Source organism: Blautia coccoides (genome assembly GCF_034355335.1).
GTDB lineage: Bacteria > Bacillota > Clostridia > Lachnospirales > Lachnospiraceae > Blautia > Blautia producta.
Genome location: NZ_CP136422.1, coordinates 1,204,045 through 1,434,730, shown reverse-complemented (window position 1 = coordinate 1,434,730; position 230,686 = coordinate 1,204,045). Strand labels below are relative to the sequence as shown.

At 46.1% G+C, this 230,686-nt stretch carries 198 protein-coding genes, 1 tRNA gene and 2 pseudogenes (2 of these 201 running past the window's edge); 28 read left to right on the top strand and 173 right to left on the bottom strand.

The features are described from left to right. Positions 1-785 carry the 3' portion of an HAD family hydrolase gene (locus tag BLCOC_RS06205; protein WP_115624730.1) on the top strand. 49 nt of this gene lie to the left of the window's left edge, so the window shows 785 of its 834 coding nt (coding positions 50-834); the start codon falls outside the window, past its left edge; the stop codon is at positions 783-785. A 115-nt stretch (positions 786-900) separates the two neighbouring features. On the opposite strand, the gene BLCOC_RS06200 is transcribed toward BLCOC_RS06205, so the two are convergent. From BLCOC_RS06200 to BLCOC_RS06145, 12 genes are all read right to left on the bottom strand, one after another. Next, the gene (locus tag BLCOC_RS06200; protein WP_018594275.1) at positions 901-2,184 is read right to left on the bottom strand and encodes an adenylosuccinate synthase; all 1,284 of its coding nucleotides are present in this window, start codon (positions 2,182-2,184) and stop codon (positions 901-903) included. A 211-nt stretch (positions 2,185-2,395) separates the two neighbouring features. Next, a complete protein-coding gene (locus BLCOC_RS06195; RefSeq protein WP_115624729.1) occupies positions 2,396-3,832 on the bottom strand; it encodes a DUF4179 domain-containing protein in 1,437 nt (478 codons plus the stop codon). Next, on the bottom strand, positions 3,826-4,308 hold the full coding sequence (locus BLCOC_RS06190; protein WP_029470168.1) for an RNA polymerase sigma factor: 483 nt from the start codon (positions 4,306-4,308) through the stop codon (positions 3,826-3,828). Before BLCOC_RS06190 ends, BLCOC_RS06195 begins: the two co-directional genes overlap by 7 nt. A 335-nt stretch (positions 4,309-4,643) precedes the next feature. After that, on the bottom strand, positions 4,644-5,720 hold the full coding sequence (locus BLCOC_RS06185; RefSeq protein WP_115624727.1) for a hypothetical protein: 1,077 nt from the start codon (positions 5,718-5,720) through the stop codon (positions 4,644-4,646). 11 nt (positions 5,721-5,731) lie between these two features. Then, complete coding sequence (locus BLCOC_RS06180; RefSeq protein WP_115624726.1) at positions 5,732-7,063, bottom strand: extracellular solute-binding protein; 1,332 nt, start codon at positions 7,061-7,063, stop codon at positions 5,732-5,734. 97 nt (positions 7,064-7,160) lie between these two features. After that, a complete protein-coding gene (locus tag BLCOC_RS06175; protein ID WP_115624725.1) occupies positions 7,161-8,042 on the bottom strand; it encodes a helix-turn-helix domain-containing protein in 882 nt (293 codons plus the stop codon). A gap of 116 nt (positions 8,043-8,158) precedes the next feature. Then, the gene (locus BLCOC_RS06170) at positions 8,159-9,448 is read right to left on the bottom strand and encodes a Na+/H+ antiporter NhaC family protein (protein ID WP_115624724.1); all 1,290 of its coding nucleotides are present in this window, start codon (positions 9,446-9,448) and stop codon (positions 8,159-8,161) included. A gap of 34 nt (positions 9,449-9,482) precedes the next feature. Next, entirely contained in the window at positions 9,483-10,916 is a 1,434-nt protein-coding gene (gene purB / locus BLCOC_RS06165) for an adenylosuccinate lyase (protein WP_115624723.1), read from the bottom strand. Positions 10,917-11,007: 91 nt separating this feature from the next. Next, positions 11,008-11,718, bottom strand: a complete 711-nt coding sequence (gene purC, locus BLCOC_RS06160; RefSeq protein WP_115624722.1) for a phosphoribosylaminoimidazolesuccinocarboxamide synthase — start codon at positions 11,716-11,718, stop codon at positions 11,008-11,010. 143 nt (positions 11,719-11,861) lie between these two features. Next, positions 11,862-12,641, bottom strand: coding sequence for a tetratricopeptide repeat protein (locus BLCOC_RS06155; protein ID WP_018594286.1), 780 nt, complete (start codon positions 12,639-12,641; stop codon positions 11,862-11,864). A 10-nt stretch (positions 12,642-12,651) separates the two neighbouring features. Beyond that, positions 12,652-13,899, bottom strand: a complete 1,248-nt coding sequence (locus tag BLCOC_RS06150; protein ID WP_115624721.1) for a DUF5716 family protein — start codon at positions 13,897-13,899, stop codon at positions 12,652-12,654. A 16-nt stretch (positions 13,900-13,915) separates the two neighbouring features. Beyond that, positions 13,916-17,458: a DUF5717 family protein gene (locus tag BLCOC_RS06145; protein ID WP_242999040.1), complete on the bottom strand. Its 3,543-nt coding sequence runs from the start codon at positions 17,456-17,458 to the stop codon at positions 13,916-13,918. A gap of 284 nt (positions 17,459-17,742) precedes the next feature. Between BLCOC_RS06145 and BLCOC_RS06140 the strand changes: the two genes are divergently transcribed. Then, positions 17,743-18,837: a pyridoxal phosphate-dependent aminotransferase gene (locus BLCOC_RS06140; RefSeq protein ID WP_018594289.1), complete on the top strand. Its 1,095-nt coding sequence runs from the start codon at positions 17,743-17,745 to the stop codon at positions 18,835-18,837. Between the two features lie 585 nt (positions 18,838-19,422). On the opposite strand, the gene folK is transcribed toward BLCOC_RS06140, so the two are convergent. From folK to BLCOC_RS06090, 10 genes are all read right to left on the bottom strand, one after another. Beyond that, positions 19,423-20,253 carry a 2-amino-4-hydroxy-6-hydroxymethyldihydropteridine diphosphokinase gene (gene folK, locus BLCOC_RS06135; protein ID WP_174717645.1) on the bottom strand — a complete coding sequence of 277 codons (831 nt, stop codon included), beginning with the start codon at positions 20,251-20,253 and terminating at the stop codon, positions 19,423-19,425. Between the two features lie 3 nt (positions 20,254-20,256). Then, positions 20,257-21,075 carry a dihydropteroate synthase gene (gene folP, locus BLCOC_RS06130; RefSeq protein WP_115624720.1) on the bottom strand — a complete coding sequence of 273 codons (819 nt, stop codon included), beginning with the start codon at positions 21,073-21,075 and terminating at the stop codon, positions 20,257-20,259. A 142-nt stretch (positions 21,076-21,217) separates the two neighbouring features. Further along, positions 21,218-21,829: an HD domain-containing protein gene (locus BLCOC_RS06125; protein WP_322255280.1), complete on the bottom strand. Its 612-nt coding sequence runs from the start codon at positions 21,827-21,829 to the stop codon at positions 21,218-21,220. Then, entirely contained in the window at positions 21,780-22,334 is a 555-nt protein-coding gene (gene folE / locus BLCOC_RS06120; protein ID WP_029470181.1) for a GTP cyclohydrolase I FolE, read from the bottom strand. The genes BLCOC_RS06125 and folE overlap by 50 nt, the downstream gene beginning before the upstream one ends. Next, the gene (locus BLCOC_RS06115) at positions 22,331-23,629 is read right to left on the bottom strand and encodes a bifunctional folylpolyglutamate synthase/dihydrofolate synthase (protein ID WP_115624719.1); all 1,299 of its coding nucleotides are present in this window, start codon (positions 23,627-23,629) and stop codon (positions 22,331-22,333) included. The genes folE and BLCOC_RS06115 overlap by 4 nt, the downstream gene beginning before the upstream one ends. A 136-nt stretch (positions 23,630-23,765) precedes the next feature. Continuing rightward, positions 23,766-23,993, bottom strand: coding sequence for a hypothetical protein (locus tag BLCOC_RS06110; RefSeq protein WP_115624718.1), 228 nt, complete (start codon positions 23,991-23,993; stop codon positions 23,766-23,768). 24 nt (positions 23,994-24,017) lie between these two features. Continuing rightward, positions 24,018-28,562, bottom strand: coding sequence for a PolC-type DNA polymerase III (locus BLCOC_RS06105; RefSeq protein ID WP_115624717.1), 4,545 nt, complete (start codon positions 28,560-28,562; stop codon positions 24,018-24,020). A gap of 25 nt (positions 28,563-28,587) precedes the next feature. Continuing rightward, positions 28,588-29,643 carry a flavodoxin-dependent (E)-4-hydroxy-3-methylbut-2-enyl-diphosphate synthase gene (ispG, locus tag BLCOC_RS06100; protein ID WP_115624716.1) on the bottom strand — a complete coding sequence of 352 codons (1,056 nt, stop codon included), beginning with the start codon at positions 29,641-29,643 and terminating at the stop codon, positions 28,588-28,590. Positions 29,644-29,707: 64 nt separating this feature from the next. After that, positions 29,708-30,850 (bottom strand): toxic anion resistance protein, encoded by a 1,143-nt coding sequence (locus BLCOC_RS06095; protein ID WP_115624715.1) that lies wholly within the window; start codon positions 30,848-30,850, stop codon positions 29,708-29,710. A gap of 3 nt (positions 30,851-30,853) precedes the next feature. Then, positions 30,854-32,194, bottom strand: a complete 1,341-nt coding sequence (locus BLCOC_RS06090) for a 5-bromo-4-chloroindolyl phosphate hydrolysis family protein (protein WP_029470185.1) — start codon at positions 32,192-32,194, stop codon at positions 30,854-30,856. A 185-nt stretch (positions 32,195-32,379) separates the two neighbouring features. Here BLCOC_RS06090 and BLCOC_RS06085 point away from each other — a divergent pair, with 185 nt between their 5' ends. Further along, positions 32,380-33,405 (top strand): branched-chain amino acid aminotransferase, encoded by a 1,026-nt coding sequence (locus tag BLCOC_RS06085; RefSeq protein WP_115624714.1) that lies wholly within the window; start codon positions 32,380-32,382, stop codon positions 33,403-33,405. Positions 33,406-33,591: 186 nt separating this feature from the next. On the opposite strand, the gene BLCOC_RS06080 is transcribed toward BLCOC_RS06085, so the two are convergent. From BLCOC_RS06080 to BLCOC_RS06070, 3 genes are all read right to left on the bottom strand, one after another. Then, positions 33,592-34,086, bottom strand: a complete 495-nt coding sequence (locus BLCOC_RS06080) for a dihydrofolate reductase (protein WP_115624713.1) — start codon at positions 34,084-34,086, stop codon at positions 33,592-33,594. Positions 34,087-34,113: 27 nt separating this feature from the next. Then, entirely contained in the window at positions 34,114-34,965 is an 852-nt protein-coding gene (gene thyA / locus BLCOC_RS06075) for a thymidylate synthase (RefSeq protein ID WP_029470188.1), read from the bottom strand. A 222-nt stretch (positions 34,966-35,187) separates the two neighbouring features. Continuing rightward, positions 35,188-36,546, bottom strand: coding sequence for a sodium-dependent transporter (locus BLCOC_RS06070; RefSeq protein WP_029470189.1), 1,359 nt, complete (start codon positions 36,544-36,546; stop codon positions 35,188-35,190). Positions 36,547-37,097: 551 nt separating this feature from the next. Here BLCOC_RS06070 and BLCOC_RS06065 point away from each other — a divergent pair. Continuing rightward, positions 37,098-37,616 carry a VanZ family protein gene (locus tag BLCOC_RS06065; RefSeq protein WP_029470190.1) on the top strand — a complete coding sequence of 173 codons (519 nt, stop codon included), beginning with the start codon at positions 37,098-37,100 and terminating at the stop codon, positions 37,614-37,616. A gap of 28 nt (positions 37,617-37,644) precedes the next feature. On the opposite strand, the gene BLCOC_RS06060 is transcribed toward BLCOC_RS06065, so the two are convergent. From BLCOC_RS06060 to BLCOC_RS06000, 13 genes are all read right to left on the bottom strand, one after another. Beyond that, positions 37,645-38,607: a biotin--[acetyl-CoA-carboxylase] ligase gene (locus BLCOC_RS06060; RefSeq protein ID WP_018596109.1), complete on the bottom strand. Its 963-nt coding sequence runs from the start codon at positions 38,605-38,607 to the stop codon at positions 37,645-37,647. 95 nt (positions 38,608-38,702) lie between these two features. After that, complete coding sequence (locus BLCOC_RS06055; protein WP_018596108.1) at positions 38,703-39,659, bottom strand: ABC transporter permease; 957 nt, start codon at positions 39,657-39,659, stop codon at positions 38,703-38,705. Next, a complete protein-coding gene (locus tag BLCOC_RS06050) occupies positions 39,659-40,747 on the bottom strand; it encodes an ABC transporter permease (RefSeq protein ID WP_115624712.1) in 1,089 nt (362 codons plus the stop codon). The genes BLCOC_RS06055 and BLCOC_RS06050 overlap by 1 nt, the downstream gene beginning before the upstream one ends. Beyond that, complete coding sequence (locus BLCOC_RS06045) at positions 40,740-42,311, bottom strand: ABC transporter ATP-binding protein (RefSeq protein WP_115624711.1); 1,572 nt, start codon at positions 42,309-42,311, stop codon at positions 40,740-40,742. Before BLCOC_RS06045 ends, BLCOC_RS06050 begins: the two co-directional genes overlap by 8 nt. Before the next feature lie 165 nt (positions 42,312-42,476). After that, complete coding sequence (locus tag BLCOC_RS06040) at positions 42,477-43,718, bottom strand: BMP family ABC transporter substrate-binding protein (protein WP_029470193.1); 1,242 nt, start codon at positions 43,716-43,718, stop codon at positions 42,477-42,479. 145 nt (positions 43,719-43,863) lie between these two features. After that, complete coding sequence (locus tag BLCOC_RS06035; RefSeq protein ID WP_026255562.1) at positions 43,864-44,778, bottom strand: alpha/beta fold hydrolase; 915 nt, start codon at positions 44,776-44,778, stop codon at positions 43,864-43,866. 111 nt (positions 44,779-44,889) lie between these two features. After that, the gene (locus BLCOC_RS06030) at positions 44,890-45,276 is read right to left on the bottom strand and encodes a 4Fe-4S binding protein (protein ID WP_026255561.1); all 387 of its coding nucleotides are present in this window, start codon (positions 45,274-45,276) and stop codon (positions 44,890-44,892) included. Positions 45,277-45,474: 198 nt separating this feature from the next. Continuing rightward, complete coding sequence (locus BLCOC_RS06025) at positions 45,475-45,825, bottom strand: cupin domain-containing protein (protein WP_026255560.1); 351 nt, start codon at positions 45,823-45,825, stop codon at positions 45,475-45,477. Positions 45,826-45,887: 62 nt separating this feature from the next. Continuing rightward, positions 45,888-46,565, bottom strand: a complete 678-nt coding sequence (locus BLCOC_RS06020; RefSeq protein ID WP_018596101.1) for a DUF554 domain-containing protein — start codon at positions 46,563-46,565, stop codon at positions 45,888-45,890. A 15-nt stretch (positions 46,566-46,580) separates the two neighbouring features. Then, complete coding sequence (locus tag BLCOC_RS06015) at positions 46,581-46,919, bottom strand: cyclic-di-AMP receptor (RefSeq protein ID WP_018596100.1); 339 nt, start codon at positions 46,917-46,919, stop codon at positions 46,581-46,583. 406 nt (positions 46,920-47,325) lie between these two features. Further along, positions 47,326-48,243 (bottom strand): LysR family transcriptional regulator, encoded by a 918-nt coding sequence (locus BLCOC_RS06010; protein WP_029470196.1) that lies wholly within the window; start codon positions 48,241-48,243, stop codon positions 47,326-47,328. Between the two features lie 82 nt (positions 48,244-48,325). Next, entirely contained in the window at positions 48,326-49,324 is a 999-nt protein-coding gene (locus BLCOC_RS06005; protein ID WP_115624710.1) for a uroporphyrinogen decarboxylase family protein, read from the bottom strand. Between the two features lie 63 nt (positions 49,325-49,387). Then, positions 49,388-50,377 carry a uroporphyrinogen decarboxylase family protein gene (locus BLCOC_RS06000; RefSeq protein WP_029470198.1) on the bottom strand — a complete coding sequence of 330 codons (990 nt, stop codon included), beginning with the start codon at positions 50,375-50,377 and terminating at the stop codon, positions 49,388-49,390. A 288-nt stretch (positions 50,378-50,665) separates the two neighbouring features. On the opposite strand from BLCOC_RS06000, the gene dcuC (BLCOC_RS05995) reads away from it, so the two are divergent. The 3 genes from dcuC (BLCOC_RS05995) (at position 50,666) to BLCOC_RS05985 (ending at position 53,767) form a co-directional block, all read left to right on the top strand. Continuing rightward, entirely contained in the window at positions 50,666-52,039 is a 1,374-nt protein-coding gene (dcuC, locus tag BLCOC_RS05995) for a C4-dicarboxylate transporter DcuC (RefSeq protein WP_029470199.1), read from the top strand. Between the two features lie 128 nt (positions 52,040-52,167). After that, positions 52,168-53,535, top strand: coding sequence for a C4-dicarboxylate transporter DcuC (gene dcuC / locus BLCOC_RS05990; protein ID WP_029470200.1), 1,368 nt, complete (start codon positions 52,168-52,170; stop codon positions 53,533-53,535). Between the two features lie 159 nt (positions 53,536-53,694). After that, a tRNA-Gly gene (locus BLCOC_RS05985) sits at positions 53,695-53,767 on the top strand. A 65-nt stretch (positions 53,768-53,832) separates the two neighbouring features. On the opposite strand, the gene BLCOC_RS05980 is transcribed toward BLCOC_RS05985, so the two are convergent. Next, positions 53,833-55,356, bottom strand: coding sequence for a serine hydrolase (locus BLCOC_RS05980; RefSeq protein ID WP_115624709.1), 1,524 nt, complete (start codon positions 55,354-55,356; stop codon positions 53,833-53,835). A 188-nt stretch (positions 55,357-55,544) separates the two neighbouring features. On the opposite strand from BLCOC_RS05980, the gene BLCOC_RS05975 reads away from it, so the two are divergent. Beyond that, positions 55,545-56,885 carry an amidohydrolase gene (locus BLCOC_RS05975; protein ID WP_115624708.1) on the top strand — a complete coding sequence of 447 codons (1,341 nt, stop codon included), beginning with the start codon at positions 55,545-55,547 and terminating at the stop codon, positions 56,883-56,885. An 82-nt stretch (positions 56,886-56,967) separates the two neighbouring features. Here the strand turns inward: BLCOC_RS05975 and BLCOC_RS05970 are convergent, their stop codons facing one another. The 3 genes from BLCOC_RS05970 to BLCOC_RS05960 form a co-directional block, all read right to left on the bottom strand. Continuing rightward, entirely contained in the window at positions 56,968-58,485 is a 1,518-nt protein-coding gene (locus tag BLCOC_RS05970; protein WP_165907163.1) for a BclA C-terminal domain-containing protein, read from the bottom strand. A gap of 77 nt (positions 58,486-58,562) precedes the next feature. After that, a complete protein-coding gene (locus BLCOC_RS05965; protein WP_115624707.1) occupies positions 58,563-59,642 on the bottom strand; it encodes a tetratricopeptide repeat-containing glycosyltransferase family 2 protein in 1,080 nt (359 codons plus the stop codon). A 121-nt stretch (positions 59,643-59,763) separates the two neighbouring features. Further along, positions 59,764-60,528 carry a nitroreductase family protein gene (locus BLCOC_RS05960; RefSeq protein WP_029470204.1) on the bottom strand — a complete coding sequence of 255 codons (765 nt, stop codon included), beginning with the start codon at positions 60,526-60,528 and terminating at the stop codon, positions 59,764-59,766. Positions 60,529-60,709: 181 nt separating this feature from the next. Between BLCOC_RS05960 and BLCOC_RS05955 the strand changes: the two genes are divergently transcribed. From BLCOC_RS05955 to BLCOC_RS05940, 4 genes are read left to right on the top strand one after another with little or no spacing between them, the layout of a single operon-like run. Continuing rightward, the gene (locus BLCOC_RS05955) at positions 60,710-61,081 is read left to right on the top strand and encodes a GntR family transcriptional regulator (protein ID WP_115624706.1); all 372 of its coding nucleotides are present in this window, start codon (positions 60,710-60,712) and stop codon (positions 61,079-61,081) included. Further along, positions 61,078-61,776, top strand: a complete 699-nt coding sequence (locus tag BLCOC_RS05950) for an ABC transporter ATP-binding protein (protein WP_115624705.1) — start codon at positions 61,078-61,080, stop codon at positions 61,774-61,776. Before BLCOC_RS05955 ends, BLCOC_RS05950 begins: the two co-directional genes overlap by 4 nt. Further along, positions 61,770-62,600 carry a hypothetical protein gene (locus BLCOC_RS05945; RefSeq protein ID WP_115624704.1) on the top strand — a complete coding sequence of 277 codons (831 nt, stop codon included), beginning with the start codon at positions 61,770-61,772 and terminating at the stop codon, positions 62,598-62,600. The genes BLCOC_RS05950 and BLCOC_RS05945 overlap by 7 nt, the downstream gene beginning before the upstream one ends. A gap of 48 nt (positions 62,601-62,648) precedes the next feature. After that, positions 62,649-62,960, top strand: a complete 312-nt coding sequence (locus tag BLCOC_RS05940) for a YbjQ family protein (protein ID WP_029470208.1) — start codon at positions 62,649-62,651, stop codon at positions 62,958-62,960. A gap of 133 nt (positions 62,961-63,093) precedes the next feature. Here BLCOC_RS05940 and yicI read toward each other — a convergent pair whose 3' ends face one another. The 19 genes from yicI to BLCOC_RS05845 form a co-directional block, all read right to left on the bottom strand. Next, the gene (gene yicI, locus BLCOC_RS05935; protein WP_115624703.1) at positions 63,094-65,340 is read right to left on the bottom strand and encodes an alpha-xylosidase; all 2,247 of its coding nucleotides are present in this window, start codon (positions 65,338-65,340) and stop codon (positions 63,094-63,096) included. Next, positions 65,337-65,975, bottom strand: coding sequence for a YesL family protein (locus BLCOC_RS05930; protein ID WP_018596090.1), 639 nt, complete (start codon positions 65,973-65,975; stop codon positions 65,337-65,339). The genes yicI and BLCOC_RS05930 overlap by 4 nt, the downstream gene beginning before the upstream one ends. Before the next feature lie 75 nt (positions 65,976-66,050). Further along, positions 66,051-68,048, bottom strand: a complete 1,998-nt coding sequence (locus BLCOC_RS05925; protein WP_018596089.1) for a glycoside hydrolase family 31 protein — start codon at positions 68,046-68,048, stop codon at positions 66,051-66,053. A gap of 100 nt (positions 68,049-68,148) precedes the next feature. Further along, positions 68,149-70,218, bottom strand: a complete 2,070-nt coding sequence (locus tag BLCOC_RS05920) for a glycoside hydrolase family 31 protein (RefSeq protein ID WP_147298907.1) — start codon at positions 70,216-70,218, stop codon at positions 68,149-68,151. A gap of 62 nt (positions 70,219-70,280) precedes the next feature. Continuing rightward, positions 70,281-71,135, bottom strand: a complete 855-nt coding sequence (locus tag BLCOC_RS05915) for a carbohydrate ABC transporter permease (protein ID WP_115624702.1) — start codon at positions 71,133-71,135, stop codon at positions 70,281-70,283. Between the two features lies 1 nt (position 71,136). Then, a complete protein-coding gene (locus BLCOC_RS05910; protein WP_018596086.1) occupies positions 71,137-72,030 on the bottom strand; it encodes a carbohydrate ABC transporter permease in 894 nt (297 codons plus the stop codon). A 146-nt stretch (positions 72,031-72,176) separates the two neighbouring features. Beyond that, on the bottom strand, positions 72,177-73,568 hold the full coding sequence (locus BLCOC_RS05905) for an ABC transporter substrate-binding protein (protein WP_044954266.1): 1,392 nt from the start codon (positions 73,566-73,568) through the stop codon (positions 72,177-72,179). A gap of 214 nt (positions 73,569-73,782) precedes the next feature. Beyond that, complete coding sequence (locus BLCOC_RS05900; RefSeq protein WP_165907162.1) at positions 73,783-74,520, bottom strand: response regulator transcription factor; 738 nt, start codon at positions 74,518-74,520, stop codon at positions 73,783-73,785. Further along, positions 74,517-76,355 (bottom strand): sensor histidine kinase, encoded by a 1,839-nt coding sequence (locus BLCOC_RS05895; protein WP_115624699.1) that lies wholly within the window; start codon positions 76,353-76,355, stop codon positions 74,517-74,519. The genes BLCOC_RS05900 and BLCOC_RS05895 overlap by 4 nt, the downstream gene beginning before the upstream one ends. A 35-nt stretch (positions 76,356-76,390) precedes the next feature. Continuing rightward, positions 76,391-77,137, bottom strand: a complete 747-nt coding sequence (locus tag BLCOC_RS05890) for a peptidoglycan recognition protein family protein (protein ID WP_115624698.1) — start codon at positions 77,135-77,137, stop codon at positions 76,391-76,393. 173 nt (positions 77,138-77,310) lie between these two features. Then, a complete protein-coding gene (guaB, locus tag BLCOC_RS05885) occupies positions 77,311-78,765 on the bottom strand; it encodes an IMP dehydrogenase (protein ID WP_115624697.1) in 1,455 nt (484 codons plus the stop codon). 58 nt (positions 78,766-78,823) lie between these two features. Next, positions 78,824-79,327, bottom strand: a complete 504-nt coding sequence (locus BLCOC_RS05880; protein ID WP_018596079.1) for a DUF6106 family protein — start codon at positions 79,325-79,327, stop codon at positions 78,824-78,826. 158 nt (positions 79,328-79,485) lie between these two features. After that, positions 79,486-81,111: a chaperonin GroEL gene (gene groL / locus BLCOC_RS05875; protein ID WP_018596078.1), complete on the bottom strand. Its 1,626-nt coding sequence runs from the start codon at positions 81,109-81,111 to the stop codon at positions 79,486-79,488. Between the two features lie 89 nt (positions 81,112-81,200). After that, positions 81,201-81,485, bottom strand: coding sequence for a co-chaperone GroES (gene groES / locus BLCOC_RS05870; protein WP_018596077.1), 285 nt, complete (start codon positions 81,483-81,485; stop codon positions 81,201-81,203). A 385-nt stretch (positions 81,486-81,870) separates the two neighbouring features. Then, complete coding sequence (codY, locus tag BLCOC_RS05865) at positions 81,871-82,662, bottom strand: GTP-sensing pleiotropic transcriptional regulator CodY (RefSeq protein WP_018596076.1); 792 nt, start codon at positions 82,660-82,662, stop codon at positions 81,871-81,873. 365 nt (positions 82,663-83,027) lie between these two features. Then, positions 83,028-85,118, bottom strand: coding sequence for a type I DNA topoisomerase (topA, locus tag BLCOC_RS05860; protein ID WP_115624696.1), 2,091 nt, complete (start codon positions 85,116-85,118; stop codon positions 83,028-83,030). 1 nt (position 85,119) lies between these two features. After that, positions 85,120-86,007, bottom strand: coding sequence for a DNA-processing protein DprA (dprA, locus tag BLCOC_RS05855; protein WP_029470218.1), 888 nt, complete (start codon positions 86,005-86,007; stop codon positions 85,120-85,122). Then, positions 86,004-87,530: a YifB family Mg chelatase-like AAA ATPase gene (locus BLCOC_RS05850; RefSeq protein WP_115624695.1), complete on the bottom strand. Its 1,527-nt coding sequence runs from the start codon at positions 87,528-87,530 to the stop codon at positions 86,004-86,006. The genes dprA and BLCOC_RS05850 overlap by 4 nt, the downstream gene beginning before the upstream one ends. Positions 87,531-87,826: 296 nt before the next feature. After that, positions 87,827-88,687 carry an AraC family transcriptional regulator gene (locus BLCOC_RS05845; RefSeq protein WP_029470220.1) on the bottom strand — a complete coding sequence of 287 codons (861 nt, stop codon included), beginning with the start codon at positions 88,685-88,687 and terminating at the stop codon, positions 87,827-87,829. A 129-nt stretch (positions 88,688-88,816) separates the two neighbouring features. Between BLCOC_RS05845 and BLCOC_RS05840 the strand changes: the two genes are divergently transcribed. Together BLCOC_RS05840 and sigK are read left to right on the top strand one after the other, a co-directional pair. Then, positions 88,817-89,041, top strand: a complete 225-nt coding sequence (locus BLCOC_RS05840; protein ID WP_018596070.1) for a helix-turn-helix domain-containing protein — start codon at positions 88,817-88,819, stop codon at positions 89,039-89,041. Between the two features lie 99 nt (positions 89,042-89,140). After that, positions 89,141-89,767, top strand: a complete 627-nt coding sequence (gene sigK / locus BLCOC_RS05835) for an RNA polymerase sporulation sigma factor SigK (RefSeq protein WP_018596069.1) — start codon at positions 89,141-89,143, stop codon at positions 89,765-89,767. On the opposite strand, the gene BLCOC_RS05830 is transcribed toward sigK, so the two are convergent. The 9 genes from BLCOC_RS05830 to mtaB form a co-directional block, all read right to left on the bottom strand. After that, the gene (locus tag BLCOC_RS05830) at positions 89,735-90,976 is read right to left on the bottom strand and encodes a peptidase U32 family protein (RefSeq protein WP_115624694.1); all 1,242 of its coding nucleotides are present in this window, start codon (positions 90,974-90,976) and stop codon (positions 89,735-89,737) included. The two genes, sigK and BLCOC_RS05830, sit on opposite strands and share 33 nt — an antisense overlap. 22 nt (positions 90,977-90,998) lie before the next feature. Then, entirely contained in the window at positions 90,999-91,640 is a 642-nt protein-coding gene (locus BLCOC_RS05825) for an O-methyltransferase (RefSeq protein WP_029470222.1), read from the bottom strand. A gap of 14 nt (positions 91,641-91,654) precedes the next feature. Beyond that, the gene (locus BLCOC_RS05820; RefSeq protein ID WP_029470223.1) at positions 91,655-92,191 is read right to left on the bottom strand and encodes an endolytic transglycosylase MltG; all 537 of its coding nucleotides are present in this window, start codon (positions 92,189-92,191) and stop codon (positions 91,655-91,657) included. A 16-nt stretch (positions 92,192-92,207) separates the two neighbouring features. Continuing rightward, the gene (locus tag BLCOC_RS05815) at positions 92,208-92,546 is read right to left on the bottom strand and encodes a YlbF/YmcA family competence regulator (RefSeq protein WP_018596065.1); all 339 of its coding nucleotides are present in this window, start codon (positions 92,544-92,546) and stop codon (positions 92,208-92,210) included. A 3-nt stretch (positions 92,547-92,549) separates the two neighbouring features. Beyond that, positions 92,550-94,217 (bottom strand): ribonuclease J, encoded by a 1,668-nt coding sequence (locus BLCOC_RS05810; protein WP_115624693.1) that lies wholly within the window; start codon positions 94,215-94,217, stop codon positions 92,550-92,552. 75 nt (positions 94,218-94,292) lie between these two features. Next, entirely contained in the window at positions 94,293-94,559 is a 267-nt protein-coding gene (locus BLCOC_RS05805; protein ID WP_026255554.1) for a DUF1292 domain-containing protein, read from the bottom strand. Between the two features lie 100 nt (positions 94,560-94,659). Then, positions 94,660-95,094 (bottom strand): Holliday junction resolvase RuvX, encoded by a 435-nt coding sequence (gene ruvX, locus BLCOC_RS05800; RefSeq protein WP_026255553.1) that lies wholly within the window; start codon positions 95,092-95,094, stop codon positions 94,660-94,662. 2 nt (positions 95,095-95,096) lie between these two features. After that, the gene (locus tag BLCOC_RS05795) at positions 95,097-95,369 is read right to left on the bottom strand and encodes an IreB family regulatory phosphoprotein (RefSeq protein WP_018596061.1); all 273 of its coding nucleotides are present in this window, start codon (positions 95,367-95,369) and stop codon (positions 95,097-95,099) included. A gap of 177 nt (positions 95,370-95,546) precedes the next feature. Continuing rightward, the gene (gene mtaB, locus BLCOC_RS05790) at positions 95,547-96,851 is read right to left on the bottom strand and encodes a tRNA (N(6)-L-threonylcarbamoyladenosine(37)-C(2))-methylthiotransferase MtaB (RefSeq protein WP_018596060.1); all 1,305 of its coding nucleotides are present in this window, start codon (positions 96,849-96,851) and stop codon (positions 95,547-95,549) included. A 164-nt stretch (positions 96,852-97,015) separates the two neighbouring features. On the opposite strand from mtaB, the gene BLCOC_RS05785 reads away from it, so the two are divergent. Continuing rightward, positions 97,016-97,252 carry an HPr family phosphocarrier protein gene (locus tag BLCOC_RS05785; protein ID WP_018596059.1) on the top strand — a complete coding sequence of 79 codons (237 nt, stop codon included), beginning with the start codon at positions 97,016-97,018 and terminating at the stop codon, positions 97,250-97,252. Between the two features lie 116 nt (positions 97,253-97,368). Here BLCOC_RS05785 and thiI read toward each other — a convergent pair whose 3' ends face one another. From thiI to BLCOC_RS05735, 10 genes are all read right to left on the bottom strand, one after another. Beyond that, positions 97,369-98,547, bottom strand: a complete 1,179-nt coding sequence (gene thiI / locus BLCOC_RS05780) for a tRNA uracil 4-sulfurtransferase ThiI (RefSeq protein WP_029470225.1) — start codon at positions 98,545-98,547, stop codon at positions 97,369-97,371. 19 nt (positions 98,548-98,566) lie between these two features. Then, a complete protein-coding gene (locus BLCOC_RS05775; protein ID WP_115624692.1) occupies positions 98,567-99,721 on the bottom strand; it encodes a cysteine desulfurase family protein in 1,155 nt (384 codons plus the stop codon). 1 nt (position 99,722) lies between these two features. Further along, positions 99,723-100,460, bottom strand: a complete 738-nt coding sequence (locus BLCOC_RS05770; protein ID WP_018596055.1) for a 16S rRNA (uracil(1498)-N(3))-methyltransferase — start codon at positions 100,458-100,460, stop codon at positions 99,723-99,725. A 12-nt stretch (positions 100,461-100,472) separates the two neighbouring features. After that, entirely contained in the window at positions 100,473-101,426 is a 954-nt protein-coding gene (prmA, locus tag BLCOC_RS05765; RefSeq protein WP_115624691.1) for a 50S ribosomal protein L11 methyltransferase, read from the bottom strand. Positions 101,427-101,479: 53 nt separating this feature from the next. Further along, positions 101,480-102,409: an AEC family transporter gene (locus BLCOC_RS05760; RefSeq protein ID WP_131918283.1), complete on the bottom strand. Its 930-nt coding sequence runs from the start codon at positions 102,407-102,409 to the stop codon at positions 101,480-101,482. A 374-nt stretch (positions 102,410-102,783) separates the two neighbouring features. Beyond that, positions 102,784-104,040 carry an MFS transporter gene (locus BLCOC_RS05755; RefSeq protein ID WP_115624689.1) on the bottom strand — a complete coding sequence of 419 codons (1,257 nt, stop codon included), beginning with the start codon at positions 104,038-104,040 and terminating at the stop codon, positions 102,784-102,786. Positions 104,041-104,056: 16 nt separating this feature from the next. Beyond that, entirely contained in the window at positions 104,057-106,135 is a 2,079-nt protein-coding gene (locus BLCOC_RS05750; RefSeq protein WP_115624688.1) for a glycoside hydrolase family 36 protein, read from the bottom strand. 89 nt (positions 106,136-106,224) lie between these two features. Then, the gene (locus BLCOC_RS05745) at positions 106,225-107,052 is read right to left on the bottom strand and encodes a carbohydrate ABC transporter permease (RefSeq protein WP_115624687.1); all 828 of its coding nucleotides are present in this window, start codon (positions 107,050-107,052) and stop codon (positions 106,225-106,227) included. 12 nt (positions 107,053-107,064) lie between these two features. Then, positions 107,065-107,952: a carbohydrate ABC transporter permease gene (locus tag BLCOC_RS05740; protein WP_044911609.1), complete on the bottom strand. Its 888-nt coding sequence runs from the start codon at positions 107,950-107,952 to the stop codon at positions 107,065-107,067. A 68-nt stretch (positions 107,953-108,020) separates the two neighbouring features. Beyond that, a complete protein-coding gene (locus BLCOC_RS05735) occupies positions 108,021-109,316 on the bottom strand; it encodes an ABC transporter substrate-binding protein (protein WP_115624686.1) in 1,296 nt (431 codons plus the stop codon). A gap of 260 nt (positions 109,317-109,576) precedes the next feature. Here BLCOC_RS05735 and BLCOC_RS05730 point away from each other — a divergent pair, with 260 nt between their 5' ends. Next, complete coding sequence (locus BLCOC_RS05730; RefSeq protein WP_115624685.1) at positions 109,577-110,419, top strand: AraC family transcriptional regulator; 843 nt, start codon at positions 109,577-109,579, stop codon at positions 110,417-110,419. Between the two features lie 154 nt (positions 110,420-110,573). Here the strand turns inward: BLCOC_RS05730 and BLCOC_RS05725 are convergent, their stop codons facing one another. The 4 genes from BLCOC_RS05725 to BLCOC_RS05710 all read right to left on the bottom strand — a co-directional run bounded on the left by BLCOC_RS05725 (position 110,574) and on the right by BLCOC_RS05710 (position 116,578). Continuing rightward, positions 110,574-111,929, bottom strand: coding sequence for an APC family permease (locus BLCOC_RS05725; RefSeq protein WP_029470234.1), 1,356 nt, complete (start codon positions 111,927-111,929; stop codon positions 110,574-110,576). Positions 111,930-112,103: 174 nt separating this feature from the next. Then, positions 112,104-114,065, bottom strand: a complete 1,962-nt coding sequence (locus tag BLCOC_RS05720; RefSeq protein WP_115624684.1) for an oxidoreductase — start codon at positions 114,063-114,065, stop codon at positions 112,104-112,106. Between the two features lie 501 nt (positions 114,066-114,566). Next, the gene (locus BLCOC_RS05715; protein ID WP_115624683.1) at positions 114,567-115,583 is read right to left on the bottom strand and encodes a GntR family transcriptional regulator; all 1,017 of its coding nucleotides are present in this window, start codon (positions 115,581-115,583) and stop codon (positions 114,567-114,569) included. After that, the gene (locus tag BLCOC_RS05710) at positions 115,580-116,578 is read right to left on the bottom strand and encodes a GntR family transcriptional regulator (protein ID WP_018595153.1); all 999 of its coding nucleotides are present in this window, start codon (positions 116,576-116,578) and stop codon (positions 115,580-115,582) included. Before BLCOC_RS05710 ends, BLCOC_RS05715 begins: the two co-directional genes overlap by 4 nt. A 216-nt stretch (positions 116,579-116,794) precedes the next feature. Between BLCOC_RS05710 and BLCOC_RS05705 the strand changes: the two genes are divergently transcribed. From BLCOC_RS05705 to BLCOC_RS05695, 3 genes are read left to right on the top strand one after another with little or no spacing between them, the layout of a single operon-like run. Continuing rightward, positions 116,795-118,522 (top strand): ABC transporter ATP-binding protein, encoded by a 1,728-nt coding sequence (locus BLCOC_RS05705; RefSeq protein ID WP_115624682.1) that lies wholly within the window; start codon positions 116,795-116,797, stop codon positions 118,520-118,522. Continuing rightward, entirely contained in the window at positions 118,522-120,375 is a 1,854-nt protein-coding gene (locus tag BLCOC_RS05700; protein ID WP_115624681.1) for an ABC transporter ATP-binding protein, read from the top strand. Before BLCOC_RS05705 ends, BLCOC_RS05700 begins: the two co-directional genes overlap by 1 nt. Before the next feature lie 5 nt (positions 120,376-120,380). Next, positions 120,381-120,809 carry a MarR family winged helix-turn-helix transcriptional regulator gene (locus tag BLCOC_RS05695; protein WP_165907161.1) on the top strand — a complete coding sequence of 143 codons (429 nt, stop codon included), beginning with the start codon at positions 120,381-120,383 and terminating at the stop codon, positions 120,807-120,809. Positions 120,810-120,920: 111 nt separating this feature from the next. Here the strand turns inward: BLCOC_RS05695 and dnaJ are convergent, their stop codons facing one another. The 20 genes from dnaJ to BLCOC_RS05595 all read right to left on the bottom strand — a co-directional run bounded on the left by dnaJ (position 120,921) and on the right by BLCOC_RS05595 (position 144,515). After that, positions 120,921-122,090 carry a molecular chaperone DnaJ gene (gene dnaJ, locus BLCOC_RS05690; protein WP_018595149.1) on the bottom strand — a complete coding sequence of 390 codons (1,170 nt, stop codon included), beginning with the start codon at positions 122,088-122,090 and terminating at the stop codon, positions 120,921-120,923. Between the two features lie 87 nt (positions 122,091-122,177). Next, complete coding sequence (gene dnaK, locus BLCOC_RS05685; RefSeq protein ID WP_029470241.1) at positions 122,178-124,055, bottom strand: molecular chaperone DnaK; 1,878 nt, start codon at positions 124,053-124,055, stop codon at positions 122,178-122,180. 147 nt (positions 124,056-124,202) lie between these two features. Continuing rightward, positions 124,203-124,877, bottom strand: coding sequence for a nucleotide exchange factor GrpE (grpE, locus tag BLCOC_RS05680; RefSeq protein WP_115624679.1), 675 nt, complete (start codon positions 124,875-124,877; stop codon positions 124,203-124,205). A 17-nt stretch (positions 124,878-124,894) separates the two neighbouring features. Then, positions 124,895-125,932 (bottom strand): heat-inducible transcriptional repressor HrcA, encoded by a 1,038-nt coding sequence (gene hrcA, locus BLCOC_RS05675; RefSeq protein WP_029470243.1) that lies wholly within the window; start codon positions 125,930-125,932, stop codon positions 124,895-124,897. A 269-nt stretch (positions 125,933-126,201) separates the two neighbouring features. Further along, entirely contained in the window at positions 126,202-127,404 is a 1,203-nt protein-coding gene (locus BLCOC_RS05670; protein ID WP_115624678.1) for a DUF4179 domain-containing protein, read from the bottom strand. Continuing rightward, positions 127,401-127,919: an RNA polymerase sigma factor gene (locus BLCOC_RS05665; RefSeq protein ID WP_115625550.1), complete on the bottom strand. Its 519-nt coding sequence runs from the start codon at positions 127,917-127,919 to the stop codon at positions 127,401-127,403. Before BLCOC_RS05665 ends, BLCOC_RS05670 begins: the two co-directional genes overlap by 4 nt. Positions 127,920-128,115: 196 nt before the next feature. Then, positions 128,116-129,627, bottom strand: coding sequence for an SLC13 family permease (locus tag BLCOC_RS05660; protein WP_029470245.1), 1,512 nt, complete (start codon positions 129,625-129,627; stop codon positions 128,116-128,118). 319 nt (positions 129,628-129,946) lie between these two features. After that, positions 129,947-131,938 (bottom strand): excinuclease ABC subunit UvrB, encoded by a 1,992-nt coding sequence (uvrB, locus tag BLCOC_RS05655; RefSeq protein ID WP_115624677.1) that lies wholly within the window; start codon positions 131,936-131,938, stop codon positions 129,947-129,949. A 335-nt stretch (positions 131,939-132,273) separates the two neighbouring features. After that, positions 132,274-133,566: a site-specific integrase gene (locus BLCOC_RS05650; protein ID WP_115624675.1), complete on the bottom strand. Its 1,293-nt coding sequence runs from the start codon at positions 133,564-133,566 to the stop codon at positions 132,274-132,276. A gap of 2 nt (positions 133,567-133,568) precedes the next feature. Further along, positions 133,569-134,786, bottom strand: coding sequence for a site-specific integrase (locus tag BLCOC_RS05645; RefSeq protein WP_115624674.1), 1,218 nt, complete (start codon positions 134,784-134,786; stop codon positions 133,569-133,571). Next, complete coding sequence (locus tag BLCOC_RS05640; protein WP_005337954.1) at positions 134,783-135,010, bottom strand: helix-turn-helix domain-containing protein; 228 nt, start codon at positions 135,008-135,010, stop codon at positions 134,783-134,785. Before BLCOC_RS05640 ends, BLCOC_RS05645 begins: the two co-directional genes overlap by 4 nt. Before the next feature lie 150 nt (positions 135,011-135,160). Further along, positions 135,161-135,682 (bottom strand): type II toxin-antitoxin system PemK/MazF family toxin, encoded by a 522-nt coding sequence (locus BLCOC_RS05635; RefSeq protein ID WP_115624673.1) that lies wholly within the window; start codon positions 135,680-135,682, stop codon positions 135,161-135,163. 591 nt (positions 135,683-136,273) lie between these two features. Then, positions 136,274-136,744 (bottom strand): RNA polymerase sigma factor, encoded by a 471-nt coding sequence (locus BLCOC_RS05630; RefSeq protein ID WP_115624672.1) that lies wholly within the window; start codon positions 136,742-136,744, stop codon positions 136,274-136,276. Positions 136,745-137,298: 554 nt separating this feature from the next. Then, the gene (locus BLCOC_RS05625) at positions 137,299-138,153 is read right to left on the bottom strand and encodes an ABC transporter permease (protein WP_115624671.1); all 855 of its coding nucleotides are present in this window, start codon (positions 138,151-138,153) and stop codon (positions 137,299-137,301) included. Then, the gene (locus BLCOC_RS05620) at positions 138,146-139,060 is read right to left on the bottom strand and encodes an ATP-binding cassette domain-containing protein (RefSeq protein WP_115624670.1); all 915 of its coding nucleotides are present in this window, start codon (positions 139,058-139,060) and stop codon (positions 138,146-138,148) included. Before BLCOC_RS05620 ends, BLCOC_RS05625 begins: the two co-directional genes overlap by 8 nt. A 178-nt stretch (positions 139,061-139,238) precedes the next feature. Beyond that, complete coding sequence (locus tag BLCOC_RS05615; RefSeq protein WP_115624669.1) at positions 139,239-141,755, bottom strand: ABC transporter permease; 2,517 nt, start codon at positions 141,753-141,755, stop codon at positions 139,239-139,241. Between the two features lie 13 nt (positions 141,756-141,768). Next, entirely contained in the window at positions 141,769-142,434 is a 666-nt protein-coding gene (locus BLCOC_RS05610; protein ID WP_014078567.1) for an ABC transporter ATP-binding protein, read from the bottom strand. A 118-nt stretch (positions 142,435-142,552) separates the two neighbouring features. Continuing rightward, the gene (locus BLCOC_RS05605; RefSeq protein ID WP_115624668.1) at positions 142,553-143,605 is read right to left on the bottom strand and encodes a sensor histidine kinase; all 1,053 of its coding nucleotides are present in this window, start codon (positions 143,603-143,605) and stop codon (positions 142,553-142,555) included. Beyond that, entirely contained in the window at positions 143,602-144,285 is a 684-nt protein-coding gene (locus tag BLCOC_RS05600) for a response regulator transcription factor (RefSeq protein ID WP_115624667.1), read from the bottom strand. The genes BLCOC_RS05605 and BLCOC_RS05600 overlap by 4 nt, the downstream gene beginning before the upstream one ends. A 50-nt stretch (positions 144,286-144,335) precedes the next feature. Further along, positions 144,336-144,515: a DNA-binding protein gene (locus tag BLCOC_RS05595; protein ID WP_115624666.1), complete on the bottom strand. Its 180-nt coding sequence runs from the start codon at positions 144,513-144,515 to the stop codon at positions 144,336-144,338. A 161-nt stretch (positions 144,516-144,676) separates the two neighbouring features. On the opposite strand from BLCOC_RS05595, the gene BLCOC_RS05590 reads away from it, so the two are divergent. Beyond that, positions 144,677-145,033, top strand: coding sequence for a helix-turn-helix domain-containing protein (locus tag BLCOC_RS05590; RefSeq protein WP_005337966.1), 357 nt, complete (start codon positions 144,677-144,679; stop codon positions 145,031-145,033). Positions 145,034-145,137: 104 nt separating this feature from the next. On the opposite strand, the gene BLCOC_RS05585 is transcribed toward BLCOC_RS05590, so the two are convergent. The 4 genes from BLCOC_RS05585 to BLCOC_RS05570 form a co-directional block, all read right to left on the bottom strand. Next, entirely contained in the window at positions 145,138-146,859 is a 1,722-nt protein-coding gene (locus BLCOC_RS05585) for a lysozyme family protein (RefSeq protein ID WP_005337967.1), read from the bottom strand. A 25-nt stretch (positions 146,860-146,884) separates the two neighbouring features. Beyond that, positions 146,885-147,292: a DUF6075 family protein gene (locus tag BLCOC_RS05580; RefSeq protein ID WP_005337968.1), complete on the bottom strand. Its 408-nt coding sequence runs from the start codon at positions 147,290-147,292 to the stop codon at positions 146,885-146,887. Between the two features lie 88 nt (positions 147,293-147,380). Beyond that, positions 147,381-149,720, bottom strand: a complete 2,340-nt coding sequence (locus BLCOC_RS05575) for a VirB4-like conjugal transfer ATPase, CD1110 family (protein WP_115624665.1) — start codon at positions 149,718-149,720, stop codon at positions 147,381-147,383. Further along, positions 149,701-150,093, bottom strand: coding sequence for a PrgI family protein (locus tag BLCOC_RS05570; protein WP_064786986.1), 393 nt, complete (start codon positions 150,091-150,093; stop codon positions 149,701-149,703). The genes BLCOC_RS05575 and BLCOC_RS05570 overlap by 20 nt, the downstream gene beginning before the upstream one ends. Positions 150,094-150,174: 81 nt before the next feature. On the opposite strand from BLCOC_RS05570, the gene BLCOC_RS05565 reads away from it, so the two are divergent. Beyond that, a complete protein-coding gene (locus tag BLCOC_RS05565) occupies positions 150,175-150,555 on the top strand; it encodes a hypothetical protein (RefSeq protein WP_029731817.1) in 381 nt (126 codons plus the stop codon). Between the two features lie 28 nt (positions 150,556-150,583). Here BLCOC_RS05565 and BLCOC_RS05560 read toward each other — a convergent pair whose 3' ends face one another. The 25 genes and pseudogenes from BLCOC_RS05560 to BLCOC_RS27490 form a co-directional block, all read right to left on the bottom strand. Further along, positions 150,584-151,420, bottom strand: coding sequence for a VirB6/TrbL-like conjugal transfer protein, CD1112 family (locus tag BLCOC_RS05560; RefSeq protein WP_115624664.1), 837 nt, complete (start codon positions 151,418-151,420; stop codon positions 150,584-150,586). Positions 151,421-151,498: 78 nt separating this feature from the next. Beyond that, the gene (locus BLCOC_RS05555; protein ID WP_115624663.1) at positions 151,499-151,864 is read right to left on the bottom strand and encodes a glutamyl-tRNA amidotransferase; all 366 of its coding nucleotides are present in this window, start codon (positions 151,862-151,864) and stop codon (positions 151,499-151,501) included. Positions 151,865-151,896: 32 nt separating this feature from the next. Beyond that, positions 151,897-153,693, bottom strand: coding sequence for a VirD4-like conjugal transfer protein, CD1115 family (locus BLCOC_RS05550; RefSeq protein WP_115624662.1), 1,797 nt, complete (start codon positions 153,691-153,693; stop codon positions 151,897-151,899). After that, a complete protein-coding gene (locus tag BLCOC_RS05545; protein ID WP_105309190.1) occupies positions 153,680-153,883 on the bottom strand; it encodes a hypothetical protein in 204 nt (67 codons plus the stop codon). The genes BLCOC_RS05550 and BLCOC_RS05545 overlap by 14 nt, the downstream gene beginning before the upstream one ends. A 26-nt stretch (positions 153,884-153,909) precedes the next feature. Continuing rightward, on the bottom strand, positions 153,910-154,914 hold the full coding sequence (locus tag BLCOC_RS05540) for a hypothetical protein (RefSeq protein WP_105309191.1): 1,005 nt from the start codon (positions 154,912-154,914) through the stop codon (positions 153,910-153,912). Between the two features lie 5 nt (positions 154,915-154,919). Next, complete coding sequence (locus tag BLCOC_RS05535; RefSeq protein ID WP_105309813.1) at positions 154,920-155,801, bottom strand: PcfB family protein; 882 nt, start codon at positions 155,799-155,801, stop codon at positions 154,920-154,922. Then, complete coding sequence (locus BLCOC_RS05530; RefSeq protein ID WP_115624661.1) at positions 155,776-157,218, bottom strand: relaxase/mobilization nuclease domain-containing protein; 1,443 nt, start codon at positions 157,216-157,218, stop codon at positions 155,776-155,778. Before BLCOC_RS05530 ends, BLCOC_RS05535 begins: the two co-directional genes overlap by 26 nt. Then, a complete protein-coding gene (locus BLCOC_RS05525) occupies positions 157,209-157,547 on the bottom strand; it encodes a plasmid mobilization protein (RefSeq protein WP_115624660.1) in 339 nt (112 codons plus the stop codon). The genes BLCOC_RS05530 and BLCOC_RS05525 overlap by 10 nt, the downstream gene beginning before the upstream one ends. Further along, positions 157,544-158,530, bottom strand: a complete 987-nt coding sequence (locus tag BLCOC_RS05520; protein ID WP_115624659.1) for a DUF5688 family protein — start codon at positions 158,528-158,530, stop codon at positions 157,544-157,546. The genes BLCOC_RS05525 and BLCOC_RS05520 overlap by 4 nt, the downstream gene beginning before the upstream one ends. A 120-nt stretch (positions 158,531-158,650) precedes the next feature. Beyond that, the gene (locus tag BLCOC_RS05515; protein WP_101872451.1) at positions 158,651-158,737 is read right to left on the bottom strand and encodes a DUF3789 domain-containing protein; all 87 of its coding nucleotides are present in this window, start codon (positions 158,735-158,737) and stop codon (positions 158,651-158,653) included. Between the two features lie 188 nt (positions 158,738-158,925). Beyond that, on the bottom strand, positions 158,926-159,237 hold the full coding sequence (locus BLCOC_RS05510; protein WP_115625549.1) for a hypothetical protein: 312 nt from the start codon (positions 159,235-159,237) through the stop codon (positions 158,926-158,928). Between the two features lie 15 nt (positions 159,238-159,252). Then, positions 159,253-160,239: a DUF3991 and TOPRIM domain-containing protein gene (locus tag BLCOC_RS05505; protein ID WP_115624658.1), complete on the bottom strand. Its 987-nt coding sequence runs from the start codon at positions 160,237-160,239 to the stop codon at positions 159,253-159,255. Positions 160,240-160,351: 112 nt separating this feature from the next. After that, a complete protein-coding gene (locus BLCOC_RS05500; RefSeq protein ID WP_115624657.1) occupies positions 160,352-161,992 on the bottom strand; it encodes a P-loop NTPase fold protein in 1,641 nt (546 codons plus the stop codon). 36 nt (positions 161,993-162,028) lie between these two features. Beyond that, complete coding sequence (locus tag BLCOC_RS05495) at positions 162,029-162,730, bottom strand: RloB family protein (protein WP_021740722.1); 702 nt, start codon at positions 162,728-162,730, stop codon at positions 162,029-162,031. A gap of 2 nt (positions 162,731-162,732) precedes the next feature. Then, positions 162,733-164,169, bottom strand: coding sequence for an AAA family ATPase (locus BLCOC_RS05490; protein ID WP_055171612.1), 1,437 nt, complete (start codon positions 164,167-164,169; stop codon positions 162,733-162,735). A 232-nt stretch (positions 164,170-164,401) separates the two neighbouring features. After that, positions 164,402-164,875 (bottom strand): JAB domain-containing protein, encoded by a 474-nt coding sequence (locus tag BLCOC_RS05485; RefSeq protein ID WP_006426187.1) that lies wholly within the window; start codon positions 164,873-164,875, stop codon positions 164,402-164,404. 98 nt (positions 164,876-164,973) lie between these two features. Continuing rightward, entirely contained in the window at positions 164,974-165,288 is a 315-nt protein-coding gene (locus tag BLCOC_RS05480; protein ID WP_115624656.1) for a hypothetical protein, read from the bottom strand. Continuing rightward, on the bottom strand, positions 165,260-168,328 hold the full coding sequence (locus BLCOC_RS05475; protein WP_115624655.1) for a VaFE repeat-containing surface-anchored protein: 3,069 nt from the start codon (positions 168,326-168,328) through the stop codon (positions 165,260-165,262). The genes BLCOC_RS05480 and BLCOC_RS05475 overlap by 29 nt, the downstream gene beginning before the upstream one ends. A gap of 266 nt (positions 168,329-168,594) precedes the next feature. Further along, on the bottom strand, positions 168,595-169,506 hold the full coding sequence (locus tag BLCOC_RS05470) for a ParB/RepB/Spo0J family partition protein (RefSeq protein ID WP_330412253.1): 912 nt from the start codon (positions 169,504-169,506) through the stop codon (positions 168,595-168,597). After that, the gene (locus BLCOC_RS05465) at positions 169,484-170,311 is read right to left on the bottom strand and encodes a ParA family protein (RefSeq protein ID WP_115624652.1); all 828 of its coding nucleotides are present in this window, start codon (positions 170,309-170,311) and stop codon (positions 169,484-169,486) included. Before BLCOC_RS05465 ends, BLCOC_RS05470 begins: the two co-directional genes overlap by 23 nt. A gap of 132 nt (positions 170,312-170,443) precedes the next feature. After that, a complete protein-coding gene (locus tag BLCOC_RS05460) occupies positions 170,444-171,697 on the bottom strand; it encodes a hypothetical protein (protein ID WP_131918281.1) in 1,254 nt (417 codons plus the stop codon). A gap of 44 nt (positions 171,698-171,741) precedes the next feature. Beyond that, positions 171,742-172,194 carry a DUF6650 family protein gene (locus tag BLCOC_RS05455; RefSeq protein WP_115624650.1) on the bottom strand — a complete coding sequence of 151 codons (453 nt, stop codon included), beginning with the start codon at positions 172,192-172,194 and terminating at the stop codon, positions 171,742-171,744. A 220-nt stretch (positions 172,195-172,414) separates the two neighbouring features. After that, a pseudogene (locus tag BLCOC_RS05450) lies at positions 172,415-172,684 on the bottom strand (DEAD/DEAH box helicase family protein); the annotation flags it as partial. Between the two features lie 17 nt (positions 172,685-172,701). After that, entirely contained in the window at positions 172,702-172,938 is a 237-nt protein-coding gene (locus BLCOC_RS27495; RefSeq protein ID WP_242999039.1) for a PDDEXK nuclease domain-containing protein, read from the bottom strand. Then, positions 172,854-173,230: pseudogene (locus BLCOC_RS27490) on the bottom strand (DUF1016 N-terminal domain-containing protein). Before BLCOC_RS27490 ends, BLCOC_RS27495 begins: the two are co-directional and overlap by 85 nt. A 670-nt stretch (positions 173,231-173,900) precedes the next feature. Between BLCOC_RS27490 and BLCOC_RS05435 the strand changes: the two are divergent. Further along, a complete protein-coding gene (locus BLCOC_RS05435; RefSeq protein WP_115625548.1) occupies positions 173,901-175,328 on the top strand; it encodes a glycosyltransferase in 1,428 nt (475 codons plus the stop codon). Between the two features lie 113 nt (positions 175,329-175,441). Then, the gene (locus BLCOC_RS05430; protein ID WP_115624649.1) at positions 175,442-175,909 is read left to right on the top strand and encodes a helix-turn-helix domain-containing protein; all 468 of its coding nucleotides are present in this window, start codon (positions 175,442-175,444) and stop codon (positions 175,907-175,909) included. 70 nt (positions 175,910-175,979) lie between these two features. Here the strand turns inward: BLCOC_RS05430 and BLCOC_RS05425 are convergent, their stop codons facing one another. The 14 genes from BLCOC_RS05425 to BLCOC_RS05360 all read right to left on the bottom strand — a co-directional run bounded on the left by BLCOC_RS05425 (position 175,980) and on the right by BLCOC_RS05360 (position 194,326). Then, positions 175,980-176,231, bottom strand: a complete 252-nt coding sequence (locus tag BLCOC_RS05425; RefSeq protein ID WP_115624648.1) for a hypothetical protein — start codon at positions 176,229-176,231, stop codon at positions 175,980-175,982. A 73-nt stretch (positions 176,232-176,304) separates the two neighbouring features. Further along, on the bottom strand, positions 176,305-178,137 hold the full coding sequence (locus BLCOC_RS05420) for a DUF975 family protein (RefSeq protein ID WP_115624647.1): 1,833 nt from the start codon (positions 178,135-178,137) through the stop codon (positions 176,305-176,307). Positions 178,138-178,280: 143 nt separating this feature from the next. Beyond that, a complete protein-coding gene (locus tag BLCOC_RS05415) occupies positions 178,281-180,911 on the bottom strand; it encodes a hybrid sensor histidine kinase/response regulator (RefSeq protein ID WP_115624646.1) in 2,631 nt (876 codons plus the stop codon). 238 nt (positions 180,912-181,149) lie between these two features. Beyond that, complete coding sequence (locus BLCOC_RS05410; RefSeq protein WP_131918279.1) at positions 181,150-181,605, bottom strand: hypothetical protein; 456 nt, start codon at positions 181,603-181,605, stop codon at positions 181,150-181,152. A gap of 145 nt (positions 181,606-181,750) precedes the next feature. Further along, positions 181,751-181,963 (bottom strand): helix-turn-helix domain-containing protein, encoded by a 213-nt coding sequence (locus BLCOC_RS05405; RefSeq protein ID WP_131918277.1) that lies wholly within the window; start codon positions 181,961-181,963, stop codon positions 181,751-181,753. Between the two features lie 168 nt (positions 181,964-182,131). Continuing rightward, positions 182,132-183,637, bottom strand: coding sequence for an alpha-N-arabinofuranosidase (locus BLCOC_RS05400; protein WP_115624643.1), 1,506 nt, complete (start codon positions 183,635-183,637; stop codon positions 182,132-182,134). 12 nt (positions 183,638-183,649) lie between these two features. Next, complete coding sequence (locus tag BLCOC_RS05395; protein ID WP_115624642.1) at positions 183,650-185,203, bottom strand: glycoside hydrolase family 43 protein; 1,554 nt, start codon at positions 185,201-185,203, stop codon at positions 183,650-183,652. 43 nt (positions 185,204-185,246) lie between these two features. Next, positions 185,247-186,098, bottom strand: coding sequence for a carbohydrate ABC transporter permease (locus BLCOC_RS05390; protein WP_018595126.1), 852 nt, complete (start codon positions 186,096-186,098; stop codon positions 185,247-185,249). 16 nt (positions 186,099-186,114) lie between these two features. Next, on the bottom strand, positions 186,115-187,032 hold the full coding sequence (locus BLCOC_RS05385; RefSeq protein ID WP_242999038.1) for a carbohydrate ABC transporter permease: 918 nt from the start codon (positions 187,030-187,032) through the stop codon (positions 186,115-186,117). 82 nt (positions 187,033-187,114) lie between these two features. Next, a complete protein-coding gene (locus tag BLCOC_RS05380) occupies positions 187,115-188,416 on the bottom strand; it encodes an ABC transporter substrate-binding protein (RefSeq protein ID WP_018595124.1) in 1,302 nt (433 codons plus the stop codon). Between the two features lie 67 nt (positions 188,417-188,483). Further along, entirely contained in the window at positions 188,484-189,563 is a 1,080-nt protein-coding gene (locus BLCOC_RS05375; RefSeq protein WP_115624640.1) for a LacI family DNA-binding transcriptional regulator, read from the bottom strand. Positions 189,564-189,857: 294 nt separating this feature from the next. After that, positions 189,858-190,811 (bottom strand): calcium/sodium antiporter, encoded by a 954-nt coding sequence (locus tag BLCOC_RS05370; RefSeq protein WP_115624639.1) that lies wholly within the window; start codon positions 190,809-190,811, stop codon positions 189,858-189,860. 195 nt (positions 190,812-191,006) lie between these two features. Beyond that, entirely contained in the window at positions 191,007-193,232 is a 2,226-nt protein-coding gene (locus tag BLCOC_RS05365; RefSeq protein WP_207660201.1) for a thiamine pyrophosphate-dependent enzyme, read from the bottom strand. Continuing rightward, a complete protein-coding gene (locus tag BLCOC_RS05360; protein ID WP_115624637.1) occupies positions 193,232-194,326 on the bottom strand; it encodes a 2-oxoacid:acceptor oxidoreductase family protein in 1,095 nt (364 codons plus the stop codon). The genes BLCOC_RS05365 and BLCOC_RS05360 overlap by 1 nt, the downstream gene beginning before the upstream one ends. Positions 194,327-194,455: 129 nt before the next feature. Here BLCOC_RS05360 and BLCOC_RS05355 point away from each other — a divergent pair, with 129 nt between their 5' ends. Then, a complete protein-coding gene (locus BLCOC_RS05355; RefSeq protein ID WP_115624636.1) occupies positions 194,456-194,845 on the top strand; it encodes a desulfoferrodoxin family protein in 390 nt (129 codons plus the stop codon). 110 nt (positions 194,846-194,955) lie between these two features. Here the strand turns inward: BLCOC_RS05355 and BLCOC_RS05350 are convergent, their stop codons facing one another. The 13 genes from BLCOC_RS05350 to rhaB all read right to left on the bottom strand — a co-directional run bounded on the left by BLCOC_RS05350 (position 194,956) and on the right by rhaB (position 211,138). Continuing rightward, positions 194,956-196,020: a GNAT family N-acetyltransferase gene (locus BLCOC_RS05350; protein ID WP_115624635.1), complete on the bottom strand. Its 1,065-nt coding sequence runs from the start codon at positions 196,018-196,020 to the stop codon at positions 194,956-194,958. A gap of 8 nt (positions 196,021-196,028) precedes the next feature. Next, positions 196,029-196,958 carry a DUF2156 domain-containing protein gene (locus BLCOC_RS05345; protein WP_115624634.1) on the bottom strand — a complete coding sequence of 310 codons (930 nt, stop codon included), beginning with the start codon at positions 196,956-196,958 and terminating at the stop codon, positions 196,029-196,031. Positions 196,959-197,089: 131 nt separating this feature from the next. Then, positions 197,090-198,124: a Gfo/Idh/MocA family protein gene (locus BLCOC_RS05340; protein WP_018595115.1), complete on the bottom strand. Its 1,035-nt coding sequence runs from the start codon at positions 198,122-198,124 to the stop codon at positions 197,090-197,092. Positions 198,125-198,171: 47 nt separating this feature from the next. Further along, positions 198,172-201,456, bottom strand: a complete 3,285-nt coding sequence (locus BLCOC_RS05335; RefSeq protein WP_115624633.1) for a hybrid sensor histidine kinase/response regulator — start codon at positions 201,454-201,456, stop codon at positions 198,172-198,174. Positions 201,457-201,605: 149 nt separating this feature from the next. Next, positions 201,606-202,997 carry an MFS transporter gene (locus BLCOC_RS05330; protein ID WP_115625547.1) on the bottom strand — a complete coding sequence of 464 codons (1,392 nt, stop codon included), beginning with the start codon at positions 202,995-202,997 and terminating at the stop codon, positions 201,606-201,608. Between the two features lie 56 nt (positions 202,998-203,053). Then, positions 203,054-203,974: a sugar phosphate isomerase/epimerase family protein gene (locus tag BLCOC_RS05325; protein WP_029470342.1), complete on the bottom strand. Its 921-nt coding sequence runs from the start codon at positions 203,972-203,974 to the stop codon at positions 203,054-203,056. A 23-nt stretch (positions 203,975-203,997) separates the two neighbouring features. Continuing rightward, positions 203,998-205,161 carry a Gfo/Idh/MocA family protein gene (locus tag BLCOC_RS05320; protein WP_115624632.1) on the bottom strand — a complete coding sequence of 388 codons (1,164 nt, stop codon included), beginning with the start codon at positions 205,159-205,161 and terminating at the stop codon, positions 203,998-204,000. Positions 205,162-205,197: 36 nt separating this feature from the next. Next, complete coding sequence (locus BLCOC_RS05315; RefSeq protein WP_115624631.1) at positions 205,198-206,124, bottom strand: sugar phosphate isomerase/epimerase family protein; 927 nt, start codon at positions 206,122-206,124, stop codon at positions 205,198-205,200. Positions 206,125-206,202: 78 nt separating this feature from the next. Further along, complete coding sequence (locus tag BLCOC_RS05310) at positions 206,203-206,418, bottom strand: hypothetical protein (RefSeq protein WP_115624630.1); 216 nt, start codon at positions 206,416-206,418, stop codon at positions 206,203-206,205. A gap of 35 nt (positions 206,419-206,453) precedes the next feature. After that, entirely contained in the window at positions 206,454-207,332 is an 879-nt protein-coding gene (locus BLCOC_RS05305; RefSeq protein ID WP_226984823.1) for a helix-turn-helix domain-containing protein, read from the bottom strand. Positions 207,333-207,478: 146 nt separating this feature from the next. Beyond that, positions 207,479-208,306: a rhamnulose-1-phosphate aldolase gene (gene rhaD, locus BLCOC_RS05300; protein WP_115624629.1), complete on the bottom strand. Its 828-nt coding sequence runs from the start codon at positions 208,304-208,306 to the stop codon at positions 207,479-207,481. A gap of 64 nt (positions 208,307-208,370) precedes the next feature. Continuing rightward, the gene (locus BLCOC_RS05295) at positions 208,371-209,624 is read right to left on the bottom strand and encodes an L-rhamnose isomerase (protein ID WP_026255450.1); all 1,254 of its coding nucleotides are present in this window, start codon (positions 209,622-209,624) and stop codon (positions 208,371-208,373) included. Between the two features lie 113 nt (positions 209,625-209,737). Then, on the bottom strand, positions 209,738-211,138 hold the full coding sequence (rhaB, locus tag BLCOC_RS05290; RefSeq protein ID WP_115625545.1) for a rhamnulokinase: 1,401 nt from the start codon (positions 211,136-211,138) through the stop codon (positions 209,738-209,740). Positions 211,139-211,340: 202 nt separating this feature from the next. Between rhaB and BLCOC_RS05285 the strand changes: the two genes are divergently transcribed. After that, positions 211,341-212,315 (top strand): AraC family transcriptional regulator, encoded by a 975-nt coding sequence (locus tag BLCOC_RS05285; protein WP_115624628.1) that lies wholly within the window; start codon positions 211,341-211,343, stop codon positions 212,313-212,315. 50 nt (positions 212,316-212,365) lie between these two features. Here BLCOC_RS05285 and BLCOC_RS05280 read toward each other — a convergent pair whose 3' ends face one another. From BLCOC_RS05280 to BLCOC_RS05240, 9 genes are all read right to left on the bottom strand, one after another. Continuing rightward, the gene (locus BLCOC_RS05280) at positions 212,366-213,418 is read right to left on the bottom strand and encodes an HD-GYP domain-containing protein (RefSeq protein WP_029470349.1); all 1,053 of its coding nucleotides are present in this window, start codon (positions 213,416-213,418) and stop codon (positions 212,366-212,368) included. Between the two features lie 176 nt (positions 213,419-213,594). Beyond that, a complete protein-coding gene (locus tag BLCOC_RS05275) occupies positions 213,595-214,464 on the bottom strand; it encodes a DegV family protein (RefSeq protein WP_115624627.1) in 870 nt (289 codons plus the stop codon). Positions 214,465-214,534: 70 nt separating this feature from the next. Beyond that, the gene (locus tag BLCOC_RS05270; protein WP_029470351.1) at positions 214,535-215,716 is read right to left on the bottom strand and encodes a S41 family peptidase; all 1,182 of its coding nucleotides are present in this window, start codon (positions 215,714-215,716) and stop codon (positions 214,535-214,537) included. 110 nt (positions 215,717-215,826) lie between these two features. Further along, positions 215,827-216,738 carry a permease-like cell division protein FtsX gene (ftsX, locus tag BLCOC_RS05265; protein WP_018595099.1) on the bottom strand — a complete coding sequence of 304 codons (912 nt, stop codon included), beginning with the start codon at positions 216,736-216,738 and terminating at the stop codon, positions 215,827-215,829. Continuing rightward, entirely contained in the window at positions 216,728-217,414 is a 687-nt protein-coding gene (gene ftsE / locus BLCOC_RS05260; RefSeq protein ID WP_018595098.1) for a cell division ATP-binding protein FtsE, read from the bottom strand. The genes ftsX and ftsE overlap by 11 nt, the downstream gene beginning before the upstream one ends. Before the next feature lie 40 nt (positions 217,415-217,454). After that, a complete protein-coding gene (locus BLCOC_RS05255) occupies positions 217,455-218,543 on the bottom strand; it encodes a PucR family transcriptional regulator (RefSeq protein WP_026255447.1) in 1,089 nt (362 codons plus the stop codon). A gap of 194 nt (positions 218,544-218,737) precedes the next feature. Continuing rightward, complete coding sequence (locus tag BLCOC_RS05250) at positions 218,738-219,610, bottom strand: YitT family protein (protein WP_029470352.1); 873 nt, start codon at positions 219,608-219,610, stop codon at positions 218,738-218,740. A gap of 1 nt (position 219,611) precedes the next feature. Then, positions 219,612-220,313 carry a WecB/TagA/CpsF family glycosyltransferase gene (locus BLCOC_RS05245; protein WP_029470353.1) on the bottom strand — a complete coding sequence of 234 codons (702 nt, stop codon included), beginning with the start codon at positions 220,311-220,313 and terminating at the stop codon, positions 219,612-219,614. 176 nt (positions 220,314-220,489) lie between these two features. Then, the gene (locus BLCOC_RS05240) at positions 220,490-221,482 is read right to left on the bottom strand and encodes an alpha/beta hydrolase (protein WP_115624626.1); all 993 of its coding nucleotides are present in this window, start codon (positions 221,480-221,482) and stop codon (positions 220,490-220,492) included. 159 nt (positions 221,483-221,641) lie between these two features. Between BLCOC_RS05240 and BLCOC_RS05235 the strand changes: the two genes are divergently transcribed. Genes BLCOC_RS05235 through BLCOC_RS05225 form a run of 3 tightly spaced genes read left to right on the top strand, consistent with a single transcriptional unit; the run spans position 221,642 to position 225,860 of the window. Beyond that, the gene (locus BLCOC_RS05235) at positions 221,642-222,580 is read left to right on the top strand and encodes an AAA family ATPase (RefSeq protein ID WP_115624625.1); all 939 of its coding nucleotides are present in this window, start codon (positions 221,642-221,644) and stop codon (positions 222,578-222,580) included. Continuing rightward, the gene (locus BLCOC_RS05230) at positions 222,577-223,665 is read left to right on the top strand and encodes a DUF58 domain-containing protein (RefSeq protein ID WP_115624624.1); all 1,089 of its coding nucleotides are present in this window, start codon (positions 222,577-222,579) and stop codon (positions 223,663-223,665) included. Before BLCOC_RS05235 ends, BLCOC_RS05230 begins: the two co-directional genes overlap by 4 nt. After that, complete coding sequence (locus BLCOC_RS05225) at positions 223,662-225,860, top strand: transglutaminase TgpA family protein (protein ID WP_115624623.1); 2,199 nt, start codon at positions 223,662-223,664, stop codon at positions 225,858-225,860. The genes BLCOC_RS05230 and BLCOC_RS05225 overlap by 4 nt, the downstream gene beginning before the upstream one ends. An 80-nt stretch (positions 225,861-225,940) precedes the next feature. On the opposite strand, the gene BLCOC_RS05220 is transcribed toward BLCOC_RS05225, so the two are convergent. The 4 genes from BLCOC_RS05220 to BLCOC_RS05205 all read right to left on the bottom strand — a co-directional run. Next, positions 225,941-226,576 (bottom strand): endonuclease III domain-containing protein, encoded by a 636-nt coding sequence (locus BLCOC_RS05220; RefSeq protein WP_029470358.1) that lies wholly within the window; start codon positions 226,574-226,576, stop codon positions 225,941-225,943. 64 nt (positions 226,577-226,640) lie between these two features. Continuing rightward, the gene (locus tag BLCOC_RS05215; protein WP_115624622.1) at positions 226,641-227,267 is read right to left on the bottom strand and encodes a hypothetical protein; all 627 of its coding nucleotides are present in this window, start codon (positions 227,265-227,267) and stop codon (positions 226,641-226,643) included. Between the two features lie 70 nt (positions 227,268-227,337). Beyond that, entirely contained in the window at positions 227,338-230,151 is a 2,814-nt protein-coding gene (locus BLCOC_RS05210; RefSeq protein WP_115624621.1) for an ATP-binding protein, read from the bottom strand. Positions 230,152-230,181: 30 nt separating this feature from the next. Further along, positions 230,182-230,686: the end of an aldo/keto reductase gene (locus BLCOC_RS05205; RefSeq protein WP_115624620.1), read on the bottom strand. 638 nt of this gene lie beyond the right edge of the window; only the last 505 of its 1,143 coding nucleotides appear in the window; its start codon lies beyond the right edge, outside the window; it ends in the stop codon at positions 230,182-230,184.

Below are 230,686 nucleotides of genomic sequence, written 5' to 3'. Positions count from 1 at the left end.
TGGGCATGTACGTCCTGGCTTTTATTTTTTCTCTTTCGCACAGCCCAAATGCCCGTAATATGCTGCTGGCCGCCATCTACTGCACGGTACTTGTTCCCGTGTTTTTGTATGCCTGCCTGCTTGTATACCGCTATACAAGGCAGAAAAATGATATTCCTCAGATAGATACCGTCTCTTCTTCTGTGGATACCTTTATCTTTGACCTTGGAAATGTGCTGGTCCGTTATGACTGGAAAACATTTTTAAAAAGCATGAAGTACAGTGCGGAAACGATTCAGGCTGTGGGGGATGCGGTATTTGACAGCCCCGACTGGGCGGATGCTGACCGTGGTGTGCGGAATGAAGAAGAAATTCTCCAGGCCTTTATTGATAATGACCCGGAATACGAAAAAGAAATTCGTGAGACATTCGCGAAGATGAGCGGTGTCATACATACCTATTCTTACACAGTGGACTGGCTGAAATATCTGAAAAAAAGAGGGTACAAGATTTATTATCTGTCCAACTTTTCACAGCCCCTGTATGAGCGCTGCAGGGAAGAGATGGCCTTTCTGAATATGATGGACGGCGGTTACATGTCCTGGCAGGTAAAAATGCTGAAGCCGGAACCAGAATTCTATCAGAAGCTGCTAAAGGATTTTCATATTAAACCTGAAAAAGCTGTGTTCATTGATGATGTCCTGGAAAATGTGGCAGAGGCCCGTTCCCAGGGGATTAATGCTGTACATTTTAAAGGCCGGAAAGAGACGATCCAAAAACTGTTGGAAGAATACGATGTGCAATAACCGCAGGTACACAATAACATGCGATATCCTGCGGCATGAGCACACTCTATGAAATAAGAAACCGCCCCATTGTATGAACCAATGGAGCGGTTTCTTATTGTTGTCTATTGCATTTTTATTTATTGCGGTAAATAATATCCTCACGGCTTGGACCATTGGAAACCATAGTGATGGGGAAACCAATCTTTTCTTCCACAAATTCAATATATCTGCGGCAGTTCTCCGGAAGGTCATCATAATTTCTGATACCGCGGATATCACAGTTCCAGCCCGGAAGTGTCTCCAGAACCGGTTTTGCCTTTTCCAGTCTGCCTGTTGTGGGGAACTCTGTTGTGATCTCACCGTCAATATCGTATGCCACGCATACCGGGATCTCTTCCAGATATCCCAGTACATCCAGAACAGTGAATGCCACGTCTGTGGTTCCCTGCATACGGCAGCCATATTTAGAAGCCACACAGTCAAACCATCCCATACGTCTTGGGCGCCCTGTTGTTGCGCCGAACTCACCGCCGTCACCGCCGCGTCTTCTCAGCTCGTCTGCCTCGTCACCGAAGATTTCAGATACAAAAGCACCTGCACCTACAGCGCTGGAATAAGCCTTGCACACTGTGATGATCTTCTTGATCTCATAGGGCGGGATGCCTGCACCCACTGCGCCGTAGGCAGCCAGTGTGGATGAGGATGTAACCATGGGGTAAATACCGTGATCCGGGTCCTTCAGGGAACCAAGCTGTCCTTCCAGAAGCACTTCTTTTCCCTCTTTCAGTGCATTCCACAGATACAGGGAGACATCGCACACGTAAGGGGCGATCATCTCTTTATACTCCATTAACTCCTTCATGATATCATCCGGGTTCAGAAGCGGTTTGTGGTATAAATGCTCCAGGGTCACATTTTTAGTCTCGCATACACGCTCCACTTTTTCTTTCAGTGCCGCATCATCGTCGAACAGCTCGCTGACCTGGAAACCGATCTTTGCATATTTATCAGAATAAAACGGTGCGATTCCAGACTTGGTGGATCCAAAAGATTTTCCTGCCAGACGCTCTTCCTCATATTCATCGAATTTGATATGATAGGACATTACGATCTGCGCGCGGTCAGAAACTTTAATCTTCGGTGCAGGTACACCCTTGTCCACAATAGACTGAATCTCTTTAAACAGTACCGGGATATTAAGCGCAACACCGTTTCCGATGACACTGGTTGTGTGGTCGTAAAACACACCGGACGGAAGAGTATGGAGCGCAAATTTTCCGTAATTGTTTACAATTGTATGGCCCGCATTGGCACCGCCCTGGAATCTTACGATAATGTCGGATTCCTGTGCGAGCATGTCAGTGATTTTACCCTTACCTTCATCTCCCCAGTTAGCCCCTACTACTGCTTTTACCATTTTTTATTCCTCCTAATGAACTTTTTGTACCCATGTATCATACTACATTTCTTTTAAGAAATAAAGTTCTAATTTGTAAATTCAGATGAAAAATTGTGGATTTTCATGGGAAAGGAGCCGTTTTCCCCGTGTTTTGGCGGTTCAAAGCGGCTCCTGCCCTGGTCTGAACAGAAATCTGACTTTCTGTACAGATGTTTTTTATCGAAAACTGTTAGTCAAAATGCACTTCCGCGGCAAATTTTGCCTTTTCATCCATCAATCCTTTGAATCCATCCTCCTGCTTGCGACCCTTCAGCTCATCCATATACTCATCGTAATCGCATAAGTAGACGTAGACTGTGGAGGTATCATGGTTTTTCACTGATACGGTGTTCACAGAGCCTGCTGTAACATCCATAACTTTGCCCTGAGCATCCAGGATGACCGGGAAATAATCCGCACCTTTTGTTTCATCATCATACAACTCATTTACTGTGATCTCAAAGGGAGTCTTAACAACATTAGCAATGCCTGCGCCGGCTTCATTCATCTGGTCCACCTCCGCAGTCTGGGTCTTGGAAGGGTCGGCAGTGATATCAAGCTCAAACTGCCAGGAGCCTTCCATCCACCAGTTTTCGTGGCTGTTTGGGAAGCTGTTCCAGCCGCCTTCATTTTCTGCCTCTGTCATGACCCGGTTCCACTCTTCATCTGACATGGCTTCCAGTTCCTCCGCCGTGTACCCTGTACTGAAGGTATCTGGATTAGCCAAATCTCCTATGATCTGACTGATGTCCAAATTCAGGGTGAACTGTTCCGGTATCTCTAATTTGGTGCTGTACTGATCCAGCACTTCCGCGTCAACTATAAATTCTTCTCCGTTTGCCTCAGCCTCTGCGGCCTTTTCCTGCAGCTCGCTGTTATCTGTATTCTTCATGTTCAGGTCTATACGCATAACCCCTGCATAGGTATTTTCATCCAAAAACTCGCCTTCCAGATAGACAAGGTCAGACTGTTCCTGAGGATTAAAACTGTAATTTTCCGTTGTTCTCACACTGATAGATGGCTGTCCGTTCCTATTCAGGAGGGTATCCTGAAACGGTTCCTCTGATTCTATCACGAGGGAAAGGTACAGAGCCGAGCCGCTGCAGTAGCTCTCAGACATGCTAACCGTAGTGCCGTCTACTGTCCTGGTGAATGCCCCTTTTCCGGCACTGCTGTCCTGATCACTGCTGCTCTGCCCGCTGTTTTCCTGTCCACTGTTTTCCTTCCCGCTTTCCTGGCCGCCGCTTTCCTGATTTTCTGCTGCTTCCTTATCCAGCGGTTCCGCATAATCCTTATAATTTTCTCCGAAGGCGAGTTTTCCTTCCATTCTCTCAAATATATGTCCGATCAGCGGCAGATTGGAAGCCCACACCGGATTCTGATAACAGGCCCCGATAAAGACTGCCATGGCAGCGGCAGCGGCGGTACAACCCACTGCTGCTTTTTTCAAACGCCCGATTCTTCGTTTTTCCATCCTGTCCATCCTGATGATCTCAGCGCCGGCAGATGCTTTCTCCCCTGCGTTCTCTGCCTTTTTCTCTATCAGTTTCAAACTCTCCTCAAATCTGTTATGAAATTCCTCTGAAGGCTTTGGTGCTCCCTGTCCCCATTTTCCCTGCTCTAACATAATGCTTCCTCCTTATCACCAAGAATCTTCCTAAGCTGGTTTCTTCCCCTGTAAAGCCGTGTTTTCACTGTATTTTCCCTGCTGCCCAGCATCTTTGCAATCTCTGCAATAGAAAATCCTTCTATATAGAATAATGTCACCGCTACACGCAGGTCTTCCGGCAGATCGTCTATGGCGTCATAGAGATCTGTATATAGCTTATCCTCTTTCCCCGGCTCCCTCTCCACATACTCCTCGTAAGGAACCAGACGTTTCTTTTTGCGCTGGATCTGATAACACTCATGGATCAGAATACGGGTCAGCCATGTTCTGAAATATTTTTCTTCATTCAGGGTATCTAATTTTTCAAAAGCCTTTAAAAGCGCTTCCTGCACTGCATCTGCACTGTCCGCTTCATTTCTGAGAATGGACATTGCCACGTGGTACATGGTAGTCTCCGCGTCTCTGACGGCTTGTATAAACTCCTGCTGCTGCATGGTTCCTCCTTTTCGTACACCGGGCAGGGTCATCCTGCCGGCTGTAAAAACGTGAGCTCCGTTTTTTGTACACAATAGATTCTGTTTTTGCCTTATCTCTATTGTTATTAATTAGATACCCCAGGTGATAAAAAGGTTCTCTTATAATTTCACATAAATTTTTTCCAGTAACTGTGAGGGTACTGAGCAGTTACACAGATATTATAAATAGTCCTCACCGCCACATGCAAGTTAAAAAACCTGGCACAGGGCTTCACAGGTTCTCTCTGCAAGACAAAAAAGCACCTGTCAGCCCGGATATTACCGAGCCGCAGGTGCTGCCTTCTCAACATTTCTTATTCTCTGGTATTTTTTTCTACTATCTTTACAATCCTGTCTGCTTCCTCCCTGCTCTTAGCCTCCGCCAGAATAAAAAGGCCTTTGGAGGAAAGCTGTTCCATGGCAGGCTCTATCTCTTCCGGTTTTAAAAGCAGAAGAAGGCCTTTTCCCTTTTCCTGGATTTTTTTGAGCTGGTCTATAAACTGCAGCGGCGAGGGCTGTCCCACCACACTGGTCCACTGGATCATACGCAGCTTCTCAACAGACAGCAATGTATCCAAATGCCGGATCTGCTCCATTCCGTCGAAATGATAAAGAGGATATTCAAGAAATCCGCTCTGCTTCTCCAACTCTCTTCTCGCGTATTTTTCATAGATATCATTGGAAAACATTACGGAAATATCACACTGTATCTGTCCGTGTAACCCGGGTGCCCAGGTGCGCAGCCATCCTATTGTACTGCCTCCATGGTTACAGTCTTCCACAATTTTGTATGTCTCTTCCAATCCGGCCTCCCACATGCGCTGTATCCTGTCCAGGCATTCCCGGATGACCGCTTCATCTTCTGCAAGAAAATCCACCAACAGTTCCTGTGAGCCTCTCAGGGCAGCCAGAACATCCATATTGCCCGCCAGATCCGGCATGGAGATAAGATATTCTCCCCTGCACTCATCCCGGAAATATCTGGCATGCTCCAGTGTCTTCTGAAAAAGGAAACTGTTTTCATCGAAAATGATCCTCTCCGGATTCAGTTCGTCCTGCATAAATGGCGTGAACCATATGGTACTGGGTTCATAGCTCCATTTCATATTTTTTACAAACCCCGCATGGCCGGCAGGTCCCAGATTCAGGGATACCAGAGGGAAAGCATCTCCCGCATAATAAGTATTGTCCATATGACTGAGATTTCTTTGAAGCACTATCTCCGGGTCTGTCCAGTACCTCATCCTGTCTTCACTGCCCACCGGGAAAGCATCTATGGCCTGTCTCTTTTCCGGCTCCTCATATATTACGCTGACACAGCACCTGTCCAATATTTCATGGTTCCAGAGAGCTGTCATACGCTCTTTTATCCTATCAAAATCCACTCTCATTTACACGTACCTCATTTTCTCTCTGCGTTATATTTTTCCATAGCATCCTGGAATTTTGCTGCTGCGTCCTCGGGCGTGGTCGTTAAGCCGAATAGATCCTGACAGGTATCGAGATGCACCTGTCCTACTTCCGGCGGAAGATATTGGTCATACCAAAGCTGTGTAGCCGGCGCACGGTTCACTGCATCCAGAATCTGCAGACAGACAGGGTCTTTTATCATATCCTCCACACCTTTTACCGGAGGGATTTTTCCCTGTTCCACCATCAGCTCCACCATATCATCGTCAAAAAATGTCTCTATAAATTGGAATGCCGCCTGCTGTTTTTCCCCGGTACAGTTAAAAGTAAAAAACTGGTCTCCAATCGTTCCTATGACAATATCACCGTTCTCCTCTTTTCCCTCGATGGCAGGGAATGGAAACCATCCTACTTTTTCATAAAATTCCCCGCTCTCAGACTGCATGGTACTGGTATACCAGGAGCCCATGAGTATCATGGCAGCTTTTTCCTGATATAATAGCTGCCTTCCCTGTCCGTCCCCTTCACTCAGGCTGTTGACACCTTCCGGAAAATAGTTCTTTTCCACCCATTCCTGAATCTTCCGGCCGGCATAAAGAAAGCTCTCATCTTCAAAACTGCCCTCCCCTGCCACAGCTTTATCAAAGGGTTCCAGCCCTCCCTCCCGGGCGGCCAGGGACATAAAGAACATCGATCCCGTCCATTTTGCTTCATTTGCCAGGGCAAATGGGATTTTTCCGTTTGCTGCCAAAGTATCACTGACTTGCTCAAGCTCTGCTACTGTTTTGGGAACCTCCAGTCCATATTCCTGAAACATTTCCTTATTATAAAAGATACCGGCTATAGAGTCGTTCAATACGCCGATGGAATACATCTTCCCTTTGTACTGTCCCTGCGCGATAGCTGCCTCCTGCATCTTATCTTTGATCTGGCTTTTGTCAAAAAGTTCGTCTATGGGCTGCCCGTACCCTGCTTCTATGTATTCATTCATGGGTCCGCCCGACCAGTTGGCATAGAGATCCGGACATTCCCCGGAACTCATGGCTATCACTATCTTTTCCTTGTACACATCCGGCTCAGATGCAACGGACGTGATGTGATATCCGCTTTTTGTACTTTCATTAAATTTTTTTACTGCTGTCTCATAAATGAGTTTGTCTGTCTCTCCTGTACCTGTATTCCAGAACAGGATTTCTTTGCTGCCCTCTTCGTCTTGGCCGGAAGTGTCATTATCTGCACCCCCGCTGTTTCCCCCACACCCCGACAAGGCAAATACAGCGGATAATACCGCCAAGCCTGCCGTTATACTAAAACGCCTTTTCATTTTTTTCTTCCTCCTTGTAGTTTTGCCCTGAATTTATAAGTATATTATTACATTCACGGCGACACTCTACAAGATAGGAAGACGACAATAATTAGGACTATTCCGACATCTCCCCATTTTGCCTTCTTGTCTGACTGGGTGAAAGATGAAATCTCTTTTTGTAAACCCTGGCAAAATAAGAGGGGTCCTCAAAGCCTGACTCCTCCGCCACAATGCGGATGGGCCGCTGGGTGTTCATCAAAATCGTTCTGGCATGCTTCAAACGAAGCTCTGTCAGATATTCGATGGGAGACATGCCGCACTCCTCCGAAAATACATGCTCTAGCTGTCTTGGGGAAATTGTAACACTTTTGGCTATATCCGCAACTTTAATGGACGTATTGAGATTAGAACGGATATAATGAATGGCGCTGGCCAGTATCTTCATTCTGTCCGACAGATGCTGTTCTGTCCTGTAATTATTGGCAATGTAGGAGATAAGTGTCTTAACCCCATATTTTACTGCCACATAATACTGACCTCTGGCATCCCTGAGCTGTTCTATCAGAAAATCCGCCAACTGTTCCACCACCTTTACTGTTTCATCCTCCATGGTAACACGATAGGGGTATGCCAGATGGGGCAGCCATTCCGGCTGGATAAGAAACATATAGTCAAAGCCCTCTATAAAACGTAGTTCTTCATTCTCACCGAAGAGCAGCCGGGGATCATACATAATATTTATTATTTTCAGATCCTTATTATTTCTAAACCCATGCTTCACGTCTCCCTTGATGACAAATACATCGCCTCTTCCAAGGCGGTACACCTGCTGTTCCACAAGATGCTCTCCTGAACCTGACACCACGATCACGATCTCATCAAATTCATGGGTATGCTCCATAAAATCCTGGTTCACTGTGACCCGCTCCACATACATACTGTAATCCCGGAACGTCTGATATTCCTGTTTCAAATATTCTTTCTTTTGTATGAACATAAAAACCTCCCGTTTGATTCCCCATAGTATCTATATCATATACCAACAGAAAGAAAAAGACAGCCATATTCCAAAGAATATAGCTGTCTCACAAACATTTCCTAACAGTTCACTCTTTATCCCGCCAATTCTCTCCTGCGGAAAAGGATAAATCCGATTGCGGATACCCCCATCAAAATAGGATAAAACAGATACGGCATGATCGCAATAGGCGTCAGACCGGACAAACTGGCAGCAGCCAGAAGCTGGGCGCCGTAAGGGATCATTCCCTGGCCTACGGATGCAAAGATGTCCAGAAGGGATGCGCTCCTTTTTGGACTCACCTTGAACTCCTCACTGATCTCCTTTGCGATGGGACCTGCCATAACAATCGCCACCGTATTATTGGCTGTACAGCAGTCCACCAGCAGAGCCAGAATGGAGATACCAAACTCCCCGCCCCGCTCGCCGTTGATCCTTTTCTTGATCATGTTCAGGATATACTCAATACCACCGTGCTCCTTCACTAAAGCCACGATCGCCGCCACGATAATAGATATCACCGTGATATCATACATTCCGGTGATGCCGTCCCCCATCTTCTGGAACATTTCGCTGACTGCAAACGCGCCTGTGCCAACTCCCACAATAAGGGACAGCACAGTACCTGTTATCAGCACAATGAACACATTAATGCCGATGAGCGCGCCGATCAGAACGACCAGGTACGGAATTACTTTGATGATCTGGAAACTCAGATCGTCGTCAATGATCCCGGCATTTCCCCTGGCGATAATGAAGAAGATCACAGCGGTAATCACCGCTGCAGGCAGAACGATAAAAAAGTTCTCCCTGAATTTGTCCTTCATCTCACAACCCTGTGTCCTCACAGCCGCAATTGTGGTATCTGATATCATGGACAGGTTGTCACCAAACATGGCACCGCACACAATAGCTCCCATGCAGATGGGAAGAGGGATACCTGTCTTCTCCGCGATCCCCACGCCGATAGGCGCCATGGCTGTGATGGTACCCACACTGGTTCCCATAGAAATGGAGATAAAACAGCCAATGATAAAAAGCCCTACCACAGCAATGGATGACGGCATGATGGAAAGTCCCAGATTGACTGTGCTCTCCACACCGCCCGCCGCTTTTATGGACCCGGAAAAGGCTCCTGCTGCCAAAAAGATCAGGCACATGGTGACAATATTCTCCTCACCGATCCCCTTGGAGATGATTGCCACCTTTTCCTGGAATTTCACTTTTCGGTTCTGGAAAAATGCCACCGTAAGCGCGATCAAAAATCCCACGATCGCGGGCATAGTATAAAAGTCATGGAACAGAATACCTGCTCCGATAAAAATGATCAGGAACACCCCAATGGGCAAAAGTGCTATAGGATTCCCCCGCTTTTGCTCCTTCATGTAAAAACCTCCGAATTGTTTTTTCTTTGTATTGTTATACGTTGATCTCTGCAGTCATTCCCAGGATTTCTTTGTTGTCGTCCAGTACCGGCTGCACAACATTTTTCAGGAACGCCTCCACCTGTACCTGGGCACGTCCTGTATAGCGGGACGGCTCCATGGTCTTCTGCAGGTCTTCCAGGCTCATATTGAATGCAGGATCAGCGGCGATCAACTCCAGAAGGTTGTTCTCTTTTCCTTCCACTTTTACATTTTTGCCCGCTTCCATGGAAAGCTCGCGGATTCTCTCGTGAAGCTCCTGGCGGTCTCCGCCTGCTTTTACAGCATCCATCATGATATTCTCTGTTGCCATGAACGGAAGCTCACTTCTCAGACGTTTTTCAATAACTTTTTGATATACCACAAGGCCGTCCACCACGTTCAGGCACAGATCCAGGATACCGTCAATGGCCAGGAAGCCTTCCGGAACGGAGAGACGTTTGTTTGCCGAGTCATCCAAAGTTCTCTCAAACCACTGGGTAGCGGAAGTGACAGCCGGATTCAAAGCATCCACCATAACAAAACGTGACAGGGATGCAATACGCTCACTTCTCATGGGGTTTCTCTTATAAGCCATGGCTGAGGAACCGATCTGGCTCTTCTCGAATGGCTCTTCCACTTCTTTTAAGTGCTGCAGAAGTCTGATGTCATTGGAGAACTTGTGAGCACTGGCCGCGATACCTGCCAGTACATTCAGCACTCTGGTGTCCACTTTTCTGGAATAAGTCTGTCCGGATACAGGATAACACTCCTTAAATCCCATCTTCTCTGCGATCATGGGATCGATCTTGTCAATGGTCTCCTGGTCCCCGTCAAACAGCTCCAGGAAACTGGCCTGTGTACCTGTGGTTCCCTTGGATCCCAACAGCTTCATAGTGCTGATAACGTAATCCAGATCTTCCAGATCAAGCATAAATTCCTGCATCCACAGGGTCGCTCTCTTACCTACTGTGGTGGGCTGTGCCGGCTGGAAATGCGTAAATGCCAGAGTCGGAAGGGCTTTGTGCTCGTCCGCAAACTTTGCAAGCTCTGCGATGACATTGATCAGTTTCTTCTTGACCAGCTTCAGAGCTTCTGTCATCACAATAATATCTGTGTTGTCGCCTACATAGCAGGAGGTTGCTCCCAGATGGATGATCCCTTTTGCTTTTGGACACTGAACGCCGTATGCGTATACATGTGACATAACGTCATGGCGTACCTGTTTTTCTCTCTCTTTTGCCACGTCGTAGTTGATGTCATCCACATGGGCTTTCAACTCGTCGATCTGTTCCTGGGTAATATTTAATCCCAGCTCTTTCTCTGTCTCTGCCAGTGCGATCCACAGTCTTCTCCATGTGCGGAACTTCATGTCCGGTGAGAAAATGTACTGCATTTCTTTGCTGGCGTAACGCTCGGATAATGGGCTTTGATATCTATCTGTACTCATTTAAATTCTCCTTTTTTCTGTTTATCTGATAAAATAAAAAGGGCGCACGAGGCGCCTTCCGAGCCGGAAGGTGTCCCGGGCACCCCACTGATCAAGCCAGGCCCAGACGTTTGAATACTTCGTTGTATGCCTCTTCTACATTGCCCATGTCTCTTCTGAAACGGTCTTTGTCCAGCTTCTCGTTTGTTTCCACATCCCACAGACGGCAGGTATCCGGTGAAATCTCGTCCGCCAGGATGATAGTTCCGTCTGCTAATTTACCGAATTCAATTTTGAAATCGATCAGCTTCATTCCTGCATTCAGGAAATATTTGATCAGGAATTCGTTGATCTTTCTTGTATAATTTTTAATGGTGTCGATTTCTTCCTGTGTAGCCAGTCCTAATGCCAGTGCATAGTCGTCATTGATGAAGGGGTCGCCCAGGTCATCATCTTTGTAGCTGAACTCTAAGATCGGGCAGAGAAGCTGTTTGCCCTCTTCCACTCCCATTCTCTTGGAGAAGCTTCCTGCAGCCACGTTACGAACAATAACCTCTAAAGGAACGATGCTCACTTTTTTTACGGCTGTCTCACGGTCGCTCAGTTCTTCTACGAAGTGAGTCGGTACGCCTTCCTTTTCCAGCTGCTGGAAAACATAGTTGGTCATGCGGTTGTTGATAGCGCCTTTGCCTACGATCGTGCCTTTTTTCTCGCCGTTGAATGCTGTGGCATCATCTTTGTAATCTACGATCACAACGCCGTCTACGTCTGTTGCAAATACTTTCTTTGCTTTTCCTTCATAAAGCTGTTCTAACTTCTTCACCTTCGTACACCTGTCCTTTTTCCATAATATTAATTTCTCCCACCAGAGTGTACACAGCTTGCCGAAAGCAGTTTACAAACACTCCTTGGAGAAACGTTACGATACACAAGGAATTATATAACATCGGTTTTCAAAACACAAGCCTAAAATCCGGTGCTTCTGTGGTATTCTTTTGTGTATTTTTCCAAAACAGCCCCTATATCCTCCTGCTTCTCCTGGGAATCGGCAGCTTTTTGGGATTCCATCTCTTTCCGGATCTCCCTGCAGGTCTCAAGATCCGCACCCATTCTGGCACATTCTCCCTGCCACTGGGCCTCTTCCATGATCATCCTGCAGGCACACAGATAATGCTTCAGGATCCGTTTGGTGTGAAGCTTTTCATATGCCTTTTCAAAACAGGACTTGGCCTCATCCATCTGGAAAAGATGCAGATAGGCACAGCCCATATTGTGATAAATCTCTCCCTCATACTGTCCACCCAGGCCTCCGGTATCCACACTTCGGAGTGCGTCCTCGTAAATTCGTATGGCATTTACGAACATTCTGTTGTCAACCAGATAGTCACCTTTTTTCTTCTTGCGCGCCACATCGGGAAGCTGTTCCAAAACAACAAGTTCCTCATTCAGCTTTTTAAACTGCTCATGGGTCAGGTAATTGATCTCCCTGAATACAGCCAGGATAAAATCCCCTGCCCCCCGCTCCTCCTCCAGGATCCGGTACAGCTTCTGGTAGAGCTTTAAAAGTCCCAGCTCGTTCTTTATCCAGTCGCAGAGATGCTCATTGATGATCGTCTCGTCCAGCAGATAAATGTTGTGGTAGAGATAATAACATAATTCTTCTATGCTGTAGATATTCGTGCTGATGTTCTCAATATAAAACGGAAGGGAAGCCCGCTTTATCTGACATAATATGTATCCGCTCATCTCTTTCCTCCTACCACGCTGCTCTCTCGGTCCACATCAGGCCGCTTGAGGGGAACATCTCCCCGAATCCCAGATCCTGCACCAGAATAATGCAGGTGTCCGCAGATTCATACATGACATGTACCCTGAGTCTTGTAGTCCTGTCAGGCCTTTTCGGAAGTCCCGGCAGCTTCATGCAGTAATGTCTGACTTCCCCGCCCTCCATAGGCTTCACCATGAATTCCAGATCCTCTCTGCCGTCCAGAAGCAGTTCAAACTCATGCTCTGTCTCATACCAGTTTCTTCCCGCTTCAGCAACTGTATAATTCTTTTTTGCCCCCTGGACCAGCATTTCCATGCTCACATGGTTCTGCACCAGAGCATTTCCCACATACAGATATGTGCCCAGAAGCTTCTCCTCTGTCCGCTCTCTTGCCGCGTAGCAGGCGCCCTTCACATACATATTATTTCCATAATATACATGGCGCTGGTTCTTGCACAGAAGGGGCACGCTTCTCACTGCCCACTCCTTTGAAAAGCCGTTACCTACCAGATATATTCCCGCATATGTATCATTGCCGCAGGAATCCGCTATAAGCTGATAAAAATCCACATCTTTCTGGTCCGGGTCTTCGGGAAGGGTTATGGTCTTACCGTGCTCCACTGTGACCAGCATGGGTTTTTTCTGGCTGTCAACCACCATGCGGGAGAAAGAAACCTTTCCCTTTTCAAATGTGAAAAGTCCTGTCATCCGGTTCCAGTTGTCCAGTCTCTTGCTCATCACATAATAGTAAAAGCTCTCCTCATAATCCTGCAGAAGCACCTGTCCGGAGGTGAATTTCAGACGGCTGCACACTCTCTGAAGCTTGCGCACCAGCACCCGGTTCAGGTCCGGAACGGTTATCATCAGCGTTTTGATCTGTCTTGCCGGCTCTGCTACACCCAGAACGGACAGGCAGCCCTTTAGATAGATTTCCAGCAATTCCTCGGGTCTGTACCAGCCCCCGTCTATCTCCACCGGTTCTCCCTGTGCCCAGATTTCCAGCAGGTTGTCCACCGGGATTTCCCCCTCATGCATGGAAAAATAATCCGCCTCCATACCGAAGTGCCACACCTCTGTTCTGGGCCTTTTGGAAAGCCTGGTTGAAAATGTATACTGATTGCTGCCTGTCTTCACGGAAATGGAGACAGGCTCTTTTTCTTTTCTGTCATAATAGCAGATCTGGGAAAATTCCTTTCCCAGTTCCAGGCCTGCAATAATATTTCTTGTCTCATTCATGCCCTAGTCTGCCTCCTTATTCTATCAGTTCAAAGAGAGAGGAAACCCACGCTTCCTGCTGCCTGTACTGTCCAAGCAGTTCCATAAGCTCCTGCTCTCTCCCCTGCTGTTTCGCCGCCAGCATACGGTTGATCATCTGGTACTTGGTAGTCCCCTCCAGCTTTGCCTCCGGAACAGTGAGCTTGTTCTTTCCGGTCTCTTTAACTTCCCCGCCCGCTGAGACAGTAAAGTAATACTCCAGAACCTCACCGTAAAACAGGATAAATTCTTTATTATAAATACCCTGATACAGATTTTTCAGAGGTTCTTTTTTGAACTCTCCCGGCTCCCTGTCTGCCTGTAGCATGCGGTAGTAAATGGTCACATCCGCCCTGGGACTGGCCTGACACTGGGCAAACACCTTGTCTTCAAGCTGCATTCTCTGCAAAAGAGTTCTGGGAAGCTCCTGGAAGAAGGCGAATTTAAGCCCTGTCCTGGCACATATGGTCAGAATGGAACGGGCTGTCTCCACCCTGCTTTCTTCCCATTTATTATCCTCCGCATAGTATTTGAGAAGGGCCAGGTCACATACAATATCGTACTCCCATCCTTTTTTCCTCACATGCTCCAATGAGCGGAAAATAAACTCCTCCGCCTCTTTTCCCCCCACAAAATACTGGAAAGACGCAAAGCTTAAATATGCCAGTATCACCTGTTCCTTGCCGCTTAATTTTACGTAATCTTTCAGGACTGCAGCGTCTTTTGGATGATAGATCCTGGTAAACATACTGTATGTCAGAATGTCTTCCTCCAGCTCATACGCCTCTATGGAAAATCCCATGGAGCGCTCCCATACCCGGATCATCTCGTCTACAGGTCCTTCAAAATACTTGGTCAGATATTCAAGGACCACCTCATCATAGGTATTCTCCCTGAATATATGGTGAGCCAGTAAAAGCAGCTCCTCCTCGTATTCAAACTCCAGATTGAGTATCATACGGCTGCACAGCCTAAGCAGGTCTCTCGGGTCTATCTCCTCATACCCGTATTCACACAACAGATCATAAGCTCCCACATACATCCCCTGTTTGATCAAAATGGTGATGAGCAGGCTCTTGTTGACCTTTGCAAAGCTGTGAAAATCCATCTCTCTCAGATAATCCTTCAGATTGTCGTTGTCCATATGCTCCTCGTAGTAGAGAAGCAGACGTCTGCGCACTCTCTGCCTGTAATCCTCAGAGAAGCATTCCTCCCCGGAAACATCCTGGATGCAGGAAATGTTCTCTCTTGTTATGGGATTCTCGTGGTTCAGCTCACCGCAGGTGTAGAGCAGAAGTCCGGGGGTCCTGATCCCTTCAGCCAAAAGCTGTCTTGCCAGTTCTTTTCTCTCCAGAAGAGGCTGGATATTGTAATCTATGGTCTGGATATAACGTCTCTGCCTGTCGTCCTCAAAGACGATCCTGGCGTCCGGCGTGTAAATGGACACATAGGCCACTTTGTCCGTACAGGTATACGTCTGTTCTTCCCGGAAGGCCGCATGACGGACGATCACCCGGCGTATCTTGGGATCATCACAGTAAAGTCTGTGGGTGAAAAGCACCTTAGCAAGAGCTCTCTTCACTGCGGGATCATGGGAATTCAAACAGAATTCCTGATACACAACAGCGAAATCCTCATTCATCCTGCCCTCTTTGAGCTTCTCGCAGGCAAACTGTTCCATACTGCTTTTATAGCTTAGATAAGTGGTCTTGTCCACTTCCTTATTGCGTATCACATTGCTGTACACAAAGGCTTTTTTCGCGTCACTCAAGGTATTGTTATAGCTGAAATACATGCGGATCATGCGCGGAAGCATCTTCTGGTAATTGCGGCTCATGGTCTCAATATAATACTCATACAGCCTTGTGATCTTCAGCTCTTTTTCCACTGCCAGCTCATACCAGCGGAAGTATTCCTTCTTCCTGGGATCTCCCTTCATGATCAGCATACAGATGGAGCGCACCACGGCTGTAGATGGAAATTTCTCATAGATATATTCCAGGATCTCGTATACCTTCCGGCTGAAGTCCTTCATCTGTCCGGCCAGGTCTGTAGCTCTAAAAGCCATCTCCTCTGTCATAATGTCATGCCGCATGGCAAAGAGCAGCACCTGGATGGTAAAGGGGCTGATCCTGCGCAGCAGTGCCCCGTCCCCTGCTGCAATGCGGCACGCTTCCAGATAGAGAAACGGGCTTCTGCAGCCGGTTCTGTACTGCTCCTCCAGCAGATAGATCTTCTTGGACTGGGTCCGCACCTGTTCGGAGTCCGTCTTCAGCAGGAGATACAGCAGAAGGAAGCTGTCCTCCCTGCGCTGGTAAAGCTGATGGAGACGCACTACCATCTTCTCCCGGATATCCTGGCTGCAGCCCAATATGTCCTCCAGATAGAGATAAACCCCTTCTAACTCCTCCTCAGCCTGGATCCGGCTGTTGTCCTTCAGCTTATCAAAGGCTTCTCTTGCTTTGCCGTCCTCCCCGCATTCATGGTAGAACCACACTTCAAATAACTGGTGTTCTGTGGTGTAATGCCCGGTCTCCCGAAGCTCGATGAGAAGTTCTAAGGTCTTACTCTCCCACTGGCTTTTTGACAATTTTTCCAGGCTGTGATCCAGATAATCCCTTAAAAGCTCCAGTTTCTTTTTCTTCTCATAAGCCGTGACATTGACCTGGATCTTGCCGCTCTTGGAAGCCATGACCTCGTATACAAGGGTCTGGTAAACGGTTTTGATACAGATCCTGCCGTAATTCCTGCCCCGGCCCAGGTTCTCTCTGCGAATAATATACTCCAGCTCATAAACGCTGCCGATAAAATCCTCGTCCCGGATGGACTTTTTCTCCACTTCCAGAAAATCGCCTTCCACACTCACACTGGCCTTCAGATATCCCCATCCGCTTCTGCGCACACGGACGCTGTCCATAAGAGAGCTTTGCACCTCATAAATCTCCAGCTTTTCCTGCTCCAGATGAAGTTTCACAGGCTCTTTTTTGCCTGTACCGATGAGGAATTCCTCCAGATGCTGCCAGGTCACAGGGTTCTTGGCCATGGCATAATAGTAAGGCAGAACCTCCTGTTCCTCTTTCAGAAGTTCCGGAAAGGAATCGTCCAAAAACAGGTGGTACGCCTCTTTAAAATCCTTTTTCGCCAGCTCTGCAAAGGCATCCAAGTCCCTGATGGAGCCGGCTGACGTCTTGATGCGGCAGGGCTCTACCTGTATATGAAAGGGGATCCTGTGCTCACCGATGCTGGTACTCAGCACCACTTCTCCCTCAAAGGAATCCCCGGGATTCAGGCCTTTTACATCAGCTCCGTACGGAATCTCTATCTTCTCCCCGGTAAAACGCTCTTTTCCCAGAAGAAAACGGCGATGGGAAGAATAGGCGATCCCTTTTATGCGACTCCCGTTCTCTGCTGCTATTATCAGCTTTCCCCTGATATTTTCCCCTGCCTTTGTGCGCTCCCTGATCTCTTCCATGGACAGCAAAAGGCTTGGAACCTCGTATTCAAATCTTCCATTTATCAGTTGTTCTATTCTTCTCTTCAATGTATTTTACCCCGTTATCTCCCTGCCTGCAAAGGGCCGGAGAATCTCCGATTCTTAACTTGTTTTTGATGATCTATCCCACTATCCCCATAAGCAGAAGTGGGAAATCCTCGTTTATTATGTTGAACTATTTATTATATCCCGCTATAATGTGGGTAAGTATATATTTTCAGGTATAAATCCTGAATAGTACAATTATACACTACAAACGCATGGGGTGCAACCTCTGCCGCCCCTCCAATAACTCCATAAATACGAAAAATAAAAGGAACGGAGGCATTCATATGCTGAAACATAAAGATCATTTCCACGGCAGTGACCTGGAAAAAATCGAAGAAATATACGGGATCAAAAAGGAGGATATCACCAGTTTCTCCGCAAATGTAAACCCTCTCGGCATCTCTCCCCTTTTAAGGGAAACACTGGCAAGCCATGTAGATGCCATCTCCACCTACCCGGACCGGGACTACACAAAACTGCGAAAGAGCATCTGCGCCTACACCGGTGCCCAGTTCGAGAACATCATAGTGGGAAACGGCTCCACAGAACTTATTTCTCTGTTCATCCAGACTACCCATCCGGAAAAAGCGCTGATCCTGGGGCCTACCTACTCAGAATATGAAAGGGAGATTGCCCTGGAAGGAGGCCACACGCTCTATTATCCGCTTAAAGAGGAAAACAACTTCCAGATGGATGTAAATGATCTGTGTGCCCAGATGAAAGACGGCCTGGACCTGCTGGTGCTCTGCAATCCCAACAATCCCACAGCCTCCGCCATCTCCAGAAAAGACATGCGGAAGATCCTGGACGCTGCCCTGCAGTTCGGTATCGCAGTCATGGTGGACGAAACCTATGCGGAATTCGCCCCTGATGACAGGAAAATCTCTTCCATCCCACTCACCAACAACTACAACAACCTGATCGTGCTCCGGGGAATTTCCAAATTTTTCGCAGCTCCCGGCCTGAGACTGGGCTATGCTGTCACCGGCAACCCGGATTTACTGAAATACATCAACACCAAAAAGAATCCCTGGACCATCAACAGCCTGGCCGAGATTGCCGGCTGCATCATGTTCTCCGACAAAGAATACATTGAAAAAACCCGCACCCTCATCACCACAGAGCGCGAGCGCCTTCTCAGCCTTCTTTCTTCCTGGGATACCGTAAAGGTCTATCCCTCCTGCACAAACTTTATTCTTATGAAAATACTGAAAGAGGATGTAACATCAGATATGCTGTTCGACTGCTGTATAAGAAGAGGGCTTATGATACGTGACTGTTCCACATTTCCGTTCCTGGATTCTTCCTATGTACGGTTCTGCGTAATGAGTCCGGAGAAAAATGATGAACTGATGAAGGCTTTTAAGGAATTGCTTTAAAACATTTCATCGGGGGGAGATGTGTTGGAAAAAGGGACGGTATGTTGGGGTGGGGTGGTGGGCTCTGTTGGCAGCCAGCTTCATTCCCCTTCAACTAAGCCCTAACTTCGACTAAGACGCTCAGTAAAGACTTCGCGCCTAAGTCTCCGTAAGGGCTGGATTTTCAGGCTCTCTACCGCAATGTCTGCCAACAGAGCCCACCACCCCACCCCAACATCCCTGTTCTTCTCAACCGGAAGATAAAAAAACCGGCTACTCAGCCAGCAATAATAAAAGAGAATATAAAAAACAAAAAATAATATTTCTTTTTTTTTATTTCCTAAACCTGCGGAATAATGCGTAATACTGTGGCATAGTGACAAACAGGAAGGAGATGGGGGAGGGCCGGGGGAGGAAGATGCATGGGAACGATGTCTCAGTGGAGCGCCGCGGAGATCCACCTGCCCCAGCTGCTTAATGAAGAGGCCAGTGCCGATGAATTTAGCAGATGGGAGCAGGTTAGCTCCGTGGCAGCGGAACGCTTCGTTCACAGGCATCTTCCTCCCCCGGCCCTCTCCCATCTCCTTCCGTCCGCCTTATTCCCCATCATCCATTCAATTCCGCAGCCAACTTCCTCACCGTCTTCCCCAAAATCGGATGTCTCTTCCACCCCGCGATCTCCGCCAGCGGAACCAGCACAAAATCCCGCAGATGCATTTCCACATGCGGCACGATCAATTCTTCCGTATCAATGATCTCATCGTCAAACAGCAGCAGATCCAAGTCCAAAGTCCGCGGTCCCCAGTGTACCAGGCGCTCTCTTTTGGCGGCCTGCTCAATCTCATGCATCCGCTCCAAAAGCTCAAACGGGTTGTACAGAGTGCGCATGCTGAGACAGGCATTCAGGAAATCATCCTGTTCCACTCCGCCGTAGGGTTCCGTCACCAGGTAATCTGAAACTTTCAGTACCTTGCATCCAACGGTCTTGTCCAGTTCTTCCACAGCCATATCCAGGTATGCCTTCTTATCCCCCAGATTGGAGCCAAGGGCAATATAGGCGGTATGCCAACCCCTTGTTATCTTCACGGACACGGTTTTCAGGGGAAGTCCCACAGGTGCCCATGGTTTCTTTATTTCCAGGGTAACAGCCTCCAGATGGGCAATGCTTCTGAGCATCTCCTCTGCCAGATGCTCCGCAGCAGCCTCCAAAAGCTTGAAGGTATGCTTCTGCATATAAGATGTGATGAAATGACTCACAGCGCCGTAATCAATGGATGCCTCCAGCTCGTCTGTTCTGCCTGCCCGCACAGTATCTGTGTATAATATGGCTGAGACCATGAACTTCTGTCCCAGCTTATTTTCCTCGGGAAATACACCGTGATTTGCAAATATCTCTAAATCCTCTATGGTTATCTTATCAAATTTTTCCAGATTCATATGCTACATTCCCTTTCTTTCCCGCAGGATCGCCTGAGTCATGCGAATGGCGCGCAGGTTTTCTTTTATATCGTGGACTCTCACAAAGGCCGCTCCTTTTTCCACACCCATGACAGTGGTCACAAGGGTGCCCTCCACCCTCTGATCTGCGGGCAGATCCAGAGTATTGCCGATCACGGATTTTCGGGAGGTTGCCAGAAGAACAGGATATCCTATCTCCTTCAGCATTTCCAGATGATTTATGGCTGTCAGATTGTGCTCATAATTTTTTCCGAATCCCACACCCGGATCCAGGATGATCTTATCCTCTGCCACACCTGCTTCTCTTGCGATCTCTGCGCATTCTCTCAGGTCCATACACATATCCTTCATAAAATCCGTGTACTCTGCCTTCTCTCTGTTGTGCATCAGACAACAGGGAACCTGATAACGGGCGGTAAGTTCCGCGACCTTTTTGTCATACTTAAAGCCCCATATGTCATTTACCATATCTGCCCCTGCTTTTAAGGCTGCCTCCACTACCTGGCTTTTGTAGCTGTCTATGGATACGGGAATGTCAAAATCCTGCTTCAGCATCTCAATGACAGGCACAACCCGGTCAATCTCCTCCTGCACAGTGATCTGCTGATGACCCGGGCGGGTTGACTCCCCTCCCACGTCAACAATGGCTGCCCCCTCGGCAATCATATCCGCAGCATGCTGTCTTGCCCTCTCCATGTCGTTCCACTTTCCGCCGTCTGAAAAGGAGTCCGGGGTCACATTTAAGATACCCATAATATAGCAGTCATGTTCTGTGTCAAATATCCTGTTTCCGATTTTCATTTCCTGTTGTCTCCTTTTTCCTGTATTTTTACTGCCGGAAAGCGTTTAAAACTGCTCTCTGCATACTGTAACCCGCAGCTTGCAGGAACCCCTTCCCAAACGCACTCCGGCGCAGTCTATATCTTCTGTTTCTTCAATACGCTCACACTGTCAAATACATGTTTTTCTTTTCCGCACTCCATTTGCACTCTGCCTCTGCAGGGCAGGAAAAGCAGCACCTGGAACCCTTGTCCGCCCGGTAGAGGATTCCCGCCAGATCTCTGGCAGCTTTCACGGAGGCATCCCGGTGTCCTTTGATGGCATCCAGGATCTCCTCTGTCTCCGCATCTGAAAACCCGCACTCCCTAAGTATGGGGCCTGCGATCGTCACTCCGCCCTCATGGTGGGGAATGCCCTCTGTGTACTGCAGGCCTCTGCCTATATCGTGCAGAAGGGCTGCCGCGTAGATCATGTCTTTTGAAATACCCAGACCCATCTCCAGATTCTCAATATACGCAAGTCTTGCTGTATCCAACAGATGCCGGACCCCGTGACCGCAGAAAATACGTTCCCGCTCCAGCTCTTCTATATTATGTAAACCACTTTGGTAAACAGAATGATTCCATATCCTGTTTACCCTTGTCATATCCCTGCTCTTATCTTTCAATTTCCGGTCCTCTTTTGCCCATATATCGTAATAATACTGTCTAAACTTATTCTTTTTATCAGCAGTCCAACATTCGGTAAAAGGAATTCTGCAGGCTTTCATTGTCATCAAAGACACCTCTTGTCACCACAGATACCGTTTTTGTTCCCGGTTTTTTAATTCCCCGCATGGTCATGCACATATGCTCTGCCTGCACCAGCACCATCACACCCTTTGGCTTCAGCTCCTCCATAAAAGCATCCGCGATCTGGGCTGTCAGCCGCTCCTGAAGCTGGAATCTCTTGGCAAACACCTCCACTGTCCTGGCAATCTTGCTCAGACCCACCACTTCCCCGTTGGGAATATAGGCAATGGCCGCGTTCCCATAGAAGGGAAGCATATGGTGTTCACAGAATGAATAGAAATGAATATCCTTTTCCATCACCATATCATTGTTGTCCACATGGAAACGTTTTTTCAGGTGCACACCGGCATCGTCCGTATATCCACCTGCCAGTTCCTCATACATGCGGGCAATCCTGTCCGGTGTCTCCAAAAGTCCTTCTCTGTCTACATCCTCCCCGATCCCTTCCAGAATCAAGCGTACTCCCTCTTTTATCTTATCCTGGTTCATGTTTTTTCTCCCTCCATGGCCTGTACTTCCCGGTCAAGCTCCCCTAAAAAGGACAGGGAGCCAAACGCTACGATCACATCATCTTTCTGTACATTTTCCATACTTTTTTCCACCGCTTCCCGTATGCTGCCCGCTGCCTCCACACTGGGATTGACGCTTCTGACCGCATCCCTTAGCTTCTCTGCCGGAAGTGCCCTGGGATTGCCCGGTGTCTGTATGGTGATAATATGCTTTGCCAGAGGCGCTGTCATCCGGATCACACTCTCATAGTCCTTGTCCGCGAACACACCGAAGATAAAATGCAGGTCTCTCCCTTTAAAATAAGTCTCCAGTGAATCCTTCAGCACCTTGGCCGCAGCCGGATTATGGGCACCGTCTATGACAACCACCGGGTTTTTGTGGATCACAGAAAAACGCCCTCTCCAGAAAGCTTCCTTCATGCCCTTTCTCACCTGTTCCTCTGACAAATCATATCCCAGCTTCCGCAAAGCCTCCACAGCCTCCAGCGCCAAAGCCGCATTGGTCACCTGATAGGTTCCCGCCAGCGTGATCTCCACATTCTCCCAGTTCTTATATGTAAAGGTCTGTCTCTCATATCCATACTGCACATCCCGAAAGGCAGCCGGGTCCACAACTGCCAGTCTGCAGTCTTTTTCACGGCACACCCGCTGGATCACTGCGGCCGCTTTCGGGTCCTGTTCCGCACTCACCACCCATGTGTGCGGCTTGATGATCCCCGCTTTATTCTCCGCGATCTCCTGAAGTGTTCCACCTAAAAACTCCATGTGGTCCATGCCAATGGAGGAAATCATCTCTATCACAGTGGTATTCACCACATTGGTGGCATCCAGAGTACCTCCCAGTCCTGTCTCCAGCACTACGATGTCACATTTCTTTTCTTTAAAATACAAAAAGGACAGGGCAGTCTCCACTTCAAATACCGTTGGATTTCCCTTATTCTCTGCCTCCATGGCATCCACTGCCTCTTTGACGATGGTCACCAGGGCAGCCAGAGATTCCCTGTCTATCATTTCCCCGTCCACCTGGATCCGTTCCCGGTAGGCATAGAGGGTGGGAGAGATGTACCGGCCTGTCCGCAGGCCCGCTCCGGAAAGGATTGTAGACATATATGAGAGTGCTGACCCCTTTCCATTGGTACCGGAAATATGGATAAACTTCAGATCATCCTGGGGATTTCCAAGCCGCATGAGCAGCTCTCTCATGTTATCCAGACCAAGTACACTTCCGTATTTGGACACTTCATCCAAATATACTCTTGCTTCTTTGTAATTCATGTATCTCCTATCCGAGGCGGCCCTCTTTTTTGTCCGTCTCTATATCGTTCCCATTATATTACTTTTCGCCTGTGTGTTCAAGAAATATATCACCGCAGCCACTGTTTAAAAACAGCGCTGCGGTGATATGGAAACTCTAATATTTTTTTAGGTCATCCTCATCTTCCTGATCGATCTCCTTTAATCGGATGACAAGCACTGCGATCAGCACGCCTATGGCTCCGATCCCTGCCAGTACGAAAAATAACCCCATGGGCGCAAATCCATCCAGATTCGCAGTCCCCAGCAAACCGGACACCGCCCACAATGTGATCAGCAGACTCACGACGATTGCTATAATAACAGGTGCTATTTTTTTCTTCACGGCATATCCCTCCCTGTCCTATTCTTACTGAAAGTCAAACAGTGACATCTGATTGGAATCCGGCAGATCACCAAACAGCCCCAGATCATCCATAAGGTCGATAACTGTCTTGCTGACCTTGGTCCTGTTCCGGAAATCATCTTTTGAAAGGAACTCCCCTTCTTCCGCAGCGAGCACCACGGCGTCGGCGGCCCTGTCTCCCAAGCCCTCTATGGTGTCAAGAGCCGGCATCAGTTTATCATCCATGATCTGAAAGGTATGGGCATTGGCCTTATAAAGATCTATGGGCACAAACTCAAATCCTCTTGCGTACATCTCCTGCACGATCTTCATATCCCTGTAAGTATCCTGCTCCTTCTTGCTCAGCGTATCCTTGCGTTTCTCATAGTCATCCATAAAATACTCCAGCTTCTCTTTTCCCTGGCACATCAGCTCATAGGAAAAGGCCGTTGCTCGGATACTGAAAAATGCCGCATAGTATGCCAGCGGATAATAGATCTTACAGTAGGCAATTCTCCATCCCATCATAACGTAAGCCGCAGCATGGGCCTTTGGAAACATGTACTTGATCTTTTTACAGGACTCAATATACCAATCCGGCACATCGTGAGCCTTCATATCATCGATCCAGTCCGGCTTCAGCCCCTTTCCTTTACGCACACTCTCCATGATGGTGAACGCCTGCCCGTGCTCCAGTCCCTTGTTGATCAGGTAGATCATAATATCATCCCTGGTACAGATACAGGTTGTGATGGTCGCCGTCCCTGATTTGATCAAATCCTGGGCATTTCCCAGCCACACGTCTGTGCCGTGGGACAGGCCTGAAATACGCACAAGATCAGAAAAAGATGTAGGGTTGGCGTCGATCAGCATCTGCATGGCAAAATCCGTTCCGAACTCCGGAACACCCAGACAGCCCAAAGGACAGCCTCTGATATCATCCGGTGTGATTCCCAATGCATCCGTATTTTTGAAAAGAGACATAACCTCTTTGCTGTCCAGAGGGATCTCCCTGGCATTGATGCCGGTCAGATCCTCCAGCATACGGATCATTGTGGGATCATCGTGTCCCAGTATATCCAGCTTGAGCAGGTTGGAATCAATGGAATGGTAATCAAAATGTGTGGTGATGATATCGCTGTTCATATCATTGGCCGGATGCTGCACGGGTGTAAATTCCTCAATGTCCCAGCCAATAGGAAGAACAATGATACCACCAGGGTGCTGCCCTGTGGTTCTGCGGACCCCTGTGCACCCCTGCACGATCCTGTTGATCTCACAGTACCGCTTGCGGCTTCCCCGCTCTTCAAAGTAATTCTTCACATAACCAAATGCCGTCTTCTCCGCAAGTGTACCGATGGTACCCGCCTTGAAGGTCTGCCCTGCCCCGAAAATAACCTCCACATACCGGTGGGCTTTTCCCTGGTAATCGCCTGAGAAGTTAAGGTCAATATCAGGCTCTTTATCTCCCTTGAATCCCAGGAACGTTTCAAAGGGAATGTCAAAGCCCTCTTTTGTCAGCGGCTTTCCGCACACCGGGCAGTTCTTATCCAGCATATCGCAGCCGGCCCTGCCGGAGTAAGCCCGTACCTCCTCGGAATCAAAGTCACAGTAGTGACAGGAGGGACAATAATAGTGGGGGCTAAGAGGATTTACCTCGGTGATACCTGACATGGTGGCTGCAAAGGAGGAGCCTACGGAACCACGAGACCCTACCAGATAACCGTCACTGTTGCTCTTCCACACCAGTTTCTGAGCAATCATGTACATAACCGCATATCCGTTTGAGATAATGGAGTTCAGTTCCCTCTCCAGACGCTCCTCAACCACTTTCGGCAGCTCCTCCCCATATATTTCATGGGCTTTGCTGTAACAGATCTCCCTCAGCATTTCATCAGAGTTTTCAATGACCGGAGGACACTTTCCCTTGTGGATGGGTGATATCTTCTCAACCATGTCCGCGATTTTATTTGGATTGGTGATGACAACCTCCTCCGCCTTCTCACTTCCCAGATAGGAGAATTCATCCAGCATCTCCTCCGTGGTATGCAGGTACAGCGGCGGCTGCAGATCCGCGTCATCAAAACCTTTTCCCGCCATAATGATCCTTCGGTATACTTCGTCCGACGGATCCAGAAAATGCACGTCACAGGTAGCCACCACAGGCTTATTGAACATTTCCCCCAGCTTGACGATCTTCCTGTTGACTTCCCGCAGGTCATCCTCGTTCTGGATATCCGTCCTGTCCTCATCCCGGAGCATGAAGGCATTGTTGCCGATGGGCTGTATTTCCAGGTAATCATAAAAGTTCACCAGTCTGGCGATCTCCGGCTCAGGTCTTCCGTTTAAGACCGCCTGATACAGCTCTCCGGCCTCGCAGGCGGAGCCTATCATAAGCCCTTCCTGGTATTTCAGATACACGCTTTTGGGAATCCTGGGCCTCCTGTGATAATAGATCAGATGGGAATCTGACACCAGATGATAAAGGTTCACTCTGCCCGTGTCATTTTTTGCCAGGATAATGGCATGGTAGGTGGGCATTTTCTGCACTGCGTTTACAGAGACCGCTCCCTTCTCGTTAAGCTCATCCAGGGTATGAATATCCCGCTCCTCACACATGGTGATAAACTTCTGGAAAATCTGGGCCGTACATTCCGCGTCGTCCACAGCCCTGTGGTGGTGCTCCAGGGATACCCCCACTGCTTTTGCAACCGTATCCAATTTAAAACGGTTTAGCTGCGGAAGCAGAAAACGTGCCATTCCCACTGTATCCACAGAAGTGTAATCTGTCTCAATTCCCAGATCCTTGCAGTTCTTTTCGATAAAACTCATATCAAATTCCGCGTTGTGGGCAACCATGACAGCCCCTTTACAGAACTCGGTGAAGCGGGGAAGGATCACATCTATGCTGCCGGCACCTGCCACCATACCGTCGTTGATACTGGTGAGCTTCTCAATCCTGAACGGAATGGGTATCCGGGGATTTACAAATTCTGAAAAGCGCCCTACAATCTTGCCGTCCTCCACCCGGACCGCGCCAATCTCAATGATCTTATCCCTGAGTGCCGAAAATCCTGTGGTCTCTATATCGAATACCACAAAGGTTCCACGCATGGACTGACCTTTGCTGTTCTGCACAATGCCCTTCATGTCATCCACCAGATAGGCCTCTACACCGTAGATGACTTTAAAATCCGCATCCGGCGGTACAACGCCTCCCCAGGAGTCAAAGCAGTGGTTGGCCTCCGGAAACGCCTGCACTACACCGTGGTCTGTGATGGCAATGGCCCTGTGGCCCCACTCATAAGCACGCTTGATAATGGCCTTTGCATCTGACACGCCGTCCATATCGCTCATCTTGGTATGGCAGTGAAGCTCTACTCTTTTTTCTGGGCTGGTATCTGCCCTGGAACTGGTAAAAGGGGCAATCTTCTTGATCCCCACCACACTTCCGATAGTCAGTTCACTGTCATACCGGTCAATGGTGGTCACACCTTTCAGTTTCAGGAAAGCTTTCTCCTTCACACCTGCCAGGATCTCCTCTACCTGGTCATTTCTTGCAAACATTTTCACTGTGATGGAATCTGTAAAATCCGTGACGGCAAAAATAATGATGGTCTTCTCATTTCTGATTTCTCTGGTCTCCAGGGTCATGATCTGACCGCGGATGCAGACCTCACCCATCTCTGTCTGGACACTTTCCAGAGGGATCGTCTCATCGTCAAAGTCCCTGCCGTAGAGTACATCAGGATTGTCCGAACGCTTGATGCTGCGCTTGTAATCGCCGAAACTGCGGTCGCCCTTTCCAAAGCTTTTCCTGCCCTTTCCGTCCTTTCCTTTTTCCTCCTTCTGGCCTTTTGGACTTTTTTTCTCCTCTGCAGGCGCTTTACCGGCAGAAGCGTCTTTCTTTTCTTCTTCCTTCAAAGCTTCCGAAGCAGTACCGGCACCTTCCTCCAAAAACTGGTCCGGTTCCTCCTGCTGCTGCCCGAAGGAAGACTGCTCGATCACATGGGCAGCCTCCTGCATAATGCGGATTTCACTGTTTTTGCGGACTTTGCTCTCACTGGCCTCCACATATTCCGGTTCCACGATCAGAGAAAAAGGACATCGCTCGCAGAACACCTTCTCGATATAGGATACAAGTTCCTCCTCTCGGCTTTTTGCCAACACGGAGGACTGCATTCTAAGCTCCATCTTCTGTTCCTCCGGGAAGGAGATCTGGGCAGTGCGGAACATATTGTACACAAGTATGCTGTAGTTTTTCAGCTCCATAGACATGGATGTCCGGTAAGCGTCAAAAAACAGCTTTGGGGTATACTGTCCGGTCAGGGTGAACTTCTCAATGATCTTCACCGACATAGGCACACCGGGAAAAAACTGGTTTCGTATGGTCTCTTCCAGGGAATAGATATATTTTTTATGGATCCACTGTCTGCTCCGGATATAGATCCTGATATGGTCTTTTTCCGGATTGACGGCAACTTTAGTCACCACTACCTCTTCCAACAGGGCAGAGAGTTCCCGCCCTGCCTCCAGATCAGGGAAGACATCCAGAAAATTCTTTTCCATCATTAAGCTTCCTTTCTGTAAAACACTAGTTCTCCCAGTTTTCCAGTTCCTGCCTGAGAACTCCCAGCAGTTCCGTCTCCGGAACCTTTCTGATCACTTCTCCTTTTTTGATCAGCAGTCCCACACCCTTACCGCCTGCGATACCAATGTCCGCTTCTTTTGCCTCTCCCGGGCCGTTCACCACACATCCCATGACAGCCACTTTGATATCCAGCGGGAACTCCTGCACCATGGTTTCCACCTGGTTCGCAAGTCCTATCAGGTCTATCTGCGTTCTTCCGCAGGTTGGACAGGACACCACCTCGATGCCTCCCCTGCGCAGACCCAGTGTCTTTAAGATCCTCTTTGCCGACTTGATCTCCTCCACCGGGTCTCCTGTGAGGGATACACGGATGGTATCACCGATTCCCTGGTACAGGATAATGCCAAGGCCCACAGCGGATTTGATATTGCCGGAATACAGGGTGCCAGCCTCCGTGATCCCCACGTGAAGGGGATAGGCTGTCTTTTCTGCCAGAAGTTCATGGGCTTTGACGCACATGAGAACATCGGAGGACTTGATACTGATGACCATATTGTCATAATCAAAATCCTCAATCATCTTCACCTTGTCAAGAGCGCTCTCCACAAGCCCCTCCGCAGTCACACCGTGATACTTCTCCACCAGCTCTTTTTCCAGGGAGCCTGAGTTGACTCCCACACGGATAGGAATATTCCTCTCCTTTGCAGTGTCCACAACAGCCTTTATTTTTTCGGGTCCGCCGATGTTTCCAGGATTGATGCGGATCTTGTCCGCCCCGTTCTCCATGGCTGCCACAGCCATTTTATAGTCAAAATGAATATCCGCCACCAGGGGAATATGAATCTGTTTTTTGATCTCCCTGAGCGCCTCTGCCGCCTCAATATTTGGAACCGTACAGCGAACGATCTCACACCCTGCTGCCTCCAGCGCATGGATCTGGGCCACTGTGGCCTTTACATCCTCTGTTTTCGTGTTGGTCATGGACTGGATCAGGATCGGGTTTCCCCCGCCTATTTTTTTGTCTCCTATCTGTACCACTTTGGTATGGTCACGATACATCTCACTGCCTCCTGTATAAAAAGCGTGTTCAGGCTTTTTCCGACCCAAACACGCCCGTTTTCATTTACCGGTTAATCTCTAAAAGCTTATTTTTCAGTTCGCCCTCCAGACGGTTCATCTCCACTTCTGCTTCCATACGCTTCTGATGTCCCTCTTTCTGGATGTTCATGATCTCATCAAATGTGCTGATCAAGGATTCATTGGTCTTCTTCAGCGTCTCTATATCCACAATGCCCCGTTCAGATTCCTTTGCGGCTTCAATGGTTGCCATCTTAAGTGTCTCCGCATTTTTCTGAAGAAGCGCATTGGTCATATCCGTCACCTGTCTCTGCGCTCTTGCTGCTTCGGAGGAATGAGCCACACCCAATGCCAGAACCATCTGGCTCTTCCACAGAGGAATGGTGTTTACAAGGGTAGACTGGATCTTCTCAGCCATCAGGGTGTCATTGCCCTGTACCAGACGGATCTGGGGTGCTGTCTGAATGGAGATCATATGGGTAAGCTCCAGGTCATGGATCTTCTTCTCAAATCTCTGGCACATGGAATCCAGATCCTTAGCCGCCTGGGCATCCTCCGGAAGGCCGCTTCTCTGGGCTTTCTCCATAAGCTGAGGCAGGTCTGTACTTCTCACTTCCTGAAGTTTTTTCTTTCCTGCCAGTATATACATGGAAAGCTCTTTAAAATAATTCAGGTTCAGCGCATACATCTTGTCCATGGTAGCCGCGTCTTTCATAAGCTGGATCTGATGCTGCTCCAGGGTCTGGACGATCTTCCCTATATTGGTTTCTGCCTTGGCATATTTTGTCTTCATGGCTTCTATTCTGTTGGAGCCTCTTTTGAAGAAACCGCGCAGGCCTTTTTCTTCCTCGGCTGCATCAAAGCTTTTTAACTGTGTGACCACATCGCCCAGAAGGTCTCCCACTTCGCCAAGGTCCTTTGTCTTTACCTTTTCCAGTGCCTCCTCGGAGAAATCCGCCATCTTTTTCTGAGTTCCCGCACCGTACTGCAGAATGGCCGCGGAGTTGCGGATATCAATCTGCTTTGAAAAATCATCTACCATTTTCCGCTCCGCATCGGAGAGTACGCTCTCGTCAAGCTGCGGTTCCACCGGCTCCTCCTTTTTTATTTCCACCACCGGCGCCTCCTCCTGGGGCGCATCAAATGTCAGTGTGGGGGTTACTGTAAAATCTTTGAATTCATCGCTCATCTCTTACTCCTTCTTTTGAAAATCTTTGCCGCCTGTAAGGCCTTCCTGTGCCAGCATAGTCTTCAGGACTGATATATCTGTAGATACATCCCACGCCGTATCCCTGAAAAAACTGTCCAGAAGATTCTCAAATGCCTGATTAATAGTATCCAGTGTATTTTCAATTTCTTTTTTCGCCGTCTTGATATTGTCGCCTTCCACGTCCTGCTTATCCAGTTCCTCATATGCCTGCAAAAGCTTCACTGTGGTGGGAAGATAATAGTCCATGAATTTGTGCAGGTCATCGATCAGCTCAGGATGCTGCTCCACGCGCTTGAAGATCCGTCGGATCACATTCTCCAGGTGATACATCTTGTTGGAAATCTCAACTCCCGGAATGGCGTCATTGCTTTTACGTATCTGTTCAATGTAGGCATTGCCCTCTTCTATCACCTTGCGGGTCTCTTTCGATAGATCTGCTTCGCCTGCTGTTTCCTCTTCTTTTTGGATCTCCTGTTCTTTTGTCTTCTGCTGTATTTCCGCCTGTTTCTTTGTCTCCAGATATTGTTTGTAAGATTCATCACTGGTGATCAGGCAGGTTCCTGTATCATCCAGGTGTCCCTCCAGAAACATATATTTCTTGATCATCCGCTTTAAATCCCTGCGGACAAACTTCTCCGGCTTTCTGACTCCCTTTGCCAGTTCTGAGATCTCCGCATACGTCCTGCCATTCAGGGTGTGTATGTAGGAACGGAAACGGTTCACTTTCTTTCTGAGCTTGTTTCCGCAGATTCCCATAATACCGCTGAGGCCGATCGCCGGACCGAACACGGACAGACAGATTCCCATCTTATCCGCCACAGAGCCGATGAACAGCGAGCAAATTCCCAGCACAGTCAGCGTAACGCCGAACATGGCGAACAAGGCAAAACCCAGGGTGGTAAAAAGAATACCCATAGCTCTCGGTCCACTGGTGTTTATATAGAGGGCAAACTTTTCCCTTGCCTCTTTCACACGTTTTGTCTCAGGATAGCGGTATCTTGGCCTTGTCTGAAACCCGCCCGGAGAGCCGCTCCCGTCATTAAAGGAGGAACTGCCCGCGTACGTCCTGCGGGAGCCAGGTCCTCCATAGGACCTTCCGTTGGCGTCCTGACCATTATAGCGGGGGCCCTGATTCATACTGTTCTTAGCCTGATCCATACCGCTTTTGGCTGCGTCTTTCACGCTGTTTGCCACATTACTCAGAGCGTCCTCCAGTGTGGCGCCCAAATCCCGGTTCAGCCGGTTAAAATTTCCTGTATCCAGAGCATCCTGTACGATATCCTTGATATCCCTGCCCAGATTATTCCAATCATTATTTGCCATTTTTATCTCTCCAGTTTTGAATAAAACGATTCGCTATTTGATATACATGTCCGTTTGAATACGATTATATATGAAATAAGAGAAAAAAGCAATGCGGCATCTCTTGCAATTCATACGTTAAAGTTCTATAATGATAAAAAATTATTAATACATACCGTATCTATCGGCAGAATGGAGGAACCACTATGGAAAAGAAGAACATTGACTGGTCTGAACTCGGCTTTTCATACTTAAAAACCGACTACCGCTATGTTTCAAATTATAAGGACGGCGCCTGGGATGAAGGTGCAATGATCACAGACGACACTGTGACTATCAATGAATGCGCAGGTGTCCTGCAGTACGCGCAGACGGTCTTTGAGGGACTCAAGGCCTACACAACGGAAGACGGACGCATCGTCACCTTCCGCCCCGACTTAAACGGTGAGCGCATGGAAAACTCTGCCCGCCGTCTGGAAATGCCTGTTTTCTCAAAGGAACGTTTCGTACAGGCTGTGATCGAGACTGTTAAAGCAAATGCAGCTTATGTTCCCCCATATGGCTCAGGGGCTACCCTGTATATCCGCCCCTATATGTTCGGAAGCAACCCGGTCATCGGTGTAAAACCAGCCGATGAATACCAGTTCCGTGTATTCACCACCCCTGTTGGTCCGTATTTCAAAGGCGGTGTAAAGCCTCTGACGATCCGTGTCAGCGATTTTGACCGCGCTGCCCCGAATGGAACCGGCCATATCAAAGCGGGCCTGAATTACGCCATGAGCCTTCACGCCATTGTGGATGCCCACAGCCAGGGTTTTGATGAAAATATGTATCTGGATCCCGGCACCAGAACAAAGGTGGAAGAGACAGGCGGCGCCAACTTCCTGTTTATCACCAAAGACAACACTGTGGTAACACCAAAATCCCACAGCATTCTGCCGTCCATTACCAGACGTTCCCTGATCTATGTGGCAGAACATTATCTGGGACTGAAAGTTGAGGAGCGGGAGGTTCTTCTGGATGAAGTAAAGGATTTTGCCGAGTGCGGACTCTGCGGTACGGCTGCAGTCATCTCCCCTGTGGGCAAGATCGTAGACCACGGCAGAGAAATCCTGCTGCCGGCAGGCATGGAACAGATGGGTCCTGTAACCCAGAAACTGTATGACACACTCACAGGCATTCAGATGGGAAGACTGGAAGCTCCTGAGGGATGGATCCAGGTTATCGAATAAATAAATTACATAAAACAGCCCCCGGAAGCGGATACTTCCGGGGGCTTATCTTATGTCTGCTGCTGCCTTACATCTAATAATCTGTTCCGACGGTCTGCATATCCCGCTCCAGGCTGCAGGTTTTCCGGACCGCAGCTATGCCGGGCCGCAGTTTTTCCGGGCTGCGGGTATTCCGGGCTGCAGATATCACACACAATTTTTTTTATATTTCACAAACTGATATTCCAGATCAAAGTATGTCTGCTCTTCACTGGCCTCTGCCGGTGACCAGTCCTCTCTCTCATCCAGATTGGGGAACCAGGTGTCTGCCTCATAGGCAAAATCAATCTTTGTCACATAGGCCGTGTCACAGTGATCCAGCATGGCGCTGTAAACGCTGTCGCCTCCGATGACATAAACCTCTTCACTGTCATATTTTTTCAGTTCTTCCAGAAGTTCCTCCACACTGTGTACGATCACAGCATCCTTTACCTTATAATTCACATCCCTTGTCAGCACAATATTGATGCGGTTTTTCAAAGGCTGTCCTCCGGGAAAGCTCTCCAGTGTCTTTCTACCCATGACTACCACCTTGCCTGTAGTGGTCGTGCGGAAAAATTTCATGTCCGCCGGAATGCTCACAAGCAAACGGTTATCCTTACCGATTCCCCAGTTCTTATCTACAGCTACGATTATATTCATCCTGTCTCTCCTTTGCCATACAGATTCTCAGACTGCTATAGGTATATTCCTGATCTGCGGTCCTGCCTGATAATCCTCCACGATCAGATCTTTTGTTGTAAAATCATAAAAATCCTTTATCTCCGGATTCAGGGATACCTTGGGCGCCGCATACGGCGTTCTGGAAATAAGCTCCTGAACAGCCGGTACATGACGGTCATAGATATGGGCGTCTGCGATCACATGCAGCAGCTCTCCCGGTATCATGCCATTGACCTGGGCCACCATCATGAGCAGGATGGAATACTGGCACACATTCCAGTTATTTGCCGCCAGGATATCCTGGGAACGCTGGTTGAGAACGCCGTTTAAAATAAGCCGGTCCTCCCCTGCGTCCTTTGTCACATTGTAAGTCATGCTGTAGCAGCAGGGGTCCAGCGCGCCGCTGTGCAGATATTCAAACTGATACAGATTTGTCATAATCCTGCGGCTGTAGGGATTTTCCTTTAACTGCTGCAGCACATAATCCATCTGGTCTGTCTCCTGGCCTTTGTAAATGAATTTCCTTCCCACCACGTCGCCGTAGCAGGTCCCGATAGACCCGTCCTCATCAGCCCAGGCATCCCAGATATGGGAATTTAAATCGTGAATGTTGTTTGATTTTTTCTGGTATATCCAGAGGATCTCATCCATGCAGCTTTTGAGAGCCGTCTTCCGCAGTGTCAGCGCAGGAAACTCTTTTCTCAGGTCATAGCGGTTCACAACCCCAAAACGTTTGATCGTGTAAGCGCTCTCCCCTGTATCCTCCCATTTCGGCCGAACCTTCTCGCCCATTGTGTCTGTGCCGTTCTCCAGAATATCACGGCACATATCAATAAAAATATGATCTGCCAGACTCATGTCTTGTCCTCACTTTTCTATGATTTTTGTAACTGTCTCGTACTGTCACAGTTACCGCTCTGCTTATTCTCTTTTATCCTATACAGAATATCATTATTCATTGAAAATGACAATAGCATTGAATCGTCAACTACACTCTAAGAACGGATGCTGCTGTCCACTCCCTATTCAGTAACCAAGCCGCAGCCTGATCTCTGAATGAGAACGGACTGATGACCTTTTTTATTTAAACAGATTCATGATCCATGGATTGGAAGTTATAAAAATGATCAGGATCACGATGGGCAGTATAAACTTGATCAGCACTGACCACACGTTGACCAGTTTAAAGCTGATCCTGCCATCATTGGTGACTTCCTTCTCCGCATTTTTGCTCTTCCACACCCATCCGATAAAGATACAGGCCAGGATTCCGCCGATGGGCAGAGATACATTTGACACCAGATAATCTCCCAGATCAAAGAAGGTCCTTCCTGCGATCTTAATATCACTCCAGATTCCAAAGCTGAGCGCGCAGGGAATTCCCAGACAGGTGATCAGCGCAGCAGAGATAACAGATGCCTTTGCACGGCTTACCTTGAATGTATTCACGGCAAAAGAAACCACTACCTCCAAAAACGCAATACTTGTGGAAATGGCCGCAAACAGTACCAGCACAAAGAACACAACTCCGAAAATCTTTCCGCCTGTCATCTCATCAAATACTGCCGGAAGAGTCTGGAACATAAGGCTCGGGCCGCTCTCCGGTGAAAATCCGAATGCAAACACTGCCGGAAGAATGGCAAATCCGGCTATCATAGCCACTATGGTATCAAAAAACGCAATACTTGCCGCACTCTTGGGGATATTCTGATCTTTGCCCAGATATGCTCCGTATGTAATAGTGGCTCCTGTGCCCAGTGACAGGGAGAAGAATACCTGTCCAAGTGCTGACAGAAAAACTCCCGGTGTCAGTTTTGAAAAGTCTGGTTTCAGGAAAAATCTGATGCCTTCCCCTGCTCCCGGAAGGGTACAGGAACGGATCACAATGACGATCAGACAGACGATGAGAAGGGGCATCATGACCTTGCAGGATTTCTCAATTCCCTTCTGGATACCCATCACAACAATTGCCACAGTTATGATCATAAACACCAGATAATAGATGATCTGGCTGCCTGTGCTGCTGGTAAAGGATACAAAAAACTCTTCACTGCTCTTCGGCAGTCCTGTAACGGAAACAAAGATATACCGCAGAACCCAGCCGCCCAAAACAGCGTAATAGGATAGTCCGATAAAACTTGTGATAACAGCAAGTATACCCACGCCGCCCCACTTGGAATTCAGGGCCTTATAGCTTCCGAAGGCGTCCTTCCCTCCGGCGCGGCCGATACTGATCTCCGCAATGATCAGCGGAATACCCACCAGAAAAATGCAGATGAGGTATACCAGAACAAAGGCACCGCCTCCGCTCTCCCCCACAAGCATTGGGAACCGCCATAAGTTTCCCATTCCCACGGCAGAACCTGCTGCTGCCATAATAAATCCGAAGCTCCCCGACCATTTGGGTGCCCCTCCTGTTTCCTGTGTCTGTTTACTCATAATCTCCTCCTTTTCCGGCAATCAAAAGATAACAAAGCGTCAAAAAAAGCTCCCGTCCATAATTGTAATAACAATCAGGACGAGAGCATTAAGCTTCGCGGTACCACCTTGATTCATCCGCATCTCACGGTGCAGACCTTTGCAAGTACAGAAGATCCGAACCACTCCGTGAATCCCCTTATACTCCGGCGCTGTAATGGGCGCTCCCATCGTAGCCTATACTTCTGTAGTCGGTACGCGGCTCCAAGACCATCTTCCACTCAGCCTGCTGCACTTCCTCTCACCAACCGAAGCTCTCTTTGCCAGTCTGCAGAATGTACTCTTCTTTTCTCTGCCTTTTTCTTTTTATTTTAATAATAAGTATAAGGCTGTTCTTTTTCCTTGTCAAACTGTTTTTCCGCAAATTTGTTACTGTTCAGCCTTTGGGCTTCATAGCAGCAAAAACATGCACACAGACTGCAAAAAACGCAGCCTCTTTACACTGCTCCCAAAACGTGATATAGTCACCAGGAAGTAAACTATAATCCACAGAATCAAAAGAGGAACCAAACATGAAGAAATTTTTTATACTGCTGCTGAAGCCCTTTTCTTTTCTCCCGGCCCTCCTGGTGATGTATCTGATATTTTCTTTTTCCAGCCAGACGGGAGTCGAATCCGGCAATCTCAGCTATAAAATAAGCCATAAGATCATTGTAACCGCAGATAAAATACTGGACAAAAACATGAGTGAAGAACAGATTGCCCACTATACAGACAAGATCCACACCCCGGTCAGGAAGCTGGCGCACATGAGTGAATACTTCGTGCTGGCCGTCTGCGTGTCTTTCCCTCTGTATGTATACGGACTGCGCGGAATCTTGCTCATTCTCTTTGCAGGGCTGATCAGTGTGGGCTTTGCCTGCACAGATGAATTCCATCAGTCCTTTGTAGCGGGCCGCGGCCCCTCAAAAAGGGATGTGATGATAGACAGCATCGGCGCCTTTGCCGGAATCCTGCTGGTACAGTTTGTCTGCTGGAATACCCTTCGCAGAAGCAGAAGAAATAACCGGCGCAGACGCGCCAATAGCTAGAGCGCGCCTGAGAGTTCATCCCGACACTCTAGTGCAGATTCAGGGAGACATCCCCGCAGGGAAGCACTTCCTCCTCTCCCTCCTCATTTCTCACCAGAAGTCTGCCATCCGGCAGGATTTTCTTTGCCTCCACACTTCTTATCTGTGTCCCGTACGCTACCTGCACACGTCTTCCGGGCACTATATTTCTTGTGATATACTCCTTTGGAATCCCCTCTTTTCCCGCCTCCTCAAGCAGATAATTGATAATATCCGCGGTTAGCAGATTCCTGTCCACATATACTCCATCCTCAAGTATGGCTCCGGCAGCATCTGAAAGCTCCTTGGGAAAACCGCCCTCCGGTATCCTGAGGTTCAGGCCGATTCCCACCACCACAAGTTCGATATCTCCGGTCTCAAAGTCCGTGACAGCCTCTGTCAGGATCCCGCAGACCTTCCTCTCTCCAAGATACAGATCATTGACCCACTTAATCCCCAAAGATACCCCGCAGACCTCCTCCACGGCACGGCAGACAGCCACTGCCGCCGCTGCCGTCAGTGTCAGACTCTCCTGCGCAGTCCTCTTTGGGCGCAGGAGCACACTTAGATAAAGGCCGCTGCCCGCCGGTGAGTAGAAACTGCGCCCACGCCTGCCTTTTCCCTCTGTCTGGGCTTCTGCCGCCACAAAAGAACCGTGGGGAAGATTCTCCTCGATCCCTCTTTTTTTCAGATACTGGTTGGTGGAATTGATCTCCTTTTCCACCTCCATGAACACATCCCTGTTATCCAGATGCATTTTCACTGCCTCCACAGACAAAATATCATTGTCCGTCTCAAGGGCATAGCCTCTGTTATTCACAGCCGTGATCCGGTATCCCTCCTGACGGAGGCTCTTCATAGCTTTCCACACCGCTGTTCTGGAATATCCAAGCCTTAACGCCAGCTCCTCTCCGGACAGGTATTCCCCCCTGTGGCTCTCCAGCAGCTTTAGCAGCTCTGATTTTGTTGACATATTCCTGCCTCCCATCCACTGATCTTTCTATATTGTCTGCATTTACGAAAAGCCAGGCTCCCGCCCGGGAATCTGGCTTTTCTTTCGTATATCCGCTATCTCTCTTCACGGAAGTAATTCACACCGCAGGACTGGGGCTGCGAATTCTCTTTTGAGGAACGGATGGATGTGACGATCAGCACAAGTATCGTCATAAAGAACGGCACCATATCGAAAATGGAATCCGGTATCCTGATGACCGATTTGGGCACATAATACTTCAGTACACTGAACGCGCCGAATACTAAAGCCGCAAAGACAGCCTTGTTGGGATTCCAGGTGGCAAAGATGACCAGTGCCACGGCGATCCATCCCAGGCCGTTTACACAGTTGCTGATCCATACGCCGTTACAGATGATCATGGAACAGTATGCACCGCCCAGACCGCAGATTCCTCCGCCCAGCATCAGATTCAGATATTTCAGTCTTGTGACAGGAAGCCCCGCCGCGTCCGCAGCCGCCGGGTTCTCCCCCACCGCACGGATGTTAAGGCCCGCCTTTGTCCTGTGCAGGTAAATGCCGCACAGTATGGCCGCCACGATCCCAAGATAGACGAAAATGTTATAGTTAAAAAAGAGTTTTCCCAGTACCGGAATATCGGACAGCACAGGGATCTCCACTTTGCCGAGGCTTTTTAAAATGCCGGCTGGCAGCTTTAAAGAGGTTTCCCCTGACTTCTCCCTGAAAAAGTCACCGAAGAAGTTGCTAAGTCCTATCCCAAAAATGGTAAGTGTCAGACCCGTAACGTTCTGGTCCGCCATAAAAGTAACCGTGAGCACAGCATAAATAAGGGCACCCAGCATACCTGCTGCAAACGCTGCGATCAGAGCAAGCAGCAGATTGTCTGTCTTATATCCCATGATAAACCCTGCACAGGCGCCGATGGACATCATGCCTTCCACACCCAGATTCAGATGGCCTGACTTCTCATTGATGATCTCACCTAAGATCCCGAACAAAAGCGGAGTACCGGCAAGAACTGCCGCCACAAAAAAGTTAGTAAAAAAATCCATTACGCCTTTCCTCCCTTCCTGCGGGTTACAAAACGGTATCTGACAAAGAATTCACATCCCAGTACAAAAAACAGAATGATACCCTGAAGCACATCCGCGGAGTACGCGGACAGCCCATAGGAGGACTGCATGACCGTACTTCCCTTTTCCAATACACTGAACAGGAAAGATACCACCAGGATACCCACAGGGTTAAGCTGTGCCAGCCATGCCACGATAATAGCCGTGAATCCCACGCCGCCGGCCACGGATGTGGTCAGCGTCAGATCAGAACCGCTGGCCTGCACCATACCAGCGATACCGCAGATGGCACCTGAAAATGCCATGGTGCGCAGTACGATCTTCTTATAATTCATACCTGCATACTGGGCTGTGGCACGGCTCTCGCCTACTACGCTGATCTCATATCCCTGTTTTGTGTATTTCAAATAGATATACACGATCACTACCAGAACAAGTCCGATCAGCCATCCCACATGCACGCCGAACATCTTGTCAAGCTGCGCGTTCTCTCCAAAACGGGCAATCTTAGGAAATCCCGAGGAATTTGGGTCCTGCCACGGACCATCCCTCAAAAAGGAGATGAGATACAGCGCAATATAGTTCAGCATCAGTGTAAAAAGCGTCTCATTTGTACCGAATTTCGCTTTGAAGAAAGCGGGGATGATACCCCAAAGCGCACCACCCAGCATACCTGCCAGAAACATACAGATCATCAGAAGCCAATGGGGAAAATCCCAACAGAACAGGGCAAAAAATGTGGCAAACACAGCGCCCATGATGATCTGTCCCTCGGCTCCGATGTTCCAGAAACGCATCTTAAATGCAAGGGTAAGTCCCAGTGCCGGTATGAGCAGCGGCACCATCAGCTTAATAGTGGCCTGGAACGCCATGCTGCTTCTGAACGCGCCCGACACGATCGTAGCATACACGGAAAACGGATTATATCCGATACAGAGGATAAAGAGGCCGCCGGCCACAATGGCAAGCACTACAGAAGCCAGACGCAGCAGTCTCACCTGCTTTGCGGGGCGCTCTTTTCTCTTCTCAATACGAATCAGAGGTTCTTTTTTTCTTGTCTCATCCATCAGCCTTCACCCCTTCCCTTTTAGATCCGGTCATCATCAGTCCCAGTTCTTCCTTTGTTGTCACAGAAGCATCCACAATACCTGTCACCTCTCCATGGCAGAGCACCATGATCCTGTCAGAGATTTCCAGAAGCACATCCAGATCTTCACCGATAAACATAACGGCAACACCTTTTTTCTTCTGCTCATTGAGCAGATCGTAAATGGTGTAAGAAGAATTGATATCCAGCCCCCTGACCGGGTAAGCCGTGATCAGAACAGACGGCTCTGACTCAATCTCTCTTCCCAGCAGAACCTTCTGCACATTACCGCCTGAGAGCAGGCGTACAGGAGTCTCCACATTAGGCGTCATGATCTCCAGCCGTTCCACCAGCTCTTCAGCCAGTTTTTTAGCGGGCTTTCTGTCCACAAAAATACCTTTTGCCTTGTCATAGGATTTCAGCAGCATGTTGTCTACCATGCCCATAGAAGCCACAAGGCCCATGCCCAGCCTGTCCTCCGGCACAAAGCCCAGACTAATGCCCAGGTTATTGATCTGCTTCGGGGTCTTGCCGATTATATTCTCTTTATTGTGCAGAACAGCGCCGGTCTCCACAGGCACAAGTCCTGCAATAGCTTCGCACAGCTCCTTCTGCCCGCTGCCCGCGATACCTGCCACACCCAGGATCTCTCCTGCCTTTATCTCAAAAGACAGATCTTTCAGGGCAGTAGTTCCGTCTGCTTTTTTTACAGACAAGTCCACTACCTTCAGTCTGGTGTGTACATTCTCGCATTTTGGCCGGTCTATCTCCAGAGTGACCGGACGGCCGACCATCAGCTCAGTAAGCTGTTTTTCATTGGTCTCTGCTGTATTTACCGTATCAATACTCCTGCCTTTTCTCAGGATCGTCACCCGGTCACTGATCTCCATTACCTCGTTCAGCTTGTGGGTGATAATGATAATAGCGCTTCCCTGCTCTTTCATTCTGCGCAGAATGGCAAAAAGCTTCTGGGTCTCCTGGGGCGTAAGCACGGCTGTAGGCTCATCCAGGATCAATATGTCAGCATTTCTGTACAGCACCTTCAAAATTTCCACGGTCTGCTTTTCACTGACGGACATATTATAGATCTTTTTCTCAGGTTCTACCTCAAGACCAAACTTCTTGGTCAGCTCCAGTATCTTTTCCTTCAGCTCCTTTGGTTTGATCCTCTTTCCCTCTGCACCGATCACCACATTATCCATGGCTGAAAACACATCCACCAGTTTAAAATGCTGATGGATCATACCGATTCCCAGTCTTTTGGCATCCATGGGCGAATTGATCACCACTTCCCTGCCATTTACATGGATACTTCCCTCATCCGGGTGATAAATGCCTGAGATCATATTCATCAATGTGGTTTTTCCGGAACCGTTCTCACCCAGAAGCGCCAGGATTTCCCCTCTTCTGACATCCAGGTCAATATGGTCGTTCGCCACAACGCTGCCAAATGTCTTCGTGATACCTCTCAGCTCAATGGCATTTTCTACCTTGTCTAAAGCCAACTGTGTCACCTCTCGTTTCTTTCTGTTTTGGTAACGCATACACCATCCGTTACAATTTTAGACACAAACATACAGGGTAATTGTAACATAAGAAAAGAGGGAATACAAAACGATTTTTTACATTTTGTATTCCCTCTTTGTTTTTTTCTCTAAACAAAACTTAATGACCGCATATGCGCAGTTAGATGCAAAATTATGTTACTATTAATCCACGATCACGTTCTTGTAATACCAGTTGATTCCTCCGGTAATAGTTGCATCATCCAGTGTGCCGCCTTCTGTTCCAACAACTTTTCCGTCGTTTGTCTCCAGAACACCGTCAAATACGTTGAAGCCATCTTCCATGATCTTTCTTCTGGCTTCTTCCACTTTTTCTTTGGTTCCGGGTGCGCACAGTTCCTCGTTGACCGGAGTGATGTCCACCAGACCGTCATCCATACCGCCGAAGTAGATCTCAGGTGTCCATGTTCCGTCAATCACCTTCTGAACTGCCTGTGTATAATATACACCCCAGTTCCAGATAACAGAGGTAAGAGTTGCTGCCGGAGCGTCCTTGCTCATATCAGAGTTGTAACCAACGCCCCATACACCTGCAGATTCTGCTTCTGTCTGCGGGTTTGGTGTGTCACAGTGCTGTCCGATCACGTCACAGCCCTCTGCGATCAGAGCTTTTGCCGCATTTGTCTCCTCTGTGGGGGAGAACCAGCTGTTTGTAACTTTTACATGGATCTCCGCATCCGGGTTTACCTCTGCAACACCGATGGCAAACGCGTCAATACCGCCGGTAACCTCAGAGTTCTCAGAACCCATAGCAGCCACATAACCGATCTTGTTGCTCTCTGTCTTCATACCTGCAACAATACCGGATAAATATCTGGCCTGGTAAATCCTTCCGAAATAGTTGTTAAAGTTTGTATCATTTGACTTATATCCTGTGCCGTGAGAGAAGATCACATCCGGGAATTCCTCTGCAAGCTGCTCACAGGTGTCCATGTAGTTAAAGCTAGTTGCGAAAATGATCTGACATCCGTCCTCGATACATTCTCTGATAGCCTGCTCTGTTTTGGTGGGGTCTGTATCCGGGATATTGTTCTTGCGGATGATCTGGCTGTCTTCCAGTCCCAGTTCCTTCTGCATCTCAACGATTCCCTGGTCATGTGTATAAGTGTATCCGGAACCTTCTGCCGGGTCAGTGATATGGATAACACCAACCTTCAGGTCTTCCTTTGCCACCGGTGCAAACTTTCCGCTGCCCTCTGTCTTGCTTTCATCAGCAGGCTCTTCCTTCTTGTCCGCATCGTCTGCTTTTTCGGTATCATCCGTCTTCGTATCTTCCGTCTTGGTCTCTTCTTTCTTGTCTTCAGCTCCCTGCTGCTGTCCGCAGCCTGCCAGCATTGCACCGACCATTGTGAGAGATAACACGATACCTAAAATTTTCTTTTTCATGCTCGTCCTCCTTTTGATAATTCCTGTACTATTTTTCTATTTACAAGTACAAATCAACTATAACATTATATTTTTTGTTTTTCAACCTGCATATTAAAGATATTGTCTCATTTTTAGCAACAGTTGAGCCTGCCTGAACTGTTACTCATTTTTCTAGATATTGATAAATATTTTGATATACTGTCAACTTATCTTTTTCGTTCAATATTTCATGGCGCATTCCCGGATAGAGCTTTCCTGTCACATGGCGGTAGCCCACCTGCCTCATGTGCTGAAGCTCTTTCACAAACTTTCTTCCGTTGCCGATACAGGGGTCATCCGCGCCTCCCAGGAACAGTATGGGCAGTTCTGGATTCTGCAGCCTCCATCCTTCCTTACTGTACGTCTCCCTGAGCAGCATTAAAAGTCCTTCAAAGCCGTCTGCTGTAAAGGTAAAGCCGCAAAGAGGCGACTGCTCATACTCTTTCACCACTTCCTCATCGGAACATATCCAGGCAAACCGGCTCTTCTCCCCCGCAAATCGGCTGGCAAAGGAGCCAAAAGACATGGCCTCCAGCAGCTTGCTGGGATACAGGCCGCCTTTGTGCTTTTTCTGCGTTTTTGCAATGAGCAGTCCCACATTCACCGCCGGATTCTCGCAGGGCGGCCCGGTGAGGATCAGCTTTTCCAGTTCATTGTCAAAATATTTCAGATAGTTCCTGGCCACCAGCGAACCCATACTGTGTCCCAGAAGATACACCGGCAGATCCGGAAACATTTCCTTGGACCATAAGGTCACCTGATGAAGATCCTCCACCATGGCTTTATTACTGCCTCCGTAGAGATATCCCAGTTCATTCTGGCTGTGCACACTCTTTCCGTGACCCCGATGGTCGTGAATAACACAGATATATCCGCGTTTTGCCAGATATTCCATAAACGGCAGATACCGTTCCTTATTCTCACTCATACCGTGGGATATCTGTACTACACCCCTGCTTCCCTCCCCGGGCACTACCCACAAAACAGACAGCCCCAATCCATCGTATTCTGATTTCAATACCGCTGTGCCGTGTACCATAATAAAAACCCCCTTTTCAGGCAACAGAACCCGGTCCTGCTGCAGATCTCCCATTATTTTTATACGCAAAAGGCCGCCGCACACTCCCTGCGGCAGCCCTGTTACATATACTTAGCCTTCTACAACTTCCAGTACATCCATTGGACATGCTTTCGCACAGATACCGCAGGCGATACATTTGCTGCTTGTAGGTGAGTCCTCTGCCTTTACCATTACATGGAAAGGACATGCCTCAACACATTTGCCGCAGCCGGTACATTTTTTCTTGCTGATCATGTAAACGCCTTTTGCATTCTGTGTGATCGCGCCCTCCGGACAGGCCTCCGCGCATTTTCCGCACTGTACACAGACCATTGGTTTTGCATCGCCCTTTTTGTCAATGATCTGGATACAGGATTTGTCTGGGTCAAACTCCTTATAAAAGCTTGTTGAACAGGCTCTTACACATTCCAGACATGCCATACACTTTGCGCCTTTTGTCACTTTCAGTTTCTTCATCTTGAATTCCTCCGCTATTTTCCTGAAATTTTCGTATGCATCAGAAGCATACACAAGCATATGCTCATGTGATAATTTTAACATTATATATTATGTTTCACAAGTGGATTTTACAAAAAAGGACATTTTCAGCCCTGCGAAAATGTCCTTTTTGTCGTATTTTATCAGAGGATTTTCCTCTTCTTAAAATCGGTTTCGTTATTTTGCCGCTTCGTTATAGATCAGCGCCATCATCTCAAAATCCTCGTCCGTGTTATTCTCCATACTGTGACTCTGTCCCGGTTCAATGACACAGACATCGCCGGGATGTACTTCTGTACGGCTGCCGTCATTGTCCACAAAAATCCCTGTGCCCTTCAGCACATAATACGGCTCCGTATTGCCCACATGCTGATGCATACCGATGGAGCTGTGAGGCTTTATAACCACCTTAGCATATAGCTTGCCATGTCCGTAAAGCTCTTCCTCCTTCAGGATATGGTGGAATTCCACGGTGCCCTCTCCGCCTCGTACCTTCTGCTGTACCACTACATTTGTCTTTCTGACCATGATGTCGATCCCCTTTCTTCTGTCGTATCCCATCTGTCCCCGGTAGTCAGGGACTCTCTTTCTTATAAGAATGATCTGATGATAAAGAACACTGCTGGAACCAGAAATGCAGGAAGCATGTTCATAGTTCTGAAATTCTTGATTCCCAGAATGCTGAGTCCTGAGCTGAAGATCAGGATACCTCCGATAATAGAGATTTCTGCCATGATCGCCGGACTCATGACCCCGGCCAGCAGCAGTGCCAGGCAGTAGAAAAATCCCTGCCAGAAAAATAAAACAATGGCTGCAAGTGCAATGCCGAATCCGAATGTGGATGCCAGCACAGAAGATGTGACAAAATCCAGCATGGCATTGGTGAACAGATACGTATGATCCCCCTTCAGGGCACTCTCCATAGGTCCCAGAATAGACAGGGTACCCACACAAAACAGCAGGATCGCCGTGGATAAGCCCTGAGCCAGGTTCCCGTTGGAAAACCCGGTGACAAACTTCTTAAACCTGTCCTCCAGATGTATCTTTTCTCCCAGAAGCCCGCCAATAGCTAGACTCACAATAAACAGAACCGGGTACTTACTCTGAGGCATGTATTTGACTATGGCGTTGATCCCCAGTGCAGTTGCTGCCAGGCCCATAGCCTGCATCATGATCTCCTGATGTTCTTCCCTGATCCCCTTTTTCAGTCTGCTGCCAATAAAGCTTCCGGTCAAAATCGCAGCGCAGTTTACCAGTGTTCCTATCATCTCTTGTATCCGCCTTTACAGTTTCAAGTATTGTTCCACATTCACGATAAATACTGTGGCGCCGCCCACATCAATGGTGACCGGCGGTGCGGAATATCCCAGCACCGGACCTTTTGTTCCGGCCGAATAGGTGGGGTTGATGAGCATCTCTTTTCTTCTGGAACACTCTTCCTTGATGACCTGGAGCACCATCTCTACTTTGTCATCCTCAGTTCCTATCATCAGCGTGGCATTTCCTTTTCTCAAAAATCCGCCTGTACTGGCAAGCTTTGTCACACTGATGCGTTCCTTATTCAGACGTTCTACCACGAATCCTTCATCCTCTTTGTGCACGATCGCAAAAATCATTTTCATAATGAAGCACCTCCTAATGCAGTGCTGCTCTCTGCCCGCCGCCCGGCCTCTCCTGAAACCCCAGGCGCCTGTGAGCGTCTGACCAGCTTTTCGTTTATTATAGCATAAATTGGGCTTAATGGAAAATTATTTTGCATAATTTTTCTTGTAATTTCTGTTAATAGGATGCAAATATCACTACAATATCAAGGGCTGTACGGCAGGAAAGCATTCTGTACGCGTAAAAATCCCCTTTTCACAAAACATTCAAATTCCATTCACAATTCTTTTAATATTTCACCACAGTTTCATCACATTTGTGCTTTATTATTAAATACATAGAAAGGCAATCACCTTTATATAAAAATTTTCTTTTTCATACGCCGGGCTTTTTAAAAGCCCGGCCCTCCTTTTTTAAGGAAAGGAACTATTTTTCCTTTAAGATTTCTATCAGATCCTGCACCGCATTGGGTACATAATGCTTTTTACGATAAATAGCCGCAATCTTCCGGGGCGGCGGAGCCTGTACCAGCCGGTAACACTGCAGTCCTCTCTGATTATCTCCATACTCCGCAATACTGGACAATAAAAGGGTAACACCCACTCCCGCTTCCACCAAATCTCTGCATACATCAAAGCTTCCGCATTCAATCGTCTTCCGAGGACGAAAGCCTGCCTCCCAGCACAAGTCAAAGGTAATATCGTACATTCCATTTCCTTCATTTACAGTCAGAAAGAGCATATCCCGGAATTCTGCTATATCCACAGCAGCGTAGGGAGAATTGCCATCGGGCTCACTTAAAATAGTGAGATGCTGATTGACAGGATGCTCTCTGGGTACCGCCAACAGAATTTCTTCCTCCATGATTTCCTCAACCACATATTTCACATCATCAAAGGGAGCTGTGGCAATACACAGATCCATATCACCGTTATCCAGGCTTTTCATCATCTGATAATAAGGATATTCCCGTAGAACAATGGAATAATTGGGATACTTTTCAAGCAGCCGCGGTATTCGGCCTGCCAGCACACAGCGGCTTCGGTGAGGCGCTGCCCCAATGATCAGCCGTCCATACTGATTGTTCTGCATATCATTAAAACATTTTTCCGTCTGCGCCTCCATATCCAGGATGCGGCGGGCCATTTCCACATACAGCTCTCCTGCCACAGTCAGTCGAAGAGGTGTTGTAGTCCGGTCAAACAGTGTATGTCCCAGTTCATTTTCCAGTTTGCTGATATATTGGCTCAGAGATGGCTGAGCAATGATAAGGCGTTTGGCTGCCTTGGTAAAATTTTTTTCTTCTGCCAGGGTGACCACATACTGCAACTGTCTGCTATTCATAGATTTCCCCTCTGCATTTCTCTTTTTTCTTAATTATAGCAAAGGAAATACATTTGGTCTATCCAATTCCGCTTTTCCCTCTTCACACTTCAGGACGGGAACATTTAAAATATTGCTGCCCGTATCTGAGGATCTCCTCATCCCAAATCATCTTCCGCTTGGGATGAGCAGCAAACTGGCAGGAAATAACTGTTCCTGGTCCATGAAACATCTGGTCAGCGGTCTTTCGCACATGCTCCCTGATCTGTTCCGGTCCTGTGCTCTCCAGATCCATAAACTGTGTATCACATACGCCTCCTATCATGGCCAGTTTTCCACCGAACTTTGTCTTGCAGGATGCAGGGTCATTGGAAATATGGACGGTTGCCCAGGAACTGGCCCCCATGTCTGCAATCTCTTCTGCTATGGGAGCCATAATGCCGCAGCAATGATGCTCATATATAACTCCCTGGGAAGTTATGTTGTCAATGACACGCTGAAGATGCGGCTTGATTAAACTCCTCCAGATTTCCGGAGACATAAACATACCGCTGCCGGAGCCATAGTCATCATGCATATTAATGATATCAGGTTTATAGTAACGGATATAACAGTTATGAAGACGGATTTTGTGATCTGCCATTGCAGAGAAAAATGATTCACAGGCATCCGGTTTTTCCAGCAGAGCGCAGAGGGCATCTGTAAAGGGCATAATGCTGAACATACGCTCCCACAGCCCCAGCCGATCCACAATTTTGCAGAGTTTTTGTTCACGGTTCCAGCCGGCAGTGTCGGCGGCAGCATGGGCGTTCCAATCCAATCGATTCAAATCCGGGAATTCTAACACATCCTCCCACCTTGTGATATCATCCAGAAGATGACAGCCCGGTGCAGGGTTGGATGCCTTTATTGTCGGTTCAAACTGCCATTTTTGTCCAAACCAGTCCTCATTGATCAATTCTGTCAAACCACCGTCAGGCACTTCGTTGACAAAGTCCAGGCCCATAGGCTTGCAGATATCCACGTCTTCCATCAAGGGCATGAATTCAGGCTCTTGGTGATGGTAGACCAACAGCATATTTTCCTTAAATGTAACAGCCATGGTATTTCCTCCTTTCCTGCAGACCGCCCTCCTATTCAGACTGTCTGCATTGGTTTTCCCTGCTTATTCAGGCCGTCTGTATTTAAAATACTGCTGACCGTATGAAAGCAGCTCATCCTGGAATATCTGATTCCGCTCAGGATGGCAGATACAGCCCACAGCCATAACGGTTCCCACCCCCGGAAGCATTTTATCGGACATTTCCCTTACATGGGAACGCATCTGTTCTTCTGTGGTGGAATCCATATCAAACAGCTGTCCGTCACAGACACCGCCCACAAAAGCCAGCTTATGTCCAAGCTTCTGTTTACAGGCACATACGTCATTGACCACATGGACCATATTCCAGGAACTGGCACCCATATCTGCTATCTCCTGGGCAAGAGGAGCCATATAACCGCAGCAATGATGTTCATATAAAACTCCCTGGGAAGTAATATTGTCAATGACCCGCTGCAGATGTGGTTTTATCAGCTCCCGCCAAGTATCCGGGGACATAAACAGTCCGTTTCCGTGCCCGTAATCATCGTGCATACAGATCACATCGGGATGATAATATTTGATGTATTGGTTATGAAGTTTTATTTTGTGGTCAGCAACTGTTCGGAACAAATCTTCGCAGGCCTCAGGCTCCAGCAAAAGTCCGCAGAGAAGTTCATCAATGGGAACCATGGAAAAGGCCCGCTCCCACAGACCAGTAGCATCTTTGATCTCCAGAAGCCTGTTTTTGTCAATTTCAACAGCATCCTCATCAAATTTTGCTTTCCAGTCTATTGAATCCACATCAGGAATCTCCACATAATCCCGCCAGTCAGCAATATCCGCAACAATATAGTGGGATGCATCCGGATTAAACGCATTCACCATAGGTTCATAGACCCAGTCCTGACCAAACCAGTCCGTTTCTTTCTTCCCTGCCCTTTTTCCATGGAAAAGTACATTCTTAAAACCGGGTTCTACACTTCGGATCCTCTGGATATCACCCAGTAAAGGCAAATATTCCGGTATCTTGTGCTGATAGACCAGCAGCATATTCTCACGCAAAGTAAGCATAGACGTTTCCTCCTTTTTACTTTGTACAGGCTGTGTTTTCATCTCTGTCTTTATCATAACTCAATCTAAAAATAGCCGCCAATACATAATTTTTTATCAAAATCATAGTATTTTACCTATAATGTTGAATCTGAGATACCGGCAGCATAAACTTGCAGTCAAAAAAATATTATAGGCAAAACACAATAAAAAATATAGAATTTTATGTATTTGAAGCAATAACCATGTGTGTGCTATGATGAAATTGTAAAAACGAAGCCGTGAAATTAAGAAAGGAGTGTTGGGGTTATGCTGCAGATCTTGTTTACACTGATTCTTCTGGCAATTGTAATTTATGGCATTGTCAAAAAAATCAACATTGCAACTGTTTTGCTGTTTGCGACAATCATTGGATATCTCTGTCTGACTATTGCAGGGGGAACCAGTGTGGCGGGAGAGGAATCCATCGGAAACCGCTTTCTGGATATTTTTGAGATAATCAACAGTTCTATGGTAAAAGCCATGACCGGAAATATCCTGACAGCTATGGTTATGATTTCCTATATGGATTACATGAAAGAGCTGAAGGCTACGGATATGTTTGCCACTATATTAGCTGCACCAGTGCAGAAATGGAAATCCAAATACCTTGTTGCCGCCTTTACCATTCCAATCGGTGTGCTCATGGGAATTGCAATTTCTGGCGGTTCCTTTATTACAATGACCCTGCTGCTCGGAACGATCTATCCGGTATTAAGAGCGCTTGGATGCTCCAAACCCACATGTGCTACGGCCATTCTGCTGCATACCGTAGTCCTGATCAGCCCTGCCAGGGCAGCCTATTACAATGCATTGAGTCTCATGGAAATGGAAGCATCCGTTCCGCTTTGGTTTGTCCAGATCCAGCTTCCTGTGGCAGCTGTAATGGTCATTGTCATGATGATCTTATTTGTTATTACCAGTAAATATTTTGATAAAAAAGAAGGGCGGACTGAAGAGGCCAGGGATGAGACCTTGAAACTTACCACGATTCGGGATATCGATGCCCCGGTCATCTATGGGATCCTGCCTCTGCTGCCTTTGATATTAGTAGTTATCTTCAGTGAACTGGTAGTTAAATCTGTAGTCATCAGTGTTGTTGCAGCCTGTATCCTGTCCTGGATCATTTCTTTTATCGTTAACCTTATTGCTACACGTAATCTCATGGACAGTCTCAAAAGGTTTAATTCCATTTACAAAGGGATGGGCACTGTAATGACAACCACAGGTCCTATTCTGATGTTTGGAACCACCTTTGCAGGTGTTATCTCTGCCGTTGGAGGAATGTCGATCCTGATCGACAGTGTCTCCCGTGTCGCAAGCGGAGAAGTTCTTCTGGCACTGGTTGGCCTTACGGGACTGGTCATGGTAGCACTGACCGGTACCTTTAACGGCAATCTTGCACTGGTTTTTCCCATTGTAAAAGAGATTGTAGCCTCAACGGGAATCGGAGCGCTGGGGGCAGCACAGGGTGTTATGCTTACCCTGACAGCCGGCGGAGGTCTCTGCCCGGTATCCGGACAGAATCTGTTCCTGGCACAGCAGACAGATACGGACATCCTGGTTATTCTAAAACGTGGTGCTATTCCCATTATCTGCGGTGCTGCTGCACAATTCCTTGTAAGTGTTCTGATATTCGGTTAAAATATAATCACAATCAAGAAATACCAAGTTATCCCCAGACGGCAGGGAAATATCTCCCTGGCGGCTGGGGTATATTGGCATAAAGAGAGTTCCGGTGTAAACGTGCATATACAAGGGGGGTGTCTGCAGTGTTTCAAATCGTATTTACATTGCTTCTGCTTGCCATGATCGTCTATGGAATTATGAAAAAGATCAACATCACTACTGTACTGATGTTTGCTACAGTATGTGGATATATAGGTCTTCTGCTGCTGCAGAAAGAATACGCTGCCGGTGATACTACAAGCGGCAGCCACTTTTTAGATATCTTTGAATCCATTGGGAATTCCATGAAAAATTCTATGGGCGGGTATATCCTCACATCCATATCCATGCTCTCCTACGTGGATTACATGAATCGTATCAAGGCTACGGATATGTTTGCCGCGCTCCTTGCAGCACCGGTACAAAAATTAAAGTATAAATATCTGATTGCAGCCTTCACGATCCCCATTGGCGTTTTGATGGGAATTGCAATTTCTGGCTCCCTGATCACCATCACGCTGCTGCTGGGCACGATTTATCCTGTGCTCCGCTCTCTGGGCTGTTCTAAACCCACCTGTGCCACTGCTATCCTGCTCCACACCATTATCGCCATAAGCCCTGTTCGTTCGGCTTATTATAATGCCCTGAGTCTGATGAATATGGATATCTCCGTGGCCATGTGGTTCATCCGTGTGCAGCTTCCTGTGGGGGGTATCATGGTTGCGGTGGTTATGGTACTGTTCATTCTTACAAGCCGGTACTTTGACCGGAAAGAAGGCCTGAATAAAGAAGAGAAGGAAAGTCTGAAGATTAAAACAGTCAGAGATATCGGTGTTCCGGTATACTATGCAATACTGCCCCTGCTTCCCCTTATACTTGTAGTGATCTTCAGCGAATTAGTGGTCGGAACTGTAATTATCAGTGTTGTCGGAGCCTGTGTACTGTCATGGTGTATTGCTTTTACAGTTCAGATGCTAAGCACACGCAGTCTTTCCTCCTGCCTGAAGAATTTTGAGGCAATTTACGAAGGTATGGGGGTTGTGATGACCACTTCAGGACCCATCGTAATTTTCGGTACAACATTTTCAGGCGTTCTCACTGCACTCGGCGGAATGTCCCTCTTCATTGATACTGTATCCAAAGTTGCCAGCGGCTATGTCCTTCTGGGTGTTGTGGGTGTCACAGGGCTGCTCATGGTATCTATAACAGGAACATTTAACGGCAATCTGGCGCTGGTCTTTCCAGTAGTCAGAGGTATCGTGCAGGGAACAGGTATCAATCCCCTGGGAGCAGCCCAGGCGGCCATGTTCTCGCTTACTTCCGGGGCAGGTATCTGCCTGGTATCAGGCCAGAATCTGTTTTTGGCCCAACAGACAGATACAAATATACTTGTCATTATTAAAAGAAGTCTGATTCCCACTATAGGAGGCTTCATTGCAAGTTTTCTTGCAAGTGTTATACTCTTTGGATAGTGAAAAAGGATACGGCTGAACGGACCTACATTGTTTTCCGTATCTCTTTTTCCTGTCTACTGATAAATAAAATAACCTTGAATTTTTTTAAATTTTTTTCAAAAAATGTGTTGACATTTGGCGAAAGGTATAGTATATTATGTCTTGTCGTTAAGACATGCGCGAGTGGCTCAGTTGGTGGAGCGCGACCTTGCCAAGGTCGAGGCCGCGGGTTCGAGTCCCGTCTCGCGCTCTTTTATTTTATCAGAAGGACGGACATCTGTAAAAGATGTCCGTCTTTTTTCGTCCTGTTTTTATCTAGGAATATATACTCCCGGCTTTTCTCACAAGCTCTTCCAGAAGGGCCTGCATTTTTCCCGTAACGGGATGTTGTCCCAGTCCGTATCTTTCCGCCAAACGCCCCATTCTGGGAAATGCCAGCCACGTACTGCCCGTTTCATCTTCCCAAATGGAAATCCTCAGCGGAAGCTCCAGGGAAATACTCTGGTCTTCCTGCATCAGCTCAGTTCCTACTTTTGGAGCTCCAAATACAACCACCGTTGTGGGCCGCAGAGTCAGGCCTGCCTCCTTTGCATTTTTTGCATGGTCAAATTTGGCAAATACCGGAATCTTCTTCTCTCTCAAAATATCTTCCAGCCTTCTGACCATATCCTCCACCGGAAACTGCCCTTCAAAGAGATACAAGTTATTGTCATCGTAATTGGTAGACAGCAGATCTCCAAAAGCGCCTGCGATCCTTCTTGCCAGATTAGTAAAATCTATTCCCTCTTTATTTGCAAGCAGTGTGACACATACCAGCTCATCTGAATGGGTGAACCTGCTAAGGAAAGAGGAATAACCGGGAACAGACCCCTTGATGTCCATCAACCCTCTGTGCTTATAAAACTGCCATCCTGCCACTCCCGGCACTTCTCTTCCATCCGGCAGATTCCATGGTGCATAGATAAGTTTTCTGTCTTTTGCTTCATGGATAAGCACTCCGCCCGCCAGTCCGATGTCCCAGAAGGAAATGTCCTGGGCGGATGCCCAGATGTCGCCGACTCCTCTGAGTGCAGAGGATACTGCCGGTTTTATTCTCCGGTTCTCCCTGTCATAGCTTACCGCGGGTTCTGTAGGGTCTATGTATTTGCCGTTATTTTTAAAAAGCTGATGGATATTCCCAGTCAGAGATACCTCCTCGTACTGGAGCTTTTTCAAATCCTCAGCAAACCCGGTTCTCCCAAGTCCAAGAAACTGGATCTGTCTCTCGGTTACAAAATCATGATACGATTCCCCGCTTATGCGTTCTACAATCTCTGTCAGCATCAAAAAATTGGACGCGCTCCATTCCACATCTGTTCCCGGAACAAAATGAAGCTTCTCTTTATCTATCAGTTCAAGGATTTCTCTGAATTCCCATTCTCTGTAAATATCAAAGCCTTCATACAGATAATCCGGTATCCCTGATCCATGGCGGAGAAGCTGCAGGATTTCAATGCCGTACCATTCTTCCGGAACTTCGGGGATGTGATCGCCCAGCCTGTCCTCCAACCTCAATTTTCCGTCCTCAAACAACTGCATAACCGCCACTGCAGCAAATGCCTGGGAAATAGGGCCGGTCGGCCACATGGTATTGGCAGAGGCCAGCCTTCTCTCACCCCGATCAGATAATCCATAACCCACAACTCTTGGAATATACGGTGCCTGAACGATCGCCAAGGTAAGGCCGGGTATTCCTTTTTCCTTCATAAATTCCCATATCATCGAATCCACACTCTGACCAAGATATGATACATCTGCACTGCCTCTCATTTTCATGACTTCATGTTCTTTTGTATTCATAATACTCCTTCCCTGCCTGCCAGGCATAGTATGGCTGCTTACTTTTGCCTTCTGTAACATTTTTGATTACATTTTATACTGTAACAATATCAGTTACCGTTTTATTTGTCAAGATATATTTTAGATTGACCGTAATTTTTTCACATATTATAATAAAAGAAATTACTTTCGGAAAAAGAGGGATAGTCATGCTGAACATAAAAGAAATAAAATGTCTTGTAGAAAATCACAGAACTGAACTTATCCGGGCTGCTGACCGCATCTGGGATTTTGCTGAGGAACGCTTTACAGAATTTCAATCAAGCAAACTACAGATGGATGTGCTGAAAAGCCATGGATTCACGGTCACAACTCCCTGTGCAGCCCTGCCCACTGCCTTTCAGGCTCAATATGGGAACGGACATCCCGTCATCGGTTTGCTGGGTGAATACGATGCTCTCCCCGGCCTTTTCTGGCCGGCTGACAGCACAAGTTCCGCCCCCGCCAAATGCCAGACAGATGTCCAAAAATGCGGCCACGGATGCGGTCATAATCTATTGGGTATAGGAGCACTAGGTGCTGCTCTGGCCGCAAAAGACTATATGGAGAAGAAACAACTCAAAGGGACCATCATTTATTATGGCTGTCCGGCTGAGGAAAACGCTGCGGGCAAGGCTCTTATGATAGATGCCGGTTTCTTTAGCGGAACAGATATCTGCCTTTCCTGGCATCCTAACTACAAAACAGGGATTTTTAACAATTCCCTTGCCAACTGCCGTGTCTCTTACTGTTTTCACGGGACAAGCGCTCACGCTGCCCAGTCGCCCCATATGGGAAGAAGTGCTCTGGATGCCTGCGAACTGATGAGCGTAGGAGTCAACTATCTCCGTGAACATATGATAGATGAAGCCCGTATCCACTTTGCCTACCTAAATGCCGGAGGAACCGCGCCAAACATCATCCCGGCAGAAGCCGAAGTTTTTTACGCAATACGCGCTCCCCGCACTGACCAGGCGGAAGAATTGAAAGAACGAGTAAACAATATTGCGAGAGGCGCTGCCCTTATGACTGAGACCACCCTGGAAATTGATGAAAAATGCATCTATGAAAGTTTTCTCCCCAATCAGGTGCTGGACAGTTTGGTGCTGAAATATCTGAACTGCTTTACTCCTCTTTCTTATTCCAAAGAAGAAAAGGCCTATGCGGCACGCTTTGTCCCATATGGTGATTTACCAAATGCGCAGGAATCCATTGATGCCTCTCCTGATCTTTCTCTTTACAGAAAAACAAGCATATCTACAGATGCGGGAAATGTCAGCCAGAGAATCCCCTCCTCCGCATTCATGGTAAACTGTTATGCCAACGGCTCTCCTCTCCACCACTGGAGCGTCACCGCGCAGGGCAAATCTTCTCTAGCCCACAAAGGGATGCAGGCGGCTGCCGGTATTCTTGCGGCGGCTGCCTGTGAAATTTTCCTGACTCCATCTATTGCAGAGCAGGCCCAAAAGGAGTTCATTGAATCTCAGAAAAAAAAGCGGGCTGACCTATGAATTTTTTCATAGACAAGCTGCAAACAGATCCAGGCGCTTAAATAAGCGCCTGGTTGTATTTTATCGATCCGTTTTCTATAAATCAGGAAAGCCTGATAATCGTAAGATTGGCTCCATTCCCAAGCTGCAGTACAGCTGCCCCGATCAATCCGAACAGTTGGAGCTGAATTCTGTCACCAGCGTCAAGGGCAGCAAATGTAGTTGCCGTAAAAGTGCTGACCGATACAGCCGGTGAAAAAGTGGACCCTCCTAATTCATTTCCGTTCCTCAGTACGCGGGAGGACATGAGCAGCGCCGCTGTGGTGGAAACCCTGTAGGAAATCATATAAGTTCCTGAAAAAGGTACGGTAAAAACAGCATTTGTGGCATTGGTTGTAAAACCATCTAGTTCCTGATAATCAGGCAGAGGTATAACCGTTCCGCCCAGGACCACCGTAATGGTATCACCAGTGGCATTGACAGCATTCATACTGTTTGCCGTAAGTGAAGTGCCCGTTGCTCCGGTGGGTCCGGTTTCTCCTATTGGTCCGGTCTCTCCCCTGATGCCAATTGGGCCGGTGGCTCCGGTAGCTCCCGTTGGGCCGGTGGCTCCATCGGCTCCGGTTGGTCCGGTGGCTCCTGTTGCTCCAGCTTCTCCCGTGGCTCCTGTTGGACCGGTCGCTCCTATTGGACCCGCCTCTCCTGTGGCTCCGGTTGGCCCTATAGCTCCCGTCGGGCCGGTAACTCCGTCGGCTCCCGTGGCTCCGGTAGCTCCGGTGGGGCCGGTGACTCCATCAGCTCCTGTTGGGCCGGTCGGGCCGATTGGTCCAGCTTCTCCTGTGGCTCCAATAGCTCCGGTGGGGCCGGTTGGTCCTATGGCTCCGGCTGCACCTGTCGCTCCGGTTGGGCCAGTAATACCATTGGCTCCCGTATTTCCTACAGGTCCTGTGGCCCCCGTATTTCCATTAGCCCCGGTAGGTCCGGTGGCCCCAATAGGTCCAGTAACTCCTGTTGGACCAGTGGGACCCGTTGCACCGGTTGTTCCGTTGTTTCCGGCAGCTCCGGTCGGTCCGGTGGCTCCCATGGCTCCCGTGGCACCTGCCGGGCCTGTAACTCCCGTAGCTCCGGTAGGTCCGGTGGCTCCGGCTGCACCCGCGGCCCCTGTCGGCCCAGATGCTCCAGTCGGCCCGGCCGGTATGGTAAACAAAAGCTGCGCGCCACTGGGTGTAAAAGTTTCATCCACAGATGCCTGTGTACCAGGGTCACCGGTCACAGTTCCTGCAACGGTAACTACAGGCGACATTCCAGCAGCACCTGTAGGTCCGGTATCTCCCCTTAGGCCTGTGGCTCCCGTAGCCCCGGTGGCTCCCCTTAGGCCTGTGGCTCCCGTAGCTCCGGTGGCTCCCGTGGCTCCGGTATTTCCCCTTAATCCCACCGGTCCCATAGGGCCGGTAGCTCCCGTGGGTCCCATTGGTCCAATTGGGCCGGCCGGCCCGGGACAGCATCTGGTTTCCTGGCAGACCGGACAACATCTGGTGTTCTGGCAGCCTGCCGCATACATGTCACTGCGTCTCTCTGCCGCAGCAATTTCATTTTTTTCATATTTATAATTATCACTCATAATATCACATCCATTTCTATTAGCAGTTCATGACTGCTAATTCATTGTATGTTGTTGTCGAATGAATGTTAAAAATATTATGATAATAATTTTTTTCGGCAAAAATATTCCTTATTATACAAATAAGCGGAGGATTCCGGTTTGCATTGTCCCGCAATCTCGTTATACGCTTCTGCCTCTGAATATCTCCCCAATTTATCGCAGCATACACAGAGCTGCAGCGAGGGAATGTATTGATAACAGTCAGGAAGGACAAAACCTCCTTTTTTCAGATCCAATTTGCATTTTAACGCATTTTCATACCAGAAAACAGCCGTCTCATACTGTTCCTTTTCCATGAAATATCTTCCTATCTCACAGCAGATTTCCGCTCTTGGCACATCATATTCCAGACTTCTGAAAAGCGCCTGCAGAGACGCAGAACCCTCTCCCATTTTCTCGTAACATTTGGCCATGATCTGACATGCCTCTATTTTATTTTCCACCCAGGCATCCTGGCGTTCCAGAAAACTCTCCAGCGCTTTTGACGCCTCCCCGTAAGTCTCATGATAATAAAGCTCACGGGCATAATAATAAAGTTCACGGGCATTCAGAACTTTTCCTTCAGACAGCATCTTTTTATAAATAGCAAGATTTCTATCCGGATCACCTGCCCCCAGCTTTTTATGGGATACAGCTACCTCTGAATATACAATGTTGCCGCTGGGCGTTATCACCTCGTGCACTGCGCCCTGCCATACATACCCACATCCGTTCCGTATCAGGCGCTCCCTATAATACCAGAAAGTCGGATTTCCGTTTTTATCAAATGCTGTGTGATACCTCATCATCACAACGTCTGTATGGAGAGTCAACCCTCGTTTCAGTTCCAGAAACGCCTCCCTGTCCTTCTCAGACATCACATCATCCGCGTCCATCCACATGCAGTAATCCATAGATGCCTTTAAAAAAGAAAAATTTCTGGCAGCCGAAAAATCATCTATCCATTCAAAAAAATAAATCCTATCGGTATATTGTCGGGCAATCTCCCTGGTTCTGTCCTCTGACCCTGTGTCCACAATGATGATCTCATCAACCAAATCCTTCATTCCTGACAAACAACGCCCTAAAACAGCCTCTTCATCCTTCACGATCATACACAAGCTTATAGATACCATAACTCTCTTCCCTCTCATACCACACAGGTTCTCTGCAGGCAGGAACCATCTCGTAACACAATATGCCGCTGTATGCAGAATTGTCCGTGATCAGGGAAAAGAAAAAGGACGTGACTCTTGATCACGTCCTTAAGATTGCACTCAATATATACTGGCTGTTGGGGAAATTCTTATGTGTGATGTCCTCGAGCCGGATCAAATCCACATCCAGCCATAATTCTTCAGCCACGATCATAAGGTGAGAAAACATGATACCAAAATTAAACTCCTCATATCTGCCCAGATGGTTCATATTATGCTTCTTGGCAAACACGTGAATTCTGTTATCATAGACCACAAAGCGCCACGGCTGGCTGTTCATACTGGAAGGAGCCAGGCGCGCGGAATCAAGAAGCTGCTTCATCCACTGTCTCGGAACTTCCTTGTACACACAAAGGTCCTGCAGATCCATGCGCTTCGCCTCCACTGCTTTTCTGGTATGGCTGCCTCTGCTGTATCCAAAAGCCATCAGGATCACGAATTTCAGATTCCCCTTGTGCGGATTCCCTGCCTTTGGCTTTACACCGCTCAAAAAACAAGTTCCCAGGCCTTTTGCACACATAAAGAGCGCAAGCTGCTCCATAATATAACCGGCATTCATCATAGCGCGGTCCTTCTCTTCAGAGTAAAAGGCAATATAATAAGGCGCCCTTACCCCCAGCAGATGTATTCTTTTATTTTGTCCCTTAGTATTATCTATAATAGAAATCTCCGTATGGATACCGGGATTCAACCCTTCAATCTGGCTGTAATACTCTCTGATCTCGTTAAGCAGGGCAGCCTTTACCGGTTCCATTTCATAATTTCGGACTGATTTCCTTGAAAATATCGCTTCGTATAAGTTCATACTCTCACCTTTTAATTTTTCCGTAACAATATTGTAACATATAATTGGGGAATTGCAATGCCTAAATAGAGGGTTTTTCAAATTCTTTTGTATTTTTTTTAAAACCTATTGACAATGTACTCCAATACGCGTATTATTGTATTAAGCAATTAGTACAGCAATACAGGAGGTGTTACATTATATGTCGTGGAAACTTAATCCCGATCGGCCTGTCTATATGCAGCTGATTGAGCGTATCACAACAGATATCATCGCTGGTATCTATCCGCCGGGAAGCAAACTGCCGTCAGTACGGGATCTAGCACAGACAGCAGGCGTCAATCCCAATACAATGCAGAAAGCTCTTTCAGAGATGGAGCGGACCAATCTGGTCTACAGCCAGAGAACCAGCGGAAGATTCATTACGGAGGACCTGAATATGATCGATAACCTGAAAACGGAACTGGCATCTGAACAGATCAAAGAGTTCCTGGATAAAATGCAAAAAATAGGCCTGTCAAAAGAAGACATCATAGGGCTGATCAAAAAAGTTAGCGAGGAGGAGAAAAAATGAGTACGATTCTGGACTGCCGGGGCCTGACCAAAAGGTACGGCAATAAACTGGCGCTGGACCACATCGACTTGTCACTGGGCCGCGGTAAGATCATCGGTCTGCTTGGCCCCAACGGCAGCGGCAAGACCACCTTGATCAAACTGCTGAACGGCCTTCTGGTACCCACCGAAGGAGAAATCTTTGTCGACGGCAAAGCGCCTGGTGTAGAGACAAAAAAAGTTGTATCTTATCTGCCGGAACGCACCTATCTGAACCGCTGGATGAAGGTATCAGATTTGATTTCCTATTTCTGCGACTTTTATGAGGACTTCGACAGATCACGGGCCTATGACATGCTGCAGAAGCTGAATATCAACCCCAATGACCGTTTGTCCACCATGTCCAAGGGCACCAAGGAAAAAGTACAGCTTATCCTGGTCATGAGCCGCAGAGCAAGCCTGTACTGCCTGGATGAGCCGATTGCCGGTGTTGACCCGGCTGCAAGAGATTATATCCTTTCCACTATCATCAACAATTACGATGAGAATGCCACCATCCTCATTTCCACCCATTTGATCTCCGATGTGGAAAACATTCTGGATGATGTCATTTTTATCCAAAACGGTCATATCCGCATGCAGGACAGTGTGGACAATATCCGCCTGGCAAAAGGCGTTTCCGTAGACAGTCTGTTCCGGGAGGTGTTCAAATGTTAAAGAAACTATTCAAATATGAGTGGAGGTCTGTTTCCACGCTACTATTTATTGTACACGGCGCGCTTTTAATTTATGCACTCATTGGACGGATCGGATATCAGATTTATTTTTCAAGATTTGTCTCTGATTCCGGTAGTACCGTCATGGGTATCACAACTATGTTTTATGTGATCGTTTACGTTTTTGGGATCATGGCAGTTCTGCTCATGACTATGCTCTATCTGGCCATGCATATACAGAAAAGCTTCTTTTCAGATGAGGGCTACCTGACCCACACCCTTCCGGTATCACCCACACAGCTTTTGCTGTCCAAAATGTTTATATACTGGATCTGGACCATACTTGACATTATTTTTGTTGTGATTTCCATAGGTATCCTGCTGATCAATAAGGAGACCTGGCCTACTTTCACCCACATGTTCCGGGAGATGTGGAATACACTCAGCTCCCTGAGCGGTTTTTCAAATGTAGTAAATAATGTGATATACCTGCTGTCCCTTTTTGTTGATTTCTTCTGCTTCTCCACCGGACTGCTGATATTTGCCATCTGTCTGGGCAGCCAGTTTAAGACCCATAAGGTCATGGGTTCTGTATTGTCCTTCTTTGGCATTGTTATTGTGTGCAATATAATCGATCTTATTATCACAGACATCACGCTTCCGGGGGGAGTCGGCTCCACACTGATGGTAACAAGTGCCGCAGGTGAACTCAACAATGCCATAAACTATTCTTACATTGCCCAGACAATATGGTATCTCCTGGCAGGCATTTTCTTCTTCCTCGGAAGCAGATATATCTTGTCAAAAAAGCTGAACCTGGAGTAGAATAACAGTATACTATTTATACTCATATGATCAAAGGGGGGAATGCTGATGCTGATCGTCACAACAGATCACATAGCCGGAAGGAATATTGAAATGCTGGGTCTGGTAAAAGGCAGTACGATCCAGACCGTGCATATGGGCAAAGACATTATGAACGGCTTCAAAACACTGGTGGGCGGCGAACTGTCTTCATACAATGAAATGATGAATGGAGCCAGAGCCTTGGCTACCAAACGCATGGTGGAGGACGCACAGGCTATGGGGGCAGATGCCATTGTATGTATGCGCTACTCTTCCGCGTCTGTTGCCCAGGCCGCGGCCGAGGTTATGGCCTACGGAACGGCAGTAAAATTCATCTAAACAAAGCTGTACAGCAAACGACTCTCTGTTTATTTCGGAGGGTACAAAAAAGAGATGACATAGGAACCGAATCATCCGGTTCTGTGCCATCTCTTTTTCTTCTTATCGCCTTATATTATATTAACTATTCGCTCTATATCATTTTAACTATCTGTCCGGCAAGGCTCTTTACTGTATAATTGCCGTTTCCGCCTTCCACATGTACAGATATCTCACCATCCCGGCATACCGCATGGGCTTTCATCACTACATTGCCCCTGCAGTCCGGAATTTCCACATCTGCTTCTTTTCCATCCGCGAACACCGACAGAAGAAGGGTCACGCCGTCCGCAAAGTCATATTCCGGTTCCCGGTCATTATTTCCCATAGGCAGAATGGTGTTTTCCTTTACCATCAGCGGCAGGGAATGATAGTCATGGGTTTCCTTATACCAGGTTCCGCCTTCCCTTGTCTCTCCTGTGATCAGGTTCACCCAGGTTCCCTTCGGCAGATAGTAATCCACTTCACCTGACTCCTTAAATACAGGAGCCGCAAGCAGGGAAGAACCGAACATATACTGACGGTCCAGTGTATCGCAGGCCCTGTCCTCCGGGAAATCCAGGAACATGGGACGCAGAACCGGTGTGCCGTATTCATGGGAGCGCACAGCCTGTCCGTACAGATACGGCATGAGACGGCATTTCAGATTGACAAACTCTTTCAGGATCACACATGCCTCATCATCAAAAAGCCACGGCACACGGTAAGAAGAAGAACCGTGCAGACGGCTGTGTGAGCTTAAAAGTCCGAACTGACACCAGCGTTTGTAAATATCCGCAGGCGCTGTCTGTTCAAATCCGCTGATATCATGGCTCCAGAAACCAAAACCGCTAAGAGAAAGGGACAATCCGCCCCGCAGGGTCTCAGCCATGGAAACATAGGTTGCTGAGCAGTCACCGCCCCAGTGTGCCGGGAACTTCTGGCCGCCTACGGTTGCAGAACGGGCAAAGAGCACAGCCTCCCCTTTTCCTCTTTCTTCCTCCAGAAGCTGGAATACGGTCTGATTGTATAAGTAGGTATAATAATTGTGCATCTTAACCGGATCTGAACCATCAAAATACACGATATCCTTAACAGGCACCCTCTCGCCAAAGTCTGTCTTGAAGCAGTCCACACCCATATCCAGCAGTGTCTTCAGTTTGCTCTGATACCATGCACAGGCATCCGGATTGGTAAAGTCCACAAGACCCATTCCGGGCTGCCATAAGTCTGTCTGCCATACACTTCCGTCTGTGCGTTTCAGCAGATATCCCTTTTCCCTGCCTTCCTCAAACAGACAGGACTTCTGACCAATATAAGGATTGATCCATACACAGATATTCAGGCCCTTGTCGTGATATCTCTGCAGCATGGATTTGGGATCTGTGGTCACATTGGGATCCCATTTAAAATTGCACCACTCAAAAGCTTCCATCCAGTAACAGTCAAAATGGAATACGTGCAGGGGGATATCCCTGTCTGCCATCCCCTGAATAAATCCTGAGGTGGTATTCTCATCATAATCTGTGGTAAAGGACGTGGTAAGCCAGAGTCCGAAAGACCAGGCAGGAGGCAGTGCCGGTTTTCCGGTCAGCTCCGTATATTTCTCCACAGTCCCCATGGGGCTTTTGCCGCTGATGAAATAATAATCCAGGCGCTCTCCTTCCACTGAGAACTGGATCCTCTCCACTTTCTCACTGGCGATCTCATAGGCCACGTCGCCCTCATTGTCCACCAGGACTCCATATCCCTTGTTGGTAATATAAAACGGAATGTTTTTGTAGGCAATTTCGCTGGCTGTACCGCCGTCTTCATTCCACATTTCCACGGTCTGCCCGTTTTTCACAAAAGGTGTGAACCGCTCGCCAAGGCCATATACATACTCATCCACATCAATGAGAAGCTGTTCCACCATGTAATTTTTCCCGGTCTCCCTGTTATGCATATGTGCCAGGTTACGGAAACTGGACTCTGTCAGGAATTTATCCCCCTCATAAAAGGCCAGCTTGTAAGCATTCGGTGTCTTGTCGATCACAGCCCTCAGACTTCCGCTTGCAAAAGTCAGACATTCCTCCGTCTCGGTGATCTCCGCGCGGGGATGCTCATTTTTGATCTCTGCGAAAGGCCCTTTATAAAGTGCGCCTGCATGATGGACAGCAGATACCTTTATCACTCCCTCCAAAGGTGTTGACAGAGTAATGGTCAGCATGGGAATGTTCAGGGCATCCCCTCTGCCGGCAATATGTTTTCCCGGAAGATAAACGGTCAGTTCATCTCCCTTAACCATATGACTCCCATACTCTACAGCGTAGGCCGGGGTCATTTCATCTCTTAACATCCAATATCCATTGGTAAATTTCATAGCTGTGGTTCCTCCAGTTCTTCTATTTTGGGTTCATGCTTTTTGAGTACCCGCTCCATGAATTCAGAGCAGAGCAGGGACGCTGCTCCCGGTACAACGATCATAGTATAAGGTATCCATGCCACAATTGCGGCAGAGGAGACTAAAATAAACAGCAGCACAGCCGTTGTCAGGAAATAACGCCCTGTCATGAACATGGACAGCTTTAAAATCCATCCCATAGGCATTTCAAATCTGGAAAGTGCAGGGAAAGCATAGCAGAGCATTCCTGCCGCATAGATGCTGACTCCATAGTAAAGGCAGATAAAAAACAGTCCTATATATCCTGAAGTCTTTGCTTCCAAAATCCCTATATTTAGCTGCAGGATAAACAAAACAACCGCAAAAAGGATTTCCAGGAGAATACCGTCTTTTAGATTTCTTCTGTATGATTTCAGAAACTGTTCCAGTACGTATCCCTCTTCCTTTTTGATCACCTTTACCGCGGTATAATACATGGCAGTTGTAGATACACCGATCGTTATGATGGGGAGGCATCCAATCAGCCAGAATAAACTCAGCACGATCGTGTTGAATATCTTATCAATCACCTTTACATATTTACCGTCATAACCAAATATCGTACCATTGCCCATATGTCATCCCTGCTTTCTTTCCTTTTATATCATTTGCCAGGCGGATGCTCTGCACCGCCCGGCTGTCTGATCATATTAAAAAATGTCTTCCAGTTCCCCTGCTTTTACAAATACCGGAATGCTGTCATACGGAGCATCGCACACATACTCAGCACCGCCTTCATATATCCTGCTGTCGTTAATGTTTTTCCATTTTCCTTCCGGCAGATAAACCTTGCGTTCCCTGACGCCTTCATACAGTACCGGGCAGACAAGCACCTTGCTTCCGAACATGTACTGGTCCTCAATTTCCCAGGCTTTTTTGTCCTCCGGGAAATCATAGAACAGAGGACGCATGATCGGTGTCCCTTTTTCATGGGCATCCTGCATCAGTGTCTTTACATAAGGACGCATCTTCTCACGCAGTTCCATATACTTTTTGCAGATTTCGTATACTTCTTCCCCGTAGCTCCATACTTCGTTCTCCGCGCCGCTTATATGTTTTCCTCCTCCTGTGGTTCCCAGAGGCTCTTTAAACGGTTCACGGAACCCGTGCAGTCTCATGACCGGGCAGAATGCGCCGAAAGCAAACCATCTGACAAAACACTCCTTAAACGCATCGTCGTGGATATTGCCTCCGTGGAATCCGCCGATATCGGTAGTCCACCACGGAATACCGGAAATTCCCATGTTAAGGCCTGCTGCCAACTGATTTCTCAGAGCGCGGAAGGAGGAGTCAATATCTCCGGACCATACCAGCGCGCCGTATTTCTGGCTGCCGGCCCATGCGCAGCGGAGAAGATTGACGATATTCTCCTGTCCCTCTGCTTCCATTCCCTCATAAGCCATGCGGGCGTAATATTTGGGATATAAATTACCCACTTCCATATCAGCACCCAGGAAATAACGGTAATGTTCGTATTCATATCCGGTAAACTCAGGCTCCGCCTCATCCAGCCAGAAAATTTTAATACCCAGGTCATAATAATTTTTCTTCATTTTTTCCCAGACATAATTTCTTCCCTCCGGATTGGTCACGTCTATAATGCAGGCGTCTCCAAGCTGTCCGATGCGCTTTCCGTATTCTGACCGGGTCAGATAGCCCAACTCCGTCATCTCCTCATAGTTCTCGCTCTCCGCGTCAACTGTGGGCCAGATGGATACCATCAGTTCGATTCCCATCTCTTTTAATTCCCGCACCATTGCTGCCGGGTCGGGCCAATAATCTTCATCAAACTTCCAGTCTCCCTGATGGGGCCAGTGGAAGAAATCCACAACGATCACATCAATGGGAAGGCCTCTTCTCTTATATTCCCTGGCCACCTCCAGAATCTCATCCTGGGTCTGGTAACGCAGCTTACACTGCCAGAATCCCATACCGTAATCCGGCATCATTGGAACCTTTCCTGTGGCATCCGCATAGGCTTCCTCGATCTCAGCCGGGGTATCACCCGCTGTTATCCAGTAATCCATCTGCTTTGTAGACTCAGCGATCCACTCTGTAACATTTTTTCCAAAGGTCACCTGGCCGATGGCCGGATTGTTCCAGAGAATTCCGTATCCTCTGTCTGACAGGGCAAAAGGAACACTGGCCTGGGAATTTCTATGCGCCAGCTCAATAATACAGCCCTTCACATCCAGGTATGGCTGCTGATACTGTCCCATTCCGAAAATCTTCTCGTCCTTGTATGCCTCAAACCGAACAGTCAGCTTGAAATTGTCAGAGCACTGACGAGGATTAAAGGTTCTGGGCACGATCTCCAGGGCACTGGCGAATTTGTCACTTCCCTCATACATGTCTCTTGTGCGGTCATACTCTTCCAGAAGAAGCTTTCCATTCTGATTATAATATTGGAGCACTCCATTGTCCATGATTTTACAGGTTAAATTGCCGTTGGTGATGACCGCCTTTTTCCCTTCAATGGTGATCTGTACCTCTGTCTCTTCCGGCTCCAGAAGCGCGCTGTCCGTATCCGGAATGAACTCACTTCGCTGGGTAGCACGGACGCGCAGGCTGTTCTTCCCCCACGGCTCGATCAAAAGCAGTTCTTTATCCTGCCTTCTGTATAATTTGTTGCCCACTTGTTTCAGCATTTAAGTACCTCCTCTTTTCAAATCCTTTTTAGACACTCTCCGGTCTTTTCTTATTTTATAAAAGGGCTGCCCCAGTTTTACGTGCAGCAGCCCCTTCTTTTTAGAAGTTCAGTTCAAAATCATTTTTTGTAAACAGCGGGATCTGTTCAATAGGTGTCGGCACCATTACAGTCTGTCCGCCTTCGTATGTCTCGCCTGTCCATACATTTTTCCACACAGCTCCTGTGGGAAGGTAGACTTCTTTTTGTGTCTGTCCCTTCTCCATAACCGGAGCTACTAATATCTCAGGCCCGAACATGTACTGTGTCTCATTATCCCAGCAGGCCTTGTCCTCCGGGAAATCATAAAACATAGGTCTCATGACCGGAGTTCCCTTTTCATGTGCCTCCTCCATCAGACGGCGCACATAGGGACGCATGGCTTCACGCATTTCAATGTATTTCTTGCAGATCTCATAGACTTTATCTCCGTAAGACCAGATTTCATTGGGTGCCCCGGATACGCACTCCGCACCGCCGGTTGTTCCGTACTGAGGCTGGTATGGCATACGGTATCCGTGCAGTCTCATGACAGGACAGAAGGTGCCGTATTCAAACCATCTGACAAGTACCTCGTGGAAATCCTCATCATAGATATTGGCTCCGAAAAATCCTCCGATATCTGTTGTCCACCAGGGAATTCCCGCGATCCCCATGTTGAGTCCCGCCGCAAATTGGTTCTGCAGGCTCTCAAAGGAGGAGTGGATATCACCTGACCACACCAGTGCTCCGTATCTCTGGCTTCCCGCCCATGCGCAGCGCAGCAGATTGACGATATTTTCCTGTCCTTCCTTTTTCATGCCTTCAAAGAAGGTCTGTGCGTACATTGCCGGGTATACATTTCCAATCTGTACGTTCGGTCCCAGATGATAACGGTAATTCTCAAAGTCATACACCGTATATTCCGGTTCTGCCTCATCCAGCCAGAAAATCTTCACACCCTTGTCATAATAGTTCTGTTTTGCCTTATTCCAGACATATTCTCTGGCTTCCGGATTGGTTGGGTCATACTGGATGGTATTGCCCATATATGTATTGTCAATACGGACACCTTTTTCTACCCTTGTGAGAAGGCCCTTTGCCTTCATCTCCTCAAAATTCTCACTCTTATAATCCACCATAGGCCAGATGGAAACCATAAGCTCAATTCCCATCTCCTTCAGCTCTGCGATCATGGCATCCGGGTCAGGCCAGTAGGTCTCGTCGAATCTCCAGTCTCCCTGCTTCGGCCAGTGGAAAAAGTCCACAACGATCACATCAATGGGAATCTGACGGCGCTTATATTCTCTAGCCACCTCCAGAAGCTCTTCCTGTGTCTGATATCTGAGTTTGCACTGCCAGAATCCCATACCGTATTCCGGCATCATGGGTACCTTTCCTGTGGCGTCTGCGTAGGCTTCCTCAATTTCAGCGGGTGTGTCGCCTGCTGTGATCCAGTAATCTAATTTTTTAGTGGATCTTGCCTCCCATGAGGTAATATTCTTATTAAAGCTGACACGTCCGATCGCAGGGTTATTCCATAAGAAGCCATATCCCAGCGATGACAGGGCAAAGGGAACACTTGCCTGGGAATTCCTGTGTGCCAGTTCCAGTTCCGCCCCTTTGACATTTAAGAATTTCTGCTGATACTGGCCCATGCCATAAATCTTTTCATTGGGATTGGATTCAAAGCGCATGGTAAGCTGATAATCCCCGCCGATGATCGGTTTGAATTCTCTCGCCTCAACCTCCAAAGAACTGCAGGTATCCGCAAACATGTCCTCTCTGTTGCGGACATATTCCTCAAGGAGCACCTCACCTTTCTGGTTGTAAAATGTAATCTTTCCAATATTGTTCACTACTGCTTTGATATTTCCGTTGACAATTTCCGCGGAAAAATCATGTATTACAATCCTGGCTTCTTCGCGTCCTTCCGGCTTTCCGTCCAGTGCCCAAAGCTCATCCGGCATTTCAGGCATTTTGGAGGCCCGGACCCTCAAACTGTTCTTTCCCCAGGGTTCCACAATAACCCGCTCCGCATCATAACGGTAAAATAATGCATGATCCTTTTCCTCAAAATATCCCAGTAAAAATTTATTGTCTGAGCGAAAATCTCCTGTGGATGCGTCTTCTCTTTTTACAAAATCCGTCATTTCTTGTCCTCACTGTTATAAATTTCAGTAACTGTTCCGTACGCTCTCGGTTACCTTCTTAATTATTCTTTTACCGCCCCTGCCGTCAGGCCGCCCACAATATATTTCTGCAGGAATACAAACAACAGGATAACCGGCAGTACCAGAATCGCGCCATACGCCATGATACAGTTCCACTTTGTTCCGTATTTACTCTGGAACTTATAAATATTGGCTGTCAAAGGACGCATATCCGGTTTCACGTTAAAGGTCATGGAGTATGCCAGATCGTTCCAGCCGCCCAGGAAGGAGATAACCACTACTGTGATGACACCTGTCTTAATTGCCGGGATCATGATCTTGAAGAAGGACCGGAACACACCGCAGCCGTCAATCCTGGCAGCATCGTCCAGGGATGTGGGCACGCTTTTGAAATAAGGTCTCAGGGTTACAACAATAAACGGTACAGACCCGGAGGCGATGGCCAGGGATGGGCCTAAGTAGGTTCCTAATAAATGCAGCTTGTTAAAGATCAGATACATAGGTGTCAGCATAAGAGATGCAGGAAGCATCTGGGTCACAAGGAATGTGAGCAGGAATACTTTTCTGCCCGGTACTTTATAACGTCCCATGCCGTAAGCTGCCGGAATACCAAATACCAGTGAGATCACCATAGATAAAAAGGCGATACAGACACTGTTCCTCAGAGAGGATAAAAACTCTGCATCCTGGAAGTTTTTGATCCAGGGTTCCAGGGTGAAATGGTGCGGATAATATGTCACCAGTTTACCGAAGGATTCCGCATCTGATTTAAATGACATAGCCAGAATCCAGTAGATCGGGAACAGGAACAGAATGGCAACAATAACCGCAATAACACAGTTGATAATATTTTTTCTTTTTTCTTTGGAACTTGTTATTTTTACTTTTCCTGCCATTCTAATCATCCTCCTTTGATATGAGACGCAAGTAGAATAGTCCCACAATAAACAGACACGCGAATAAGATGATCGCCGCTGTAGAACCTAAGGAGAATTCATACTGTTTAAAGGACAATGTATAAGCATAAGTACCCAGAACATCAGTAGAGTTCAGAGGACCTCCGCTTGTCATAACAAACATCAGATCGAATGCTTTAAATGTATAGATAAATCCTAACATAAGCACTGATAATATAGCCGGTTTCATAAGCGGAAGTGTGATATAAAGAAATCTCTGGAACGGATTTGCACCGTCAACTTCCGCGCTCTCGTAAATCTCAGTGGAAATTCCTGTAAGACCCGAGGTCAGAAGCAGCATATTGAACGGAATACCAACCCAGCAGTTCACCGCAATGATGGCGATCATGGCTGTACTTCCGCTGAGCAGCCATTCCACCGGAGCACTGATCAGACCCAGCTTCATAAACAGGTCATTGATCACACCACTGGACACATCGAACATATTCTTGCCCAACAGAGCCGTAACAGACATTGGCATCATATATCCCACCAGGATCATACCACGGATCGGTCCAGCAAGTGTAAATTTCTTTGAGAAAAACAATGCAAATATAAATCCTATTGTGAACTGTACAACCAAACATCCGATGGTAAACACAAATGTATTCTTAAATACCATCAAAAATGTTTCATTGTGAAATAATTCTATGTAGTTGGACAAACCTACAAATACATCTGTTCCGCCTTTGAATGTTTTAACATTTACATTCCTGAAGCTGAGTACAAAGTTGTACACAAGCGGATATCCAAGAACCACCAGCATATAAATGAATCCCGGAAGGATAAAGGTATAGCCTTCTCTTCTCTTTTTTGCCGCCATCGACATTTTCATGGATTTCACCCCTCTTCCAAATTCCTATCTGTTTCTTTTAAAAAGGTTTAAGATGTATCACCGGGATACACCTTAAACCTTGTTTTACAGTCAGCATCCAGACTTTTTGCAGCAGTTCAGCCAACCAAACTGCAGCCTATTCTGTTTTACTTCTGTACTGCAATAGGTGTTTCTTCCAAAATAGGTGAAATCGTTGCCTGTGCTTCTTTCAGAGCTTCTGCCGGGTCTTTGTCACCCAGTAAAGCTGCCTGCTCTGCTTTGTACAGTGCTTCGGAAATTGTCGGCCAGGACTCGTGAGGTCCCCTTGCAACTGCAAATTCCATGGAGTCATTGAATACTTTATATCTCTCATCTGCTGTCCAGAAATCTTTCAGTTCTACTGCGTCTGCACGAACCGGTAATTTTCCTGCGATTTCACACCAGTCTGCTGTGTTCTGTGCGGACTGCATATATTTCAGGAATTCTGTACACTCTTCTACATTTTCGGAACCGCTGCATACACCGAAGTTCTCACCGCCGATAACAGTTGCCTGCTGCTCACCTTTCGGCATTGGAGTATACTTGTATTCCCATGTAACATCATCTTTATTATCGGTATCTAAGGTTGCGATCTGCCATGTACCGGATTCCAGCATAGCGGCTTTACCTGCGATCCATGCATTGTAAGCATCGCCCTGTCCCCAGTTTACAGCTTCTTTACTCATATATCCGTCTTTTACCAGGTCACTTAAGAATGTCAGAGCGTTCACTGCCTTGTCGCTAGAAACATCTGTGATGTCTGCTCCAGCGCCGTACAGCCACGGAATGAACTGGAAGGTTCCCTCTTCATTAGCGATGGCTGACATAGCAAATCCGTAAACTCCGTTGGCTTCGTCTGTGGTTTTTTCACAGGCTTCTTTAAATTCGTCCCATGTGGTCGGCGGATTTTCAATACCTGCTGCTTTCAGCATATCCATGTTGCACAGCAGTGCCAGACAGTTTGAGTTGTTGGGCAGTCCGTAATATTTTCCGTCTGCGTCCATACAACTGCTCAGAGGTCCTTCATAGAACTGATCCAGATCAGACCATCCCTCCAGATACTCTGTGATGTCTGCGAACACCCCCAGGGAAATGTAGGATGCCATATCCGGTGAATCCACCATTCCGATATCAGGAAGTTCTCCTGACACAGCACCGATGGTATACTGTTTCATTAACTCATCACGTGATACAAAAGTAGGTACAATGTAGATATCACTCTGCTCTTCATTATATTTCTTTACAACCGCATTCAGGGCGTCAGCCTCATGCTCGAAATAGTGCCAGAGGGTAACTTCTTTACCGCCGTTAGGCTCCCCTATGTCTGCTGCAGTGGCTTCTGTTCCTGTCTCAGTCTCCGCGGAACCTGTATCCGCGTCGTCTGCGGTATCCTCTGTGCCGGTATCCGTACTGTCGCTCTTCGTGTCACCGCCTCCTGAATTACCACAGCCTGCTGTCATAGCCACCACCATTGCAGATGTCATAGTCAGCGCCAATGTCTTAACAACTTTCCTCTTCATTTTGTTTCCTCCTTTTGTTTTTTCGTTTCTTAGGATGTTCTTATTATAGCGGTAAAATGCCATTTCAAAAACCGCCGCTTTTAAGATTGGGATTAATTTTTTAGGGTATTTTTTTAATATCGGAGTAAAAAATTAATATTTTTTATTTTTCGTTGTATATATTGTACATTTTAGTCATATAATAACAGCATTTTACACACAAAAAAGCGAGACATTAACGTCTCGCCTTTATAAACTCCGTCACATTGGCTCCCGTCTCTTCCTTGAAACATTTGTTAAAGTATTTGGGGTCTGAGAATCCCACACTGTACAGCACTTCGTCCTTAGAAATATTGCCCTCCAGCAGCAGTTCCTGGGCTTTCTCAATCCGGTACCTTCTGAGAAATCTGGAAAAATTCTCACCGATATCTCTGCCGAACAGATAACTGAAATATTCTGCACTGACCCCCAGGTCTGCCGCTAAATCCTTCTGTGAGATTTTGGATGCATAGGAGCATTCTATAATATGCATTGCTTTTAAGATCAGCGGGTGCGCATTGGGGTATCTGCTTTTTAAATCCCTGTTCTCCTTATCCCAGGTAATGCTGCTGTTTTCTTCCAGCCTGTGAATAATATCCTCGATATCTTCAGGTACCAGAGGCTTTACCAGATAGTCTGTGACTCCAAGAGAGATTGCCTGCCTGGCCAGTTCAAATTCCTCATACGCACTGATTATAACAAACTTTATCTTTATATCCTGCGCTCTGGCCGCTCTTATGAGGGATATTCCGTCCATATACGGCATTTTAATATCTGTAAAGACCACATCAGGCTCTAAAAGCTTCATAAGCTCAAATGCCTCTTTTCCGTCTGCGGCCTCCCCCACGATCTCATGTTTGTCCGATACCATCATGATCAGATTCCTAAGCCCTCTGCTGGCCCTTTTTTCATCTTCCGCTATAAGTATTCTCACATCGGTTCCTCCTCCTGGCATATCTCCTTCTGTTTTTTTAGCTCAGATTCCGGGATCGGGATCCAGAACGTAAAAGAGGTTCCCTCACCCAGTCCTGTCTGCATTTGGATATCCAGCTTCTCTCCATAATACATCCGCATTCTTGTGACAACGTTTAAAATCCCTATGCCTACCTTCTGCCGCTGCAGAACAGGTGCCATTCCCTTTGACTTTAAGATATTTTTTATCATTTTTTCCGTATCTGCGTCAATTCCGCTGCCATTATCCCTGATCTCGATCCTCAGACGTCCCTTTTCCTCCGATACGGTGATCTTAACGATGCCTCCTTCATGTCTTCCCTCAAAGCCATGGAGGATAGAATTCTCAACAAAGGGTTGGAACATAAGTTTACAGCAGGGCCAATAACCATATTCCTCCTCAAATTCGATGGAATAGTCAAAGACATTCTCAAATCTTGTTTTCTGCAGATAGAGATACTGATCGATCCATGCAATTTCCTGGTACAGATAGACATCCTGACATTTCTGGTCAAATGTATAGCGGAGTATATTGGAAAGCTTTTTGATCAGGACAGATACCTGACGGTTTCCCGCCTCTATAGCTTCATAATTAATGGTGCCCAGGGTATTGCATATGAAATGTGCATTGATCTGGGATTCAAGGGCTTCCCTCTCTGCCTGATGCTGACGCTCAATGGATGCCAGCGTTTCCTCATGCTGCCTCTTCATAGCTATATTTTTTTCTTCCAGGGCTTCTATCATTTTATTGTACTCATCTGCCAACTGCCAGATCTCATGTTTTCCTTCTATAGAAATCTTGCTGTGGAAATTGCCCTTTTTCACGGTTTTGATGGACTCGGAAATCTTTGTGACCGGTTTGAGAAGATACCGCATAAAGAAAACCGTCAAAAAGATATAGGCTGCCAGTATCAGTATATAGATCATCACACCCCTGTTGTAAATCTGATCCACATGCTCCTGCATTTTATGCTCATCCATAAGAATGTTCATGGTCCACCCAAAGTAACCCAGCTCCCGGCTGATAATCTGTATATCATCATCCCGCACCAGGTTATCCTCCGAGGTACCGATATATTGGTCCATGTTATGATACAGGATCTGTCCATTCTCATCTGCTATGTAGCCCTGGGCGTATTTTACTTTGGGAATCTCCACTGTATTGAGAAATTCCTTAAAGACATCCATATTATAGCTGACGATCAGAACATTCTTCACTTTTCTGAGACCGGTTCTGTTGCCGATCAGGGGATATGCCACGTGAAAAAGCCGGAGATCGGAGTCCTGAGGGTGTACTCCCGGTTCAGTGGATGCCATATACAGCGGAATATAATAATTATTGGTATTGTTCATGACTTCCTGATACATTTCCTGCAGGTACTTGTCATTCTCATCATCCCACATGGCCCCGTCAGAACGCCTGTACCTGTCATATTGGCACAACAGGCCGTCCTCGCCCACAATGGCCACTGCCACTGTGTTTTTAATATAGTCATAGTCCGACAATGTGTTGTATAACGCATTATATCCATTGCTGTCATAGCAGGCCTGAACCTTATTATAGATATCTGCGGATACCACCATCTCACTGCCGAAGTTTATATGCTCTTTAATCGAGTATTTCACATTTTTCTGGACAGACACCAATACGGCATTTTCTGTTTCAAAGCTCTGTTCCACCAGATAATTCAGGTATTCATTTTTCAGGTATCCCTGAAATACAAGAGCCATTACCAAAACAGCCAGTGAAAACACAAGAACAAAAGAGGAAACAATATGCTCTTCAAAATATGTTTTTATCCTTCTGTATATACGCATGGAATCCTCCTTCTCTCTTTCGGCGGTCTTGCCGCCTACTCTGTCTTATTATATGCCGCTGCCTTCACTTCCTCTGCCACCACCTGTATCTGCGTGTCCACGTCCATTTTAAACTGTTCCCAGGCATCCGGATGGTCCACAAAGTATTTGGGGCAGATTTTCTCTGTCACATCGTAGTGGCGGATCACGTCACTGCTCTTTAAGTCAAAGCGGTAACAGAGCCATCCCACCAGCTTGACAAGAGAGTCATATGTTGCCTGGGTAAATTCACCGGTCTCATCCTTATGGCAGCACTCAATGGATAACGTATCGTCATTGCGGGAGTTGGAGGCATAGGCTATCTCTGAACTGGGAATGCACTGGACGATCTCGCCCTCAATCCCTATGACAAAATGGCTGCTCACTTTTGTCTCATGGCTGTCCTTCAGCCCCTCAAAATAATTTCTGTTTTCCTCTGCCGTGCTTCCCGGATTTGCAGTATAATGCACCACAATGCCTTTTATCTTTTTCAAAGGAATGCCCGGTCTGGAATACTCATTTACATCCAACAGCTCCACATCAAAAGGGGGCGCGCCTATAAAGCTGCCGTTTTCCTGGGTGACCTTTGTCTGCAGCTTTTCCAGCTTGGCATCCTGTATCTTTCCTGTGACTATTTTTATAACCCCTATTGCAAATATGATCCCCAACAGGACCAGTCCGAAGAGCATGAGCCTTTTATTTCTCTGCCTCCTTCTGTTTATCCTTCTGTAATCCCTTCTGTTATTTCCTCTCCTTTGTCCCATAAGCGTTTCTCCCCATTTATGTACATTTCCTGCAGCTCTTTGGCAGGCCTGCGCATTTACCGCGCTGACCGTAAGACAGACTTCTCCTTTTTATAAGACAAAAGGCTGTTGCCACTATAGCAACAGCCTCTGTTCTTGTATCGATAGGAGATACACAATGCCTGTGCTTCCTATTATTCGTCTACACTGTAATTCGGTGCTTCTTTTGTAATGTGAATGTCGTGCGGATGTGATTCTTTCAGAGACGCGGCTGTGATCTTAACAAACTGTCCGGTCTGCTTCAGAGTCTCGATATCCTTTGCACCACAATAGCCCATACCGGAGCGGAGACCACCCACTAACTGGAATACCGTATCCTCCACATGGCCTTTGTAAGCAACTCGTCCTTCGACACCTTCCGGAACCAGTTTCTTGGCATTCTGCTGGAAGTAGCGGTCCTTGCTGCCGTTCTCCATTGCGGCAATAGAACCCATGCCTCGGTAAACTTTATATTTTCTTCCCTGATATAATTCAAAGTCTCCCGGGCTTTCGTCACATCCTGCGAAGATACTACCCATCATGCAGACATTGGCTCCTGCTGCGATCGCTTTGGTCATATCTCCTGAATATTTGATACCGCCGTCCGCGATAATGGGAATACCCGCTTCTTTTGCCGCTGCGTAGCACTCCATGATCGCTGTGATCTGCGGAACACCGATACCGGCTACCACACGTGTGGTACAGATGGAACCAGGTCCGATACCGACTTTGACAGCATCTACGCCGGCCTCGATCAGGGCTTTTGTTGCTGCTCCGGTTGCCACATTACCTGCAACTACCTGCAGGTTAGGATGTTTTGTCTTGATCTCCCTGACTGCTTTGAGAATGTTAGCGGAATGTCCATGTGCGGAATCCACTACAATGACATCAACCTGTGCTTCCACCAGCGCGTCCACGCGGGCCATAACATTGGCTGTGATGCCTACCGCTGCGCCGCACAGCAGTCTTCCCTGCTCGTCCTTTGCGGATAAGGGATATTTGATCTGTTTCTCTATATCTTTAATGGTAATAAGACCTTTTAAGTTGAAGTTTTCATCGACGATCGGAAGTTTTTCTTTTCTTGATTTTGCCAGGATTTTTTTGGCTTCCTCTAAAGTGACTCCTTCTCTGGCTGTGACCAGATTTTCTGATGTCATGCTCTCTTTGATCTTTTTACTGAAATCCTCTTCAAATTTCAGATCACGGTTGGTAATGATACCTACCAGCTTCCTGCCCTCAGTAATGGGAACACCAGAAATACGGAATTTTGCCATAAGATTGTTGGCATCCTCCAGAGTATGCTCAGGGGAAAGATAGAAAGGATCTGTGATGACCCCGTTCTCGGAACGTTTTACCTTGTCTACCTCATCTGCCTGTGCTTCAATAGACATATTTTTATGGATGATACCGATACCTCCCTGTCTCGCCATAGCAATTGCCATACGGTATTCGGTAACTGTATCCATTCCTGCACTCATCATCGGAATATTTAACTTCACTTTTTTTGTCAGATTTGTCGACAAATCAACCTGATTGGGGATTACTTCAGAATATGCCGGAACCAGCAGCACATCGTCAAAAGTAATGCCTTCACCAATAATCTTACCCATTTTTGTTCTCCCTTCGTTTGTTTATAGTAAAATAATATAACAAATTACGACAAACCTGTCAATCCGTAAAAACTTTTCTCGGACAGCTTTTTTCTATATTTTTGATCAATTCCATGTCCGGCTCGATCAGCACTTTACAAACTTCTTTGTCGTCCGGGATGATCATGGCATAAATCTTATGGGATGGATTTCCGGATGAAAAATCGTAAACTTTAATATTTTTATTGTGGTTCTGGTAATCCAGACGATGTGACTGTACAGGAGCCATAAGCTCCATCTTGGAGAGATCCAGGCTCTTGACCCTCTTCCTTTTTGCTCTGGAAGCGATCCTGTCAATATCCAGCTCTCCGTTCACATAGAGATATTCAAATTCCAGATCCAGGTTCGGCAGCAGAAAATACGCAGCCGCTCCCAGAACTACAGCTACAACCAGGGCGATGGGTGTAATGAAAATACCGGCTACTGCCGCCAGTACGATCAGTGCGATGACCAATACCTTGATTGCCTTCTCTTTTATGGTCTGCTCCTTTTTTACGAGCAGTTCTGAGTACGCGTCGTTCATGTTTTCCTCCTTAAATGTCCGCTTTTGTGCAGCCCGTTCAGCAGGTCTGTGCATTTGCCGCACTGAACAGCTTGGGCTTTTGCTTATAAGTCTATCACAAAGAAATGCCGGTGTCCATATGACACCGGCATAAGAAATGTGAAATTTCTATATATATCTTACATCATTCCCATTCCAGGAGCACCGCCTGCCGGCATAGCCGGTGTTTCTTCTTTGATATTGGAAACAACAGCTTCTGTTGTCAGCAGAGTACCTGCAACACTTGTTGCGTTCTGCAGTGCGCTTCTTGTAACTTTTGTAGGATCCAGGATACCTTCTTTTACCATATCCACATATTTTTCATTTAACGCGTCAAATCCTACACCCATATCAGATTCTTTTACCTTGTTGATGATAACAGAACCTTCCAGACCTGCATTTGCTGCAATGTGGTACAGAGGAGATTCCAGAGCTTTCAGGACAACTCTGGCACCTGTCTTCTCATCTCCATCCAGTTCAGCGATCAGCTTCTCAACTTCTTTGGATGCATGGATGTAAGCAGATCCGCCGCCTGCGATGATACCTTCCTCAACTGCTGCTCTTGTAGCGTTCAGGGCATCTTCCATACGCAGTTTAGCTTCCTTCATCTCTGTCTCAGTAGCAGCACCTACGCGGATAACCGCAACACCGCCAGCCAGTTTTGCAAGTCTTTCCTGTAATTTCTCTTTGTCGAATTCGGATGTTGTCTCAGTGATCTGATGTTTGATCTGAGCGATCCTTGCATCAATATCTTCTTTGTTGCCTTCACCGTCAACGATAACTGTGCTTTCTTTCTGTACTTTTACAGATTTTGCACGTCCTAACTGATCCATGGTAACGTCTTTTAACTCAAGACCCAGCTCGTCGGAGATCACAGTACCGTTTGTCAAGATAGCGATATCCTGAAGCATTTCTTTTCTTCTGTCACCATATCCCGGAGCTTTCACTGCTGCTACGGAGAAGGTTCCTCTTAATTTATTTACGATCAGGGTTGTCAGTGCTTCGCCTTCAATATCCTCAGCAATGATCAGCAGTTTTGCTCCTGATTTTACAATCTGCTCTAAGATCGGCAGTAAATCCTGGATATTGGAGATCTTCTTGTCAGTGATCAGGATATAAGGATCATCCAGAACTGCTTCCATCTTATCCATATCTGTAGCCATGTATGCGGAAATGTATCCTCTGTCAAACTGCATACCTTCTACCAGATCCAGCTCTGTCTTCATGGTCTTGGACTCTTCAATGGTGATAACACCATCGTTGCTCACTTTATCCATAGCATCTGCTACCATTTCGCCTACTTCATCATCACCTGCGGAGATAGCTGCTACTCTTGCGATCTGATCTTTTCTTTCAATCTTTCCGCTCATTTTCTGAATGGCATCAACTGCAACCTCTGTTGCTTTCTTCATACCTTTTCTCAGGATGATCGGGTTAGCGCCTGCTGCCAGGTTCTTCATACCTTCGTTTACCATTGCCTGTGCCAGAACAGTTGCTGTTGTAGTACCGTCACCGGCTACATCGTTTGTCTTGGAAGCAACTTCTTTGATCAACTGTGCGCCCTGGTTTTCAAATCCGTCTGCCAGCTCGATTTCTTTTGCGATGGTCACACCATCGTTTGTGATGAGCGGAGCTCCGAAGGATTTATCCAGAACAACGTTTCTTCCTTTCGGTCCTAATGTTACACGAACTGTATCAGCTAACTGGTTCACACCACTTTCAAGGGCAGCTCTTGCTTCTGCGCCGTATTTGATTTCTTTTGCCATGATTTGATTCCTCCTGAAATTAAATAATGTCTATTTCTGTTTTCTGGTTTTATTCATGTTAATAGAGTTTTGTAAAATATAGATATCTGTTATTTTACTACTGCAAGGATATCGCTCTGCTTAACGATAATGTATTCATCACCATCCAGCTTCACTTCTGTACCAGCATATTTGGAGTAGATTACCTGGTCGCCTTCGGCAACTTCCATTTTAATTTCTTTGCCGTCGATCACTCCGCCCGGTCCTACTGCTACAACTTCCGCCTGCTGCGGTTTCTCCTGTGCCTGGCCCGGTAACACGATTCCGGATTTTGTGGTCTCTTCTGCAACCAACTGTTTTAATACAACTCTGTCTCCTAATGGTACTAATCTCATATCTATTGCCTCCTTTTAAAATTCTCTGCTTGTTATTAGCACTCATTTGATTCGAGTGCTAACCGTTAGTCATATATTAGTGAATCTGCCGCATTTCTGCAACTTCTTTCATCTCCGATTAGCTGAGTTAATTCTTACATTTTATATTTTTAACTCTCTTTTTCTCTTGTTTTCTCATCTTTTTAATTTTCATTGAATTTTATATTTATTTTAGAATCTTTATATTTCAGCATGAAATCCTTTTCTGAAACAGGATTCTATAGCAGAAGTTTAGCCAGAACCTGTTCTCTACATACAGTATTTCCGGTAAAAAATATAAAAACCCAAAGAAAACCGGAGGTTATTTCCTACTATATGAATAACCTCCGGTTTTCTTTCCCTGCATTTACTGTTTTTTTACCAGCTTGCGCTTCTTGATCTCTTCCAACTCATCAAATATCACTTCATTGAGTACCTTGATATATGTTCCTTTCATACCTGAGGATCTGGATTCAATGACACCTGCGCTCTCAAACTTCCTCAACGCATTGACGATCACAGAACGAGTGATTCCCACTCTGTCGGCAATCTTGCTGGCAACCAGGATTCCCTCATCCCCGTCCAATTCATCAAAAATATGGATGATCGCTTCCAATTCTGAAAAAGAAAGCGTATTGAACGCAGATTTCACAACCTGGATCTTCCGGTTCTCCTCTGCGTTTTCCTCATGTACAGAGCGCATCATCTCCAGCCCTACCACAGTTGTGCCATATTCGCTGACAATAATGTCCTCAATATCATACCCCTTCTGATCCCTGTACATAAAAAGAGTACCCAGTCTCTCACCGGCAATATCAATGGGGCTGATAATAGCCATATACTTACTGATGTTCTCGCCTTCAAATCCTAATGTCTGAAGATTCACATTCTCCTTTGTGGACAGCACGCCCAGCAGACGCTCATTGAGCAGCTTATCAATATAACCGCCCACTTCACTGTCGATCAATTCCGTGATCTCCTCCACACCCGGACAGGTGCCCACACCCAGCACCTTCCCTTTCCGGCTGATAACCAGAATGTTAGAATCCAGAGTCTCCACCATCACCTCACAAATGTCGTTGAACAGCACCTTAGAAGAGTTGTTGTTATGAAGCAGTTTGTTAATCTTTCTGGTTTTATCCAATAACTGTACGCTCATAGCGACCTCCTTTCACTCTATTCCTACAGAATATAACCCTAAATTTTTATTCTCTATATCCTTTTTTATTTTAACATACAATTATTCTGAAATCAATGTATGATTTTTTTATTTTCTGTCTATTTATCTCTTTCCCACAAACTTAACTTTCAAAACAATTGAAATTTCCCCAACTTCCCTTACTTTGCCTGTCTGTCAGATACTTTCTCTTGTTCTCCAACTCTTCTCCTTTCAGACGGCAGATGTCAGATACTACTTCATACTTCGTTCATTTAAAAAGCGGAAAGAATAAGCGATAAGATCCGCCCGGCAAAAGCAGATCTTGTCACTCATTCTTCCCACTTATTCCACAGCCTTCCGCCCATTTAGGCCTCCTGCTGTACCTCTTCCTTCTTTCGTATCATCACGAATCCGCAGTGCTCATCCGCGCAGACAAGCTTATTCCCCTTCTCCAGCATATAGCCTCCGCAATTGGGGCATTTCTCTTTGGAAGGTTTCTGCCATGACATGAACTCACATTCCGGATTATTCTCGCATCCGTAATACCGGCGCCCCTTCTTGCTTCTGCGAAGGACCACATCTTTCCCGCAGATCGGGCAGGGCACTCCGATCTTCTCAAGATAAGGCTTCGTATTCCTGCAGTCCGGAAAACCGGGACATGCCAGGAACTTTCCGTGAGGGCCATATTTGATCACCATATTACGCCCACACAGGTCACAGATCACATCCGTCACCTCATCCTCTATCTTCACTTCCTCCAGCTCCTTCTCAGCAGTCTGCACCGCCTCTTCCAGGTCCGGATAGAAATTCCGTATAACTGTCTTCCACTGCACAAGTCCGTCGCCCACACTGTCCAGCAGTTCCTCCATGGTGGCTGTAAAATAAACATCCACAATGCTCGGGAAGGACTTCTTCATAATATTGTTGACAACCTCGCCCAGCTCCGTCATATACAGATTTTTATTTTCTTTTGCCACATACCGCCTTGCAATAATTGTTGTGATCGTAGGAGCATAGGTACTGGGACGCCCGATCCCCAGTTCCTCCAATGCCTTTACAAGGGTAGCCTCTGTATAATGTGCCGGCGGCTGAGTAAAATGCTGCTGCTCGTGGAATCCCTGGAAGGAAAGCTCTGTGTTCTCATCCAGTCCCTTTGCCAGGAAAGAGTTCTCTGTCTTCTCCTCATCCTCCTGCACATAGACAGCCATAAAACCGTCAAATTTCAGCTTTGAGGCAGCCATGGTAAAATAATACTCTCCGCCCCTGATCTTCACGGATGTGGTCTCATATTTGGCATTCTGCATCCTGCTGGCAGTAAACCGTTTCCAGATAAGCAGATACAGCCTGAACTGGTCTCTGCTCAGGGACTCCTTAAGAGAAGCCGGTGTCCTTGTAATATCAGTGGGACGGATGGCCTCATGGGCATCCTGTATTTTCTTCTTCTTGTCATCCTTCTTTTCCTGGGTCAGTGTGTATTCCGGCCCGTATTGGGAAGTGATGTATTCGTGAGCGGCAGATTCAGCCTCCTCGGAAATCCTGGTGGAATCTGTACGAAGATAGGTGATAACACCAACCGTACCATTCCCCTTGATATCAATTCCCTCATAGAGCTGCTGCGCCAGGCGCATAGTCTTCTGTGTGGAAAAATTCAGTACCTTAGATGCTTCCTGCTGTAAGGTACTGGTGGTAAAAGGAAGCGGCGGCTTTTTGCTGCGCTCACTCTTCTTGATCTCAGCCACCTCATAGCTGACACCCTCCAGACCGGACAGGATCTTATCCAGTTCTTCCCTGGAACCAATGCTCATCTTTTTGTTTTTATTTCCATAGAACTTTGCTACCAGCGGTTTCTTCTCACCCTTGACGGCAAATTCCGCATCCAGGGTCCAGTATTCCTCAGGAATGAATGCATTGATCTCATCCTCACGGTCACCGATGATACGCAGGGCCACAGACTGTACACGGCCGGCACTAAGCCCTCTTTTTACCTTGGCCCAGAGCACCGGGCTGATCCGGTAGCCTACCATACGGTCCAGCATCCTTCTAGTCTGCTGTGCATCCACCAGGTTCATATCAATATCGCGAGCCTCTTTAATAGAAGCTTTTACTGCAGTCTTGGTGATCTCATTGAATGTGATCCTGCGCATCTTCTTCTCGTCCAGCTTCAGCGCCTTGGACAGATGCCAGGAAATAGCTTCCCCTTCGCGGTCGGGGTCAGTTGCCAGGTATACCTTGTCCGCCTTTTTAGCGGCCTTGCGAAGTCCTGCCAGGATATCCCCCTTTCCCCTGATAGTTATATATTTAGGTTCGTAATCATTCTCCACGTCAATTCCAAGCTGACTTTTCGGAAGATCCCGCACATGTCCGTTGGATGCCATGACCTCATAATTTGAACCGAGAAATTTCTTGATTGTCTTCACTTTCGCCGGTGATTCCACAATCACTAAATATTTCGCCATCTCAACCTCCCGTTCTGGCATAATAATTTTTGACTGGCTCTGCTACAAGCCCCTTCAATTCCAGTTTCAATAATATTTCCTGAATTTCCCCAGGATTTAGTTCTACCTGAAGGAAAATCTCTTCCAGATATTTTGGTCTCAAATCCAGACAACTATACACCATTTCTTCCCGGCTTGCAAGCCTAAAGTTTGATTTTGCTTCCAAATCTGCTTTTAATTTATCTGAAATCTGAAGTTCATCCAGAATGATGTCTACGGAATTTGCAATGCCTGCGCCTTCAAAAATCAAGTTGTTGCATCCCTCACTGAGTGCATCCCCCAGACGCCCCGGAAGCGCATAAACAGTCCTTCCCTGCTCCAGCGCAAAATTCACTGTGATCAGAGAACCGCTTTTCTTCCCCGCCTCTATGACAAGTACCAGATCGGCCAGCGCGCTGATGATCCGGTTTCTTCTGGGAAAGTGGCGGGGAAGGGCAGGTGTCTGGGGTTCATACTCCGAGAGTATCCCTCCCTGAAGCGGAATCCTTCTATATATATCTATGTTCTGCCTGGGATAACAGATATCCGGGCCGCTGCCCAAGACCGCAAAAGTCTCTCCTCCGCCGTCCAGTGCTCCCCTGTGTGCCCAGCCGTCCACGCCTCTGGCCATCCCGCTTATGATCTGGATCCCAAACCGTGAAAGCTCTTTTGCAAAATAATACGCCTGGGAACTGCCGTAGCTGCTGCACCTTCTGGCACCTACAATGGCCACACTCTTTTTCCGGCTGTCTGGCAGCTTTCCTTTTACGTACAAATATTCCGGCATATCATCAAAACACCTGAGCCTGTCCGGATATGCCCTGCTTGTCTTCGGACAGCAGAATATTTCTTCTCTCTCCATGTACTTCATACCTTCCTCTTCTCAAGTCCTCTGTAACAGACAGCTTCGCTGATCTGTGATTCCTTTATCTCCTCCTCACCATCCAGATCTGCAATGGTGCGTGCTGTCTTTAAAATCTTATGATAGGCCCTGGCACTTAAATTCATCTTTTCGTAAGCTTTTTCCAAAAGCCGCCGGCCTTCACGGCTGACACTGCAGTATTTTTCCACCTGTTTTCCGGACAGCTCTGAATTATAGCAGACTGGCAGGCCCTCATATCGGTCCTGCTGTGCCAAAAACGCCTTTTCCACCTCTTTCATCAGCTCTGCTGAACTCTGTCCCGTCCTGCCTCCGGAAATCTCCTGGTACGTCATACAAGCCGCTTCTGCGCAGATATCGATCCTGTCCAATATGGGACCGCTGATTCTTCCTGCATATCTGCTGATATCCCTGTCCGTACAGGTGCAGCGCTTCAGATCCGGATACCTGCCGCAGGGACAGTGGTTCATAGCAGCCACCAGCATACAGTGTGCAGGAAACTCATAGGAACCTATGGTTCTGGAGATCCTGACCTTATGCTCCTCCAAAGGCTGTCTCAAAATTTCTATGGAATTATGTGAAAATTCAGGAATCTCATCCAGAAAAAGAACCCCTCTGTGGGAAAGTGTGATCTCTCCCGGCCTTGGGATCCTGCCGCCTCCGGCCAGAGCTTGAGGGGTAATGGTGTGATGTGGTGCCCGAAAGGGCCTTGCAGACATGAAGGGCTGTTCCTCAGACAAAAGCCCTGCGACACTGTATATTCTGGAAACCTCCAGGCTCTCCTCTCTGGAAAGACGGGGCAGGATGGTGGGAATCCTGCGGGCGATCATAGTCTTTCCTGCCCCCTGGGGACCAGATATGAGAAAATTGTGAAACCCTGCGGCAGCGATGACTGCCGCCCGCTTTACGGTCTCCTGCCCCTGTATTTCCTCAAAATCCACATTGTAAACAGGCTCCGCCAACTTCTCCTGCTCACCGATCTTTTGGCTGCAGACGCCCCATTTTTCTTTTCCTGACGCATCTAAAAATTCTTTTAGTGACTCCACTCCCAAGACTTTTATCCTGCCTGCGATCCGTGCCTCCCTGCAGTTGCCGAGGGGCACGATGCACAGCCAGCACCCGTTCTGCGCTGCTGTCTCTGCCAGGGGAAGAATGCCCCTGACACTGTTCACCCTGCCGTCCAGTCCCAGCTCACCTGCCAGCATAACACCCCGCAGCTTCTCACTTTCTATAAATCCAAAGGCAGCCAAAAGCGCAGCCGCAATAGGAAGGTCAAACCGGTTCCCCTCCTTTCTCACATCCGCCGGTGCCAGATTCACTGTGATCCTTTTGGGCGGAAGGCTGATCTTTGCATTCCTGATGGCTGTCCTTACCCGCTCCTGGGCCTCACGCACCTGTGAAGACAGATACCCAACCATATTAAATACCGGCAGGCCGCTGCTCACGTCTGCCTCCACTCTCACAGGGACGCAGTCCACTCCGCAGATGGCTGCTGACATAACACTGCTGAACATACAGATACTCCTTTCCCCCGCAGCAGGACAGAGATACCCCTCCCAATGCGGGCATAGACCTTCTTCATTTTTTATTCAGATACTTCATTTAGGAATCAATGGTGGAATCACCGGGAAAGAAATGCGGGAACCCGCTTTCTGACTTGTTATTACTGTATCATATTTTTTTCTTCTGTGCAATGACAGACTTCATTTTTCTTTTCATATACCCTGTCCCCAAATGCATGATCTCCAGGGGGATGCTGCGCCATGCGCAGCAAAATTCCAGGTCAGACATTGCCCATATATACACTTCTCTACTTCTCTGCACATCCTTTCCTATACTCCCTGGGCCCTACTTTACATTTCTCCTTAAAAATATGTGAAAACGCCAGGGCATCCCTATAACCCACCCGGGCAGCGATCTCTCCTATGGTCTCTTCTGTATTGCGCAGAAGCTCCTTTGCCCTCTCAATCCTCACCTGGAGCAGATACTGCTGAGGCGGGCATCCCATGATACTGCGGAACTGCCTGGTGAGGCCGCTTCTGTTCATTCCGTATTCCCGGGCAATCTGTTCAATTTTCAGATTTTCCTCCATATGGGCCTTCATATACACAGCAATTTCCTGTATCTCTGCCGCCCTGCCCCTGGCATTTGTGACTGCACATTCCATCTGCCCCCGGAAGGTCTTATGATCTTCTATCAGATCGATCCATACTTTCGTCATACGGCAGTTTTGTTCCAACTGTTCCACATAGCCCGCCGTATCCGATTCCAGCATACACTTCACTGTTTTTTTCAATTTTGTCATACAATTGACATGGACATCACGAACAGAAAATTCCCGGGAAAATCCGGCCTCCTCTGCGCATTCCTGTACCTGGCTGCCACAGGAACACAGGCGGATACAATAAAAAAGACTCTGCTCAGCCCCTGCTGTTTTAACCTCGGTTTCCGGGAATACAGCCAGCGCTTTTCCCTGGCTTACCTCATATTCCTTTCCATCCACGGTTATACTTCCGCTCCCTTTGGTTATGATAAATAAAGCATATTCCCCGTCTCCTGTCCGGTACTTCGAGACTCCCCGCCCTAAACAGCTCCACTGTACAGACAGCAGATTCATGGCACTCTGCGCACAGTCATTGTTCTGCTGCCGGCTTTTGTAATTCCCTTCCATATAAACAGTCCTCTGCTTCTACCCTTTTTCCTAAGATTATAGGTCAATTTCACCCTAGAGTCAATAGGTCACAACGCCATAATTGATTAACAATGGAAAACTGTTGCAAATAAGAAAAGAGGTGTATGAATGATGTCCAGATTAAAAAAACTGAGAATAGAAAAAGGATATACGCAAATTAAAATGCAGCACCTGACCGGCATTGACCAGAGTGATTACTCTAAGATCGAGAACGGAAAACGCTACTACACCTTTGAACAATGCAAACGGATCGCACTTGCGCTGGATACCAGTATGGACTATCTGGCAGGTCTGACAGACGAGAAAAAACCTTATCCCAGAAGCTTTAACTGAGTTTTTTTGGCAGCATACCCGTCCCTAAATGAGTGGGAAAAGCACAATTTGACGGATTTACACATAGACTATAATTAAATCCCTTTGAGGTAAAGCTGCTTGAAAACATTTCTTAAGCCCTTGACTTCCGAAGAAGAAAAATATTATCTTCAAGAATACAAAAGGGGCAGCCAGGAAGCTAAAAATATTCTCATAGAGCGCAATCTGCGCCTTGTTGCACATATTGTGAAAAAATATCAAGGGGTTGAGGAAGATTTAGATGATTTGATTTCAATCGGAACCATTGGGCTTATCAAAGCCATTCATACATTCAATGGGGAGAAATCCAACCGTCTCTCCACCTATGCCGCGCGCTGTATTGACAATGAGCTGCTTATGCTGCTGCGTTCCAAGAAAAAGACCAACAAGGAAGTTTCCCTCTATGAGCCTATCGGAACAGACAAAGAAGGCAATGAGATAAATCTTCTGGATGTGATCGAAAATGAACCGGTAGACGTAGTAGACCATTATTCACTGAAGGAGGATATTAAAAAGCTTTACAGCCTCCTGGATCAGATCCTGAGCGAACGTGAACTGGAGGTACTTAAACTGAGGTACGGACTCTACGGAGAAAAGGAACTGACACAGAGGGAAATAGCAAAGCGGCTGAATATCAGCCGCTCTTATGTCTCCCGTATTGAAAAAAATGCTGTCTTAAAGCTCAGGAACTGCTTCCTTCCGTCTTAGAATGTCATACAGTTCAAGCCCTTCCCCCAAATCCACATACAGTATCTGCTGGGGATGCGGGGCGCTCTCACAGGAATTCCCTTCCTCATCATATATGGCTTTCACAGTGACCGGGCGGTTCTCTCCGTCCGGTTTCATAGCCTCTAAGGTCTCTCCCACAAGGAATTTGTTTCTCTGGGTGATGCGGTACAGCCCTTCCGGTGTCTTATCCTCCAGATATCCCAGATACGTATAATCCTTGGCATAGGTATTGCTGTCATAGATCTGTGCCGTCTCATCCGGTTTGTCATAGAAAAACCCCGTGGTGAACTGTCTGTAGGTACATCCCATGATCTGCTCCCGGTACCAGGGCATATTCTTCTGATAAAGCTCAGGACTGTCAAGATAGTCATCTATGGCTTTCCGATACGTTCTGGCCACCGTTGCCACATACAGGGCAGTCTTCATCCGCCCTTCTATTTTCAGGCTGTCAATACCCGCAGTGAGGATATCATCCATATGCTCGATCATGCACAGATCCTTGGAATTGAAGATATACGTTCCTCTCTCATTCTCATAGACAGGCATATATTCTCCCGGCCTGGTCTCCTCCACAATGGAGTATTTCCAACGGCAAGGATGGGTACATGCCCCCTGGTTCGCGTCTCTTCCTGTGAAGAAATTACTCAGCAGGCATCTTCCCGAATAGGATATGCACATGGCTCCATGGATAAAGGTCTCAATCTCCATATCTCTCGGAATATTGGCCCGGATCTCCCGGATCTCCTCCAGGGAAAGCTCCCTGGCACACACCACACGCTTGGCTCCCAGTTCATGCCAGAACCGGTAAGTGCCGTAATTGGTGTTGTTGGCCTGGGTGCTGATATGCCGCTCGATCTCCGGGCATACTTCCTTTGCAATCATAAAAACACCGGGATCTGATATGATCAGCGCATCCGGCTTTATCTTTTTTAACTCTTCAAAATATTCCCGTACGCCCTCCAAATCCCTGTTGTGGGCCAGAATATTGGCTGTCACATATACCTTCACCCCATATCTGTGGGCAAAGGAAATGCCTTCAGCCATATCCTCCATGGAAAAATTCCGGGCTTTTGCCCTCAGCCCAAACACCTCTCCGCCGATATATACAGCATCCGCACCGTATATAACAGCGATCTTCAGGACCTCCAGGCTGCTGGCGGGAATCAGTAATTCTGGTTTTTTTCTCATTTGGCCTGTTCCTCAATGCTTTCTATTTCTTTATACTCAGAGTCACTCCATCTCCCAGAGGCAGAATGGAGGTTTCCAGTTCTTCATGGTTCTTCAACACATAGAGATACTCCCGCATCCGCTTGTAAATCGTGCGGTTCCTGCGCTCCACAGCAAAATGGGATTCTACCAGATCCCCGTCCTGCAGCACATTATCAGACACCAGCACCGCGCCCGGTGCAAGCAGTCTCAATATCTCCGGAAGAAAATGGATATACTGCGCCTTGGCAGCATCCATAAAAATAAAATCATAGGGACCATCCAGCGTTTTCAAAACCTGGGCAGCATCACCGCAAAGCAGTGTGATCTGCTCTTCCTTCCCTGCTTTTCTGAAATTCTCCCGCGCAATGGGTATCCGCTTCTCATAGTTCTCTATGGTGGTGATCCTGCTGTTTTCAGGCGCATATTCACTCATGAGAAGTGTAGAGAACCCAACAGCAGTCCCCACCTCTAAAATGAGGCGGGGACGTTTTATCTGAAGCAATACTTTCAGGAAACTCTGCATCTCCCTGCGAATCACAGGCACCCTGTCCTCCCTGGCTTTTTTCTCCAGTTCGTTGAGAAAGGGGGTATTGCCCCTGTCCAGGGAATTGATGTAGGTCACCATTCTCTCGTCAACTATCACATTTATTTCCTCTGTTACTCCTGTTCACCTGTGTCAGATTCACCGGATTCGTCGGATTCACCGCCTTCACCGGCATCCTCACCGCCCGTATCCGTGTCACCGCCGTCTGTCTCTGAGGTATCCTGCACAGCCGAATTGCCGTCCGTGCCGTCCCCCTGCGTAGGCTGGCCGTCCACATTCTCCCGAGCCAGAATTGCCATCATCTCTTCTGCTGTCATATTTGTATTCAGGATATAGGTGCCTGCCTGCAGTTTGTCCTTGTAATTGGACAGCTTCTCCTGTACCACAAAAACTTTTGCATCCTCGATCAGTCCCTTTTTCTTCAGGATCTTTCCTATCTGATAGACAGAGGAGCCATCCTTGATCACAACTGTGATATCTGTACCCTCGCCTTCAGCCATGGGGACTTCATTAAAAATCGCATATCCGAAATCATAGGCAGACTTGCCCACAAAAATGACAGCAAATATAATACAGGCATAGACTGCCAGTCTGAAAAAACCACTTGCCATTATAGATGCCGCACCCTGTTTTCTGATTCCTTTTGCCATGTTGTTCTCCTTATTTTTAAAGATCCGGAATATCCAACTGTATTCCCTGATGGATGGACGCGTCAATACTCTGAAGCTGTCTGCACAGCGTAAGCTCCGCCTCTAAAAAACGGTTCACCTCCGGTATCCTGCACAATTCATCCATCTTGCTGTCTACATCATCAATCGCGTCATAGAGATTGATCTCATCACCTTCTGCCTGAATCTGATAATTCAGCTTGCGCAGTTCATCTACCTGTTCCTTCAACCCCGGAATTGCTTTGATCTCCTCCAGAGCCGTGCAATACTGCTTGTAGACAACGCCGTTCTTGATCGCATGCACCAGCTTGTCCACGCAGACGTCGATTATACTCATTTCCTAAGCCTCCATGATGATCGGCAGAATCATGGGATTTCTCTTGGTCCTCTTCCATAAAAATTCACCCAGGGAGTCCTTGATAACATTCTTGATCTTGCCCCAGTCCGTAATATGCTTGTCCAGACACACATCTATGGCATCCTCCACCACAATTCTGGCCTCATCCATCAAATCTTCCGATTCTCTCACATATACAAAACCACGCGATACAATATCCGGTCCTGCCAGGAGACGGCTGGAACGCTTCTCCAGTGTCAGCACCACGATCATGATGCCGTCCTCTGCCAGATGCTGACGGTCGCGAAGCACAATATTTCCCACATCGCCCACGCCGAGTCCGTCCACCAGGATTGCTCCTGTCCGCACTTTTCCTGTAACCTTTGCCGGTTCCTCCTCATTCAGTTCCAGCACATCGCCGGACTGCAGGATAAACACATTTTCTTTGGGGATTCCCAAATCCAAGGCAAGTCCTGCCTGGGCCTTCAGATGACGGTATTCGCCGTGCACCGGAATGGCATATTGGGGTTTTACCAGGGAATAGATCAGCTTGATCTCTTCCTGGCAGGCATGTCCGGATACGTGGGCATCCTGGAAGATAACGTCCGCACCTTTCATGCTCAGTTCATTGATAACCTTGGATACTGCCTTTTCATTGCCCGGAATGGGATTGGAACTGAAAATAATAGTATCGTTTGGTTTGATGGTCACTTTTTTGTGAATGCTGGCTGCCATTCTGGAGAGGGCAGCCATGGACTCTCCCTGGCTGCCCGTGGTGATCAGCGTAACCTTCTCATCCGGGTAATTCCGAAGCTGGTCGATCTCAATGAGCGTCTTGTCCGGAATCTTCAAATACCCCAGCTCTGAGGCCGTGCCGATAACATTTACCATGCTCCGGCCCTCCACAGCCACCTTCCTGCCGTATTTATAGGCAGAATTGATGATCTGCTGCACCCTGTCCACATTGGAGGCAAAGGTCGCTATGATGATCCTGGTATTCTTGTGTTCCGCAAATATATTGTCAAAGGTCTTACCCACGGTGCGCTCAGACATGGTAAATCCCTTACGCTCCGCATTGGTACTGTCGCACATGAGTGCCAGTACGCCTTTCTTTCCGATCTCCGCAAACCGCTGCAGGTCAATGGCATCTCCAAATACAGGTGTATAGTCCACCTTAAAGTCGCCTGTGTGCACCACGATCCCTGCCGGTGAGTAGATGGCCAGGGCGGATGCATCCTGGATACTGTGATTTGTCTTGATAAATTCTATACGAAAGCAGCCCAGGTTAATGGACTGTCCATGTTTGATCACTTTTCTCTTAGTGCTTCTGAGCAGATTGTGCTCTTTAAATTTATTTTCAATTAATCCGATCGTAAGCTTTGTTGCATAGATGGGTATATTGATCTCCTTCATTACATAAGGAAGTGCACCGATATGGTCCTCGTGGCCATGGGTGATAACGAATCCTTTGACTTTGTCAATATTGTCCTTCAGATATGTGATGTCCGGTATCACAAGGTCAATTCCCAGCATATCGTCCTCGGGAAATGACAGACCGCAGTCCACAACGACAATACTGTCCTCATATTCAAAGGCAGTAATATTCATTCCTATCTGTTCCAACCCGCCCAAAGGAATGATCTTCAATTTTGAGTTGTTATTTTTTTTCAAGTTAATTCCTCCAATTTTCCGTTCAAATGTAACTGTTCAGCGCCGCAAACGCACTGACTCACGGAACTGCTCCGCTCAATTTTCAAATTCAACGTCCTCTAACATGGCCTCAAAGACTTTGTAAACCGCATCGTATTCTGTGTCATCTTCCACAAACACGTAGCAGCCTTCTTCCTCGCCATCCTCTGAAATGTCCTTTAATATATATGCTGCCGCCCCTTCATCGTCCGAATCCTCAGGGTCTATGACCAGCAGATATACGCTTCCGTTCACTCTTGTCTGTTCCAGAATTCCCAACTCTAATTCTGTTCCGTCTTCTCCATCAAAAATAATTGTCTCCATACATTCTTCCTTTCTGTCGTTCTTTTTACGTGCATAAACGCCCAAACCCGGAAACGAGCCTTCTTCCCCTCAATAGTCCAAATACGGTATCAAGCTGAAATCAAACTGTACCCGGGTTTGCTTTTGCATCCAGATAGCCCTGCAAAATAAACACTGCAGCTATCATATCCACGTATTTACTTCTGTTCTCTCTGCGCACACCGCTTTCCATGAGTGTGCGGTTGGCCTCAACAGTAGTCAGCCTTTCATCCCACATGATCACGGGCAGGCCGCATCTTCTCTCCAGCATTTCCTTCAGCTCCAGAGACTTCTGCGCCCGATCTCCTATGGTATTATTCATGTTCTTGGGAAAGCCAAGAACAATCTCTTCCACCTGATATTCGCTGATAAGCTCCTCAATCCGGCGAAGGGATTTTCTAAGTTTATTTTCATCTTCCCGACGGATAATTTCGATTCCCTGGGCAGTAAGACCCAGAGGGTCGCTGATCGCCACCCCTATTGTCTTAGAGCCATAGTCAAGTCCCATGATCCTCATCATCAGTCACGCTTCCAGGATTCGTTCTTAATATACTCCTTCAGAAGCTCCTCCACTAACTCATCACGCTCTACTTTCATGATGGTGCTTCTGGCACCCTTGTAGCTGGTGATATAAGTCGGATCGCCGGACATGATGTAACCAACAATTTGGTTTACCGGATTATATCCTTTCTCCGCCATGGCATTGTACACCAGGTCCAGAACTTCTTTTACCCGGACTTCCGGTTCTGTCTTAACTTTGAAATATTGAGTATTTCCTAAATTATTCTCCATAATCTCTCACGCCCTTATCTAAACTTGTAACTATTCGGGTTACCGTCCACTCCACAGCCTGCCGCTTGTCAATAAGCTATGGGCCATTTGGCAAAACAGCCAATGAGCACTCCAACCGCCGGATAGTTCTCTAAACCATAACCTTATTCTAATATATCTTGGAGGGAAATTCAACCATTATATTGCGCAAATAAAAACGCCATCTTCGACAAATCCAGCAATTTTGCCAATTTTTAAGCAATTCTCCAGATTTTCTTCTGTCTCTGCCGCCACTTTTAAATACTCTCTGGTATGGCCTATCCAGTATGTTTTTCCCTGGATTTCGGCCTTTTCCTCAAAAAGGATCTCCACTTCTCTGCCAAGATAATATTCCATAAATTTCTGTTTCCGGCGTTTTCCCAGGTCTATGAGGATATGGCTTCTGACAGCTTTTTCCTGTTCCGGTATCTGTCCTTCCATGCGGTCTGCCCGGGTGCCCTTCCTTCTAGAATATTTGAAGATATGGGTCTCGTAAAATCCCACGCTTTCTATCATAGCTCTGGATGCCTCAAACTCCTCCTCTGACTCCTGTGGAAATCCCACGATCACATCCGTGGTGAGAGCCGGATGTTCAAAATATTTCCGCAGAAGTGCACAGCCGTCCAGATATTCCTGTGCAGAGTATCTTCTGTTCATGCGTTTTAAGGTGGCGTCACAGCCGCTCTGCAGAGACAGATGGAAATGAGGACATATTTTAGATAAGCTGCTTATAGTTTTGACAAATTCTTCCGTAATAATACGGGGTTCCAGAGATCCGAGGCGAATTCTTTTCACTCCCTCTATCTCATGGACAGCCAGGATCAGCTCAAGAAGCGAATCCCCACAGTCCACACCATAGGAGCTGAGATGGATACCTGTCAGAACAAATTCCTGATATCCGTTCTTTACCAGCCGTTTTACCTCTTCTACGACCTCTTCTCTTCTGCGGCTCCTCACCCGTCCCCTCACATAAGGGATAATACAGTAACTGCAGAACTGGTTGCATCCATCCTGTACCTTCAGATAGGCCCTAGTGTGCTCCCCAGTGGAGGAAAGCTGCAGATTCTCGTATTCCACCTGTTCTTTTAAATCTATCAGCTCTTTATCCTGGCCCTTTTCCCTGTCGTACTGCTCCAGTACAGCCAGCAGATCCTGCTTTTTATTATTTCCCAGCACAATATCAATGGCCTCGTCAATCTGTACCTCATCTTTTTTTGCCTGTACATAACAGCCTGCTGCCACCACTATGGCATCCGGGTTCATCTTTTTTGCCTTGTGCAGCATCTGTCTTGATTTGCGGTCGGCTATATTTGTAACAGTACAGGTATTGATGATATATATGTCTGCTCCGGGCGCAAAAGGCACAATTTCATACCCTGCCTGTTCCAGCATCTGCTGCATAGCCTCTATCTCGTATGCGTTGACTTTACAGCCCAGATTGTGCAATGCTACTTTCTTTTTCATTCTAATCCTCTTTATCATGATAATTCGTTAAGCGTTTTGACGAATAGTCGTCGGATTCTTTGTATTTTATTTCTCCCTTTTTTATATTGACTTTTTTTGCCATTAACGGTAACATAAGTCTTGTAAGAAGCAAAAAACGGAATAGGTAAGGGAGGATTTTTCCAATGAAAACAGTAAAAATTTCACTGAATTCTATCGACAAAGTAAAATCATTCGTGAATGAAATTACAAAATTTGATTATGATTTTGATTTAGTATCCGGAAGATACGTTATCGACGCTAAGTCCATCATGGGTATCTTCAGCTTAGATTTATCAAAAGCTATTGACTTGAACATCCATGCAGCTGATGGCGCTTTAGATGACATCTTAACTGTGTTAAAACCATATTTAGTAGACTAATCGAGATTCATTCCGACAAAGCAACAACCGGGACTGCCTGCTGGCAGTCCTTTTTTTCATTTCACAGAACAGCCTTTGCTCTTGCTGCTATGAAACCGAAAGGCTGAATCGTATCTTTACTCACAGATGATCGTCTCCGCTGTACTCACAGCTTCCTCCATCATCTCTTCTATCTTCTCCTGAAGCTTTTCCTCTGAGCGTTTGATCACTTTCAGGCTTGGTTTTGTAACAGGATGTTTTGCCACAAAAATGGTGCAGCAGTCCTCATAGGGAAGAATAGATGTCTCATATGTGTTGATCTTCAGCGCTACATCCACGATCTCCTGCTTGTCAAAGCCGATGACCGGACGGAATACAGGCATGGTGCACACCTCATTTGTGGCTGCAAGACTCTGCATGGTCTGGCTTGCCACCTGGCCGATGCTCTCCCCTGTGATCAGGCCCAGGCAACCATCCTTCTCTGCAAATGCCTCCGCTATCTTCATCATATAGCGGCGCATAATGATGGTCAGCTCCTCATGTGGGCATTTTTCATAAATATATAGCTGGATATCCGTGAAATTGACCACATGCAGATGGATGGGACCGCTGTAGCGTGCCACCAGTTTTGCCAGATCCACAACCTTTTGTTTTGCACGCTCGCTGGTGTACGGCGGCGCGTGGAAATATACAGCGTCAATCTTCACACCGCGCTTTGCGATCATATATCCTGCCACTGGGCTGTCTATGCCGCCGGACAGAAGAAGCATGGCTTTTCCTCCGGTTCCCACAGGCATTCCTCCGGGTCCTGGGATCACCTGGGAGTACAGATATATCTTATCCCTGATCTCCAAATGGATAAATACATCCGGCTTGTGCACATCCACTTTCATATTGGGGCACGCATCCAGAACCGCTCCGCCCAGCTCTGCGTTCAGCTCCATAGAATTCATGGGATAGCTCTTCTTGGTCCTTCTCACATCCATCTTAAATGTCATTTCTCTGCTGCCGTATACTTCTTTTACATAGGAGACAACAGCCTTTGCAAGCTCATCATATCCCTCATCCTGCAGCACAACAGCGGGACAGATACCATAGATGCCGAACACACGCTTCAGCGCCTCCACAGTCTCCTCATAATCAAATTCGCTGCGGGCAAATACATAGATCCTGCCTCTTTCTTTCACCACATCAAAGGACCCGTCCACATCTTTCAGCACACGGCGGATCTGATCCACCAGAGCGTCCTCAAAGATGTACCGGTTCTTTCCTTTGATGGCTATCTCTGCATATTTTATCAAAAATGCTTTATACATATCTTATTCCTTTCCTTTATCAATGCCTTGCATACCTGCGAAGCACAGGCAGTACAGTTCTGATCTCCTCCAGCGTATAGTCAAGCTCCTCTTTTGTGGTGAACTCGCTGAGGCTGAAGCGTATGGCTGACTCTCTGCGTTCCTTGTCCGCGGATATGGCGGTCATAGTGGCACTTGCAGCCCGCTTGTGGCTGGAACAGGCACTTCCCGCTGACACATAGATGCCCTTTTCCTCCAGAGTATGCAGAAGCACTTCACTCCTCACACCCAGGAAACTGGCATTTACAATATGGGGCGCCCCGTTCTCAGGCGCAGGCCCATTGATGACCACCTGTTCCATGGCAGACAGGTTTTCTGCCAGGTATCCTTTAAGCTCTCTCAGTTTTTTTATTTTTTCCTCATGGTTTTCATACACCATGCGTGCCGCAGTTCCCAGTCCCGCGATTCCCGGCACATTATCTGTACCGGAGCGCATGCCCTTTTGCTGGCCGCCGCCCAGAATAAGGGGCTGGATCTTCACCTTTTCACTGACGTACAAAAATCCCACTCCCTTTGGCCCATGGATCTTATGGCTGCTCACAGAGAGCAGATCGATCCCCGCGCGTTTGGGATAGATCCTGTACTTTCCATAGCCCTGTATGGCATCCACATGGTACACGGTCTTTGGATTCTTCTCGTGTACCAGCTTTGCCGCGGCCTCCACAGGCACCACAGCTCCCACCTCGTTATTCACATACATGGTGGATACCAGGATCGTATCCGGCCGCATCGCAGCCTCCAGTTCTTCCATGGAGAGATTCCCTTTCTCATCCACAGGGATCACGGTCAGCTCATACCCCTGTTCCTTCAGCCAGTTAAGAGGCGCCGAAACCGCTGCATGCTCAAATGAGGTGGTAATGATATGCTTACCCTGGCGGCAGTTGGCAAGCGCTGTGCCCACCAAAGCCCAGTTGTCTGATTCGGTTCCTCCTGAAGTAAAGAAAATCTCTTTTTCCTGTACCTTCAGGGTTTTGGCAATGGCTGCTGCTGCTTCCTTCACATACTTTTCTGCCTCCACGCCCTTTAAGTGCATAGCCGACGGGTTGCCGTAATCCTCTGTCATGGTCTTCACCACAATATCCTTTACCTCATCAAAACATTTTGTGGTGGCTGAGTTGTCCAGATACGCTTCCATTTTATTCCTCCAATGCAAACATGAGGACAGAGAGGACTGTAAGCCCTGCTGTCTCTGTCCGCAGAATTCTTTTTCCCAGTGTGATGGCCTTTGCTCCCATTTCCACAGCCATCCGCACCTCTTCCTCGTCAAATCCGCCCTCCGGTCCGATGAAAATGCCGATGGACTGACCCGGTTCTATCTGAGCGATCAGTTCTTTGGTCTCCTTCATGCCTTTTGCCAATTCGTAGGGCAAAAGCACCACATCCAGCTTCTTGGCCTGCTCAATGGCCTGGCAAAAGCGCATGACAGGCTTTACCTCCGGCACATACATACGCTTTGACTGCTTCGCCGCGCTCTCCGCAATGGCCTGCCAGCGGCGGATCTTGTTCTCTTCTTTTTTTCCTTCCAGCTTTACCACAGCGCGCCTGGTGGCCACGGGAATGACCTGATGCACACCAAGCTCCACAGCTTTCTGGATGATCAGCTCCATCTTATCACCTTTTGGAAGACCCTGAAACAGATAAATCCTGGAAGACAGCTCATAGCCGGCCTCCTGCACATACATAACATGCGCCAGGACCTCCTCTGCTCCCATCTCCTCAATATAACAGGCATACTCCAGATCATTGCCGGAGCTTATGAGGATTTCCTCACCGGTCTTCATGCGGAGCACATTTTTTATATGGTTTACATCACTGCCCAGAATGCGGATGGTGTGTTCTTCCACCTGGGAAGGCTCTACGAAAAAACGGTACATGGATAACGCTCCTTAATTCTTTCTGGCAGTCACAGATACCCACTCGCCCTGGTATGTCACCTCCAGGACTTCAAGGCCTGCTTCCTTCACTGCCTTTACCACAGTTTCTTCCTTATCATCTATAATTCCTGACGTGATATAAATGCCGCCCTTTTTCATCTGGTTCAGAATGACCGGAGTAAGGGGAACCAGCACGTCAGCCAGAATGTTGGCAACGACAATATCGTACTTTTCATATCCCACTTTATCCTGGATGGCCTTGTCATCAATAATGTTTCCGATCATCATGTCAAAGCTCTCAGTAGGAATGTTATTTACTTCCTTATTTTCTTCCACAGCCGGGACTGCGCAGGGGTCCAGGTCTGTTCCCACAGCATGTTTTGCTCCCAGCTTCAAGGCCACAATGGAAAGGATCCCGCTCCCGGTTCCCACATCTAAAAGTTCTGTCTCAGGTGTCACATATTTCTTGAGCTGACGGATACAGAGCTGTGTGGTTTCATGCATACCTGTGCCAAATGCGGTACCCGGATCAATGTGGATGATCATGCGGTCCTTATCTTCCTCTTTTACCTCTTCCCAGGAAGGGATGATCAGAATATCGTCCACATAGAACTGTTTGAAATACTGTTTCCAGTTATTGATCCAGTCCTTGTCCTCTGTCTGGGAGGTGGTTATGGTACCCTCACCGATGTCCACAAAATTACGAAGCTCTGAAAGCTCATCCTTCACCTTTTGAAGCATTTCCTCCACATTCTCATCCTCATCCAGATAAAAATTCAGATATGCCACGCCGTCATCCTCCGGCATGTCCGGCAGGATGTCCACAAACATCTGTTTTTTATCCTCCTCAGTCAGCGGCTGTTTATCCTCTATCTCCGCCCCCTGAATGCCGATGTCAGCCAGTGTGGATATAATGATATCCTCCACGTCGGTTCTTGTTTTCAGTGTGAATTTATTCCATTTCATATATTATATTCTCCTTTCCGGCTGCGTTTGCAGTCAGTGAAACAGTCGCCTGTCTACACAAATAAAAACACCAGGGAAATCGTGGCCGCCGAGAGCACGGTCGACAAAATGATCCCCTCGGAAATGGTGGTTGTTTCTTTCCCATACTGTTCCGCCATCATCATGGGCATATTAGCCACAGGCAGAGACATCATCAGCACAACGGAAGCCCTCATAATATAATCCGGCAGAAACGGTTTTAACAGCAGGGCCAGGGCTATGGGCACTGCAATAAAACGGACAGCAGTAAAAAGCAGAAGCCTTTTATTTTTAAACACACTGCCCAGGTTCATTCCCACCAGAGACATTCCTATCACCAGCAGGGATAAAAGGGTGCAGGCATTGCCGCAGTAGTTCACCAGTGACTGCAGATCTGCCGGGATTTTTATATTGAACCAATAGATAATGAATGCAAGGATGCAGGCTATAAATCCCGGGCTGAAGATATCAGTCCAGGACTGCTCCACCCCATCCACGCCTTTTTTCACAAGCATGATTCCAAAGGTGAAGATCACCACATTGAACAGAAAGTTAAAGACGATCACATACACCATGGATTTCGGCCCCAGCACAGCAGATGCCACCGGCAGTCCGATAAATCCAAGATTGCCGAACACGGTCATCAGAATATATGCCTCTCTCTGGGAAAAAGGCACCCGCAGGATTTTTGTCAGGGCAAATCCCAAAATTATGAGAAAAGCAAAGCAGAGAACACCGATCAGGGCAACCAGGCCTACGTTTTTCCTGGATATGGAGGTCAGGTCGCTGAACATGCTGGAAATGATCAAAGCAGGGGAGCAGAGGTTCAATACCAGGGCTGACATGTCCTTTGATGCAGCGGAAGATATGATGCGTCTCTTGTGCAGGAAAAAACCCGCCATGATCAACGCGAATATTATTATCATCTGCTTCATCACTACAAGACCGCTCATTTTCTTATTCACTCTCCGCTTTTGTATTCAATATTCCTATTATATATAAAAAATTTACGGATTGCAATGATAAAAGGGGGCGATTTTAAGAATCATGGAGAGGGGGACGGAAACAGGGCCGGAAGGGGCGGGGCGGTCTATTTGCAGCCGCTCGACGTTTCAGAACCTGTGAACTAACCAATAACTGCGACTAAGACGGTCACCAGAGGGTTCCCGCCTAAGTCTCCGTAATTGGTGGATTTCACAGAACCTTCCACTTAACCTCGCTGCTGCAAATAGACCGCCCCGCCCCTTCCGGCCCTGTTTCCTGGTTTTCTATGGCGGAAAATATTTTTTAAAAAAATAAATGAGCTGCCACATACCAGTGCGGCAGCTCTTCAAATTATTTATTTTCTTTCGGCTGTTCCTATGGCCTTTCTGCACAGAAGAACAGTAAAGAACTGGAATACAGTGAGAAGGAGCAGGCTTGCCAGTTGTGCCTGTAATGCACCGTGGAAAATGGTGTTGATCACAGCAAAAGCGAAAAGCCCCACACATCTTCCCACTACCACAAACACCTCGTGAAATGCCAGTAATTCCGGTGTGTACTGCTCAGCTTCCGGTACACTTTGGGACATGTCAAAAAAGGTGGTATAGCAGGATATCTCTATCATTCCCGCGAAAAAAGCGTTGATGACAGCAAACGCCACCACCATTACCGGGCTGACGGCCCAGAGGCTTAGCAGAGAAACGCCGGTCAGTACGCAGATGGCGCCTACCATGTATTTCTGCCTGTTGTCAGGCCGTATAAAATGGCTCATAAACCAGAAACACAGAATAGAAGCCGCTCCGCTCAAAAAAGAATTGCAACCGATCAGAAACTCGTTCTTCACCAGTTGGTAAAGGATCATGTTGAGGATAAACATAAAAGTTCCCTCACGGACACCTTTCATGGTCTCCCCCAGCAGGCCATAGAGTATCTGACGTTTTTGACAGATCAGCCGCAAAAATTTCAGGTAATGTACTCCGGGCTTTTCCCGATGCCGGGTTTCATTTGGCAGACGGAAAACTGCCAGCAGTGTTGCGAAGGCTACCATAAAGGCTGCAATAAAAATAGCCACATAGCCCTTTACTCCTCCGATCAGAGAAATCAGGCTTCCTGAAAAAAGGGGAATCAGCAGATTGACCGCAGCGCTGAAAATACTGATGATCCCCATTCCGCTGTCTCTGTTCCAGGTCTCTGTACAGGACAGGATCATCCTTCCATAGCTTATGTAATAAAATCCGTCTGCCATGCCGTTAGCAAGCCCAAACAGCATGTAATACTGTCCCACCTGATCCTGAAAAAGGATATAGCAAAGATACAGAAGGTTATATCCCAGAATACCGATCGCTGCCGTTACCTTGCTCTGTGTCCAGTGCATGATCTGGGCAGATAAGAGCATCATGACCGCGCAGGCCGCAAAAATCGCGCCATTGTAAAACAGAGTGGAATTGATGCTCCCTGTCTGGTTCATCAGCAAAGTATTGATAAAAATTCCGGGGATCCTGGTGAATACCAGGAACAGTGTATGTACCAGAAGGAACTGGTAGTAATGGTGCCCCAGAGCAGTTCCTCCCAACACATATTTGATCTTTCTTTTTATGCTGTGTTCTCTTTTCACTACATAAGTGCCTCACTTAGCCAATGCGGCTAAAAGCAAATAATCTTGCTGTTTTGGGTTCCAATTTGATACGAAGACACTCTGTATCTGCTTCATATTTGTGATCTGTTTTCATATCCACGGGATACATACACCTCACATCTTTTATCTGACAGCCCTTCTTATGAAGGGGGATACAAAACTCTTTTTCCCCTTCTCCCTTGGTTCTCCATACAGCCAGATAGCACCTGTCCTGGCACTGCATTCCATAGCTCAGGTATTCGTCTGAAAAGGATGCAAGCCCTGTGGGCCAGAAGGGAAGGCCTTCTTTGATATCTTCCCGTATCTCTTTATAGCAGCGAATCCCATCCGTCACCCGGCGCATCCTGCCCTCTCCTATCTGTCCCAGGTACCCACTCTGGTGGATGCGCAGGAGCATGGCATTTACCATGTTGAAGACCGCCTCCTCCTCTGTTCCCTGGATGAGCGGATAAGACCAGATCGCTGCCTGTTCCGGCGCACAAGCTGTAGCGCAGTTTGCTGCAATGGCTGCCATCTTGATATAATCTGTCTGATCCGTGACAGACTGGATACTCTGCCGGGAAAGCATGGAATACTCCATCCGCATGCCTCCGCTGCTGCAGTTTTCGATGATCAGGTCAGGATAGGTTTCAAACACCCTGTCAAGCCAGGCCAGGTAAGCACGGTTGTGTTCCAGCAGTCCCGCACCGGCGCTGTCCGCATCCCGGTCTGTACCCACACCGCAGTCTATGTTATAGTCCATCTTGATATAGCCTACCCCATATTCCTCCACAAGACGTCTGATCACGCCCATAGCGTACTCCTGCACCTGGGGATTTCTAAAATCAAGCTGATATCTGCAATGATCAATAACAGCCTGCCCGTTTCTCTGGAAAAACCAGTCCTTTGGCACCTTATCCACCATAGGACACTTTGTTCCCATGACTTCCAGCTCCAGCCACAGGCCGGGTATCATATCACGGCTTCTGATATATTGAATGACCTCTTCGATTCCTCCCGGAAACCTCTTTTTGCTGGGGAGCCACTCTCCCACGCCATCCCACCAATGGCCGTCAGAATACCACCCGCAGTCCACACAGAAATACTCACATCCCGCCTCTTTGGCGGCGTCGATCAGCGGTTTTAACACATCCGTTGTTGGATCGCCCATCAGACAATTCATATAGTCATTAAAAATAACCGGAAGTGTTTCATTATCCTTATTCTGCCTTCTGATCCTTCTTCTGTACTGTGTCATGGCACCTATACTATCCTGGAATTCTCCTTCCGTCACTGCAACGGCACAGGGTACAGAGGCAAAGCTTTCCCCTGGATGCAGGTTTATCATCCAGCCGTTCTCCTGGAAGGTTGGTCCTGAAATCTGGAGATACAACTGTTCCCGGATATCGCTGATCTCCCAGTGCCAGGAGCCGCTTGTCTCTATCTCCCATGTCATGGATGTGTCTGTTTCTGTGTTGTAATAACAGCCCATCGGCTGGAATTCGTCACATCCCCAGCTTCCTGTCTTGCTGTAGGAAATGCGCTTCATTGAAAAGGTATTCACAACGTCATAGCCCAGTTCATTCAGCGTATATTTTTTCCATTGTGCCTCCCCAAACCAGGTATTATGGGGAACATAGATCCATGCATTTTTATCTCTGGGCTGTTCACACCCAACTGAAAGACCCGTAAAGGCAAAGGAGGACAGATATTCCACCGAATATGTTTTCTCTCCTTGGTTCTTCAGCTCGTTCCAGCATCTCACAACAGGAATGCCCCTGTAGAACTGCATATGTGTGATCAGTTTTAATCCCTCATAGTCCTGCTGTATCTCCAGTTTTCTTCCGTATTCATTCTCATGATCCGTATGCGTCTCATATTTCATAAGCAGGGACGGGCTGCTGCCCGTATGTTTATTTCCGTGATGGTCACACTGGTCAAATCCGCTGGCCTGCATCTCCGCCAGAGTATAGACATGCAGGTCCTCCTGCGCAATGGCCTCCTTCTGCGGACAGCGGGAAAAATGAGTGAAGGCTGCCGCCTTTCCTTTTTCCAGTACCAAATTCATATAAATGCCGTTTTCAGCAATCTGCATTGTTGTTTTCTCCTTTTATCTGTAAATTATTGGGGCCAAAGCCCCAGGCGGAAAATCATCTGGATTTCCCCCTGTGATCCTGCCATATATCAGCCCTTGATCCCCGTCTGGGCAATCCCTTCGATAAACTGCTTCTGGCATAAAATGTAGATGACAAGCATAGGCACTGTGGCAATGACACTGCCCGCCATCATAGCCCCCTTATTGGTGTGGCACACGCCCTGTAGAACACTCAGGCCTGCGGAAAGGGGCATGTGATTCAGATCATTGTTGGCGATCAGAGGCCACATCAGGTCTTTCCAGGCAAACAGGGCTGTAAAAATAGCCAGGGAGGCAATGGTCGATTTCGTGATGGGGACCATGATCTTTATAAAGGTCTGCCACGGATTGCAGCCATCCAAGATAGCGGCTTCTTCCAGTTCCTTGGGAAGTGACATGTACTGCTGCCTGAGCAGGAAAGTTCCGAACGCACTGACCAAAGCCGGAAACACCAGGGCAAACACGGTATTCAGCATATTGATCTTGGACAGCATCATATACTGGGGAACAATGAAGATCTGTCCCGGCACCATCATCTGCAGCAGCACGATCCCAAACAAAAGGTTCTTAAAAGGAAACTGCATCCTGGCAAACCCATAACCGGCCATACTGGAAAAAATCACTGCGCACAGCACACGGCCTGCTATCATAAGCAGCGTATTGCCGTACAGCCGCAGAAACGGCACTGCGTCCAGAGCCTGCCGGAAGTTCTCAGTATTTTTAAAACTGGACGGTAAGATCTGCATGGGTATCATCATCTGTTCCCCCACTGTTTTAAAGGAGGACAAAACCATCCAGAAGAATGGAAAAAGCATAATGATACTGCCTGCTATCAAAATAACATGTGTCCCTACATGTATTTTTTTCTTTCTCTGCATACTTTTTTCCTCCTAATCGTAATGCACCATTTTTTTCTGGGCCGCGAACTGTACTGCCGTAAATATCATGATCACACAGAGAGCGATAATAGAGATTGCGGAAGCATAGGGCTTATCCTGTACCACAAACGCCTCCCTGTAATACTGAAACATGATTGTCCGTACAGAGTCCATAGCTTTTGATGTATTGTTCCCGTACAGCATGTAAATAAGATCGAACTGAGTCAGGGAACCGATAAATCCTGTTATTGTCAGGAAAAATACACTGGGTGAAATAAGCGGCACGGTTATCTTAAAAAGCTTTACAAAGCCATTGGCCCCGTCAATGGCCGCCGCCTCATAATATGTTTTCGGCACATTGGTAATAGCCACGATCAAAATAATGATCTGCTGTCCCATCCCGCCCCAAATGGCAATAATGACAATGGACAGCATGGCATACTTGGGATCATTGAGCCAGGAGTGGGTTTGGAATCCCAAATTACCCAGAAGCTGGTTCAAAGCTCCAAACTCCGTATTGTAAAGCCAGGACCAGACCATGGCTACTGCCGCGGGAGCTGCCACCATAGGTGTAAAATAGATCACCCGGTACACACTGGTCCCTCTGATTTTTTTACTCATGAGCCATGCCAGCAGCAGACTGATAAATATCCCTCCCGGAACAGACAACGCCGAGAATACCAAGGTATTTCTGAGACCGATCCACACTTCCCTGTCCTGGAATACCCGGACATAATTCTGAAGCCCGGCGAATATATATTCATCAAAGCCTGTACTCTGGGAAAAGCTGAGGATCATTGTCTTGATAATGGGATAGATATTCAGGACCAGCAGGCCGATGATCGTGGGCGCGATAAAGAAATACCCCCAGAGCCATTTCTTTACTTTTCTTTTTTTCATCTCTTCACCTTTCATATAGAACGGAGCTGCCCAGCACCCCCGGCCGACGGCAGCCCCGTTATCAGAGTCTATTTTTCTTTTGCAAGTATCTCATTCATTTCTTTGGACGCGTCTGTGAACCCCTCCGCGGGAGAGATCTCTCCATTTAAGATTTTTGCCACATAGTCGTTCATCACTGCCTCCCACTGGGATTTTGACTCTGTACCTACAAACTGCACACCATAATCAAGGCCTTCCAAAATAACTTTTGTATCGTATTCCGCTTCATGTGCCTTGCTCCAATCTTCTTCCACACCGTCAAATGCCGGGATGGCAGGACCGTTTACGGCATCCTTCATTCCCTGTTCACTGCTGGCATATGCCACGAATTTCTTAGCCGCATCCATATTCTTGCAGTTCTTTGGTATGGACAGAGCGATTCCGTTACTCTGAGTCGCTTTCACGCCTTCCGGTCCGGCCGGGAGCGGTGCAATGGCGAACTTGTCTTTCATGATCTCATTGTCCGTATAATTGTTCAACTGCCAGTTTCCCTGGAACTGCATGGCTACGGTTCCCGTTGCAAACATGCTGATATAGTCCACTTCCGCCTGCATTTCCTGGGATGGAGAATACTGCTGCAGCTTTACGAAAAAGTCCATGGCTTCAATGGATTTGGGATCATCCAGACCTGACACATTGTTTGCCTCGTCAATGATGCTTCCACCGTTCTGATAGAGTAAATTTCCCCAGCTCTCCTGACTGTTATTGTACGCGTTAAATCCATATATCCCTTTTTCTTTGTCTGTGAGCTTCTGTGCAGCTTCCTCTAAGTCAGCCCAGGTCCATGAATCATCCGGATATGCCACCCCCGCATTGTCAAAAATCTCTTTATTATACACCAGAATCACGCAGTCCTTATCTTTCGGAACACCGTAGTGCTTATCCTCCATTGTGAAAAGCTTGGTGATGCCCTCCGGATAGTTGTCATAACTGAATGTATCATCTATCTCTGCCAGATCATCAAGCTGCTCCAGCTTATCCCCATTCACATATTTAGCAATGGTATTGGTATGCATGGTTACAATATCCGCCATGTTTCCGCTGGTGGCGGCTGCCTCCAGTTTTGTCCAGTATTCACCCCAGGGAGTGGTCTGGATTTCCACTTTGATGTCCGGATATACCTTGTTGAACCCGTCAACAGTAGCCTGGATAGAGTCCTTCTGGTTTTCATTCCACGTTACATAGGTGAGTGTCACGCCGCCTTTACTGCCCTCTGTTTTCTCTTTTTCTCCTCCCCCTGCATCGCTGCTGCCTGTACCGCATGCGCACAGAGAACCTGCCATAAGTGCTGCTAATAAGAAACTGCCATACTTTTTATTTTTCATGATTCTTCTCCTGTTCCTTTGTTTTGATTTTTTGTTTTTCTGATACCTGCTGTGCACACACGGTATATTATGTATTTCCTGCTGCTTATGTATGGAATTATAATATTGTAGCCTCACTTTTTACTACCTTTAAAAATTGCATATTGACAAATGTGATAAGCTATTATCTATGACATACTTTTGCTTTCTCAAATGATATATTTAAACAAAAGAGCTTTCGTTAATTTGTATATTTTTATATAAAAGGAGAGGATAAGAATATGAAACATGAATATAAAATCCTAGATCCTGCAAATATTCTTTTGCCGGAAGAGATATTTTACCTCAATCTGACCCACCATCATATGGAATATCATGTACATGCCCCAGGGTCCATCGAATTAAATTACATTGTAGACGGAGAATGTTTCTATGACATTGACGGCGAAATTTTCCCTGTCAAAAAAAGAAGTCTGATCCTGGTGAATGGACATATTCCCCACAAGCTCATCTGTACATCTCCCTGTATAAACATGAGTATCAACTGTTATCAGCATACGCTTTCGCCCAATCTGGGTACACTGCATGACCTGACCACAGCTTATCCGGCGCTGGCCTCTATTTTTGACAGCCTAAAAACCGGCGTTATCCTTCCCAATGCCAAGAATATATATCCGCTGATGCAGATCATCTTCAATGAATTCGGACATGGCAAGGACCCTTATTATATGAATCTGATGCTCAACAATGTGCTTATCCTCATACAGAAGCAGATGTCCACCACGGAACCCACACCGGCACAGACTTATGTGGAAAAGGTGAAGAATTATATCCATTACCATTATTTTAGCATAAAGGATATTGACGAAATTGCAGACTTTGCAGCATTAAACAAGGTCTATCTGCAGAAAATTTTTAAACGAGAAACCGGCACAACACTCTGGAATTATCTCACCCAGTTCCGCCTGGATAAAGCGGCTTATCTGCTGTGTAATTCTGACATCCCCATAGGAGATATTGATGAAATGATAGGAATAAATTCAAGACAGAATTTTTATCTCCTGTTCAAGAAAATATATGGCATGTCGCCCTCCGAATACAAACAGATCCACAAAAAATCTTAAGGTGTATTTGAATGGCAGGTTCTAATGCTGCGCATCATCTTCTGATTCTCCTAAATTTATGCGGATATAAAAAGCAGAGACATAATCCTTTAAAAAGATTATGCCTCTGCTCTATATTACTAAAATAATGTTTTACACACTCAGACTAAGGCGCCTATGCCTCCTCGTAGCTGACTTCCATATGAACCTTTCCGGATTTTTTCCGAAGAATTGCATATGCAAGGCCAAATACCAGTACCACAACATTTGCGATAAATTCCCATGGCTTCAGATCACTGAACAGAAGTGTTGTCTGCAGGATCAGAGAGATGCCGCCCACAACAGCCCAGAACATCAACATGCCATTGCTGACATGGAATTTTGATTTATTCCACACATCGGGAATCTTCTTGACCATATTGTAAGAAGTAAATGCCAGTATTGCAAAGAATACGTTGTTCAGAATAACTGCCATGTTGCCGATCGTAGAGATCGGAACATTGAACAGGATAACGATCACACATTCCACATAGAACATAGTCAGAATGACTGTAGGTGTCTTATATTTTTTATGGATAGTCGCAACTTTAGGCGGGAACCAACCGTCAACCGCTGCCTGCAGGATTGGCTTTGTAACCCAGCCAAGGGCAGAGTTCAGGGTTGTGGAAAGTGCGAACATGGCACCGCCGACGATAAAGAATACATGCAGCGGATACGGAAGCACTTCCGCGGATACCAGTGTCAAAGGCTGATTGGCAACTTCCGCTACCGGAAGAACGCCAGACGCAACCACTACCAGACCCGCATAGAAAACAGCGATAATACAGGTAGCCACTATGATGACAAAGGGGATATCCTTGGTGGGATTCTTACATTCCGCACCCAGATGGATAACAACATTTGCTCCTCCTACGGCCCAGGTAAACAGAGCACCTGCGGACAGCATGGATTTTACGCCGTGAGTCATAAACTCGGGTTGTTCAAAATAAGTGGGTGTTACATGGGGCAGACCAAATACGATAAATGCTGTCAGTGCCAGAACCATGATCAGCATCATTGCATTCTGCAGTTTGGCCGCTCCCTCAATCCCCATCAGGTTTGTAATATAGAAGACAGTCAGTACAATGAGAGCTATGAGCTGCCGTACAAAACCATTGGATGCCAGCGCCGGGATCAGACCCAGCATATAATCCGCAAAGCTCAAAGCATACATAGCCAGCGCTGTCCAGGACAGGATATGAACGATAACGAAGAATCCTGCGCTGACATCATTTCCCAAAAGTGCAAGCTGTGTATAGAAACCGCCTCTCAGACGAACCGTACCTGCTACAAATATCAATGGAATATTGGTGAAAATTGTAAATATGGCTGCGATCAGCATGGAAACACTGGCTGACCTTCCTGTCATGGCAATACCGATACCTACCATGGCAAAAATACCAGAACCGATCGTCTGACCGATACCAATGGACAGCAGTTCTTTTCTGCCTAAAACCCTCTTTAGTTCTTTGGTTGATGCAACTTCAGACATATATTCCCTCCTCTTTTATACAATGCTTTTTACACATTACTATTTCAAATAGACATAACTGCACTTTGATAAATCAAAAAGCGTACAGACTCCCCTGTGTACCGCCCATCCGGGAGAGCTTTACGCTCCCCGGGGGCAGTGCATTAGAAAAGAGGTTATGTCTATGTCCTGCCGTTATGCGTTTTTCCCTGCAAAATATCCGCCGCTTACTGCCTGCAGGATCTTGCCCGGCTTGATACAGTCGCCCACGGTGATAAACTCGGCATCGTTTGTGCGAAGCTTCTCCACCTCGTCGATCTTTGATCTCATGCCCACTGACAACAATACGGTGTCAGCCGGATAGATCACTTCTTTGCCGTCTTTGTCCTTTGCATGTACTCCGTCGTCCTCAATAGAGGTAACTGTAACTTCCGTATACGGATGTAAATTCTCTGTACGTTTCTCATATTCCAGCATCATGGCTTTCAGATGCAGAACCGGTGCGTCGGGAGCCAGTTTCTCCTGCATTTCCAGAACCGTTACATCTTTTCCTTCCATAGCCAGGGCCAGGCCTTCTTCACATCCCACAAGACCGCCGCCGATCACCACTACCTTTTCTCCAAACTTCAGATCCGGATCACGGAGCTGGGTTACTTTTACCACATTATCTCTGTCAACTCCCGGTATCCTGGGGATAACAGGCTCTGCACCCACTGCACATACTACAGTGTCCGGTGCGATTTCCTGGATCAGTTCCGGTGTAGCTGTGGTATTCAAGCGTACCTGGATCGCTTTTCTCTCCACCATACGGATCAGATACTGCAGATATCTGCCAAGGTCCTCCTTGAAGGATACATCGTGAACAGCCACATTCAGCATACCGCCGAGACGATCCGCTTTTTCGATGAGGATGACTTCATGTCCCTGCTCCTCAGCTTTTAATGCTGCCTGCATACCGCCCGGGCCTCCGCCTATGACTAATACTTTCTTAGGCTGTGGTTTCGGCTGATACATGCCCTCTTTTAAGTCGCGTCCCACTTCCGGATTCACCACACACTGGGAAATGCCGGAACACATATCTACATAGGGAACGAAATCCAGTGACAGGCAGTGATTACATCTCACACAGGGACGAACCTCGTCAAAACGTCCTGCTTTTGCCTTGTTGGGGAATTCCGGATCTGCCAGGATCTGACGTCCCACATAGATAACGTCTGCCTTGCCGGATGCGATGATGTCTTCCATCTCTGCCGGGTCTGACAGGGAACCTACGGTTGCGATCGGTGTCTTTACATGCTTCTTGATGGCTTCTGCCAAATAAACATTGACGCCATGGGGCAGGAATGCTGACGGGAACATACGGCATCCGGAGTTTACATCACGGAAGGAGGTGGCTGATACATGGATCAGATCCACTTTGCCGTCCAGCATCTTGGCAAACTCAATAGCGTCATCAAGGCCGTAACCGCCTTCCATGAACTCATCACCTGAGATACGGATCTCAATGGGGAAGTTTGGCCCAACAGCTTTACGGATACGGTCAATGACCATAAGCGGGAATCTGGCACGGTTCTCAATGGAACCGCCGTATTTGTCTGTTCTTGTATTATACAGCGGTGATAAGAATTCGCTGAGCAGCCATCCGTGGCCGCCGTGAACCATGACCATATCAAATCCGCCGAATTTGGCTACATAAGCACCGTGTGCAAAGGCATCCGCAATCTCGTTCATAATGTCTTCGTCCATAGGTGTTACATCCACACCGTATACACCGGGCTGTGCGCTGGGTCCATAGATGATGCCGTTGGTATACTGAGGATGGGCACGGGCACCGCTATGTAAAATTTCGATATTGGCCAGTGCATTGTGCTGATGGATCCTGTCTGTGAGCTGCAGATGTGACGGCATAAATCCCTCATTGTCCAGATTACAGAGATTGCCGTGAGCGCTTCCCGTGTGGGCATGGACCAAGGTCTCGCCTCTTGTGACAATGGCAGCGCCGCCTTTTGCGCGGTTCTCAAATGCTGCAAGGTTCTGTTCGGATAAAAATCCCGATGTGTTAGGTTCTGATCCCATAGGAGCAGTTGCAATACGGTTTTTCAGAGTTACGTTTCCGATACGTAACGGGCTGAATAAATGTGGATAGTTAGTTGACATAATAGCACCTCGTTTCTTTTTAATTGGTATATATCAATTGTTGTAATACCGTGTCAACCTTTCTGATTGGCTTATATTGATACTAGCATAAACCCTGCGTATAATCAATATCATTTTATATTTTCAGCATTAAAGTAAATTTTATTATATATTTTTTGTGTATTTTTCACATACAATCACATTACTGCCTATAAATCAATATATTCCAATCCATAAATTAATATATTCCAATTCCCCATTGTCAAATCGAGCTATACCAGTTTTGCATTTGATGACCTTCACTGTTTACAACATGTATATTCTATAATCCGGAAAAAAGAAGACCTGTCCTGAGATTCAATAAGATTTATAAAGAATTTGTATGACGCATATTATCGTTTTGATGTTGCCTGTATAGATAAAGAACGAAAAGGATGTGCACTGATATCCGTTGCACATCCCCTCTCTGTTCCGTCTCTGTTTTATTTTAAATATTTAAATAGAATTTCCGTAACTATTTCATCAGACCTGCCCAATTCCCTCTGACGCGGCAGCCTCATCCAGCCATCTTTTAAAAACCAGCCCCCGCAAATGGTACAAAGACCCCTGATCTGCATATTGATGAAAAAGAAAGCTGCAGATTCCCTTTTTTTCACACAGAAGTTGTATTTCTCTTATAAGTCCGTCTTTGTAGGAGGGGTTCTGCGGCAGGATGACCGCCTGATACCGGCTGGTATTCCGCTCCAGTTCATGTATGGTGTTCTTGACCGGAATATATGCATAAGGGCTGACAACGCCAAATTCTTTCAGGAAACATTCCACACTGAAACGGTACCATTCACCTCCGTATATGACGGCAATGGGCTTTTCTCCCCGGAGTTTTGCAATGTTGCTGATAGTCTCATTGGATACGGACAGAACCACCTTCTCCACAGGTATTCTGTCTCCGCCTTCTACCACATGCTTCACAGTTGCCCACACCTCATCGTGATGATTGATCGTGGTAGCGAACAGATCATATTTTTCCCGGTTTAATATACTCGGGTCTTCTCTGATCTCATCTATGAGGAAGGAATCTGCATGGACATTACAGAAGGCCGCGATTTCCTCGGCTGTATCCTGCAGGATTTCCTCACTGCAGTCTATCCAGGCAAGCTTCAGACGCTGGCTGTCAGGGACATGTCTCCAGGCACTCTCCATAAACATCCGCTCTATCTCTTTCTGCCCCTTGCCCATGGATGCCAGCTTTTCTATGGCTTCATGGATCACTTTGCATACTTTTCTGTCTATATCTGCCCTGCGGCTGGTGTCCACATAGGTTCCGCTGCCTTTTTTGGTAGCTGCATAGCCTTCCCGGCACAGCTCTTCATATGCCTGCTTCACTGTGTTGCGGGCCACGTGCAGATCTTCACTGAGTCTGCGCTCCGGCATGAGCCGCTCTCCTTCTTTCAAAGCGCCGCTCTCAATCTCTGCGATCAGCTTCTGTGCGATCTGAAGATATACAGGTACCTTTCCGCTTTCTTCTAATGTCCAGTTCATATTTCTCCATTCCCCTTCTGTCTGTCCATCTTAGTGACCACCTCCACCATGTGCATCCAGGACCCCTGGTCAATCTCATATTCCATGGGAATGATCCTGCATTTACTTTTTCTTGCCCTGGCTACCACCTGCAGCGTCCACGCGCTTGCATATTCTATGTAATCAGGCGGAATGATCAATGGCATTCCCTGTCTGCAGCAGTTGTCAATGGCCTCACTCATCTCTTCCTCACTGGAGCAGATCTGTTCATTCATCTTCCCCAGAAAATGCAGAGTCCTCTTGATATTCTTCAAAAATGCAGCACTCCTGTACAATATGCAGACAGGCTGCTCCTCAGGAATGGTGGCCAGCCTTGCGATCGTCTCTCTGCTCTCCACAAGCGCAAAGGTCTCAGTTGGAATACCCAGGGCATCTGCATACCCAATAAACTCCTTATAATGGCTCTGTGAGATAAATGCCAGATCACAGCGGGAACTGATCACCCGGTTTCCGGTAAGCAGATCCGACAACACATATGTTTCCACCGTCAGATTAGGGATGGATTCCACTACCGGAGCAATGGAATGCAAGGTCTCAACATTGCACTCCACCAGCGCCGCACAGATTTTCTGTTTTTCCTGGAAACGGCTGACCAGTTCCTGCTGTGCCAGAAGAAACAGCCTGTTCATGGGCATACCACTTTCTGACACTTTTGAAAACATCTCCTCCACAATTTCAGAAGGACTTTTCTCTTTCCCCTGTACGTTCCCGGATTTCTTCTCCTGTACATAGGCTCCCCCGCCGCGGATTTTCTGTACAACGCCCCTGTCCTGCAGCCAGGCATACGCTTTCTTTACAGTTCCCACTGACAATCCTGACTCATTTGCCATTTTGATTTCCGATAAAAGACGTTCCCCCGGAACCAGAATGCCGTCTGCTGCCTGCTGTTCTATCTGCCGGGCGAGCTGGAGATACAGCGGCGCTTCACCGTTTTTATCTATCTCAATTTTTTCCATCTCAACAACCTTATACTTCCTTTTATCTTTGTTCCATTTGTTGATAACTGTTCCATATTCTCACAGTAACGAACAAAATCCATATCGCTTTATCCATTGTACCATATCCCTTCCGGTAAAAAAAGAGGTACTGCCCACGGTAAGCTTTCTCTTGACATAAATGTGTAACAGGGCATACAATTGTTGCATATACAATAATTGGAGGTGCAATCATTAATGCTGAGACGTTTGTTTTCCTATATGCATCAGTACAAGAAGTTCGCAGTCCTTGCCATTTTCTGTGTTGCGGCGGAATCTGTTTTTGAATTGATCGTCCCCCTCATCATGGCGGATTTAGTGGATGTGGGAGTGGCAGCGGGTGATAAGGATTATATCTACATGAAAGGCCTGCAGATGATCATCTGCGCTGCCATAGCCCTGGTTCTGGGAATCGGAAGTGCCCGGTTTTCAGCCCTTGCGGGACAGGGACTGGGGGCAGAGCTTCGGAAGGCGGAATATGAAAAACTGCAGGGATATTCCTTTGCCAACATAGATCATTTCCGGGTATCCTCACTGGTCACCCGCCTCACCAGCGATGTGACCAATATTCAGAATTCCGTCTCCACAGGGCTGCGTCCTTTCTGCAGAGGGCCTGTAATGCTTGTGGCAGCCACGGGAGTGGCATTTTCTATCAACAAAAGCCTGGCCATGGTCTTCCTGGTTGCTCTGCCTGTATTGGGAATCCTGCTGTTCCTGATCATTTCCCATGTAAGACCTTTGTACACGAAAATGCAGGGTGCCGTAGACACGGTGAACCGGATCATTCAGGAAAATCTTATTGCTATCCGGGTCGTAAAAGCCTGTGTGAGAGAGGACTATGAAATTTCAAAATTTGAAGCCGGGAATGAAAATCTAAAGGCACAGTCCGAACACGCTTTCCGGTTAGCTGCCCTGAATATGCCGGCAATGCAGTTTGTCATGTACGGAACCATTTTAAGCATCCTTTGGTTTGGAGGGGGATTGATCAAAGGCGGCCAGATGCAGGTTGGCGAGCTGACCGGCTTTCTTAGCTATGTACTTCAGATCCTCAATTCCCTGATGATGATATCCAATGTATTTCTGATGCTCACACGTTCTATGGCATCCGGGACACGTATTTTAGAGGTCATTGATGAAAAAATTGATATTACAGATGATAGTGCCCGGGATATCCAGGTCAAAAGAGGAGAGATTGAATTCCAGCACGTATGGTTTAAGTACAAGAAAGAGGCAAAAGAATATGTGCTCTCTGACATTTCCCTCCACATAAAGCCCGGACAGACGGTTGGCATCATAGGGCAGACCGGAGCCGCCAAAACCACTCTGGTCCAGCTTATCCCCAGACTGTATGATGTGGAAAAAGGGGTTGTCAAGATAGACGGTATTCCGGTTCAGGAATACCCGCTAAAGCACCTGCGCGATGCTGTGGCTGTGGTCTTACAGAAAAACACCCTGTTCTCCGGCACACTCCTCTCCAATTTAAAATGGGGGAAGGAAGACGCCTCCATGGAGGATGTAAAGGAGGTCTGCCGGATCGCCTGCGTAGACGAATTTGTGGAACGGCTTTCGGATGGGTATGAGACAGAGATGGGACAGGGAGGCGTAAATGTTTCCGGCGGACAGAAACAAAGGATCTGCATAGCCCGGGCATTGCTGAAAAAGCCCAGAGTATTGATCCTGGATGATTCAACCAGTGCGGTGGACACTGCCACCGAAGGGATCATCCGACAGCGGATGCAGGAATTTCTTCCTGATATGACCAGGATCATCATTGCCCAGAGAATAACCTCTGTAAAACACGCTGACCAAATCATTCTTCTGGATGACGGCCGTATCAGCGATACGGGAACCCACGGGGAACTTTTACAGCGAAGCGAGATTTACAGACAGATATATGAATCCCAAAAGGAAGGAGCGGATCTGTAATGGCAAAATTTGTAGGATATAAAAGGCCCAAAAACACCAGGAAAACATTGCTGAACCTCTTTCGTTATCTGGGAAAGCATAAATGGATGTTTCTCCTGGTCGCCCTCCTGGTACTGATCAGCACCGGCGCAAATATCATGGGAACCTATTTACTGAAGCCGGTCATCAACCAATTTATTCTGCCCGGCAATACTTCGGGCCTTCTAAAAGCAGTGGCAGCCATGGGCGCCATGTATGGATGCGGGGCACTGGCCACTCTGGGTTATAACCAGTTGATGATAAAATCCGCGCAAAAGGTGATAAAGGAGATCAGGGCCGATCTCTTTGCCCACGTCCAAAAACTGCCTCTTCGGTATTATGATGCCCATACCCACGGTGAGCTGATGAGCCGCTTTACTAACGATGTGGATACGGTCCAGGAGGCCATGAACAATAGCTTTGCCATGATAATCCAAAGCTTTATGATGCTTACGGGTACGGTTGTCATGATGATGGTACTTAGCGTGAGGCTTTCCATGATCGTGGTATTTTTCCTTTTTCTCATGTTTGTGTTTATCAAATTTAACGGAAGTAAAAGTAAGAAGTATTTCCAGAGACAGCAGGCTGAGATCGGAAGGATCAATGGATTTGTGGAGGAGATGATGGCAGGACAGAAAGTGGAAAAAGTATTTAACCATGAGGAAAAGGACTTCCAGACTTTCTGTGAAATGAACGAATCACTGAGAAAGGAATCCTCAAACGCCCTGACTTTTGCCGGTCTGATGGTACCCACCATTGTAAGCCTGTCCTATGTAAACTATGCTGTTTCTGCCTGTGTGGGCGGTCTTTTCACCGTATTCGGCATGCTGGACATCGGAAGCCTGGCCTCGTATCTGGTCTATGTAAGGCAGAGCGCCATGCCCTTAAACCAGTTTACACAACAGGTGAATTTCTTATTGTCAGCGCTGTCCGGCGCAGAACGTATCTTTGATATGATGGAGGAGCCCCCGGAAATCGACGAGGGAGAGGTCACACTCTGTAATGTGGAGACAGATCACGACACACTGAAAGAATGCAGCCAGCATACCGGACAATTCGCCTGGAAGGTTCCAGGAGAGGCGGGTGCTCATCTGGTTTTGCTGAAGGGAGATGTCAAGTTTAAAGATGTCATATTCGGATATGACCAGGAAAAGATCATTCTGAACAACATCTCCCTGTATGCAAAGCCGGGACAGAAAATCGCCTTTGTAGGCTCCACCGGTGCAGGAAAAACAACCATCATTAATCTTATCAACCGTTTCTATGAAATTCAGTCAGGCGTGATCACCTATGACGGGATTGATATCAAGAGGATCAGGAAGGACGATCTGAGGCGTTCCCTTGCAATGGTCATCCAGGATACCCATTTATTCACGGGAACCATAGCAGAGAACATCCGGTACGGAAATCTGGAAGCAGACAACAGTGAAATCCATGAGGCGGCTGTGATCGCCAACGCGGACTCCTTCATCAGAAGACTCCCCGAAGGATATGACACTATGCTGTACAGTGACGGAAGCAATCTGTCCCAGGGACAGCGGCAGCTTCTGGCCATTGCCAGAGCCGCCATAGCCAAGCCTCCTGTATTGATCCTGGATGAAGCCACCAGTTCCATTGACACCCGTACAGAACGGCTCATAGAAAAGGGGATGGATGCCATTATGGAAGGCAGGACCGTATTTGTCATAGCACACAGGCTGTCCACAGTGCGTAATGCCAAAGCCATTCTGGTGCTGGAAAAGGGGGAGATCATTGAGCGGGGCAGTCATGATGAGCTGTTGGAGCAAAAAGGACGCTATTATCAATTGTATACAGGACAATTTGAATTGGAGTGATGAAAATGGAAAAGAGTAAGATCAGAGAAATCCTGCACAGCCTGGACATGGAGCGCAGAAAAATAATAAGGCCAAAGTTCCAGGAGCTGGGCCTGACCGTAGGCGAAGGGCAGGCAAAGATCCTGAAATGCCTTCTGGAGCAGGGAAGCATGACACAGCGTGAGCTTGCTGACAAATGTATGCTGGATGTGACAACAATGTCCAGAACCTTGGACAAATTGCAGGGGGCAGGTTATCTGCTCAGAACAGCCAACCCCTCCTGCAGAAGATCCTTTCTTATCTGTATTACAAAAAAAGGGGAAGAAAAGGCTGCCTGCGTGCAGAAAATATTTTCCGCTCTGGACGAACAGATCTGTCAGGGAATATCAGAGAACGAACTGGAAGCGCTTTATGATACTTTGCAGAAGATCATGAACAATTTTAAAAGTGAATGAGGATGCCATGAGTCATGGGCACATATCTGAAATTTGAATGTAACTGCCATGAGTCATCGGCGCACTCCAAAAGAAGGCACTGCGGAATCTTTTCCACAGCGCCTTCTTTGATTATGAATCCTCAAAAGTCTCTTTCAGTTTGTCCATGAATCCTTTTTTCTTTTTCTCCGTACTGCCGGCTGGACGGTTGCCGCAGGCCTCATCAAATTTTCTCAGAGCCTCTTTGGCGTCCTCATTCAGCTTGGTAGGCACTTGCACCACCAGAGTCACATAATGGTCACCGCGTACGCTCTTATTTCTCAGAGACGGCACACCCTTTCCTTTCAGGCGCACTTTTGTGTCTGTCTGTGTACCGGGCTTCACATCATACATCACGTCACCGTCCACGGTACTGATGCGCACCTCACCGCCCAGAGCAGCCTGTGCAAATGTGATGGGCGCCGTAGAGAATATGTTCATATCCTGCCTCTGGAAAATCGGATGGCGGGATACGATCACCTCCACCAGCAAATCTCCTCTCGGGCCGCCATTGGTTCCCGGTTCACCCTTATCCCTGATACGGATACTCTGTCCGTTGTCAATACCTGCCGGTACAGATACCTGGATCTTCTTTCTCTGGTTCACGTATCCGGTTCCACGGCAGTCCGGGCATTTGTCCTTGATGACCTTACCGGTTCCGTGACACTCCGGACAGGTCTGTACATTTCTCACCATGCCGAACATGGACTGCTGGGTGTATACCACCTGGCCTTCCCCGTGGCATTTCGGACAGGTTTCCGGAGAAGTTCCCGGCTTTGCGCCTGTTCCGTGACATGTATTACAGTTTTCCTTCAGATTCAGATCCAGCTCTTTTTCACAGCCAAACACTGCTTCCTCAAATGTAATGCGGACGGATGCCCTCACATTGGCACCTTTCATAGGGCCGTTGTTGGCTCTTCTTCTTCCGCCGCCGCCAAACAGATCGCCGAAAATATCGCCGAAAATATCACCCATATCAGCGCCGTCAAATCCGCTGAAGCCTCCAAAGCCTCCTGCTCCGCCGGCACCGCCGTTTTCAAAGGCCGCATGGCCGAACTGGTCATACTGTCTTCTCTTATCCGGGTCACTCAAAACGCCGTAGGCCTCTGTCGCCTCCTTGAATTTTTTCTCCGCTTCTTTGTCTCCGGGGTTTACATCAGGATGGTACTTCTTTGCCAGCTTACGGTATGCGCTTTTGATCGTGGCGTCGTCAGCGCCTTTGTCCACGCCTAAGACTTCATAGTAATCTCTTTTATCTGCCATTGGTCTTATCCCTTTCTAAACATACAGTCAGGCATGGAGTGCTGTAAACACCCCATGCCATCCAAGTCATTTACTGACAAAGCTATTTTATACTTCTCTGTAGTCTCCGTCAACCACATCATCACCGTATGCTTCATTTCCTCCCTGAGTACCGGCACCTGCGTCCGGACCAGGACCTGCCTGTGCTCCCTGGGAAGCCTGAGCCTGCTCATACATCTTAGCAAAGAGTTTCTGTGCGCTCTCCATCAGTTTGTCTTTGCCGGCTTTGATGTCAGCAACCTGAGCATCTGTGATCTCTTCTGTATTTGCACAGCTGTTTAACAGTTCTTTTAATGCGTTCAGATCTGCTTCTACAGCAGTCTTGTCATTGGCATCCAGCTTGTCGCCTGCTTCTTCCAGTGCTTTCTCAGTCTGGAATACCATAGCGTCAGCGTCATTCTTGGTGTCTACAGCTTCTTTTCTCTTCTTATCCTGAGCTTCGTACTCAGCAGCCTCTCTGACTGCTTTGTCGATATCATCATCAGACATGTTGGAGCCTGCAGTGATGGTGATGTGCTGCTCTTTGCCTGTTCCCAGGTCTTTTGCGGATACATTCACGATACCATTGGCATCAATATCAAAAGTAACCTCGATCTGCGGAACACCTCTTCTTGCAGGCGGAATTCCATCCAGACGGAACTGTCCGAGGGATTTGTTATCTCTTGCGAACTGTCTCTCACCCTGTACCACGTTGATATCTACTGCTGTCTGGTTATCAGCCGCAGTGGAGAAGATCTGGCTCTTCTTAGTAGGGATCGTTGTATTTCTCTCGATCAGTCTTGTTGCGATACCGCCCATGGTCTCAATGGACAGGGACAACGGAGTAACATCCAGAAGAAGGATATCGCCTGCGCCTGCGTCGCCTGCCAGCTTACCGCCCTGTACGGAAGCACCCAGAGCTACACACTCATCCGGGTTCAGAGTCTTGCTTGGCTCTTTGCCTGTGAGCTGTTTTACTTTGTCCTGTACAGCCGGAATACGTGTGGAACCGCCGACTAACAGTACCTGGCCCAGTTCGGAAGAATTCAGGCCTGCATCAGACAGTGCACGGCGAACCGGCTCTGCTGTTCTCTCAACCAGGTCATGTGTCAATTCATCGAATTTGGCCCTTGTCAGGTTCATATCAAAGTGCAGAGGTCCATTGCTGTTCATGCTGATAAACGGCAGGTTGATATTGGTTGTGGTTGCTGAGGAAAGTTCTTTTTTCGCTTTCTCAGCAGCCTCTTTGATCCTCTGCATTGCCATCTTGTCTGCGGAAAGGTCTACGCCTTCGGATTTCTTGAATTCAGCGATCATGTAATCTGCAACTTTCTGGTCAAAGTCGTCGCCGCCCAGACGGTTGTCACCTGCTGTGGATAATACTTCGATAACGCCGTCACCGATCTCAATGATGGAAACATCGAAAGTACCACCGCCTAAGTCGTATACCATGATCTTCTGCTCTTTTTCATTGTCAAGGCCGTAAGCAAGCGCTGCTGCTGTAGGCTCGTTGATGATACGTTTTACTTCCAGACCTGCAATCTTACCAGCGTCTTTTGTTGCCTGACGCTGAGCATCGTTGAAGTAAGCAGGAACTGTGATAACTGCCTCTGTTACTTTCTCACCCAGATAGTTTTCCGCGTCGCTTTTCAGTTTCTGAAGGATCATTGCGGAAATTTCCTGCGGAGAATATTTTTTATCGTCAATTGTCACTCTGTAATCTGTTCCCATATGTCTCTTAATGGAAGAGATGGTTTTATCTGCATTGGTAACAGCCTGACGTTTTGCCGGCTCACCTACCAGTCTTTCTCCTGATTTTGTAAAAGCTACTACGGACGGTGTTGTTCTTGCGCCCTCTGCATTGGCGATAACTACCGGCTGTCCGCCTTCCATAACACCTACACAACTGTTTGTTGTACCTAAGTCAATACCTATAATTTTACCCATGATAAATTCCTCCTGAATTTAAAATCAATTACTTTTCCTGTTCACAGCGGCTTTACGCTCCCGCCAAAGCGTTTCATCTATGAGATAAAATCCAACGGTCTGTCCCGCCGGAGAATTTGGGTTGCGCCTTCGGCGCACCATCTAAAACTAATTGGCAACCTTCACCATGCTGTGTCTCACTACATGGTCTTTGTAAAGGTAGCCTTTCTGGAATTCTTCCACCACTACATTCTCACCGGCTTCTTCATCCTCCACATGCATCACTGCATTGTGGTAATCCGGATTGAATTCCTGCCCTACTGCTTCAATAGGCTTTACGCCGATCTCTTCAAAGACGGTCATCATCTGCTTGTAAATCTTTGTCATACCGTCAGCAAAGGGACTTTCTTTTTCATTTTCCGGAACTGCCGCAAGACCTCTTTCAAAGTTGTCAACAACCGGAAGAATCTTATCGATCACTTCACGCGCGCCGATTTCATACATGGAGGCTTTCTCCTTCTCTGTGCGCTTTCTGAAGTTATCGAACTCTGCCATCTGGCGTTTCACCATATCGGTGAGCTCTTCTATTTTTTCATCTTTTTTATCTTTTTTCTTCTTACCGAACAAGCCTTTTTTCTCAGATGACTTGCCTTTTGTCTGGTCAGCCTGCTCTTCTGTCCGGCCTTCTGTCTCCTCATCAGCCTGGTCATCATCGTCACCGGGCTCTTCACAGGTGGCCTCCTCTGCCAGCGCCTTATCGTCTTCCTCTAAGATTTCTTCTGCCTTCTCATCAGAAGCCGTATCCGGCTGCATCTCTTCATATAATTCTTTTTCTTCTGACACGAATCCGTACCGCCTTTCTAGGTTTTCTTAAATATATTGTCTAACTGCGTCTTCAGCGTTTTTAAATTGTCCACTACATTTTCGTAATCCATACGTTTGGGGCCTATGATACCGATGGTTCCCTGCATACCGCCTCCCAAATCATATGTGGCCGTCACGACGCTGCAGTCTTTCATAGTCTTAACAGGAGTTTCATTTCCAATGTATACCTGAATGCCGGTATTTTCCTCGGAATTCATGGTATCTTTGACCAAATCTACCAGTTCCTGTTTTTCCTCAAAGGCGGAAATCAGTTCACTGGCTTTTGAGGTATCTGCCAGCTCCGGATATTTAAAAATATTCGTGGTCCCGCTGGTATAAATCTCCACCTCATCCTCATCCACCGCAATGGCATTAGCCACCGCGTCAATGACGCTTCCCACAACAGCGCTGTGGATACCTGCCTGTTCTTTCATCTTAGTGATCATACCCAGGTTGATCTCCTCAATGGTGAGGCCGTTTAACTGGGTATTGAGAAGCAGGTTCAGCTTCAGTATTGTGTCATCATCCATAGGCTCCTGAAGGGCTATCATATGATTCTTTACAATATTTCCTTCGATCACCAGAACTGCCAGAAGCTGCATCTCAGCCACTCTGGAAAGCTGAATGAATTTTAATTTGTTTCTGTGATAGGTCGGGCCGGTGATCATGGTCGCGTAGTTGGTGTTGGATGCAAGAACCTTCACCACCTGTTTGAGCACCTTCTCCATTTTGTCGGTCCGCTCGATCATCATTTCCTTGATTTCCGAAACTTCCTGTTCCTTCTCCCGCATCAGCTCATCCACATAGAGGCGATAACCTGCGTCTGAGGGAATCCGCCCTGCCGAAGTGTGGGGCTGTACGATATACCCCAGTTCCTCCAGGTCTGACATCTCGTTCCGGATAGTTGCAGAGCTGAGATTCAGGTCAGTGTATTTTGAAATAGTTCTCGAGCCAACCGGTTCGCCGGTCTCCAGATACGTCTGGATAATGGCTTTTAATATCTTTCGTTTCCGCTCATCCAGTTCACTGTCCATTATTATCTCCTTTCTGCTTTTGCATTGATAAGGCCGGTCTCTTTTCCGGCATTGTTAGCACTCGTTTGTGTGGAGTGCTAACATCTATGTTCTAAAGATAGCACCAGCGTGTTTATTTGTCAAGGGCTTTATATTTTTTTTAGAAAGTTTCAGAATTTGCAACAATAATGAAGAAAAAGGGACATGCAAAAAAACAGAGGGGCTGTCTATACATAACAGCATTCCCTCTGTTTTGTTATATTATATCGGAAATATTAGTCGATTTTCATTTATTCAATAGGTACAATATAAAGGTTGTCCTCAGTCAGAACCTGCTCACCCTCAGGATAGGATTTTACGAACAGAAGGCTCTCCACCTGATCCGGGTCCAGTATCCGGTCAATTCCATAGGTCAGGGTATACTCATCACTGTCTTCCGATAAATAGCCGGAACTGCCGGGGCCCCGGTACAGATACAGATATGTGGTTCCGTCTTTTAATTTTACTCCTGTCAGCCACGGCGCTTCCTCATATGTCCGGGAAACAATCTCTTCCCCTGACTCATTCACGCCTTTTTCCTCTGTCAGCTTTCTTGGGAAATCATATACCACTCTCATGGAAATAGGAGATATTTCTACCTGCTTTACAGTGGCCCCGCTGTCCCCAAGCACATAGTCCGGGCTGCTTTCCCGTACATGATCCGAACCGCCCAGGGTCCAGGCAAAATCCCACTCAGCTTCTATGTCCGGTATATAACCGTCTATGGTGATCTCACCCAAATTTTCCAACTCAACACTGATGGGCTTTCCGATAAAGTATCCCTTTTCATCTTCTTTTGCCAAAGTGATCTCATACTCCATACTGCCGTCTTCCAGAGCATATCTCTCCAAGATTCCATCCTCAGAGATTGGAGTCCCGTCCGCATAGACAGCTCTGCCGTCATTTCCCTGCACCAATCCGTTGTAAAAGGATCTGGAAATGCTGAATCCTCCGTCTGCCGCGTCTTTGCCGTCAATTTTCACCTGTACATTTTCAAAATCCGGCTGCTTTCCCTGATCAAGCTCATAGCCCTCCACCTTAAATGCCAAATGTACGTAATAGTTATCCACAATACTCTGCATTGCCGTGACTTTTATCCCCTGGGCACTTACACTTTTGTCCACAGGTGACGCCATATTTTCCGCTTCCAGTTTATGCATTTGATCCGGTTCCGCTTTCATCCCCTCTGACATTCCGTGACTCCACTGCATATAGGCTGCCGCCCCCGCTGTGACAGTTCCAAAGACAAGAAGGGCCGCGGCTGCAAGGACCCATATTTTTTTTCTTGGCACTTTACCCGTTACTTTTCTCATTGCCATACTCTCCTCTTCGTACCTTTTCCGGGCATCCTTTTTTATAGAAGCAAAAGCTTCCTCTGCTTTTTGCTGTACCCTTTCCGGAATCTGCACATCCTGTCTGAGTTTTTCTAATATTTCATCTTCTCTCATACTCATATCAGTCTTCTCCTTTCCACCTCCGGATAATATTCCTCTGCCATCTTCTTTCTGGCTCTCGCTATCCTCGTCCTCACAGTCGCCTCCGGAATATCCAGGATTTCTGCGATTTCCGACATTTTAAAGCCTTCCACATAATACAGGACGATCACGGTCCGGTATTTCTCATCCAGGATTCCCAGGGCCTCATTCCATTCCAGATCACTGTAACCCTCTTCTTTTACTTCCACTTCAGGCGTCTCGTCTGTGAAAAAAAGATTTTCCTTTTTGTTCCTTATATCATTACATTTGTTGATCAGGATTCTGGTCATCCAGGTACGGAAATACCTTTCTTCCCTGAGCTGGTCTATTTTCTCCCAGCAGGTGAGGATGGTTTCCGATATGGCATCTGCAGCGTCCTCCTGGTTGGAAAGCAGTGAGCGGGCAGCTTTGTACATATTCTGCATCTGGGACTGCATGAGTTCCGTGAACGCATCCGCATCCCGCTCCTTCGCTTTTTTTATAAGATCATTCATAACAGGTTCCTTTCTTCCGTACGTACGTTTCCACATGTTTTTCATGTTTCTGCTTATTAGACAGTTCATCTGCCGGAAATGTTTCAACTGCCTCCCATAAAATTTTACCGCAAGGCTGCAGACATGGTCAGGATGGCTTTTTTCCTGACAACAAAGCAGCCGGCGCTCCACCCATTCCCGGAGCGCCGGCTGCTTCTTATACCACTGCTTTTCTGTTCGATACTTTATTGATGATAAATACTACAATGACCAGTGCTGCCACTGCAAATCCCAGAGAAGCCGCACTTTTTGTGGCTCCCGCGATTATAAACGCAGTCAGGGCAATGACACCGTTGACCAGCGCATAGGGAAGCTGGGTCCTCACATGCTCCACCAGATCGCATTCTGCCCCTGTGGAGGACAGGATCGTAGTATCGGAGATAGGGGAACAATGGTCGCCAAACAGACCCCCGGAGAGAACCGCACCTACCGCTATGGCAAAAGGTATGGAGAAAGCCTGTGCCATGGGTATAGCAAGAGGCATCATGATCGCAAAGGTTCCCCAGGAACTGCCTGTGGAAAAGGAGACAAAGGCTCCAAACAAAAAGATTGCCGCCGGAACCAGAGCCGCTGAAAAGCTCATGGACTTCAGCACATCCACAATAAACTGGGCCGTTCCCAGTTCACTGATCATACTTCCCAGAGACCAGGCCAGTACCAGGGTAATTGCCACATCTGTCATCCCCTTCATACCTCCCACATATACTTTGAAGGTCTCACTGAAGTTCATTACCTTGAAAAGACAGATCATGAGGATCAGGACCAGCGCCCCGAAAAAATAGCCCATGGTAAGCGCAACTCTGAATTCGTTACCGTCCACCTTTTTAAAGGGAAAGCCTAAAGGCGCCAGGGTCGCGAACAGGGTGACAAATACCACTACAATAGGAAGGATCACCATGATCGGCTTTGCGTTCTTTTTAGAATATATTCCGGTACTCTCTTCTTCCTCCGCGTGTTCTGTAAAGCTGTAACCGGCTTTTTCTTTCTCTGTTCTCTGCTCCGCTTTTTTCATCTGGGAAAAATCTATTTTTGTGAAAGCTATGAGCGGAATCAGGATGATCGCCAAGATCGCGTAGATCTGAAAGGGAATCGCCTGGACAAAAGTGGTATAATCGGATTCCTTTACACCCAGATTGTCAAATTCTGACTGGATAAGTCCCATAATATATACGCCCCAGCCGATAAATGGGATCAGAATCGCCACCGGAGAAGACGTGGAGTCCAGGATCCAGGCCAGTTTTTCCCTGGAGATTTTCAGCTTGTCAAACAGCGGCCGAAACACAGGTCCCACCAGAAGCGGGGTTCCCAGATCAGAAAAAAATATAATAATCCCGCCTGCCCAGGCGCAGAGCTGTGCTTTCAGTTTTGTGTTCACATAGCGGTATGCACTCTGCCCGAAAGCCTGCGCGCCTCCCGACTTTTCCATGAGCTTGATAAATCCTCCGATGAACACAACCAGAACGATCACACCCGCATTATAACTGTCTGTAAGCTGCACGAATAAATAATCACCGATCATGGATTTCACCGCTAAAAACGGATTACCATGGCTGAAGATCAATACACCTGTAAGCCCTCCACAGAAAAGAGAAAGAATCACATTTCTGCTCTTGATCGCCAGGATAACGGCTATGATAGGCGGCAATAAACTTAAAATACCGTAATTCATAGTTTTCCTCCCAAAATATTTAATATTTTCACATAAGAAAAGGCCTTGGCTGGATATCTTAAAGCAGCCACGGTCCTGTATTTCTGCCCCGCCCAGGGACAGTCCATGAGTAATATTACATTATTCTGAATAAATTTACAAGAAATTTATTTTATTTCCGCCAATCAGGTCCTGAGTATAAAAAAATCCTGCGGAGGAGGAAAATACTATCCCGGTTTTTTCCATCCCCGCAGGTATCTTATCCAGAGTATATCTGAAAGCTGCTTTTGATCGTCGAAATGATTTTTCAGATTTTCAGACATACTCCGGCATATACGGATCAATCCTCTGAAATCTCCTCCAGATTTTTTCTAAGCTCTATCATCTTATCACGCAGCTCTGCTGCCATCTCGAAATTCAGATCCGCTGCCGCTGCCCGCATCTGTTTTTCCACATCCTGAATCAGCTTCTTCAGCTCTTTTTTGTTCATGGACTCCGGGTCTTTCATCAGCTTATTCTCCGTCTCAGCCACACTCTTGGAGATACTGATAAGATCACGGACCGCCTTCCTGATCGTCTGCGGTGTGATGCCGTGGGCTTCGTTGTACTCCTGCTGCAGCTTACGGCGGCGCATGGTTTCGTCAATGGCAAGACGCATGGAATCTGTTATTTTATCACCATACATGATAACACGTCCATCCGAGTTACGGGCCGCGCGTCCAATGGTCTGGATCAGGGATGTCTCAGAACGCAGGAAGCCTTCTTTATCCGCATCCAGGATTGCCACAAGGGTGATCTCCGGAATATCCAGGCCTTCACGGAGGAGGTTAATGCCTACCAGCACATCAAACACATTTAAGCGCATATCACGGATAATCTCTGTACGCTCCAGGGTATCTATATCCGAGTGCAGGTATTTGACCCGGATGCCCAGCTCTTTCATATAATCCGTCAAATCCTCTGCCATCCGCTTAGTCAGAGTGGTTATGAGTATCTTATTGCCTTTCTCCACCTCTTTGTTGACTTCCCCCACAAGGTCGTCAATCTGTCCCGCCACAGGGCGTACCTCCACCATGGGGTCCAGAAGTCCTGTGGGCCGGATGATCTGCTCTGCCCGCAGCAGTTCATGGTTTGCCTCATAGTCCCCCGGTGTGGCAGACACAAACATGATCTGGTCGATCTTGTCCTCAAATTCTTCAAAGTTAAGAGGACGGTTGTCCAGTGCTGACGGCAGGCGGAATCCATAGTCCACCAGTGTACTCTTTCTGGAGCGGTCACCTGCATACATGCCCCGTATCTGAGGGATCGTCTTGTGGGACTCATCTACAATGATCAGGTAGTCATCCCCAAAATAATCCATAAGCGTATATGGCGCCTCCCCCGGTTCCAAACCGGATAAATGGCGGGAGTAGTTCTCGATCCCGGAACAGAATCCCGTCTCTTTCAGCATTTCTATATCAAAGTTGGTTCTCTCGGAAATCCTCTGTGCTTCCAGCAGTTTGTCCTCACTGCGGAAATATTCCACCCGCTCCTTTAACTCCTCCTCAATATTCACAGCCGCCTTGCGTATCTGCTCAATGGGAACTACATAATGAGAGGCCGGGAAGATAGCAATGTGATTGAGCTGGGATTTGATCTCTCCGGTCAAGGTGTCGATCTGGGTGATCCTGTCAATTTCATCCCCGAAAAATTCCACCCGCACTGCCATGTCCGTATAATCTGCCGGAAAGATTTCCAACACATCTCCCCGCACGCGGAAGGTACCACGGTGAAAGTCCATGTCATTTCTGTCATACTGGATATCAATCAGCTCCCGCACCACATCATCCCTGTCCTTTTCCATGCCCGGACGCAGGGAGATGATCATGTTCTGGTAATCCTTCGGGCTTCCAATGCCGTAGATACAGGATACACTGGAGATAATGATAACATCCTTCCTCTCACTCAGGGAGGAGGTTGCGGAGAGACGGAGCTTGTCGATCTCGTCGTTGACGGAGGAGTCTTTTGCAATATAGGTGTCGGATGAAGGGACATAGGCTTCGGGCTGGTAGTAATCGTAGTAGGAGACAAAATACTCCACTGCGTTCTCAGGGAACATCTCCTTGAACTCTCCGTATAACTGAGCTGCTAACGTCTTATTATGAGCGATGACAAGTGTCGGCTTCTGTAATTGCTGAATCACATTTGCCATCGTAAAAGTCTTTCCAGAACCCGTAACCCCTAGTAAAGTCTGGCATTGATTGCCTTCCTTGAACCCTTTCACAAGCTCTGCGATCGCCTGTGGCTGGTCTCCGGTTGGCTCATATGGGGCTTTTAATTTGAACTCATTCATGGTAAATTCCTCCATTTGTGACTTTTACTATGACCAATATCAGCCAAAAATTCGTATCCGGATTCGTAACGAAAAACTCATTTTTGTGGTGAATAGATGTGTTTCTCACCTCGTTACGAATAAAAGTCACAAAACTAATATTTGCGGATAAAACAGCACTCGGAAATACCTGAAAATACTAACCTCCGGTCCTGTCATATTTTTACTGTTTGTTCTTGTAACAGTCCCTATTATATCAAATAAATTTTTGAAAGTATATAGATTAACGCAAGAAAAAAGTACAAATGTTCGATTCTTATTTGTACTTTTTTCTTTCACTACTATTCTATTTTTCATCATGCTGCGTTGAAATATTCCTCCAGGATCAAGTCTATTTCAATCATTTCTGAATAATCATAATACTGATCTTTCCTCTCTTTTGGAATAACTTCTTCAATAAATGGTTCCAGTACGTCCAGACAGTCTTCTATGATTTCCTGTGTATCTCCATAGACATCTACGGATATAATTTCCTTGGCATGTCCTAACAAATGCGAAACACCTTTTGAATTAAAACTATTCTTCAGCAAAATGGTTGCATAGGTATTTCTCAACTGGTGAAAATGAATATCAGGCAAATCCAAGGATTTCAACAAGTCTTTATAGTATTTCTGATGAAAACCTTTACTCCTTGGATTCCCATATGTAGAACAACAAATATAATTCCAGTCCCGGAACTCTTTTGGTCTGCGTCTGCGGTTCTTCTCATAAGTTTTCCGTTCTTCCAGAATTGCTTCAAATACATAATCCGGTATTGGAATTTCACGCACACCAGCAGGTGTTTTTGTTTTAATTTCCTGCTTTGTCAGCATCTTAGGTGCACAGTCTTCTGCTTTACTGTTTGGCTTTTTTCCCAACTGACGCTCTACTCTCAACGTCCTGTGAATGTAATCGACATCACTGTATTTCAGAGCATTTATTTCACTTCTTCTGAGTCCCATCAATACCGCAAACAGAATTTGCATATGAATCGATGTCTCCTTGCTCGCCTCAATCAACCGAAGCACCTGCGGAAGTGTCAATGTTTTCTTCTCGTCAATTTTCAGGACGCGATACTCTGTCTTTTTTATTTTCTTCGGTAAATTGATTCCCTTCGCTGGATTTGTTGCCAGTACATTTTTGTTAAATGCATACTCCAATGATGTTTTCATGATCGTCCTGACATTTTTCGCAACTGATTCATACTTCTCTGCAACTGCATTATATAATTTTCTGATATACCCCTGATTTAGTGTAGACATATACATCTTTCCAATCTGTGGAACAATGTAATTCTTAATGGCACTTTTGTAAGTTGTATAAGTGTCGTCTGTTATTCGGGGACGCATAATATTTTCCAACCAGAAGATCATAAACTCCTCTACCCGGATTTTTCCATACACAATATAGGTTCCGGTATGTAGCTGTCCGATTACTTCATCACGAAATGCATTGGCTTCTCTTTTGGTTGTGAATCCCGCATGTTGCTGTGTCTTTTTACTTTCGTCTGCAAACGTCAGCAACACACGAAATCCATATCCATTTTTGATTGTTGTCACCGAATAGACCTTATATTCTACATATTTCTTAAAATCAAAGGTCTTATGCATGGCTATCCCTCCGTTCCGGTTTGTTGTGGTACAAATGTATTATTTACAAACGCAATAATCTTATCCTGCTCGTCCATAATCTCACAATAATATTCGTAAGTCGTATGAACGGAACTATGACCTAACAGACCAGATATTTTAAACAATGGAACTCCAAGCTCAATTAAAATGGTCGCAAACATATGTCTGAGTCCATGTACGGTGATATTTGGCAATCCATTTCTGTTACAGATTTTCGTAAGTGCCTGATTCATTGCCGTTAATGATCGGGGTTCGCCGTTTTCCTGACAAGATACATAATCATAATCCTTGTACGCTACCCCCATATCTGCTTTACGCTTATCAATTAACTGTTGTCTGTGTTTCACTTCCCGCATCACCACTTTCGGAACTCTTAATATCCGGTAACTGTTCTCCGTCTTTGGATTCCGTTCGATAACAGCATATTCCGTAATCGTAAATTCCTGTTCTTTCACTTTAAGATTTCCGACAATCTGTCTGCTGATTCTGACCGTCTGCTTTTCAAAATCAAAGTCCTGAAACTTCAATCCAAGGATTTCTCCTTTTCGTAATCCACAAAACAGTCCCAGTAAAATTTCCAGATACCAAGGATTCTTGCTCGCAGCTTCAAGAAAAACCTTCAATTTTTCTTTGCCTAATACCCTTACCTTTGGTTTTGCTCTCGGATATGGCTTTGTCTCAGGCATTGGATTATAGCTTATGAACTTATCTCTTGCTGCATCTTTCATGGCGATACTCAAAAGCTCCCGCCCTTTATTTCCCGCTGAAGGACAGATTTTCGCGACACGTTCCAGTAGAGCATCTAAATACTCTACTGAAACATACCTTAATTTGATATCCGCTTCCATACTCGGAAGAATCAGATTATATAAGGTATATGCTCCAACCATTCTCGTGGTTGTCTCAATTCTCGGACTGAAAATATTTTCAAACCAGTATTCCAGATAATCCCCAAGCATCACATCTGTCTTTTGCATTTTTGCAATCTGGAGATCTCTCTGCTTCTTCTGGTATCTTTTTTCATATTCCCAGTAACTTTTCTCTGCTTCTTCCGGCGTTTCAAAGCCACCTTTTTTCCCATATTTTGTCGTCAGATCGTCCTGCAGCTCTTTGGTTCTGTGATACCATGATTTTCCTTCAAAAAAGACAACTCTCTTTTCCTTTGACATTGTCTCTTGCTGCGTTTCTTTCTGTTTCATTCTGCTCTCACTCTTTCTCTCTCCTCGTCTCCATTCAGCCACTTATCAAAAGAATTGCATGGGATACGATAAGATCTGCCAATCTTCAACACCCGGAATGGTTTTCTGTCATAATAAACATTTTCTATAAATTCATATGCCTTGGAGCGTCCCAGCCCAAGCAAATTTTGAACATCTTCTACTTTATATACTTTCTTTTCCATTTCATTCTCTATCATTGCCATGACGTTATCCTCCTCGTCCTAATCTTTGCGCTTTACTACCGGTAGTTTTTAGCTGTGTAACATCTAAAAACGGTACACCACTAAGATATCCATTTTCGTCTACATCGTCCAATGTGCGAATTTTCAAATCGCACACTTGACTTTTACGTGTTACTTGTTCTTTCTTCCTATATAATAGTCGTACCCATTCCGGACATTGCAGAACATACATAATTCCTTATATCGCTGCTCCGGATTCACCCGCCGGATATAACGTCCCGGCACCTCATAAAAATTGCCTGCACATACTCTGCACAAGCTCACGACTAACGGTTTTTCAATAATTTTCGGTATTCCGGTACTTCTTCGGATTGCTTTATTGATTTTCTCCATTTCAGTACGATCTAAGGTACACACATAATTTTCCAACCGTCTTTTATCTAAAGTTCTGAGCTGCTCTAGTAGCACTACAGAATCCTTTTCCAAACCTTCCATTTCCGGGACTGCAATGTGTGTTGACAGTTTCATTTTTTCTTTACTTGTAATTGCTGCCACGATCACTGTCGGACTGTATTGATTTCCTATATTATTCTGAATCACCAGCACCGGACGATAACCGCCCTGTTCACTTCCAAATACAGGATCGAGGTCGGCGTGATAAATATCCCCACGCCTGACGTTTCTATCTTCCATCTTTGCTTTATCTCCTCTCGACTTTCTAACTGTTGTTATCCCTAAATATGTAAAATACAAGCCTATTTGTCCGCGACGTCCCGACTTGTAATTGGGAAATCATCAGACGGCTGACTGCTAATCAGCTCCACAGGATTTTATTTAAAATAAATATATGGGATTGGGATTTTTCCTCTCCAGGGATCTCCTGAAGCTGCCCTCACTTGTTGCGGCATCAAAGAAATATTTTGTATACACGACTTTATGACCGGACAGGAGTATCATTATGCCTGTTGTCTGTCATCGCCCTGCCAGATGCAATCTGACAGTTATAACCAGATATTTTTCGCTCAACAGTCCGGGTAATACAAACTGAAACCAAAAGGAAGTATACGGGTGGGATTTCGCTGTCTTTACCCAGCCTGTGTCATAGCGTATCTGTTAATGTGACTTACGCTCATCACGATAACAACAGGAATGTGCCTGATGAATGTATATGAATTTGTCAAGGTTCGTCCTGCTCCCCAGTTTTTGTGATAAAAGAAGAAACAGGCGGATCAGAATATTTCTCTTTCCACCTGTTTCCTCACTTAAATGCTATTTTTCAACCCACTATCTCAAAATCTTTTTCAAATTTCTGATTGCTGCTTTTACAGACTTTGCTACCATCTGAAAAGAGCATCCTTCTTCCTGTGCAATCTGCTCATAATTCTTATCTTCAAAATAATACTTCATCAATCGTCTTCTCTGAATTTCCGACAACTGCTGGATTGCACTATGTAACCGTTCCGTGTCCAGTTTATTCAGAACCGTATCCTCTACACTTTCTTCTTTCTGAAATATCCGTTCATATAAACTGGAATCCCAGATTTCTGACTGTTCCAAATGCCTGTCCACAATATTCATATGCGACACGTCCTGCAATTCAAACGTATTAAAAGCCTCATATACATTCTTTCCTATTTCCAAATCCTTGTACTCTTTTTCACCATTGCGAAATGAAACATAATATTTTCCGTCCTTCTCATAGATTTCATATGGGTTGTATTTATCTTTTCTTCTTTTGGGCTGTCTGCCTTCCATGTCCTTTCCTCCAATCTGAATTTTTTTGAATTCAGATCAGTAGGCGGGGCACGACATCGACATATTGTCCGAGTATTTTCTAAAAATTGGAAACAAAAAACGCCAGATTTCCGCGATGGAAAACTGGCGCGCCAAGAACAGCCACTATTATACTGAATTACATGGAACGATAGTGCCGATGCAATGGTATACTTGCCCGGAGGAGGAGTAATGCTTTTTTTAACTGATGTAGATCATGTGAGCTTTGAAAAAGCAAACGAGACACGACAAAATAACCTCCAATCGGCTACCGTGTCCCTGCAAGTCGTCATAGGTTTGTGTAAACGCAAAGAAACGGCGGCTCTGAAAATCAAAGCCGCCGTTTTAAATGAGCGTGTCAAATTGTCTGCTCTACGACGGCTTTTTTTCTTTTGCCGTCGTCCGGCAGGTTGTTTCTTTTTCGCTTATCTTAACAAGCAATTCTCACAGAAATGTCACTGACATTCTCTGTTTCGACAAAATAATGGGTTGAAATCTCACTAACCTGTGAGATTTGAAAATTTATTGCCTTTTCTTCATCGAATTTCTTTTTTCTGAAACAGGGCAATTCCCAAAACAGAAGTTAGAAATGTCACCAACAGAGAATATCCCATCCATCTGTAAGGGGCCTTTGCTATGCTTTCATCCGTCATTCCCTCTGTGTCAAACGCATCTGCAAGTTGGATGGCCTGTCCAGAGGGTAGCAGATCGCTAAGAACTTCAAGAACAATCCGTGGTGTACCTTCAATGTATTGAGGGTTCGGAAGCTGTTCAACTTGTGTAGGGATACCCATTTCATTGACAGTCACATAGTTATCGTATAGTTTTGGTTCTCCAAGTTTCTGATGGATAAAAGAACCGGATACCAGTAGAACCAAAGCCAGTATCATACTCACAACTACATTGCCTGCCTTATTTGTATTCAGGATAGCAAGTAGCGTCATAATGCTGGCGAAGGTTATAGAAATCATAAGACTGCTTATCATGCACAGAAAAATTGTAGCTGTTTCTGTTATCAGTTCACCGCCATTCATGTTTCCTATTACAAAAACTCCAACGGTATAGGACAGCGAAATCAATACACTGGCAATCGCACACACAATAAGATTTGCTAAGTAAATCCGTATTCGAGAATGGCCGACTATTATCTTATTGCGAATTGTACCATCGCTGTACTCGGAACCAATAAACAGGCTCGTAAAGATTGCAGATATAAGCCCCATCAGTGGTAAGCACTCAAAAAGGCATCTATCTAGCACAAATCCTATACGAGCCTCCGAAGCTATATTTAATGCAGTATACACTCCGTATGCAAACATACAAAGCACAAAAAACCAAAATATAACTTTTTTCAGCATACGAATAAATGTTGATACCAACAGTCTACTCATGGCTAACACCTCCGATTAAATCAACATAGTAGCTTTCCAGATTTTCTTCCTGTTCCTGAATGGACAGCAGATCACAATGGTACTTCTCCAGGGCAGATGTAAGCTGGGAAATATTTAATCTGTGATAAATCTCTGCCACATTGGGAGCAGGCATTTTGTAAGGTTGGCCTGTCTGCTTCAAAACGGCGGCCAACGCTTTGCCATCTGTTACTTCAATTCGGATAGACTTGCGGAACGAGTTTTCCAAATCATCCGCACTGATTTCTTTAATCATCTTTCCGTTGTCGATAAAGCCGTAATGCGTAGCAAGACGGGACAGCTCATCGAGAATGTGGCTGGATACCAAAATGGTAATACCATACTGCTGATTGAGGTTCAAAAGAAGCTGCCGCATTTCAATGATGCCCTGCGGGTCGAGTCCGTTGATTGGCTCGTCTAACACCAAAAACCTTGGATTTCCCACAAGAGCAATCGCAATTCCTAATCGCTGCCTCATACCTAAGCTAAAATTCTTTGCCTTTTTCCTGCCGGTACCCTCCAAGCCCACCATCTTCAGAAGTTGAGGAATGGTATCGAATGATCGTAGTCCCAACACACGATACTGTTCCTTTAAGTTTCCGGTGGCCGACATATCCAGATAGATAGCCGGTGTTTCAATCACGGCCCCCATTTCTTTTCTTGCGTTCAGGATTTCGTGTTTTCGGCTGCTAATTCCATATAGGGAATAATCCCCGAAAGTAGCTTCTTGCAGTCCGCAAATTATCCGAAGCAAGGTTGTTTTGCCAGCACCATTTTTTCCTACTAATCCATAGATAACCCCCTGCGGAATGTGTATGGAAAAATTGTCTAATGCTTTATGGTGGCCGTAAATCTTCGTCAAATTCTCGGCTTTGAGAATATAATCCAAAATATTACCCCCTTTTGATGATACTCGCTGTGTGCGAGTTTCTTTGTCTTATAGCATCATAAAATAGAAACCTCACAGAAATGTCACCGTCAGCCCCATTTTGTCGGCTAAAAATTCACATTTTTGTGACATTTGAAAACGGCCACCCTTTCGGATGACCGTTTCGTGTCTGCGTATTTTATTCAGCAATGCGTAGCCGCTCTACCACCGTTTTTTGTGCCATTTTGTTATAGCAAACCAAAGGAACAATGGCTGTAATGAGGATCAGAGGGATAATACAGAGAAATACCGGAAGCAGAGTAAAATGCCATGTAAAATAGGTTAATTCTGCACCCATCATCCGAACCACCGTTAGACTTGCTATAACGGAAAGTATCAGAGAACCTAAAAGGCCCAAGATAGAATAACCAATCCCTTCATATATCAACATTTGCTTAACCTGCCGTCCTGTCATACCTACCGATTGCAGCATTGCAATTTCTCTGTACCGAGACAAGATAGACGTTGTTATGGAGTTAATAAAGTTCAGTATACCGATCAGAGCCAATATCGCACAAAGAGCACCGCCCACAAGACGATACATATTGATCATCCCGTCAAAGGTCTGCCGTAGGGTCACTTTTGAAAGATAATCCAAAGCAGTGTCCGTATTCGTAGTGTAATTTTTCAGCCAGTTTTCTGTGGCAAGCTGGTGTTCTTCATCCACATTGAAGATTGTTTTCATGGCCGGCTGGTCAGCGGATACCATATTTCCCAAAAGTTCATTGGTTGGGAAAATATAGTCCAATCCCATGTCTACCTGCAAAGGAGTTTGTAATGCGCTTGGAATACTTACCACAGCCAGCACATCATACACTTTATTTGTACCATCAAACTGTGTCACGCTAATTTGATCGCCCGGTTTATACAAGCAAAGAGACCCATCACCCATCATTCGCAATGGAGTTACATACACGCCGGTCCCGGCTTTCCACTGTTCCGTGTTTAGTTCACCGTCTAACACCTGTACATATTCTGCCGAAAAATCATCCAAGCCATATACATTCACACCATGTTCCTGTCGAACCCTATAATTTTCCAGTTCATTTGCAATATCACTGGAAGAAGCAGAGAGTTCCTGTAATCGGGCGAGGTCGTTTTCAGAAAGCGGCTGTTTGGAAGTCCATAAGTAGATATTTCCTATATCTTCAAGACCATTCAAACTTTCTGTCTGGCTAATAAAATCTTGGCTTACATTCGCTGTGTTATATGGCGCATAATTGTTGATTACTGTTGTATCGGAAACTGTAAAATCTGTAAGGCTGAAATCAGCCACAAACTTATCAAAGTCAAAGGAGGTCACATAGGTATAAACGCTATTCAAGAGAACAATACTAAGGGCAAAAGACAAAGTAACGATCATTACTTTTTTCTTGTTTCGAGTCAGATTGTTCTTTGCCATCATCATTGTGCTGATATGCTTACTGCGCCGCTGCTTTTTCTTTCCACCAGTCTGTTCAATATAGTGCAGTGCCTCCATCGGAGAAACTTTAGCCGCCAATATCGCAGGTTTTTGACAGCTAATGAAAACTGTAATTGCGGAAAAGAAAATCGCTACCAAAAAGATCAATGGATTTACCGTAGTAACGATCCTTATATCATCAGTTAGCATATTTACAATCGCAGGCAGCAACAACCGACCAATCGGCCATCCCAACAATAGTCCAATAGGAATACCCATAATAGATAGCTTAATTGCTTTTCTATAAACGATTTTCCTTATTTGTCTTGCGGTGGTTCCCAGTGTTTTCAACATTCCATAAAACCGAATATCCTGCGCGATAGAAATATAAAACACATTGTAGATTAGAAGATAACCTGCGATAAAGATAACCGCAATACCGGCCACAAGGGGCAGCATGGAAGAAAGATTGACCGTTGCCATTCCGTAAGCGTCGTTAATACTTACCCGTTCATCTAAACCGTATTCGGAAGTCACATCTAATGCCTGCTTTTCAATATTCCATGCCGTAGGCATCATCATAACAGCATCAATATAACCGGTTCCCACAGGTGGGGTTGTTCCGTCCGTTTCCCCGTGGATGACCGGAGCTACCTGTTCCGTATATGCTTTGGATAATAGCATTGTTTGACGGTACGCCACAGCATCCCCATCCCAAATGCCGCAAAGCGTAAAGGTATCGGTAAATGTATCCGTATCGGTTGTAAAGGTCACCTTCATTTGTGTGCCGACTTTATCCGGCAGTCCCATCGCATCCAGAACAATACGGCTGGTGGCGATCTCATTTTTTTGTTCCGGCAGATGTCCGGTATCAGGAGTAATAAAGGTCAGTTCCGAATAAGTTTCATCACCATATCGCAGTTCCGTCGGCGTCTTATTGAAATCATCGCCCACGGCATTTCCTATGATAATTGAATATCCGATGTCTTTTATTCCTGTATCCGATGATAGCTTCTCATATTCTTCCCATGATAAACGCTTGATACCAGCATGGGCAGAAGTGCCGGTTGTCCTCATATTACTTTCCTGCATAGCAGTCTGCAAGCTAATGGCAATCGTAAACAAACTGGTAAAAAGCAACGTAGCAAGCATGATTGCCAATACCGCAATCGTATTTTTTTGAGCTTTCAACGAGCGCTTTGCCAGAAGTTTCAAGACAGGTCTGTTGTTATTCCCAAATAAAATATCTGTCATGTTTTCGCCCCCTTTACTCGGAAATCCGGCCGTCCTCAATACGAATAATGCGGTCGGCAAGCTGGGCGATCTCATTGTTATGAGTAATCATCACAATGGTCTGATGAAATTTCTGGCTGGTCATTTTCAAAAGACCCAATACATCGCTACTGGTTCTGCTGTCAAGGTTTCCAGTAGGTTCGTCGGCCAGGATGATAGCCGGTTTAGAAACAAGGGCGCGGGCAATCGCTACACGCTGCTGCTGACCACCGGACAGATTGTTAGGCATACTGTTCAGCTTTTCATCGAGAGCCAGCATTTTCACGACTTCATTCATGAAATGCTTATCAACGGTATCACCATCCAGCTCCACCGGCAAAACAATATTTTCATAGACGTTCAGCACAGGAACAAGATTGTAATTCTGAAAGATAAAACCGATGTTGCGTCTGCGGAAGATGGTAAGCTGTTCATCCTTGAATTTCGACAATTCTTTTCCTTTTACTTTGATACTGCCGGAAGTTGGCGTATCCAATCCTCCCATCATATTCAGAAGTGTGGATTTTCCACTGCCAGAAGTACCAACAATAGCCACGAACTCCCCATCCTCAATGGAGAGGGTCACGCCATCCAGTGCTTTCGTAATATTGGGCTTTGAACCATAATATTTTTTTAGTTCAGTCGTTTGCAAAATGCTCATAAAGAACACCATCCTTTCTTTCGTTAAGCCCATTATAACGACCAAACCTCACAGGAATGTCACGAGCTATAAATTATTTCTGGACAATTCGGTTCTAAATGTCATAAGCCTGTGACATTTATTCTTCGGCGCACTTACTCTGTTCTCGAAGCAGGAAAACAGAAAAGGTTGACCCCTTCCCAACCTCGGATGTTACCCGAATATAACCGCCTTGCAAGGTTACGATCTCACGAGCCAGATACAGACCAATACCAATTCCATCTACATCATGTACGATGTCCTCCCGATAGAACCGCTTGAAAATTGCCCCCTGATGCTGTTCTGAGATGCCAATGCCTGTATCAGCAATGTCAATTTTCACATACATTTCCCAACTTTCAACCGAAACCCGGATTTGACCGCCCTCCGGCGTATATTTCACCGCATTATCCAAAATGTTGAACATCGCTTCACCTGTCCATTTTCTGTCATGAGAAACGATCAAGCTCTCCGGGCAGTCCACTTGAACATTGATCTGTTTTTTCTCGGCGTTCAGAAGGATACCTCCCAATGCGGCGGCAAGCGTATCATAAAGCGGCTGTCTTTTCTTTTCCAGAGAAATGACACCTGTTTCCAGACGCGAGGTTTTAATCATAGCCTGCATGAGAAAATCCAGTTTATCAAGTTGGGTGGCCTGTGCTGTAAGAAACTCTTTTTGCTTTTGCACAGGGACTTCATTTTCAAGCAGGGTGCTGTTAATCATTTTCAAGTTCGCAATCGGGTTCTTGACCTGATGGGAAATATCGGAAATCAGTTCTTGCAAGTCAGCCCGCTCTTGTGCAATGCTGTTCTTGTTTTTCTGCATGACTTCATACAAACGGTTCAACCGATATTCAATTTTATAGAAAAGACTTTCTTCTTCCACAGTCTGTTTCGGCTGCATATTCCCGGACAACATATCATCCATTAAACTGCAAAAAGCATCGGAGAACATCGCCAATTTACGGCGAACCAGCACCATAAAACAAATAGAGCAAAACAGCACAAAAATGCCGAACAATAGTACATACCAAACAGCGGTTATATCTTGGGTCAACGCATATAAAGCCACTGAAATCGTCACCATTGCCGCCAGCAGGAGAACAGCTAAAAAGATACAGGCTTTGTTGACGGAAAGTTTTCGCACATTCATTTCAGCGCCCCTCCGATCCACATATAGCCCATACCATATACCGTTTTGATGTACTGACGGTCGGGTGTTTCGATTTTGTTTCGTACCCGGCTGATAGCCGCAGTCAGAGCGTGTTCATCCACAAAATTTCCGTCTGCGTCCCACAGTTTTTCCAACAAGACTTGCCGCGTCAAAACGATCTGTGGATTTTTCATCAGGATTTTCAAAAGTCGATATTCCAGTGGGGTGAATGTAAGTAGCTTTCCTGACAGGGCAGCACTCATCTCTGAAAAATTGATGGTCAGTGTGCCATCCTCATAAGTATCACCACCATATTGTTTTGTCAGCCGCCCCAGCACCACCGCCAGTTTCTTTTGAAAGACGCTCATAGGGAAAGGTTTTGTCACATAATCCTCTGCGCCCAGTTCATACCCTTTGAGCATATCGCTTTCCATATCATTTGCGGTCAGAAAGATAATAGCGGTATCGGGGCGGCGCTCTTTTACCTCCCGGCAGAAGTCAAAACCGTTCCCGTCCGGCAAATTTACATCCAGCACAATCAGGTCATAGTCCTGCTTCGTCAAGAAACTACCGGCCGCTGATTTTGTCAGTGCAGAATCAACCGCATAACCCGCAGTATTCAAGTTATAGCATAAAGTATTATTCAAAAGTCGATCATCCTCGACTACTAAAATTCGCATGGTATCACACTCCTTCATTTTCAGTGTAGCACCCAAATGTCACAGAAACCTCACTGAGATTTGTTTTCTTTTCTCCGCCTGTCTACTGGCTTCTCTGCATTTTTAGGAATAAGCCAAATCGTCGCCATTTTTACAGCACCGGGGATGCGCCCAGATGCACATAAATAATTTATCTGGCGAGGCGTAACATTCCATTTTTGGCTTGCCTCTTTTAATGTTATGTAGTCCATTTAGCACCTCCAAAATATTATATTTCGTTTACTCGAAGAATACAAGTTTATCCCTATCTATTGCTCTGCAAAAATCAGCATAATCTTGCTGTTCATCAAGCATAATAAGGTTATTCCTTTGCACAAACCGGAACGATACAATATTATTGAGGTGAATGATTATGCCGATTGATGATTTAACTGCTTTGGGGCAAAAAATGCGGGAAGCCCGAAAGAATAAAGAACTAACACAACAGGAGCTATCTGATTTGAGCCATGTTTCTGTAAAGCAAATCGCCAATATCGAAAAGGGGAAAATGAATCCTTCTTATTTGATTTTGAGAGCATTGGCCAAGGTCCTGCATATCTCTTTAGATACACTTATAAATCCAGATGTTTCTCTGGAGGATGAGGGTGTCAATCAGATGAAAATGCTTTATTCCAGCTGTCCGCCAGAAATGCGTGACACCCTGCTGCATCACACCCAGGAAACGGTGAAAGAACTGACAGAGTTGTCCGAGAAATTTGAAACGAATTGAACCAGTAAGTGAAGTTTAATGATTCTCTCACTGGTTCTTTTCATTTTAAAAAAGAGATTTACTTTTATAAATATCTCCGCTATTATTCCAAACAACATTTTTCTCTAATATGCCGGAACACCATATCCATAAATATTACTACTTCCGATACTGTAACTTCGTCTCGCCACTTTATCCCCACTATTGCCTTCAATGGTATTTACAGTTCCACCACTGACGCTCTCTACAATTCCAACATGGTCAATCGTTCCATTATTTCCCCAGTCAAAGAAAATAATATCTCCTGCCGCCGGAGTATAACTGGCATCCCGGAACCTTCCTTTACTTTCAAACCATTTCACACCGTCCGAACAAAGAGAAAATTTCGGAATGACCCCACTCTGAATGCAACCGCTCTGGTCTGCACACCAGGACACAAAGCAGCCACACCACTCTACCCGACTTCTAAAGCCATACCAGCTCCAGTAGGTTGTTCCGCCTTTTCCTTCCTGCGATGCTGCCACCTGAACGATTGCCTGATTGCCAATTCCCGTCGGGATTCTTCCAAATGCATAATACTGAAGCACATGTAGTACATACTGTTTGTCCCCATAACTGCTCCACCCCATTCTCTGTGCCATCATATCAGAAAATTCTGCTGCATTTGCAAGAGTATATCCACCTCTGGCTTTCGCCCATTCCAGATATCCATTTCCGTAGTTGTAACTTTGCAATGCCAGTTTAATATTTTCCATATCCAGAGGATTTTTTACTCCTGCACGTTCCAGACAACTTTTTATTTCTTGCACACCACAGGAAATCGAATACTCTGGATCCGTGATTCCATTCGGCTGTCTGGGATATTTTGTATTAAAGCTTCCTTCCGAACACTGCATTGGATCAAGTCCTCTTCCGCCAGATTCCTGCATCATAATGGCTTTGATTAGTTCCAGATACTCTCCAATACCATATTGATTTGCATATTGCCGGATTAGTGGCTCGTATGCTTCTACTTCTGCACTGACATAAGAAACCGTACTGGAATTATCCCCACCTGTCATGCATAGAAAACCACCAAATAAAATGACGATAATCAAAATCATAACCGCAATCCAACCACCTGCAGTCAATGCACTCAGTAATGCTTTTGTAGCTTCAATCAACGCTTTTATCGCATGTGTTATCGCTTTTGCTGTCTTTTTCACTGCAATTGTGGTATCTCGTGCTGTCTGTCTTGCTGTCTGCACTGCTTTTTCTGCCTTTTTCATGGAATAATGCATTGCCTGGACATAAGCATTTGCTGTCTGCTCCGATGTTTTGATACTGGTCTTTGCCGTTTGTTCTGCAGTCTTGACCGCTTTTCCAGAAGTCTTGATAGTACCTTTTCCGGTATTCTTTACTACCTGTTCCGATGCTCTCCCGGTCTTGATGGTTCTTGTATCTCGTTCAATGGTCTTGATTTTTTTGACAGCAAGTTCTTTTCCCTGCTCCTGTGTCTTTTCTCTGCCTGAAGGCGGTGCTGGTCGGATTTGTTCTTTCGGCGGGTAAACTGTTTCTTCGCCTGTCGAAGAAACAGAAGCTTTCTCTTTCTTCCGTTCAATAATCTTTCCTGCCTGTCTGCGTACCTGATGCCCTGTTTCGTGAAAGATGCGGTCAGCATACTCGCTGGCCGCATCTTCTGCATACCCCACTGGATTATTCTCTCTGTCATTAGGTCTTTCTGTCGATTGCATGACATTTTCTTTTGTTCTGACATAGGACTGCTTAATATGGTCTGTCACTGTAACCGTCTTATCTAATACTTTAATATCCTTATGGACTTGGCGTGTTTTTATCTTACGATCCATCGCTTTCCTCCATTTGAATCTTTATCTAGCGTTCATGATTAGTTTCTTTTTTACTTACCTGTGGCAGTTCCCGGCAGTATTCCGGGTATTTCATGCGGATTGCTTCATAAAAATATGGTGCATAGCCACAATCGAACATCTCGTATGGAGTAGACAAGCTTTCTTCTCCCTTCTCCACATATCCATTCCACAAGTTGAAAGCCAGTCTGGTCAATCGTGCCGAACCGCCTGTCTGCCACCCTTCATGCAATGCTTCTGGTTTAATCAAACGCTCTTTAAAATCAAACATGCGATCAACATGATTTCTGGTATCTTCAGAAATTCCCACACAATAGAAAAATGAACTGTAATAACTGTCGTGCTTTCCGCATTTAGCTAACATCTGATAAAAAAACTTTTCGTGTTCCTTTGATGAAAATCTGATTTCTGACATATTTGGCTCCTTTTCCGGCACTAAAAAACGCCACAAATTGTGACGATTTCCAGTGCCTTGCTTTTCATTATTCAAAATATTTTTAATTTTACATTCTTCCCCGGTTGATACTGTCCTCTCCCGGCTTTGTGGTCATCAGTTTATACAACCTTGTATTGGTTGGAAATCTATTGACGAACGGTACAAGCGAACTTCCGTATTTCACCAGACCACAACCGGCATCTGCATTTGTGATATATCCCATCTGTTCTGTGGAGATATTTAGAAGTGTTGCCAGTTTTGCCCTATCCGGCTCTGCCTGATTAAGCATCACGATATACGCACTGTTGGAAATCATCGTACTTGCAAGAACAGAATCTAACAAATATTCCACGTTCTGGGTAATTGCTGTCGGAAATGCATTACGCTTACGAAATCTTCGCCATGCAGAGTTAAAAAATGCTCCGGAATACTCATTTTCAAATACTACATGAAACTCGTCTAAGAAAATATGGGTTCGCTTTCCCTGTTTCCAGTTCTCCGTTACCCGGTTCAACATTGCATCAGTGATTACCAGAAGTCCCATGGTCTTTAACTGTTTTCCTAAATCCAGAATGTCGTATACCATGATACGGTTATTCACATCAACATTACTTTCATGTGCAAATGCGTCCAGACTTCCATTGGTAAATAATTCTGATACCAGTGCCAAATCCTGTGCTTCCGGTTCTTCCTGTTCTAAAAATTTTTCACGCAGCACCCGCAAAGTCGGCACTGCTCCGCCATGCTGATATTCCTCATAAACTTCTCCCACACATCGGTCAATAATAGAACGTTCCTTTGCATTGATTCCTTTTTTATCCAACTGTTCAAACAGAGATAAAATAAACTGTGACTTCTCAATCACTGGATCACCGCCATCTCCATAACCGTCTACCATATCCATTGCATTGATATAATCCCGGCTTCCTGCAGCAATGCGAACCACTTCTCCGCCCATTGCTTCAACTAATGATGCATACTCTCGCTCTGGATCACAAATCAGGATATCGTCCTGCGTTGCCAGTGCCAGAAATACAATCTGCATTTTTGCATTAAAGGATTTTCCACTTCCCGGCACACCCAAAAGGAATGAGTTTGGATTCAACAGTTTTTCTTTATTACACATGATTAAGTTATGGGAGATTGCATTTTCTCCACAATAGATACCTCCTGCGTCCATAATCTCCTGCACCCGGAATGGCATCAACACTGCTACACTCTCCGAAGTCAGTGTGCGGACTGCTGGAATCTTCCGGTGTCCGATGGGTAGTGCTGTATTTAGTCCGTCCATCTGCTGAAATTTTAGAATCGAAAACTGGCATAACTTTTTCCGTCCAATTGTCAGAAGTGTTTCTGTATCTGCGTCAAGCTGTTTCTTTGATTCTGCCGTATGCACCATAGTCAGTATTCCAAACATCATGCGTTGATCTCTCGTGGTCAGATCGTCCATAAACTCTTTACTCTCTTTTCTCTGCTGTTCCAAATCATAAGGAATCACTGCAGAAAAGTTATTGTTTGCATTCTGCCGTCTCTGCCAGTTCGTGATATTTGTCTCCACACCAAGCAGACGTTTTTCCACTTCCTGTACTGCTTCATCAGTCGGAACCGGAATCACATCAATACTCAACATCAGATTTCGATTCATGTCGGTCAGTTCTGCTATCATATCGTCTTTGATGTAAGAAGCATACTCACGAAGAAAAAGTACCCTTCCATAACGATCTCCCATGCGGAAATAATCTTTTTCAAATTCAAAGGTATCCGGACAGATATAATCTTTGAAGCTGTGTCCTTTTCTCATATTCTCCTGAATATCAAAATGGAAACCAGATTCTTCTCCTGTACGGTAAAAATCATGCAGAATCCGTAACTTATCTTCTCCATTTATCTCTACACATTTGGAACCCAATCTTGCAAAATGACTGTTCAGCTCTGTTGTCACTCGTGCAAAATACGTTCTGGCTTCTTCGATTGTTTTCTTATAGCAGGATACTGTCACATATTTTTCCTGCACCATGCTGTTGGAACTGGTTGCCTTATCTAAAAGCATATTGTTGTACTCTTTCCGATATAAATCCAGTCCGTCCTCCTGCATCGGAATCAGAATTGCTTTTTCAAAATCCACCTTATTCAAGCGGCGATTATTGATCGTTATTTTTGTTGTTCCACCGCAATCGAAAGAATTTAATAAATCCATATATTCCAGGAACATGGTTTCCTTATCTACTTTGCTTGCCACCGCATAGTTGATATCCGTAAATTTATAAGTACGTGCAAATTTATTTCTCCCGATTTTAAATATCCCATCAGACCAGATAGTCTCGATGGGAATTACCTGCTGTACGCTTCTTGGAATTACAAATTTTTCTTTATCCTGCTTGAAAATATTACTCAGCGTTTTTATCATTCTTCTTGCGTCCCTCCTTCTTCAGACTTTCTTTCTCATATTTTTTAATGATTGGTTCTACCGCATCAAAATAAAGATTTTCTGACCGGAACATTAGTTTTTTCGGCATCAGGATTTCTGATTTTATCCATGCCCAGATAAACTGCTCCGCTGTCATTCCATGATATTTTACAAACCCGAACACTACACATGGGGCAGCTCCCAGTACACAAATCCAACTCACTGTTTCCATACTCATGTATGGGTGAAGCAAAAAATAAAGCCCAACGGCAATCCCGCAGGCTAATCCTGAAAAGATAAACTGTCTCAGGGACAATCCGAAAAAGATTGCCTCTGTGTAATCCCTGATTTCCTTGTTAATTTTTACTTCCAAAACGATACACCTCCAAATCGCACATTTGTTATATTTTTCCTGTTCTGTTACACTTTGGGTAAATGAAAGGGGGACTGACCTATGCCAATCACTGTTATGATTTCACTTGTTGTTACCGTTGCTCTATTCCTGATTTCTCTGCTGTTTCGGATTGCTGCCAGATTAAATCTGACCTTACCGCTGTTATACTTCCTTGCTGTTTCCACGATTCTGAATCCATGGGCAGCAAGCCATGAGAAACTAGCATTTGCAATCCTCTATCTGCTGACTGCCTTTTCTGTTCTTAGCTGGATTTCTGCTCTACGACGCAAGTGGCAGGAACATCAATACTACAAAGCTATGAAAGACGATATGTCCTTCCAGATTTCTCGTGCCAGACAAAGAGGGATTCCTTTAGATTCTGTCCATTTTGATTCTCAGGGGAATATGCGGTATAACAATAGCAACAACATTGTAGAATAAATTTTAAGGATGCTTTCGGGCGTCCTTTTTACAATCCCATCATTTCCCTCACTACCCTGTCTGACATCTTCACCGCACCGACCAGTACCAACATATTAAAAATCAATTCTCCAATATAGCTCCACACCATAGTCACTGCCGCTGCATTTGGATCGACTACTGGCGGTGATGATGCAAACAATGAAAATATAATGCAGGCAAGTACCACGATTGCTCCCTCCAGACACACTGCTGCATAGGATTTCAAGAAACTTCTTCCAATATTTTGGCTCGGCTCTCCCGCAAAGGAAGATAACGGAATCGGTGCAATTGCTGTATATAGGAATAATCGAAAAAATCTTCCATATACACTCATAATCATAATGAAGCTCAGAACTGTAATAAAAAGTCCACCGATCAACGTCACCGCCCATAGAGGAATACTTTCAAAAAATCCACAATCTTCTACCGCTTCTATGATTTCGTCCGGTAAAACGGTATCTTCTGTACTTCCAAATCCTGCGGTCTGCATAATTGTACTGGTCACTCCTTGTATGATATTGAATAATGCCATCATCAGCTCCAGTCCATACGTGACTACGCCTTTTGCAATCGCAAAACGGATAAATATTTTTAATGCATGTTCCGGTCTTTTTACCTCTGTAAAACTTCCACAAGTCTTGACCACTCCGACTACAAAGAAAAGCACTAACAAAGCATAGCCGATTGCCTGCAATGCTCCATGGATCTGCACAATCACCTGCCAGATACCGCCACCTTTAAAGTTTTCCGGTGACTGTGTGAGTATCTGCCATATTTCCGCAAGTTTACTGTTCCAGGTATCCAGGGCATTTTGCAAGTTCTGTACTACCCAGTTATCTGACACTTTCTAAACACCTCCTGTCTTAGCCGGGTCGGTGCGGCTCCTTTCGGGCCTGCACCGTCCCATTTTCTTGTTTTCTTCTTAACCTGTAATCAGATTCAGGATTTCTTTTGCAAATGTAATGATTACACCGCCTGCTAACGTTAAAAATCCGTTTGCTCTCTGGCTTGGATCATGAGATTTCAGTGATAAACCAACCTGCACAATTCCAAATCCTAATAAAATCATTCCGATAGCACGAATCAATCCAAAAATAAATGTGGACAGATTATTGATAACGGTCAGTGGATCGTCTGCCGCAAATACGGTACTTGCTCCTGCTGTCATAAACAGTACCATTGCAATATACACTGCCATGGCACGTTTCATTTTTGCTGTCATTGGCAGCTTCTTCGTTACTTTTGTGGTTTCTTTCTTCTCCTGCTTCTTTCGCATATCTAACTTCATTTTTGATAGCCTCCTATATATTTTTCTTGGATTTACTGATATTTCTGTATGATTTCTTCCAGATCTTCATCGGATAATAATTCGTAATCTTCCGATTCCAGTGAATCGTCTGTAAGTTCACCTTCTAAACTGTCTCCCAATGAGATACTTGCCACCGCCCGGCCAACCGTACCATGCAGATATGGTTTCCCGTTTCCGTCAGTCGTAAGTCCCACATTGGGATGCTTTAAAATATCGAATTTCTCGTCTAAAATTGGTCTTTCTCCACGAATAAAAAGAATCGCATATCGGTTATCCAACATGCGAACTTCATCGGGTGTCATCAGCTCCCGCCCTGTATTCTGATAATTGGTGGAATAGTTCCCGGAATGTCCTGTTGACTTTCCATAGGTGTTCGTGTCAATCGTTGCCTTGCCAAGAAGTTCGCTGACATATTTATGTGTTCCCTGCTCATTGCCGCCTAAATATAAAAATTCATCACAATTTCCCATAATGCTTTCCCACTGCTTTTCGAACAATGCCTTTAACTGTGCCAGATTCTGCAAAATAATACTGACTGACACTTCTCTGGAACGCATAACGGACAGAATCTTATCAAAGTCATCAGGCAGTGAAACATTTGCAAATTCGTCCATGAGGAAATGCACATGAACTGGAAGTCTTCCACCATATTTATGGTCTGCCAGATAGAACAACTGCTGAAATAACTGGGTATATAAAATTGACACCAGAAAGTTGTAACTGGTGTCGTTGTCCGGGATTAACGCAAATAAAGCCACTTTCCGCTCTCCCAGTGATGGCAGGTCTAAATCATCTGTTGCAGTCAGTGCTGCCAGACTGGATAAGTTGAATTTCTCAAGTCTTGCGGCTAATGTGATTTGAATGGATTTTAATGTCTTGGCACTACCAGAGTGATAATCTTTGTAATACTTTACTGCGATATGTTCCGGGTTCTTCATTTCCAACCGCTCAAACAATTCATCAAGCGGTGACTGGTACTGGTCATCGTCCTCTCTGACTTCTCCGGCACGAAGCATTTCCATTACCATCGGGAAATTCTGCTCCTCCTCTGGTGCTTCATATCTCAGATAGAAAATCAGTGCCAGTAACAACATGGAAGCTGCGGTATCCCAAAATGGATCGTTGGACTGACTGCCTTTTGGTGTAGTCGCTTTGAACAGGTTCGTCACCAGTCTCTGCACATCGTTATCATCCTTCAGATATACAAACGGGTTATAGCAATGGCTCTTTTCCATATTGATCAGGTCAAGCACTCTTACCTCATATCCTTTTTCTTCCAGAAGATACCCAGTGTCCCGCAAGTTCTCTCCTTTTGGATCTAAAACCACAAAAGAGGTATTCGCCTGCATCAGATTCGGCTTTGCAAAAAATCTGGTCTTTCCTGAACCGGAACCGCCAATCACAACCGTCAATACATTTCGCAAATGTTTCCGCATATTGTAGCTGATTCGTACATGCATGGTCAGCAACTTATTTTTTGTAAATCGCTTCTCCCTGTATCTGCGATTGATTTTTTTCACATTTCCCCATTTGGCAGAGCCATGTTCTTCGCCTCGTCGGTAATGTTTCCTGGTAGAAATATAAATCCCGATTCCCATGGCGTAAGACAGCCAAAAAATAAGGACAGTTTTTACACTGTCCCCACATAACTGAATCGAAAACGGGTGGTTCATTGCTTCCGGGACTCCTTCCAGAATCCCCATAAGACCAGACGAAAGATAAGGTGCGACAAGTAACGCAAACCAGATAACCGGGATAATTCCAATTACTGCCAGTATCAGACCACTCTGCTCATCATCGTTCTTCATGGCTTCTGCGTCCTCGCTTTTCCTTCTCCGGCGGTACTTCGATTTTCTCAATGACTTTCATTAAGACGTCATCGACAAGCTCCGTATCTTTTCCCTCTTTCAGCATCTGATTCCGCTTGTCCTTCAGGGAATGGAACACTACACCGCTCTCATATCTGTCCAGTTCTAACGTGATCGTATCACTGCTCATTTTGCATTCTCCTTTCCCTGATTTTTCTAGCGTGCTTCTTTTCTATGTTGTCCTCTGGATTTCTGTTCTTTCTTTTCAGGCTCTGGATTTTCTTTCTTATCTTTCACCTTTTCAGAACTGTCTTGTCCGGTTTTTTCAGTCTCTGACTGTCGGTAAGTTGCATTCCGATTCTGATCTAGTACCTTTGCCATTCTTGCAGAAATTGCATTCGCTGCATCTCTGGCTCTGGAAAGTTCCGCCCGCACTTCCTGAGTCTCCATTTTTTCAAAGAACTCTGGTGCATGTGAAAAATCATATCGACTGGTATCTATTCCATATTTTTTACACAACATATAAGACGCACACGATACATGAAATGCATCTTCATTTTTATCATAGTGCGGATTCCCATCCGCATATCCGGCAAATACCAATTCCGGCACAAGATTCTGAAAGATTTCCTGTGCACTCATCCCTTTTCTTACATAAATACAACCTTCTTCCGGTTTAAAAAATGCTCCTTTTTCATCCGGCATCTGTTCTGGTTCTGCTGCAACAATATTTACCGGAGGGGTACTGACTAACGCCCGGATTAAATCATGTTCTTCATATTCTGACTTTTGAATTGTAGTATCGGACATTGTTGTCTGAGAAATATCATATAGCTTTTTCGCATTATAATAATTTCCAACTGTACCATCTTCACGCTTATATGTTTTTCCCGGCTCTAAAATCAGAACTGGATTCTGTCGTTCCATACGTTTTAAATAAAATCCATGATCTCTCCAGTATCCATAGTCACCTAATTTCTGTGCATCTGGTCTTTGTGCCAGAATCAGAAGTGCATTATTGGTAGTATATCGATCAAAGGTACTCTGTACATCCAGATACTTCTGCAGCATTTTCCCATCCGTTGCCACTTGTGCGGTTACCTGCTCTGACAACTCATAGCAGCGATTCCTGTTATTTCTGCTTTCTGCAATAAATGCCTGTACCTTTTCATCCTGTGGTACAGCCGATGCATTTAATAAAGAATCAAAACTATTATCCATAAAATTTACCTCTCTTTCCCTTTCCTTGGTTTTCGTTTCTGTTGTGGCTGCTGGTGGAGAATCTGATTCCGGTCTTTATTTCCCTGATTTCTCACCGGATCATTTCTATTCTCACGCCGCTCCGCTTCTTTCTTCCTTGCATTCTGTATTTCCCGAAGTTCCTTTCTGACCGATGGTTTCTCTGGTTTTTCCGGGGTAAATAACTTAGAAGTACCCTCTGCGGTTTTCTCTTGCTTCTTTGAGGTAGGCTCGGACAGACGGGATTTGGTCGTCTTTGCCAAAGAGGGGTTTTGCTCCTTACCCTCTTTCTTCACCGACTCTCCAAACAACTCGTCCATAAGCTGATCCTCCTTGGATTTCTGCGGATAATCTTTTTCCGGCTCTGCCTGTCCCTGTTTTTCTTGCTGAACCTGTACTTTTTCCGGCTTCTTTTCCTGCTTCTCTGATTTTCCGGCTTTTGCTTTTTCTGCACGTGTCCGCTCAATTTCCGTCTTAATCTTCGCTGCTTCTGTTACAGATGCAAACTGGAATCTATCTACGATACGGTTGATTCTTGGTGCATCTTCTTCCTTTACAATCACATCTACCAATCCGTCACTGCTTCCTCTTGGATTTCGGACTGCACAGTACAACACGCCATATCGTTTTGCTTCCTGAACAAATTGTTTCAGATCACTTTCTTTCACTGAAAATACCGTCAGTGGTCTACCTGATTTGACCAGTGTTTCAAGTCTTACTCTGCCTTTTGTCTTTTTCTTCTCTTTTAAGACTGCATACAGCATCACTGCCAGATGCTTCGCTCCTGTGCCACTGATCTTCAATGCTGCTTCACCGACTTCCAACGACATTCGTACCACCTGATCAGCGGCTTCGCCTGATGTGTTCATGGCTTTGTTCCTCCTTCTTCTCTTTTTCTTCCCGCACCATCTTAAATTTTTCTTCGATTACCTTGGAACGTGCGGCGATTCCATCACAAAGTGCTGCCTCCTTTCTGAGCGTTCCAATTTTCTCTGTCAGAACTTTTATCTGCTCCTTCATTTCCTGTATTTCTTCTTCCGGTCTGTCTGCCCGGATCTTATAACGCAGGTGCTTCCGCTCCTCCACACACTGCTCCATTTTCTTCTGCAAACTTTCTTTCAACAAAAAAAGCTGCTCCGCAGTATCAATGTGATAATGGCAGAGCAGCTTCGTCTCTTTTGAAATGGTATTCAGTTTTAACAAATCCTCCCGGAACAATACATGCACCTGTTTGGCAGATATTGACGGGCGATTCTTCGGTAGGATTCCTAAAAGATAACAGTAATGCAGATACAATCCCCGAAGTCCTCCGATTTTTCTTGTCTGCTTGAAGTTGCCGGATACCCGAATCCGGTAATGCCTCTGAACCGGAAATTTCTTCTCGGCAGGTAATTCATTTTCTTCTAGAATCCGAACCCTGATTGCTTCCAGTGAATAATTCTCTCCAAAATTCCGCTTTAACTTCAGACCACGCTCCCGCCCTTCCGGACGAATGGTAATGTCTTTCCCGAACTTAAAAGAATATCCTTTTTCCCGCAAATAAAAAAAGAACTGTTTTTCAGTCCTCGCCTTTCGGATTGCCTCGTCAACATCTGCCTTTACCATGCTGTGATAACTCGGCTTCCCATCCTGTTCTGCTTGCCACTCGGCATAATGTTTTCCTTTTCCCTGTTCTGGCTGCCTCACAACCGATAACTGGTATTCTTTACATAAACGGTCTGACACCATCCGCATATCCCGGTAATCCTGATTTGTCCTGTGGTATCTTTTCCCGTCAAGGAATGAAACAGAGTTCACCACAAAATGATTGTGTAAATGATTTGCCTTATCCAAATGAGTTGCAATCAGCACTTGATACTGACCACCCCACAATTCTTCTGCCAGCTTCTTTCCAATCTCATGTGCCATTGCCGGATTACATTCTCCCGGTGCAAAAGACTGGTAGCCATGAAACGCAACAATTCCGTCCTCCTTTCCAAAACGCTTTTTGACCGCAATCATTTCTTCTCTGGCGGTTGTCGGTGCACAATTCACTCCAGATACATACTGTTCCATCAGTTCTTCTGCTTCTCCGACAAGTTCCATTTCCATAGATTCAAATTGCCTCCGTCTGATCTTTTCTGCATTCACCGCATAGGTAATTACATCATTAAGTCCTTGTGTGGATCGTGATTGATTCTCAGATATTCGCCCTTCATTGTTCTCTTTCGTCTTATCCGAATTCTCCGCATAATTGATTACTTTTCCAATCCACCCCTTGATGCTCCAGATTGATGTCACTGCCATGATTCATTTTTCTCTGGAAGTATCACTGCTTCTGTAATCTTACGGACTGCTTCATTGAACTTCCGCACTTCCTTATCGTAACGCTGCACATCTACCACATTTAACACATGTGCTTTCTGTGCGATCTGATTTAAGTTATTTCCAATCTTATGCAGCTCCCGCATCATAGAATAATAATCTGGCGGCGTTACGTCTCTTGGAACAACACCAGAAATCAACTGTCTCAGGTAAGCTTCCCGGTTCAGTCCGCTTCTCTTTACTTTCTTATCCAATGCCTCTGCTTCTTTTTTGTTCAATCGGAAAAGGATTGCTACATTACGTTTTCTCAACGCTCCATCTCCTTTACTTTCTGTATAGAATCTGGTTCCTGGCGAATCTGGTGTTTTTCTTTATCGTAACTGTAAACTCTGTCTGAGAGAACCTCCTGCCGTTCCACTTCATTTTTATTTACTTCCCGTACCATTTCACCAAGCATTTTCGGTTCCATCTCTCCATTATCCGGAACAATCAGAACTTCATGCACAGATGACGGTAACACATAAAATCCTTCTGGAAAAAGCTGTTCCAATTTATTTAAAACTTCTGGCTGCGTGATCATAGATGCTCCATATTGCTTTTCTACATTCGTAAGTGCATACAGCATATCATGTGAACGAAGTCCAAAATCAACATTTTCATCTAACAGGTTTGTTGCATGTCCTTCTTCATTAAAAATACTCAACAACATTTCGTCCATTGACTGAAGAATCGGTGTATTTACAGGCTGTATATTTGCTCTGGCCTGCTGGAACATTTCCTTTGCATCCACATTCCACATCTTAAGATGTTCATTTTTCACCTTCATAGTCGCTTTTCCATCGTTAGACTCTACCGGAAAATCCACATAACAGATAGCCGACAGATCTTCGATATTTTCATGAGGCATTTCCTGTAACATTCGTTTGTTTGCCTGGGTGTTTACAAGCATCACTGCCAGATGTTCCTTCACTGAATCATAATCCATTGGGTTGATACCACAGTCCACAAATGGGACATTGCCTGCTTCTTCCATACATCTTGCAATTTCATTCATCACTTTCTCAACAGGTTCACCCAAACGTATTTCATTAAAAAACGACCCTACATAAACAACTGGGCACACATTTTCTTCCTGTAGTCTTACCTGTACTCCTATCATCTGGACTCCATTATTTTTATTCATCTGCATTACCTGAAATTCTGCATTCTCATATTTTTCTGGGAGAAAATTCCTGATGTCCTTTGCTACACTTTCCGCAAACACCTTTTCTGCTATCATTTCTCTTGCAATCATTTCTTCTGTTCTCCCTTCTTCTTGTTCATTTTCTTTAAATATTCCTGATACCGTCTTTCTGCTTTCTTCTTGTCTTTCATTGATACTTCAACCTGCATCTTGTATCTCCTTTCTTTTTGTCTACTGAATCTTGTTAATCTGCAACAGGCACATCAACACTACTCCTATAATGCCACCTACTAATACTCCACAAATAAACTTCAACATTGTTACTTTCTCCTTTTTCATTTTCTGAGGGCTTCAGGGATTCCCCTGACAAGCTGCCGCAGACTGCCAGACAGGAAACCTGTGTGGCAATCCAAAGGCGTTGCTTGCTGGTATTGTGTATTCTTCTGCACCCGTCTCACTGTTCCGGGTATCAGAAGATTTACTTGCCGAAAAAGCACTTGCTTTTTTTATTCTTTCAGTTCACAAATCCCGCAAGTTTCACACAAGTATTCACACTTTGTGCATCGTACATTTTCATCAGTTGCCATACATTCTTCACTTGCCGGACAATACTTTTGACAACTTTCACACTGCTCCGTACAGCTTTCTTCTGACACTTTCTCAGCAATAATTCCAAGTAATTCACTCGGTTCTTTTTCTTCTTTCAACTGTGTTTCCCAAAAAAACTTCAACAGTTCTTCGCTGTCTACATCGTCTTCCATCATCAAAATCAGCTCTTTCTTATGCACGACCTTCAGCTCATATCTTGCAATTTTCATATCTTTTTTCACCTTCTATCTCTCATATTTTTCATGACCAGACATACTCTTTTTAGTGTTTTTTTCTCGCTTTGTAATTGCCAGATTTAGCTTGATGCAGAGCTGATCATTGTAATCTTTTCCTTGTTTTGGTGGTACATCTTTTACCTGATATTGCTTCAAAAGTACTGTAGAAATTGCTTTTGTGGCAAGTCTTCCAATACGGTCATTGTCCAAATGCAGAACGATTGTCTTCACCTCTGGATGCATTTTTAGTGCTCTTGCCAACGCTGCTGGTACTTTACTTTTTTCAATTTCTTTTGCTGGCTGATAGACACCTGCCAGTGACAATAAATGTTCTATTCTCCACTCCTTCCCATCCAATTTCACCAATGTCGCATAAGATAACAAATCAATGGCTGACTCAAATAGATGTACCGTATCACATGATTTTTCTGTGAAAATGGAAAAAGAATAGTTCTTATCACTTCCATTTGCTTCTCCGATAAAACTGGTTCCGATTCCCCTAATAGCTGCATATTTCGGATTATCTTTCTCATCCATCCCTACAAACACCGCGTTGTGATGAAATGCACTTTCATAAACTCTTCCGGACTCTAAGCAAAACTGAATGATTTCCTTATCAATCCCTCGTCCTGAAAGATACGCAATCACTTTTTGATCATCTTGATTTTTCTTTGGCAACAGTAACTGTTTCTCCATCGGAACATTCTCAGATACAGAAAGAGGCGGCTGAATATTTGCCCGTTCTGCAAGCAATTCAACCGCCTCTAAAAAACTGTATCCTCTTACTTTAATCAGATAATCCAGTGCTGATCTGCCACCGGTTCTCTGACTCCACCACATCCATTTCCCATTTGATATTTTCAAACTGTCGTGTGTTCTGGTAGTGTAGGTGTTACCGGAAAAGTGAACTAATTCGTATGGTTCATAATTTTTCAGGTATGTGAGCAAGTCCATCCGCTTGACCTCCTGCACGACCGATGGTGGTATATATGGCATAATTTTCATCTCCTTCCCTGCCTTAGATTGATATTATTGGGGGTAATATCCGGGCATGAAAATAGCCAGGTGATTCCTTGAGTTGGAACCATCTGGCTATGTAAATTTACTTTTACTTTTTTACTATCTCCTCAATCAAAACATCTATTCTATGCCTTGACATATTATCACAATCTTCTTTTATTTTTTCACAATACTGCAAGAATTTTTCAGCATCTGAATGATACAAAATATACATAATATTATAACACGTATGATATCTATCCTCATCCACATTGTCTACTGGAAAAGAAATTTTATTATACAAATTGTCTATCTCTGATATGATAATATCATGATAATAACTACTATCAAAATTATTTCTAAGTTTATATGAATACTCATAAGCCTTTTTCCCATGAGTTGTTTTTTTCAAATATCCCACATATGTCTCTATTAAAAATTTCATCGTTTCTTTATTTTCTTCTTGATATATTCTTTTTGTCTTTTCCGATGACATGTGAAACAAATCATATGAATACGATAGCATTTCCTCTTTCCCATCTAAGACAGTTTTTTCCAGCATTTCTTCTAAAATATTTCTATATTCTGATAAAACACTTTCATTATTTTCCTCTAAAACATCACTCCAAACAACATACGCATCTGCAAATTCATTTAATTCTGCCAAACTCTTTGCTTCAAGCATTTTCTCTCTTAAAATAGGTAATACACTCCTTATTTCCTCATCTGACTTATAATAGTTAGGCTTATCTCCTGAATTAAGAAATAACTTGTATTCAGCCTCCAATTGTTCTTCATTTAGTACCCCTTCCTCATAATATTTCAGTATCATTTCTACCAAATTTGTACTACACTTTATTCCATAAAGATATCTGCCAATTCTATGCTGAAGCATATTTCCAATCGTATTTGTCATTTTTTCTACAGAATCAGTATTATCAGAATCAATTTCTTTATAGTACAAGTTTTCTATACTCTCCACAACAACAGCAAAGCATATTAACCTTAATTCTTCTTTAAATTGCTCACTCATGTCACTATTACAAAACAATTTTACATCTTCAAAAAAACGTTGCGCCTTTTCGAGCGTCCGTAAATTTTTGACTTTATGGATTTCCAAGAATTTTTCAACAAAGTCTGCATGGATATTCATTTTACTCCATGTCACTTTCTCTGCACGTTCTGTAATATGATATATTCTTTCAATGACCTTTTCATTATACTTTTCAAATACAACTTTTTTGTCCGATTGTATTTCATCTGTATTCGCAATCACAATAACTTTTACATAATTACATTGCTTGAGTTCTTCTATAATTCCAAATATATCTTCCAAATTTATGTCATCACTCATTCTTTCCAAGTCATCTATTACAATAATATGAACAGAAGTAAACTCTTTTGACAATAATAGAAACATTTCTCTTTCATTGACTATACTTTGTACTGCTTCCTTTGCCTGACCAACTTTATCCCAGATTTTTGATGCGCCATCTAAAATATTATTAGCTATTTCACCTATTTTCCCACCAATATTATTCTTTAAAGCCAATTGAAATAAAGCTTCATGATATATTTGCCTAGTGTCTTTCAAACCAAACATTGATATTTTACAAACATTGGGATTTGCTTCTAATGCCTCATTTACCGCATAAGATTTTCCAATTCCCCATGTTCCATCAAATAAAATTGCTCTATACGGTAGATGATCTATGTCACTGATTATGTTTTTTATATTATCTGCTTTCATACTGTATCTTTCCACCCCTATTTTTCATCTAACAACTTATTTTCCATCATCCTTCCGAATCTCATCAATAATCCGGCCTATATTACATGTAATCTGTCCTTTACACTGATGAATATCCTCATTGATTTTCTTTTCCTGTTCAATAGCAATCTCTATATTTTTCGCGAGTTCTCCAATCGCAGCATTTTTCTTCGGATTGATTCCTGTTCTAGCAAGTAACAACTTATAGATAAATGTCTGATGTCCATCTTTTTCATTCTTGATAATCTGTTCAGCATTTGGCTCAATATCATCTTCGTATGAATTTTTATAATGCAACAACAGGAACAGTTCAAATGCCGGATTGCTAACCGCTAATATATTATTCTTCTCACCTTCTGCTACCAATTCATCATAATCAAGTACTTTTTCTTCAAAAATATCTCCATCAAATACAACAATCATCTTATCTCGTTCTTTATCAAATGCTATTTCCGGATTTTCTTTCTGATTTTCTGCAAATTCAATCAAACGTCTTGGAAATGAAATGTCCCTGTCTCCCTCTGTTTTTTCAAGTAACCGGATATCGATCAATGGATGAATATTTAACTCTTTTCGGATATCAATTAACTTTTTGAAATACCATGTTTCAGTATTTGCACCCTCACATATGAAAAAGTACTTACGATAAGGCTCAATCTGTTCTTCTTCATCTGTAGTTCTACTATTCCAATTCGTATAACTTCTTACTGGAGCCAAGGCTACTCCTCCTCTCTCGGTACAGAAATACTTTCTGCACTGTCGCGGCAGTCGTCAGGTGTCTGTGCAAGCACATCCGTCTGACTCGTTGCACGCGCAAAATCAAATGTTGAAAATACTGGTATCGCACCATACCTGCCTTCCAGATATGCCTTGCTCAAAACTTTATCGTATCTCTCCTTGAAACGATCTAAGGAATAAATAGAGCTTGCATTTTCTGCGTTACGTTCTACAAACCAGATTTCATCCCTTCTAAAAATAGCCTGATCCATAATGGATGATTCATGTGTAGTGAACAATAGCTGCATACGCTGCTCATCATGTAGCTGCATAAACAATTGCAAAAATCGTTCTGTCAGTTTCGGATGTAAGCTTCTCTCCAATTCATCCACAACATAAAGAACATCTTCTCGTTTATTCAACAGCATATCCATCAAATCGAATAATCTTCTTGTTCCATCAGACTCTTCATCAAAACCGAACTCATAAAATGACTTATTATGATGCAACCGGATTGTTGTGACCTTCGGTTCAGAATGTCCTTCAACTTCGATATTAAAGAAAGTTTCCTTCGACCTCATCGTCATTCTGAATGATGGTTCTTCCTGCTCTTCCATTCTATTTTTTACATGCTGCATCATCTTATCAAATACTGATTTCGGCAATGCATTTGATAACTCATCCAATGTAATTTCTTCAATTTTTACCTGGCTGATACCCGTATCAAATGTTTTGATCAATTTGTTAATCAGCTTCAGCGAATTATCATCATAATAATATTCCAGATCAATCAATGGCGTATCCGGTGTAATGATTGAAATATGATTCTGAATCCAGTCATATACATCCCGGAAGAACAATAATTTAGATCGTGTGCTATATTTTTTCCCGCGATTCATTTCTGTCAGGAACAAAGATGTTTCATTTCCTTCAAAATCATCTGCATAGGTTTCAAATTTATTTTTTTCTGTGTTTGTCAGCGTAATGCCATCATTTAACACCGGACGTTTGCTTCCTTCTCGTTCAAAGAGACATTTTGCTGAACCATTCTGATATAATTCATATAACCATTCTCCGGTTACTTTTCGTCTGCTTAAAACTGCAGAAAAACCATAGGCATAAAATTTGTCACCTACAGTAATCTGAATTTCAAAACTACTTTCTCGTTCCTTATTCTCCTGCCGATTCTTACAAAACATCTGTGTAGCTTCTATCGGAATACCATTGCAGACACTATCTTTAAAAAATTTAAAGAACAATGCCAGATTGGTCTTTCCAGATGCATTTGCTCCATAAACTACTGCATATTTTAATAACTGGGTACTTTTTATCTTTAACCTGTGATTTGCATTTGTTCGTATTTTATTTGAGGAAATCATTGTCAGCTCTGCTGCTTTATCAAAAGATTTAAAATTTTCAACACTTACTTTTACTAACATTCTTATACACCTCCACCTTTATTATATGTTTTACTCTTCTCTCAGTCAATGTAAATTTTCTTATTTAGAGATTTTTTCGTTATATATTGTTTCTTTTTCTATTTTTAACAATTTTATTTTGAGTTATGCATATAATATCAATGTATAAGTCAAATTTTTGTAGCGACACTATTTTACTAATGCCGCTACATGAAATATTACAATAAATAAAAACTTCTAATTCTTTTTTCTTCTATCTCTCCCAATCCATCCTTCCTGTCACATTCAACATCTTTTCTTCTCGGAAGCTGAGCATCTTTCCATTAGTTCCACCGACAATGATATGATCCAGCAATTCTATCCCCAGTAGCTGTCCGCACTTCTGCAGCTTTCTCGTAACAATCATATCCTCTTTTGACGGTTTCACATTGCCACTGGGATGATTATGAAGTCCAATGATTGCAGAAGCATTTGCCAGAATACTGCTCTTAAAAACTTCTCTGGGAATTACCAAAGATGCATTGATTGTTCCAACACTGACCAGATTCATATTGATTACCTGTCCATTATTTTTCATATTCAGGATGCAAAATACTTCTCTGTCATATTGCGATAACTCCTTCGCCATCAATTCTACAACAGCCTGTGGACTGTCCAACGTCTGCTCACTATAAAGAGACGGCTCTTTTACCAGACGGATATTCACAACTTCCAATTCATTCTCCATCCTTCTGATCTCCTTTTGGAAATTCTACAACCAAAAAAATATTACTCTCTGAAGATTCCACATATGATTTCAATTGTGATAATGTCATTTCCAAATATTTAGGTTGTTCCACCATAATCTGCTCCTTTCGTTTCTTCCTTTACTTCTTTTTTCCCTGACAAATAGCTTATCACTTTGTTTGCCTTAATGCTTTTCTGCAGCTCACTGATAATGCACAGATCTGCTACATTCACTCCCGGCAAAGCAAGCATTTCATCCATCGCCATATTGACAATCTCCTTTTCCGCTCCGTATCCGGCATCAAATAAACGCTGTAATACTTTTATTGCTTTCTGATTTTTTCCCATTTCATCATCAAAGGGCAGCTTATCGCCGCCCTCTGTTTTACTCCTCCTCTTCTTTCTTTTCTTCAATTCCTAATCTCTTAACCTGTTTCTTTTTATTCCAGATACGAACTCCTGTGATTCCGGCTGCTGATAATACCAGAATGGCTATCCATAAAATTGCATTTGCAGTGTCTCCTGTTTTCGGAGGGTTACTGGTTTTTGTAGTAGTACCCGGTGTCTCTGGGGTTGGTGTTTCCGGTACTTCTTTGATGGTTACAGTCTGACCTTCATCGTTGATTTCCTTATGCTCTGTTACCTTTTTCGGTTCTTCCGGATTTGTTATATCATACAGTTCTTCAAAGGTTACAAGCTGTTTTCTTCCAAGAGTGCTGCCATCGAAAGTAAACTCAATCTGCACTTCCATGTTTTCCTTGTCCGCTGTAAATTCATAATCATTGGTAACTTCTTTGCCATCAATGATCAGCTTTGCATTTTCTGCCTTAACCATCTGCCAACCAGACAGCTTATAGTTTGTACCAATTTCCAGTCCTTCTAAAGTAACCGTATCCACGATCGTCAGATCTTTTCCGGCTTCCATCTCTTTCTTACCGTTCTTATCCGTTGCTGTGGTATGAATCGAAATCTTTCGCTCTGTAATCAGGACTGTCTGACCTTCATCGTCAATGTCCTTATGCTCTGCAACTTTTTTAGGTTCTTCCGGATTCTTCAGGTCATATAATTCTTCAAATGTAACCAGATTCTGTCCGCCAAGTTCTGATGTATCAAACGTATAAGAAACTTCTACTTTCATTTTCTCGCTGTCAGCAACAAAAGTGTAATCACTCTCCACACGCTTTCCATCAATGAGCAGTACTGCATTTTCCTCTTTCAGCATCTGCCAGCCTTTTAACTGATACTTTCTGCCTTCTTCCAGACCGTCCAGAGTAACTGTATCCACAATTGTTATTTTCTTTCCTGCAACAATTACCTTCTCACCTGTTACTTTATCTGCTGCGGTTGTATGAATGGTAATCTCTTTTTTATACTCATCGGTCAGCGTTCCAAGATCGATGGTTACTTTATTTCTGCTGACAACAACTTCAAATGCCGGAATCAGCTTCATACCTTTGTTGGATTCACAAGCTAACTCCTCAATCTCATAAGTGTCATAAAGTAATGCACCTTTGCTATCGTCCGGCTCAGAAATTCCGAACCAGATACCGTCCTCACTGGATGTTCCGGCATTTGTATTTTTCTTATGAGACGCCCAATCGGAAGCAGTTGAAAACTGACCGTTTTTATCTGTTACTACGATATGGCTCTCTCCGGTTGTTTTGCTCGTAATCTTAAAAGGAACATTGGCAAGTCTCTTATGTGTGCCTGCTCCAATCTTTACTCCCTCCAAATCTCCACGTTTAATCTGGTTGTAAATGGAATGGCTTTCGCCTGTTAAATCCACTATTTTTCTATTTTCCGTAATCGAAAATTCAATCGCTTTTGCCCCGTCAGTCAGATAACCTTCCGGTGCTTTGGTTTCTTCCAGTTTGTATTTACCATATGGAAGTAAATCTGCCGATGTTGTTGCTACTCCATCAATTCCTGTCTGAATTGTCTTAACTGTCTCATTTTTCTTGTACAGTTTTCCTTCTACCAGAACCGGATTCTCGTTCAGAGAAATAATTGCAAATGCTACATCTTTTAATGTAGCACTTCCCTGTGCCTTAGTGTCTTTTGTCTCCATATCACGTTTCTGAATCTTCACACCACCTCGGATTACCTGATCAGATACGGAATACTGGTTGCTTCCGGAAAGAACTGCAAGTTCTCCGTCCTCTGTGATCTGTGTCAGATACATTCCTTTGATCTGCTCTGTACTGTCCCCTGCCTGCATATAAGCTCCGTCCAGTAAATATCCGTCTGGTGCTTTGGTTTCTTCAACAGTCAGTGTTCCAAGTGGCAATACGCTTTTTTCATTCTGGGTGTAAAATGTATCTCCTGATACTTTGTAAGCATCTGCCAGTTTTGTCACATAATGAATATTTCCATTACTGTCTTTTTCAGCTACCGTCTTTGTAACCCAGGTACGTGTTGCTCTCTCTGGTAAGTTATCTTTTGTATAAAGTCCGTCATAATAATGCCAGGTAAACTCCGCTCCTGCCAGTGCTGCATTTCCCTGTGCAGTTGCTTTTCCTGTCTCCATATCAATCTTGAACAGGTCTACCAATGTCTCTGTCACTTTCGGAACATCGGAAACATTTAATGTAGCTGTTTTTCCAGCTTCAACTTTCAGACTGTGTACTGTCGTATCCAGCTTATATCCCTTCGGTGCAGAAAGTTCTTTGATGTAAACAGTCCCTGCAGTCACTTCAACTTCATTTGTCTCACCATTTTCATTTGTTGTAAGTGTTCCAATCTGATTACTGCAATTCTGGTCTGAGAATATGCCAAAAGTTGCTCCCGCAATGGAATACATTGCATTTGCTTTTGTGATACTTTCATTTGCTGTGATCTTTTTTACCTTCGCATTTCCGACATTCAGTTCTGCCCAAAACTGTCCGAGATCCTGTCCCTCTCCAGTATAGATATATCCGCCACATTTATAACGACCTTTGTTTGCCTGTACAAATGCTCTCGCTCCTGTATACACTTCATTCTGAATATCCTGCGAAATCTCAGAATATGCAGCTCTGACATTATCACACTGCCATCCTAACTGTTCACTAAGTCTCTGCCATACCACGCACTGTTCCAACAGATATCCCTGATTTCCATTCAGGTTACTATGACTGCCTCTATACTGCTTTACATACTCCAGTGACAATGCCACATCTTCGATCTGTGCAGTACTCATGCTATCACTTGCATCATGTCTGGTTTTATATCCATTCTTGAATCCAGTGTTAATATCTACACAATAGGCGGTTTCGCCCTCTACTCGCATGTGACCTTCATTGAATGTCGAATGAATGGTTCCATCATTCATCACATGTTCAATATATCCGACTCTCTCTGAGGATTCCGTCCAATACTGTGTTTCCGCTGCCTGAACCGATGTGATCGGTAATGCAGTTAAAATCGTGGTCAGGGCAAGAATCCCTGTACACACTCGTTTCCATATCTTCTTCATTTTTTACAATTCCTTTCTTTTCAATCCAAAAAAGACGTCCGTCTGGAACGCCTGATGTTGCTTTATGCTGTTTGCTCCCTGCTGCCATGCAGGATGTGGGAATTTCTGACCTGCCGAAAGAAAAGAGATTCCCGGCTCCTTATTGTCTTTTCGGCTGGTAATCTGCTGGTAAACCAAAGGGGTAGGGTGTGGGGAGGGGAAAACAGGAAAACGCTGATTTTTCATTGACCACCAACGGATAGACTTCTCCCTTGGTGTCAAAATGCCTATCGTTCCCTGCTTTTTTCCCGTTTCCGGTATAATTCCAGTGCTTTGATAATGGTTTCCTCCATTTTCTGCTGTGAAGTTCCCGATGGAAAATATTTTTTCAGTCGATTCTTTGGAATTTTCCATTGCTCTACCTGGTTCGGCTTTTCCTCTGCCATAATCGACAGTAAAACATCTTCATTTAACCTTCCTTCTGCTGAAAATTTGCGGATTTTAATTGCCTGTGCATGACTTGGGGTACAAGCCTCCGACTCCATGGTGTCGTACAATATCTCCTGTTCCTCCTTCGTCAAATAGGACAGCTCCACCGCCGGACGCATAGAAATCTTTTTGTCATCGACCATTTCAAGGATTTCCGGGATAAGTTCCGTAAGGCGGATATAGCGACGGATTTGGTCTTGGCTTTCTCCAACTTGTTCACCTAATATTTCTCTTGAAGTTTTACCTTTAAACTTCTGTGCCAGTGGCACAGAAGTCAAATCTCTCCTCTGTCCCTGTCTCTTCATAGCATCTAGCTTCATTTTATAAGCAAATGCCTTTTCGGATGGTAAGATTTCTTCTCGCTGAAGATTGCTGTCAACCATGACAATGACTGCTTGGTCATCACTAAGATTTCTTACAATGCATGGCATTGTCTCTTTTCCAGCCAGTTCACTTGCCATTTTTCTACGGTGTCCAGAAAGCATTTCATACCCGCCTGTTGGCTTTTCCCTGACAAGTGCTGGGACTAATACGCCATGGTCACGCACGCTTTCGATAGTTTCCAACATCTTATCATCCATTTTTACCTTAAACGGATGATTCGGGAAATCTGTAATTTCATAAATAGAAATATCTTTTACATACTCCTGATCCTTATGGTCTCTTTCTTCCTGCGTTGTAAAAAGGTCATCTGCTGAAGGAAGATTCATGTTTATTTCTCTGTTTTTCGCCACAATGAATCACCTCCCTCGTAAATTCTGCATACGCCTTTGCAACAGTTCCATTTTTGTCATACTCATAAATGCTCTGTCCTGCTGCACTGCTTTCTGCCGCTGTGATAGCCACTGGAATAACCGTTTTGAAAATTCTGATATGCTTTCCATAATTTTCTCTAAGGCTATCCTCTGTTGTCCTTGCAAGTTTTGTTCTCATATCTGCAAGTGTCAGCAATACTCCATCAATCTTCAGATTAGGATTTAACTGTCTCTGCACCTTACCGATTGTTTTCATTAGCTGTGTCATACCCTTTAATGGAAGATAATGAGCCTGCACTGGAACAATTACACTGTCTGCGGCAGCTAATGCATTGATAGTCAACATTCCCAAACTAGGCATACAATCAATCAGAATATAATCATAATCCTTTTTCAAATCTGACAGATACAGCTTTAAAGTCTGCTCTCTGCTCATGGCATTTACCAGTGAAATTTCCATGCCCGATAATTCAATGTTGGTCGGAATAATATCTACTCCTTCTTCATGGTGCAAAATGCCTTCATTATACACAAATGGTTCATCTTGTAATATCTTCTTCATCTGCGTTTCCAATGTAACCGGAAGACTGTCCGCATTCGTCCACCCCAATGCAGTTGTTAAATCTCCCTGTGGATCAGCATCGACCAATAATACTTTTCGCCCCTGATGTGCAAGACCAATTCCAAGATTTAATGTTGTTGTGGTCTTGGCTGTTCCTCCCTTCTGATTTGCAAGGGCAATTACTTTACACTTGGTCATATGATTTCCTCCTTCCTCGAAAAATTTAATAGCCAATCCGTTTTACGGGACTGGCTATGTATAAAAATGGGTATGAAAAAGCCGACTGATTCTTGGTGAACCAATCGGCTATGTATTATATTGCAAGATTTTTTAATAGTAGTCTGCATATTCAGCTGCCATATCAGCTAAACACTGATTATGATCATCCATCATCATATCAACACACTGCAAAAACTCAGATATTTCTTTAAAAAATTCACCAACATTTCTTGCATCAACATATTTATTCTTTACAAAATGATATCTTCCATATTTATTTACTGGATACCTAAACACACTTGAGGAGGAATCTAACGCATTTATTTGTAATATATATCGTTCTGCATATGTGATAACAGATTTATCTCCCTCTCCTTGGGAATGGCGAATTAAGTCTTCATTTATCATATTCCACAATTTTTCAAATGAGTGCTTACTCTTCGATAACTTTTTACATCTTTCCTGAAATCCAAAAGCACACTCTTCAAACCATATTTGTTTTAATTCTAATTCCAATGCATTTCTGTATAGATAGCACATTGGGAAAAAATACGTTTCTTTTAACTTTGAATCACCAATTATTAAATCTCCCAAATATTCTGCTGATTCAGAGTATCCCTTTACCATAGGTCCATAAAATGCTTTACTATAATCATATCCTATTACGCTTTGGCAATAATACTCCCCGCCTTCTTCTAAAAAAACTGTATTATATTTTTTATACTCTTCATATCTTTTCTTTTTATTCTCATAATATGAACACAATATGTCAAATACTATTTCCATCTTATTTGCGAACGCAATTAAATTGATGTGTTTTTGTCCCTCAAAAAACTTCTTTATTGTGTACTGCTTGTCTCCCCATACTTCATCTTTCCTTATTTCAATTTTAAAAGGATAACGAAAAGCATCTGAATCTTTATCAATAGGATTCATATCTTCAAAAAGAGCTTTCATCCATAAATATGCATCTTCATCAGTGTTTATTTCATCTCTTATGAAAGGTTCAATATACTCTAAAATTTTAATAAGATTATGAAAAGTTTCTTTAATAAATATTTCTCCCGAATCTTCAATATATTTAAAAGCAATAGCTTTCAATTTCAATTCTAAACTGTGTCTATATAAATATGCCACTGGGAAAAAATAACAATCTAATTCACCAATTCTCTGTCTTTCCAATATATATTCCGTAATCACATGTGCTGCTTTAAAAAAAACGTCTCCAAACTTTGAAAAGTTCTCGCTTACATTCCCCGAACATTTTAAATTGAATTTGTATAAACTTTCTTTGCCATAATCCATAATATTCGCATCTTGTCTAGGCCACATCATATCTTGCATCGCTTTACCTTCATCTTTCACAAATTGTATTTACCAATTATTTCATTTTCTACATCTTCGTTTATTTAATATTCTTCTGGAATTTCTTTCAAAAATTCTATATCATATTCTTCTGTAAGCAATTTTATATTATACCTAAAATTTTTACGAAATTTCTTCATTGCAGCAGAATAACGCATATCACACCAATCCTTTTGTGAATTTTTATATATAATTCCACTTGCATCAATTTTCTGCATATCATCTAAAAATTCGTTACATGTATCAATCATTGCTTTGATAATTTTTACAGTAATCCGATCATACTCATATTTAGAAAGTATTTCTACCAGTTTATTTTTTATTTCTATAGCTGATTTTTCACTCCACTCTTTGATCTCCATTTCCATTGGATTGGTTAAAATTCTCTTTGATTCCAAATAATAAAACATCTCTTGTATACCCTTTTTCTTAGACTCAGTATATTCCCAAGATATCCCACCTACCGGAATTGATACCCCATTTATTTTTATTCCCATTTACTTCTCACACCTCCCGATCTATCTTACCAACTTTTCACCCCCTATACATCAATTTTTTGCATTCTATAACCGAAAAAGCAGGAAATGAAAAGTCACAAAACCTCTTCATCCACCCGCTTTTCACCTATACTCTCACCACTACCACTTCCACAACATCTGGATGTTCAACCACCCACATACCACAAAATACCACCTGTTTTGTGACTTTCTCATGCTAGGAGACAAAATACTCTACTGCATTGTTCGGGAAGAATTCCTTGAACTCTCCATATAGCTGCGCCGCCAGAGTCTTATTATGCGCAATGATCAACGTTGGTTTATTCAATTGTTGTATAACGTTTGCCATCGTAAACGTCTTACCCGAACCGGTAACACCAAGCAAAGTCTCGCATTGGTTGCCTTCCTTGAAGCCTTTTACTAAGGCTTGGATAGCCTGGGGCTGGTCGCCGGTTGGGGAGTATTCTGATACTAAATTAAAATGGTCCATATGTTCTCCTTGTGAATCTATCTATGATTTTTATCATCTTCAATATTGTTCTTTACTAATCGTTCCAGTTCTCTTCTATTCGGTAAATACAATTCATATTTTGAAACAAACAAATTACTGTCCATTCCGTAGGTAGCATATTCTACAAGTAGTTCATCTTTATTTTTACTCAAAATAATCCCGATTGGAGCATTACTGCAAGCCGCATAAATAACGCTGACTCCATTTGACGTTGAAGTTCTCGCACACTCCACTTTTCATTTACAGTTTGTTTCTCGTAAAAGTTTCTCTCCAAACTATCATCAAGTTTAATCAGTTCGCATATATGAGACCAAGTTAATTTGTCAGACACTGTCTGACAATTTGGATATTTTAAATAAATTTTTTCATGTTGTTTAAATTATGTCGGCTATATCCTTTTCCTAATCTCAATGTTAATTCTTTCGATGATGTTGTCAGCAGTCCTTTTCCGCATTTCGCTTTAATATTCCCCTCTTGTTCACATTCAACTATATATTTACCTATCAACCAATAGGTTTCTGTCATAGTGCTCCTTTATACAACAAAATTTTTAATACAAAGCAGAAACATAAAACTGGGTGGCCAGAGTTCTTTATGGACTATGATTTTAGTAAAATCTTTGTGTTCAGGTATTCCCGAATGTGTCTGAAAATCCATTGGGACAAATTGTGACGCAAAGCTGGCCGAAATATATTAATATAGTATAACACAAACCGGGACATATTAAAACTTTCACATGGCTGTCAACCGGTAATATTCTTTCTAAAAATAACTACAGCGCCCAAGAACGTATGTTCTATTTTATTCTATCAGAAATACCTTTTAAATGCAACCGGATAATGAGTAAAAAGGACCAAATTGGTAACAGTTCAGCCTTCCACTGTCCCGCGAGACGCTGCCTTGTATTTGAAAGGCAATCCCAAGGCGGCCACGCGCCAGACTGTGGTTTTTGCAGTCTGTATACATATTTTTGCTGCTATGAAGCCTATAAGCTGAATAGCAACCTAAATTGAAGAGAATCCGCCAAATTATCTATATCTTTCACAATAAACATGATATACTTTAAAAACAAAAAATAAACAGATACTATTCATAAAGTATGCTGATAATCCAAATCACCCCCATATGGAAATCTAAGCAGCCTGATACAACATTTCTCACAAAGGACAAAATAAAAAAGCAGAGGGAGATTACTATGTCAAAGGAAAATACAATATGTTTAATGAACGATTCTTTTCCTCCACTGATCGATGGAGTTGCCAACGCGGTGACCAATTATGCAGCTTTTTACCAGAAAAACTTCGGACGTGCCTATGTAGCGGTTCCATACCATCCTGATGCTGAGGATGAGAAGTTTCCATTCCCGGTCATCCGTTACCGGAGCTTTGATACAACAGAGCTGTTGAATTACCGGGCAGGCTATCCGTTCTCTGTCAGCGCAATGAAGGACTTAAAAGAGGTAAACTGTGATCTGATCCACAGCCACTGTCCATTTATGTCCACTGTTTTGGCACGTATCCTGCGCAGACATGTTGACGTTCCGCTTGTATTTACTTACCACACAAAATTTGATATAGACATTGCCAAAACGATCAAGTCCGGCATCCTGCAGAAGCAGGCAGTAAGCCTGATCGTAGATAATATCAATGCCTGTGATGAAGTGTGGACAGTCAGTGAAGGGGCCGGAGAAAACCTTCGTTCCCTTGGATATAAAGGTGATTACATTGTAATGCAGAATGGCGTTGATATTCCAAAAGGCCGTGTATCACAGGAGGATATACAAAAAGCAGCCAAAGGAGCGGATCTGCCGGAGGGTGTACCTGTTTATCTCTTTGTTGGAAGAATGATGTGGTACAAAGGCCTAAAAATTGTATTTGACGGACTGCGCAGATTAAAAGAAGATCACAAACCATTTCGTCTGGTCCTGATCGGAAAAGGAAAAGACAAAGAAGAAATGGAAAAGTATACGGAAGAAGCAGGGATCAGGGACCAATGCATCTTTACAGGGGCAATCTATGACAGGGATGTTCTTCGTGCCTGGTACTGCAGGGCAGATCTGTTTCTGTTTTCTTCCAGCTATGATACAAATGGCCTTGTGGTTCGTGAGGCGGCAGCCTGCGGACTGGCAAGTGCACTTATAAAAGACAGTTGTGCGGCAGAGGGGATCATGGATGGTGTGAATGGATTCCTATGTGAAGAGAATGCTGAAGGCATGTATTCTCTGCTAAAGCGTACACAGGAGCATCCGGAAGTGATGGCACAGGTAGGACAGCATGCCATGAACACGCTTTACCTATCCTGGGAGGACAGCGTAGCAAGGGCGGCACAGCGCTATGAGATAGTCAAAGAGAAATATGCCCGTAAAGAATATGTCAGCCAGAAGCGCTTCTCCGACGAGGTGATTACTGTTACAGGAAACGCCATGAATGGAATTGAGACGCTGCGGAATTTACAGCAGTCGTCCCTGGAAAGTATAGAGAACCTGAAAAGCTTTTCAAACATTCCAAAAGAGGGGATAGAGACACTGAAGAATCTTCAGAAATCATCCATGGAGAAACTTGCGGCAATGAACGAGTGGCAGAAAACATATCTGGAAAAGCTTGCAGAAAATCTTAGGAAATAGTATTAAAATGTACCGTTCCCTGCCAATTCCCCTCAAATTCTACCCACAGGGGATGTATAAATTGCTCCAAGAATGGTATTCTGTGTTTATGAAATACAGAGGAGGCCGACAAAATGGATCAATTGGAAATCGGAATGTTTATTGCAAAGAAGAGAAAGGAAAAGAATTTCACCCAGGCACATCTTGCTGAGAAGCTGGGTATTTCCAATAAGAGCATTTCAAAATGGGAAACAGGAAAATGTATGCCTGACTATGGCATCATCCAGTCTTTATGTAAGGAACTGGATATCACAATATCTGAATTGATGGACGGCGAGGAAACAGAACCTGACAGTATACGTGTTTATGACGATGACCAGATTTTAGACTTGATCAAAAGAATACAAAATCTGGAAAACCAGAAAGTATCTCTGTACGGTATTATTCTCATGACCATGGGAATCGCTCTATTTGCAGTCCACTTCTCTATCGGCGGAAGTGATGTCAGAGATTTCTTTTCGGGAATCCTAATGGGTCTCTCCATCGGAGAAATGCTCATTGGTATTTTCGTGACAGCAATGGGCTTTTCCAGGCAAAAATAAAAATATCATTTCTCTTATCAGTGCTCCATTTGTTCAGAACATACACTTCTGACCGAATGGAGCACAAAAATCATATTGTCTTTGTTCCATATCCTGTGGGATTTTCCTCCCCTGCATATCTCCGGTCCAGTTCTCTTCTGATTTCAGGATATTCCTCATCAAGCTTGTAAAACCGCAGAACAAACGCCAGCACCCCGCACACAGCCAGGGGAATCAAAATAAATCCGAACACCATGAACGGATTCCGGCCAGACATCTGTGCAGCAGTCCCAGCCGGACTTCCCAGATTTGCCGCAAAGACTGTCAGGCTCTGCCTTACCACACCTGCAAAACCAGCCCCTGCTGCTATGGCTTGGACAGCCCCCTGTCAAATAGACAAAGGGCTGTCCGAATTTTCATGTCCGGACTTCTTGTTCTTCTATCCACGCTCCTGTATAGTCTGTGATTCCCTTCCCGGTATTGGGATGCAGACTGGAATAAACCTGATCAGTCCCAAATACCGCCAGTAGAGAAATACACACAGGAATCAGTATCTTATACGGTATTTTCCTGATCAGATCGTCCAGAAGAGGGGCTGCCACATAGACAATAGCCATGCCTCCCAGGCCAAACACCAACAGCCCTTCCGCGCAGATCCTTCCATTCAGATTCAGGAAATAGCCGCTGTAGTCCCACCACTTCTTTCCGTTATGGGTAATTTCCAGGAACCAGGAGGTAAAGTATTCCACACAGCCGCACAACACTATGGTCAGAAGGAATTCCACAACGGGCTTTCCCCTGAATTTGTTCAGGACCGCCAGGATCATCACGCCTCCTGTCCCGTAAATGGGCAGCCAGGGACCATGCAGTACACCCCGGTTTACGAACACACCGTCTGTGATAAGATGCAGGCTCACCTCCCATATCCATCCCATAAAGGAAAATGCAAAAAATAGCATGATAAGCGACCACACAGAATAACGGCGTATGTAACGAAGAGTCTCCGCCTTCTGTCGCTTCCTGGTCTCCTGAATGGGAAACAGCCTTCCCGGATATGCCTTCCCCTGCACTGCATCCCGGATCACCTGGTATTTGAGCTGCCCCTCCTGGTATTCCTCATAGATCCGCTCATCCCGCCTGTTGATCACTGTGATTCCAAACACATTGGCAAGCAGCCCCGCAAAACCGGTCAATCGCTCCGGTTCCTCCTTTTCTTCCCCCAGAAGTGTGGCAAGTGTATCCCCATATACCTCGAAGATCACATCGTCATCGGCCTTCTCAAATAAATATCTGTCATTCAGATATTCGTACCCTTCTATTTTCTTTTCTATTGCCAGATTTCTCAGATGGGCATAATATTCACTGAACGCCGCCACCTTGTAGGGATTGGAATAAAAAATCGCGGTCAGCCCCAGGGTAAGGCTGCCAAGCATATCCCATCCCCAATAAGTAAGCTCAAAGACAAAGCATTCCCACTTATGTCCGTGCATGATCTTTCTGGAAAGGGTAATGGCTCTCCTCGGAGAAATATCAGGATTTTCTGCCGCTATGTAAGGTACCAGAAAATAGGAGTACCGCTTGATGATCCCGCCTGCCACCGTCAATGCCCATAACATCTGATACAGGGCTGTCATAGCCATAGTCAGGGACACCTTTATCCATCTCTTTACCCTGATGAGAAAAGTAAAGCGCTGGATAGACAATTTCTCATACACACGGCCTTCCAGAAAAATCCTCCGTGAAACTACCGTATACATGTTAAACAGAAACACCCAGGCCGCCAGACTCATCAATAAACTAAGCAGGATAAAGATAAAAACCGTTGCCCCGGCAGACCCCACCATAGAATTCACTGCCGCGATCAGAGTGGCCAAAATGGAGCCGGAGGAGATATCATTCACAAATCCCGCCAGCACTCCCCTGCTCCTGCCCAGGACTGCATTGCCTTTCCCTTCTTTTGTATCCTCCACTTCCTGTTCTTTCAATTCATTTGATAATTCCCTGCTCTCCTTCTCGTTTCCCTGGAGTGCTTCCAATACCACATCCGAAAGATTGGGCTGACCTCCCACAATACCGTTTACAGTGGTGTTATGGGTCTGTTTCTCTCTGGATTCAATCCTGATTCCATTGAGGGAACCGGAAAATTCACTTCCCAACATGGCCGCCACTGCACAGACTATCACAAATATCAGATAATGCTTCCGCAGAGACTGTCTTGCTTTCTGCTTCATCTCTTTTCTTGTCAACACATACTCATCCTCCGCCTTCTGTCTCTGTTCTGCCGCCAGATTTTAAAAATTATATATTTCACCCGGCAGATCAGTTTTATTTTATCACTGGTTTTATCTGCCTGCAACCCGGTGCATAAAAGAATGTGCGGTTTGTATCCGGTTCAATCCCCTCTGCCAATCCACTCTGAGAGAGTTTTGCAGAGCTGTACAATATCCAGTGGTTTGCTGACATGGGCATTCATCCCGGAGGCCAGCGCAGCGGAGACATCATCGCTGAACGCATTGGCTGTAGTGGCAATGATGGGGATGCTCATGGCCATGGGATGACCGGAGGCGCGGATCTTCTTGGCGGCTTCGTACCCATCCATGACCGGCATCTGTATATCCATCAGGACAGCGTCATAATCACCGGGCTTTGAGTCTAAAAATGTATCCAGTGCCTGCTGCCCATCCTCCACACAGTCTACCTCAGCTCCGTTCATACGCAGCAGCGTTGCCGCCACCTCCTGATTGAGCGCATTATCCTCTGCCATCAGCAGCCGAAAGCCGTCCAAAGGCCGGCCGGAAGCTTCCCGCTCTCCGGAGGATGCAGTATGCCGGCCTCTGTGTTCCAGTATCTCCTTGATGGCAGAATAGACAGAGGAACGGTAAAGCGGCTTTGGCAGAAATCCATTGACCCCTGCCTCCCGTGCCTCTTTTTCCACCTCCGCAATGTCATAAGCCGAGATCATGACAATAGGAACATCATTTCCCACCTCACGACGGATGCGGCGTGTCACCTCAATACCGTCCATGCCCGGCATTTTCCAGTCAATAAGACACAGATCCATGTCCTGACCTTCTCGATGCATCTCCTTCACCCGTTTTACAGCCTCGGCACCTGACAGACACCACTCAGAGCTGATCTTTATTTTTTCTAAGAGAACAGCAGTCTGTTCACAAACCTGTTGTTCATCATCCACGATCAATGCCCGCAGCCCCTGCTGTTCAAAATCAGGCTTCAAAACGCCGTCCTCCTGCCCTATTCTGAACGGCAGATCCACAATACAAGTAGTTCCCGCTCCCGGCTCACTCTCTATCTGGATCTGACCGCCCATCAGCGTAACCAGATTTCTGGTGATAGACATGCCAAGTCCTGTACCGCCAAAGCGTTTTGCAATGGAAGCGTCAGCCTGCTCAAAAGGCTGGTATATACGCTGGACAGCCTCCTTTGACATACCGATCCCCGTGTCAGAGAGAATGAAGCGCAGTATGTAAGTGGTATTTTTTTTGCCATGCAGAGAAACCTCCAGACGGATCCTGCCGCCAGGCGGGGTAAACTTCACTGCATTGGAACTGAGATTTAACAGTATCTGGTTGAGTCTCAGTGAATCACCGATAAATATGGTATTGCCTCCAAATCCCTCCATAGTTTCATCAAAAGCAATCCCTTTTTCCTTTGCCTGTGCATAAACAGTGGCTGCAAACCCGCTGACGATCTCGAAAATGTCAAAAGGCTCATTCTGCAGTATCATTTTACTGCTCTCAATCTTAGACATATCCAGCACGTCATTGATGAGCATCAGCAGATGTTTGGATGAAAAAGTGATTTTAGATAGACATTCTTCCACTCTGGCAGGCTCCCGGACAGAAGCCGCCGCTATGGTGGTCATGCCGATAATGGCGTTCAGGGGTGTACGGATCTCATGGCTCATTCTGGATAAAAACTCGCTTTTTGCCAGATTCGCCCGCTCTGCCGTCAACATTGCCTCCTGCAGGACCTGGCGTGATCGGACTTCTTCCGTACGGTCGGAAAATACTGTGATGAGCTGCGGGGTTTTCAAATCATCCACCCGGTAGACACGGATCAGCATCCAGTATTTTTCTTTATTTGATTTTGTATACTCCACCAGTCTTTCATATGGGGTATCGGACTTAAGAGAGCTGACGCCCTCCCGGACCGCCTGTGCGTCCACCTCATTGAGACCCTGGTAGAAGCTTTCCGGGCTTGCCATGGGGATTCCAAGCACCCGTTCCAGATTCAATCCGCGGTAGCTGATATCCCCTGTGTTGGCATCCCGGATAATGAATGCATCGTCAATGCTCCGTGACAGATCATCAAAAAGTCTACTGCGGTAAACCAGTTCTTTCCTCTGGCGCTGAAGAACATACTGGGAGATCAGCAGCACCCCTACCATCAAAATCATGAGCACAATAGAACCGATCAGATTAATGAGCCGTAGCCGTTCGGCTGTGATCCCATACCCCACCTTTTTTTCCTGGGCAGTCAATATAATGCTTTCCGTCTGGCGAAGAGCAGTGTCATAGACAGGCTGCAGATGCTCCTGGGCATAAGCCTCTATCTTTTCCTCTGTGATATCCGGCTGTCGGCAAAATTCCAGATATTTTGTCTGCTCTGTGTGCAGAAGCTCCAGAATACTTTTGAGTATCTGTACATCCTCCCTGCTGCCCAGATACAATTCCTCCAGCCGGGCAACCGGTTTCTCCAGAGAATGAGACAGTTCCTCCAGCTTATTTTGGGCAAATTCTATATCGTCACTGCTATAATGGCGTTCCAGCCGTCCTGTCCGCAGACTCATCTCTGACACATAAAGCTTCACATCTCCGGCAGAGATCACCACCTCAAAAGGATGGTTTGATATGATTTCCGTCTGCGCCGCCAGACTGGCAGAATTCCTGACGTTCATGACCAAATAAAAGAGCATCAGAAGAATGAGTACCACCGTGCTGATAATACTTATCTGCTGACTCCGTCCTATGGGAATCATCCTCTTTTTTAAAGTTCTTTGCATCTCCCTTAACTCCTTGCCTTTCCGGCTCTGTACGGCTCCTCCCCGGATGCCTGCTGCCAATCATTTCTATTTTTTTCTGATTGTTCCCATACCAATTTATTATTAAGTATAGCAAAGACAAATAGAGAAAGCAACTGCCGGTCAAAACTATATCTGTCTGTTTCTTAATTATTTATAAATATGTATAAAAAGAAGACCGACTGCTGATCGGTTTCTTCACATTCCGGATATTTTACCTCTAAACACAGGGCTTGGGAATCCATATGGTTTCCGTCCCCGGAATACCAATCTTTGACATAAAACCCGCTGTTTTTCGGAACTCATAGATCATGAGCGCCTCCAGTTCCTCAGAGAACCTGAGAAAATCTGTTTTTTCCAGAGCTTCTATAAAGACATCCATATAAGGACCGTAGACGGCGTTGACAGTATCCTGGCTACCGATCATGCCGTGAAATGCATTTGCCCAGAAAAACTGCTGCTGCAGCTCAGAATAAACGGACCGGATCGTCTGAAACGGGGCATATTTTACGATTATATCCATCATTTGAAAGGACAGGGTTTCACCGCGCTTTCTCTCCTTCTGGATCTTCAGTTTTCTACGGATAAGTTCAATGGCATGGGCATCAAGAGAGGAAAGTGTGAGCACACACGTCTCTCTGCAGGACAGCGCCGGGATCTGAAAGCTCTCCGTCATATCCACAAGTCTCCGGCGGAAAACAGGGTTGGTGAAATCGCTATTTTCCGTAGCCTTTTCAAGAGGAAGGACACGTGTTCCCACATATTTCGCGGACTTTACCGCCCCAACACAGCCAAGAAGACCAAGCACCCTCGGGCCGTACTTACCGAAACACCTCTCTGCTCTGCAAGCTCTTTCTGGGATGGAAGCAGGCTCCTTTTCCAGGGAATGCGCGGGTGGTATCCACAGATACGTGAAGACATGCACTGGCCTCCTCCATGGTGGGCAGTTTTTCACCGAAACCATAGACACCAAATTGTATTTTACTAAGCAGGACGTTATATACGATATTGCATAATTCTGTACTGTTTTTCAATAAATCTCTCCATTTTGATCCAAAATAAAATATATTGCAAATCCAGTATACCATTTTTTGTACCGGAATTCTACAGTCGTTTCCAGCCTTTGCCCCCACGTCTTTCTCTTTTCTCTTAACGCTAAAACAGCCGGGGACCAAAACTCCCCGGCTGTTTTCTATAAACTCTTATTCCTTTATTTCCAAATGTATGATACTGCACGCCGGAATGTGGAACTGAAGTCCCTTTTCTCCCACCTTCGCACTGTCAAAGGGGAGTGTCTTAACCTGATCCGGATTGTCAAATGTATTCCCATCCCTTATGTCTCCGGTCAATATTTCTCCCTCTGCTTCCTTTATCTGTCTTCCGCTTACTTCTGCCTCGATATCATACCCTTCATCAGCGGATAAGTTGGTGACCGTGATATGCAAAGTGCCGTTTTTGTCAACGGAAACGGACTGCGTTAAATTCGGCACCATGTACTGTTCCTGCAGGCCGATCTGTTTTGTCTCTATACTGCTCTCCACCAGAGTTGCGTCCTGATGGCATTTATACATATGAAAGACGTAATAGGTAGGTGTCTTGACCAGCTTATCCCCTTCTGTGAGCAATACGGATTGGAGCACATTGACTGTCTGGGCCAGATTTGCCATTTTCACCCGGTCACAATGCTGATTAAATATGTTGAGATTTATTCCTGCAACAAGGGCATCACGCATGGTACTCTGCTGATACAGAAATCCCGGATTGGTACCAGGCTCGCAGTCAAACCAGGTACCCCATTCGTCTATGATCATACCGATATTTTTATCCGGATCATACTCATCCATGATCGCCCCATGGCCTTGGATCAGCTCTTCCATGAACAGAGTTTTATTTAAAGTCCGATACCAGTCCTTTTCATCGAATTCAGTGGCGCTTCCTTTTACTTTCCAGTCATTGGGAACTGTATAATAATGTAAGGACAGTCCATCCATGAATCCATGCTGTTCCGGCTGGCTGTGGCGGAAGCAGGCAGCTAACACTTCTCTTGTCCAGTCGAAATCCTCAGCGTTTGGTCCGCAGCAGATTTTACTGATCTTCCTGTCATTTTTGTAGTCTCTGACATAGGTCTGATAACGGCGGTACTCATTGGCATAATATTCTGCAGTCATGTTTCCGCCGCAGCCCCAGTTTTCATTGCCTACGCCCCAATAATCAATATTCCATGACTCTTTTGATCCGTTTTCACCGCGAAGTTGTGACATGGGGGACATTCCCTCAAAGGTAATGTATTCCACCCAGTCTGACATTTCCTTTATCGTTCCGCTTCCCAGGTTTCCATTGACATAGGTTTTGCATCCCAACTGGCGGCAAAGCTCAAAGTATTCATGGGTACCGAAGCTGTTATCCTCAATAACCCCGCCCCAGTGTGTGTTGACTATCTTTTTCCGTTTCTCCTTTGGTCCGATCCCATCCATCCAATGATATTCATCGGCAAAACAGCCGCCCGGCCATCTCAGGACCGGCAGTCGGATCTCCTTCAGGGCATCCACCACATCTTTTCTCATTCCGTTTACATTCTCAATGGGGGAATCCTCCCCCACATAAATGCCGCCGTAAATACATCTGCCCAGATGCTCCGAAAAATGTCCGTAGATCTCTCTGTTTATCTTTCCTTTTATTTTGTCTGCATGAATCTGCATTTTATACATATCTCAGCCCTCTTATTCCCTATTTGTACAATTCAGCTCATCCAACACCTTCACTTGGAAATCCCGGAATTCCCCGCATCCGTTCTCCGCGAACATTCCGATATATGTACCTGTAAATGTCATGCATTTTGTACTCTCGGTGCAAAGTCCTACCACCAGTCCGGTGCCAAGCTCTGTAAAATGCTCTCCGTCTGTGCTGAAAGAAAATCTGTATAAGGTCTTGTCGGAAATGATCCGCAGAGTAACATTCTCTGCTGTGGGAATTTCCATACTTGCCGTAGTAGTAAAGATATCGTGTACATGTTTTGCCAGGCACACCTTCCATGTATCCAGCTCTCTTGTCAGATAAATCTCATAGTGATAAGAGTCATTATAATATGCTGTCAGGCCGGCACGCATGCCCTGCACCGGTTCTTTGACTCCCACGTTTACTGTGGATACCGTCTCAAAACCTTTCTGACGTACACCGATCCAGGTGGGGCTTGCCATCTCATTTATGGTGGTCTTAGTTCCTGTCAGGGTCATGGTTTTTCTTCCGGTATCCCGCACATAATTTTCCATGTGAGGATTTCTGAGGAAATTATAGTGGTGACTGAAGTCCTTTTGTGAAAAATCATCCGCGAAGTCACGGTTTACCAAAGCCGGTTTCTCACCCGGAAGAGGAGCGTCCATCTCCAGGGAGATCAGACCGTTCTCCCCTACCACCGGCCAGCCGTCCTCGGTCCAGATCACCGGTGCCAGGAAAGTCTCACGTCCCAGATTATGAAGCAGTACCCTGCTGCTCTTCTCCTGGCACGGGCGGACTGCAAGACAGACCATCCACCAGTTTCCGTTATGGTCCTCCATCATATCTGCATGTCCTGTACAGTAAATCTCCTCCCTCATGTCATCTCTATGGGTAAGTATGGGATTATGGGGACACGCTTCAAAAGGTCCGTAGGGATTGTCGGAACGCAGGATCGTTTCCATATGTCCGTATTCTGTACCGCCCTCAGCAAGCATGAGATAATATCTGCCAAACCATTTATACAGATGAGGGCCTTCCGCGTATCTGCCTCCGCATCCCCTGCTGATCACAATACTCTCTGTCAGGCGCTTCCCTGTAAAAGGATCGACCTGGCACTGAAAGATTCCTGTATTTCCCTCTTCATCGATACTGGTAGAGGTAAAATATACAGTTCCGTCATCGTCGAACAATAAGGACGGATCAATTCCTCCCTGGTCTACCCATGCCGGTTCTGACCATCCCTTTTCCAGATCAGTGGTATGTACAATAAAATTTCCTTTTCCTGATGTGTTGGTGGTAGTCATAAAAAATGTTCCGTTGTGATAACGAAGCGTCGGCGCGTAGATTCCGCCTGAGGGTTTGCAGCCATGAAGACTCAGCTGTGATTCTCTCTCAAGACAGTATCCTTTCAGCTCCCAGTTTACAAGATTCCTGCTGTGATAGACAGGTACACCCGGAAAGAACTCAAATGATGAATTGACGATATAGTAGTCTTCTCCCACACGGCAGATAGACGGGTCCGGATTATACCCGGAAATAACAGGATTTTTGTATTTCATAAAATTGTCCTCCATTTTGTCGTATTAATTGTCTGTATTTTTGTCAGCCTTTCAGCCCTGACATTTTGATACCCTGTATAAAATATTTCTGGCAGGTGGCAAATATCACCAGTACCGGGAGCAGGGAGACCAGGGCCATGGACATCATCTGCCCCACCTGGACATTTCCCTGGGAACCCTTGAAGAACTGCAGGCCAATAGCGATGGTAAACTTGTCATTGGAATTCAGATAGATCAAGGGATTAAAAAAATCGTTCCAGTTATAGACCAGAGCCATGACCAATACAGCCAGCATAACCGGCTTTACTGCGGGAAGGAGTATCCTGGTAAATACCTGCAGAGAATTTGCCCCGTCAATCTTTGCAGCCTCATCCAGCTCTTTTGGCAGAGTCCGGAAAAACTGGATAAACAGGAAAATATTAAATGCCCCGCCTCCAAGCCAGCTCGGTATGATCAGCGGCCATATGGTGTCCACCATGCCCAGCTTATAGTAGAGTAAATACTGGGGGATCAGCGTCACCTGTGTGGGCAGCATCATGGTTCCCAGCAGGACCATGAACAGCAGCTTGGAACACCGGGACTGAAACCTGGCAAAACCGTATGCAACCACTGAGGAGGAGAGCACAGTCCCGACTGTGGCCAGAAACGTGATGACTGCTGTGTTCTTGAAGTAGAGCTGGAAATTGGCTCCTTTCCATCCCTCCACAAAGTTTTCAACCGTGCCGTTCTCCGGAAACAGCGTAGGCGGCATTTTATAAATATCCGACATGGGTTTAAAAGATGTGGATATCATCCAGATAAACGGAAACAGACAGATGACAGCAGCAGCGATCAATACGAAATACGTCACGATCCTTGCCGCAAGCTTTGCCTTTTTTTGTGATCTCGTGTGCATAGTCTCTTCCTCCTCTTTAGTCATCGTAGAATACCCAGTATTTTGATGTTGATACTACCACAATGGTGATCAGCATGATAACCGCAAACATACTCCAGGCCATCATAGAAGCATAACCCATCTTTCCATACAGGAATCCATTGTTATACAGGTGCATTGCGGCTGTGTATGTACTGTTGAGCGGTCCGCCGTTTGTCAGGATAAGGGGCTGCTGGAACACCTGGAAGGCTGCGATGACTGTAACAATAAGATTAAAATATATGGTCGGCGTACATAACGGCAATGTGATATACAGAGTCTGACGGATGGAACCAGCGCCGTCGATCTCCGCACTCTCATAATAGGACCGTGGGATATCCTGGATCCCAGCCAGCATGATGATAATATTATTTCCAATGGTCCACAGTGACAAAATGACAATGGATATCATGGCCACATGTTTATCCCCCAGCCAGTTTGGTCCTTTTAAACCCACAAGGGACAGGATATAGTTGATGATCCCATAGTCCTTTTGGAAGATCCATCCCCATAAGATCGTCACGGCCACACCGGAGGTTATATATGGTATATAAAACGCAGTGCGGAAAAAACCAAGTCCTTTGATCTTCTTGCTGAGCAGCAGCGCAATAAAAAATGCCAGTATGATACTGCATGGAACAAACATCACAACATATTTTAACGTATTCAGGAATGCTTTTCTGAATAACGGGTCATCCGTAAATGCATATTTCCAATTCTCAAGTCCGACAAAATTCGCGATTCCTGAAAGATTCATATCTGTAAACATCAGATAAAATGAATACAGGATCGGATAAAGCGTAAGTACGAGAAATCCTATCAGCCAGGGTGCTGTGTACAGATAAAAATTCCTGGCCTCTCTTCTTTCCATAGTCGAATATTTCTTTTGCTTTCCTGGTTTATTCAAACTTTCCATGCCTCCCATTCATTCCTTTCCCAATACAGGCCGGGCAGTCTATCCCGGCCTGTATCACCAGCTCTGTCAGAAAGCTCTCTTTTTAATTACCGTTTGCTTCATTAAACGCTTTTTCCAAAGCGGGATAATACTCTTCCATTGCCTCATCTGCAGACTTGCCGTCAATGGTCACTGACTGCCAGATCTGAGTATACACATCACCTGCTGCTGAAAAAGCTCCGCCCCAGATATTGAGTTTTGCACCGGCTAAGCCGTCAAGAAACGCACTGTTCTTAATTGGTCCGTACTCTAAATCCTTATAGTAAGTCTCAGCAATGTTTTTACAGGAAGTCAGGCCGATCTTGCTTGTCTCTTTTGCCATATCCTCATTTTCATATGCTGCCTCTTTTAAGAATGTCCAGGCTGCGTCTTTATTTTTTGATGTTTTTAACATGGCATAACCGGTGGCATACATAAGATTATTTTTGCCGTTTTCCACTTTAGGCATAGGCACTGCGTCCCAGGCAAAATTATCACCTACTTCTTCTGCAATAAGTTTTGTCTCAAAACCGCCAAGGGTATACATAGCTGCGTGTCCGGATACAAAAAGCTGTTCTTTCGGAAGGCTCTTGGCAGCCGTGTCATCAGGCATAGCTTTGCTCTGTACCAGATCTCCGAAAAGGTTCAGGCCGTCTTTTACTGCCTGGCTGTTCACTTCACAAGTCTTTAAATCATCAGAATAAGCGCTTCCGCCCTTACAGATCACAGATAAGCCGGCATCGATCCAATGGTTTACCATGCCGTATGTGGCATCTGCTCCCTCTCCGCCTACAAACTTTTTGGCTGCCTCAGCCAGATCATCCCAGGTCCAGTCAGCAGTAGGATACTCCACACCAAACTGGTCGAACATATCCTTGTTGTAAGCCAGTACAAATACATTTTCCAGAAGAGGCATTGCCTCCAGCTTTCCGTCCGGGCGATAGTACGGCTCGATCATGCCCTCTGTAACAACAGAATTTAAATCCACCCCTTCTTTTTCCACATACGGGTTCAGGTCCTCATAATATTCTGTATATAAGCCATAGTAATCCGGGGACATTTGAATAACGTCCGGTCCTGTACCGGCGGACAGGGCTGCTGTCATTTTCTGGTCCCATACATGGTCGGCTGTGGGAATCACAGAATGCTCAATCTCGATCTCCGGATGTGCTTTCTGGAATGCCTCCACCATAGTCTCTCTTGATTTTTTCTCTTCATCTGCTCCCCATGACCAGATGACCAGTTTTTCTTTTTCCTTTCCGTCTGCTGTCTTGTTTCCTGTCTCTTTAGAATTTCCTCCGCAGGCCATAAGACTTGCTGACATCATACCTATCAGTGTAACTGCCATCAATTTTCTGAATTTCATTTTTTTCCTCCTTGTATTTGGCTTGATTAAAATTTATGTATATAACAAAGCAGCGCGCTATGCCTTGCTATACGTTCCTGTTTTTTACAGTCTCCCCCTCCAAAATATCAAAGGGCGAATAATTCATATATTTATATTTATTCCCTTCCAGCATGTCAATTAAGACGTCTACGCATTCAGCGCCCTGCCGTTCCGGATAAATTGCTATTGTGGTAAGCTTTGGTTCATATCTCTCCCTGGTAAACAGGCCGTCTATTCCCATGATGGAAACATCCTCCGGAACTTTTATTCCCAGCTTTTTGAACTCCTCCAACATGCCAAAAGCCATATCGTCGTTAAAGCATAGGATGGCTGTGGACTTATTCGCTGAGTCCTTGTATAGCCTTGCGGCCCTTCTGCCCAGATTGAAGAGGTCCAGATAAATAAACCCTTCCGCTTCACAGCTGAAATCCTGTTTGCTGTCATTCTTGGGCGATTCTGTTCTCTGCAGATCCCCCTGGATATCCAATATGTATTTTTTGTATTCTTTGCCAATCTCCTGCGCCATTCTCTCTTTCCAATACTTGTACCTGAGATTCGCGTACCCCTCATTAAAAGGCAGAGCCATACCGATTTTATGGTGTCCATTTTTCATAAGGTAATCTATCGCTGTATTGACCACCTTCCTGTTGTCTATGATGACTGCAGGCATGGGTTTTGCATATACCGCGGACGGATCAAAGCAAGCTGTGACTGTGGGAAGGTAATAATTTTTCCCAATGCTCTCCGAATAGGCCTGAGCCACTGTCTCTGTGGGAAAGAGGATGCCGTCCGCCAGCGTTGTCTTCACCATTTCAAAATCCCGTTCATTCATGATAGCCAGCACATGGTAACCTTTTTCTTCGGCTTTTCTGGCCATACCATGAAACATCTGATTATAATAAACACCTGTTAAATCTCCGCAGAAGAACAAAAGCTGACGGGTCTTCTTTTGCTGCAGTGCCATTGCTACGGGATTGGGCATGTACCCTTCCCGGTTGGCAATTTCGATGATTTTCTTCTTTTTTTCTTTATCCACATATCCACTGTTATTAAGTGCTCTCGAGACCACAGATACGGAAACGCCGGCCTCCAGGGCAATATCTTTTCTGGTAATATTTTTTTCCATGATTTACTCTCTTCATTCTTGTGTAATATGCACTATTTGTATAGTGACTATACTATATTAAAACATTATAGTTTTCAATACGCAGAAATATGGTCACGTGTCCACATCGTCATATTGTCTCAAAACATCTATATAATTCTGAAAAACTGAAAATTCGAGAAAAATATGACCTGAAACAACAGAAGCCGGCGTCTGCCTGACAACATCACAGCAGACCACCGGCCCTAAAAAATGCAGCAGCATGGCCTGCCTTGACCATGCTGCTGCAAACACAATGTGACAATCTCTCATCTATCACCGCATTATAATATAAGCTGTATATCCTCCATAGAGTGCTAAGAGCAGTACCGCTTCTCCTCTGCTGATCTTCTCTCCCTTTTTCGCCAGGACAAAGAGAATGATGCTCATCACAAGCAGCATAGCCCCGTCATAGATGGACTCCCTGCTGATCGTCATGGGTGAAATGGCGGCGGACGCTCCAATGATCAGTAGGATATTGAATATATTTGACCCTATAACATTGCCCATAGCCAGGTCATTCTCCCCTTTTGTGGAAGCCACCACAGAGGTGACAAGCTCCGGCAGGGAAGTACCCACTGCCACAATGGTCAGTCCGATCAGGGTCTGGCTCATGCCAAAGGCAGCCGCAATGTCACTTGCGCTGTCTACCACCAGTTCCCCGCCTATGATTATCATGGCAATACCCAGGACCGCATATACAATACTCCTGACAGGAGAAAGCTTCCTGCCGATATTCTCCTCCTCCGGCCTTACGGTGCGGGTCTTCAGTGCTGATCTTATCTGCATATACAGAAATCCCGCGAACAGCAGAAGCAGGATCAGCCCTTCCAGACGCCCGATCTGCAGTACACCCTTCCCTCCTCCGATGGAGAACATACAAAATAAGAGCAAGAGTCCTGTGACCAGAATAGAAAAAGGCATCTCCTTTTTCAGCAGTCCTCCCTGTATTTTCATGGGCAGGACCACGCCGCACACACCGATCACTGCCAGACTGTTGAACAGATTGGAACCGATGACATTGCTGATGGCAATATCGTTATTGCCTGACAGGGAGGCCATGATACTCACTGAGGCCTCCGGCGCACTGGTGCCGAAGGCCACAATGGTCAGGCCGATGATAATGGATGGAACCCGCAGGGTCTTGGCAATAGAAGAACATCCGTCCACAAAGAGATCCGCTCCCTTTACCAGAAAGACAAATCCCAGCAGAAGCCAGAGATACATCATATTATTTTCCTCTTTTCTCATGTTGTAAAATTGCGGCTGCGGTTCACAAAACTGTAATTTTGCAGGGACTGTGAACGGCCGCAAATTCTGTCAAAATTTTCCGTCAATATCTATAATATGATGGATATACCATACAGTCAAGATAAAGTGTGTGCTTGAAATCCATTCCTGATAACGACAGATTACAAACACCCGTTAAAGAAGGGGATGTTCCGCCCTGGCTTTCAGCCGCTCCCAGCGTCTGTCCACTTCCGCCTGTATCTCTTTCGCTGTCTGCCTGTAGGACTCCTCTGTCAAATGACGTGTCCTTCCCATCATCTTCAGCCAGTCTGTGACCGGAATCTTTTTCTCCCGTTTCTCCGGGTCATAACTCAGTGTGGTGATCCCATTCTCTATCTCATAGAGAGGAAAATAGCAGCAGTTCACCGCCGCCTCAATGACTCTTCTCTCTGTGTTGGGCTTATCTCCCCAGTTTAGGGGGCAGGCAGAGAGTGTCTTCACATATGCCGTTCCGAAACGCTGGGCATACACCTTTGCCTTCGCGGCTTTTTTAATAAAATCCGCGGGATTGGACTCCGCCACAGTTGCCACGTAGGGCAGATTTGTGGCTGCCATGATCATCGGCATATCCTTGTGGAAAAAGGTCTTGCCGTACTGCTCTTTTCCTATATGGGAGGTGGAGCTTTTGGCCCCTTTGGGGGTGGAATAGGAGAGCTGGTATCCTGTATTCATATATCCCCCGTTGTCATACTCGAAAATGATGAGATGGTCATTCCTGAGAGCTGTTCCGAGAGCAGACCCCATGCCGATGTCCATGCCGCCGTCTCCGCTGACCATCACAAAAGTGATGGCCTCATCCGGCAGTTCTCCCCGTCTTCTACGCTGCTGAAACGCCTCCACAACACCGGCCAAAGTTGCGGCACCGTTCTGGAACAGATTGTGGATATATGGTACACGAAAGGCTGTCTTCGGATAAGAGGTGGTGACCACCATGCCGCATCCTGTCTGGAACAGCAGAACTACGTTTCCCTCTATTCCTTTTAACAGCAGATTCACATTGACTGGAATGCCGCATCCCGGGCAGGCACCGTGTCCGGGAGCCAGTCTTTTTGGCATGACTGTGCTCTCATTTACCCTTCCTCCGGATACTTTCACACGGCCATTTTCATCTGCCTCACCGGAAATATATCCGGGGCTTGCCTCCTCCCGGCTGATAGGTGCAAAATACTGCTTCTCCTCCAGTTCCTCATCCCCCGGATAGATACCCAGATAGTCAAATCCGGCAGCCTGTCCGTCCAGACACTGCCTGAACAGCTCCAGTGCATCCTGCACATAAAAATCTCTTCCTCCAAGCCCGTAAATGCGGCTTATGACCCTTGCCTTACTGTTGTGGTCCTTAAGGGCAGCTTTCAGTTCCAGGGTCATATTTCCTCCGCCCGCACCGTAGCTGTCCTGCCTGTCAGCAGCTAGTATGGTCACCGCACTTTTACAGAGGTCGTAAAGCTCTTCGGCGGGAAAGGGTCTCAGGGTATGAAGTGTGACCACACCCGCCTTGATGCCTTCCTCCCGCATCCGGTCGGCTGCTGTTTTGGCTGTATGGTAGGAAGAACCCAGCAGAAACAAGATCACCTCCGCGTCCTCATTCTTGTACCCCTCAACAAGAGGATATTTCCTCCCGGATAGGGTTTCATACTCTTTCAGCACCCGGGGGATCACTGTGCGTGCCTGTTCCATGGCCAGGTGAAGCTGATATTTATTATTGAGCGTATCTGGTTCATTCATATAGGAGCCGATGGATACCGGATGTTCCAGATCCAGCACAGAATATCTGGCATCATACTCTCCTATAAATTCTCCCACCGTACAGTCATCCTCAAACACATAGCATTTTTTCTTCTGATGGCTGGTAAAAAAGCCGTCAAAGGCCACGATCACCGGCAGTCTCACCATCTCCGCGATCTTGATGGCGCAAAGGTTCATATCATAGACCGCCTGGGGTGTATCTGCAAACAGGATCACCCATCCGGTATTCAGTGTATACATAATGTCACTGTGGTCGCCTTTGATGGACAGAGGCCCTGACACAGTCCTGCACGCCACATTGAGCACCATGGGGAATCTGGTCCCCGACTGTACTGGAAGCTGTTCTAAGGCGTACAGAAGACCATTGGCGCTTGTGGCATTGAACACCCTGGCACCTGCCGCCGACGCGCCGTAACAGATTCCCGCCGCGCTGTGCTCTCCTTCCGCGGCAATGAGGGAAATATCATGCTCCCCCTCCGCTTTCATCAGATCAAGAAACTCCGCAATCTGTGTGGAAGGAGTGATGGGGTAATATCCCATCACATGATAATTGATCTGTTTTGCCGCAAAAGCTGCCAGTTCATTTCCGCTTTCAAACAATACCTTTTGTCTCTCCATCAAACCAGCCCTCCGTCAATTCTCCGTTCTTCCAGGTAGGAATCACTGGTCACCCAGGAATTCGCCCCTGCATCCTCAAATTCCAGATGGTCTGTGATCAGATCCTTATTTCTCACAAACCAATTCGGGTCAGGATGCTCTCTCTCCACCCCCTGCACCAGGGCATTCACAGGACAGACATCCACACAGCGCAGACATCCCTTGCAGTGATGGTAGTCAAGCCCTTTATTTACCATTGCCTCTCTGCCTTTATACTCTCCCTTTTCAAACTGGAATACCATATCAGGACATGTGGAATCACACAGGCCGCAGTTGATACATCTGTCCTGGATAAAAAGAGGAATATATCCCTCTCTTGACGCTGAAAGGTCATTGGAGACCGTACTTCCGTAACGGGTATTGACGCCTCCCTCCGGGGCATTTTTGTACCCCCACCGGCTCTGCACCTCCTTATAATGGACCATTTCATATTTCCCATCAGGAGTAAAATGTTCCTCCTTAGCCGCCTCGAATCCACGTTTCACGCCCTCCAGATTCCGTTCCAGAAGTGCGGGATACTTTCTGCCCAGTGTATCCCTTACCAGATCATACGCCAGCTCCAAAGGGATAAACCCCGCAGCCTTTACCACTGCCCCCAGCATGACCATGTTCACACGGCTTTTGCTCTCCATAGCAATCTTCAGGGCATCCACCGCGTAGATGCTGCCTCCGTAAAGTCTCAACCTTTCCCGCAGCCTGCCAGGAGAGTCCGGAGAGTTTATCACAATCTTCGTCTCCTCCGTAACGCCCGCCGTAACCGGCAGCTTACCGGAAAGGGCTTCATGGAAGAGTCCCAGGATGTGAGGCTTTTCCACCGGACTGCTGATACGGATTTCTCTGTCCGGTACGCACCAGCGGATAAATGCTTTTACCGGTGAACCTCGTTTCTCAGAACCATAGCTGGAAAAACTGGATGCGTTAAGCCCCATGTAAGACGCCCCCAGTTCACCTAAAAGCTTTCCGCACAGATTTGCCCCCAATCCGCCTATACTCTCCAGACGAATCTCATAACATCCCTCTTCATTGGCAGTGGGCAGATTTATTTTTTTATCCATCTGTGATCACTCCTTCCTCTCATTTACCACTTATTATCTATAAAATCAGAAAAGTTATACCTCCGGCACTGCACATAAACATCACAATTCGCGGGAATGACTATAATGCAGAAAAGGAGGTAACACAATATGAATGAACCGCGTTTTTACGGCAGCGAAGAATGCAGCACTCTGATCGAGGTGCTCTGCGCAGATCCGAAAGCCAGCTTTTCCTGCTGCCAGAAGGAGCTGACTGAACTGAAAGCCAACACATCGGAAGGTGCCTCTGAAAAGCATCTCCCTGTTGTGGAGCAGAACGGAAATGTCGTCACCGTCAATGTGGGAAGCATAGCCCATCCTATGACAGAGGAACACAGCATCGGCTTCATCTGTCTGGAAACTGAAAAAGGCCTCCAGAGAGTCCGCTTAAAAGCAGATGGAGACCCTAAAGCCTGCTTTGCCCTCACAGAGGGCGACAAACCGGTGGCAGCCTATGCGTACTGCAACCTGCACGGATTCTGGAAGACAGAAATCCGTTAGAACAATCCGGATATACAGAATTCCGGATAAACGAAACTCCGGTTCAAAAGGAGTTAAAACCTTTTGAACCGGAGTTTTATTATGCTCAAATATGTCCCAACCATACTTCTCTATACGACTTCATCCAGAAATACCCCTCCGAGAGGGCAGATATCTTCTGTCCCCGCAGGCAGGTTTTCAGGTATATGGTAGTCAAAAAGCCAGGATGTCAGCTCACGAATATGGATTCTTATAACCGGGGAACCGTCTGTGCTCTTTTTTGCGGCTGTCTCCCGTGACACCCGCCGGATAACAGAGGTATGCCTGTCCACCGTCCAAGAAAACATGCCCCGGTTCTCTTCCAACTGCTCATCCTCTACCTCCAGGCAGAAAGTCATGGAATCAGCAGGCGATTGCTCCTTCAGACGGATGACCGTCATAAAATCAGGCAGGCTCACGATCCTTGCCATAATAGCCGGCTTTCCTCCGTCTTTTTCCCGGTAAAGGGAGGGTTCTGCCAGCAGCAGCCGCTGCTCCTGTTTTTCCAATCCCCATGTGCCCCGAAAGCCGGCTGTTTTTCCTTCCTCCTGTATCTCCTCCAGGATTCCGTTCTCGCTTTCCATCTCTTTGAGAAGACGCCTTACATATTCTGCATCGCGCCTGGCAAAGACTTCATATCTCTTACTCAGCCAGGAGTTCATCCATTGGCCCGTCTTCTCCATGACCGCCTCAGCGTCCAGACTGCTGAGACGGCGAACCGCCACAGCGCTGTCCTGCATCCGCATGGCGGGCAGTTCCCATTCCGGCTGATCGAAGATAAATGTAAAACCAAAAGGAAGGTAGATTTCTTCTGCCGCAGGCATGAGAAAGCAAAAGGGCATCCCCTCCGCCCTCATATCCGACAGCGCCCTGTTCATGAGCCTGCGCATATATCCTCTGCGCCGCCCTTCTCTTGCCGTGGCAACGCCTACTATATAATCGCACTTCCACAGCCTGTCCCTAACATAAACTTCATAGGGATTTCTGTGGAGCATGGAGAGGATCCTGCCATTCTTGCGAAGGACCAGGATCTTATTGTCTTTCGTCTTTTCTTCCATGTAGTAGTCTGTAAAGGGTGCGGAATCCTCCGGGAAGGCTTCCTCCCAAAGGCTTCTGCAGCTATTTTTCTCAGAACTGTTCAGATACGCCGTTTCCATACCGCACCTCACGCTTCTGCCTTGAAATCAATCTGCTTTACTTCATATTTTCTGGCGTATCCCACAGGATTATAAGACATTTTTGCCTTTCTAAGCCCCTCGATCCCCAGGTCGTCCTCACGGTTTATCAAAGCCGCTTCCGGAAATTCGGCCAGGAGGAACTGCTGGTTAATGAACTGGTATAACCCCCGGATCTCAGGATTGGCCTTCTCTATATGGATCACGGCCATATTTTCCAGGGGATTAAAGCTTCCGATGGTAAATGCCTCCAGTTTTCCGTCAATATAGACTCCGCCCATGCGGACCTGTAGATTGGAGCAGTTTTTTAGGATCTCGTGGATTCCCTCCACCTCATAGTCCAGATGTGCCTCCACTTCCTCGCCCTTCTGTTCTCTCCAGTGGTCCAAAAACTTCCATACATCCCCTCTGTCAGAACAGCAGAGCCGGCGGTACTCATACCTGCCCTCATAATCCCTCTTAAATCCATTGAGATGGTTTTTCTTTTTATGCAGTTTCTTCCCTGAGAGGGATCTCATGGCATCTCCGTCATAGAGATAATCCTTTAAGTCTTCCTGCTCTTTCACTAAAAATCTGTCCGTCTGCTCCATAAGCCCCAGGGCCATAACTGCCTCCTCATCGGCGAGATGGATATATAAAGGCTTTTTCAGTACGGTATTAAAGTATTCCACGATCTCATTGAAATAATGTTCCAAATCTTCCTCACTGCAGATAGGCATGGCTGTCCCAGCCACGCCGTCATTCTCCATAAGCCACTGGATCGCTTTGCCATCGCTGACCGCAAACTGAACGCCGTAAAGCTTGCTCCAAATAAAACTGTCAAGAAACACGCTGTCACAGGTCTTGTTGGGTCTCCTGCAAAAAAGAGGTGTCAATCTATCTATATCTTCTGCTTCTACCGGTTTAAAGTCTAAATTCATTTTGTCCTCCATATCTGAATTCTGTATCTGCCTGCCCTTATAAAAGGCATTCTTTGCTGCTATTAATGGTATAACATTTTTTTCAGATTATATACTATATTCAGAAATATGGAAAGGGACTTTGTCACATTTTAATCGTAATTTACCTCCACAGGCATACCTTTCTCCGCGGATTCCATGATAGCCAGGATCGCAATGGCCGTTCTTCTGGCATCCTCCATGGAGACACGGAATTCCCTGCCGTCCACCAGACGGTCGATAAAATCACGGATACTCTCATAAGACAGGCCTTTGCACCGGTCAAATACACGGTTAGATACCAGAATATCCGGAGTGCTGGTATTTTCCTCTGTCACCTCCTGAATCAGGTTATGGCTGGACAGATCCATATTGATCATTCCTTTTGTGCAGAGGACGCTGAATTTGTAATCATTCACGTTGGTATTTCCGTTTGGTGTGATCCAGCCATTTTCCATCTGGGCAATGCCTCCATGCTCAAATTCAATGGTGGTGAGATAAATGTCTTCCGTGTCTACTCCTAATTCCTCCAGAATCCCTTTGCGTTTTACCGCATAGACACGTTTCACCTCATCCCCGAAGATCCACCGCAGGGTATCCAGGCTGTGGCTTCCCAAAAACCAGAGGATAGAGGATCTGGAAGCCCAGGAAAGCATATCGGTTGCCACCCATTTCACATCGCTGTGCCGGATATAGCCCGTATAGGGAGTTCCTAATTTTCCAGACTCCACCTCCTGCTTTGCTGTGTTAAAGGGAGGGTTCCATCGGTTGTGCAGATCTACCATACAGCGCACATGGTTTTCCCGGACCGCCTTGCAGATCCTTTCTATATCTTCCCTGGTGGTTGCAATGGGCTTCTCGATCAATATGTCCTTCCCCGCATTCGCCATTGCCACCGCAATATCCCCATGGGCAAAATCCGGTGTCACTATGGCCACCGCGTCCACCTCCGGGTCTGCTGCCAGGCTGTGATAGTCTGTATACACCTTGGCGATCCCATATTTGTCCGCGATCTCCCTGGCCCTTTCCTCCCGGCTGTCGCAGATGGCCACTGGGATGGCGCAGATATGCTCTGCATAAATAGACGCATGCGTCTGTCCCCAGGTACCGGCTCCCACAATTCCCATTCTGATTTGCTTCATCTCCATAGATTTAACCTCCTGTAAAAACTATACATTTATAGTGTTTGGGATTTCTACTGCCATATGATCTGCAGCTCATCCAATAGTGCCTTCATCTCCAGCGGCTTCACCAGATACCCTGTCATTCCGGCTTCATAAGCCTGTATCTTGTCCTCATCAAAGGCATTTGCCGTCATAGCCAGGATCGGAATCTTTCCCCCTGTTTTCTTTTCCAGACCCCGGATCCTTCTGGTGGCTTCCAGCCCATCCATGACCGGCATGCGGATATCCATCAAAACCGCCGAATAATATTCCTGAGGTGCCTCTGTATAGATCTCCACGGCTTTTGCTCCGTTCACGGCAGTATCCGTCTGTATCCCGTGCATCTCCAGAAGAGACTGGGCAATCTCCCTGTTCAGGTCATTGTCTTCCACCAAAAGCACACGCCGTTTTCCGAAATTTGTCTCCTCTTCCTCCGGCTCCTTGTCACTGCCGCAGACTGTCCCCAGCCTTGAAAACGTATTGTAAATGGTGGAGCGGAAAAGAGGTTTGGGTATGAAGAAATTGGCCCCCGCCTTTCTGGCCTCCTCCTCTATGCTGCTCCAGTCATAGGCTGATATAATGATGATCATGGTTTCCGTCCCGGTGATTTCACGGATGCGGCGCGTTGTCTCTATGCCGTCCATGTCCGGCATTTTCCAGTCAATCATGGCCACATCTATGGTCCTTCCCTGGGATACAGCAATGCTCACCTGTTCCAAAGCCTCACGGCCGGATGACACCCAGATAGAATGCGCGCCTATCTCCTCCAAAATGACTGAGGTCTGTTCACATACGATCTCGTCGTCATCCACTACCAGGACTTCCACATCTTTCATAAGCTCCCTGTTTTTCCGCCTGAATTCTTCCTCCTCGTCATCATCCACCAGCCCCAGAGGGATCGAAACCATGAATCTGCTGCCCCTTCCCTTCTGGCTCTCCACCTGTATCCTGCCTCCCATAAGCTGAACCAGGTTGAATACAATGGAAAGTCCCAGACCGCTTCCCACATTGTTTCTGGCACTCTCTGCGCTCTCCTGTTCAAAAGGCTGGAATATACGCTCCTTGAATTCCTCAGACATACCGATACCGCTGTCCTCAACAGTGATCTGCACATAGGCATAGCCATTGGTACGCTTCTCTTCCCGGGTGCTCACCAGGATCTTTCCCTGGGCAGGTGTGAATTTCAGCGCATTTGAGAGCAGATTCATGAGTATCTGTTTGACCCTCAGGGCATCTCCCACATAATAATGCTCCATAGGCTCAATCTGTCTGGCCTCAAAGCCTATCATAGACTCCACAGCCTGAGGATAAATAATAGAGGATATCTCCTCATACAATTCAGCGAAATTGAATTTTCTGCTGTTGATCTCCATTTTACCCGTCTCTATCTTGGACATATCAAGAATATCGTTGATCAAGGACAGCAGGTATCTGGAGGAGGCGTCAATTTTTCTGAAGCAGTCCTGTACTCTGGGCGTATCCTCAATTTTCATCTGGCCGATAGTGCTCATTCCGATAATGGCATTCATGGGCGTTCTGATATCATGGCTCATTCTGGAGAGAAAGTCAGATTTCGCGCTGTTGGCTGCCTTGGCACCTGCCAGGGCATCTCTGAGAAGCTGTTCCTGTCTGGCCTGCTCCGCTCTCTGGCTGTCCAGCACCTTTACCAGCTCGATTGCCAGCACGTCTGTCCCCACAGGATTATCCACACAGATGACCTGTATGGAGATCCAGTGGTAATCCCCGTCATATCCCTTTTCCTGCAGTTCCATGTAAAGCTCACGCTCACCGGCTGCGAATCTTTTTATAATAGATTCCCTGGATGTGAACTTTTCAAAATCCTCCCGGTAGGAAGGGTAGACATCAGGGGTGGAAATCCTCAGCAGTTCATCATAGATCCCGCTTCTCTCATAAGGACAGATCTGTTCCTCAATGAAACAGTTGTATGTATTTTTTGTAAGGTTGATACTCATGATCAATGGATACGCTGTACAGGTGGCTGCCCGCAGGGACTGGTTCTCGATCCGCTGCTCCTGTTCCTGGGCCTCCTGCAGAAGGTGCATCTGCGTAATATCCGTAAAAATAGCCTGGACCACGTCAAGACCATCCGCATTGATAAGGCGTTCCATGATCACACTGACCCACATAGGCGAACCGTCATTTTTCCTGGACTCTCTTGTATAGGTGATGATGCCGCTGCCCACACGGAGGCTGCGGATCTTTGACTCAATCTTATCCCGATCATGTTCCAGAGCCATCAATAGAGGATTATACAATTCCTTCATATAATCTTCCTCTGAGTGATAACCATAGAACTCCCAGACTCTCCGGTTGAAATTGACAATGTGGTGAGGCGGTTCCGGCTCAAACTGCAGAATGCCGCAGGGGATAGAGTTGTAGAGCTGGGTGAGAAAACGCGCCTGTCTGGCTGCCTCTCTGCCTGCAAGCTGAGCCTGCTGCTCCCGCTCCTTCTTCTCTGATATATCACCGATGAAGCAGTAGATCACGTCCTCCCCTTCCTCATCCGTAACCTTTTTTCCCATATCGGATACCCAGAACTGGCTGCCGTCTTTTTTGGCAACACGGTATTCCACATTATAGGTTCCTCTCTCCTCCAGACTCGCCTCCGCCTGCTGCCTCATGGCGGTATAATCCTCAGAAAGTATAAACCCTCTGCAGCAGCCCCCGGTAAACTCATCAAATTCCTCAGGCCCTATGTATCCAAGAAGATGACAGAGGGCGTCGCTGATCCATTTGACAGAATACTGCTCATCTTCCCGGCAGATCAGCATTCCCCCGGGAAGCTGGGACAGCATCAGCTCTATCTGTCTGTCCTTATTGGCCAGAGTTTCTTCCAGTTTCCTGTACGCCTCTTTCCCCGCCTGGACCGGGAAAAGCTCTCCCTGCTGTATATCGGAGAAATCCACGGAATTATGAATATGAACCGTTATCAGCTCATTTTTATCTCTGTCCAGCCTGAAGATAAAAGTGATCCTCTGGTGCGTCTTAAAATACAGACCGGTTTCCTCCCTTGGCTGGATCCAGCTCTCCCCCTCACAGAAAAAATATTCCTCTGTGAGTGCCCTGGTCACATACTGCTCGCCGTACATATGGCAGGGTGCCAGATCCTCCTTTCCTTCCCGAAAGCAGGCTGCCACAGCCTCTTTGCCCTCTGCCTTCTGCTGCGGCCCTGCTCCCAGCCATACGATATCATCATCAAATGTGGATATGAGAAACTCCACATCTGACTCGCAAAAATATCTTCTCAGGATCAGGGAGGCATATGCCTCCACTCTCTGCTGCATTTCTTCATACATATGATAATCTCCTTACAGAACCGGTACTTTGACCGTCCAAAAATCCTTATTGTTATCATTGTAACATTTAATCCTGTAGGATACCATAGAAAAATCCGGCTCTGCCTTCCAATTTGATGGAAAACAGGACCGGATTTTTTCTGTCTGTATTACAAAAAGCCAGAGGCCTCTCTTCTGCACAGTTCTTTCATAATGTCAGGATACCGTTTATCCAGTCTGTACAAAACCAGCGTAACGATCACTACGCTCCATACAAGGAAAGGGCCAAACATGTATATTTTCTGTATCATAGCTACAGCACTTTCCGGCTGTACTATATTTCCATTTGTAGAGCTGACATATCCCGCCAGGGACAAAAGCCCTGTCATGGATGCAGACGCCAGCCCGGAGCCAATCTTGGTTCCCACTGATCCGCCTGCAAAAATAAGACTTTCCTGACGAATGTGCGTCTTCCACTGTCCAAACTCCACCACATCCCCCAGCATCCCAAAAACAACGGAATTAAGAGGTGCCAGGCCAATCCCCCGAATGATACAGCAAAGGAGCATCCATTGAAAATGATCTGGGTTGATAAAAAAGATACATTGGCCGATCAGAGCCAATACTGCCCCTGCCAAAGACATATTCCTCTTACCAAACCGTTTGAGGAGAAACGGGCAGACAAAAGTAGCGGATACAATGGTCAGTGTTTCTGTTAGATACAAAGCACTGTACATCCACGTATCATTGTGGAAAATGTATTTGCAGTAGTAAGGCAGAATGGTGCCGGTCAGTCCATAAATAACATTCTGCATCATCCATAATATCAGAACTGCCCAAAAATACTGATTACATACCAGGGCTTTAAAAGATTTCCCCACAGGTATTTTCTCCTGCTTTGCCTGTGCTTCGATCTTTACAGTCTCCTCACACCTAAAAAAGCATATCAGCAGCAGTCCCAAGGCCAGAGCCGCCCAGATCGCCATAGTCTTTACCCATGCGGCCTGGTCATTCCCAAAAAGCTTTACAAGAGGCATAGTACAAGTGACCGCCAGAATTCGGCCGAATGGCGACATTCCCATGCGCACAATGCTGAGCATATCCCTCTCCCCTGACTCTCTCGTCATCATAGCGGAAAGGCTGCCATACGGAAGATTGATAGCTGTATAGCAAACTGTGGTACAAAAATTATAAGTGACAAATATGTACAGAAACTGAACTAATCCCGTTGTATGGGGTACTGTAAACAACAGCACTGCTGACACCGCATAAGGTACAGCCATCCATAATATCCATGGCCTTGATTTTCCCCATCTGGAGTTTGTCCGCTCCACAAGAAGTCCCATAACCACATCTGAGAATCCATCAAACACACGGGAGATCAGCATTACCATTCCCACTGCAGCCGCAGCTACCCCCACATAGTCTGTATAAAACAGAGTCAGCAGCGTACTGATCATACCAAAAACAACATTACAGGCAGTATCACCGCACCCGTAAGAAACACGTGCAGCAAAAGATAGTTTCCCCCTCTCCGCCCCCGCAGAGGGTACATTCCCCATTTCCTTTTCCACAATAAAGTCCTCCCAATCCTTTTATCTATCGCTTATATCCGATTTTATTTTCCCAGAAGTTCCCTTTCGATCCGCTCCCGTGCCTGGGGTGCCTGCCTGTCCATCTTCTCCGGAAACCCGAACATAGAGACACATGCAATGTTGTCACCGCCTGCCTTGGGCGCGTCCTTCCTCAGTTGTTTATCCGCGAACTCCATTTTTCTTAGAGTCTGAAAAATCCCCTCAAAATCCACATCTCCCTCTCCCATAGCCAGATGCTGGTGTATTGTCACGTCCGCTTTTCCCCCTTTGTTCAGCCACGGCGGATTAGCAATATAACGGCAGTCCAAGGTCTGATTAAAGGTGTCTGCAAACAACACATGTGTCAGTTCATCACCCGCATACCGCAGCATGGAACGCACATCACCTCTGCCTTCATCATAAAAAAATCCGTGAGGCGAAGAGTACACATAACCAAGATTTTTTGACCGGAAGGATTTTACCATATCACAGGTCTCGTTGTTCAGCTCACAAAAATCATAAGGATGTGACTGTATCTCCACACGGATTCCCTCCCGCTCAAAAATCGGAAGCAGTTCCTCCATGGATCTGAACCACATGCCATTACAGATCTCCTGCTGATTGGGATCTCCTGAAAGCTCTGTATTGATAACCTGAACTCCCATATCCACAGCGATCTCTATCATCCGTTTCCAATTTGCCACTGCAAACTGCCGCTCCTCCTCCGTGGGGCCGGACCAGCGGTACACCACGATAAAAGAGGATATTTCCACCCCTGTTTCACCAAGTGCCTTACGATACTCCGCTTCACATTCTTTTGAAAATAGGGGGTGTTTATAAAAGGGATTGATCCTGGGATGTGGTGACTGTTCTATATATTTATATCCCCAGTCAGCCACCTGGTGTACCATTCTGTTTATATCCATCTGCTTTGCCAGCACATCCACGTCAAATGCAATTTTCATCTCATCATCTCCTTGTATCTCTTTTACTTGTAGTCCACCCAGGAAGCTCCCTGATCTGCGGAACGCACACAGTTTTCCACCCAGCGCACACCTTCTACACCGGCATGAATGTTAGGGTACCAGAAATCTACACTTTTCCCTTCATCCGCAGCAGTCATTGCCTGTGCAAAACGGCTGTATAGATTACTCCACGCCTCAAACAGACCCTCCGGATGTCCCCCTCCGATCCTGTCATCAGCCATTGCTGAGGGATGCAGATAATCCATACCTCTTTCCAAAACTTTTACCGGCTCCCCCTGTACTTCAAAGGTGAGCTGGTTCGGCCTTTCATCCCACCACTCCAGAGATGCTTTCTCACCGATAACCCTTATTTTCTGTCCATGCATAGAACCGCAGTTCACACAGGAAGACCATACATATCCCACTGCTCCGTTCTCATACTCCATAATTGTCATAGCATTGTCTTCAAGAGGTGCCCTTGATTTAACAAAAGACTGTCTGCTGCACATAAGCCGTTTGATCTTCATATCCGGAAGCATTACTTCTGACAGATAAAGCGGATGTGTTCCCACATCTCCCAGTACATAAGACGGTCCTGCCACTTTGGGGTCAACTCTCCACTTTGTAGACGCTGTGGTGGCTTCCACCGCCACATTGTGAAACCCGTGGGAAAACTGCATATTAACGATACGGATATCACCCAATTTCCCATCTGCGATCATCTGCCGTGCCTCCTCGATCATCTGATGTCCGGCATATCCATAGGTGATACCCACCACTTTATTTCTCCTGACTGCCAGCTTTTCCAGCTCCTCTGCCTGTTCTGTTGTAAAACAAAGAGGTTTTTCACAAATCACATGAAGTCCTGCCTCAAGCGCTGCCTTTGTAATCTCGTAGTGGGTACCGTTTGGCGTAGCCACAGATACCGCCTGGATACCATCCTCTCTCTCTGCCTCCCTGGCAAACATGGTCTTATAATCGGGATAGCATCTGTCTTCACTCACATGCAGTTTTTTTCCAAAATCCTTCCCTCTCTCAGGATTAATATCAAAGGCACCGGCCACCAGCTCAAAATTAAAATCTCTCAGTGCGGAAGACCTGTGGATATAACCGATCTGGCTTCCTTTTCCTCCTCCAACCATTGCCCAGCGAATTGGATTCTCAACTTTCTTCTCTCCGTAATACATATTCTCATTCTCCTTTTTTATCTTTATTCTGTTCCGTCAAATCTGGTATCCAACACTTTTCAGATATGCTACGCTCTCTCTCACATCCCGCAGACTGGTATTTGAATTTCTTGGGTCCCGCTCCTGTTCGATCGTGATATATCCGCTATATCCGATCTCCTCCAATGCTGCTTTGATTCCCGGATAGTCCAGACACCCTTTTCCAATGGGACACATAGCCCCTTCTCCGCATCCTTCAAAGAAACGGATTTTCTTATTCAGCACATCCCTGTATACTTTTTCACTGACATCCTTAAAGTGTACATAATCCAAACGTCCCGCATATTTTTTCAGCCATTCAACCGGGTCCATTCCTGAATAATAGAGATGCCCCGTATCCAGACAAAGTCCTGCCAATTCATAAGGAATATCTCTGACCAGAGCTTCTATCTCATCTGCAAACTCAATATACCCTCCCGCATGGGGATGGACTACAGGCCGTACTCCATATATCCTTGCTTTTTTACATATCCCTCTGATATGTTCCATCATAATGCCCCACTCTTTTTCATTCAGCCTTGGCGCCGCATCCGGATGTCCCGCTGCATAATCCCTTTCATCATGCCCCCAATCCATAACTGTAAGATAAGGTGCCGCAAAATGCTGACCCTCATGTACCGGCAGCGGCGGAAGCGCTGTCACCAGTTTGCATATTTCCTCTGTCTGCCTGAGTACATTTTCATAATTCTCCTCACTCAGCAGATCATCAAAAATAGTCCCTGCCACAATAGCCAGTCCATTCTTTTCCAGCTCCCGGGAAACTCTCTTTGCATCAACCGGCAGATATCCATAAGGCCCCAGTTCAATTGCCCTGTATCCTGCCAGTCCGGCCTCCTCAAGCACCCTCTCCCAAGCCGGCAGATATGGATTTTTCACGTCATCCACTCCCCAGCAGCACGGTGCCCCGCAAATATTCATACTCATGCTATTTCCTCCTTTTTCTGTGTGCTATTTCTGTGTGCTTTCTCTGTGCTCTTTTATGTTCCCATTATATCCCACCCGCTAAAAGCACGCCTTCAGTATCCTGTACCATCTTCCCCGCCAAATCCCCGAAACTCCTCTCAGCCTCCCCCTTTTTTCCTCAGCATACTTCACTATCCTGTTCTTCTTCTCTTCTGTCTCCCTGAATCCTTCAAAACCCCTCCAAATTTGATACTCCCCTAATATAAAAAAATAAGTGTGGAAGCCAAAGCCTAAATAATAAGCTTTCTCTTCCACACTTATTTACTGAACGGTTACTGATCTTCATCCTTTCATGACTGGTTACGAACCCCTTTAAGCTCCTCCAAATAAAGTCCCCTATAACGAATCGGTGTCATCCCCACTACCTTTGCAAACAGAGTACAAAAATAATTGGTATTGTCATACCCCACCGTAGTAGCAATCTGTGTGGCGGTCATGTCTGTAGAGATCAGCAGCGTCTGTGCCAGTCCGATCCTCCGCCGTATCACATACTGAATAGGGGTACTTCCTGTCGCATTCTTAAATGCATGAGACACATAAGGAGCTGAGCACCCCAGAGCTTCTGCAATTTTTTCCAGGCTTATCTCCTCCGTATAATGTTTGTTCAGATAATTCCATATCCTAGCCACAAATTGTTCTTCCTTCGTACCATCTGCCACAGCCTGGGGAAAAGCCTCCAACTGGCTTGCCATCACCACCAATGAAGCACACAAAAGCTGTGCGGCCAGCCTGCCGGTCTGATTTGTCTCCTGCATCATATACATCTGCCCGCACATTTCTTTTAAAAGGGGATACATCTGTCCTGCCTTCCGCACATAAGGTCCTTCTTCTCCCACAAGATGATTCCTTGGCAGCCCTTTGAGTCTGAGATTCGTGATTCCCACACAATAAGACCCAATCTCCTCCTCCGTTCCTGAAGATACTTCATGCAGATCATCCTGATTATAAAAAAGCACATCCCCTTCTTCCAGATGATAAGTTACAGCATTTACTGTATAAATACCTGTACCCCTGTAAATAAGCAGCATCTCACAGATGGACTCATGACTGTGCAGCGGTCTGTCCACTCTGCTTCTATTGATTCTCTGTTTATTTATGTAAACCATTGTGGGCATGATCCCCCCTTCAAACACTTCCCCCAGATTCCTCTGAATATCCGGCCAAATCACTAAAAACCCCTCCCTTATCACCCTTTTTTTCTATTATATTATCTGCCTGCCCACTTGGCAATCCTCTTCTCCCATTCCTTCCCACCTCAAAAAAACACCCGGCACGATTTCTCATGCCGGGCGCAAAACATCTGCCGCTGTAGTTTTTATTTATCGTACAAAAATTTTTCCGGCAGATCCACATGAAAATCCACCGCCAGATCCCGGAAATTCTGCGCAGTGATGGTCTGCAGCTTATCCGGTCTCATGGACAACATCTTTACAAGGATCTCCGCGGACTTTTCCACTGTGTGCATAAGCCCGAAGGTCAGATCAAAATCCTCCCCTGAGCAGAACATACCGTGATGTGCCCAAATGGCCACATCGTATTTTTTCATCAGTTCACTGGTGGCGGCAGCGATCTTTCTTCCTCCCGGCACCATCCATCCCACAACACCGATACCGTCCGGGAACACCACCGGACACTCTGTTGCCATCTCCCACAGCTCTCTTGTGAACACTTCATCCCTTAAGGGCAGCACAAAGGTCAGGGCGATCACATTTGCCGTATGGGCATGGTAGATCACTCTGTGCTTTCCGCCTGTAGCCTGCATCTTCACCTCATGGTTCATCAGATGGGAGGGCAGTTCACTGGTAGGTCTTCCTCCGTTTACCAGGCCCCAGCAGATACGGTAATTCTCTCCCTTGTCATCTAACTCGATCACAGCAAGGGAGTCCTCCGGATCTGTCATAACATTGCGGAAATACTTCCCGCTTCCTGTCACTAGAAAATACTCTCCCGCCAGAGCCGGAACCGCTGTACCGATCTCCTTCCAGTCCCCGTCCTCTGACAGCTCTTCCCTTACAGACTGCACTTCCTCTTTTTTGATGCGGTAAGTCAGATTTCCGCCGTTTCTCTCATGCCATCCCTGGTTCCAGCCGTCATCTGCCATTCTCATAAAACCCTGTACGAATTTTGCTTCCAAAACTTTCATTTTTCTGTTCCTTTCTGTATTGTGCTGAGGATTTCTCTCCTTGTCTGGGCGTGTCTGCGCTTTTTCAGGAACGTTTGCTCAGCACCTCTTTTTCATACTGCTGCACTTCTTTAAACCAGTCCTCTTTCTCAGGAACGCCGCACTGTTCACAGAAATAATTCCATACATCCCCGAAAGGATACAGCTTCAGCTCTTCCTGGAGCATCATAAGCTCTGTGAAGGCGCCGCTGTTCTGCAGTGCTTTCAGTTTGTTGTTTGGCTGAAGCAGGGCAAACAGAAATGCTTTCTGCATATTCCGCATTCCCACCACCCATGCGCTGACGCGGTTAATACTGGCATCGAAGAAATCAAGTCCTAAAAATACCCTGTCAATGGCATCGTTTCTCACGATTTCCTTTGCGATCTCTTTTGTCTCGTCATCGAAGAGCACAACATGATCGGAATCCCAGCGCACCGGTCTTGTCACGTGCAGGGCCAGTTTCTCATTAAATAAGAGCATAGCCGGAATTTTATCGGAAACCACCTCTGTGGGATGATAATGCCCGTTGTCCATGAGACTTAAAATCCCGTTGTTGGCTGCATAGTTGATGCAGAATTCGCTGGAACCAACCGTGTAGGACTCCATGCCGATGCCAAATACTTTTGATTCCAGGCACACATAGACTTTTGATCTGTCATAGTCAACGGACAATATCTGATCAAGAGAATCCTTGAACCTGGCTCTTGGGGACAGACGGTCAGCCGGCACATCCTTATAGCCGTCCGGGATCCAGATATTCATGACGCAGGGCTGACCCAGCTCCTCTGCAAAATACTGGGATATGCGGATACAGGCCTGTCCATGGCGGATCCAGAACTGACGGATCTCCTCATCCGGACTTGAGAGGGTAAAGCTCTCCGCCTTCTCATGAGAAAAGAAGGTGGGATTAAAATCAATGCCCATACCTCTCTTTTTTGCAAACTCTGCCCATCTCTTAAAATGCTCCGGCTTTAAGGCATCTCTGTCCGCAAAACAGCCGTCCTCAAAAATGGCATAGTTGGCATGCAGATTCAGCTTATGCTTTCCCGGGATCAGACTCAAAGCCTTGTCAATGTCCTCCATCAGCTCCTCCGGTGTTCTGGCCTTTCCTGGGTAATTTCCTGTTGTCTGGATACCGCCGGACAAAGGACCTTCGTGGTCAAATCCCTGTACATCGTCCCCCTGCCAGCAGTGCATGGAAATGTGGATGTTTTTCAGTGTCTCCACTGCCTTGTCTGTGTCCACCCCCATATTTTTATAAATTTCCCTGGCTGATTCATATCTCTGTGCTGTAGTCATATTTTTCCTCCTGACTTTATGGTCACCGCAGCTGTCCCGTGTCTTTACACTCCGTACAGACAGTGCACCTTTTCTGTTCCTGTTGCCGTTACTGCTGCCGTTACTTTTCATCTTCACGGCTCATATACTTGAATTTCAAAAGAGTCATAGACACACTGCCTGGCTGCTTTTAAGTCTATCCAAACGCCTTTTGCCATCATCTGCACCATCAGATTGCCCACAGCAGTGGCCTCCGTTGGGCCTGCCAGAACAGTTTTTCTGGTACTGGAAGCAGTGAGCTGATTCAGATACGCGGCGTTGGCTCCGCCGCCTACTACATGGAGATGTCTGTATTGTATGCCTGTCATCTCCTCAATCTCACCAACTGTTCTCCCATAGCAGTCTGCAAGGCTTCTGTAAATAACCCCTGCAAGCTGTCCCGGGGTCACCGGAACCTGCTGCCCTGTCTCCTCACAGTATTCCTGCACAGCCTTTGTCATGGACACCGGCGCCAGAAAACGGCCGTCATTGCAGTCCACAAGGGACGGAATCTCCTCTTTTTCTGCCATTTGACAAAGCTCTGCAAAGGAATAGACATCTCCCAGTTCTTTTTTGAGGGACTGGATCATCCACAACCCCATAATATTTTTCAGGTAACGGAACCTGTGAGCATAACCGCCTTCATTGGTAAAATTCAGCCTCCGGCTTTTCTCCGTACAGTCCGCCTGCCCAAGCTCTACCCCCATCAAAGACCAGGTGCCTGAACTTATGTATAAAGCTTTGTCATCCTTTGACGGCACAGCCAAAACCGCGGAACCCGTGTCATGGGTAGCCGGCAGGATAACCTGACAGTCAAATCCCACTTCTCTTTGTATCTCTTCTGTAAAGCCGCCCAGCACCGTACCCGCATCTTGCACAGATTGGAAAATCCCTTTGGGGTATCCCAGCATTTCAATCAGTTCCATATCCCAGTCCTTTGTACGGGGGCTTACAAGCTGTGTGGTAGTGGCATTGGTGTATTCCGCCGCTTTCCTTCCGGTCAGCAGAAATTGAAAATAATCCGGTATCATCAGCATGGCGTCGGCCTTTTCCAGATACTCCGGATGCTTTTCTTTCACTGCCATGAGCTGATAAATGGTATTGAATATCTGTTTCTGGATCCCTGTTCTTCTATACAGTTCTTTTTCCGGAAGGATTTCATAGACCAGACGGTCCATCCCCTCTGTTCTCTTATCCCGGTATCCCACCGTATTGCCCAGAACCCTGCCATTCTCATCCAAAAGCACAAAATCCACAGCCCATGTATCAATCCCCATACTCACAGGTATCTTCCCGGACTCTCCGCACTTTTTCAGTCCTGTCTTGATCTCCTCAAATAACTGCTCCAGGTCCCAGCAGGCCTCCCCGTCTTTCATGGTCAGCCCATTGCGGAAGCGATGGATCTCCTCCATCACCATGCGGCCCTGCTCCATATGCCCCAGAATATGACGTCCGCTGGACGCTCCGATGTCCACTGCAAGATAATATTCCGTCATCATTTTCCACCTCCTTATGCCTCTATCTTAACGAAAAAGGAGGGAAAGAAAAAGTACACTGTTTGCATAATTTTATAACCTTATTTGCAGTCTGCCGATTGCATTTTTTTCTCCACCGTATTAAGATAAAGTCAGAACTGCTCCGCACAGACAAGAGCAGGAAAACGCCGCACTGCCGGATCGGATCATAAGGGGGGATACCATGAATCAAGAACTTCTGAAGGAACTGAAAAAAATAACAGCGGAGGAACAGGCCCTGTTAGACGGGCAGAAATGTATCAATCCCTCCCTCTACAATCTGGAACACTCCATGACCATTGACAACAAAAAACTTCTGGAACACGGAAAGCTCCTGGAGATCCGTCCCCATACCCGTTTTGTCCACTTTCCCAAGCATAACCACAACTACGTGGAAATGATATATATGTGCTCCGGCAGCACCCGCCACTTGATAAACGGCTCAGAGGTCCTTCTGGGCACCGGGGAACTCCTCTTTTTAAGCCAGACTGCCACCCAGGAAATATATCCCGCGGGATATGACGACATTGCCGTTAATTTTATCATCCTGCCGGAATTTTTCGGCCAGCCCCTTGGTATGATCGGCACAGAGGACAATATGCTGCGCACCTTTATCATCGAGTGTCTGAAGAACGGCAGCCAGAATATCCATTATCTTCACTTTAAAGCTGCGGATATCCTACCGATCCAAAACCTTGTGGAAAATCTCATTTGGACGCTGCACAACAAACAGCCCAACAAGCGCAGTTCCAACCAAGTCACCATGGGCCTGCTCTTTCTGCAGCTCATGAATTACATTGACAAAGCTGAGATCGGACAGGAAAATTATGAGCAGGAGCTGCTGCTCACAGTGTTCCAATATATCGAGGAGCACTACAGCGACGGGGAACTGTCCGCGCTGGCCCAGGAACTGGGCTATGATCTCTATTGGCTGAGCCGCGTCATCAAGCGGCTGACAGGAAAAAATTACAAGGATCTGCTCCAGGAAAAAAGACTGAACCAGGCAGCCCACTTGCTCCGGAATACTTCCCTCACTGTGACAGATATCGGCCTGCATGTGGGATACCACAATTTCAGTTATTTCTACAAAATATTCAAGGCCCGCTACGGCATGTCTCCCCGTTGTTACCGCCATTTAAAAGAACCTGTATCCCATTAAAAAGGCACATCCGCCCGGTGCCCTGACAGCGCCGGCGCGGATGCGCCTTTTTATTTTTCTCTCTGATAGAGAGCCTTCATCTTATCCTTGGCTCTGCTGAGTCCTTCCATCAAGAGAGGACTGAAGCAGCCGCATTCCCCATTGCGTATCATCTCATACGCTGTATCGTGGGGATATGCTTTTTTGTATACACGGTCACTGACCAGGGCGTCATAGACATCTGCCACAGACACCACCTGTGCCTGAATAGATATCTCATCTCCCTTCAGCCCGTCCGGATATCCCCGTCCGTCCCACCTTTCATGGTGATGGCGGCAGATATCATACGCATATTTGTACACATGGTTCTCGCGGAACCGCGGCACACTGTCCAGAAGCTCACAGCCACGTATGGTATGTGTCTTCATGATCTCAAATTCTTCCGCTGTAAGCCTGCCCGGCTTGTTGAGAATGCCGTCAGGAATGGCGATCTTACCCACGTCATGCATGACTGCGGCATCTGCTATTATTGGCAGGTCATCCTCCTCAATACAGCAGGACGGGTCCATCTCCTTGATGACCCGCAGAAGAATGAGCGTCAAGTCCCGAATCCTGGTAACGTGCTCACCGGACTCGCAGTCCCTGAACTCAATGGCCGTGGAGAGCGTCTCGATGATAGAACTGTTCAGCTCCCGTATCTCCTGGGCCTGTTCCCTCAGCAGCGCTTCCTGCTCATTCACAATGTTGTTGAGCCGTATTACATTGCCGATCCTTCGGCGGATGAAAAAGGGAATGATCGGCTTTCCGATAATATCCACAACACCCAGTTCATACCCTCTTTTTAAAACTTCCTGAGAGTTCTCTGCTGTTATCAAAAAGACAGGAATCTTATGCGTCAGCTCAAGCTTCTGCATCTCTTCCAGCACTTCAAATCCATCCATAACAGGCATAACTACGTCAAGCAGTATGGCGGCCAGCCTGTCCTGCTGCTCCATGATAAGCTCCATGGCCTGCTTTCCGTTTTCAGCTTCTAAGATTCTGTAATCTTCCGAAAAGGTAGCATCCAAAATCGCACGGTTCATTTCCACATCATCTACAATCAAAATTGTCTGTCTGTTGTTCATAAACGCCCCAATGCCTCCTCCCGAAAGACTTCAGAAGAACTCCCATGTCTATTGTCCATCGTGCATTAATCCTTTCATACACTTTTTCCTTGGTAAATCCTTCACTTCTATCAGTTTAACTTCTCTTGCAGAAAACTGTCAAGCGCTATATGAAATAATAAAAAAGATTTAATACATTACCTGTATTCCCCAAGGAAAAACAGTGCCACCGTACCCGGGCCGGCATGGGCGCCGATCGTGGCTCCTATAGGGTTCATCATTACATTTGTAATGCCGAACTTTTCTTCTACAAGCTTTGCCACATACGCCGCGTCTTCCTCACAGTCTCCATGGCTGATCAGGACGATCTCATTTTTATCCCGGTAAGTTCCCACTCTCTCTTCCATCATGGACACCAGGGTTGCCAGGGATTTTTTCCGTCCTCTGACTTTTCCAACTGGTATAAGCTTTCCTTCATTGTCCACATGGAGCATAGGCTTGATATTCGCCAGTGTTCCCAGAACCGCTGTTGCCTTTGACACACGTCCGCCACGGTATAGATGGTTTAAGTCATCCACAGTGAAGACATGACCGGTATGAAGAATATTTTCTTTGACCCACTGCGCCACTTCCTCCATGGACTTTCCTTCTTCCTTCATCTTAACAGCATACCACACAAGCAGGCCTTCTCCCATGGACGCGGCCAGAGTGTCGATCACCTCCAGCTTTCTGTCAGGATAGGAGTCTCTAAGCTCTTCCACCGCAACACGGCAGCTATTGTAAGTACCGCTGAGTCCGGATGAGAATGCCAGATACAGAACATCCTTCCCCTCTTTCAGCACAGACTCAAAAATCTCCTCTGCTGCTGTGGGATTCACCTGCGATGTGGTGGGCATAGAGCCTGCCCTCATACGCCTGTAAAATTCTTTATCCTCTATAACATGCTCCTTGTCATAAATCTCCCCGTCCATATTACAGGACAGGCAGAGATAATCCACCTGGTGTTCCTTCAGCCATGCTAAGGGCATATCCACTGTATTATCCGTCATGATCACATAATCACTCATACGCTGTCTCCCTCACTTTCCATTTTAAACAGTTTACCACGAATCGGCCGTCTCTTCAACTGAATTCCCCTTACATTCCTTTGACCACCTCGATCGCCTTCTGAAGCTGGTTATCCTCTGACTGCTCTATTTTCACCTGCTGGCGGAGCCCTTCATCCAGCTCCACCTCCACATCCGGCTGGATTCCCGTGCCATGGATATTGCGGCCCTTTGGTGTATAATACTTGGCGATAGTGAGCTTAACCGCACTTCCGTCTGTAAGAGGAATGGGCATCTGCACAATACCTTTTCCATAAGTGGTAGTTCCCACCAGCTTTCCGATCCCGTAATCCTGCACGGCACCTGAGAAGATTTCCGACGCGCTGGCGCTGTTTTCATTGACAAGAACGGTAAGGGGGATCTGCAGTTCATGTTCCCCGTCACAGGTATATTCCTTTCTGCCCCCATTCTTATCCTCTGTGTAGACAATAAGACCCTTTGGCAGTATCTGCTCCAGAATATCACACACGGAGATCAGCAGCCCTCCGGGATTGTCGCGAAGATCCACGATCAGGCGCTCCATCCCCTGACTCTGCAGGTCCTGAAATGCCGATTCATACTGGGCTGCAGTTACCTCTGCAAATTCATAGATCTGAATATATCCGATGTGGTCCTCCAGCATTTCATGCTCCACCATAGGGACTTCCACATGTTCCAGGGGAATATCCAGGCTCAGATAATCGCTCTCACCCTCCCTGGCGATCTCCAGGTGGGCTGTCTTGTCCTCTGAGGCTTTGATGATCTTTACCACCTCTGTCAGTTCCTTGTCTGTGGTGGTCTCCCCGTTTACTTTATAGATCACGTCTCCGGGCAGCAGTCCTGCCTTGGCTCCCGGTGCCCCCTCATAACATCTGGTAATGGAGACGATCCCTGTCTTGGCGTCCTGTTGAAGCACTACTCCCACACCCAGGTATTCGCCCCCTGTGCTCTCGTTGAGCTTTGTATATTCCTCCGAGGTATAGTATCCGGAATAAGGATCACCAAGTCCTGCCACCAGTCCTTTATACAGATAGGACTCCAGTTCCTCCTTATCTATATCCTCCAGATAATATTCGTCTATGATCCCCTCGATCAACTTGGCCTTCTTCACAGTGGAATTATTCACAACCCCCTTCTGGTTCTGATACCACAGATAACCGGACACTCCGCCGCCTATCAGCACCGTACAGAGAACACCCAGCAGAAACCCTTTGATATATTTCTTTCTGTCCACTTTTTCAGTTCCTTTCCACACTCAAAATAAAAAGGAGACACCGCCAAACAGTCCTCCCGCCAACGGGGAGGCAGCATCTGTTCAGCAGCATCTCTTCTGTACTTTATAAATTATACCCTTAAATGTTTCCTTACAGACATCATACTTCCTATGAAACCAATACCGATTCCAAGTCCCACACCTACAGGAAGCAGAATACGGAATACATGGGATACATCCAAAAACTGCAGGAATCCTGACAGAAGATGGAATCTTGTCATAACAAACTCGATCACCTTATTATAGAGCACATAGAGAATTCCCATAGGGATCGCCGCGCCTACAATACCCAGCAGGATACCTTCGATGACGAATGGTGCCCTTACAAAGAAGTCAGTTGCCCCGATCAGTTTCATGATACCAATCTCTTCCTGCCGCACAGAAATACCCATAGTAATGGTATTGCTGATCAGGAAGAATGCAACTGCCAGCAGTATAAATACAATTGCCAGAGACACATATCCGATCAATTTATTAAACGTGGATAGGGTCTTCTCCGCTGACTGTGACTGGCTGACACTGCGCACGCCGTCCAGAGATTCAATATACTCTACAAGCTGGCTCTGTTCCTCAACATTCTTCAGGTATACCTGATAGTTGGCTGAGTTGGCGAGAGGATTATCCTGATTTCTGAAGCCCTCTGCCAGTGCCTCGTCGCCGCCCAGATAGTCATCACGGAACTCTTCCCATGCCTGATCGGCAGAAATGTATTTTACATCCGCAACCTCTTCACGGGCCTTGATCTTCTGACCGATGTCATCAATCTGTTCCTGTTTTGTTCCCTCGTCAAAATATACAACAACCGCTACGCCTTCCTCCGCTGTGTGGACGATATATCTAAAGTTCATAACCAGTGCAAGAAACAGTCCAAACAGAAAGATACATGCGGACATGGTGGCGATAGAAGCAAGGGAGAATCTCAAGTTTCTCCAGATGTTCTTCACACCCTGTTTTAATATGTATGCTATTGTACTAATTCTCATACTGATATCCACCTTCTTGTTCGTCGCTTACAATGACGCCTTTCTTCATGGTAATCACCCGCTTCTTAAATGCGTTCACGATTTCCCTGTTGTGTGTAACGACAAGAACGGTTGTACCGCGCTCGTTGATCTCCTCCAGCAGCTTCATGATCTCAAAAGAGTTCTTAGGGTCCAGGTTACCTGTGGGCTCATCCGCAAGCAAAATACTTGGACGGTTCACCAGCGCCCTTGCCAGGGCAACCCTCTGCTGCTCACCGCCGGATAACTGGTCCGGACGGGATTTGTATTTTTCAGCCAGGCCCACTAAGGTGAGCACCTCAGGCACGCGCTTTTTGATGACACGTGTGGGACGCTCGATGACCCGCTGCGCAAATGCTACATTTTCATAGACATTCCTGTCACGAAGCAGACGGAAATCCTGGAATACAACACCGACTCCCCTGCGGTATTTTGCCACTTTTCTCCGTCTTAACTTGTCCAGGCGCTGTCCGTTTACCGTGATAGACCCGCTTGTGGGATCCAGTTCCTTCAACAGCAGCTTTATCAGAGTGGATTTACCTGAGCCGCTGTTGCCCACGATAAAAACAAATTCACCCTTCTCTACGTGAAGCGACACATTGTTAAGAGCCGGCTGGCCCTTACTGTATGCTTTACTCACGCCCTTTAAATCAATCATAAATATCCTCCTGTGTTCCCGATACCCGCTTCCCCGGATATCAGTAATCAAGTGTCTCCATATACTTCATATATTTTACCACCATCAGGGCTATCTTAAATGTTATGGCATCCTCAAACACACGCAGGTCAAGACCGGTACTCTTCTGGAGCTTGTCCAGCCGGTATACCAGGGTATTCCTGTGTATGTACAGCTGTCTCGATGTCTCTGAGACATTCAGGCTGTTTTCAAAGAATTTATTGATGGTGGTCAGTGTCTCCTCATCAAAGTCATCCGGTGATTTTCCATCGAAAATCTCACGGATAAACATTTTGCAAAGAGGAATCGGCAGCTGGTAGATCAATCGGCCGATGCCAAGGGAACTGTAGGCGATCACTTCTCTGTCTCCGAAGAAGATCTTACCCACATCCAGAGCCATACGCGCTTCCTTGTAGGAGCGTGATACCTCTTTTAACTCCTTCACAATGGTGCCGTATGCTATATGAGTCCTGCCGTCCTTCTCAATACCCAAGGTAGTCAGGATCATATTCGCGATCTTGTCCACCTGCGGATAGTTGTCCGTGGCAGTCAGCTCTTTTACAATGATAATACTCTTCTCGTCTACAGCAGTGACAAAATCCCCAGTTTTGCCGCCCAATAGATTTTTAATATTCTCCAGAGAACCGTAGTCCTTATCCTGGTTGGTCTCCAGAATAAATACAACTCTGCGCACATCCACTTCCACATGCAGCTTCTTGGCCCGGTTATGGATATCCACTAACAGCAGATTGTCCAAAAGCAGATTCTTAATAAAGTTGTCCTTATTAAACCGCTCTTTATACGCGGTCAGCAGTCCCTGGATCTGGAAAACCACAAGCTTTCCAAGTGTATAGACATCGTCTCCGGCGCTATTGATAACCAGCACATATTCCAGTTGATGGTCATCGTAGATCTTAAAGAACTGATACCCTTTGATCACCTGACTGTCTGCCTGGGAATTTGCAAAAGCTAAAACTTCCTCCTGTGCACAAACATTCTCAGAAAAAGTAGATGCCATCACTTTCCCTTCCATGTCCGTGATGTAGAAGTCTGTTCTGGATATGCTTTTCAGCCCGTCCAGAGTGTTTTGTAGTACCTGGTTTGATATCATTCTCTTTCCTTCTTTCATTATATAGTATATTTCCTTGTTTCCATCCCATAAAAACAAAAAACCCTACACTATATACTAATACATAATCGAAAAAAAATAAAGAGAAAATGTTAAATATTACATCTTTTTTTCAAAATGTAACATTTTGTTCACATTTTCCCTTTTCTTTTTATGATTCAGACAGAGGAAAAAACTCACATTTCTTCACCGCTGTGGAATCCCTCCCCGATGACCTCACGGGCGTCTGTGACTATCACAAAAGCTTTTGGATCTGTTCTGGTAACCAGCTCTTTCAGACGCACGATCTGCTTCTTCCCGACCACGCAGAACAGCATGGTTTTTTCCTCACCGGAATACATACCCCTGGCAGAAATCCCTGTAAGGCCCCTCTCCAGTTCTTCCATGAGACTCTTTGCAAGCTCGTCGTGCAGGTCTGTAATAATAAACGCAATCTTGGCGAACTTCATACCTTCCAGAAATCCGTCCGTCACCTTTGTTGTGATAAATATGGCGATTACCGCATAGAGCGCCCTCTGTAGTCCGAAGACAAATACACCTAATATGACAATAGCCCCGTCCACCACCTGCAGGATCTGGGCAATGGAATAATGGCGCATCTTATGCTGGATCAGCGCGGAAACCATGTCGGTTCCGCCTGTAGTTCCCTGCCCCATGAAGATAAAACCAATTCCCACTCCCATGATCACACCGCCGAACAGAGCTGCCAGCAGCATATCATCCGGTATGATGGGAAGTTCCGGTATCAAAAAAAGCCAGAGCGACAGGGCAAGCGCACCAAAGATAGACTTCTTAGTAAATTCCCACCCCTTTATGCTCACTCCGAAAAAGAACAGCGGGATATTCAAAACTGCATTGGTCAGCCACAGGGGAATCCCGCCGGGCATCACTTTCTCAGTCAAAGCTTTGATGATAATGGCCAGTCCGGAAAAACCTCCGGTCACCATCTGCATATGGTCGTAAATGGAAGTGATTGAGACGGCCATCACAGCCGTCCCGATCAGTATATACACATATGCCCGCCAATTCACTTTTTTCTCAGCAAGCATGCTACTCTTCTCCTTTTCCTGAGTCCTCGTTCTCCTCATTGTACTGTGAAACCAGCTTTTTAAATGTACTCTTTTCCAGAAGTTTTCCCAGCCAGCCTTTTTTTAACCCTGTTTCCTTCTGGATCTCCTGCCGTTCACCCAGGCAGAACAAAATTTTTGTATTCATCATCTTCCTGTTGTCCGCCACAAAACGCTCTATCTCCATATTTCTGGAGCATGTCAGCACCACCTGGGGGCTGAAGGAGTTGATCTCATTGATAACTCTGTCAATCTGGTCAGCATGGGCCTCCTGCAGGCTGTCTCTCCCGACTATCACAATATCCGGGTATTTATCCTTCACAAAATTATAGAACGCTTCCGTATCCTCCTCTGTCTCGCCCAGCAGAAAGACCTGGTTCTTATAATGGGACAAAAACCAGAACAGTGTGGAGAAGAAGCCGTGCCTGGCTGCCTCCTCTTCAAGCCTGGGGTCCTCAACACCTGCCGCCTTCAGAACCTCCGGCTCATCCACCACGGCCTTGTCCAGAATGCTGATATATTCCTTGAGCTTCTCATCCTCCTGGGCTGCCATCAGCAGTTTCATATTGAGCACTCCATAAGTGGACAGTGACTCCTTATACCAATTCTCATTGACGTATTCCATCACGTCCTCTACATAACATTTCTCCACAGAAATGCCAAGTACCTCTATTTTTTCATGCATAATATTTCTCCAGTGATCTTCTACCGCGCTGCCATCCACCGCCCTGCAAAAACGCAGTCTGTGAGCAACAGCACGCTTCGCACGCGCTTTATCTACCTACTATAGCAGACAGGCAGAGATTTTTCAAGCCGCATATCTCAGTATTCTTCTTCTCTCTTTTCCTACACTTTGTATTTTCATCCAAAAGCCGTCATTCCATGCGTCTCCAGAAAAGAAAATACTGTTTTGTAATACTCCTGCGGCGCCTTGTCAGGTGCCTGGGCATGTCCGGCGCCTTCCACGATCAGCAGTTCCTTTTCGCAGTCCGCCGCGTCATAAAGCGTATAAGCCATCTCCACCGGAACGAACACATCCTCCTCCCCATGTATAATAAGAAGAGGAATGGTGCTTTTCTTCACCGCATCCAGGGCGGAGGCTTTTTTCAGACTATAGCCGCCGCGTATCTGCAGCATCAGGTCTGCCCCATCAACCAGGGGAAAACCCGGGAGATGAAACCAGTCCTTTAACTGCTTTTTAAAAATACTGTACGCATCTGTATAGGCACTGTCTGATACCACCGCTTTTACATTATCAGGCAGATCCTCCCCTGTCATCATCAGGGCGCAGGCACCTCCCATGGATTGTCCGTGTATGACGATCCTGGCATTTTTATCCTTTTTCAGTATTGTTTGGAGCCACAGCAGATTATCTTTTCTGTCCGTCCAGCCCATACCGATAAAATCCCCTTCGCTCTCTCCGCTGCAGCGCATATCCGGCACCAAAACCTGATATCCTCTCTCAGCATATTCAAAAGCAATGGGATACATCTCCTCTTTCCATCCGGTATAACCGTGCAAAAGCAGAACCCAGTCATGGCTTTCGCCCTCCTGATAGAAAGCCCGGCCCAGCAGACGGTATCCGTCTTCTGTTGTCACCGATACCTCCTCACTGTCCGCTGACCTGACCCACTTTTCTGTTTTCTCCAGGCTGGCCATTTTGTTCTGTTCAATGTCATCCGTCTTTACAAGCGCTTCATAGCTGTCCTCTGTTATATCCTCAAATGCCTGAGTCTGTTCCATCTTCTCAGGCACCAGTGCCAGATCCACTACTATATTGGACGCAAGCACCAACAGCGCAAGCAGTATGAGCACTGCAGCGGCCAGTCTTTTTATCCATTTTTTCTTCCGCATATATCAACTGTCACCTTGTAGTTTTTTGTCGTATTTTAATTATTATACCTGCTTTTTTTCCTGTGCGCAATAATTGTCTGATAAAAGCTTTTTTGATCATTTACACTGTTGCTCTGCTTTGTTATTATAATACTATACGAAAAACAAAGGAGGTCTTATATGCCTCAGTCGGAAATATTAAAAAAAATCATCCAAAACATGGAGTCCGTGATCGTGGGGAAACGCCGGGTCATAGAGCTGGCACTCATCACCCTTCTCTCCGACGGACACCTGCTTTTGGAGGACGTGCCCGGGGTGGGGAAAACTACTCTTGGAAAGGCACTGGCTCAGTCAGTCCAGTGCAGCTTTGCCAGAATTCAGTTCACTCCGGATACACTTCCCGGGGATGTCATCGGCATGTCCATGTATCAGATGCAGACCGGAAAATTTTCCTATGTTCCCGGAGCTGTAATGAATGACATCCTTTTGGCGGATGAGATCAACCGTACCTCCCCAAAAACCCAGGCGAGCCTGTTGGAGGCCATGGAGGAACAGCAGGTCACTGTGGACGGCATCACGTATGCCCTTCCCGAGTTATTTATGGTCATTGCCACCCAGAACCCTGTGGAACAACTGGGCACCTATCGGCTGCCCGAGGCACAGCTTGACCGTTTTATGATGAAAATTTCCATGGGATACCCGGAGACACCTGCGGACGAGGCGGATATCGTGCGCCGTATGGTAGACGGGGAGCCTTTGAAAAAATTAAGCCCGGTCACTACCAGAGACGAACTTATGCAGATCAAGGATGAGGTCAAGGCAGTGGCTGTACACCAGGATGTAATGGCTTACGCGGTTGAGATCACAAGAAACACCAGAAAAAGCAGATATTTATCCCTGGGCGCAAGCCCCAGAGCCGCCATTGCCTTGGTGCGCGCTGCCAAAAGCCGAGCCTATCTGGAGGGCCGCATGTACACCACACCGGAAGATATTGCCGCTCTTGCACCGCCGGTGCTGCTGCACCGGCTGATCTTATCTTCCGAGGCACGGCTGGAGGGAAAAAATGAAAGGGAAATGCTGCAGGAGGCCATGCGTGCAGCACACGTACCCGTTTTATGAAAAAAGCGGCCTGTCTGCTTTTTATCATAGGCAGCACAGTGTTGGTAAGCTTTCAGGGCAAAGCGGTTTCCTATCTGCTCTTCTACTTTTCCCTGCTGCTGCCTCTGCTGGCGCTTCTCTACTCTCTGTATGTTTACTTTCGCTTTAAAATCGTACAGAATGTAGAGCACTTGGTAGTAAAAGGGCAGAAAGTCCCCTATCAGCTCATTCTCGGCAATGAGGATTTTCTTCCTTTTACAGATATAACCCTGCATTTTTATACGGATATGGCCACAATGCAGTACAACAGTACAGACCCGGAACCGGAGCATCTGTGTCTTCTCCCCCATGACCAGAAGCGGATTGAAACAAAAATGTACTGCAGGCACAGAGGCACTTACCCGGTGGGTGTGAAAAGCGTCACAGTCACGGACTTTTTAGGACTATTCACCATCACTTACCCCATGATGTCCCAGGTACGGCTCACAGCCAAACCGCGGATCCTTCCTCTGGAGCGCCTCAGTCTGGCTCTTAAGAAAAAGGATCCCAAGAACACCCTGTTCCCCACCACCCGTCTCCAGAACCTGCCGGATCACCAGGTTCGCCGCTATCAAAGCGGAGATCCCAGGAAATATATCCATTGGAAAAACTCCGCCAGGACAGGGGAGCTTCTTGTGCGCAAGCAGATGCCCGAGGAACTTTTTGAAACAGTCCTCCTGCTGGATTTAAGCCCTATCCGGGGGGATTCGGAGATGCGGCTCCAGGCAGAGGACAATATTCTGGAGGCAGCCCTCTCCTATCTGCGGGACTGCTGCCTGAAAAACATTCCTGTCCGGGTAGTCTATATGGATACGGAAATCCGGGAGCTTCTCATAGATGTCTGCACCGGATTTGATGCCTTTTATGAGAAATGCGCAGATATTTCTTTTGAATCCCCTCTCCCCCTTGAGAAGGTATGGGGCCGGTATGCTGCCCGCCTGGCAGGTACCAGAGCCTACATCCTTGTCACCTCCTCGCAGTCACCTGAACTTACACGGACCATAGAGGAGAGCCGTATTCTTGGTAATGAGGTATTGTGCATCAATGCAGGAGAATTAAGCTTATGAAAAAGTACCGGGAATTTATTGGTAAATATTATGAGAGCCTTCACGGGGCCTGTCTTAGCGCAGGCCTTCTTCTGCTGGCTGACTCTTTCTGGGTCCTGCACTGGCCCCCCATGCTTCTGATCGGAGGCGCTGTACTTTTCTCTCTCCTTTTCCACTATGCAGTCAAAAAAAATGCCCTCCTTCCGCCAGGCTTTATCTTGCTCGTCCTGCATCTGGCAATTTTTATTTTCTTTCACCTATCCGGCAGAGACTTAGGCATACTCCTTCCCTATATCCAAATAGAAGCCGCCTGTCTCGGAGCATCCGTACTGTGTGTGGCCGCAGCCGGGCACCTGTTTATGACATTACCTATCCTTCTGGCAGAGCTTGCCTGTCTTATCTATTATGGAATCCAAGGGATTTCCCTGTCCAAATGGAGCATCTGCCTGGTATTTTTCTGCTGCCTGCTGTTTTTAGCCGAAGCTGCAGGTCAAAAAAGAGGTATCAAAAAGCAGGATATCTTTTTCCTGGCACCTCTGTTTTTCATGTGCCTCCTCTTCATCTGTCTGCTCCCCGTGAAAAATACGCCCATACGCTGGGAAACTGTGAGAAGAGCTGCAGGTGCTGTACAGGAAAAAGCAAACGCGCTGCTTATAAATCTGGATCATTTCTTTTCCGGCACTTCAGACACCTATTCCCTGTCCCGCTCCGGATACGGTTCAAAGGGAACCCTGGGCGGAAGCCTGATCCAATCAGATAACCCTCAAATCTCTGTTACGGGAACTCAGACCAAATCCCCCCTTTATCTGGCGGGAACCCTCTATGACACTTACGACGGAAGTTCCTGGACGCCGGAGGAGCCTTCCGGCAGAGAAAAAGGAAAGGAATACCTGGAACAGTATAAGAGTATCAATGAATCTCTGTCTGTTTCCGGGCTGAGTGATGAGGAAATCCGTTCACTGACCCATCTGTGTACAATGGAGATAAAATTTGAAGGCCTCAAGACAAAGAGTCTCTTCCATGCCCCAAATACCTGGAAATTTCAACTGCCATCCTCTCTGGAAGCCGAATCCAGAGGAGGAAATGTTCTCCTCTCAAAGGCAAAGGGTGTTGGTTTTTCCTACAGCCTGCAGTTTCTGGAGCTGAACTATAACAGTGAGGATTTCCAAAGGCTTCTAGCCGTGACTTCCGGTTCCCAAAGGGACAGCGCCCGCCGTTCCCGTATTGTTAAGAACTGTACCGCCCTTCCGGATGATCTTCCCCGACGGGTATACGATCTTGCAGAAGAACTTACCATGGGGTGTCAGACACCTCTGGAGGAACTAAAAGCCATCCGGGCATATCTGGCAGACTACCAGTATTCCACCACAGCGGATGCACCAGCAGAAGGACAGGATTTTGCCGACTCTTTTCTCTTTGACACCAAAACCGGTTACTGCACCTCCTTTGCCACTGCCATGGCTGTCCTCGGACGCTGCCGGGGAATTCCCACCCGATATGTGGAGGGCTTTGCCACTGACCGGACATGCAGTGAGGATAAGACGGAAATCCATCTGAGCGGTTCCAACGCCCATGCATGGGCAGAGGCCTATCTGGAGCCTGTGGGCTGGGTTCCCTTTGACTCCACACCCGGCTATGCCTCCGGCGCGGTTTCTGCCTGGGAAGCAGAATCCGTGGATGACTCTGATACTCCTATTCCCACAGGCCCGGGCAGCAGCGGTTTGGTCACCGGGACAGAGGATCACAGCACCGAATCTGCCGGGGATTCCGGGACAATGGAGGACATTTATACCAACCTTCTGCAGGTACTGCTGAAGCTCCTTCCTATTATCCTTCTCCTTGCAGCCGTCTGCCTTATGGCTGCGGCAGCAGTTCTGTTCCGTAAATTTATGCGGCACAGAGCATATGTCTCCATGAGCAGCTATGAAAAAATACTTTTCCTCATGGACAGACTGTTTCTGCTGGGCAGGCTGTCAGGTATTTCCTTTGAAGAGGGGGAGACTCTGCTTGAATACGAAGAAAAGGCCGCCGGTGCCCTTGACACACCTGAGACGGCCTTAACTGAAATATTCCGTATGTTCCGGGAGATTCGCTACGGAGGACAAAAAGCCTCCCCGGAAACTGTATCACTTTTAAAAACTTATATCCGCTCACTGGAAACGCAGTATCTCCAAAGCTGCTCCCGCTCCAAGCGTCTGCTGTACTGCCTCCGGTAAACGCGGCATTTGCCGCATCAGCGGTTCCGGATCCGGCCTCTTTCTCCAAATTCTTGAGGCGTCCTCTACCGCTATTAAGATCACACCCCGTTTTTTTGACAGATATCCTTCAGACAACATTTTTCACAGTCCGGCTTTGTTCTGGCTGTACAGACATCCCTGCCATGGAACACCAGTCTGTGACAGAAATCGCTTCCCTCTTTGGGAGGGATCAGTTTCCACAGCGCCATCTCTACTTTTTTGGGATCTTTTATACCGTCCACCAATCCAATACGGTTGACCAGTCGGATACAGTGCGTATCTGTCACGATGGCAGGCTCCCCGAATACATCTCCCATGATCAGGTTGGCGCTTTTTCTTCCCACTCCCGGGAGCTTTAAAAGGGCGTTAAAGTCATTCGGCACTCTGCCGCCATATTCATCTCTCAGGATTTTCATACAGGCACTGATATCCCTGGCTTTACTTTTCCCAAGACCACAGGGCCTCACGATCTGCTCAATGTCCGCCGCATCTGCATCAGCCAAAGCATTGACATCCGGGTATTTCGCATACAGATCCTGTACCACCACATTGACTCTGGCGTCCGTGCACTGGGCTGCCAGGCGGACACTGACAAGCAGCTTCCACGCCTGGTCATAATCCAGGGTACATCCCACATCGGGGTATTCCTTTTTTAATCTCTCCACTGTTTCCAGTGCCAGTTCCTCTTTTGTCATATTCTCTCTCCCTTTCACAGTTGTCGGTTCAAGTTCTTTCTTCTACCCCTTTCTCAATTATGGTTCAGACTCTTCCTTCCACACTTTTTTGTGCAGACAATTCTTTCTTTATAATTTGAAAAAGTTCATCGTTTACCTTAACCAGTCCGCCATATCCGCATGTGTAGCGCATGGTCCAATAGGTTCCCACAAGTTTTTCTGTTTTGTATCCTGTTCGGATCATAACCAGAGGGACGGACAGCCGCTCTCTCTTTATATATACATCTTTGATAGTTTTTCTGTAAATCCTTTCAACCAGAGTCAGATCATAAGAATTCCACTGATAGATCCACTCATCTGTCAGGATACAGGCCAGCCTTTTCAGACTGAACCTTCCAAATATCTCCTCCACATGACTCAGATACCGGTCCACCTGTTCCTTTTCCCTCTCAGAAAGTGTGCCCCAAAATATGCAAAGTGCCCTGAGGTTTTCCCCCGCACACTGCTTATGGATACAAACAGCCATGCCCAATGCAACGGAAGCAGGAATGATGAGTGCCAGTCTGAACAGAATACCGGAGAGTTCCCTGCCCCCTGCGGCTAACTCATATACTGTCCTGCAGATTTGGTAAAAAAGAAAGATGCCGGCAGCCAAAAAGAAAATCCTTGTAAACTTTGCTTCTCTTTTTCTGTTGTGTATCATTTTTTCCATAAACCGCCTCATTTAACAAAGGCACTTCCGATAACTTTCCATATCAAGTTTCGGAAAATGCCTCTGTTTTTCAGTCTTTCTTGTGTGCTGCCGCCTTTCTCAGCACTTGGTACAGATACTCTGCATCCACCGGTTTTGCCACGAATCCGCTCATACCCGCTGCTTCCGCTGCGTCCACATCCTCCTTAAAAGCATTGGCGGTCATGGCGATAATAGGAACAGCAGCTGCGTCTTCCCTGTCAAGGCTTCTGATCTCTCTTGCCGCTTCCAACCCATTCATGACAGGCATCTGAATATCCATGAGGATTGCCTGGATATCCCCCGGCCTGCTGCGGCTGAATATCTCCACCGCCTCTTTTCCATCTCTGGCCCGGGTCACATCAGCCCCCTGTATCTTCAGCAGTTCACAGGCAATATCCGCATTCAGGTCATTATCTTCAGCCAGAAGGATTTGAGCATCCACAAGGCACAGCTCCTCTGCCTGTTCCGGACTTTCCTCCTTTTCCTCCTCTACATCACCAACAGGAATTTTTATGGTAAAATAAAACTCACTGCCCTGTCCCGGTTCGCTTTTCAGTTTCAGTTCACCTCCCATAAGCTGCACAATATTTCTGCTTATGGCGAGTCCCAGTCCGGTTCCCTGGCTTCTGGCAGAACTGGTACCCGCCTGCTCAAAGGCCTCAAAGATACGCTGCCTGTTCTCTTCTGAAATCCCGGTGCCATTGTCAACTACTCTAAACTTATACACAGCGTTTTGCCCTGTCTTTCCTGTCTGCTGCACATACAGACGCACATGGCCTCCGGCCGGCGTAAATTTAAAGGCATTGGAGATCAGGTTCATGAGCACCTGTTTCAGCCGCACCGCATCCCCTACTAATCTGTCATCTCTGATATCCCTGTGTATCTCAAACTCCAACCCGTGTTTACGGGCTTCCATTGTCATGATATTCTGTATTTCCTCCACGATCTGTACTGCGGAGAAAGGCTCGGCGTCAATGGTCATCATCTCACTCTCGATCCTGCTCATATCCAAAATATCACTGATAAGACTCAGAAGATAATGGGAGGAATCCCGGATCTTTGTCAGATTATCTCTTACGTCCTCAGGCACATCATCCATCATACAAGTCAGATCACTCAACCCGACAATGGCATTCATTGGGGTACGAATTTCATGACTCATTCTGGACAGGAATTCCCCTTTTGCTTTGCTGGCTGCCTCTGCTTTTTCCAGGCTGATCTGCATTTCAGCGGAGCGCACACGGCTGCGTGCCGCCATCAGAACAAGAAATACCACCAGCACGAAGACACATACGATCACTGTAATAAACAATACCGGATTGGCATACAGCAGATCCACCACAGTCAGCGAGGTGACACCTGCGGACATCATATTCTGGTTTACCAGGGTATCCTTTTTATCACTGCTCATGCTGTTGATCGCCTTATTCATAGCGGTCAGCAGATCTGTTTCCGCAGGGCTTTTCATGGCAAATCTGATCTCATTTACGTTGTTTACCAGGGTGTTCGGCACTACATTTGTATAATGATGCTTCTGCATCTCTTCTTCCATATTGGCTGAGAGTCCGTAGAAAAAGTCCGCTTCTCCCCGGTTGACAGCGGAAAGCGCCTCTGCAACATTGCGGTAATAGATCACTTTATCAGTCTCTATGCTTCCTGGCATCTGGCGTCCCTCCAGCACTGCGCCAACCAGGCCCTTTGAAGGAAAGCTGACTGATTTGTTCCTGGTTATGATATCATTCAAATTGCCGTAGGTCTGGGTCAGAGCCAGATCCATTTCTATGCTCTCCTCCTCAGTTCCCAAAAAGGCACCCAGTATGTCTGCCTCCCCCTCCAGCACCAGCTTCAGTGCTTTCGCGTATGATTCCGCATAGACATAGCTGAACTCAAGGCCGGTGAATTTCCTGACCTCCTCCAGTACATCAACGATCAATCCGTTGTGAAACTCCTCTGCATATTCTTCACAGAACAGCGGATGCCAGTCCTTTACCACTGCAACAGACACTGTTTTCTTTTGTTTAATATACGCCCGTTCTCCATCATTCAGGTATATGCTGGCCTTTCCGCTGTCGGTGAAATTAGCCTGGTAACGTTCCTCCGCAAAATTAGGATTGGAATCCAATATATTTTCCAGTGCCATATTCAATCCATCCAATATTTCCTGATTCCCCGGTACAGTCACAATATAATGGGGCTGGGAGTCAAAGGTGGCAACGGGACGAAATATTTCCGTGTCCTCCGCACTGTTGCCGAGTATCATATCTATTTCTCCCTTTTCCAGATAAGGATAGAGATTGCCGTCCTGGAGCTGGTCCTTGCTGTAATATCGGATGGTACAGCCAATTCCATTGCTCTCTATAAACTGTTTCAGCCTGCGGATATTTTCCCGGGCATTTTCATAAACGCCAATGCTTTTCCCCTCCATGCTTCTCCAGTCAAATGCCTTGATGCTGCTGTCATCCCTGCGCGCCAGAAGAACGGATTTTCCAAATCCCGTATTATAATCAGGATAGGCAAAGTATTCCTCCATGCCCTCCAGATAATAGGTTCCCCCCATAAGATCATATTCACCGTTCAGAAACTTTTCTGTCAGGGTTTCACCGTCGGCACTGATATATTCGTATTTCCATCCGGTATACTTTGCAATTTCATTCAGATAATCCACCACAATACCGTGTCTGGTTCCGTCAGCGCTTGTCTCGGTGAATCCCTCCACCTCCGGAAATGCCACGCGCAGAGTCTTATCCTCTTTGTTTTCTTCTGCCCAAACCATATTACATGGCAGAAGGACCGCAAAAAATAATAAGGCCAGCATAACCAGCAGTCTGATGCCTTTTTTCGGCATCTGTGATTTTTCTCTCATACTCAGAAACTCCTTTTATCCTCGGCAGTCTTATTTAAACAGTGTTTCCGCCTTTTTCATTTTTTCAGTGACCTTGACGCCAAAAGGGCAGTTCTTCTCGCAGCCGCCGCACTCCACACAATCCCTGCCGTTTGCTGACAGCCCCTTATAGTGAGCTTTAAGAGCCGCAGGAACCTCCGGCTGCATCACGGCCAGATCATAGAGTTTGCTGACCATTGCAATGTCGATTCCGGATGGGCACGGGGCACAGTGACCGCAGTAAGTGCACTGTCCGTAGTAGGCATGTACCGGAGCGTTGGCAAGAACCGTGGCATAATCCTTTTCCTCCTCAGATGCCGTTTCATATGCCACCGCCTGATCTACATGTTCCGGTGTATCATATCCCACCATTACACTGGCAGTCCCCGGACGTGTCAGGGCATAGTGCAGACACTGCACAGGGGTAAGCGCGGTTTTAAAGGGAGACGTCTCTGCCGAGAACAGACGTCCTCCGGCATATCCCTTCATGACAGTAATACCCACTCCGTTTTTCTCA

What these genes read in the sequence shown, in the direction of transcription:
- BLCOC_RS05695 (WP_165907161.1), top strand. Translation starts at nt 120,381, where the DNA reads ATGGAAAAGAGTAAGATCAGAGAAATCCTGCACAGCCTGGACATGGAG.
- BLCOC_RS05360 (WP_115624637.1), bottom strand. Translation starts at nt 194,326, where the DNA reads ATGGATAAAAAAATAAATCTGCCCACTGCCAATGAAGAGGGATGTTAT.
- BLCOC_RS05640 (WP_005337954.1), bottom strand. Translation starts at nt 135,010, where the DNA reads ATGGCAATGATAGAGAATGAAATGGAAAAGAAAGTATATAAAGTAGAA.
- BLCOC_RS05715 (WP_115624683.1), bottom strand. Translation starts at nt 115,583, where the DNA reads ATGAACTGGACATTAGAAGAAAGCGGAAAGGTACCTGTATATCTTCAG.
- BLCOC_RS05950 (WP_115624705.1), top strand. Translation starts at nt 61,078, where the DNA reads ATGAGTACGATTCTGGACTGCCGGGGCCTGACCAAAAGGTACGGCAAT.
- BLCOC_RS06195 (WP_115624729.1), bottom strand. Translation starts at nt 3,832, where the DNA reads ATGTTAGAGCAGGGAAAATGGGGACAGGGAGCACCAAAGCCTTCAGAG.
- BLCOC_RS05600 (WP_115624667.1), bottom strand. Translation starts at nt 144,285, where the DNA reads ATGCGAATTTTAGTAGTCGAGGATGATCGACTTTTGAATAATACTTTA.
- BLCOC_RS05465 (WP_115624652.1), bottom strand. Translation starts at nt 170,311, where the DNA reads ATGACCAAGTGTAAAGTAATTGCCCTTGCAAATCAGAAGGGAGGAACA.
- BLCOC_RS05285 (WP_115624628.1), top strand. Translation starts at nt 211,341, where the DNA reads ATGAATCAAGAACTTCTGAAGGAACTGAAAAAAATAACAGCGGAGGAA.
- BLCOC_RS05750 (WP_115624688.1), bottom strand. Translation starts at nt 106,135, where the DNA reads ATGCAGATTGCTGAAAACGGCATTTATATGAATTTGGTACTGGAAAAA.
- dnaK (WP_029470241.1), bottom strand. Translation starts at nt 124,055, where the DNA reads ATGGGTAAAATTATAGGTATTGACTTAGGTACAACAAACAGTTGTGTA.
- BLCOC_RS06005 (WP_115624710.1), bottom strand. Translation starts at nt 49,324, where the DNA reads ATGGCTGTTACATTTAAGGAAAATATGCTGTTGGTCTACCATCACCAA.
- BLCOC_RS05280 (WP_029470349.1), bottom strand. Translation starts at nt 213,418, where the DNA reads ATGAACAACAGACAGACAATTTTGATTGTAGATGATGTGGAAATGAAC.
- BLCOC_RS05470 (WP_330412253.1), bottom strand. Translation starts at nt 169,506, where the DNA reads ATGAATCTTCCTTCAGCAGATGACCTTTTTACAACGCAGGAAGAAAGA.
- BLCOC_RS05540 (WP_105309191.1), bottom strand. Translation starts at nt 154,914, where the DNA reads ATGGATAATAGTTTTGATTCTTTATTAAATGCATCGGCTGTACCACAG.
- BLCOC_RS05665 (WP_115625550.1), bottom strand. Translation starts at nt 127,919, where the DNA reads ATGAATGATCTTATAAAAAAAGCGAAGGAGCGGGATGCGGATGCGTTC.
- BLCOC_RS05710 (WP_018595153.1), bottom strand. Translation starts at nt 116,578, where the DNA reads ATGGAAAAAATTGAGATAGATAAAAACGGTGAAGCGCCGCTGTATCTC.
- BLCOC_RS05815 (WP_018596065.1), bottom strand. Translation starts at nt 92,546, where the DNA reads ATGAGTATAATCGACGTCTGCGTGGACAAGCTGGTGCATGCGATCAAG.
- BLCOC_RS05580 (WP_005337968.1), bottom strand. Translation starts at nt 147,292, where the DNA reads ATGTCAGAAATCAGATTTTCATCAAAGGAACACGAAAAGTTTTTTTAT.
- BLCOC_RS05590 (WP_005337966.1), top strand. Translation starts at nt 144,677, where the DNA reads ATGCCGATTGATGATTTAACTGCTTTGGGGCAAAAAATGCGGGAAGCC.
- BLCOC_RS06025 (WP_026255560.1), bottom strand. Translation starts at nt 45,825, where the DNA reads ATGGTCAGAAAGACAAATGTAGTGGTACAGCAGAAGGTACGAGGCGGA.
- yicI (WP_115624703.1), bottom strand. Translation starts at nt 65,340, where the DNA reads ATGAAATTTACCAATGGATATTGGATGTTAAGAGATGAAATGACCCCG.
- BLCOC_RS06155 (WP_018594286.1), bottom strand. Translation starts at nt 12,641, where the DNA reads ATGAGCGGATACATATTATGTCAGATAAAGCGGGCTTCCCTTCCGTTT.
- mtaB (WP_018596060.1), bottom strand. Translation starts at nt 96,851, where the DNA reads ATGAAAAAGAAAGTAGCATTGCACAATCTGGGCTGTAAAGTCAACGCA.
- BLCOC_RS05520 (WP_115624659.1), bottom strand. Translation starts at nt 158,530, where the DNA reads ATGATTGCAAGAGAAATGATAGCAGAAAAGGTGTTTGCGGAAAGTGTA.
- BLCOC_RS05510 (WP_115625549.1), bottom strand. Translation starts at nt 159,237, where the DNA reads ATGAAAATTGCAAGATATGAGCTGAAGGTCGTGCATAAGAAAGAGCTG.
- BLCOC_RS05545 (WP_105309190.1), bottom strand. Translation starts at nt 153,883, where the DNA reads ATGAGCAGTGATACGATCACGTTAGAACTGGACAGATATGAGAGCGGT.
- BLCOC_RS05230 (WP_115624624.1), top strand. Translation starts at nt 222,577, where the DNA reads ATGAAAAAAGCGGCCTGTCTGCTTTTTATCATAGGCAGCACAGTGTTG.
- BLCOC_RS06050 (WP_115624712.1), bottom strand. Translation starts at nt 40,747, where the DNA reads ATGGATGAGACAAGAAAAAAAGAACCTCTGATTCGTATTGAGAAGAGA.
- BLCOC_RS05250 (WP_029470352.1), bottom strand. Translation starts at nt 219,610, where the DNA reads ATGCTTGCTGAGAAAAAAGTGAATTGGCGGGCATATGTGTATATACTG.
- BLCOC_RS05785 (WP_018596059.1), top strand. Translation starts at nt 97,016, where the DNA reads ATGAAAACAGTAAAAATTTCACTGAATTCTATCGACAAAGTAAAATCA.
- BLCOC_RS05485 (WP_006426187.1), bottom strand. Translation starts at nt 164,875, where the DNA reads ATGGAGAATGAATTGGAAGTTGTGAATATCCGTCTGGTAAAAGAGCCG.
- BLCOC_RS05630 (WP_115624672.1), bottom strand. Translation starts at nt 136,744, where the DNA reads ATGGAAGGCAGACAGCCCAAAAGAAGAAAAGATAAATACAACCCATAT.
- BLCOC_RS05945 (WP_115624704.1), top strand. Translation starts at nt 61,770, where the DNA reads ATGTTAAAGAAACTATTCAAATATGAGTGGAGGTCTGTTTCCACGCTA.
- BLCOC_RS06035 (WP_026255562.1), bottom strand. Translation starts at nt 44,778, where the DNA reads ATGGTACACGGCACAGCGGTATTGAAATCAGAATACGATGGATTGGGG.
- BLCOC_RS05720 (WP_115624684.1), bottom strand. Translation starts at nt 114,065, where the DNA reads ATGTCAACTAACTATCCACATTTATTCAGCCCGTTACGTATCGGAAAC.
- BLCOC_RS05500 (WP_115624657.1), bottom strand. Translation starts at nt 161,992, where the DNA reads ATGAAAGCAGATAATATAAAAAACATAATCAGTGACATAGATCATCTA.
- BLCOC_RS05400 (WP_115624643.1), bottom strand. Translation starts at nt 183,637, where the DNA reads ATGTATAAAATGCAGATTCATGCAGACAAAATAAAAGGAAAGATAAAC.
- BLCOC_RS05455 (WP_115624650.1), bottom strand. Translation starts at nt 172,194, where the DNA reads ATGGGAATAAAAATAAATGGGGTATCAATTCCGGTAGGTGGGATATCT.
- BLCOC_RS06175 (WP_115624725.1), bottom strand. Translation starts at nt 8,042, where the DNA reads ATGTTCATACAAAAGAAAGAATATTTGAAACAGGAATATCAGACGTTC.
- BLCOC_RS05830 (WP_115624694.1), bottom strand. Translation starts at nt 90,976, where the DNA reads ATGAGAAAAAAACCAGAATTACTGATTCCCGCCAGCAGCCTGGAGGTC.
- folK (WP_174717645.1), bottom strand. Translation starts at nt 20,253, where the DNA reads ATGAATCTGGAAAAATTTGATAAGATAACCATAGAGGATTTAGAGATA.
- BLCOC_RS06140 (WP_018594289.1), top strand. Translation starts at nt 17,743, where the DNA reads ATGCTGAAACATAAAGATCATTTCCACGGCAGTGACCTGGAAAAAATC.
- BLCOC_RS05650 (WP_115624675.1), bottom strand. Translation starts at nt 133,566, where the DNA reads ATGCATAAGACCTTTGATTTTAAGAAATATGTAGAATATAAGGTCTAT.
- BLCOC_RS05700 (WP_115624681.1), top strand. Translation starts at nt 118,522, where the DNA reads ATGGCAAAATTTGTAGGATATAAAAGGCCCAAAAACACCAGGAAAACA.
- prmA (WP_115624691.1), bottom strand. Translation starts at nt 101,426, where the DNA reads ATGAAATGGAATAAATTCACACTGAAAACAAGAACCGACGTGGAGGAT.
- BLCOC_RS05840 (WP_018596070.1), top strand. Translation starts at nt 88,817, where the DNA reads ATGATGTCCAGATTAAAAAAACTGAGAATAGAAAAAGGATATACGCAA.
- BLCOC_RS05435 (WP_115625548.1), top strand. Translation starts at nt 173,901, where the DNA reads ATGTCAAAGGAAAATACAATATGTTTAATGAACGATTCTTTTCCTCCA.
- BLCOC_RS06020 (WP_018596101.1), bottom strand. Translation starts at nt 46,565, where the DNA reads ATGATAGGAACACTGGTAAACTGCGCTGCGATTTTGACCGGAAGCTTT.
- BLCOC_RS05235 (WP_115624625.1), top strand. Translation starts at nt 221,642, where the DNA reads ATGCCTCAGTCGGAAATATTAAAAAAAATCATCCAAAACATGGAGTCC.
- BLCOC_RS05625 (WP_115624671.1), bottom strand. Translation starts at nt 138,153, where the DNA reads ATGAGTAGACTGTTGGTATCAACATTTATTCGTATGCTGAAAAAAGTT.
- BLCOC_RS05315 (WP_115624631.1), bottom strand. Translation starts at nt 206,124, where the DNA reads ATGAGTATGAATATTTGCGGGGCACCGTGCTGCTGGGGAGTGGATGAC.
- BLCOC_RS05955 (WP_115624706.1), top strand. Translation starts at nt 60,710, where the DNA reads ATGTCGTGGAAACTTAATCCCGATCGGCCTGTCTATATGCAGCTGATT.
- BLCOC_RS05210 (WP_115624621.1), bottom strand. Translation starts at nt 230,151, where the DNA reads ATGAGAGAAAAATCACAGATGCCGAAAAAAGGCATCAGACTGCTGGTT.
- rhaB (WP_115625545.1), bottom strand. Translation starts at nt 211,138, where the DNA reads ATGACGGAATATTATCTTGCAGTGGACATCGGAGCGTCCAGCGGACGT.
- BLCOC_RS05635 (WP_115624673.1), bottom strand. Translation starts at nt 135,682, where the DNA reads ATGGAAGATAGAAACGTCAGGCGTGGGGATATTTATCACGCCGACCTC.
- BLCOC_RS06105 (WP_115624717.1), bottom strand. Translation starts at nt 28,562, where the DNA reads ATGGAAAAGAATTTTCTGGATGTCTTCCCTGATCTGGAGGCAGGGCGG.
- BLCOC_RS05970 (WP_165907163.1), bottom strand. Translation starts at nt 58,485, where the DNA reads ATGAGTGATAATTATAAATATGAAAAAAATGAAATTGCTGCGGCAGAG.
- BLCOC_RS05850 (WP_115624695.1), bottom strand. Translation starts at nt 87,530, where the DNA reads ATGTTCAGCAGTGTTATGTCAGCAGCCATCTGCGGAGTGGACTGCGTC.
- BLCOC_RS05415 (WP_115624646.1), bottom strand. Translation starts at nt 180,911, where the DNA reads ATGCAAAGAACTTTAAAAAAGAGGATGATTCCCATAGGACGGAGTCAG.
- BLCOC_RS05320 (WP_115624632.1), bottom strand. Translation starts at nt 205,161, where the DNA reads ATGTATTACGGAGAGAAGAAAGTTGAGAATCCAATTCGCTGGGCAATG.
- dprA (WP_029470218.1), bottom strand. Translation starts at nt 86,007, where the DNA reads ATGAAGTACATGGAGAGAGAAGAAATATTCTGCTGTCCGAAGACAAGC.
- BLCOC_RS05255 (WP_026255447.1), bottom strand. Translation starts at nt 218,543, where the DNA reads ATGATATCAAACCAGGTACTACAAAACACTCTGGACGGGCTGAAAAGC.
- ispG (WP_115624716.1), bottom strand. Translation starts at nt 29,643, where the DNA reads ATGTATCGTGACCATACCAAAGTGGTACAGATAGGAGACAAAAAAATA.
- BLCOC_RS06000 (WP_029470198.1), bottom strand. Translation starts at nt 50,377, where the DNA reads ATGCTTACTTTGCGTGAGAATATGCTGCTGGTCTATCAGCACAAGATA.
- purB (WP_115624723.1), bottom strand. Translation starts at nt 10,916, where the DNA reads ATGAGTACAGATAGATATCAAAGCCCATTATCCGAGCGTTACGCCAGC.
- BLCOC_RS05725 (WP_029470234.1), bottom strand. Translation starts at nt 111,929, where the DNA reads ATGTCTGAAGTTGCATCAACCAAAGAACTAAAGAGGGTTTTAGGCAGA.
- BLCOC_RS05380 (WP_018595124.1), bottom strand. Translation starts at nt 188,416, where the DNA reads ATGAAATTCAGAAAATTGATGGCAGTTACACTGATAGGTATGATGTCA.
- BLCOC_RS06085 (WP_115624714.1), top strand. Translation starts at nt 32,380, where the DNA reads ATGGAAAAGAAGAACATTGACTGGTCTGAACTCGGCTTTTCATACTTA.
- BLCOC_RS05915 (WP_115624702.1), bottom strand. Translation starts at nt 71,135, where the DNA reads ATGGCAGGAAAAGTAAAAATAACAAGTTCCAAAGAAAAAAGAAAAAAT.
- BLCOC_RS05735 (WP_115624686.1), bottom strand. Translation starts at nt 109,316, where the DNA reads ATGAAAAATAAAAAGTATGGCAGTTTCTTATTAGCAGCACTTATGGCA.
- BLCOC_RS05615 (WP_115624669.1), bottom strand. Translation starts at nt 141,755, where the DNA reads ATGACAGATATTTTATTTGGGAATAACAACAGACCTGTCTTGAAACTT.
- BLCOC_RS06070 (WP_029470189.1), bottom strand. Translation starts at nt 36,546, where the DNA reads ATGAGTAAACAGACACAGGAAACAGGAGGGGCACCCAAATGGTCGGGG.
- BLCOC_RS05240 (WP_115624626.1), bottom strand. Translation starts at nt 221,482, where the DNA reads ATGCGGAAGAAAAAATGGATAAAAAGACTGGCCGCTGCAGTGCTCATA.
- BLCOC_RS06060 (WP_018596109.1), bottom strand. Translation starts at nt 38,607, where the DNA reads ATGTCAACAAAATCAGAGCTGCTAAAGCTGCTGGAGAGCCACAGGGGG.
- hrcA (WP_029470243.1), bottom strand. Translation starts at nt 125,932, where the DNA reads ATGGACAGTGAACTGGATGAGCGGAAACGAAAGATATTAAAAGCCATT.
- BLCOC_RS05940 (WP_029470208.1), top strand. Translation starts at nt 62,649, where the DNA reads ATGCTGATCGTCACAACAGATCACATAGCCGGAAGGAATATTGAAATG.
- BLCOC_RS05610 (WP_014078567.1), bottom strand. Translation starts at nt 142,434, where the DNA reads ATGAGCATTTTGCAAACGACTGAACTAAAAAAATATTATGGTTCAAAG.
- topA (WP_115624696.1), bottom strand. Translation starts at nt 85,118, where the DNA reads ATGGCGAAATATTTAGTGATTGTGGAATCACCGGCGAAAGTGAAGACA.
- guaB (WP_115624697.1), bottom strand. Translation starts at nt 78,765, where the DNA reads ATGGGTAAGATTATTGGTGAAGGCATTACTTTTGACGATGTGCTGCTG.
- BLCOC_RS05770 (WP_018596055.1), bottom strand. Translation starts at nt 100,460, where the DNA reads ATGTACCGTTTTTTCGTAGAGCCTTCCCAGGTGGAAGAACACACCATC.
- BLCOC_RS06180 (WP_115624726.1), bottom strand. Translation starts at nt 7,063, where the DNA reads ATGAAAAGGCGTTTTAGTATAACGGCAGGCTTGGCGGTATTATCCGCT.
- BLCOC_RS05220 (WP_029470358.1), bottom strand. Translation starts at nt 226,576, where the DNA reads ATGACAAAAGAGGAACTGGCACTGGAAACAGTGGAGAGATTAAAAAAG.
- BLCOC_RS05530 (WP_115624661.1), bottom strand. Translation starts at nt 157,218, where the DNA reads ATGGCAGTGACATCAATCTGGAGCATCAAGGGGTGGATTGGAAAAGTA.
- groL (WP_018596078.1), bottom strand. Translation starts at nt 81,111, where the DNA reads ATGGCAAAAGAAATCAAATACGGCGCAGAAGCAAGAGCTGCCCTTGAA.
- BLCOC_RS05325 (WP_029470342.1), bottom strand. Translation starts at nt 203,974, where the DNA reads ATGAAAATTGCATTTGACGTGGATGTGCTGGCAAAGCAGATGGATATA.
- groES (WP_018596077.1), bottom strand. Translation starts at nt 81,485, where the DNA reads ATGAGATTAGTACCATTAGGAGACAGAGTTGTATTAAAACAGTTGGTT.
- BLCOC_RS05335 (WP_115624633.1), bottom strand. Translation starts at nt 201,456, where the DNA reads ATGTATGAAGAAATGCAGCAGAGAGTGGAGGCATATGCCTCCCTGATC.
- uvrB (WP_115624677.1), bottom strand. Translation starts at nt 131,938, where the DNA reads ATGAATGAGTTCAAATTAAAAGCCCCATATGAGCCAACCGGAGACCAG.
- BLCOC_RS05890 (WP_115624698.1), bottom strand. Translation starts at nt 77,137, where the DNA reads ATGGGACAAAGGAGAGGAAATAACAGAAGGGATTACAGAAGGATAAAC.
- BLCOC_RS05805 (WP_026255554.1), bottom strand. Translation starts at nt 94,559, where the DNA reads ATGGAGACAATTATTTTTGATGGAGAAGACGGAACAGAATTAGAGTTG.
- BLCOC_RS05555 (WP_115624663.1), bottom strand. Translation starts at nt 151,864, where the DNA reads ATGAAGTTAGATATGCGAAAGAAGCAGGAGAAGAAAGAAACCACAAAA.
- BLCOC_RS06185 (WP_115624727.1), bottom strand. Translation starts at nt 5,720, where the DNA reads ATGAGAGTGGATTTTGATAGGATAAAAGAGCGTATGACAGCTCTCTGG.
- BLCOC_RS05660 (WP_029470245.1), bottom strand. Translation starts at nt 129,627, where the DNA reads ATGAATTACGGTATTTTAAGTTTATTGCCGCCTATCATAGCCGTTATC.
- BLCOC_RS05980 (WP_115624709.1), bottom strand. Translation starts at nt 55,356, where the DNA reads ATGAATACAAAAGAACATGAAGTCATGAAAATGAGAGGCAGTGCAGAT.
- BLCOC_RS06190 (WP_029470168.1), bottom strand. Translation starts at nt 4,308, where the DNA reads ATGCAGCAGCAGGAGTTTATACAAGCCGTCAGAGACGCGGAGACTACC.
- BLCOC_RS05410 (WP_131918279.1), bottom strand. Translation starts at nt 181,605, where the DNA reads ATGACGGAGAGCTTTCAGATCCCGGCGCTGTCCTGCAGAGAGACGTGT.
- BLCOC_RS05730 (WP_115624685.1), top strand. Translation starts at nt 109,577, where the DNA reads ATGAAACATGAATATAAAATCCTAGATCCTGCAAATATTCTTTTGCCG.
- BLCOC_RS05475 (WP_115624655.1), bottom strand. Translation starts at nt 168,328, where the DNA reads ATGAAGAAGATATGGAAACGAGTGTGTACAGGGATTCTTGCCCTGACC.
- BLCOC_RS06095 (WP_115624715.1), bottom strand. Translation starts at nt 30,850, where the DNA reads ATGAGCGATGAATTCAAAGATTTTACAGTAACCCCCACACTGACATTT.
- BLCOC_RS05925 (WP_018596089.1), bottom strand. Translation starts at nt 68,048, where the DNA reads ATGCTGAAACAAGTGGGCAACAAATTATACAGAAGGCAGGATAAAGAA.
- BLCOC_RS06010 (WP_029470196.1), bottom strand. Translation starts at nt 48,243, where the DNA reads ATGAATAGCAGACAGTTGCAGTATGTGGTCACCCTGGCAGAAGAAAAA.
- BLCOC_RS05820 (WP_029470223.1), bottom strand. Translation starts at nt 92,191, where the DNA reads ATGGCAAAAGGAATCAGAAAACAGGGTGCGGCATCTATAATGGCAAGT.
- BLCOC_RS05705 (WP_115624682.1), top strand. Translation starts at nt 116,795, where the DNA reads ATGCTGAGACGTTTGTTTTCCTATATGCATCAGTACAAGAAGTTCGCA.
- dnaJ (WP_018595149.1), bottom strand. Translation starts at nt 122,090, where the DNA reads ATGGCAGATAAAAGAGATTACTATGAAGTCTTAGGCGTGGACAAAGGC.
- BLCOC_RS06115 (WP_115624719.1), bottom strand. Translation starts at nt 23,629, where the DNA reads ATGAATTACAAAGAAGCAAGAGTATATTTGGATGAAGTGTCCAAATAC.
- BLCOC_RS05930 (WP_018596090.1), bottom strand. Translation starts at nt 65,975, where the DNA reads ATGGGCAATGGTACGATATTTGGTTATGACGGTAAATATGTAAAGGTG.
- BLCOC_RS05895 (WP_115624699.1), bottom strand. Translation starts at nt 76,355, where the DNA reads ATGCGTATATACAGAAGGATAAAAACATATTTTGAAGAGCATATTGTT.
- BLCOC_RS05295 (WP_026255450.1), bottom strand. Translation starts at nt 209,624, where the DNA reads ATGACTACAGCACAGAGATATGAATCAGCCAGGGAAATTTATAAAAAT.
- BLCOC_RS06150 (WP_115624721.1), bottom strand. Translation starts at nt 13,899, where the DNA reads ATGAATGAGACAAGAAATATTATTGCAGGCCTGGAACTGGGAAAGGAA.
- BLCOC_RS05355 (WP_115624636.1), top strand. Translation starts at nt 194,456, where the DNA reads ATGAATGAACCGCGTTTTTACGGCAGCGAAGAATGCAGCACTCTGATC.
- BLCOC_RS05430 (WP_115624649.1), top strand. Translation starts at nt 175,442, where the DNA reads ATGGATCAATTGGAAATCGGAATGTTTATTGCAAAGAAGAGAAAGGAA.
- BLCOC_RS05385 (WP_242999038.1), bottom strand. Translation starts at nt 187,032, where the DNA reads ATGGAAAGTTTGAATAAACCAGGAAAGCAAAAGAAATATTCGACTATG.
- BLCOC_RS05215 (WP_115624622.1), bottom strand. Translation starts at nt 227,267, where the DNA reads ATGGAAAAAATGATACACAACAGAAAAAGAGAAGCAAAGTTTACAAGG.
- BLCOC_RS06080 (WP_115624713.1), bottom strand. Translation starts at nt 34,086, where the DNA reads ATGAATATAATCGTAGCTGTAGATAAGAACTGGGGAATCGGTAAGGAT.
- BLCOC_RS05965 (WP_115624707.1), bottom strand. Translation starts at nt 59,642, where the DNA reads ATGGTATCTATAAGCTTGTGTATGATCGTGAAGGATGAAGAGGCTGTT.
- BLCOC_RS05505 (WP_115624658.1), bottom strand. Translation starts at nt 160,239, where the DNA reads ATGCCATATATACCACCATCGGTCGTGCAGGAGGTCAAGCGGATGGAC.
- BLCOC_RS05670 (WP_115624678.1), bottom strand. Translation starts at nt 127,404, where the DNA reads ATGAGTATGAGAGAAGATGAAATATTAGAAAAACTCAGACAGGATGTG.
- BLCOC_RS05880 (WP_018596079.1), bottom strand. Translation starts at nt 79,327, where the DNA reads ATGAACGACGCGTACTCAGAACTGCTCGTAAAAAAGGAGCAGACCATA.
- BLCOC_RS05395 (WP_115624642.1), bottom strand. Translation starts at nt 185,203, where the DNA reads ATGAAATACAAAAATCCTGTTATTTCCGGGTATAATCCGGACCCGTCT.
- BLCOC_RS06200 (WP_018594275.1), bottom strand. Translation starts at nt 2,184, where the DNA reads ATGGTAAAAGCAGTAGTAGGGGCTAACTGGGGAGATGAAGGTAAGGGT.
- BLCOC_RS05910 (WP_018596086.1), bottom strand. Translation starts at nt 72,030, where the DNA reads ATGAAAATGTCGATGGCGGCAAAAAAGAGAAGAGAAGGCTATACCTTT.
- BLCOC_RS06040 (WP_029470193.1), bottom strand. Translation starts at nt 43,718, where the DNA reads ATGAAAAAGAAAATTTTAGGTATCGTGTTATCTCTCACAATGGTCGGT.
- BLCOC_RS05740 (WP_044911609.1), bottom strand. Translation starts at nt 107,952, where the DNA reads ATGAAAAAAAGAAAAGTAAAGAAATGGCTCTGGGGGTATTTCTTTATC.
- BLCOC_RS06030 (WP_026255561.1), bottom strand. Translation starts at nt 45,276, where the DNA reads ATGAAGAAACTGAAAGTGACAAAAGGCGCAAAGTGTATGGCATGTCTG.
- BLCOC_RS05535 (WP_105309813.1), bottom strand. Translation starts at nt 155,801, where the DNA reads ATGAACACATCAGGCGAAGCCGCTGATCAGGTGGTACGAATGTCGTTG.
- BLCOC_RS05745 (WP_115624687.1), bottom strand. Translation starts at nt 107,052, where the DNA reads ATGCAGAGAAAGAAAAAAATACATGTAGGGACACATGTTATTTTGATA.
- BLCOC_RS05390 (WP_018595126.1), bottom strand. Translation starts at nt 186,098, where the DNA reads ATGCACACGAGATCACAAAAAAAGGCAAAGCTTGCGGCAAGGATCGTG.
- BLCOC_RS05575 (WP_115624665.1), bottom strand. Translation starts at nt 149,720, where the DNA reads ATGATAAAAACGCTGAGTAATATTTTCAAGCAGGATAAAGAAAAATTT.
- thiI (WP_029470225.1), bottom strand. Translation starts at nt 98,547, where the DNA reads ATGTATAAAGCATTTTTGATAAAATATGCAGAGATAGCCATCAAAGGA.
- BLCOC_RS06125 (WP_322255280.1), bottom strand. Translation starts at nt 21,829, where the DNA reads ATGACAATGAAAGCCTGCAGAATTCCTTTTACCGAATGTTGGACTGCT.
- folE (WP_029470181.1), bottom strand. Translation starts at nt 22,334, where the DNA reads ATGAACCAGGATAAGATAAAAGAGGGAGTACGCTTGATTCTGGAAGGG.
- BLCOC_RS05595 (WP_115624666.1), bottom strand. Translation starts at nt 144,515, where the DNA reads ATGGACTACATAACATTAAAAGAGGCAAGCCAAAAATGGAATGTTACG.
- ftsX (WP_018595099.1), bottom strand. Translation starts at nt 216,738, where the DNA reads ATGAGAATTAGTACAATAGCATACATATTAAAACAGGGTGTGAAGAAC.
- codY (WP_018596076.1), bottom strand. Translation starts at nt 82,662, where the DNA reads ATGAGCGTACAGTTATTGGATAAAACCAGAAAGATTAACAAACTGCTT.
- BLCOC_RS05795 (WP_018596061.1), bottom strand. Translation starts at nt 95,369, where the DNA reads ATGGAGAATAATTTAGGAAATACTCAATATTTCAAAGTTAAGACAGAA.
- BLCOC_RS05550 (WP_115624662.1), bottom strand. Translation starts at nt 153,693, where the DNA reads ATGAAGAACGATGATGAGCAGAGTGGTCTGATACTGGCAGTAATTGGA.
- BLCOC_RS05775 (WP_115624692.1), bottom strand. Translation starts at nt 99,721, where the DNA reads ATGGAAGCGTATCTGGACAACTCAGCCACCACAAAATGTTTTGATGAG.
- BLCOC_RS05920 (WP_147298907.1), bottom strand. Translation starts at nt 70,218, where the DNA reads ATGACGGATTTTGTAAAAAGAGAAGACGCATCCACAGGAGATTTTCGC.
- BLCOC_RS05375 (WP_115624640.1), bottom strand. Translation starts at nt 189,563, where the DNA reads ATGGAAAAAAATATTACCAGAAAAGATATTGCCCTGGAGGCCGGCGTT.
- BLCOC_RS05975 (WP_115624708.1), top strand. Translation starts at nt 55,545, where the DNA reads ATGCTGAACATAAAAGAAATAAAATGTCTTGTAGAAAATCACAGAACT.
- BLCOC_RS05960 (WP_029470204.1), bottom strand. Translation starts at nt 60,528, where the DNA reads ATGAACTTATACGAAGCGATATTTTCAAGGAAATCAGTCCGAAATTAT.
- ftsE (WP_018595098.1), bottom strand. Translation starts at nt 217,414, where the DNA reads ATGATTGATTTAAAGGGCGTGAGTAAAGCATACAGTAAGGGCCAGCCG.
- BLCOC_RS05365 (WP_207660201.1), bottom strand. Translation starts at nt 193,232, where the DNA reads ATGGAGAGACAAAAGGTATTGTTTGAAAGCGGAAATGAACTGGCAGCT.
- BLCOC_RS05275 (WP_115624627.1), bottom strand. Translation starts at nt 214,464, where the DNA reads ATGAGTGATTATGTGATCATGACGGATAATACAGTGGATATGCCCTTA.
- BLCOC_RS06090 (WP_029470185.1), bottom strand. Translation starts at nt 32,194, where the DNA reads ATGGCAAATAATGATTGGAATAATCTGGGCAGGGATATCAAGGATATC.
- BLCOC_RS06015 (WP_018596100.1), bottom strand. Translation starts at nt 46,919, where the DNA reads ATGAAAATGATTTTTGCGATCGTGCACAAAGAGGATGAAGGATTCGTG.
- BLCOC_RS05585 (WP_005337967.1), bottom strand. Translation starts at nt 146,859, where the DNA reads ATGGATCGTAAGATAAAAACACGCCAAGTCCATAAGGATATTAAAGTA.
- BLCOC_RS05905 (WP_044954266.1), bottom strand. Translation starts at nt 73,568, where the DNA reads ATGAAGAGGAAAGTTGTTAAGACATTGGCGCTGACTATGACATCTGCA.
- BLCOC_RS06065 (WP_029470190.1), top strand. Translation starts at nt 37,098, where the DNA reads ATGAAGAAATTTTTTATACTGCTGCTGAAGCCCTTTTCTTTTCTCCCG.
- BLCOC_RS05225 (WP_115624623.1), top strand. Translation starts at nt 223,662, where the DNA reads ATGAAAAAGTACCGGGAATTTATTGGTAAATATTATGAGAGCCTTCAC.
- ruvX (WP_026255553.1), bottom strand. Translation starts at nt 95,094, where the DNA reads ATGAGGATCATGGGACTTGACTATGGCTCTAAGACAATAGGGGTGGCG.
- folP (WP_115624720.1), bottom strand. Translation starts at nt 21,075, where the DNA reads ATGAAAATCGGAAACAGGATATTTGACACAGAACATGACTGCTATATT.
- BLCOC_RS06055 (WP_018596108.1), bottom strand. Translation starts at nt 39,659, where the DNA reads ATGGATTTTTTTACTAACTTTTTTGTGGCGGCAGTTCTTGCCGGTACT.
- BLCOC_RS05515 (WP_101872451.1), bottom strand. Translation starts at nt 158,737, where the DNA reads ATGTTGAAGTTTATTTGTGGAGTATTAGTAGGTGGCATTATAGGAGTA.
- thyA (WP_029470188.1), bottom strand. Translation starts at nt 34,965, where the DNA reads ATGAGTCTGGCAGATCATATTTTTATTGATATGTGCCGTGATATTCTG.
- BLCOC_RS05330 (WP_115625547.1), bottom strand. Translation starts at nt 202,997, where the DNA reads ATGGGGAATGTACCCTCTGCGGGGGCGGAGAGGGGGAAACTATCTTTT.
- BLCOC_RS05345 (WP_115624634.1), bottom strand. Translation starts at nt 196,958, where the DNA reads ATGAATTTAGACTTTAAACCGGTAGAAGCAGAAGATATAGATAGATTG.
- BLCOC_RS05605 (WP_115624668.1), bottom strand. Translation starts at nt 143,605, where the DNA reads ATGAATGTGCGAAAACTTTCCGTCAACAAAGCCTGTATCTTTTTAGCT.
- BLCOC_RS06045 (WP_115624711.1), bottom strand. Translation starts at nt 42,311, where the DNA reads ATGCGTTACCAAAACAGAAAGAAACGAGAGGTGACACAGTTGGCTTTA.
- BLCOC_RS05645 (WP_115624674.1), bottom strand. Translation starts at nt 134,786, where the DNA reads ATGAAACAGAAAGAAACGCAGCAAGAGACAATGTCAAAGGAAAAGAGA.
- dcuC (WP_029470199.1), top strand. Translation starts at nt 50,666, where the DNA reads ATGCTGCAGATCTTGTTTACACTGATTCTTCTGGCAATTGTAATTTAT.
- BLCOC_RS05845 (WP_029470220.1), bottom strand. Translation starts at nt 88,687, where the DNA reads ATGGAAGGGAATTACAAAAGCCGGCAGCAGAACAATGACTGTGCGCAG.
- rhaD (WP_115624629.1), bottom strand. Translation starts at nt 208,306, where the DNA reads ATGAAAGTTTTGGAAGCAAAATTCGTACAGGGTTTTATGAGAATGGCA.
- BLCOC_RS05245 (WP_029470353.1), bottom strand. Translation starts at nt 220,313, where the DNA reads ATGCATGAAAAAATAGAGGTACTTGGCATTTCTGTGGAGAAATGTTAT.
- BLCOC_RS05370 (WP_115624639.1), bottom strand. Translation starts at nt 190,811, where the DNA reads ATGATGTATCTCTGGCTTCTGCTGGGATTTGTCTTTCTGGTAAAGGGA.
- BLCOC_RS05350 (WP_115624635.1), bottom strand. Translation starts at nt 196,020, where the DNA reads ATGGAAACGGCGTATCTGAACAGTTCTGAGAAAAATAGCTGCAGAAGC.
- BLCOC_RS05565 (WP_029731817.1), top strand. Translation starts at nt 150,175, where the DNA reads ATGCCAATCACTGTTATGATTTCACTTGTTGTTACCGTTGCTCTATTC.
- BLCOC_RS06170 (WP_115624724.1), bottom strand. Translation starts at nt 9,448, where the DNA reads ATGAAGGAGCAAAAGCGGGGGAATCCTATAGCACTTTTGCCCATTGGG.
- BLCOC_RS05340 (WP_018595115.1), bottom strand. Translation starts at nt 198,124, where the DNA reads ATGGAGATGAAGCAAATCAGAATGGGAATTGTGGGAGCCGGTACCTGG.
- BLCOC_RS05490 (WP_055171612.1), bottom strand. Translation starts at nt 164,169, where the DNA reads ATGTTAGTAAAAGTAAGTGTTGAAAATTTTAAATCTTTTGATAAAGCA.